Origin of the sequence: Brevundimonas pishanensis (assembly GCF_022750635.1) — a bacterium.
Classification (GTDB): Bacteria; Pseudomonadota; Alphaproteobacteria; order Caulobacterales; family Caulobacteraceae; genus Brevundimonas; species Brevundimonas pishanensis.
In genome coordinates, this window is sequence record NZ_JAJKBG010000001.1 from 113660 (window position 1) to 340100 (window position 226441).

A 226441-nucleotide genomic window follows, 5' to 3' on the forward strand; every position below is an offset into this window, starting at 1 on the left:
CGCGCGGCCCACTCGACAAAATCGACGGTCGCCAAAGGCAAGGACGGGTCGCTCGCCTTTTGAACAATCGCCTTCAACTTGCGGTTGGAGCCGGTCGTTTCAAAGACGTCCGAGACGATCCCGCGTAACAGGCGCGGCCCCAGCGGCACATCGACCTGATCGCCGCGCGCCACTTCGATCCCCTCGGGCACCTCATAGTCGAACGCCTCCTGCACAGGCAGGGGCACAAGCACAGACGCCACTTTCACGCGAACACCACCCGCGCTACCTTGGCGGCCATGAAAATCTTCCTCGATACCGCCGACGTCGCCGTCATTAAGGACATCCTGCCCACAGGCATGGTCGATGGCGTCACCACCAATCCTTCTCTGATCGCTAAGTCGGGTCGGAACATTGCTGAGGTCATTGCCGAGATTTGTGCTCTCGTCGAGGGGCCTATTTCGGCAGAGGCTGTTGCTACCGATTATGACACCATGGTCAAGGAAGGCGAGAAGCTGGCTGCGATCCACAAGAATGTGGTCGTTAAACTGCCGCTTACGTGGGATGGCCTGCGCGCCACCCGCACCTTCACCGACCGCGGGATCAAAACCAACGTCACCCTGTGCTTCTCTGCAGCCCAGGCCATGCTGGCGGCCAAGGCTGGCGCGACCTTTATCTCCCCGTTTGTCGGGCGTCTGGACGATCACGGTGCCGACGGTGGCCTCCTGATCGAAGAGATTCGCGCCCTGTACGACATGCAGGGTTTCGAGACGCAAATCCTCGCCGCATCCTTGCGCAACACGGCCCACGTCGAGGCTGCGGCCATCGCCGGTGCGGATGCTGCGACACTTCCGCCTGCGGTTTTGAAGGACTTGGTAAAGCACCCATTAACCGAAAAGGGGCTTGATGCCTTCCTTGCGGACTGGGGCAAGACCGGCCAGTCCATTCTGTAATCTGCGATCATGATGGAGTGGTCCCTTCAATGTCTCAATCTCTGGACACCTCGGCGGACCACTCCGACATGACGAACGACCTGCACTGGCCCCAGGTCCGACTGTGGCTTGAAACCAATGGCCAGCACCTTCTGGAAGACCGCGAGCTTCTGGAACAACTGGGCCTTAGAGCCGAGGGGCGCAATGTCGTCGATTTTGGCCGCGCTGCCCTGCACAAGATGGAAGCCAACGCCCAGCGCGAAGCCGGTGCGCGTCGCCTGATCGAAGAAATCTCGCGCACCAACTTCGCCGCCCAGACCCAGACCCATGTTGCCGCTCTGGACCTGATGGAGGCCACCAGCCACATCGAACTGGCACGCCAACTGGACATGACCACACAGGCCCGTTTCGGTCTTGCGGGTGCAGCCATCGCGATTGAAAAGCCCGGCATCGTTCCATTCGGCTGGAAGGCCCTTGAGCAGGGCCGTGTTGATGCGCTTCTGGGCGAAGATGGCCGCAACTGGCTTGGTCCGAACTTTACCGGTCTCGATCTGTTTGGTCCCGCCGATGGCGAGGTCCGTTCGGTGGCACTGGTACGTATGAACATCCGCTTTGCCGACGAGAGCGAGCCGCGCGCCGCCCTGTGCGCCTTCGGGTCGGTCGAGGACGAGGGCTTTACGCCCGCCATGGGCTGCGAACTGATCGCCTTCGTCGCCCGCGTATTCGAACGAATGGCAGGCCGATGGGCGCTGCCGGAAGCCTGACCGCAGACGAGGCGCTGCGCGGGTGGCTGGACCACCTAGTCCATGAACGCCGCCTGTCGCCGCGCACCCTCGAAGCCTATGGCCATATTGGTCGCTTGTATGTGGCGTTCCTCGAACGCCACAGGGGCGAAGCCTTACGCCTAAAGGACCTTGGAACTGTCACCGCTGCCGAACTTCGCGCCCATCTTGCGGAGCGTCGCAGCGGAGATCATCCCCTCAACGCCCGCTCACTCAGCCAGACATTGGCGGCCATTCGCGGCTTTCACAGCTATCTGGACCGCCGCCACGATGTCGATGCCCCGCAACTGGCACTGGTACGCGGACCTAGGGTCAAGGCCTCTTTGCCGCGTCCCGTCACAGAAGACCAAGCCATCGGGCTGCTACAGGAGCCCGAAGCCGATCCGGACATGGAGCCATGGGAGGCGGCGCGTGATCGCGCGGTTTTGACGCTTCTTTATGGATGCGGCCTTCGTATCTCCGAAGGGCTGTCGCTGCTGCGCAAAGATGCGCCGTTGGGCGACAGTGTGCGTATTGTCGGCAAGGGCTCCAAGACCCGCATCGTTCCTGTCCTGCCACAGGTCTCGAAAGCCGTGGACGACTATATCGACCTGTGCCCTTGGCCGCTTGCCCCCGACGAGCCGCTCTTCAGGGCCAAGCGGGGTGGTCCGCTCTCGCCGCGTCAGGTCCAAGCCACGGTTCAGCGGCTGAGAGGACGATTGGGTCTTCCCGCCTCGGCCACACCCCATGCGCTGCGGCACAGTTTCGCAACCCACCTTCTGGGCGCAGGCGCGGACCTCCGCTCCATTCAGGAACTCCTCGGTCACGCCAGCCTGTCGACGACCCAGAAATACACTCAGGTCGACGCCGCCGCGCTGCTCAAAGCCTATGCTTCGGCGCACCCCCGTCGCTAGCCATTGCCATATAAATAACATCGTTAGACAAGTAACTGATCGGGCTGGAGGATCACTGGCCTATGCAGGAACGGCCATTACGCGCGGATGTCTGTCGACGAACTTGCCTGCGGTTGCTGGCAAGCGCGGCATCGCTTGGCGTAGGCGGTCTCTCCGTTAGCGGGCAGGCACAGGACATCGCGGCTGCACCCGCCGGTCCTGCACCCGTACCGCTCTACACCAATCTGTTCACGCGCCTGGCGGCACCGGTGGAAATAGGACGGCGCAGAAGTCTGTTTGTGCTGGATACAGGCGCCGAGGCGACTGCTATATCGGATCAGTTGGCCGCCGAGTTGCAACTGGTGGCAGGTCCCCGCGTCACTGTGCACAGCGTAACCGCCTCGAGCGTCGTTCCCAGTGTGCGCATTCCGCGCTTCAGGGTCCAATCCGAAACCTTCGAGGACGTTCTAGCTCCGGTATTCCAGCTTGAAGAACTGGGTGCGGAAGGCTTGCTAGGGTTGAACCATCTGCAGGCCTTCAATCTGCTGCTGGACATCCGCAACCGTAGCGCAACGCTGAACCCGAACCAGATACAGGGCGTGCGGTTCGAAATGGGCGCATCGGAGTTGGCGACCCGTATCCAGCGCCGTCTGTCTGCCGTTCCATCTTATCAAAAGGATGGATTGCTGTTCATGGACATCCGTGTGGGCGATGCACCCGTCACCGCCTTTCTGGATACCGGCGCGCAACACTCGGTCGGCAACGAGCAGCTGCTGGCCCGGCTCGGCTATCCGGCCCGCCAGCTACAAACCATCGCCGTCCATGGCGTAAGCGGTCCCGCGATCGTAGGCCGCTCCGGCCCCACCATGGATATCGAACTCGGCCCCAAACGGCTGCGGCAGGTGCCGCTGCTGTTCAGTGACCTGCATATTTTCCAGATACTGGGACTGGCCGACCGCCCCGCCCTGCTTATCGGCGCGGACCTGTTGAGCCGGTTTGATCAGGTAAGGATCGACTACAAGACAAACCGCATCGCGCTGGGCAGCATTATGCGCGGGAGAAGCGTGCCTCGGAATTCCGTGCGTTGAGGGACAGGTCCCACAGGAAGCTAAGGATGGCTTCGCTCACCGCCTCGGGCGCTTCCTGCTGGACCCAATGGCCTGCCTTTGGAACCACCGTCATACCGCGAAAATCTGTCAGCCAATTCGACAGTTCGCTTTCGAAATGCCCTGCATAGCGCCGCACCGGATCACGCTCGCCGACCAGAAACGCCGATGGCACAGTGATCTTGCGGCCCTGAAGCCAGCGCGTCCGCGCCCAGTTGGAATCGATCATCCGATACCAGTGGACCGCCCTCTCGAAGCCCGATTTCTTGAAAGCCTCGACATAGGCAGCGAAATGATCCGGCGTCAGCCAGACCGGAAGGACGGCCTCGTCGGGGATGATATCGACGAAGTTGCGCCCTTGAGGAATACGCCCGTCTGCCTGATAGACAGGCTGTGTCACCCCGTCGAAGGCCCAGAACATCTTGCGCAACGCCGTCTCGGGATCGGCATCCATCGGCAAATGGGACTCCGGATGTGCAAACGTAGCCAGATACAGCAGGTCCTCGCCGTTCTTTTCGGCCAGGTATTTCATGACCGCCGTCGGGGGCCCCTGACGTCTGCGCGGCTGGAACGGTACCGCTATGCCCATGACGGCATGGAACATGTCCGGCCTTAGCAGGGCCGCCTGCCAGGCGACGGCGGAGCCCCAGTCATGTCCGACGATGGCCGCCTGCTCGTAACCGAGCGCCTCGACCAGTGCGACCAGATCACCCACCAGCGTATAGATGGAATAGGACGACGCCCCCGGTGGCCCGCCTGTCTCGCCATAGCCGCGCATATAGGGTGCTACGACGCGGTAACCCGCTTGCGACAAGGCCTTGATCTGGTGATGCCAGGAGATGGCGAGATCAGGAAATCCGTGCACCAGAACCACAAGTGGTCCCTCTCCAGCCTCGATGACCTGAATGTTCAACTCGTCGGTCTGGATCCACCCCATATCCACTCCGGCACCCTCACAGAAAAACCTCACCGCAAGGTCCAGAAACGACAGATCGCCCCCGCAGGCAAATCACAAACCTAGGGTATTTTAATTTGATAGTACGATTGTGCAGGGCACCTTTGGGTTTCGCCGCCGAGTTGATTATGTTGGGAGGGTGAGTGCCACCATCGACACCCCTGTAGCCAAGGCCGATATTTCGTTCGACCTGCCGCCCGCGCTGGCGACCCCGCCCGGGGCCGGTGCGGTGTGCGACGACGAGGGCGCACGCAAGATCGGTCGCGGCGCTGCCGAGGGCTATCTGCTGGGGTCGTCGATTATCGTCGCCCACGCCAGCATCACCGCGCGTCGTCTGGGCCTTGAGGCACCCTCCCGCTCACCCCTTATTCTGGATGCGCTGGAGCTGTTCGCCTTTGTGCGGCCCGCCAGGTTCTGTGCTCCTTCGCCGACGGGTCTGGCCCTGTCTCTCGGTCATGCCGAACCCAGGGGACCCGAAGCACAGGCGCAGGCGCTGCGATCAGCCGCGCAGGAACTTTTGTTGGAGCTGGCCGATCCAGCCTATCCCAAGCGCGAAGAGGCCTATGGTGTCGCCCTGACACTGGAGCGCGCGGGCTGGAGTTGGGGCAATCGGGTCATTCAAGCGCTGGAGGCGGGCGGCATCCGCAACCGCACCTCGCGCGGCTCGGGGCTCGATGTCTGGGCACGGCTGCCCGAATGGGAGGATGAACCTCCGCGTGGCGAGGCGGGCTCCGCCCCTGTCGACAGCGAGAGTGCGCGTATCCGGCTGGAGAAATTGCTGCGATCGTCGGGTCTGGATGAGACCCGCCCGGCCCAGTCCGACTATGCCGCCGAAGCGGCCTTTGCTTTTTCTCCCCGCAATGAAGAGGGTCGTCCGCGCGTCCTGCTGGCCGAAGCCGGCACAGGCACGGGCAAGACCATGGGCTATCTGGCCCCTGCTTCCGTCTGGGCCGAACGCAATCATGGTGCGGCATGGATTTCGACCTACACCCGCGCCCTGCAACGTCAGATCGACCGCGAGAGCAAGGCTCTGTGGCCTGACGAGGCCGAGCGTCGCAAAAAGACGGTCGTGCGCAAGGGCCGCGAGAACTACCTGTGCCTGCTGAACCTTCAGGACATGGTTCAGGCGGCACAACTGGGTAATGGCGACCTGATCGGTATGGCACTGGCCACCCGCTGGGCTGCCCATACCCGCGATGGCGACATGACGGGCGGCGACTATCCCGGCTGGCTGTCCGGCCTGTTCGCGGTCCAGCCGGCGCATCAGGCCAGCCCCGTCAATCTGGTTGATCGGCGCGGAGAATGCGTTCACGCCGCCTGCCCGCACTATCGTTTGTGCTTTGTTGAAAAGACCATTCGTGCCAGCCGCCGCGCAGACCTTGTGGTCGCCAACCATGCGTTGGTGATGACGCAGGCCGCGTTCGATGGGTCGCGCACGGCGCGTGGCCTGAAACAGGATGGCGAGACAGCGGCCCTGAAACGCATTGTCTTCGACGAAGGACACCACCTGTTCGACGCCGCCGACAGCGCCTTTTCCGCCAGTTTGTCGGGACAGGAAGCGGCAGAGCTTCGCCGTTGGATACGGGGCCCAGAGGGGCGCGGGCGTCGCGGTCGCGGATTGGAAATCCGCCTTGGCGATTTGTGCGCTGACAACGAAGCGGCGAGCAAGGCACTGAAAGATGCCGTCGCTGCCGCAGCCCAACTGCCCGGTGAAGGGGTATCGGGCCGCATCGCCCCGGCTTCGGGTGAAGTGAACCCTATCGGCCCGATCGAACGCTTCTTGGTCGCTGCGCTTGAGCAACTACGCGCCCGCGCTGCCGAAAGCGGTGGGACCGAGTTCGGGCTGGAGTGCGCCCTGCGTCCCGTGACCGAACCCGTCATCGAAGCTGCCCGCGAGGCAGCACAGGCATTGGCCGCTGTCGAGGCTCCGCTGCTGGCCCTTTCGCGCCATCTCGAAGACATCCTCGACGAGGAAGCCGCCGAACTGGACCCGTCCGCCCGTGCCCGCATCGAAGGGGCGCTGCGCGGAATGGACCGCCGCGCGCGTATGACCTTGCCCGGTTGGCGCTCCATGCTAGCCGCGCTCGATGAAGCCGGAGCCGAGCCCGATCCCGACTATGTCGACTGGCTGTCGGCAGAGGCTGCCTTTGGCCGCATCCACGATGTGGCCCTGCGTCGCCACTGGATCGATCCCACGGTGCCGCTGGAGGCCGCGGTCATCATGCCATCCCACGGCGTGTTGGTGACCAGCGCCACCCTTTCCGACCCCTCGGCCCAAGACCCGTTCGATATGGCCCGCGTACGCTCCGGTGCTGCCCGCCTGATTGATCCTGCCCGCACGCTCAAGGTCGAAAGCCCGTTCGACTATGCGAACAACAGCCGCATCATCGTGGTCAACGATCTGACCAAGGACGAACCGCGCCAGACGGCGGCGGCCATGCGCGAGCTGTTCCTCGCCGCAGGGGGTGGGGGCGTTGGCCTGTTCACCGCTATCCGTCGTCTGAAAGCGGTCTATGAGCGGTTGGGGCCGGACCTCGCCCGCGCCGGTATTCCGCTTTACGCTCAGCATGTCGATCCACTGGAAGTGGGCGCACTGGTTGATGTCTTCCGCGCCGAGAACGATAGCTGTCTGCTGGGCACCGACGCTGTGCGTGACGGGGTGGATGTGCCGGGCCGTTCGCTCCGTATCCTCGCCTTTGACCGTGTGCCGTGGCCACGGCCGGACCTGTTGCACAAGGCCCGCCGCGCACGCTTCGGCTCCGGCCACGGGGGCCGCACCTATGACGATGCTCTGGCACGGGGCCGGATTGCGCAGGCGTTCGGTCGCCTGATCCGCCGCGCCGACGACAAGGGGGTGTTCGTCATGCTGGACGCCGCCTGCCCGACGCGCCTGTTCTCGGGCCTGCCCGAAGGGACCGAGGTGATGCGGATGGGTCTGGCCGATGCGGTGGACCTGACCAAAGAATACCTCAAAGCGGACGAAGCCTGATGGCCAAGACCACGCCTGCCACCGTCGCCCTGTCCAAGGCCGGTGTCACTTTCGACCTGTTCCCGTACGACTATGACCCCGATGCCCCGCGTGTCGGACTTCAGGCCGCAGAGGCGCTGGGCAAAGACCCCGAGCAGGTGTTCAAAAGCCTGATGGTCTTGGTCGATGACAAGCCCGCCTGCGTGGTTCTCCCGTCGGATTGCGAGGTCAGTATGAAAAAGCTGGCCGCGGCGCTGAAGGGGAAACATGCCCAGATGATGAAGCCCGCAGATGCCGAACGTCTGACGGGCTACAAGGTCGGCGGCGTAAGTCCTTTTGGTCAGCGCAAACAGGTGCCGACCGTCATCGATGAAACGGCACAGTTGTTTGATCAGGTGCTGATCAACGCCGGTCAACGCGGGCTTTTGCTGGGTATCGCCCCGCCAGATGCGCTCACTGCCTCGCAAGCGGTCTGGGCCGACATTACCGCCTGAAATCTTCGGGTTGTGCGAGACGCCGACCAAGCCCTGTTCTATAAGCCGCCCATGACCTCTGCCCCCTTGCCTACCGAACGCCACAGCCGCCGCGGCCTGTTCATTCCCTTCATCATCGTCGGGATCGCGCTGGCACTATGGACGGTCTGGTGGTTCTGGCTCGCCAATGAAGCCAAGAGCCAGTTGCAAACCCGTCTGGATCGGCTGCAAGCCTCGGGCTGGAGCGTTGAACATGCCGGAATATCCGCCAGCGGCTGGCCCCTGCATACGCGCCTGACGGTGAAAGAGGGCCAGTTCATCGCCCCGTCCGGTCACGGCATCAAGGCACCGTCCATCGCCGCAGAGGCCAACACCTATAATCCGCTACACTGGGTCGTCGTGGCCGACAAAGGCCTGACGCTCGTGCGGGCTGAAAAGGGCGAGACGCTGGTGGCAGCAAAGGCCATCCGGCTTAGTCTGACCGGCATTCGCCAGCGTTGGCCCAATGTTGCGTTCGAGATCGCCCAGCCGGTCTTCACGCCTGCCGAAGGGGCCGAGCCCTTCCCACTGGCCAATGCCGAACTGATCCAGCTCTACATGCGTCCCCACTTGACCAGCAGCACGACGCCCGGCGATGATGTGGACATCATGTTCCGCCTCATTCAAGCCCACGGCCGCGAAGGTGGTCCGGTGCAGGGCTTTGCGCAGAACGGCGAACTGACCCTTCAGGTCGAAGCCGTGGTCGAGAAGTCCTCGGCTCTGCGCCAGCCTGCGGCCGCCGCCGGCCTGTTGTCGGCATGGACCGCAAACGGTGGCCGCTTCGTCAATGTAAAGGGCGAGATGAAGGCCGGTGAAAGCCAAGCCGTTCTGACCAGTCCCGTCCTCAACGCCGACGACAAGGGCCAACTGGAGGGCGAGGTGCAGTTCAAGGCCGTTAAACCTTTGGCCGCTCTGGTCGGTCTGGCTGGTAGCCATCAGGGACAACCCGCCGAGAGGGCCGCGGCTGCCCGCGCCGCCGCCTCTGCTCCGCAAGGCGGTGAGGGCGAGGCTGCTCAGGACGTCGAGCTTTCGGTCCTGTTCCGCAAGGGCCGCACCTATCTGGGTCCGTTCGCGCTGGCTCCGGCACCGAAACTGTTCTGATGCTGCACGCCCCGGAAGAAGACCCGCAACGCCTCGCATTGGACAAGGCTGTGGCCGACGCCGTGGCCGCGCGTCTGACGGCCGGCCCGCGCGGTCGGCCCGACGCAGATGCCTTGGCCTTGCGCGAACTGCTACGCGGACTGACGCCGCCACAAAGATCGGCTCTGCGCGCCGTCATGGGCCGCATGGAAGCCGGTCATGGCAAACCTCTTCTGGCCTGTGGCGGCATTTCCCAGCTTCTGGCCGCAGATCGCTGGGGGCCGTTTGCCCGTCCGGTAGCAGAGCCGGACCAAGCTCTGGACGCCGCCCGCGCGGGGGCCCGCGCCCTGATTGACATCGGCAACCGTGCATGGTGGGGCAAGCTGCTGGCGGACCCGACGGTGAAGGTCATCGCCGCCCTGCCCGACGACGCACAGGCCCGCCCGCGCGCCTTTATGGTGTCGACGGAAACCAGCGGCCCGACCGGGGATGACCGCACCTTCTGGGTGACAGACAGTCCTCTGCCCGATTTCGAAATCATCGCCCACCTGTCCAACAACGGGCTGGCCGCCAGCTTGATGGCCGAATCCGGTGGCTTGATGCTGTTTACGCTGAGTGGCTATGTGCAGGCCGACGACGGGAGGCTGCAAGGCGCTCCCGGAACCCTGCAAGGCATCATCGGCGCCGCGCCAATATTCTGACTAGAGATCATTCGAGGAAGCGTCATGACCGATCAAAGCGCCAATGCGCCCACCCCCAAGCCGGGTATTCTGGACATTGCCCCCTATGTCGGCGGCAAGGGCGCGCTGGACGGCATCGCCGAACCCATGAAGCTGTCGTCCAACGAGAACCCGCTGGGTGCGGGTCCCAAGGCTCGCGAAGCCTTCGCCTCGGTGCTCGACAAGATCCACATCTATCCCGATGGCCGCGCCGACAAGCTGCGTGCCGCTGTGGCTGCCAAACATGGTCTTGAAGAAGACCGTCTGATCTTCGGCAATGGCTCGGATGAAGTTTTCGCCCTGCTGAACCAGACCTATCTGACGGCAGGCGACAATATCGTCACCGGCCAGTACGGCTTCCTCGCCTATCGCATCTCGGCACTGGGCTGTGAGGCGCAGGTCAAACTCGCCCCCGAGCCGGGCTATAAGGCCGAGGTCGACGCCCTGCTCGAGCAGGTCGATGAGCGCACCAAGATCGTCTACGTCTCCAACCCGTCGAACCCGACCGGCAGCTGGAACACGGCAGAGGAAATCCGCCGCCTGCACGCCGCACTTCCGCCGCACATCCTGCTAGTGGTCGATGAGGCCTATGCCGAATATGTGGTCGAGGCTGAGTACGAGAGCGCATTCGAGCTGGCTCGCACGGCCAACAACATCATCGTCACCCGCACCTTCTCCAAGATCCACGGCCTTGGCGGTCTGCGCATCGGCTTCGGCTACTGCCCTGCTGACGTGATGGGGGCGATGGACCGTATCCGCCTGCCGTTCAACGTCTCGGTTCCGGGTCTGGCAGCGGCGGTGGCAGCCGTGAACGACGAGGAGCACCAGCAGGCTTCGCGTAATCTGGTGCTGGAATGGCGCCCGCGTCTGACGCAGGTCATCAAGGGTTTCGGCTATGAAGTTCTGCCGTCTGTCGGCAACTTCATCCTTGTCCTGTTCAAGGACCCTGCCGAGGCCAATGCCGCCAGTGACTGGCTGAACCAAAAGGGCATTATTGTCCGCGGCGTGGTCGGCTATGGCCTGCCGCAGGGCCTGCGCATCACCATCGGCACGCCGGACCAGAACCGCGCCGTGGCCGATGCGCTGAGCGAGTTCGCCTCCCGTTAAGGGTCGCGCACCGCCTGATAAAGCAAACGCCGCGCCCCGAAAGGAGCGCGGCGTTTTTCATTACATGCCGCTGAAGCGAACCACGCCGACGAGCCCCGCACGCCAGATGTAGTCGTCTTCGATCAATGGGCTGTTGGCCGCATCGCCGAGGTACTTTTCATAGTTCACGAAAGTGCCCACGCCATATCGGTCACCGATCGGCACTGCGAGGAAGGCCGACACGCCCGCCGCCGACATGCCGCCATCGCCCTGGAACGACTGGTAGTCGGTCACCGCTGCCTCGGCATCCGTAACACCGAAATAGCGGTTCAGACGGTCATCGTCGCCACCGCGGCCATAGGCCATCACCTGCAAAAGCCCCACCGGCGTCACGCGCTGATGACCAACCTGCGCTTGCCAGGCAAAACCGGCATCATCGCCGGTCACGTCCTGCTGGATCCGGCCACCGACGACGACATTTCCCGGCAGTCGCTTGAAAGCATAGAGCGCCGCATCGGCACCCAGTTCGGGACGGTTGTCGAAGCCTTCGATCTCGCCAGCAGCAAAACGCGGGCGCAGTTGCACACCGGCGCGGAAGTCATCGGTGTTGATGGCATTATAGCCGATACCGTCCAGCCCGTTGGCATAGACGATGTCGCGATAGGAAGCCGAACCCCAGAAGGTCCAGTTAACGTCCTTGGTGCTGGCACCGGTCGCGCTGAAGCCGCGCACGAAACCACCGCCGACGTCGACCTTCCACGTCTTCGGGGCTTCGACCTGTTCATAGGGCTGGGACTGGGCCAGCGCCTGTCCGGAGACAAGCGCCAGTGTTGTCGCGGCAAAGGCCACGGTCACGATACGCATCACAAAGGGCTCCTGAAGGGGGAAGTCCGCGCACGCGCAGACATTCAGTCAGCCACCTTTGAGACTATATTTCGGGCGCCAGAATGCCTTGATCAGGGCTGCAAAAGGGCGGTCGACGCCCTTTCGAGTGAAGCTTCCATACGCTTCATGAACTCGCCGCGTTTCAAGCCCGCTTCGATGGGCGGCAGGAATTCGAAAACCACTGTACCCGGCTTGAACTTGGTCAGGCCCTTGGCGGGCCAATACTGGCCCGAGTTGGTCGCGATCAGATAGCAGGTTGCATCAACATCCCGATAGATAGCGGCTACGCCGGGCTTGTACTCCGGCACCGCGCCCGGTTGGGTTCGCGTGCCTTCCGGGAAGATCATGATCTGGCGTCCTTCGTCCAGACGCGCGCGGGTGTTGCGCACCATGTCCTTCAGTGCCTTGGCGTGAGCTTCGCGGTCCACGGGGATCATCTTGGTCTTCCAAGCGAACCAGCCAATGAAGGGCATGGCCATCAGCTCTTTTTTCAGCACGAAGGCCGGATCCTCGATCACCGTGAACGGCACCACGATATCCAGCATGCTCTGGTGTTTTGCTGCCACCAGGCCCGGACCCGTCGGGCGGTATTCCAGTCCGCGCACCTCGACCTTAATGCCTGCGATCCAGCGCGCGCCGAACAGCACCATACGCGCCCACAGCCGCACCACGCCCATGGCCGCGTTGTGGTTCATCAATAGCGCGGGCGACATGCCGATGGCGCATATCGGCATCGACAGATACAGCCACACAGAAAAGAGCAGCGAGCGGATAAGAGTCATAAAAATCAGGCCTCGGCGGCAGTCTGGGTCGGGGAAGCCGCGTCTAGCGGGCGCTCCGGATGGAATCCGCGCAGCCTATGCCACGCCTCGCGCCCCAACACGGCTAGGTATTTCATGTATTCCAGCGTCATGCGGCGCGCCGACTTCTCGTTGCGCCACCAGTTCGGCTGATCCAGCGTTGGCGTTGACACCGCATAGGGTATGAGAACCACGCCGGGCAACGCGCTGCGGATTTCGAGCATGCTGCGGGCCATGTGATAGTCAGATGTCACGACAATCAGGCTGCGGTAGTCCTGTTTGCGGGCCCACTCGGCGATCTCGCTGGCGTTGCCTACAGTGTTCTCGGCCTCGAAGCCCAGATCGACACAGCAGTTGAACAGCTTGCTCGAACCGGGGGTCAGGGCACGCAGTTCGCGACGGCGCACTTCGCGGTTCACACCGGAAATCAGCAGCCGCTCGCCCTTGTCCTGTTCCAGCAGTCGGATGGCGGCATTCACGCGCTCGGCCGATGGTCCTGTCAGGGAAACGATAGCATCGGCACGCGCGGGCTCCGGCGCAGGGGTGAAGTCCTGAACCCTGTCTGCAAATACCAGCAGACCGACCAGCCACATCAGAACGATGGCGGCGATAAGCGTAAGGAACTTCATAGTCCCTTCCTACCCACGACCCGCCAGTTTCGCCAGTGCCGTCAAGCGCGCAGCTAGAACCGCTGTCACCGCAGCCAGTATCGGGCAAACCACAATGGCCACCAGATCAAGGAAGCGCACCGGCAGGGCAGGTGTCAGACCGGCCTCCCCGCCGACCATTCTCATGATTGCCATGGCCAGACCTGCGACCACCGATCCAGCCGCACCGGCAACGAGGGCCAGCTTGCCGAACTGGGTCTGGTAAAGTCCTGCGACACTGCGATCGGAGGCCCCGTTAAGGCTCAACGTCTCGATGATATCGGCCTGGGCCGTCATGCCTGATCGTGTGGCATAAGCGATGACCGCTGCTGTCGCGCCGGCGATCAACACAAAGGCGGCTATAGCCAGAGCGGTCACGATGCCGGCAGCTCGCTCGACCTCGCCGCGCCACAGGCTGTGATCATCGACCGACGCATCAAGTCCCGCCTCGGCCAAGGCTCGGCTCAGGGTCGGCGCGCTGGCGGGTGCCTCCGGATTGAGGCGCACCACCACCAGATAGGGCAAAGGTAGGTCGGGCAGTACCGCCTCGCCCACCCACGGGGCCAGCAGGCGCTCCGAGGCCTTGCGATCCAGTCCATAGGCTTCATCGACGCCCTTAACCCCAGACAAGGCTTCTGCAGCGCGGCTCGCGGCGGTAGGGCCGGTTTCGTCGACACGCGGACGGACCTGAACCGTGGCCTCGCCACGCAGTTCGCGGGCCCAGCCGTGGGCGGCGCGATCTGCAGCCAAAGCCCCTATCGCGGCCAGCGAGGCAAGGAAGCACAGCACCGCAATCACCGCCGCCAGCCATCGCTCTCCAGAACGTTCGCGCGGCAAAAGCGAGCCGGGAACCGGCAACGGTTTTCGAACTACAGGCTGAGCGTCCGTCATACCGCCTCCACCACGGGAGCTTGGGGACGGGGCTGGGGCTCTATCGACTGCAATTGGCCATTCTCGAGGTGAAGCAGGCCAGCACCATACTGATGCGCCAGTTCTTCGTCATGAGTGGCGATCAGGACCGTCGCACCCAGTTTGTTCAGCGACTGGAACAGTCGCATCAGCTTGTCGCCCATGGCGCGGTCAACGCTGCCGGTCGGCTCGTCCGCCAGTATCAGGCGCGGACGGGTTATCACCGCACGCGCAATCGCCAGTCGTTGCTTCTCCCCGCCCGACAATGATGGGGGAAGAGCATCAAAGCGTCCGCCCAGGCCCACCCAGCGCAGCATTTCGGCCACGTCCTGAGCATAGTCGCGCGGCTTTTCACCGTTCAGACGCAGCGGCAGAGCCACATTGTCGAAGGCCGACAGGTGCTCCAGCAGCCGGAAGTCCTGAAACACCATGCCGATGCGACGGCGCATTTGGGGAATCGCGGCGCGCGGGATCTGCGTAACATCCTGACCAAACAGGTCAATTCGACCGGCACTGGGTCGCTCGCTTAGCGTCAGCAAACGCAGCAGGGTCGACTTTCCTGCACCGGACGGTCCGGTAAGGAAATGGAAAGAGCCCTGAGGCAAAATAAGGTTAACGTCGCGCAGAACCGAAGGACGGCCGGAATAGCCGAACCCCACGTTTCTGAGGCGCACGATATCGGTCTCGTTTTTTAGCGCGCTGGGGCGACGTTCTTGAGTTGGCATAAGGTGTTTTCATTTTGGACCGGGGCGAGTGCGCCCTCGACAGGAGGGGGCCAAACGCCTCTTAGCCGCCGCCTATGATACTAACCTGCCCCGCCTGCGCCACCAGCTATTTTGTGCCCGATAACGCCATCGGTGCGTCTGGACGTCGCGTCCGCTGCAAATCGTGCGGTAATGACTGGCGCGCAACCAACGAGGATGCCCCGCTAGACCTCGGCGAGGTCGCTGCGGCCACGTCTCCCGGACTGGGCAAGGCCGACGATACAGTGCAGGTTGAGGAGGAACAGATTCCCCCTCCCCTGCCGCAAGCCTTCCGCGCGCGCGCAGAGCAGAAACGCCGCACCCAACAAGCCATCCGGCAGGGCCTGGCCTGGGGCCTGACTGTTGTACTGGTGCTGCTGGGTCTTCTGGTCGCCTATCTGTGGCGCGACAGCGTGGTCGCCCGCGTGCCCAAACTGGCCAGCGCCTATAGCGCATTCGGGATCGAGACGAATCCCTTCGGTCTGGAGTTCGAGGCGGTCTCGACCGGTTTTGCCCGCAATGATGTGAGCCAGATTTACGTCTCGGGAGCGTTACGCAACATCCGCGACCGCGAGATTATGCCGCCTGCCATTCGTGTGGGGATTCTGGATGCAAAGGGTGTCGAGATCGGCCACCGCATCATCAATCTGGACACAGCACCGGTGTTGCCCGGCGGTGTTCAGGGCTTTGCCGTCGTCTTGCCCAACGCCGACGGGCGGTTCGCCGAGGCCGCTTTGAGCTTTGTTCTTTCCGAAGCCACGCCCCAGCCCAAACCCGCTGGCACTTCCTCTGACGCGCCCGCGCAAGCCCCTGCTGTCGTTGAGCCACAGCCGGCGGCGAAAGCTGCGCCCGCAGCCGCTCCAGCGCCGGCAGCACCGCCGGCCAAGTCCGAGCCCAAACCCAGCGCCGGGCAAAGCCAATCCGATGACGGCCTTCGCCGCATAAGCGAACTTGCCCCCCACACTATTGGTCGAACTGATCTCGACATGCAGCAGCGGGTCGGGGTATCGGCAGGTCATGGCTGACACTCCCCCGAACACGCCGACCGTCCTTCTGGCCCAGAGCGAGATCGACCGTATCAATGCCGAACTGGCTCGTCGGATCGCTCCGGTGATTGATGACGACACGGTCGCCGCTGTGTTGCTGACCGGCGGCCTGTGGTTCGGATCGGACCTGACCCGCGCCCTGTACCGCGAAGGCCGCAACGTGAAGTTCGACGCAGTTTGGATGTCGTCCTACGGTGATGAGAAGCAAAGCCGTGGCAAGGTCACGGTACGCGCGCCCTTCCAGCGCTCAATGGAGGGCAAGACCGTCCTTTTGATCGACGACGTTCTGGACAGCGGCCTTTCGTTGATCGAAGCCATCCGGATCACCAAGGAAGCCGGAGCCGCCCGCGTCCTGACCTGTGTCTTTGCCCGCAAGCCTTGCGAGCATGAGCGGATTGAGCCTGACTTCGTGGGTTGGGAAGCCCCTGCCCGCTTCCTCGTCGGATACGGCCTTGATCACCAAGGCGGCATGCGCGGCCTGCCTGACATCTGCGCTCTGGACTGATCCACTAAAAAAGCCTCCGTATACGACGGAGGCTTTTTCGTATTTAGAGCCAGTCGGCGATGGGCTCTCTGGCGAAGATCTCGTCATAGGTCGGGCGCGGTTTGATGACGGCCCATTTGTCGCCATCAACCAAGACCTCAGCCGCCATCGGACGGGTGTTGTACTCGCTGCCCATCACTGCGCCATAGGCACCGGCCGACATGAACACCACCAAATCGCCCGCCTTGAGCGGAGCCAGTTCGCGGTCTCGGGCAAAGGTGTCACCTGTCTCGCAAACCGGACCGACGATGTCGTGGGGCAGTCCCTCGCCCTTAACGGGACGGACCGGCTTCACATCATGGAACGCGTCATAGAGCGCCGGACGCATCAGATCATTCATCGCCGCATCCAGCACGAGGAAGCGACGTCCATCGGTGCGCTCGTTTACGTGAACCACGCGGCTCAGCAAAATGCCTGCATTGGCCGCCATCAGGCGTCCCGGCTCGAACGCCGCTTCGACATTCAGGCCATCCAGAACACGCGCCACCATGGCGATATATTCTGACGGCGGCGGGGTGTCGGTTTCCCCGTAGTACGGCACACCCAGACCACCGCCCAGATCGAGGCGGGTCACAGTATGGCCCTGCGAGCGCAGCGTCTCGGTCATACTGCGCAGGACTTTGAAGGCCGCTTCCATCGGGGTCATGTCGGTGATCTGGCTACCGATATGGCAGGCCAGACCGACCGGATTAACGTGGTCCGATGCCGAAGCGACAGCATAGAGGTCGAGCGCTTCCTCGACAGGAACGCCGAACTTGTCGCCCGCGCCGCCCGTGGTGATCTTGGCGTGACCGCCTGCACCGATCTTTGGGTTCACGCGAATAGCGATATCAGGCTTGGCCCCCATTGACGCCGCCACCGAGATCAGGCGCTGAAGCTCCGTCGAGCTTTCCACGTTGATCTGTCGAACGCCTTCGCGCATGGCGAATGCCAATTCGCTGTCGGTCTTGCCGACGCCCGAGAAAATGATTTTGGCCGCGGGAATACCGGCTTTGAGCGCGCGGCGGATTTCCCCCTCCGACACCGTATCGGCACCGCATCCCAAACGCGCCAGCGTTGCCAGCACAGAAAGGTTGGAGTTGGCCTTGACCGCAAATGCGATCAGCGCCTCGCCCAGCGCGCCCGTGTGGGCATCGCATGCCTCACGCAGCAGGCCGTAGTGGCGGCGCAGTGTTCCGGCCGAATAGACATAGGTGGGCGTGCCCACCTGCTCGGCGACAGTCTCCAGATTGACGCCCTCCGCATGGAGGACGCCATCCTTCAGTTCGAAATAATGCATGCCGCCCCCTCAGGTGGCTGGAAGTCAGTACTGCGGGCGACGGCCCGTCGGATCGGCCGGACCACCGTCAATCGGGTTCTGGCTGTTGGGGCTCAGAACCGTAGCGGGTTCGCGGTTGCGTTCTGTCCAGCGCGAGTTGGTCGTCGGACGCGCACCGGGTGCCTCCAGATCGGCCATCTTGCCACAAGCCGAAACGGTCATAGCGGCCAATGCCGCCGCGGCGAGGATCAGGGATTTCTTCACAGGCGCGTTCTCCAGTCGGCGATACGGGCGCGGACCTGATCCGGTGCCGTGCCACCATACGACTGGCGGCTGGCACACGAGGCCTGCGGGGTCAGGACAGCATAGACGCCATCGTGAATGCGGTCATCCAGCGACTTCAGTTCTTCAATCGGCAGTTGGCCAAGATCGAGACCCAGTTGCTCGGCGCGCTTCACGGCGGCACCGGTCACGTGGTGGGCCTGACGGAACGGCAGGTTCAGCTCACGCACCAGCCAGTCGGCCAGATCGGTCGCAGTCGAGAAGCCGGCACCGGCAGCAGCGGCCATCTTCTCGGTGTTCGGACGGAAGGCCGAAATCATGGCCGTCATCGACGACAGGGCCAGGTTCAGGGCGTCAAACGCCTCAAACACCGGTGGCTTGTCTTCCTGCATGTCCTTCGAATAGGCCAGCGGCAGGCCCTTCATGACGGTCGTCAGGGCAATGAAGGCACCGTTGATGCGACCGGTCTTGGCGCGAACTAGTTCGGCCGCGTCCGGATTGCGCTTTTGGGGCATGATCGACGAACCGGTCGTCAGATCGTCCGGCAGGGTGATGAAGCCGAACATTGGCGTCATCCAGACCACGATCTCTTCAGCCAGACGCGACAGGTGACCACCGGCAATCGACGCAGCAGCAAGGCATTCAAGTGCAAAGTCACGGTCCGAAACGGCATCCAGCGAGTTGGCCATCGGACGGTCAAAGCCCAGAGCCTCAGCCGTCGCATGACGGTCGATCGGGAACGGCGAGCCAGCCAGAGCGGCCGCGCCCAGCGGGTTCTCGTTCATGCGGGTGCGGGCGTCCGAGAAGCGCGAGGCGTCGCGGCCGAACATCTCGACATAGGCCATCAGGTGGTGGCCCAGCGTCACCGGCTGTGCGGTTTGCAGGTGGGTGAAGCCCGGCATCAGGTCGCCGGAGTGCTGCTCGGCACGATCCAGCAGCGCACGTTGCAGGTCTTTCAGTTGCTCGACGGTGCGGTCTGCGGCATCGCGGACCCACAGGCGGAAATCGGTCGCCACCTGATCGTTGCGCGAACGGGCGGTGTGCAGACGGCCCGACGGCTCGCCGATCAGCTCGCTCAGGCGCGCTTCCACGTTCATGTGGATGTCTTCATAGGCGTCGCGGAACGGGAAGGTGCCGTCCTTCATCTCGCCTTCGATCACATCCAGACCGCCGAGGATGGCGTCGGCGTCGGCCTGCTGGATGATGCCCTGTTTGGCTAGCATGCGGCAATGTGCGCGCGAGCCTGCGAGGTCCTGCGCCCACAAACGTTTGTCAACGCCGATGGAGACGTTAATAGCCTGCATGATGTCGGCAGGTTTGGCGCTAAAGCGGCCACCCCACATCGACTGGCTTTGTGGCTTGGCGGAAGACGTATCGGACATGAGCGGCTCTAAACGGACAAAGGCGATCGGATTTTTGATCGGGGCCGTGATCCTCGGGATCGCGGGCGCAGGGCTGCTATACGTCAAAGGGGACGGCCGGATCAAAGGTTCTGATGCAGGCTCGACGAATGTTTCGTCACTACAGGCCTATGCGACGGGCGGACTGTCCAAGATGATCCTGCCCGATCCCGCCCCAGCACCCGATCTGCCGTTCCAGAACGCGGCGGGTGAAGCGCTCCAGTTCAGCGACTTCAAGGGCAAGGTCACGGTCGTGAACCTGTGGGCCACGTGGTGTGCGCCGTGCAAGATCGAGATGCCAACGCTAGCGGCCTTGGCCAAGCGGTACGAGGGAAGCGACGATGTGGCGGTTGCGGTTATCAGCATGGATACGGACCGCGCTCAGGAGGCAGCCAAGGCGTTCATCGCCGAGCATGCCCCACTGGCATATTACGCCGATCCCAAATTCCGCATGGCCTTCGAGTTTCCGGGCAAGGGAGCAATGCCGCAGACGATCATCCTTGATCGTGAAGGGCGCGTTCGCGCCGTCATGATCGGCGAGGCCGACTGGACCGGGCCGGAAGCCGTCGCCCTGATCGAGGCCCTGATCAAGGAATAGTGCGTAAAGAATAAGGGCCGCTCTTTCGAGCGGCCCCCGGATGCCTTGGCATCAAACCCGTTGGACTTAGTTGCCTTCGAGCTTAGCGCGGGCGTCGGCTGCAGCCTGTTCGGTCGTGGCAGCAGCAGCAACGGCACCATCCTTGATGGTTTCACCGGCCTTGTCGGCGGCAGCAGCGGTCGAAGCGGCAGCGTCCGAAGCCGCAGCCTTGGTGGCGTCGGCAGCGCTGTCAGCAGCGGTTGCAGCGGCGTCGCCAGCGTGTTCGGCAGCGGCAGCAGCGTCAGCAGCAGCGGCGTTTGCGTCGGCAGCGGCCTTGTCTTGTTCAGGTTGGGTGCAAGCAGCAGCGCCAAGAGCCAGAACGGCAGCAGCGGCGATGGAAAGCGAACGAATACGCATGGGATCAATCCCCCTTCGAAGAGGCCGCCTAATGCGGTCCGAGGGTGATAACGTTCTCGTGATAGTCCGGTTGCAAAATCGTGATCGAATTTCAGAACAGCTCGCCTTGGGGCGGCGGAGCCTTGGTCTCGCGCGGCTTATTCGCGCCCGCACGCGGGGCTTGAACAGCAACCAGCGTACCTGCCGGTGGCGGTAACAGGACGTCTTTGGAAGGCGCGCGGTCGAATAGCCAGTCCGACCAACACGCAGCCAGCAACGGCAGGACGCCGCGGGTGTGGAACGGCGCGACATCGGCTCCGGGCTCTGCGGTAAGCAATGAGAAGCGGACGTGGTCTCCGGTGGCCCTCCAAAGCGCAGCGAGCATCAGCAAGCTTTCGTCCGGCGCATACAATCGCCAGCGGGTTTTTGGTGTGGCTTCGCCTGTAAACTCGTAGAAGCCGGACACCGGCACGAGCGCTCGCCCGCTGGCTTCCTTATTGGTGAAGTGACGGCCTTCGGTGCGGAAGTTGATTACGGGCCACGCCTTTTTGCCATCGGCGCGGGTCGGGGCATCGAACCCGAAACCGCCCATCAGTGCTTCGGCCTGCTCGCCCTCACCCGCCCTTACCAACACCGACGGGTTGGTGGGGCGTACCTCGTCTCGCGGTTCCAGATTGGGGATACCGCCGCGAAAGACGAGGCCAATCCCCGTCTCGGAAAAGGTCTCGACCAATTGGGTCACGGAGAATTTGGCTTCGTAGGAGGCGCACATGCTGATCGTCCCTTCACAGCCACCATCCGGTGAAAATGCGAGCCGTTCAAGCGCCGGACGGAACGGCACCCGCCAACAAAAATGCGTGCCGACTTCATCCGTCTACGGACACGCTTCGTAGATAGCTCAGTTGGCGAGATGCCGACACTTCCGGGCGAGGCTGGCGGGACGTCGGCTGCTTCGTCAGGGGCGACAGCGACCATGGGGTGTGCCGGTGCGCGCCATGGTCCTGCGCATCCAACCCCTGTCTTCTCAGCTCTTTTCAGGATCATCGTATGTTCAAGACGTTTTTGATCACATCGGTCGCGACCCTCGCGGTTGCCGGTAGCGTGCAGGCACAGACGGCTCCCGGCCGCTGGTCGGTGAGCCTCGAGGCAGGTGCCGAGTTCCCCGTCGACGGAGACGTACATGGCGGCGCGACCGCTCGCGTGCCGGATCTGGGGCCGCTCAATCCGGCTCTGGCGGGGGTCGATGCCGAGCTTCGCATCCAGCCTCGCAGCTTTGATGACATCTATGGCGAGGGCATGAGCATCGGTGCCCAGTTCGCCTATGAGATGATGGAGAACGGCGAAGCGTTCGGCACCGTCCGCTATATGAAGGCCGACGAGGGCCGCGTTCAGGTCGGTGGCGCATTCGTGCCTGCCCTCAACGCTACTTTGCCGGTCTATGGCATTTTCAGCGATTATGAATCTTGGGCCATCGAGGCAGGCTATCGCCAGTATTTCGGCAACGGCCCGCTGAAGCCTTATGTGGCCGGCCGTCTGGGGGCGGTCTTCACCGACAAGATCAGCGCCACTTTCGAAATCCCTGACGGCGGCATCACCATCGCCGATGCGCCGTTCTATGACAGCTCCACCAGCTTCACAGCAGGACTGGATGTGGGCGTGTCCTACGCCGTCAGCGACATGGTCACGCTGCAGGCTGAAACCGGTATCCGCCACATCACCAAGCTGGAAGACGACGACAGCGCGATTGGCGGTCTTGGGCTCGCGTCGATCAACAATGTGGGCGAACGCACGTACATGCCTTTGACGGTACGTGCCCGGTTCGCGTTCTAGGTCCGGCGCTGAAAGGTCGCTGCGGGAGCAACCCCGAACCCGCAGCGGCCCTAAGCAAGATGTGCCGCAGGAAGGTCCTCTCTCTGTCCTTTGGCACAACCGGACTTAGGGCGTGGCGAACGACCGGCCCGCCCCTTGTTGTTTCCGTGAGGCGGAGGTGCGCTCAATGCGCGCCTCCGCTCTTTTTATACGGATGCACCGATAGCCGCCCAGCGCGAACGCGGGCGGTGACGGGAAGGCTGGGCGAGGCACCGGAACGACGTCCGGAAAAAAGATAGGTTTACCGTTTCGACGAAGTCAGATGCCTCGCGCGGAAGTTATTCACGAGCTTGGGGCAGGCACCGTTGTTGGCGGTTACCCCCAGCGCCCGTGGCGGGCAGTTCTAGCCGACGACCAGAACTGGAACGGTCCGGGTATCCACCCCGACCCTTGCCGGAACCTCTTCGTCCGAGTGCAGCGCATCGACAGGCTCCACCGGCGTCATGCGTGTATATGACCCCCGCTCTTCTCGCTCCCGCCGCCGCATCGGATCGCCGGCCGAGCGAGCCCTCCCCTGCGACGGGACGCGGGGATTATGCGGGAGGGTTTAGGTAGGGCGAGTTGATTGAAGAAGATGCGCTAGCTGACGACGACTAGGCAGATTACCAAGAACCATATGCTCTCCACCCTTAATGCTAAAAATAACTTTTGACGATTTAGTTAAAAGCATTATTAAAACAAGGTCTTAAGCAATCTATCTACACCAGAGATTAGATCATCTACCTCCTCAATAGTCGGTTCTCGTTCTTTATTATGATCACATAAGTTGCGGAGATCACCCAATCGCGTGATTCCGCGCCAGATCGGAATATCGATCACTTCAGCTGATTTTAAGCTGTCATTGAAATCCGCAATTGTCAGATTCTTCTTTGCAATTTTCACGTCGTGATTAGAGCAAACTTGCGCCAAGTGACGCTCCAGCACGACACCCGCCATTGCGCCAGCCGCTCGCGCGAACTTTTGTTTTAGTAGGTGCCGTGCAGCGGAGATTTCGGAATCAAATAAGTCCGCTTGCACGAGTTGCTTGATATCGAAAAGGCTCGAATCGAAGCGTCGTTTCGTCGCCGCCACGATATTTATCATCTGCTCAAATTGAGGCATCGCTGCAGATGGATCAACTTTCACGTCACCGTAACCGGTCGTAACCTTCAATCCTTGGAGATAATCCTCCATGACGTAATTACCAAAACCTATATCTTTACGACTCTTAGGTTTTTCGTGCAGTCGAACAAAATCATTTAAACGATCAGGCAATAACTGCCTTATGAGTGCTTTGCTCTCAGAATACCAAGATTCGTATTTAATCTTGAAGCTAGGTAGTTTTTCAAGAACTTCTCCGCTTCTTCACCTCCAAGCTGATCTCTTACCTGAGCGTCAAAAACATCTTCACCGATTACTTTACGGTGCATTGCATAAGAAAGCTGATTTCCTAACTCGATTAGTGAATCAAGGTCTGCTCGATAGCGATCTAGATTGGATTTCATCGTAGCCCTCGTTATTGATGAGTCGGGTGGCAGAGTTTGAGGTAAAGCTGGTGTAGAGGGTGCCGTTTCGTCCGCTGGCCATGATGTAGGTGGCGATATAAGGGCGGCGCGGGTCCATATGGTGACGCTATCTAGCATTTCGACGTTCGTCATCCTCCGACTTGATCGGAGGATCCAGAGGAACAGTCACGCCATATGAAAGCGGTGTATGGATCCCCCGATCTTCGCTTCGTCGGAGTATGACGAGCGTGAGAAACAAACGAAAAGGGCGGCTCAATGAGCCGCCCTTTCGCCTTAGTGGACTTGGGGTTTGCCGATTTGGAGGCCGTTCTCGCCTGCGGAGACGTGGACCACCGAGCCGTCGTTGAACTCTCCGGCGAGGAGTTTGCGGGCCATGGGGTCGACCAGTTGTTTCTGGATGACGCGTTTCAGCGGGCGGGCGCCGTAGACGGGGTCGTAGCCCTTGTCGGCGAACCAGTTGAGGGCGCTGTCGTCCAGAGCCAGCGTTAGGCGGCGCTCGTTCATGAGGGCTTCGAGACGCTTGAGCTGGATGCGGACGATGCCGCCCATCTGTTCGCGGCCGAGGCGTTTGAACAGGATGATCTCGTCGATCCGGTTCAGGAACTCGGGGCGGAAGTGGGCGCGGACCTGGTCCATCACCATCGGGCGCACGGCCTCGACATCATCGCCCTCGCCCTGATTGGCGAGGAACTCCGACCCCATGTTGGAGGTCATGATGATGAGGGTGTTTTTGAAGTCGATGGTGCGGCCCTGACCGTCGGTCAGGCGACCGTCGTCCAGCACCTGCAACAGGATGTTGAAGACGTCTGGGTGGGCCTTTTCGACCTCGTCAAACAGGATGACCTGATAGGGGCGACGGCGCACGGCCTCGGTCAGAGCGCCGCCCTCGTCGTATCCAACATAGCCCGGAGGGGCACCGATCAGGCGGCTGACCGAGTGTTTCTCCATGTATTCGGACATGTCGATGCGGGTGATGGCGCTGTCGTCGTCGAACAGGAACTCGGCCAGAGCCTTGGTCAGCTCGGTCTTGCCCACGCCCGTGGGCCCGAGGAAGAGGAAGGAGCCGATGGGCTTGTTCGGGTCGTTCAGGCCCGCACGCGCACGGCGCACGGCGTCGGACACGGCGGCCAGCGCGTCATCCTGACCGACGACGCGGTTACGTAGCGCATCCTCCATCACCAGCAGTTTTTCGCGCTCGCCTTCCAGCATCTTGTCGACGGGGACGCCGGTCCAGCGGGAGACGACGGCGGCGATTTGCTCGGCATCGACCACTTCGGCAGCGAGGGCCGAGGCCTTTTGCTCTTCGTTGGCTTGGGCCTCTTCGAGCTGGCGTTCCAGTTGCGGGATCTGGCCGTAGGCGATTTCGGACGCGCGGGCGAGATCACCCGAACGCTGGGCGTTGGTCAGTTCAAGACGCAGGCGGTCCAGCGTCTCGCGCAGTTGGGCGGACTGCCCGACCTTGTCCTTGGCGGCCTTCCACGCGGTGGTCATGTCCTCGGACTGAGCTTCCAGATCAGCGATTTCGTCCTCGAGCTTTTCAAGGCGCAGGCGCGAGGCGTCGTCGTCTTCTTTCTTTAGGGCTTCGCGTTCGATCTTGAGCTGGACGAGGCGGCGGTCGATTTCGTCCAGAGCCTCGGGCTTGGAGTCCACGGCCATGCGCACGCGGGAGGCAGCTTCGTCCACGAGGTCGATGGCCTTGTCCGGCAAGAATCGGTCGGTGATGTAGCGGTTCGACAGGGTCGCTGCGGCCACGATGGCGCTGTCGGAGATACGGACGCCGTGGTGGACTTCGTACTTCTCCTTCAGGCCCCGCAGGATGGAGACAGTGTCTTCGACCGTCGGCTCCTCGACCATGACCGGCTGGAAGCGACGGGCCAGAGCGGCGTCTTTTTCAACGTGCTTGCGGTATTCATCCAGCGTGGTCGCGCCGACGCAGTGCAGTTCGCCGCGGGCAAGGGCGGGCTTGAGCAGGTTGGACGCATCCATTGCGCCGTCGCCCTTACCGGCACCGACCAGCGTGTGCATTTCGTCGATGAAGAGGATGATGCCGCCTTCGGCTGCGGCGACCTCGTTGAGGACAGCTTTCAGGCGTTCCTCGAACTCGCCACGGTATTTGGCACCGGCGATCAGGCTGCCCATGTCCAGCGACAGAACCTTTTTGTCACGCAGGCTCTCGGGCACGTCGCCGTTAACGATGCGTAGCGCCAAGCCTTCGACAATGGCGGTCTTACCCACGCCCGGTTCACCGATCAGGACGGGGTTGTTCTTGGTGCGGCGGGCGAGGACCTGAATGGTACGGCGGATTTCTTCGTCGCGGCCGATGACCGGATCGATCTTGCCGTCAGCGGCGGCTAGCGTCAGATCGCGGGCATAGCGTTTCAGGGCGTCATAGCCGTCTTCGGCGCTGGCGCTGTCGGCGGTCTGGCCCTTGCGGATTTCGGTGATGGCGGCGTCCATCTTGGCGGGGGTTACGCCCACGGCCTTGAGCACATTGGCCGCTACGCCGCCTTCGTGGGCAAGGGCGGAGAGAAGGCGCTCGGTCGTGACGAAGGCGTCGCCTGCGGCCTTGGCGTCGTCCTCGGCCTTGGCAAAGACGCGGGCGGTGTCGCCGTCCATATAGAGCTGGCCGTTGCCGCCGGTGACCTGCGGGCGCTTCTTCAGCGCGGTCTCGATGTCGGCAATGGCGCGGTTGGCGTCACCGCCAGCCTTGGTGATCAGATTGCGGGCAAGGCCGTCGCGTTCTTCGAGCAGGACTTTGAGCAGGTGCTCGGGTGCGAACTGTTGGTGGCGGCGGGCGAGCGCCAGCGACTGGGCCGACTGGATAGCCTGTTTGGCGCGGTCGGAATATTGTTCAATGTTCATTCTGGGCATCCCCTGAGAGGCGGATTAGTGGGCCGCGCCCCGCATTTGCAGCGACGCGGCCCCGATGAGTCTCAGGTGGGAAACCCGCTGTTCTTGCGCAAGGGGATTTCCCTGCAAAAACAGTGGCGGTCGATCAGGTGCCGGTTGGACCCGTCGAGAAGTCAAACTGCTCGGGCTGGCGACGCGGGCTGGAACCCAGTTGCCAGCTCAGGCCGATGTAGAAGGCCCGCAGGTTGATGTGCTGGTCGCTGACCTCGCGGAAGGCCGGCGTGTCGTAACGGGTGGTGTTCTTGAAGCTGTTGAACAGGTCGCGTCCCGTGACGTTCAGCGACAGCTTGTCGTTCAGCTTGCGACGGTAGCCGAGGTTGACCATGCCGCCCGCTTCGCGCGTGCCCTGGGCCAGAAGGCTTTCGCCCTGCCAGAAGCCCGACACCTGGACGAAGTCCTTGTCCGTCGGCTGCCAGTTCAGGCTGAGGCGACCGCTGACCATGGTGCCTTCGCGGTCCTTGCCGCCGACGATACCCGCTGCGTCGATCTGTTGGTGGAAGACGTTGGCGCTGGCGTTGTAGCGCAGGGTCGAGTGCAGACGACCTGCTGCCGTCAGCTCAAGTCCCGTGTCGGTGCGGCCGCCGAGGTTTTCCGGACGGGTCAGGATAATGCCGTCTTCGATCTGGGTGGCGACGTCGGTGAAGGCCTTGTCGGTGTTCCGGTAGTAGAGCGTGGCCTGATAGAAGTTCTGGCCCTTGCGGACCTGCCACATACCTTCGAAGGCGTCGGTTTCCTGCGGACGCAGGTTCGGATTACCCGAGGTGCGGTGCAGCGGGCTCTGATACGAAACGAACGGGTTCAACTGGGTCAGTTGCGGACGCTGGATGCGGCGCGAATAGCTGGCACGCAGGGTCTGGGTTTCCGACAGTTGATACTGCAGGTGGCCGGTCGGATAGGCACGGAAATAGTCCTGCTCGGCCTTTTGCCCCCCGGTGATGTCGTTCATCTCCAGATCGGCCTGCTCAAGGCGCAGGCCCGCCTGCGCCGACAGCTTGTCGGTCAGGGCACGCTCGTAGGTACCGTAGAAGGCGTGGACGGTCTGGGTGCCTTCAAACTGGTTGCTCAGGCTGGGCACGAGTTCCAGTGCGTCCGGACGGGGGCCGCGCTTGAAGGTGGTGTCGAGTTCAGGAGCCAGATAGGTCAGTTCATAGCCAAGGCGCAGCTTCTCGCCTTCCGCCATCGGGCGGGTATAGGCGCTGGTGAAGCCGAGGATGTCGGTCGTGTTGTCCTGACCGTAGCGGTCGAAACGCACAGGAGCGACGGGCTGGGTAAAGCGGTTCTCAAGCAGGAACTGGGTATCGCTCTCATGCTGGTCAAAGCGCAGTTCGTTCGACCATTCGTGGCCGTCGTCGCTGAAGCGTTTGATCACGCGGGCCGTGGCACCCACGTTGGTCATTTCCATGCCGCCCTGATTGGCGACCTGATAGGCATCGGTCACCACCCCCGCGCCATCGCGGATTTCATAGAAGCCGACGTTTTGAGGATCGATGTCGAAGGCCATCAGGCGCACTTCGCCGCTGATCGTGGTGGTGTTGTCCAGCTTGTACTCTGCCGAACCGCGACCAAAGCCGCCGCGCTGGCTGGTGTTGGATTCCTGATAGACGCGGGTGGTGCTGGTCACGCGCCCTGCGCCGTCCAGCGTTTCACGCTCGGTCGGGAATTCGAAGTCATTCGCGTCGTAGCGATAGCTGAGGTCGCCCGACAGGGTCAGCTTGTCCATCTGGCGCGAACCGCTGATGCCCGCGTTCCAGCGCCCGTTGTCGCCGACATTGGCGCGGATCGAGCCGGTGGTCTGAACGCCCGGACGCGGAGCCGAGGGCTTAGTGATCAGGTTGATCACGCCGCCGCCGCCCTCTGGCGTATAGGCCGCCGAAGGGTTGGTCATGACCTCGATACGCGCATACTGGTCGGCAGGCAGTTGCAGGATAGCCTGGGCCCGGCCCTCACCGCTCAGGATACCGGAGGGGCGGCCATCAACCAGAATGGTGACGTTCGAGTTGCCGCGAAGCGAGACATTACCTTGCGGGTCGACGTCGACCGACGGAACATTGCGCAAGGCGTCAGCCAGCGCGCCGGTCGTGGCCTGTAGATCGTTGGTAAGGCTGTAGCTGACGGAGTCGATAGAGGTGCGGATTCCGTCATTGCGTGCGGCCACCACCACGTCCCCGACGCGGGCAGGCACTTCCTGATCGGCGGGCTTGGCTGCGACTTGCGGTGCAGCGGCCCGCTCCGGCTCCGTCTGGGCCCATGCGGATGAGGCCATCACAGAGAGCGCGGCACCGGTCAAAAGTGCGATCTTCAGTCGGGTCATGAATTATGTCCATGGAGCAGGTTAGTGCTCCCGATAGCCGTCACTTTATTCGTTTCCAAGTTAACATTAAGACATGTATCGAGCTCTTATATTACAGTATCGAAATGATTTAGGCATATTTGTGGTATTTGAAACAACCACTAGTATACAGTTAAAGCGATAGTTAATACTGAAATATCTAATTCCACAATCGCCGCGGGCTGCAAGGCGTATAGGCACAAGAATGGAACCTAAAACGATCTATTCTGTTGGGTTCCCTATGATTTCCTCAATGAATGTTCGCACCTTTTGCGGTGCAAGCGCGATCATACTTCTGTTGGCCGTGTTCACGATCGTGATGCCGCAGACCGCGTCAACAGTCTTCGCCCTGGCACAAAATTGGACCATCGAGAATTTCGGCTGGTTTTATGTCACCGCCGTCGTGGTGTTCTTCGTTCTGATGGTCTGTCTGGCCATCGGCCCCATGGGAAGGCTGAGACTGGGTCCGGACGATTCCGAACCCGATTTTCCGTTCATCTCGTGGGTGGCCATGTTGTTCGCGGCCGGCATGGGTATCGGCCTGATGTATTTCGGGGTTGCCGAGCCGGTCCAGCACTACATCACCCCGCCGGAGGCCGAGCCCGGCACCCTGTCCGCGGCTCGCGAAGCCATGGCGATCACCTATACCCACTGGGGCTTCCACGGCTGGGCCATCTATGGGCTGGTCGGCCTGGCGCTGGGATATTTCGCCCATCGCAAGGGATTGCCGCTGGCCATGCGGTCGGTATTTCACCCGCTGATCGGCGACCGGATCTACGGCCCGTGGGGCGATCTGATCGACATCTTCGCCATCTGCGGCACCCTGTTCGGTATCTCGACATCGCTAGGTCTGGGGGTCAGCCAGATTGTCGTCGGCCTCAACGTCCTGTTCGGGCTTCCCGCGACGCCTTGGATGCAGGTGCTGCTGATCGGCATCGTCGTGGGACTGGCCACGATTTCTGTCCTGTCGGGCGTCGGTAAGGGCGTGCGCCGCCTGTCCGAGCTTAATCTGGTCATCGCCGTCTGCCTGATGCTGTTCATCCTACTGGCCGGACCGACGCTGTTTCTAATCCGCGCCTACGTCCAAAATTTCGGCCTTTATCTGGATCACTTCGTCCTGCGCAGTTTCCAGCTCTATGCCTATGAGCCGCGGGCATGGCTGGCCGACTGGACCCTGTTCTACTGGGCGTGGTGGATTTCGTGGTCACCGTTTGTGGGCATGTTCATCGCCCGCATCTCGCGCGGTCGGACTGTGCGCCAGTTCATCATCAGCGTGCTGACCGTACCCACCGCCTTCACCTTCCTCTGGATGACCGTCTTCGGGAACTCGGCCATGGCACTGGATATGGGCGCGGCCCAGGGCGCGATTGCGGATGCGGTGCAGACCGATCTCTCGACAGCCTTGTTCAAATTCCTCGAATACTTCCCGCTGCCTATGGTGACTTCGGGCCTCGCCATCGCTCTAGTAATGGTGTTCTTCGTGACGTCGGCAGACTCCGGTGCGCTGATCCTGGCCAATCTATCGGCGCGCAGTACCGAGGACGATGATGCGCCAGGCTGGATGAGGGTCTATTGGGCTGTGCTGCTGGCGGTGGTTTCGGCAGCTTTGCTGGTTGCCGGGGGTCTGTCCGCTCTGCAAACAGCCACACTCATCGCCGCCCTGCCCTTCACCGTCATCCTGCTGCTGACGGGCGTCGGACTGGTGCGACAGATGAATGCGGACCTGACAGGTGAGGTCATCGAGCAGGCCGCCCCGCATCTGGGCGCACGCCTTCGCTACATCCTTGCCCCTGCCACGCGCGAGCAGATCGGTCGCCAGATCGACCGGACCGCCCGCCCCGCACTGGAAGAGCTACATCAGGCCTTGAGTACCGACGCCGAGATCGCGCGTCTGGAGACCGAGGGAGACACCGTCACCCTCTGGATCGACAACGAAAAGGGTCGCTCGTTCCACTATTCCACCAGTCCCCACTCGCGGCCGCGTCCGGCGTTGACCGCCGCCGATGCCAAAGAGAATCGTCGTGCGATCGAGTGGCGAATGATGGCCAGCAGCAGTGACGGCAAGCGCCCGCGCGACATCACCGGTTTTACCCGAGAACAGGTGGTGTCCGATGTGCTGGAACATCTGCATCGCTGGCGGGCAGCATTGTAGCGGCTGGTTATGGCGCGACGGCGAGAAGGACGTTAGCGTGCGGGCAGGTTCATACCGGAGTTGCCATGACCCTTCGCCTTTCCCGTCGCGCCGCCTTGCTGAGCGGCGGCGCTGTCGCCCTTGGTTCGCAATCCGCCTTTGCCCGCACGGCGGCCAATGACGATCCGTCTCTGGCTGACGCCGTTGATGCCTATGTGAAGCGCTGTCTGGCCGCGTGGCCTGACCAACCCGCCGTGGGCGTGGCGCTGGTCAAGGACGGTGAAACCCTCCTCGCCAAGAGCTATGGGACGCGCATCAGGGGCGGTAATGCTCCGGCAGACGAGACCACCCTGTTCGCCATCGCCTCCAATTCCAAGAATGTCACCGCCGCCTGCCTTGGTATGTTGGCGGACGAAGGCAAGGTGAAGTGGGACGAGCCGGTCAAGACCTATATCCCCGAGTTCACTCTGTCCGATCCGGTGATCGCCGAGCGCATTACCGTTCGCGATACCCTGTCGCATCGTGCAGGGTTCGGCCTCGGGGCCGGTGATCTTCTGTTCTGGCCCAATAGCGACCGCACGCGCGCCGATGTGCTGCGTCAGGCGGCCTTTGTGCCGATCGAGGACGGGTTCCGCGCCAACTATCATTACTGCAACCTGATGTTTGTAGTCGCCGGTGCCATCATCGAGCGCGTGTCGGGTAAGACGTGGGAGGACTTTGTCCAGACCCGCGTGTTCAACCCACTGGGCATGACCGACAGTGTGCCGTTGGCGCGTCTGGCCGATCCAGCCAAGTCCGCCCTGCCGCATGGCCGCGTGGGCCCGCCGCTGCGCTATCAGGGTGAGATGACCCAGATCGCACAGTCGATTGCCGAGGTCTGGAACTGGGACAATGCTGCTGCGGCCGGTGGTATTTGCGCCAGCCCGCGCGACTGGGCCAAATGGATGGCCTTGCGCTTGAACAACGGGGCCCTGCCCGACGGCACCCGTCTGTTCTCCGAGGCCGTGGCTCGCGAGATGTATAAGCCGAACATCCTCGTCTCGAACTCCGAAGGGCCGACGGCGGCCCTGCCGAACCGCGCCATAGCCTCGACCTATGCCATGGGCCTGCAGGTTCAGGACTATCGCGGCGAGCGGGTCGCCACTCATGGCGGCGGCTCGCCGGGCGGTATCTCGTCGACCGTACTGATCACGGCGCGCAAGATCGGCATTTCGATCTTCACCAATGCCGAGGAAAGCGCGCTTCTGCGGGCGCTCCGCTCGGGCCTGACCGATATCGCCATGGGCAAGGTCGACATCGACTGGATCGCCGATTCCAAGCGGATCGAGGCCGAGGGCATCGAAAAATCCCTCAAGGCTGCCGTTGAAATCGACGCCAAACAGGCAGCCGGTGCGAAGCCTTCACTAGCGCTGGACGCCTACGGGGGGACGTGGCGTGATCCGTGGTACGGCGACATCGTCATTGCGCCCAAGACCGAGGGCCGTGGCCGTAACCGCAAGTCGGGCCTATGGGTCAGCTTCACCCATACCCCGGCACTGAAGGGCTGGTTGGAGCCTTACGATGGCGAGACCTTCCGCACACGCTTTCCTGACAAGCGCGAGGAAGATGCCTTCTTCACCTTCGAGATCGAGAACGGCCGGCCCGTCCGCGCCACGCTCAAAGGCGTGTCGCCGGATATCGACTTCTCCTACGACTATCAAAACTTGCGCCTGACGAAAGTGAACTGATCATGATGACCGGCCTAGCCCTTTTGGCGACACTCGTACTCGGTAGCGCGTCAGTTCAGGAGGGCCAGCCGGCTGTGCCTGCATCGTGCCAACAGCCGATGGACAGGATCGACTTTCGCGCGTGCGCGAATGACGCATCGGTGGGATCGGCGGCTCGCAGCTGGGCTTTGATCAACCTAGGGACCAGAGCCTTCCTCACTGGTGACATGGCGGCCGCCGTGAGCTTCTACGACGAGGCCCGTCCTACCGACGGGAACCAGATCTATTCCGACCCGCTATTCCACGCGTTCCGAGGTGCGTCCTATGATCACGTCGGCCGTACCGAAGAGGGACTGAGCGACGCCCGCACCAGCTGGGAGATACTCAGTGGAGCCCGCGTCGTGGATCCCAACTACCCTCCCCCGACCAACGACGAATACCGCAGCCTCGTGTTGATGGTGATCCTGCCGATACTCAAGGCAGCAAACGATCCTGCATTCGAGCCCGGGTTCGCGGCGTACAAGAGCATTCCGGCCAATGACACCGATGCCTTGATGAAGCGGGCATCACTGTTGGAAAAGGTCGGGGACTTCGCCGGAGCTCTGGCCGCCAGTGAGCAGGTTTTGAAGCAGCTGCCCGACGATCCGGCGGTCCAGAACAATCACTGCTACACGCTGGTTCGGGCCGGGCGTGCGTCAGAGGGTCTGCCCTACTGCGAAAAGGCGGTGGCCAGCCTGCCCGAAATCGCGCCGATCCGACACAGCTATGCGTCCGCTCTGGCACAGCTTGGTCGTTGCGACGAAGCCGAACGCCAAATGGCCGAGGCCCGACGACTTGATCCCGCAGGCACGCTCTATCGACAAGCTCTGACTTGCGGGGCGGCGGCGAACTAAATCACTGGGCCGATGCGCGGCGTCCTGCTTCGAGGATGGGCATACCGGCTTCGGTCGGAATGTAGATGACCTGACGGTCGCCCTTGCCAGCGGTCTCTTGCAGCATGTTGATGTAGGACCAGCGCAGATAGTTTTCCGGCCCGCCCAGCGACTGGGCCATGATGCGGTTGGCTTCGTTCGTGCCCTTGGCCCGTTCGATTTCGGCCTGCGCCGTCAGCTTTGCGGAATCGAGCGCAGCTTGGGCTTCAAGCACGCGGATGCGGCGGTTCTGCACGGCCTCTTCGTAGGCGGCGCGGCCCTGCATCTGTTTGGAATAGACGTTGTAGCTCGGCAGCCCCACCAGCACGATGGCCAGCGCGGCGATCACGAGAATGATCACACCGAAAGTTAAACCGGGCGAACGCATGGCTAAATTCCTAAATCAAGTGTGGGCCACTAGAGCGGGATTAAGCCGCCGGAACAAGCTCTAGAATATCGAGGTTGGATTCGACCTGCGGCCAAGGCGTCACGACACGCCAGCGACGCTCGCCGATCCGCTCCAGCGTAGCAACCACATCGCGATCCTCGCGCTGCCCGTATTTGGGCGCGCGGGCTTCATTGGCTAGTGCCATGGCCCCCAGAAGCACCATGTGGGTTTCGCTTTCAGGATAGAAGACGCCGCGCACCCGCTGCGAGCCCGTCAGCTTGGTCAGGGTCAGCCCTTCGTCGGTGCGCGTGATCCGGCAGGCGAACCAGCCGTAAACGACATAGCCAAGGTCCTCGTCGTCGCCGGTATTGCCCAGTTTCACCGTGCGGCAACGATAGCGCCCCTCTGGAATCACCGGATCGTTCAGCGTGGCCTGAGGGTCGATCAATGCGCCCAGAGCCTCCAAATCGCCGCTGCCGCCCAGACGGCGCGCCTGTTCTAGAGCCACGGTCCATGCTGCCTCGCGTCGCTGATAGCGGTCACGGTCGGCCGGAGTGATCACGCCGCGCCAGTCAGCCAGCATTGTGACGTTGGGGGGTGGAGGCGCAGGCGGCGCAGGCGGTTCTTCGTCGAGAGCAGGCGATCTGGACAGTCCCGTGGCGCAAGCCGACAGCATTCCTGCTGCCGTCAGCACGGCAACGCCGCGCCAGCCTTGTCGTAAAAGGGCACCTAGTAATCGCAAGCCTATACTCCCTCGGCGAGACAGGGTCTCGCGGCCTATTCGAAAGCCTGAGCCGCACCACGTCAACCCAACGCGTTCAATCAACCGTCTTTAGGGACATTTGCGCCGGCCAGGCGGAGGTTTGTGGTCATTGGCGGCCAAACTGCACGGTAAGGCCACGGCGCGCTCGATACACATGTCCGGCGGAAACAGTATTTCCACCACCACGCCTTCGTCCGGATGGCAGGCTACGATCATTGTGCCCCCCATAGTATCCACTTCCACCGCCAGATGCCGGAGGATCTGGAAACGGCTGGAACCGTCCCACCACAGGATCTGCTGGGGGCTCTGTCCGCTGCTATCCGAGACGCAGACCCGCAGACCATGACGATCGCGATAGAGGTGGCAAACAACAGCGCCCTTATTGGCTGTGGCCTCGATTGCCGAACGCAAAAGTTCGCTGATCACCGCCGTGAGAGCGACCTCATCCACGTCCAGCAAAGGCATGGGCAGGGTATGGGGGCGTAGAACATCGACGTGATGGAAGAAGGCATAGTCTGCGACATGCCAAGCGGCTGCCTTCAGGCACAGCGCAGGATCGGCCAACCGATCCGGCTCATTCAGCAGATGCCCGGGCGCAGGCCCTCGCACCAGCGTGGAGAGCTTCGCCAGGTGTCCGAGCAGATCGGTCAGGTGATGGGTAAAGCCGGGGGTAGCCATGACATCGTCTCTGAAATCCACGACCGTCATCGCTGTTGAAACAGAAGTTTCAGTTACCAACCGACCACGCAAAACCCCGCGGTAGTCACTTACCGCGGGGTTCGCATGGTTCTGGTCTGACTGAAGATCAGTCTTCGCTGCTGGCCGCTTCCGGTTTGCGGCGCGGGGCGCGGCGGCGCGGAGCCGGAGCGTCCTCGGCACTCTCTTCGATCGCAACCGGACGGGTCACAAAGCCCGGCAGGGAGGCCGCGTCACGCGACAGTGCGTCGGCATCGCCGGAGGCTTCTGCCGGTGCTTCGTTGCGTGGACGGCGGCTGCGCGACGGGCGCGGTGCGGGCGCATCCTCGTTACGGACATTCTCCTGAGCCGGAGCGTCGGTGCCCGATGCCTCAACCGGTGCGGGGGCGTCGCCCTCGGCGGTTGCGTTATCTTCGCCGTTGTTTTCCTGGGCTTCGCCGTTGTCGTAGCGGCGGCCGCGTTCGTCACGGCGACGCTCCCAGCGTTCGCGACGGCTTTCACGACGGCTACCATCGCGGTTTTCGCCTTCGGCTTCGGTCTCGCCACGTTCCGCACGCTCGGCACGTTCGCGTTCGCGCTGGGCTTCGCGTTCGGCGCGTTCGGCCTGACGGCGGGCTTCTTCTTCGGCGCGACGCTCTTCGGCCTGCTGGGCGGCGATGATGGCAGCGGCCTGTGCGCCGGATTCATCTTCGAAGTCGATGTCGAATCCTTGGCCAGCCTGTTCGCGCTGGGCGATCTCGCTTACCGAGCGCAGCGGCTGAAGCGCGCGCAGGACGCGGAAATAGTGCTCGGCGTGTTGGGTGTAGTTTTCGGCCAGAACGCGGTCACCAGCGGCAGACGCATCCCGCGCCAGCTGCATATAGCGTTCATAGACCGTCTGGGCGTTACCCCGGACCTTGATGTTCTCGGGCCCTTGCGAGTCCCACGAACGGTTCGGGTTTGTTGCATTGGCGTTGTTGCCACCGCTCGGCTTGCGATTGCGGCCGCGCTGACGCTTCATGCCCTTGAAATCTCTCATCGAGGATACCGTGCTGGTGCGGGTGACTGCCTTCGGCGGCAGCCGGAGCCCAAATCTTTGTTCCGCGCTTAGGGGCCAATCCCCATCGCGTTTTGTTCGGAAAAGCGTATGTCGCCCTGTGGTCCGCCGCGCCTCGGTGGCCCGACCATCACATTCCCAGCCACACATACGCAGGACGTCTTGGGGTCCGGCTCTGTTGTGTTTGAGTGGGAGACAGCAAGGACTTAGCGCGTCAATGCGGTCTTTGCCAAGCCCATTATTGAAAGGGGGCAGCAAACCCTTCGGTCAACTGCCCCTCAATTCGTCTATCAAGCGCGCCGTTTAGGCCGCGTCAGGGCGCGGCGTGGTGCGCGGATCGGGGCCATTGGTGACCACGCGGTCACGGTCTCCCAGATCCTTGACAACCTTTACTTCGCTAAAGCCGGCCGCTTCGAACAGCGCCTTGACCTGTTCGCCCTGATCCCAGCCGATTTCGACAGCGAAGATGCCGTTCGGGCGCAGGACACGCTTAATCTCGGGGGCCAGATCGCGGTACGGATCAAGGCCGTCCTCGCCGCCGTCAAGTGCGATATGCGGGTCGTGGTCACGCACTTCGGGGTCCAGCGTTGCGATATGGGCGGTCGGGATATAGGGCGGGTTGGACACCACCAGATCGAAGCTGTCGTCGGCAAAGCCTGTGGCCCATTCCGTGCGCAGGAAGGTGCAGCGGTTGTTGAGGTCCAGATTGGCGGCGTTCTCGCGGGCCACGGCGATAGCTTCGCTCGAAATGTCGGTGCCGACACCGCGAGCGCCCGCGCGTTCGGCCAGCGTCGCCAGCAGAATAGCGCCCGAGCCCGTGCCCAGATCAGCCATTTCAAAGCTTTGGTTGGCATCGAAGGCCAAGGTCACGATGTCGAGGATGACTTCGGTATCGGGGCGCGGGCTAAGCACGTCTGGGGTGACGTTCAGCATGATCTTCCAGAAACCCTTCTTGCCAAGGATTTTGGAAACCGGCTCGCGGCGCAGACGACGGTCCAGCAGGCTTTCCATCTGGGCGCTCTGCTCGGGGGTGACCGCGCGGTACGGATCGTTCAGGATGTCCACACGACCAGCGCCCGTCGCCGCTTCCAACAGGATGCGGGCGTCGATGGAGGGGCTGTCGATACCTGCAGCCTTGAGGCGCGCCTGAGCGTCCTTCCAGGTTGTCAGAAGGGTGGCACCGGTGGTCGAGTTGGAGGAGGTCGAGTTCATGCGGATTGATTGGGGGCTCTTGCCCAAGATTTCAAGGCGGAACAGGTCCGGCGCAGGATCGTTCTGAACCGCCATGGGTCGAAAAAAATCATCCGCCAAGCCCGTCGCGGCTTTGGCAAGTGTGTTCGGGGCGCTTTCTCGCGCAGCTGCTGCATCGGGTCGGCACAGTCGGGCCGCCAGTGTTCTGAAGTATGTGGGCGCAGCGGGCGGCGGCTTGATGGCCGGTGCGACGGCCGCCCACCTGCTCTACACCCAAGGCCACAGGGTCGGCATTGATCTGAGGCAGTACCGCCCCGCCGAAGTGGACGAGACCAATACGCCGGAAAGCTATGACCGCGCCGAACCGGGGCGGGGTCGACTGGCTACAAGCCCCCTGAAAATCCCCTTCAAAGGCTGGATCGACATCCTGTGGCGGACGGCTATGGGCTTCTTCGGGGACCGTGTGTCTTTCGTAGCGGGTGGCATCACCTTCTTCATGCTGCTGGCACTGTTTCCCGCGATCGGTGCTTTCGTCACCATCTACGGTCTGTTCGCCAATCCGTCGGATGCTTGGGGGCGGCTGGATTTTATCTATGAGATGCTGCCCGGCAATGTCGCAGGCTTCCTCGGAAACGAGATGTCGCGTCTGGCCAGCAACTCGACCGGTACCCTGACCTTCACCCTGATCTGGACGCTTTTGCTGTCGCTCTGGGCGGCAAATGGCGGGGTGAAGACACTGTTTTACGGTTTGAACCTCGCCTATCACGAGGTCGAGAAGCGCAGCATCGTCAAATACAACCTGCTGTGCATGGGCTGCACGATCTCCGCGCTTCTGGCGGTGATGCTGACGTCTCTTCTGGTGGTCGGTGTGCCGGTCGTGATCGCGATCTTCGGCCTGCAAGAGGAATGGGCCTATCTGTCGCCTCTGCGCTGGCCCGTGCTGTTTGTGGTGTTCGTGGGCTTCCTCAACCTGATCTACCGCATCGGTCCCAGCCGCACCTCGCCGCGCTGGCGCTGGTTGACGCCGGGGGCGACGGTGGCTGCCGTGCTCAGTCTGGCGGTTTCCTTGCTGTTCAGCTGGTTCCTGACGAACTTTGTGCGCACGGACTCCTACGGCCCTCTTTCGGCAGCCATGGGTTTCCTGTTGTGGACGTGGATTTCGCTGCAGGTCGTGCTGATGGGGGCGCGCCTAAATGCCGAGATCGAGCACCAGACGGCCATAGACACCACCGTCGGCAAGCCCAAGCCGCTGGGCGAGCGCGGGGCCGTTATGGCCGACAGCGTCGGGGCACGCCGCGGCAATCCGGCCGCGCTGGCTTTCACCCTCAAATACGCCGAGAGCCTTGGCGAGAAAATGGTCCGTCGTCGCCGCAAGTCGCCCCGCGTTTGAGGCGAACCTGCTAGGGCTTAGCCGAACTCGGCCTCGAGGTCGGCGAGGCGGGCGGCCTGGTCTTCGGCGATGAGGGCGTTCAGCATCGGGTCGAGGTCGCCCTCGAGGATTTGCGGCAGGCTGTGCAGGGTCAGGCCGATACGGTGGTCGGTTACGCGCCCTTGCGGGAAGTTATAGGTGCGGATGCGCTCTGAGCGGTCGCCCGAGCCAACCTGCGACTTGCGGGCGTCCGAGCGGGCGTTGTCCTTGGCCTGACGCTGCATGTCGTAAAGACGGATGCGAAGGTTTTTCATCGCCTTGTCGCGGTTCACGTGCTGCGACTTTTCCGACGAGGTGACGACGATGCCGGTCGGCAAGTGGGTGATGCGCACCGCAGAGTCAGTCTTGTTGACGTGCTGGCCACCGGCACCGGACGAACGATAGGTGTCGATCCGGATGTCCTTGTCGTGGATTTCGATCTCCACGTCCTCGACTTCTGGAAGGACGGCAACAGTGGCGGCGGAGGTGTGGATGCGGCCACCGGCCTCTGTGGTTGGCACGCGCTGGACACGGTGCACGCCGGATTCAAACTTCAGACGCCCGAACACGCCATCGCCCGTTACCGTGGCGATGATTTCCTTATAGCCGCCCGCCTCGCCTTCTGTGGCGCTGTCGATTTCGACACGCCAGCCGACACTGGAGGCATAGCGCGAATACATGCGGAACAGGTCGCCGGCGAAGAGGGCCGCTTCGTCGCCCCCCGTACCGGCACGCACTTCCAGAACGGCCGAGGCTTTTTCATCGGCATCGCGCGGGGCCAGCAACAGAGCGACTTCGCGTTCCAGTTCCGGCAGGCGATCTTTGAGCGCCTCCATCTCCTCGGCGACCATTTCTGCCATGTCCGGATCGGACGCCATCGCTTCCAGATCGACCATCTCCTGACGCGCCTTGGCCAGACCGGTTACCGCGTCGGCGACCGGCTTGAGTTCGGCGTGTTCTTTGGACAGGCGTACGATCTCGGCACCGTCCGTGGCGGCACCCATGCGGGCCTCCACCTCGTGGAAACGGTCAAGAACCTGATCAAGTCGAGCCTGTGGCAGTCGCAAGGAAATACTCCGGTGTTGGGCGCGGTCTGAATACGCTGTAGCCGGTCAAAAAGTCCATGGCGCGGCCGATCACGCAGCCGATGGACAGATTGTGATGAGGCGTAACAAGAGCGTCAGACGTGTTGCGATAGGCGCGCCAACGCTTAGCTGTAGCTGTGTCTGTTGCGCGTCCTCTCCCCCTCCGGGCTCGCGCAGACCGCCGCATGACAGGGGATGGCAGACTATGAACAAGCAACTTCTGGAGCCCGATATCGGGACCGGTTACGGAATCGACGACGATGCTTCGCGGCTGATTGCGCAGTACGACGCGCGTCTCGCGAAGGCCGGAGACGCCGGTCTTGCGCCGGAAGCGGACGCTGAACTGCGCGCTCTGGCCCGTATTTTCGATTTGTCGGCAGAGGGACCTGCCGCCCAACTGTGGCCCCGTATTCGCTCGCTGTTGACCAAGCAAATCCCTGCCTCGACCGCACAGGAAGACGTGATGACCCAAGAGCCGATGACCGTACTGGTGGTTGAAGACGATGCCGATGCCGCCACTGCTCTGACCGAGGCGCTGGACGATGCCGGGCATCGCGTGATCGGGCCATTCCACAATGCCGAAGCGGCCGAAGCGGCTACCGCGCTTCACCAGATTGATCTGGCCCTGCTGGATATCAATCTGTCGGGCGAGAAAACGGGTGTCGATCTGGCCAAGAGCCTCAAGGCGCATTGGGGTGTGCCGATTATCTTCGTTTCGGGCGACGTGGCACAGGCTGCCCGACATTCCGATATCGCCGCAGCCATGATCATCAAACCTTATTCCGCCAATGACGTTCTGGGTGCCATCAGCCGGATCGAAAAGGCGCGCTAGGGCTTTAGGTCTGGGCCGCAACGGTCGGCTGGTCGGAGGCTAACGCTTGGAAACCTTTATGCTGTTCCTGCTGGTCGGGATTTTGGCGCAGGCCGTCGATGGGGCGCTGGGCATGGCCTATGGCGTGATATCGTCGTCGGTGCTGCTGGCATTCGGTGTCCCGCCCGCCACGGCCTCGGCCAGTGTGCATGCCGCCGAGGTGTTCACCACCGCCGCCTCGGCGACCAGCCATGTCGCGCACAAGAACATCGAATGGCGGCTGTTCCTGCCGCTAACGATTGCGGGTGTGATCGGCGGGGTGCTGGGGGCCTATGTGCTGTCGGGCATCCAAGGCGACATCATCAAGCCGTTCGTGGTCCTGTATCTCGCCGCTATTGGCATCTGGATTTTGTGGAAGGCAGGTCATGGTGTGAAGCCGCGCCGTCTTCCGCGCTGGGTCACCGCGCCCTTTGGTCTGGTGGGCGGTTTTCTAGACGCCATCGGCGGAGGTGGCTGGGGGCCGACGGTGACGTCGTCCATGATCGGCTCGGGCCAGGATCCCCGTCGCGCGATCGGTACCGTCAACACCGCCGAGTTCTTCCTGACCGTCGCCGTCTCGGCCACCTTTGTCTGGGCACTGGTCACCGGACACTGGGAAGAGGCCGGTGCCTTGGAAAACCACGCGGCGGCTGTGGGGGGTCTGGTTGTCGGCGGGTTGATCGCTGCCCCGTTTGCAGGGCTGATCGTCAAGCGGGTTCCGCGCAAGCTGCTGACCTATGCGGTCGGCATCTTGCTGATTGGGCTTGCGATCTTTCAGGGCGTGAACCTGATCCGGAGCTAAAAAAAAGGGAGCCGGTGGCTCCCCTTTCTTATGCATCTGAGGATGCGACCTACTTTGGATAGGTTGCGACGAAACTAGGACGCTGTTCGATAGCCTCGCTGAAGGCCACGAGGTTCGGGTGCCCCGTCTTCCAGTCATAGTCGGGATGGCGGAAACCGATCCACGTCAGTGCGACACCGGCAGTGATGGTACCGATGTCGAACTGGTCGGCCGAAAGCGCTTCGGCTTCCAGAGCATCCAGAGCGCGGCCCATGTTGTTGGTCCAGCGATCAATCCACATGGCCGAGCGCTCGTTCTCGGGGCGCCGCTTTTCCAGCACCAGTTTGACGCCCATTTCCAGCCCCTGGTTGCCGAGCGTCTCAAGACGCTTCACGCGCAGCCATTCAGCCGAACCCGAGGGCGGAAGCAGGTCATCGCCACCGCCCAGACGGTCGAGGTATTCGCAGATGACCGGACTGTCGGTCAGCGGTTGGCCGTCTTCGGCGATCAGGGTCGGGACCTGCACCACCGGATTGGTCGCCAGCAGTTCCGGCGCATTGGCATAGGGGTCAACCACCACCTCTTCGATCCGGTCGGACAGTCCCTTTTCGGTGGCCACGATACGGACCTTGCGGGCAAAGGGCGAAGGGGTGGTGATGTAGAGTTTCATAGGTCCACTCGGGCTGGATTAGCGCTGGGTCGGAGCAACACAGCGGTTGTCACGGAATAGCGCCCATTCCTCGCATTGGCGACCGTCATTGAACACGCATACGCCATATTGACCGCCGTCCGACTGGGTACGAATCTCGGAGCGGCCACCGGCTTCCTTGCAGTGGACCGAGGCGGGATTGGGCATGCCGATCATCTGCGGCTCGTCCTTCTCCTGCGGGGCACAGGCACCCAGCACGAGAAGCGGCAGGGCAACAAGCGGAGCGAGAGAAATGAGGCGCATGGCCGGACTCCTTAGGTCGTGGACAGTTCCGCGGCCTTGCGCGCCGCATCCAGTTCAGCGGCTTTCTCTTCAACCAGTTCCACGATGTGATCGATCATTCCGTCGTTCGCCTGCTTGTGGGCGATCTTGCCGTTCAGATAGACCATGCCCGAGCCTGCACCACCGCCGGTGAAACCGACGTCCGTATAGAGGGCTTCGCCCGGACCGTTCACCACGCAACCGATAACAGACAGCGACATCGGCGTGGCAATATGGGCCAGCTTTTCTTCGAGGATGCTGACGGTCTCGATCACGTTGAAGCCCTGACGGGCACAACTGGGGCAGGCGATGATGTTCACGCCGCGATGGCGCAGGCCCAGCGACTTGAGAATATCGAAGCCGACCTTGATCTCTTCGACCGGATCGGCGGCCAGCGAGACGCGGATCGTGTCACCGATACCGGCCCACAGCATGGAGCCCATGCCGATCGCCGACTTGATGGTGCCGGTGCGCAGTGGCCCTGCCTCGGTCACACCAAGGTGCAGGGGGCAGTCGATGGCCTCGGCCAATTGGTGGTAGGCCGCGACCGTCAGGAAGGGGTCGGACGCCTTTACCGAAATCTTGAACTCGTGGAAGTCGTTATCCTGAAGGATGCGGGCGTGGTTCAGCGCGCTTTCCACCATGGCGTCGGGGCAAGGCTCGCCGTATTTCTCAAGCAGTTCACGCTCGAGCGAGCCGGCGTTCACGCCGATCCGCATCGAGCAGCCATTATCGCGCGCGGCCTTGATGACTTCCTTCACGCGATCAGACGAGCCGATATTGCCGGGGTTGATGCGCAGGCAGGCCGCACCGGCTTCGGCGGCTTCGATACCGCGTTTGTAGTGGAAGTGGATGTCCGCCACGAGCGGCACCTTGGCCGCCTTGGCGATGGTTTTGAAGGCCGCGGTGGATTCCACATCCGGGCACGAGACGCGCACGATATCGGCCCCCGCCTCTTCCAGTTCACGGATCTGGTTGATCGTGGCATTGGCGTCGGAGGTCGGGGTGTTGGTCATCGACTGGACGCTGATAGGGGCGTCACCACCGACAAGCACATTGCCGACGCGGATCTGGCGGCTCTTGCGGCGCTCGATGTGGCGCCACGGGCGGACGTGGGTATGGTCTGACATGTCTGCCGATACATAGGACGAGGCGAGCCCTAAGACTACGCCTCTGATACAAACTTTCCGTGTCAACCTTTGGCCTATTGGACCGCTGGCGGAACCGGAGCGGAGGTGGTGGAGGCAACTGGTGCCGCAGCCTGCGCCGCAAGTGCCGTGCGCGCGCGGGCTTCAGCCTCGGCGGCGGCGGCGGCACGGCTCTCTGCTTGGCGTCCCTGGGCCAGCGCTTGCGCGTTCAGACGCGACAGCGGTGTCTGGTTGTCAGGCAAGGCCTCTGCTAGCTCGCCGTTCAGATAGACCGAGAAGGCCGCCGGATCGGATACGTCGATCGTTGCCTGAACATTCATCGGTGCGCGCCAGCTGTCACCGGCGGCAAGTTGGCGGGCGAACAGGACACGACCATCGCCCTGACGGACGACAAGGGTGGCGGGCTTGGTCGCCTGCAGGGTGGTGATGGAGTTGGTCGCAGGCGCGCCATAAAGCGCTCCGCGGGGATTGAAGGCGGCCTGCACAGGCGGGGCCGGTGCAACGACCGCGGCCGCCGCGTCGGGATCGTCAGTCATCAGCTGATCTTCAAGACCGCGCGTAATGTAGAGCGGCGGAACCGTCTGGTCTGGCGGAGCCGCCTGCGGGCCGCCGAGCACCAGCACTTCATCCTCACCGCTCGGCTCGGTCGCCCAGGCCTTGGGAATGGAGGCGAGATCGGACGGGTGCGGAGGCTCGATGCGCGTCAGGCGTTGGAATATGTTCCACGACACCACCGCCAGCCCCAGTGCGGCCACGACGGCCAAAATAGCGGGCGAGCGGCGACGCATCTCCTGAAAGGCTGCGCCGGTCGGCGCCTGAAGGGTGGCACCCGGTTCGGGGTTCTCGCGCTTGTAGTCTTCGACCGCTTCTAGCTCGTCGAGACCAAGCACCTGCGCATAAATGCGCACATAGCCCATGGTGAAGATGCGCGACGGCAGGCTGGACTGATCGCCCTGCTCGATCGCCTTCAGGAAGCGGGTGTGGACCCGCGTCTTGGTCGACAGATCGGCAAAGGACATCCCCGACGCCAGTCGCGCCGCACGCAGGCGCTCCCCGAGGGGCGAACCCTCTGGCGCACTATCGAACTGGGACGGCGCGGGCCGGTCCTGATCCATCAATCGGGGTATCCATCACGTGGCACAATCAATGTGCCGTCGTCTGTTCGCTTAAACGAGGCGGGCGAAGGGTTCAACGCCGTAAGGCGCTAGACCGCGAGGTTCAGCTTGCGAGCAAGCGTCTCCAGTTCGCCGCGCACACTGCTGGCCGAGGATGCGAGCAGCGGCTCGATTCCGCGACGCGCGGCCTTGAGGTCCGCCGACAGGATCATGCGCTTTACGGGGCCCACACCGCTCGCAGGAGCCGAAAGGCGGTTGAAGCCTAGCGCGATCAGGGCAAATGCCTCCAGCGGCTTGCCGGCCAGTTCGCCACAGATCGACACGGGGGTGTCGTGGTCCGAGCAGCGCTGGCGGATTTCGCGCAGCGCCCTCAGCGCCGGGGGCGACATCGGGTCATAGCGGTCGGCGACGCGCGGATTGGTCCGGTCTGCCGCGAACATGTACTGCATCAGGTCATTGGTGCCGATCGACACAAAGTCCGTCAGCGGCAGCAGGGCATCGAGGTGCCACAGCAGGCTTGGGCATTCGATCATCGCGCCCACGCGGATAGTGCGCGGCAGGTTGCGGCCACGGCGGCGAGCCCATTCGATCTCGCGGTCGACCAGATCGCGCGCGCGGCGGAACTCTTCCACCGCTGCGATCATCGGGAACATGACGCGCAGTTCGCGTCCGGCCGCGGCCGCCAGAAGCGCCCGAAGTTGCATCCGCAGCAGGGCGGGACGGTCCAGACCCAGACGGATGGCGCGGCGGCCCAGAGCAGGGTTTTCCTCCCGATCGGGCTCCAGGTAGGGGAGGATTTTGTCGCCGCCGATATCCAGCGTGCGGAAAGTCACCTGACGTTCGCCCGCCGCATCCAGAACCAGCTTGTACAGGGCGGTCTGCGCGGTCAGGCGCGGCAGTTCGTCGGCCACCATGAACTGGAACTCGGTCCGGAACAGGCCGATGCCCTCGGCACCCGTCATGTCGAGGTTTTCCAGGTCAACCGCCAGACCGGCATTGGTCAGTAGGGTGATACGGGTGCCGTCCATAGTGATGGCAGGGGTGTCGCGAAGCTGATCGAACTCGGCGCGGCGCTGTTCGCGCACTCCCATCCGGCTCTGCACAGCCGTCAGCATATCAGGGCGCGGACGCAGGTAGGCTTCGCCCGTTTCGCCATCGACGATCAGTGGATCGCCTTCGGACAGTCGGTCACGCAGGCCCGACAGGCGCCCTACGCAAGGGATCTGCAGGGCGCGCGCCACAATAGCGGCGTGTCCGGCAGGCGAACCCTCTTCCAGCAACAGGCCTTTCAGCTTGCTGCGCGGATATTCCAGCAGATCGGCAGGGCCGAGGTTACGCGCCACCAGAATGGCGTCGTCGGGCAGCTGGCGGTCATGCGGATCGTCGCCCATCAGGACGCGTAGCAGGCGGTTCGCCAAGTCTTCGAAATCGTGGAGACGCTCGCGGATGTAAGGGTCGCGGGCGCTGGCGAAACGGGCGCGGTGCTCGTTGCGGACACGGTCCACAGCCGCTTCGGCGGTCAGACCCGAACGCACGGCTTCTTCGAGCGAGCGGTTCCAGCCGCGGTCATCCGCGAACATTCGATAGGTTTCCAGCACCTCATAGGGGGTGCCGTTCAGCTTGCCCTGCCCGCCTTCCAGCAGAAGGTCGATGCCCGATTTGAGGTCGGCCAAGCCTTTACGCAGGCGCTGTTCCTCAATGACCGGATCATCGGCAAGCAGCTTGTCCGGCGGGACGGGTGCTTCGTGCAGGACGGCGCGGCCCACCGCGAGGCCTTCGGCGAACTTTTGGCCGGACAGTCTCTCGGGGCGGTGAGGAGCCAGTTCGACGTCGCGCAGTTCGGCTTCGGCCAGAAGGCCGCCGGATGCCACCGTTTCCGACAGCACCATGGCGATGTTCTGGATGTCCTCCAGTTCGTCCTCGTCATAGACGCGGGCGGCGCGGTTCTGGACGACCAGAACCCCGATGGCGCGACCACCGCGAAGCAGCGGAGCGCCGAGGAAGGCATTGAACGGGTCTTCGCCAGTTTCCGGACGATAGGAGAAGCTGGGATGTTCGGGGGCGTTTGACAGACTGACCGGCTGGGCCAGTCGGGCAACCTCGCCCACCAGACCTTCGCCGGGGCGAAGGCGGGTGTTGTGGACGGCCTCTGGGTTCAGACCCTCGGTCGCGAACAGTTCAAGCTCGCCGGAGGCCCGACGCAGATAGATGGAGCAAACCTCGGCGACCATGGAGCGGGCAATAATGCCCACCACCAGATCGAGGCGCTGCTGAGCACTGGCAACCGCAGCGCCGCCTGTACCACCGGCCAGAGCCTCGCGGATCTGGCGCAGGAGGTTGCGAGGCCCCCTTGTCGTCAATCCGCCGCTCTTGGCCATGGCCACTCCTATCGCTCCCCGAACGCCATGATGTCACATGGGTAGGGTGTTTGTCTCTGCCTAGAGGCTCTCCAGCCCATATGCGGTATGAAGGGCGCGCACGGCCAGTTCAGCGTAGGCCGATTCAATGAGAACGCTGATCTTGATTTCCGAGGTCGAGATGGCCTGGAATTTGATGCCCTTGTCCGCAAGCGCGCGGAACATGGTCTGGGCCACACCGGCGTGCGAGCGCATGCCCACGCCGATCACCGACACCTTGGCCACATCGTCATCGACGCGGATTTCCTCAAAGCCGATTTCCGACTTGAGCGAGGTCATCAGTTCGGCTGCGCGGGCGGCATCGCGCCGGCCCGTGGTGAAGGTCAGGTTGACTGCGCCTTCGGTGCGGGCCTGCGACTGGACGATCATGTCGACGTTCACGCTGGCCTCGGCCAGACGGGTGAAGACGTCGGCCGGAGCGTCGGTGCGGTCCGAAAGACCCAGAAGCGTGATCCGGGCTTCGTCCCGGCTCATGGTCACGCCGGAAACGATGCGCTTTTCCACGATTTCATCCTCGTCACAAATCAGTGTGCCGGCATCTTCCGGCAGAATTCCGTTTTCGTCAGGTTCGATAAAGCTGGAGAGCACGCGCACAGGAACCTGATTGTGCATGGCCATTTCGACCGAGCGCGTCTGGAGAACCTTGGCCCCCAGCGACGCCATTTCCAGCATTTCTTCGTAGGACACCTTGGCCAGACGGCGCGCGCGGCTCTCGACACGCGGGTCGGTCGTATAGACGCCGTCCACATCGGTGTAGATGTCGCACGGGCAGTTCAGCGCGGCTGCCACCGCCACCGCAGAGGTGTCCGAGCCGCCGCGGCCCAGCGTGGTGATACGGCCATCGCGGGTCACACCCTGGAAGCCAGGAATGATGGCGATGTCGCCGGCATCCATGCTGGCGGCGAGGGCTTCGCTCGGGATTTCCTCGATGCGGGCGCGGGCATGGGCATCATCGGTGATGATCGGGATTTGCCATCCCATCCAGCTGCGCGCCTTGTGGCCCATATTGCGCAGCGTCAGAGCCAGCAGACCGGCAGTGACCTGTTCGCCCGAGGCGACGACAACATCATACTCGTCGTCCGACATTTGTCCTGCCGGATACAGTCCCGCGGCAGGCGCGCCTGCGCCATCCGTCCATGCGACCAGTTCATTGGTTTTACCGGCCATGGCGGACACCACCACAGCAACCTTTTTACCCTTCGCGGCCTCTGCCGCGACAATACGCGCGGCGCGGCGAATTCGCTCCAGATCGGCCATCGAAGTTCCACCGAACTTCATGACCAGACGGCTATAGTCCGTCTCTGGGATAGCCCCCGTCATACCGGTATCCAATTCTCATGCCCCGTAATCGGGGTCGTGTTGCACTTGCGTCGGGAAGAAAGGCAGTCCATCCCTTGGCTCATGTCCGCTTCTAACGACACCGGCGCCAAGCGCAAACCCCAAACCACGCAGGGTTTTACCGAAAACACGCAGGCCTCCGCGATAGAACGTGCCGAGGGGCCCAGTATCGACCCCGCCGATGTGGCACGTTTTTCCGCTCAGGCGGCAGAATGGTGGGACGCCAAGGGGCCTTTTGCGCCGCTTCACCGCTTTAATCCGGCGCGCCTTAAATTCGTGCGTGACCGCGTGGCGGACCATTACGGGCTGAACCCGAACACCCGCGCGCCCTTCGCCGGCATGACCCTGATCGATATCGGTTGCGGTGGTGGCCTGCTGGCCGAGCCGATGCGCCGCATGGGCTTTGACGTGACGGCGCTGGATGCATCGAGCGAGAATATCGGCACGGCTCGCGCCCACGCCGATCAAGTTGGATTGGACATCAACTATCGCGCCGCGACCGTCGAGCAGATCGTCGCCGAGGGTGCCGGACCGTTCGATGTCGTGCTGACGATGGAAGTGATTGAGCACGTCGCCGATCCGGGCGAGTTCATCCGTACCTGCTCGAAACTGGTCAAACCGGGCGGCATCCTGATTGTTGCTACCCTGAACCGGACGTTGAAGAGTTTGCTGCTGGGCAAGTTCGCGGCGGAGTACGTCCTGCGCTGGGTTCCGGCTGGAACTCACGACTGGCGCCAGTTCCTCGAGCCCGACGAAATCCGCGACATGCTCAAGTCCGAGCCTCTGACAGTCACCGGACCGTTCGGACTGGAATACAACCCTCTGACCGACAAGTGGAAAGAGGGCGACGCCGGCATCAACTATATGATGGTGGCGGTCAGGGAGGGGTAATCCCCTCCCCGTCATGCCATTAGTGCTTGGTTTCGCGCAGCAGCGACAGGTCGTACCCCAGTTCGCGGGCGCGGTTGTAGAGCATCTGGCGCTGTTCCGTCGTGACATTGGCCTGGCGGCTCAGGATCCAGAGGTTGCGGCCCGACGGCTCGCCCACAATCGACCAGCTATAGTCGTCTGCGTGGTCCAGAACCCAGTAATCGCCAACGTAGAACGGGCCGAAGAACGATAGCTTCAGCTTGGTGTTGTTGCTGCCTTCGACAACCTTACCCTTGGCAGTCGCCTCGCGATATTCGCCATCAACGGAGTCCTGACGGCAGGCGTTGGTGACACCAATCTGGCCATCTTCCAGCAGGCGATATTCGGCCGTCACAGCTTCACAGCCTTTCTGATAGCCGAATTCGTAGCGGGCCAGCTCGTACCACTTGCCGAGATAGCGATCGAGATCGACGGCCTTAGCCGGCTCCGGAACGTTGGCGTTACCGGACGGGCCTTGGCGGGCGATGGTGGCGCAGGCCCCCAGAGCCAGAACTCCGGCAAGGGCAGCACCAACGAGAAGAAGTTTGGGGAGGGGGGATTTGTTTTGCATGCAGTCCAAACTTCGCAAAGCTGGACAATGTTCCCTTATGCCAGCTCGCGTTCCATATACCGGGCATCATCGCCATAGCTGGCCAGCTTGGCCGCCATGCCTTCGGGGTTCATGACGCGAAAACCGTTCCGCTCCCAAAAGCCGGATGCGTTGTTTACGGCGACCAAGGACAAACGGTTGTATCCCGCGGCAAGAGATTGTTCTGCCAGTGCCTCTACGACCGGGCGGGTATATCCCCCGCCGCGCAGGTCGGGATGGATTGCCAGATCGTGCAGGTAAATCCCATCAGCCTGATCCGGCAGCGCCTCGATCTGCGTGTTGAGGGCGGGCGCGGCATAGCGTTGCCACGGATAGGCAACGAGATATCCAACCACCTTTCCGTCATCACCTGCCAAGGCGAAACATCCCGACGGATTGAGCGCCAAACGGTTGGCAAAACAGGCAAGGTCCTCGGGGTGATCGGGGAATGACAATTGGGCCACCTCGACCACGCCGTCCAGATCGGCCTCGGTCATGGCCCGCCAGATCGGTTGGGTGGAGGTATCGTGCGGGACGGACATGAAGAGGCTCCTGAAACAATAGCTGAACGCTCTATAGCGGCAAAAGATCGAAGGTGGGTTGGCCGCGCCAAAAACGCCAGCAGCGTTGCCGTAAGGGCGATCACCTGACACTGCGTCGCCTACCTGCAGACGAGGTCGAGCAGGGCCCGAGTATTCCAAGGCAGCCCCCGCAACGTGGCTGAACTGGCCGCTTGCAGCGCCTCGTTTTCACCGATTTTCTGACGCTGTCAGTTGGCCTTTGACGGGTCCGGCACGTCGGGCAACGGCATGCAGGGCACGCCGTCGTCCTTCAGCTTTTTGATGTCGTTAGGAGTGGCCTCGCCATAGATTTCGCGCTGCTCGCTGCGGCCTTCGTGGATGTCGCGGGCCTCGCGGGCGAAGGCATCGCCGACGTATTCGAAGTTTTCCTCGACGTGGCTGCGGACCTCGCGGGCGGCCTGCATCATCATGGTCTGCATAGCCTTCAGCGCATCGGGCTTGAGGCCGTCGCTCTTTTTGGTGCCGGTGACGGCGGGGGCCATGATCTGCTTGCGCACCTGACGCGAGGCGCAGAACGGGCATTCGACAAGGCCGCGGGCGGACTGGTCGTCATAGTCGGAAGACGAGGCGAACCACGCCTCGAAGCCGTGGTCCTGATCACAAACAAGCGCGTAGCGGATCATTGGGGCGAGACAAATGAACGGTCGTGCGTCAGCGCCGGAATGGCCTTGCGGGCGCGGTCCACCGCTGACAGGTCTAGCGTGGCGTGAAGCACTGCGGGGCGGTCATGGTCAAGACGGGCAACGACCTCGCCCCACGGATCGATGACGAGGGAATGGCCCCAGGTCTTGCGGCCATCCTCGTGCTCTCCGCCCTGTGCGGGGGCCAGAACGAAGCTGCCAGTTTCAATGGCGCGGGCGCGCAGGAGGACTTCCCAATGCGACTCGCCCGTCGGGCGGGTGAAGGCGGCGGGAACGGTGATGATCTTGGCCCCGCCGTGCGCCAGTGCGCGGTGCAGATAGGCGAAGCGCACGTCGTAACAGATGGTCAGACCCAGCCCACCCCAAGGGGTATCGGCGACAACAGCTTCGGCACCGGGGCGGATTACAGCGCTTTCGCGCCACCGCTCGCCGGTGTCCAGATCGACGTCAAAGACGTGCATCTTGTCGTAGCGGGCGGTGATGTTGCCGTTCGGGTCGATCAGCAGGCTGCGATTGGCGGCGCGGTCATCATCGTCTGCGCCCGAGCGGACAATGACCGAACCGATCAGGATCCAGACCTTAAGCTCTTCGGCCAGTTTTTGCAGGCCCGCAACGGCGACGTCAGAGCCTTCATCCGTCAGGGCTTCCTCGCGCAGGCCCTTCCTCTGTTCAAGGAAGTTGGTGCCTTCGGGCGTGAGGATCAGTTCGGCCCCTTTCAGGGCCGCCTGACGGATCATGGGCGTAATGTGTTCCAGCCCCTTGGCCGCCGTCGCAGGCGTGGTCGTCTGGATCAGAGCCACTTGGAGGCTGGAACTCATTTTGCGGCCCTTAAATCAGGCAGCCAGCAGCGGGTCGAGACCGCCCTTGGCGTCCAGAGCGTGGATGTCGTCGCAGCCGCCGATGTGCTGGTCGTTGATGAAGATTTGCGGGAAGGTGGCAGCGCCGTTCGAGCGCGCGACCATCTCGGCCTTCTTCTCCGGGTCGTTCGAGGCAACGATCTCGGTATAGGCAGCGCCCTTGCGATCCAGCAGCGACTTGGCGCGGATGCAATAGGGGCAACCCGGCTTGGTATAGATAACGACTTCAGCCACAGGTTTACTCCGTGCAGATAGGGGATGGGGACCGGAAGAACGTCCGGATCACCGGTTTGGTTGTCTATTTAGGGACTTCGCGCGCCCCATGCACCCCCGCAATAACGGCCAAATCCACAGCCAAGGCTCCGGCGTCCAGAAGAGCGCGGGCGCAGACATCTGCTGTGGCCCCGGTCGTCAGCACATCATCGAGCAGAAGAACGCGCTTTCCGACTACGCGTGACGCCTGTCGCGGGCTGACGCTGAAAGCGCCTTTGACGTTGAGGCGGCGTCCGCGAAGCGAGCGTCCTCCTTGTGTCGCCGTGACACGGGTGCGCTTCAGGGTATCGGGCAGATAGACCAAGCCCCTTTGGCGCGCGAGCGGGCGGGCGATTTCGGCGCACTGGTTGAACCGGCGCCGAAGCAGCCGCAGCGGGTGAAGCGGCACAGGAATGATCACATCGCAGTCGCGGATCAGCGGATCAGCGGAACGACTGATCCAGCGGGCGAACAAAGCCGCGTGGGATTGTTCGTCCCCGTGCTTCAGCCCGAGGATCAGGCCGCGAGAATGTTCGTCATAAAGGCAGGCCGCACGGGCTCTGGCAAAAATGTGCGGACGCTGCGTACAGACCAGACACCTCTGGCCCGCCTCCAGTTCGTATTCGAACGGCAGGCCGCAGCCGTCACAGACGGGGTCTTCCAAAAAGGTGATGCGACTGAAGGCTCCGGCGCTGAGACCCATGCCGGACACGCCTGCCACGCCGTCCAGACTGGCGGGCGGCAGCACCAGATCGACCAAAGATCGACCCGCATTGCGCAGCTTAATCCCCCAAAGGCCTTTCCATTCGGCCCGCGAGCCGTCATTTACCCCCGACATGAGCGCCCCCTCTTCCGGTCCCCCGATTATTTTTGACGCCGCCCGACGTTCCCACCGTCTGGCGCGTGCGCAGAGCCTGTTCCCCAAGGCCGATTTCCTGCACCGCAGGGCCGCCGAAGATGCCGCCCATACGCTGTCGGCCATCCTGCGCGAGTTTGGGCGCGGCGTCGATCTGTCTCCGCATGGGGGCCTGTTGGCCGAAGCGCTGGAAGGCACGCCCGCGGAGGCCCGGATCGGCGCGATTGAAACGGTGGGCAGCGTCGAGGAACGTGCCGCACCCGGCGCGCAGCCATTGGGTCTGGACGACCAGTCGGTTGATCTGGTGGTCAATCTGTTCGGCCTGCACTGGGCCAATGATTTGCCCGGCGCACTGGCGCAAATCCGGCGCGCTCTGCGTCCGGACGGCCTGTTCATCGGTAGCCTGTTCGGGGCCGCAACCCTGAAAGAACTGCGTAGCGTCCTGACCGATGCCGAACTTGAGGTACGCGGCGGGGCGCAGGCGCGGGTTTCGCCCTTTGCGGATGGCTTTGACGGTGCAGCGCTGTTGCAGCGTGCAGGCTTTGCGCTTCCGGTATCGGACGTCGATCGCCTGACAGTGCGTTATCGCGATCCGTTCAGCCTGATGCGCGACCTTCGCGCAATGGGCGAGACGAATGTTCTGGCGGGCGAGATCAAACCGCTGAACCGCGCCATTCTGGCCCGCGCGGCCGAGCTCTATGTCGAGCGATATGCCGAGGACGACGGCCGTATTCCTGCGACGTTCGAGATGGTGCATCTGGCCGGATGGGCTCCGGACGACAGCCAGCAAAAACCGGCCAAGCGCGGCTCGGCCAAGATGCGGCTGGCCGACGCGCTCAATGTTCGCGAAGTGACGGGTAAAGAAGGCGGTTAATCGCCTTCGCCACCCTCGCTGCCACCGCTACCGCTGAGGGCTGCGGTGACCTTTTCCATCACATATTGCCACTTGGCCATAACGCCATCGCCGGTGGCCGCCAGTGCCGAGATGACGACCAGTGCGATCAGGCCGGCAATCAGGCCGTATTCGATCGCCGTCGCACCGCCTTCGTCGAGTGCGTAGTCCTTGATTGTCATCATCATTCTGCACCCCTCCGACAGTCGCCTGTCAGATCAAATCTCTAAGCCACGCCACGAGGGGTTCGTCCGCGGGCGGCATTGGATAGTCCAAAAGCTTGCCCGGTTTCACCCACGCCAGAGCACTGTGCTCCTTGGCGACCACGGTGCCCGACCACCTACGGCAAAGGTAGAGTGGCATCAGTAGGTGAAATTTTTCGTAACCGTGACTGGTAAACACGAAGGGAGCGAGACACGCCTCCTTCACGTCGATGCCAAGCTCTTCTTTCAGTTCGCGAATTAGGGCCTGCTCGGGCCGCTCACCGGGTTCGACCTTGCCGCCCGGAAACTCCCACAGGCCCGCCAGCTGTTTGCCTTCGGGGCGCTGGGCGATGAGGATGCGGCCATCCGTATCGATCAGCGCCACCGCGACCACGAGCACGGTGGGGACATTCCCCGAAGCGGCAGTATCGGTCACGAACGATAGTCCCCGTTAATCTCGATGTAGCGCTTGGTCAGATCGCAGGTCCAGACGGTGGCCGACGCACGACCCGAAGCGACGTGGACCGTGATGTCGATCTCGTCGTTCTTCATATAGGCGCTCATCACCTCTTCATTGTAGTCGGCCGCAGGTGCGCCATCGACAGCGGCGGTGTGGGGACCAAAGAAGATGGCGAGGCGGTCGCGGTCCACGGCTTCCTCGGTCTTGCCGACGGCCATGACGATACGGCCCCAGTTGGCGTCTTCACCCGCAATGGCGGTTTTCACCAGCGGGCTGTCGGCGATGGACTTGGCCAGTTTGCGGGCCGAGGCCGGAGAGGCGGCACCTTCGACGGTGACCTTGACGAATTTGGTTGCGCCCTCGCCGTCCTTCACCAGCTGGTGGGCGAGGTCGAGCATGACCTGTTCCAGAGCGCGCGAGAAATCCTTAAGGCGGCGGTCGCCGACGCGGCCGATGCGCGGCGCGCCCGAGGTGCCGGTCGCAAAGATCAGGGCCGTGTCATTGGTCGAGGTATCGCCATCGACCGTAACCGAGTTGAAGGTAGTGCGAACGTGCAGGTTCAGCAGCGCCTTCAGAACCGGAGGTGCGATATCGGCATCCGTCACGATAAAGGCCAGCATGGTCGCCATATCCGGCGCGATCATACCCGAGCCCTTGGCGATGCCCGAGATGCGTACCTTCACGCCCTCGATCTCGCACTCGGCGGTGGAGCCCTTGGGGAAGGTGTCGGTGGTCATGATGCCAGCACCGGCCTTGGCCCAGTTGTCGGCACTCAAGCCCGCTTCGATTTCCGACAGTTTGGCGGTGATCTTGGTATCATCCAGAACCACACCGATCACGCCGGTCGAGGCCAGCATGACGTCGCGCTGGCGGCAGTCGAACTTCTTGGCGGCAGCCGCAGCGGTGGCCTTGGCGGCATCGGCACCGGCCTTGCCCGTGAAGGCATTGGCGCAACCGGCGTTGATCACCATCAGCTTGACGCCTTCGCCACCCTTGTCGGTGTCGAGTTGCTTCTTGCACCAGTCGACTGGAGCCGAACCAACGTTGTGGCGCGTAAACACGCCCGCGCAGTTGGCCCCGTCGGGGAAGTGGAACACCACCAGATCGTCGCGCTCGTGCTTGTAGAAGCCTGCGCGTGCCGTGGCGATTTCCACGCCGTTGATCGGCGGAAGCTCGGGGAACGGCACAGCCAGCGGCGAGATAATTAGACCCGGCTTTCCTGCCGCAGGCGTCGTGGTCTTGGCCGGCTGGGTCGCCCGCTTGATCACCGAGGTCAGCGGATCAAGTGCCTTCTCGATAGCGGATTCGATTTTTTGACCGGTCGAGACGGGCTTAACGGGGGGACGGCTCATGAAGCAGATCCAGACGATGCAGGCTTAGGGGAAGTGGAATTGGCGGGTGTAGAAGCAGTAGCAGCAGGCGGCGTTTGCGGCGCAGAACGCGGCGGGTCAATCTCGAATTCAACCTTGGCCTTGCCGCGAAGCTGCTCCAGCAGTTGTCGGACGCCCTCATAGGTCAGGTATCGGACGATGACGGGGCGGGCCTGCTCCAGTGTTGGCGGGGTTTCGGCGCGGCGGTCCTCGATGCGCAGAACCGCCCAGCGGCCATCAACGGCGACCGGACCAACCAGGGCTCCGGCGGGCTTGTCGGCAATGGCTGCGGCGTAGGCAGCGGGCAGCAGATCGGGTGTGGCATAGCCGAGATCTCCACCCAGGGCGCGCGAGGTCTCGTCGATGGAACGCTGGGCGGCGACGGCCTCAAAGGCTGTCCCCTGCCCCAGAAGCGCAACGACGGCATCGGCCTGTTCGCGGGTTTCGCTGAGGATCAGGCGCAGGCGGACTTCGTCGGACTGTTTGGCGCGGCGCTGTTGCTCCGCATACAGGCGCGCAACAGCCTGTTCGGACACGGCCTTGTTCACCACCGTCTCGACCAGCATATCGCCCAGAATGCGCTGGCGCACGGCTTCGAGACGGCGTTGGGCCGCCGGACTATTGTCCAGTCCACGACGTTCGGCTTCGCTGGCCAGAAGGCTCTGGTCGATGACCTCGTCGAGCACACGGCGGAAAAGCTCGGACGAAACATCCAAGGGCTCGCCTTCGCTGATCAGGCCTTGCGCTACCGCTTCGCGGCGAACATCCGAGGCCCAGATTTCATGTTTTTCGACACGGGCAACAACCCGATCGCCCGCGTCGGGATGGGCTGTATCGGGATTGTCCCCACACGCCGCCAGCACCAGACCCATGCCCAGTACAATCCCGGCCGCCGTGATGCGGGCGCGGCTCAACGATCTGGAAGTCTTGGACAATATCACGAAGGACGGGTGCGAATTAGGCATCGGGCACTCCCGTATCGGGGTGGACAACAGCCGCAGAGGCTGCGGGCGACGACAGCCTGTGCGCGTGCAGCAAACACTGCTCGCGTTGACAGGCCCTAGGTGGGTGCTTAAGTCCAGCCTTCGCCCAAGTCGAGGGGTTTCCGATTGGATGGGTGAGCCTTTGGTCGCGTGCCGTGAGTGCGCAGGTCCGGGTTCCACCAGTCACTACCCCCGATTAGGCGTGAGCTATCATTTCTCTGAGCCTTAAAACGCTCGCCCGTTTCGGATCGCCCATGCTCGGCTTTGCCAAGAAATTCTTCGGTTCCTCCAATGACCGCAAGGTCAAGACCTTCATGGCCGAGGTGCAGAAAATCAATGCACTAGAGCCTAAGTTCGAGGCACTGTCCGACGACGAACTGCGCATGATGACGCAGACGTTCCGTGACCGGATCGAAGGCGGCGAGAAGCTGGACAAACTCCTGCCGGAAGCCTTCGCCGTTGCCCGCGAAGCCTCCAAGCGCGTTCTGGGCCAGCGCCAGTATGACGTGCAGCTGACCGGCGGTATGATCCTGCATGAAGGCGGTATTGCCGAAATGCGTACCGGCGAGGGCAAGACCCTTGTGGCTGTGGCACCGGTTTACCTGAATGCGCTTCTGGGCAAGGGCGTCCACGTCGTGACCGTGAACGACTATCTGGCCCGCCGCGACGCCGAGACGATGGGCAAGGTCTATCGCTTCCTCGGTCTCGAAGTCGGCGTGATCGTCAATGGCTTGAGCCAGGGCCAGCGCCAGATGGCCTACAATGCCGACATCACCTACGGCACCAACAACGAATTCGGCTTTGACTATCTGCGCGACAACCTCGTGTACGACCGTCGCGAGATGGTGCAGCGTCCGCACCACTTCGCCATCGTCGACGAAGTTGACTCGATCCTGATCGACGAAGCCCGTACCCCGCTGATCATCTCGGGCCCGACCGAAGACCGTTCGGACTTCTACAAGATCGTCGACGTTCTGGTGAAGGAACTGGTCAAGGACACGGAAACCTTCGACCTCGACGAGAAGCAGCGTCAGGCGCTTCTGACCGAGCTGGGCTCGGAGCGCATCGAAGACATGCTGCGTGAAGCCGGTCACCTCGTGGACGGTACCGAGGACCTGTACGATCCGCTGAACGTCTCGCTCGTTCACCACGTGAACCAGGCCCTGCGCGCCAACACCCTGTATCAGCGCGACAAGGACTACATCATCAAGGACGACGAGGTTGTCCTGATCGATGAATACACCGGTCGTATGATGACCGGCCGCCGTCTGTCCGAAGGCCTGCACCAGGCGCTGGAAGCCAAGGAAGACGTCAAGATCCAGCCCGAGAACCAGACGCTGGCCTCGGTGACGATCCAGAACTATTTCCGCCTCTACGAAAAGCTGTCGGGTATGACCGGTACGGCTTCGACCGAGGCACAGGAGTTCATGGACATCTACAAGATGGACGTCCTTGAAGTTCCGACCAACCGTCCGATCCAGCGTAAGGATTACGACGACGAGGTATACCGCACGTTCAAGGAAAAGAACGTCGCCATCGTCAAGCAGATCGCCGAGTGCCACGTAAAGGGTCAGCCGATCCTCGTCGGCACCGTGTCGATCGAAAAGTCCGAAGAGCTGTCGGAACTGCTCAAGACCTACGAGTACAAGGTCGAGCTGAGCCGCGAGCTGAAGCCTGAATACAAGGGACGCGAGAAGGAAGCCCAGAAGGTCGGTGATGAGGCCTACAACATCACCTACAAGACCGGTCGCGGCATCCCGCACAACGTCCTGAACGCACGCCAGCACGAACAGGAAGCCTTCATCGTTGCCGAAGCCGGTCTGCCGGGTGCTGTAACGATCGCCACCAACATGGCCGGTCGCGGTACCGACATCCAGCTGGGCGGCAACATCGAAATGCGCATGCAGCGCTGGCTGCAGGAACAGCGCAACATGGCCGCTGTGGTCACGCCGGAACAGACGGCGGCCAAGGAAGCCGAGATCAAGGCCGAAATCGCCGTCGCCAAGGAAAAGGCTCTGGCCGCTGGCGGTCTGTTTGTTCTGGGTACCGAGCGTCACGAAAGCCGCCGTATCGATAACCAGCTGCGCGGTCGTACCGGTCGTCAGGGTGACCCGGGTACCTCGAAATTCTACCTGTCGTGCGAAGACGACCTGCTGCGTATCTTCGCCGGTGACCGTCTGGACGCCATCATGAAGTCGTTCGGCGTGGCCGAGGGCGAGGCTATCAGCCACCCGTGGCTGAACCGCGCCGTCGAGACCGCGCAGAAGCGCGTCGAAGCCCGCAACTACGACATGCGCAAGAACGTGCTGAAGTACGACGACGTCGTGAACGACCAGCGCAAGGCCGTGTTCGAGCAGCGTCAGGAATTCATGGATTCCAACGACCTGTCCGAACTGGTCGCCGACTTCCGTCAGGACGTCATCAGCGATCTGGTCGAGCGCTACATGCCGCCCAAGGCCTATGCCGAGCAGTGGGACATTGAAGGTCTGGACGAGAAGGTGAAATACACCCTCGGCCTCGACCTGCCGCTGCGTGAGTGGGCCGCCGAAGAAGGCGTGTCGAACGAAGAGTTCGAAGAGCGCCTGAACGCCGCTGCCAACGCCCACGCCGCAGAGCGCGAAGAGATGATCGGTGTCGAACAGACCCGCAATCTCGAGAAGCAGTTCATGCTGCAAATGATCGACATGCAGTGGCGCGAGCACCTTGTGCACCTCGACCATCTGCGCGGCGTCATCGGCCTGCGTGGCTATGGCCAGCGTGACCCGCTGAACGAATACAAGACCGAGGCTTTCAACCTGTTTGAGAACCTGCTGCACGACCTGCGTCACAACGTGACCCGCTGGTTGATGACGGTCGAGTTCCGCTTCCAGCCGCCGCCGGAAATGGAAATGCCGGAGTTCCAGGAAATCCACCTCGCACCGGGAACGGGCGAGAACCAGATGGCCGATCCGGCCGCGCAGAACCCTGAAGGTATGCTGCAGGGTGATGACCGCTCCAAGCTGCCGGTCGAGGCTCTGCCGGAAGGTTGGGAACGCACCAACCGTAACGGCGACTGCCCGTGCGGATCGGGCCGCAAGTTCAAACACTGCCACGGTAGTTTGGTTTGAGCAGGGCGGGCTTTTGGCCCGCCGCCGCTAAGCTCGCCCTCGCGCAGGCTCTCGGCTTGAGCGGCAGAAATCACTAAAAAGTTCAGGGGTGGGAGCTGTGGCTTCCACCCCTTTTCTTTTGGGTCTTTCCCGTATCTCTGTAAGGTGGGGCCATGTTGAAGCACCGTTTTACCCGCGCTCTTTCGCTTGATCCGCAACGGCTGCATTTCGCGGGGCACAGCCACCATCTTTGGCCGGATGTTACCTTCGATGCCCAGGTGAGGGCCTGGGCCGAGGCCAACCATTATGCCGACCGCAAATGGGACCTGATCTTCGCAGAAGTCATTCCGGCGGCGCAGGGGCATGTGGCAAGGCAGTTGGGACTGTCATCCCCCGATAGTGTCGTCTTCACGTCCAACACCCATGACCTGCTGTTGCGCGTCGTCTCGGCCGTTGAAAAGAAGCCGGTGCGCATCCTGTCGACGGACGGCGAGTTTCATTCCTTCCGCCGTCAGGCCGAGCGCTGGGAGGAAGCGGGAGACGTTGTCGTTACACGCATCCCCCTGGCCCCCATCGAGACCTTCGAAGACCGCTTCTTGCAAGCTGCGCAGGCGGGCGGGCACGACCTGATTTTCGTCAGTCAGGTCTTCTTCCGCACGGGTCAGTTGAGCGGCGGTATGGAGGCGCTGGCCGCGCTGTCACAGCCTGCGGGCCCTTGGGTGGTCATCGACGGCTATCATGGCTTCATGGCGACGCCGACAGACCTGTCGCCCATCGAAGACCGCGTCTTCTATCTGGCGGGCGGGTATAAATATGCGATGGCTGGCGAAGGGGCCTGCTTCCTGCATGCTCCGCCGGGGTTCGGGCCGCGTCCCGCGGTCACGGGCTGGTTTGCGGAGTTCGGTGAACTGGAAGGGCCCGCGGGCGGTGTCGGCTATCGCACCGATGGCGGCCGCTTCTGGGGTGCCACCTTTGATGTCAGTGCGCTTTACCGGTTCAATGCCGTGCAGGACATGCTGTCCGAGGAAGGCGTTTCGGTGACCGACATGGCCGCGCATTCACGCGGACTGATGCAAACGTTCCAGACGGCCTTGCAAGATGCCGACGATACGATCTGGGCCGAGGCCGAGTGGCTGAACCCTGTAGATGGCGACGGGCCGCGCGCCAGATTCCTCGCCATTCGTCATCCCAAGGCTGCCGACATTCGCGCCCGATTGATCGAGCACCATGTCATCACCGACGTGCGCGACGATGTGATCCGCTTCGGGTTCGGCCCCTATCAGGACGAAGGCGACGTCAAGCGGCTGATCGACATCTGCGGTACGATCTAGGCCCTAATAGAAGAGCGACTCCGCATCCTTCTCGGCCTTGGGCGGGGCCGTATTCAGCTCGCGCGGCGCGGGCCTCGGCCTCGTCGTTTGCGGACGTGTCGCTTGGGGGCGAGGTGCGGCCGCTGGACGTTCGCTTTGAGACTGTACGGTTTCGGAACTGATGCCCGCGCCGACGTCCCCCGGTAGCAGAGGCGAAGGCGTGCGGTATTCGCTGCCTTCGCTGTTCTCTGACTGTTCCGGCCATTCGACACGCGGATCCTCGCTGTAGTTCAGGCGAGGATAGCGGTCGTCGAAATCATCGGCTTCGTCGGGGCGCGCGTCATCGTAGGCAGGCGCTGGCTCAGGCGATGGAGCCAGCGGGCGAGCCATTCCCTCGCCAGTGAGCCGCAAGGCATAGCGCGCTTCATTGACGGCGGCAGGACGCTGGCACAGGCACGCTGCAAGCTGGTTCGCTCCGTCGCGCCAAATAATCAGGGGGAAGCGGTCGTCCTTGGCCCCGTGGCCGACCCGCTCCATCAGGGTTCGGGACAAGGCCGCAGCTTCTGCGCGCACGGCGAGGCGTCGAGGCGATACGGCGACGGGCTCTATGCCAATGGCGGTCCAGTGCTCCGCGCGCATCGACATCCACTCGGCCAGAAGGTCGATATTTTGGGTGAGCCACAACTCGGCCACGGTCGCATCCTCGGCAGCACCGCCATGCCCGGACGGGACCATAATGACGCGAACCTCGCGGCCTTGCTCGGCCAGTTCTATCGCGTCGTTGAGCAGCCATTCTTCCAGACGGGGCGCGGAACGCGGAGCGATGACATAAACGGGGCGCTCACCCCTGTTCAGCGAAATATAGGGAGCCGATGCCAGCAGGGCTTCGAGCGGAGCTGGATCATTGACGACGTGCAGGGGTTGGTTGCGCGCCGAAAGGCTCCACCATCCCATAATACCGACGCCCGCCAGCAACAGTCCCAGGCCAACACCCGCGATCACTGCGGCAGCGATCTTCCTGTTCGCGCTCTTACCGGCCAAGTTCGGCCACCAGATCCGTCACAGTCCTGCGCACAGCATCCGGATGCGTCATGGGGAACAGGTGCCCTCCCCCTTCGACGGTGGAAATCTTTAGATCCCGTCCGGCGCTAGGCCGGATGGTCCCGCATAGGCTGCCATGCTCGGCGCGCAGAATACGGACCGGCCCTCTATACTGTCGAAGAGCGCGCCACGGATTGTGGGCTTGCGACGAATAGTTGGACGCTTCCCATTGCGGCGAGCATGCCAGTTTCACGCCATCTGCCGTCTCAAGCAGGCCATCGGCCAGATAGTCGCGAAGAACTTCGTCGGGCCATCCCTTGAAGGCCCCGCGCCCCTTCCAGGACGCAAACGCCTGATCACGGGTCTCGAAAACCGAACGCCGACGCAGGGTGGATTTGACGATCGAACTTTGTGCGACGACGCGGTCCAGAACCGGTAGCTGGAAAGCCGCCACGGTGGGCTTGGGCCAGATGACCGGATCGAGCAGCAAAAGTCCTTTGACGCGATCCGGTACCTGAGCGGCGGCCAAGAGGCTGCTGGTACCCCCGATGGAATGGCCGCCTAGCAAAAGCGACGGACTGTCGGTCGCCTCGATCAGGCTGATCAGATCATCGCGGTGATCGTGCCAGTTGCGCCGCCCCATAGTCTGGGGTGGCAGGTTCGAGCGCCCGTGCCCGCGAAGATCGGGGGCCCAGATGCGAAACTGTTTGGCGAGTGGCAGCAAAAGCTGCCGATACGTCATGGCGTTAAAGCCATTGGCGTGGGCAAACACCATGTCAACCGGACGATGGCCCGGACCGAAATCCAGCACCGCCATATCGCCTTCGCCCCATCGGTTGCGGATGGGGACTGTCAAACGCCGCGGCTGGGCGGCATCGCTACCGTCCATCAAGCCGACACCTGACAGTGAGCGCATTTGCCGTGGCCCTCGATCGTGGTGTGCTGGATGTCATAGCCGGCCGCCTTGGCCGCCGCGCCGAGACCAAGTTCGCTCAACGGAACAGCCACTTCAGCGGTCGAGCCGCAGCAATCGCAGATAAGGAAGGCCGCCGCATGGGCGCGTACATCATCTCCGTGCGCGGAGCAGGCCACATAGGCGCTGATGGAAGCAATGCGATGCACCGCCCCGCGTCGCTCCAGAAACTCCAGCGCGCGATAGACGGTCGGGGGCTTGGCCGCCTCTCCGTTTGCACCGAAACGCGCAATCAGATCATAGGCTTTGACCGGCTCGCCTGCGGTCAGCAGCAGTTCGAGAACGCGGCGACGCGGAGCCGTCATCCGCTCGCCCTCCGAGACGCATGACGCCTCGACACCATCCAGAATGCGCTCGACCTCGCCCGCGGAGCGGGCCTTGTCGAGGTGGTCGTGATCACAGGGCGAGTTCATGACACAGAGCTAAGGTTTCCGACGGCTCGTCGCAACCTGATTGACGTCCGGGACTAGGCGTCAGCACGAAATCGTGGTTCACAAATACCCTTGCTCGTTTGCCGTTCACCTCACGTTGGGCTAGAACGCGCCTCCTTTCTGTCCAGAAGATCAAAAGTTTCTATGACCGACACCACTGCTCAAGACGCTGGCAACCTGGCCGGCAACGTTCTCTTCTACTCGCAACCCGAGCCGCTGTCGGTGGAAGCCCACGGCAAGCTGGGCGTGACCTCGGTTGAAAAGCCGTACGCCTTCGTCGGCCAGACCAACATCGTTCCGGTGACGGTAACGGAGTTCGCTCCGGCGGCTCTGTCGTACCCGGTCATCTTCGTGGGCGAGACCAAGCAACCGGTCGTCGCCATGGGCCTGAACGCCAACGACAACCTGTTCGTGACCGACGGTGAATTCCGTGCGGACGCCTACATCCCGGCCTACGCCCGTCGTTATCCGTTCGTCTTCGCCAACGATGACGTGCAGCAGCGCCTGATCCTGTGCATCGATCGTGCTGCACCGTACTTCGTTGAAGGTGGCGACACCCCGCTGTTCGAAGGCAATGAGCCGAGCGCCTACGTCAAGAACGCGATGGAGTTCTGCAACAACTTCGAACAAGAGCGCCTGCGCACCGAGTCGTTCGTCAAGCTGCTGACCGAACTCGACCTGTTCGAAGTGCGTGAAGCCACCTTCACCCCGCGCAACGCCGACGGCAGCCTGGGCACCGTCCAGAAGCTGGCCGAGTACTTCGCCGTCTCGGAAGACAAGCTGAAGAAACTGCCTGCCAAGAAGCTGGTTGAACTTCGTGACAACGGCGCACTGGGCCAGATCTACGCCCACCTCGTTTCGCTGGCTGGCTGGGATCGTCTGATCGCCATGGCTCTGACCCGCGCGAACGCAGCGCCTGCCAACGCCTAATCGGCGCTGGCCTCTGAATGAAGAACGCCCCGCAGACAGACTGCGGGGCGTTTTTTATTGTCGCGATACCAGTGCCCGCGTCAGGCAGGAAAAGACCAGCCGTCCCGCCTCGTCCAACAGATCCTGCTGGGCGATGACCACGCCCTTGGAATCGCCTACCGGATCCTTGCCCATGATGGTCACCCGACCGCGCAGCAGTTCGCCCACCGGCGGGTTGCGCATGAAGCGGACACCATCAACGGCCAGAAGCTTGAAGCCCGACCAGCGCGAGCACACATCCTGACTGAGGCGGCACCACAGGGCATACACCATGGGATCCGGTGCGCCGTAGCCTTCGTCCCAACCCGGCAGGAAACGCTCGACAAAGACCTTTAACGACGCCTCGTCCACAGCCACGACGCCGGTACCCAGCACCTGACCGATTTCGATCTGTTCGAAAGTCACGTTCAGCAGATCGCCCATAACATCACCCTCCAGCGAAGGCCCATGTTGCCCCGCTACCCGCCCCTGTCGAGCGCAAAAAGAAAGGGCGGCCCTAAGGCCGCCCGAAGTCGCATCATCGAGAAATGAGGTGCGTACCACCGGACGGGAACTCACATTCACGTCCACCAGCACGCAACATCACAACGTTATCGGATAATCGTCGGTTCCGTCGATGAAAATCAGCTGCGTTGTGCCGGATGGAAGAACAGGGCCTGGCTGATAGCGGCCTTTACGGTTTCCGGCTGGAACGGCTTGGTGATGAGGAAGGTCGGTTCGGGACGTTCGCCCGTCAGCAGACGCTCCGGGAAGGCCGTGATGAAGATCACCGGTACGTCCAGGCTTTGCAGGATTTCCTTCACCGCATCGATGCCCGACGAACCGTCGGCCAGCTGGATGTCGGCCAGAACCAGACCCGGACGGTGCTGACGAACGGCCTCGACAGCTTCGGTGTGGGTTGCCGCCGTGCCGGTGACGCGGTGACCCAGTTCGCGGACCAGGCTTTCGATGTCGGCAGCGATGATGGCTTCGTCTTCGATAATGAGGACGTCGGTCGCCAGTTCGGCATCAATGTCGGCTTGAGCCTGAGAAATCAGACGCTCGACAGCCGAGACATCGATATCCAGAATCTGGGCCGCCTCGGACGGCGTGAAGCCTTCCAGCGACGTCAGCAGGAAGGCCTGACGCGAAGCCGGCGAAATCTTCATCAGACGACGCGCGGCATTGTTCTCGTCGGACGACGCAGCAGCAGAGTCATGATCCTCAAGCTGGGCCCCCGTGGAGGACCAGATGGCATGGAAGATGTGGTAAAGGGCTACTCGTGGCGTCATGTCGGCCGGAAGTTGACGCTCGCCTGCAGCAAGCGCCTCAAGGGCAACACGGACGTAGTGATCACCGGTAGATTGGTCACCGGTCAAAGCACGCGCAAAACGCCGAACATACGGAAGGTGTGGCGCTAATCTTGCCAGAAGGCTCATTCTGGAAATCCCCGATGTCGTTGACGGACAATTCAGCCATACGACGGAAAGGTTAAACGAAGAACCTTAGCCGCAGTTCCAACCTTTACCGTACGTTTTACATATTTCAGCTAGGGTGCCGGAACAGTAAAGCCTGTAGACGCGTTAAGCACACATACGTGTCCGGCCGAGCAGGGTCGGAGCGGGGGACGGTCCGAGAGTTTATGTCTGAAAAATCTCAACTTCTTAGCCAGGCAGGCGAGCCTGACGACCTCGATCTCGATGAAGCGAGACTGAGGCAACAAGCCATCGGCGTTAAGCTGCGTCACATCTTTGACGAGGTTGTCAACGAACCGGTGCCGGATGAGTTTCTTGCCATCCTGCGACGAGCGGACCAACGCGACAATACAGGTGGGGCATGACATCAACCGGCGCGGCTCCCAAGCCGCCCTCCGCGGATGACGACGGCTTCAAGAAAGAACTTGTCGCCCTCATCCCCCACATTCGCGCCTTTGCCCGTACGCTGACGGGCGATCCTACCGCCGCCGATGATCTCGCCCAGGAGGCGATGATGAAGGCGTGGGATGCGCGTGCGTCCTATCAGATGGGCACGAACATGAAGGCTTGGACCTTCATGATCCTGCGCAACCAATTCTATTCGGAAAAGCGTCGCTCGTGGCGTTCGACCCAACTGGATCAGGAAGCTGCGGAACGCACACTGATCGCGGTGGACGATCCGGAGGCACCAGTGGCTCTGGACGAGCTGCGTATGGCGCTGCAAACCCTTCCCGAAGAACAGCGCGAAGCGCTTATTCTCGTGGGGGCCGGTGGCTTTGCCTATGAAGAGGCGGCAGCGATCTGTGATTGCGCGGTCGGTACGGTCAAGAGCCGTGTCTCGCGCGCCAGAAAGGCACTGCTGGCGGCGCTGGAGCGTGGCGGTTATGCCCGTGACGGCAAGGCCGCAGGCGATGCCATGCGCTCCATTTTAGCCGACGCAGATCGGCTAAGCGGTGCCTCGCGAGAATAGGATGGTGCCGCAGGTCCTGCGGAGATGGCTGGGGGGCACCAGCGACACACGCCGCCGCAAGCGCATCGAGGGTATCCGCGCGCGGCTGGGGCTAGCCATGGCCGTGGCCCTGCTGCCGTTCATATTGCTCGGCCTGATACAGGTCCGGGGTGAATATCTGCAGCAAATAGAGGCGCTGCAGACGGATCTGCAGACCTCTGCCGAAAACAGCGTGCGTGACGCTGAGTCGACCTTCGACCGCGTCAGTGTGCTGTTGGGACTGATTGCGCCTGAAGGTAAGAGCTTCGACTGCAACGGGCGTTTCAGCGGTATTGTCCGTGCCATCGACGACGTCAAAGACCTCTATAGATTTGATACCGCAGGACGGACCGTCTGCGCGTCCAACACCCAGAGTGCCGAGCCGTTCGCTCAAGTCACCGAGCGCTGGTGGTTCCGGTCGCTGGCGCGCGGCGAAAGCCACCGGGTGGTGGCACTGGATGGAGAAGGCGAAAATAGCCGACTGATCCTTGCGCAGCGCGCGACGCGCCCGCTTGGCGGCTTTGACGGGGTGCTGGTCGCTACTATTCCCACCTCGGTCCTGACACCGGCGACGAATGACCCTGCCCTGCCCCCAGGGGCCAGCATGGCCCTGTTTGACGCCGATGGCCGCTTATTGACGTCCAGTCAGGGGGCCGCGTTTGCCCCTGCTGTCCCCGATCTGAAGGCGTGGCTGCAATCCCAGTCCAGCGGCAGGAGCGAAATCCTGCGCGCCAAGGGCGTAGATGGAGCCAACCGCCTTTATGCCGCCTCGCGTCTGGAAGGCCAGAACGTCTATGCCGTGATATCGGCCCCTTCGGCCTCTCCGTGGTTCTGGGCGCGTAACAATCCTATCCGGTTCCTGATGCTGCCGCTGGCGGCATGGTTGACCGCTTTTGCGGCCGTCATGCTGGCCTCGGAACGGATCATTATCCGCTGGTTGGACTATATGGACCGGATCGCCGCCATCTATGCGCGCGGCCGCTATACGATCCGCCCTGTTCAGGCCGAGAACGCTCCGTCGGAGATACGCCACCTCGCCAAGACTATGGACGAGCTGGCCGACAACATCACCCGACGAGATGCCGCCCTAACCGAAGCCCTGCAGGAAAAAGACGCCCTGCTGCGCGAAATCCACCACCGCGTGAAGAACAACCTGCAGATCATCTCGTCGCTGCTCTCCATGCAGCAGCGGGCTGTCGACGACCCTGCGGCCCGCTCGGCGCTGGGTGACACGCGCCAGCGGATATCGGCCTTGGCGCTGATTTATCGGACACTTTATCAGGGCGAGGATATTCGACACGCCGAGGCGGAAGTCTTCCTCACAGAGTTGGTCGGCCATCTCGTGGCGTCCGAATCCCTGCGTGGCCCTCTGGTGAAGAGCTCTATCGAGGCCGATCCGCTCAACATCGATCCTGAAAAGCTGGCTCCTATGGCGCTATGGCTGGTTGAAGCCATTTCCAACGCCCAGAAGCATGCTTTTGCCGGACGAGGTGGAGAGCTGAAGGTCCGTTTCCGCGTGAACGGCGATACCAGTACGCTGGAGGTCGAGGACGATGGTCCGGGTATGGGCGAAGCGAACAATGGGGTGGGTTTGACCCTCATGACGGCTTTTGCCAAGCAACTGCGCGGCACGGTGAGTACAACGGTGGCCCCGAGCGGGGGGACGCTTGCCACTCTGGTCTTCCAGACGCCGAAGCTGGAAGAGCATACCGCAGCGTCCACCTTCTGACTCGTGAGCCGTCCCGCGCCGGACAGCGGAACCAGATTGGGGGCGCGACGTTTCTTTCCCAGGCCGAATTGCCGATGAATCATTGGGAGATACGTGATGCGTAAACTCGTTGTACTGGCAGTCGTTGCTGCCGCTCTTACCACCTCGGCATGCAACACCATTCAAGGTCTGGGACGCGATACCCAAGCCGCCGGTAACGCTGTTGAAGGTGCTGCTCGGGACGCCAAGAACTAAGGTCGCGACCAGGCTACAGCTTTTGTAAGCGTAAGCATTGTTAGGGGCTCTTTCCGTTGGAAGGAGCCCCTTTTCGCGGCCGGAATCCAGCCCCGGTGCGTGTGTGACCTGTAAAAAGCCACGGACTTCGGTCATAAGGCGCGCATGAAGTTCCTCGATCAGGCAAAAATCTATATCCGCTCCGGTAACGGCGGCGCGGGATCCGTGTCGTTCCGACGCGAGAAATTTATCCCGAACGGCGGTCCCGATGGCGGTGACGGCGGCAAGGGCGGCGACATCTGGATTGAAGCCAAGGATGGCCTCAACACCCTGATCGACTATCGCTATCAACAGCATTTCAAAGCCCCGACCGGTCACCATGGTCAGGGCCGCCAGATGCACGGCGGCAAGGGCGAGGACATCGTTCTTATGGTCCCCGTCGGCACGCAGGTGCTGTCTGAAGACAAGGAAACTGTCCTCGTCGACATGGACAAGGCCGGCAAACGCGTGCGCCTGTTGGCTGGTGGCAATGGCGGCTGGGGTAACACCCGCTTCAAGGGTCCGGTCAACCAGGCCCCGACCCACGCCAATCCGGGCCAGGAAGGCCAGGAGATGTGGATCTGGCTGCGCCTGAAGCTGATCGCCGACATTGGTCTGGCGGGTCTGCCGAATGCGGGCAAGTCAACGTTCCTGTCGGCCGTGTCTTCGGCCAAGCCCAAGGTGGCGGATTATCCGTTCACCACTCTGGTGCCAAACCTTGGTGTGGTTGACCTGTCGCCGACCGAGCGTTTCGTGATTGCCGACATCCCCGGTCTGATCGAAGGGGCCAGCGAGGGTGCGGGCCTTGGCACGCGCTTCCTTGGCCACGTCGAACGCTCGGCCAGCCTGATCCACCTGATCGACGGCACGCAGGAAGATGTTGTGGGTGCCTACAACATCATCCGTGGCGAGCTTGAAGCCTACGGCGACGGTCTGGCGGACAAGGCGGAAATCCTTGCCCTGAACAAGATCGACTCCCTCACCGAGGAAGAGCGCATCGAAAAGGCCGATGCGCTCGAAGCCGTGGCCGGACGTCGTCCGCTGCTGGTCTCCGGCGTGTCGGGCGAGGGCGTGACCGAACTTCTTCGCGCTGCCTATGCCGAGGTGCGCAAGCTGCGCGGCGACCTCAATGTGGTCGTCGAAGAGGAAGACGACACCGTCTATGAGACCCCGGGTGGCTGGTCGCCGCTTTAGTCGGTCCCTGCCCCTGATGGTTTTCAAACCCCGTTCCGTCGAAAGACTGGACGGGGTTTTGTTTGCCGGATGACGACGGCCCTGAGGCACCCTATTGTAGTGGCATGACCGAAGCGACCACCGACACCGCCGCCGCACCAGAAACCTCTGCCACGGACAAACCCGTGCGGCTTTGGATGATCGATGCCTCGGCCTATATCTTCCGGGCCTATCACGCCCTGCCGCCGCTGACACGCAAGTCCGACGGCCTGCCGGTCGGTGCGGTTCAGGGCTACTGCAACATGCTGTGGAAGCTGTTGAAGGACACCAAGGGCGAGGATGGCCCGACCCACCTGGTCGCCATTTTCGACCACTCGGAAAAGACGTTCCGCAACGATCTTTATGATGGCTACAAGGCCCACCGCCCGCCTGCACCCGAGGACCTTGTGCCGCAGTTCCCGCTGGTGCGCGAAGCCACCAAGGCTTTCGGCGTACCCTGTGTCGAACTGGCCGGCTATGAGGCCGACGACCTGATCGCCACCTATGCCTGCAAGGTGCGCGATGCGGGCGGCGAAGCGATCATCGTGTCGTCCGACAAGGACCTGATGCAGCTGATCGGCGACGGCGTCGTCATGTGGGACCCGATGAAGGACCGCGTGCTGGCCGAAGAAGCCGTCATGGAGAAGTTCGGCGTTGCCCCGAACCGCGTGGTCGATGTTCAGGCCCTGATCGGCGACAGCGTCGATAACGTACCGGGTGCCCCCGGTATCGGTCCCAAGACCGCTGCCCAGTTGATCGGCGAGTACGGCGATCTCGACACCCTGCTGGAGCGGGCTGGAGAGATCAAACAACCCAAGCGCCGAGAGACCCTGATAAATTTCGCGGACCAGATCCGCATGTCGCGCGAACTGGTCAAGCTGACGTGCGATGCGCCTGCTCCCGAGCCGGTCGAGGACTTTGTCCTGCGCGATCCCGATCCCGCTGTACTGGCCGACTTCCTCGAGACGATGGAGTTCCGTTCGCTGCTGCGCCGTGTCGGCGATGGCAAGACAACGGACAACGGCACGTCGGCCTTTGCACCAAAGCGCGCTGTGCCGATTTCGGCTCCCGTGGCGACCCCGCGCTATGGCGACACCACCGTAGCCGCCGATGCCCAGACTTTCGACCGCAGCGCCTATGAGTGCGTGACGACCATCGAGGCGCTTCAAGCCTGGATTTCGCGGGCGCAGTCGTCGGGCGTGGTGGGGTTTGACACCGAAACCGACTGCCTTTCCTCGACCCACGGCGAACTGGTCGGCCTGTCGCTGGCCATCGGTCCCAATCAGGCCTGCTATATTCCGCTGGCCCACGAGAACGAGCCCTCGGCGACGGGCGGCGGCCTGTTCGGTGACGAGCCGTCCGAGGCTGCGCCGGTCGTTCAAATCGACCGCGCCGAAGCTCTGGAAGCGCTCAAGCCGCTGCTGGAAAACCCTGCCGTTCTGAAGGTCATGCAGAACGGCAAATACGACATCACCGTCATGGCGAACTACGGGATCACCGTGGGTCCGATAGATGACACCCTGTTGCTGTCCTATGTGCTGGGTGGAGGGTTGCACGCGCATGGCATGGACGAACAGGCCCGCCACCTGCTGGGCCATGAATGCATCCCGTTCAAACAGGTTTGCGGCACCGGCAAGAGCCAGAAGTCGTTCAAACATGTCGAGCTGAAGGCTGCGACTGAATACGCGGCTGAAGATGCCGATGTAACGCTTCGTCTGTGGCAAATCCTCAAACCGCAGCTGGCTGAACAGGGCCTGCTGACCGTCTATGAGACGCTAGAGCGCCCGATGCCTGCGGTTCTGTCGGATATGGAACTGGCGGGGGTCCGCATCGACCCCGCCCTGCTGCGCCGTCTGTCCAGCAGCTTTGGTCTGCGTATGGACGAACTGGAGAAGAAGGCGCACGAGATTGCGGGCCGCCCCTTCAATATCGGCAGCCCCAAGCAGATCGGCGAGATCCTGTTTGGCGACATGAACCTGCCGGGTGGCAAGAAGACCGCCTCGGGCCAGTGGGGCACCGATGCATCGGTTCTGGAAGAACTGGCGCTGACGCACGGTCTGCCACGCGCCATCCTGGACTGGCGCCAGCTGGCCAAGCTTAAGAGCACCTATACGGACGCCCTGCTGGAGGCGATGGACCCGAAGACAGAGCGCGTGCACACCAGCTATCAGCTGGCTGCCGCCTCGACGGGCCGCCTGTCGTCGTCCGATCCGAACCTTCAGAACATCCCGATCCGCACCGAGACGGGCCGCGAAATCCGTCAGGCCTTTATCGCGCGTGACGGCCATGTGCTGATCAGTGCGGACTACAGCCAGATCGAACTTCGCCTTCTGGCCCACATCGGCGACATCCCCGAGCTGAAGAAAGCCTTCAAGGCCGGCCTCGACATTCACACCGCGACCGCTTCGGAAATGTTCGGCGTGCCGATCGAGGGCATGCCGTCCGAGACGCGCCGCCGCGCCAAGGCGATCAACTTCGGTATCGTCTATGGCATCTCGGCCTTCGGTCTGGCCAACCAGCTGGGCATCGATCAGGGCGAGGCCGGTGCCTATATCAAGACCTATTTCGAGCGCTTCCCCGGCATCCGCGACTACATGGATCGCATCAAGGAGACGGTGAAGCGCGACGGCTATGTCTCGACCATTTTCGGTCGCCGCATCCACATTCCGGCGATCCACTCCAAGTCGGGTGCCGAGCGCCAGTTCGGCGAGCGGGCGGCCATTAACGCCCCCATTCAGGGCGCTGCTGCCGACATCATTCGCCGCGCCATGATCCGCATGCCGCAAGCCCTCAAGGATGCTGGCCTGCAAACCCGCATGCTGCTGCAGGTGCACGATGAACTGGTGTTCGAAGCGCCCGAGGCCGAGGCCGAACGGGCGCTGAAGATCATCAAGTCGGTGATGGAGAAGGCGGCTGAACCGGTCGTTGCCCTCAGTGTCCCGCTGGAGGTCGAAGCCAAGGCTGCGGCCAACTGGGATCAGGCGCACTGATCTGAACGACCGCAAAAAAGAGGGCGTCCGGTTGATCCGGACGCCCTTTTAGTTTGGGCTTTGGCCTGCGCTATTAGCGCTTGTAGTTCAGGCCGATCGAGAAGCGGCGGCCGAACGGGTCGAGGTTGGAGTAGAAGCTTCCACCCACCCATACCGGCGGCTCTGCATCGAACATGTTGACGACACCGGCACGCAGGGTGAGGTCATCACGCACATTGTACCGAACCGTCAGATCGTTCCGCATGAAGTTCTCCAGACGGTGATAACGGGCCTCGCGGTTGTCCCAGTTGGTGACCGTACCGGTGCGGCGGTTCAGGTCCTGTGCCGACTGCCAGTCCGCCGTCCAGCTCAGGGAGAACTTCTCGTTCGGACGCCACGTCAGTGTCGAGGCAAAGCGAACGCGCGGATAGAAGACGCCGCCTTCAGACGCTGTGTAGTCCGCAGGGTTGTCGATGTTGTTGAAGTTCTTTTGCTCGATCAGCCACGAACCGTTCAGGCTGTGATCCAAGCGGCCCAGATCACGACCGGCGAAGTTGCTGAGATCCCAGTGGTAGCGGGTCGTGAAGTCCAGACCCCGGACTTCGCGCTTGGCGTAGTTCAGGGAGTCCTGAACAAACGAGGTGATCACCATCCGGTCGTCACGCGGCGTTGCCGGATCGTCGACCGGCGAGCGCGTCACGCGATCGCAGTTCTGGGTGACCAGAGTGCCTTCTGGACCGGACACGCACAGACCGACGTTGGTCCCGACACCCACGGCGGCGATGACCTGATCAATCGTGATCTCGTAATAGTCGAGAACCAGCTGGAAGTTCGGGATGAATCGCGGCTGGGCCACCACCGAGAAGGTGAAGGATTTAGACTCTTCCGGCTGCAGGCTTTCATTGCCTTGGTTAAAGCCGGCGACACTGGATGGATACTCCGGACGGAAGGCGTTCGGCGCATTCGGATCGGTAAAGTTGAAGGTGCCCGGAACGAAGCCAAGACCTTCGGCCAGAAGCTGACAGTTTGCGGCGCGGCGCTGTTTCACTTCATCGTCGATGATGTTGTTGACTTGGCGCGAGTCGCAAACGTCGGTCGGCTGGGCAAAGGTCTGGGTCGCTGGCGCATAGTTTTCGCTCAGCGAAGGCGCGCGAACCGAGGTATTGAAGCTGGTCTTGAAGGCCAGATCCTGGATCGGGCGATAGACGAGGTTCACACCGTAAACATCGCTCTTGCCGAAGTGCGAGAAGTCCGAAGCGCGGTACGACGCAGTGAACTCGGCATAGTCACCCAGCACGCTTTCACGGAAGAGGGGGATGCTGACTTCGGCAAAGCCTTCTTTCACCGAATAGTCGCGGTAAAGGAAGTCAGGACCGGTATTCGACATCAGCCAGCGGCCAGCGGTCGTCCGGTCGCGGCCGGTACCTTCGGTCGCTTCTTTACGCCATTCGCCGCCAAGGGCCAGACCAATCGGGCCCGCACCCCAGAAGTCCCAGAGTTGGCCAGACACGACACCCATGACGTCGTGTTGCTCGTTCATCTGGTCGACGACGATTTCCGAGCGGACATAGTTCAGCGCTTCGGCCGACTGGTTGCCTTCGCCGAAGATGTTCAGCGGCACGCACTGTTTGATGTCGGGATCATCGGCACCGATCTGGGCGGGACCAACGCCTTGGCCGGTCAGCGGATCGAACGGGTTCCGGTTGGTCACCAAGCCCCCGTTCGCAGTGGCCAGTTGTACGCGGCAGACAATAGCGCCCGGCGTGCCGAGGGTCCCCAGCGTGTCCACAACCGAGTCCAGCGCGTAGCTGAACCGCTCGCCATCAACAGAGCGCTCGTAGTTCTTGTTGTCGACGCGGCCATAGGTATAGCCGATGTCCCAGTTCAGGTTCTTGATGAAGCCGAGTTGCTCGATCTCGCCGTCCAGCGAAATGACATAGCGCTGCAGTTGCTTTTCGTTGTGCTGCGGGCGCGGCAGGGTCCAGGCCGAATAGCGGGCAAACGGCATGGCCGTCGAAGTGCTGAGCACACCGCCATAAGGCACGCCGCCCGCGCAGCCCGCAGCGGTCAGGCAGTAAACCGGCTGGCGGTTATTGACGATCGCATCGCGCAGATTTGCGGGCAGGAAGGCATTGTCCAGACGGGTCAGGAAGGCCGAGGGACTGCTGGTCCGCGCACTAAGGATCTGGGCCGAATTGGTGGCCGAACCCACATTGCCGATATAGACGTCGGCAAAGACAAAGCCGGTCGCGAGGTCGGTCGTCTCGTCTGCGTATTTGGCTTCAAGGTGCAGATTGACGCTGTCTGTCAGTTTGAGGTTTGCACCGGCCTGGAACAACACACGCTCGCTGGCGGGGTAGATCGCATCGACGTTGAACGTCGTGTTCGGGTTCAGACCATCGCCGCCGACATTTGTGACGCGGTTGGTACCGGTCTTTTGAACCCAGTCACCAAAGTTGGCCAAACGCGCGGTCGTGCCATCAAAGACCCACGTGCGAGTGGGGGCCACGCCGTAACACATCGACTGGGTGATGCTGGTGGTGCACTGGGCCGAGGGCGAGATGAGCGGATTATTTAGCGGGCTGGGTTGATAGTTACCCGCCAAGGTGACCTGCCCCCAATGCACGAGCTGGAGCGAGCGGAGGTCGCGATAAAGTGCAGCGTCCCACACTCCGTCTGCCGGTGCGGCCGTGGGATCGGCATCATTGCCGGTGAAGCCCCAGCCTCGAGCCAGCCAGTCGATATCCTCGCCGTCCAGACGGTCGCCTTTTTCGTACTCGCCATAACCATACAGGTTCAGGCGCTCGTCGAAGAAGTTGCGACCGACCAGACCCGCGATGCGGTACTGCATCTGTCCGTCCTGATTGATCTGGGCCGCACGGGCATCGATCTCGATACCTTCAAAATCTTCGCGCAGAGTGTAGTTCAGCACGCCGGAAACCGCGTCCGCACCATAGATCGACGATGCGCCGCCGGTGACGATTTCGACGTTTTTGAGCAGCAGGCGGGGAATAACGTCCGAGTCGACCGACAGCGAACCCGCAGCCGAGCCAACGTGGCGGCGTCCGTTAACAAGGGTCAGAGTACGGCCCGCACCCAGCGAGCGAAGGTTCGGCAGCGACAGGCCGCCTGCATTCAGCACACCTGCGGTCGTGTCAGACGGAACTTGAGAGTTCATCAGGGCGGGAATGGTCGCCAGATATTCGATAACCGAGCTTTGGCCGGTCTCAAGAAGTTCGTCCTTGCTGATCTGTATCAACGGCGTAGGTGCGGTAGCCGGGTCACGACGAATACGCGAGCCTGTAACGACAACCTCCTGGACCCTAGTGACCTCTTCTTCGGGTTGGGTTGTGGTGCTCTGGGCGTAGGCCGGCATGGCCATGGCCGCAGCACTGACAATCATTGTCGAGCTTAGCAGCGCGTTTCGCATGGTGATCATGAGTCTCTCCGACCGGTCCGACACCGGCATGTCTAGTTACAGACACAAGTTAGACACATTCACTGCCCGCCATCCACCCTCAAGAATTACGGGTTACTTCAAAACACTCCGATAATACTGCAAAGTTTATTGTCACGCTTATCTACGATAACCGGTTTATATTGGTTATTGTCCAGGCATCATATATTTGGAATATTTAAACAATCATCGTTATCTACAGGTGTTGACTTTTGTACTGTAACGCTTGATTTTGAATAAAATACACCGCGCAGTTTGGGGTCAAAGAGTCTGATATTAGTTCCACGAGTTGCCAAAAAACATCACAGGATTAGATCATGGCGTTAGACATTAACATCATCGATAACGATAACCTCCACCGTTACGAGTTGGAGATTGACGGTCAACTTGCGTACGTCGAGTACAACAACGTTGCGGGGGGCCGTCTGGTATCCAAGACACTGGTTCCGCCGGAACTGGAAGGACGCGGCATTGCCTCGCGTCTGGCCAAGCACGTGCTGCAGGATATCCGCGACAAGGGGCTTAAAATCCTACCCACCTGCACCTTCTTCGCCGCCTATATCCAGAAGCATCCGGACGAGTACCGCGATCTGGTTCAGGACGGTTACAAGGCTGTTCTGGGCCTCTGATCCGGTCAGGACCAAGGGCGGGTTCGCTTTCCCGCCCGACGCCTGCTAGGGCAGGCGAATGAAGAACAACACCCTAGATGTCCTGATCGTCGGTGCCGGTGCCGCCGGTATGATGTGCGCTATCGAAGCGGGCAAACGCGGTCGCCGCGTGCGCGTGATCGATCACGCCAAGGCACCCGGCGAGAAGATACGCATCTCGGGTGGTGGTCGCTGCAACTTCACCAATCTGGGTATCCATCCCGCCGCCTATCTGGGCGAGAACCCGCGCTTTGCCCTGTCGGCGCTGAAGCGGTTTACGCAGCACGACTTCATCAAGATGGTCGAGCGCCACCGCATTCCGTATCACGAGAAAACGCTGGGCCAGTTGTTCTGTGACGATAGCGCCAAGGACATCATCAAGATGCTCACCGACGAGATGCGCGCCGCAGGCGTGACCTTGTCGCTGAACCTTGGGGTCAAACAGATCACCAAGTCAGGCACACTTTACAGCATCGATCTGGATGATGGCTCGCGCGTCGAGGCGCAGTCGGTTGTCATCGCGACGGGGGCCAAATCGATCCCCAAGATGGGCGCGACCGGCTGGGCCTATGAGGTGGCACGACAGTTCGGTTTGCGCGTAACCGATACGCGCCCCGGACTGGTACCGCTAACGTTTGATCCGGTTTTGCTGGACAGCCTGAAGCCGCTCGCCGGTGTGTCGCTGGACGCTGTGGTACGCCACAAGGCTCCGAACGATGCGGCTGCGGGTCGCCCCGCCAAGCCGACCGAGTTCCGTGAAGGCCTGCTATTTACGCACCGCGGCATATCCGGTCCGTCTATCCTCCAGATCAGTTCCTACTGGCGCGAAGGCGAGGCCATTAGCGTCGATATGGCACCGGACAAGGATGTCGCTGCCTTGTTGCTGGAAGCCAAGAACGACAACGGCAAACAGATGGTCCACACGGCGTTGGGCCACATCCTGCCGCGCCGTCTGGCCGAGGTGCTGTGCGAGCGCGCGGGTCTGAAAGGCAAGCTGGCCGAACAGGGCGACAAGAAACTGCGCGCTCTGGCTGAAAGCGCCAATGCTTGGAGCGTCAAACCCGTTGGTTCCGAGGGCTATCGTACGGCTGAAGTTACTCTGGGTGGTGTCGACACCACCCAGCTGGACCAACAGACGATGGAGGCCAAAGACGTGAAGGGCCTCTATTTCATCGGCGAGGCCGTCGACATCACCGGCTGGCTCGGCGGCTATAATTTCCAATGGGCGTGGTCGTCCGGCTGGGTCGCCGGTCAGAGCGTCTAAGGCACCTGCGACCCGTTGGCGCGTTGTGTCTTCGGGTCAGCGTCCCTAGCTGACCCCGTGCGGGACGGGCCCCTCTGGTCCGGCAAGTGCCGGATGATGTCGGCCCGCATCAAGGCGAAAGGACCCCCATGCCTCTTTTGATGTGCCCCAACGATAATGCGTCCATGCAGACTCTGGACCGCAACGGTGTGCAGTTCGACATGTGCCCGACCTGCCGTGGTGTCTGGCTCGATCGCGGCGAGCTAGAAAAGCTGATGGAAAGCGCGACCAATGACGGGCGAGCCGCAGCCCAGGCCTCGCAGCCGGCTGCCCCGCAACAACCTGCGTGGGGCCAACAACGCCCGCAGGAGCCGTATCGCAGCCGCGATGACGACTATCGCCGCCACAAGGAAGACGAGCGCTATTACAAGAAGAAGAAGCGCCTCGACATCTTCGATATCTTTGACTGAGCCCTAGCCCCCGACGCCGGCGGCTTTAAGCATCGGCATCATGTCCTTGAATGTCTCGGGCGAGGTGCGCATCAGGTCACGCCCTTCGGTCGAACGGATCAATCGCATCGCTTCCTGCTTGGCCAGATCGCCCAGCGGGCCAAGGGGTGCGGCCTCGCCCGTGGCAATCTTGAGCAGGATCGAAACCTTCTGTCCCAGTGCGACAGGGGCCTTGCAGATTTGCGGGATCAGACGCGTTTCCTCGGCAATCTTCAAGGCGAGGCGTCCCAAGGTGTCGACCGCGCCCTCGGCATCCTTGCCGGTGAGGCCTGCCGTCTCGATATTGCGCTGAAGACGTCGCAAGGCGGCCAGCTTTTGCGTCGGCGGCACGCCTTGGGCGCGCATTTCGGCCTCGAAGCGAAGTGACGAGACGCAGGCTTCCAGCCAACGAGCAGCGGCCCGCTTGCTGGCCCCGCCCGTGACGTTGTCACTCAGGCGCGCCAGACGCTCGGCCTCGGCCAACACCGTCGGGCAATCCTTCACGAAGGCGGCAACGAAATCTGCGGTCACCAGAGAGCGCGAGCGTTCGATAAAGGCATTCTGGACCTCTTCGAGCGTCAGCAACCGCCCCGCGGTTGCCGTCAGCGACATGGCCAAGGCGCGCAGAATATTGATCTCGCCCTCGGCGTCACCGGGGCAAAGGCGTCTCTGGCTGGTCAATTCCCCCAGCACCATCTTCGCCAACGCCGCCGCCACCATTGGGAAGTCGCCCGCCGCCAACCTCTGGCCCAGCCGCGCCGCTGGACCATCGACCGGCGGGACCAGAAGGCTGAGACGCGGATCGTGCGAGATGACCATCGCCACCTCTGCCGGCGCAACCATGCGCACCACAGCCGCCAGGGTCGCCCCTTGATCCAGTGCCGGGCCGAATAGATCCGGCATGTTCCATCGCGCAGCCAGCATTTCGCACAGCACCTGCTCGATAGGCACCATGATCATGGCGCGAACCGGCCCCGATTCAGGAGCCTTGTCACACATATCCAGCAGAGCGCCCAGACGCGCACGCGCGCCGCGCAGACCCTGCAGGGCCGATGCAATACTGCCGCCCATGCGGAAGGCTCGGTCGGGATTACCCTGAAGTTTCTCGGCGATCTGGGTGATTGATTCTTTTGCAGGGTCGGCGAACTCGCCCTTACGGCCCGCCTTGACCACCCGCTCGACGGCCTGATCGGACAGTTTTTGATAGATGCGGATCAGGCCGTGCAGGTCCTGCCCCGTGCCCTGCGCTTCGGGGACGGCGACCTTCTGGATCGCGTGCTGGACCTCGACGCCCGAGGCATCGAGCCGCTCTGCCAGCACCGGCGAATGCAAGAGTTCAAATGCCGTCACACCCTGGCGGCGAAGCCAGTCTTCGAGCACGGCGTTGAGCGTTTCGCGCGCATGGACTGTGTAAAGATCGGCGGGAGCGCGGCATGCGGGGCCGGCGGGTGCCTCGACCTTGGCGCTCTTGCGCACCGGATCGGGCGCGCCCAGCCGCAGGACGCTGACGCTGGCAAACTCCATCGTGGCCGGATTGAGCGTTTCTTTGGTGACCTTGACCGAGGCAGCCCGTTTATCGCGGATCAATTCCTCGGCAGTTTCAATGGCATGACGGCGATCCTCGCTCGCCAGATGCAGTGTCCAGTTCGCATTAGGCGTTTTGCGAGCATAGATTTCGTAGTGAACCGGACCGGCCATGGTGTTCCTGGGAAGAGAAGGTCACCCACTATGCCAGAAGGGGTTTAAGGCATAGTTTCGCAACTGCGGCACACAGAGCACTTGCAGCAAATCATAAAAGCCCCATTTCATGTGGCCCTAATCTGCCTTAATCATAACGAACGGTACCGCTGGCCGTGCGTTATAGACGGCAACCCGCCCCGCGTTCGTTCGCAAGGAGAAGCCCTTGGCTAACATCACCCTGGTCGATGACGACGAGAACATCGTCGCTTCCGTTTCCCTGGCGCTGGAAAGCCATGGCCATAAGGTAACCGCCTATCATGACGGTGCCTCGGGTCTGGAAGCGCTGGAAAACTCTCCTCCGGATCTGGCGATCCTGGATGTGAAGATGCCGCGTATGGACGGCATGGAAGTGCTGCGTCGTCTGCGCCAGACTTCGAACATTCCGGTGATTATGCTGACGTCGAAAGACGAGGAGATCGACGAGATTCTCGGCTTCAACCTTGGTGCCGACGACTATATGCACAAGCCGTTCAGCCAGCGTCTGCTGATCGAGCGCGTGAAGGCCCTGCTGCGCCGCGCGGGCGTTGAGGGTCTGGACATGGCTGATGCCTCGGCGGCCAGCGATGCCAACAAGGCCATCAAGCGTGGCCCGCTTTCGATGGATCCGGCGCGTCACGAATGCACGTGGGAAGGCAAGCCGGTCAAACTGACCGTGACCGAGTTCCTGCTGCTGCAAGCTTTGGCCCAGCGTCCCGGCTTCGTGAAAAGCCGCGATAACCTGATGGATGCCGCCTACGACGACCAAGTATATGTCGACGACCGCACCATCGACAGCCACGTCAAGCGCATGCGCAAGAAGTTCCGCATGGTTGATCCTGAATTCGACGCGATCGAGACCCTGTATGGCGTCGGCTACCGCTACCGCGAAGCCTAAGACTGACAAGCCGCGCAGGCGCTTCCGTTTCGGCGGATCGCGTCTGGGCGGCTTTATGCTGGCCCTCAATCTTCTGAGTCTGCTGATCCTACTCGGCGGGGCTCTGGCCCTGAACGAGTGGAGCCGCGGGCTGATCAATGCCCGTCAGGAATCCCTGACGGTGCAGGCCGAACTGCTGGCTAACGTTCTGGGTGAACTGGGTATTACCCAGGGCGACCCCTACCCTGCCCTCGACGACCGCGCGGCAGCCTTCTGGCTGCGCGACAACTTCATTCCGGTGGGCCAACGCGCGCGTCTGTTCGATGCCGACGGTATTCAGGTCTCCGATTCCTACAACGTCTCCGACACCATACCGGGCGAGCCTTTGCCTCCCGCCAAACCCGCGGGCACGCCGGTCGAGCCTGCGGTTGATCCGGCCGTCATCGAAGAGGCTCGCTCGACGGCCGACACCGCCTTGGCCGCCGAGGTCGAACGCGCTCTGCAAGGCGAATCCCAAGCCACGATCCGCCGCAACGAAGAAGGCGAGAACGTCGTCTCGGTGTCTCTTCCCGTACGCCACGTTCAGCAGGTACTGGGCGTTCTGACGCTGGAAGCCGGTGATGTGAACGCGACGCTGGCTGCCCAGCGCCGCGCGCTTATGCCATTTGCGTTTGTCGCCTTGGCGGTGAACCTGTTCGCATCGCTGGTGCTGCATCTGTTTGTCGCCCGCCCTGTGCTGCGTTTGTCGGCAGCGGCGGATCAGGTCCGCCTGCAGCGCGCCCGCGCCATCTCCCTGCCGGATCTGACGGCGCGTAAGGACGAGGTTGGCGGTCTGGCGCGTGCGCTGGAGAGCATGACCGACACCATGTCCATGCGTATGGACGCCATCGAACGCTTTGCCGCCGATGTCTCGCACGAGATCAAAAACCCGCTGACGTCGATCCGCTCGGCGCTGGAAACCCTGCCATTGGTCAAGACCGAGGAGCAGCGTCAGCGCCTGACCAATCTGCTTCAGAACGACGTCCGGCGCCTTGATCGTCTGATCACGGATATTTCCAACGCCTCGCGTCTGGATGCCGAATTGTCTCGCGACCGTCCGCGCCAGATCGATCTTGGCGACCTGTTGAGCGACATCGTCAGCGTCTATGAAAACAGCATGCGTGAAGGCGACATTCCGGTACGCCTGATCAACACTGCGGGCTCGGCCATCCATGTCGTGGGTCGCGATACGCCGCTGGGTCAGGTGTTCCGTAATCTGATCGATAACGCCCGCTCGTTCAGCCCTGCAGGCGGCGAAGTGCGCGTGATCCTGGAGAAAGACGATAACGCCGACTTCTGGCGTGTTCGGGTCGAGGATGACGGCCCCGGCATTCCGCCCGACAACCTCGAGACCGTGTTCGAGCGTTTCTATACGTCGCGCCCCAAGGGTACGGCGTTCGGGACCAACTCGGGTCTGGGACTGTCGATTGTGCGCCAGATTGTGAAGGCGCACGAAGGTTCGGTATTTGCGGTGAACCGCACCGACGGCGAGCAGGTTACCGGCGCGACCTTTACGGTGCGGCTGCCCAACGCCGCGCGACGCGGCTGATGGCACCGACGGTGCATGCCACGGCCATCGCTCTGCGACGCAACGGCGCATGGCATGGCGTCTTGCTACGCGGACCGTCGGGTATCGGGAAAAGCGATCTGGCCTTGCAGCTGATAGAACGCGGGGCGCGTCTGGTTGCCGATGATCGCGTTTGTGTCTGGGCCAGCCAAGGTGCGCTTTATGCCCGCTCGCCAGAGACAATTGCCGGATTAATCGAGGTTCGCGGGGTCGGCATCTTGCCCGTCGCGCCTCTCGATTGCGCGAGGGTTTCGATAATTGTTGATCTGATTCAAGAGGTCCCCGAGCGCATGCCCGTGGCTGATCACGACGTGCTTCGCGCGATAGCGGTACCTCGACTTCGGCTTAACCCGCGCCCTGCGTCTTCATCGACTGTCGTCGTACGAGCCATAGAGGCCCTTTAACCCTTAGGGGTTTGGCATTAAGACATGGGTTTGCGGAGGGGCTAACGGCGTTTGACGCCAGTGCACCCTCCTTCTGTTTGACGGGTTTGGACCTTATTGGTGTTGCCTTCATGATCGGTCTGGTGATCGTCACCCACGGGGGCCTGGCCTCGGAATTTATCGCGGCGATGGAACACGTCGTCGGCCCGCAACGCGGGGTCGCGGCCATCTGCATTGGCCCTGATGACGACATGGAGCGTCGCCGGCAGGACATTCTGGACGCCTCGGCTGCGGTCGATTCCGGCAACGGTGTCATTCTACTGACCGACATGTTCGGCGGTACACCGTCCAATCTGGCCATTTCAGTGATGGAGCAGACGAAGGCCGAGGTCATCGCCGGTCTCAACCTGCCCATGCTGATTAAACTGGCCAGTGTACGTCAACGCGAAACGCTGGAGGCCTGTGTGGCCCACGCGCAGGATGCAGGGCGCAAATATATCTCCGTGGCTTCCTGGGTTCTGGCGGGGGAAAAATGAGCCAAAGCGCGAAAGCGACGCTGTCGATCTGCAATCAGCGCGGACTTCATGCCCGCGCTTCGGCCAAGTTCGTGAAAACCGCTTCGGAGTTTGATTCCAAAATCCACGTCAGCAAGGACGGCACCACCGTCGATGCCCGCTCGATCATGGGCCTGTTGATGCTCGGGGCCGGTATCGGCTCGACCATCGACGTGGCCGCCGAAGGCCCCGACGCCGAGGACGCCATGGCGGCGCTGACCGATCTGGTCGAGCGCCGCTTTGATGAAGACCAGTAGGGCTTAAGCCCCCTTCAGCCACTCTTTGATTGCCGCCTGATCTGCATCGGTCATCCAGTGACCAAGGCCGAGCACGCGGTGGCTAACCTCATAGCCCGATTGTGTCAGTTCAGACGTCAGGGCATTGGCCTTATCCATCGGGATCATGTGGTCGGTATCACCCGACACGAGCAGAACCCTGCCCTGCCCGCTCGCCTGCGCCAGATCGCCTTCCAGCACCTTCATACCGCGCAACAGTACGGCCTGGCGGACGCTGTCGGGATAGAGCTGGGCCATGGCACCGATCATGTTCGCGCCGTTTGAATAGCCCAGCAGCAGCAGTTGGTCCGGATCCAGCGCATAGCCGCGAATGGCGCCTGCGAGGAAGGCATTGAATGCCGCAGCCTCGGAACGGATGTCGGCCTGATCGAACTCGCCCGGACCATATCGACGGAACCAGCGGAGGTTGCCTTCTTCGGTCGCGCGTCCCCGCACAGCCAGAATAGCCGCCTTGGGGTTCAGGCGATGGGCCAACGGCATGAGATCGCCCTCGTCGCCGCCCGTACCGTGAAGGACGACGATAGTGCTGCCGTCCATTTCTTCGGGCCAATAGAAGCGGTGAATGAAGGGCAGGTCGCGCTTGGGACAGCGCATCTCGCCGGGTCGTGCGAACTGGGGCAGTCGGATATGCAGTTCCTCGGCCACGTGAGGCATGATCTCGGGCGGGAATTGCAGCGTCTGACCCAGTTGGTCAGCGGGCTCGTCTGCGGTCATACCGGGCGCGTCGGTGGCGTATTCAATCAGCAATCCCGAAGTGTCGCGCACGTATAGTGAAACGAAATACTGGCGGTCATGCACATTGGTCGGACCGTGGTTGATCAGGTCCAGCCGGATCTGGCGCACCGCCTCGATGTCGGGCGCACGGAAGGCAACGTGGTCGGGAACCCCTGCCCCTTTGACCGAGGGCGGGAAGCCTGTGACCGCATGAACATCTACCACGTCGGTGTCCGACTTCAGCCGCGTGATCGCACCCTCGGTCGCCTGAGGCTGATAGCCAAACCGTCCGATAAAGGCCGTGGTTGCCTCGGCGACATCGCTCAGCACCGTGACCCCGCGAATATAGCAAGGCGCAGTGACCGAGCCTGATCCCGTCGCCGCTTCGCTGGCCACCAGTTTGATAATCAGGCCATCGGGGTCCTTCAGCCGCAGCACCGGCTCGCCGAACTCCTTCATCGGGCCTTCGACAGGAATGTTGGCGGAGATGGCTCGCATCATCCACTCGCCCAGACTATCGGCGGGCACGGCAAAAGCGATTTCCGACACCTGTCCCAGCCCTGTACGGCCCCGGCCCGTCGCCTCCCAAACAAGGAAGCTGACCAGAGTGCCCGGACGGCCCTCAGGATCGCCGTAGAACAGGTGAAGTTGCTGGGCATCCTCATAGCCGCCCGTCTGTTTGACGAGGCTGAGGCCGAGGAAGCCCATGTAGAAGTCGACATTGGCCTGAACATCGGCGGTAATGCTGGTGACGTGGTGGATGCCTGTGGTCACGCGGTCTCTCTCAAAAAATGGAGGCCCCGCACTCAAGACACGGGGCCAATATCTCGGACTATTTGCCCGCTTCGCGGTCCAGAACCTTTTGGACAGCCGGATCGGCGGCCAGTCGGTCATGCAGCGCCAGCACATTGGGATACTGGGCGAGATGGCCTTCCAGAAGCTTCTTGCCCCAGCGGATCATGGGGAAGGCATAGGCGTCGATTACCGACTTACTGCCCAATACCCATTCGCGACCTTCGAGATGCGCGTTCAGCGTGGCGAACTGTTTATGCACCAGCGCATGTCCTGCCTCGACAACCTTGGCGCGGGCCTCGTCATGGTCGTCGGTCGTATAGCGATACGGCATGAAGATCGGCCAGAAGGCGGCGTGCATGTCGCTGGTAAAGAAGGACGACCAGCGATGGGCCTCGGCCTTTTCGCGCAGGCTGTCGCCGCCCGTCAGGCCCGCCTCGGGATGTTTGTGCGCCAGATAGTCGAGGATGGCACCGGCCTGTGTCAGCAACCATCCGTCATCCTCGCGAAGCGTCGGCACGGCACCCGCCGGATTGACGGCCAAAAGTTCCGGCGAACCATACTGGACCTTCACCGCCTCGAACGGCGCTCCGATCCATTCCAGAACAATGTGCGGAGCCAGCGAACAGGCTCCAACGGCGTAATACAGCGTCGGCAAATCAGATCTCCTTGGATCGAGGACAGGTTCACCATCAGATGGGACCGCGGGCTCCATCGTAAAACCCGCGCTATGCAGGTTTCGATCAACCCTTACCGTTTCGATACATTCTTTTTCAAAGGCGTCCGCCGCCAGCGGTCGATTGTCACCGGCGACGGTTGTTCTTGGCGGATCGGGACAGGGTCGCTAGAAGGTAGGCCGAACATTAGGAAACACGCTGGATATGACCCCGGTACAAGGCCTTATCGGCTTTCTCTTTTTCGTGCTGAACTCAGCGCTCAGCCTGCTGCTGATCGCGATTATCGCCAATGCGATCCTGAGCTGGCTGCTGGCATTTGATGTCATCAACTACCGCAACCGCTTTGTGTATCAGTTGGCGACGGGTCTGGACCGCCTGACCTCGCCGCTGATGGCACCGTTCCGCCGCTTCATTCCGCCGCTGGGCGGGATCGACATCACCCCGATCATCGTCATCATCATCATTCGCGGCATTCAGGGCTTTATCCTGCCGTCGCTGGCGGCGATGTCGTACGGCCTCGCCGGTTGAGCGGGTTGGCGAGAGCACGCTGTTTTGAAAACGGCATGCCGTCGCCATTCGTGACTTGCACAGACCGGACCGCCTTCTCATGCTGGTCCGGTAAAGTTCCTTCGGTTCTGCGGATACCAAAACAGCCATGAGCGGAATTCAGACCGTCGCCATTATCGGCGCAGGCCAGATGGGGTCGGGCATTGCCCAGACCGTAGCCGTCGGTGGCTATACCGTCAGACTCTTCGACGCCCTGCCCGGCCGCGCCACTCTAGCGATCGGCGAGGTGGCCGCCAGCCTTGCGCGTCGCAGCGGTCGCGGCATCATTAATGAAGACGAAGCCCGCTCGGCATTGTCGCGCATCATGGTTTGCGAGACCCTGTCCGACGTGGTGTCGGGGGCCGACCTGGTCATCGAAGCGGCCAGCGAGGACGAGGCCGTCAAGAAACAGGTGTGGACCGACGTTCTGGCGCATCTGGAACCACACGCCCTTCTGGCCAGCAATACGTCGTCGATCTCGATTACCCGACTGGCCTCGGTCACGGATCGCCCCGAGCGCTTTATCGGGCTGCATTTCATGAAGCCCGCACCGGTCATGCGTCTGGTCGAGATCGTGCGCGGTATTGCGACGTCGGCGGCGACCTATGACGCCGCGGTGACCTTTGCCGAGAGCCTTGGCAAGGAAACGACCGCCTCTGAGGACTTCCCCGCCTTTATCGTCAATCGCATTCTGGTGCCGATGATGAACGAGGCGATCTACACCCTGTACGAGGGTGTCGGCACGGTCGCATCTATCGACAAGGCTCTTAAACTTGGGGCCAATCACCCGATGGGCCCGCTTGAGCTGGCCGATTTTATGGGTCTGGATGTAGCGCTGGCTATCATGAACGTGCTTCATGATGGTCTGGCCGACAGCAAATACCGCCCCTGCCCGCTTCTGGTTAAATATGTGGAAGCAGGCTGGCTGGGTCGTAAGAGCGGTCGCGGCTTCTATGACTATTCGGGTGAAACTCCGGTACCGACACGCTGATGACCTATCACGACGACGCATCTTCGAACCCGTCCAGCATGCTTGACCGCCTGCCGGGACAAGAGCGCGTAGTTCCGCGTCGCACGGTCCAGTCCCGCATTGTCGCGACACTGCTTGCTGCCGCATGGCCGCCCATTTTGCTGACCTTTCCGATCTGGCCGCCGCATCATCTTTGGGCCGGTCTGGACACTGATTGGCGCCTCGTCTTGCTGGCAGTGGGCCTTATCGCCTCGCCCATCGGGATTGCCCGTCTGGCGGGTGCCAAGCGCCCCAACAATGCGCCGTGGACCCGCCGAGCAGTCATCGCCCGCTATGTGATCTATGGCGGCATTCTCGCGGCCTGCCTCCAGTTTCTGATGACGCTGGTGCTGTCGATCATTGCCGGACTGTCGGGCGAAAGCTTTGTCCAGGGTCTGGGTGCGATCGAAGCCGTCGTGCTGGTCTATGGCGTGATCGGCATACCGCTCGCGCTCATGGTGGGGGTCAGCTACGCCCTATGGGGCGGCGTTTGCGTGGCCTACCTCGCCTATCGCAAGGCAGATAAGCTCGGTTATTAATCCGGACAGCGCACTCGGGGGAGATTGCTGATGGCTTCGGTTCAGGATCGTATCGGCAATCTGGACAGCGTGCGCGGGCTTGCCGTTCTCGGCATTCTGGTCGTCAATATCCTCGCCTTCGCATGGCCGATGGCCGTGGCGATCCAGCCCGAGGTTGCCCCGTTTGCCGTCGACGGCATCTGGCGCGGTAACGACAGTCTCTATCTCTGGATTGATCAGGTTTTCTTCAGGGACCGCTTCCGCAATCTGTTCACCCTGTTGTTCGGCGTCAGCATCCTGTTGGTGGGCGGGGAACCGGACGACAAGGACCGCAGTAAACTGCTGCGCCGGCGACTGTTCTGGCTGGCCGCCTTTGGCCTCGTGCACGGCCTTCTGGTGTGGTTCGGCGATATCCTGCTGTTCTATGCATGGTGCGGCTTGTTCGCGATGTTCGCGCGCGGCCTGTCAGGGCAGATGCTGGTGATCATCGGCGGTGCCGTTATGGTAGGCCTTGGCATTATTCAGGCAGGCTGGGGCCTTCTGATGCCGCTCATGCCCAATGAGATCATCGCGGCCATGTCGGGCGGCGAAGGCAGCGCCCAACTGACCGGAGAAGTCGGCAGCGTCATTTCCCAATATCAGGCCGGCCTGGGCGGCGTGCTGACCGAGAACTTCAAGTCCTGGATTCTGATCCAGATTTCCAGTCTGGTTGTCATGCCGTTCTCCAGCGTGCCCATGATGATGCTGGGCATGGGTCTGTTTAAACTCGGCTTCTTCCATGGGCGATGCAAGGCGCACTGGTACTGGGGCCTTATAGTTATTAGCGGGGCAGTTTTGGCCGTTCGCGGTTGGGCCTATGCGGTCGAGTTGGCCGCTCCGCCCATCCAGATGCCTAGCCACGGACTGGATGTCGCGACTTCGGGTGCGTCTGTGTTTGTGGCCTTGGGATATGCCGCTCTCGTCATTGTTGCCGCGCCGCTGTTTCGCTGGCTGGCACCGGTCGGGCGGATGGCCTTTACCACCTATTTGGGCCAGTCGATCATCATGGCCACCCTCTTCTATCTTCCGATCGGGCCCCAACTGTTCGGCAAGCTGACGCCCGGCCAGTTCTGGCCGATTATTGCAGCAACATGGGCGGGGCAGATTGTGTTTGCGCACCTGTGGCTGCGATACTTCCGCTGGGGGCCGTTCGAGTGGGTTTGGCGCTCTCTGACCCACGGTCACAAGCTGCCGATCCGCAAAACCCTCCCCTAGTCGGATTGCAGCGGCGCATGGGATGGCTTAATCGCCACCGCATGACCCAGACTGATCGCCCCGAAACCCAATCTGAAGCTCAATCCGAAGTCGTGCGCCCTGAAGCACGCTCTCCCCGTGGTTTTCAGGACCGTCGGGGTCATGATCTGAGCGTCGAGCGCCAGTTGATTGTACGCGTGTCCGAAGTCTATGAGCGCTGGGGTTTTGAAGCCCTCGAGACGCCCGCCTTCGAGTACGTCGATGCTCTGGGTAAGTTCCTGCCGGACACCGACCGCCCGAACGAAGGCGTTTTGGCGCTGGAGGACGACGACGATCAGTGGATGGCGCTTCGCTATGACCACACGGCACCGTTGGCCCGCTTTGCCGCCCAGAACTGGGAAACCCTGCCCAAGCCGTTCCGCCGCTATGCCTACGGTCCGGTGTGGCGCAACGAAAAGCCGGGTCCGGGTCGTTTCCGCGAGTTCTGGCAGTGCGACGCCGACACCGTCGGCTCCGACCGTCCCGAAGCTGATGCCGAGATCATCGCCATGGCGGTTGAAGGTCTGGGGGCTGCCGGTCTGGACAACGGTCAGTCGGTCATCCGCGTTTCGAACCGCAAACTGTTCGACGGCCTGTTCGATGCAGCGGGTATCACCGACGCCAACCAGCGTCTGACTGCCCTTCGTGCCGTCGATAAATACGACCGTCTGGGCATTGAAGGCGTACGCCTGCTGCTTGGCGAAGGTCGTCTGGATGAATCGGGCGACTACACCAAGGGTGCCAACATGCCTGTCGGCCTGATCGACAGCATCGAAGCCTTCCTGTCGTCGGCCGAACAACCGGGCCTGTCGCGTTCGGGCGTGCTGGACGCCATCGCCGGCGTGGGAGCAGGTCTGGGCGCAGCGGGCGAAGCGGCTCTCAAGGAACTGTCGGCTATCGACCGTGCGCTGAACGCCATGGGTGTGGCTGAGGACGCCGTGAAGTTCGATCCGACCATCGTGCGCGGTCTGGAATACTACACCGCCACCGTGTTCGAGGCCGAGCTTCTGCTGGAAACCCGCGACGAGAAGGGTCGGCCGATGCGCTTCGGCTCTATCGGTGGCGGCGGTCGCTATGACGATCTGGTTGCGCGCTTCACCGGCCAGACCGTTCCGGCCACCGGCTTCTCGTTCGGAGTGTCGCGCTTGGCGTCGGCGCTTAAAGCCGCAGGCAAGACGACCGAAGGCCGCGCGCGTGGTCCGGTCGTGGTCATCGTCTTCTCCGACGACGACATGCAGCACTATCTCGATGCGGTGGCCGAGCTGCGCAACGCCGGCATCCCTGCCGAGCTGTACCTTGGCCGCGCCGGTATGAAGGCCCAGTTCAAATATGCCGACCGTCGCAATGCGCCCGCTGCCGTCATTCTAGGCGGTGACGAGATCGCAGCCGGTGAAGTGACCATCAAGGACCTGGACGCCGGTCGGGCCCAAGCTGCGAATATCGCTGACAACGAGGCGTGGAAAGCAGCACGTCCGGGGCAAATGAAGGTTGCACGCAGCGCGCTGGTCGAGACCATTCGCGGCATTATCGAATAACCTTCGATAATCGGGACTTCAATTCGTCAGGTTATCAGCGATAACTCATAAAACCTTCGATTTCTGCTTCGTGGCCCGATTGACGCAACGGCACCCAATGCGTCATCTGAACCCACTCGAGAGACGCGGCGTTGAAGCGCAGTAGTCACTTGGAGGCGTTTCGGGGAGGAAACGTCCGCTCCATTAGAGAGCGAGAAGGCCCGCTGCGATGTATCCCCCGCAGCGGGCTTTTTCATGCCTGCAATCCTGAGATGCGAAGCTGTGCGGTAGGTGCGCTCGAAGACCCGCGGGCAAAGAAAAAGGTCGGTGAAAACCACCGACCTTTGCCTTATCGAAGATGCTTCGATTTACCTTACCACAGGCGGATCCGGTCTTCCGGAGCGATGTAGTATTTGTCCGTCGGCTTGACGTCGAAGGCGGTGTACCAATCGTCGACGTTACGCAGCGGGCCGATCACGCGGAACTGCGCGGGCGAGTGCGAGTCCGTTGCGATCTGCTGGATCAGCGCGGCATCGCGATACTTCGACTGCCATACTTGCGCCCAGCCGTAGAAGAAGCGCTGCTCGCCGGTCGTGCCGTCGATGACCGGAGCCGGTTCACCCTTCAGCGACAGACGGTAGGCTGCCAGACCCACGGCCACGCCCGAGGCGTCGCCGATGTTCTCGCCCATGGTCAGGCCCGGGTTGATGTTGTGGCCCTCGATCGGGGCGTACTGTTGGTACTGCTCGCCCAGACGCTTGGTCAGTGCGTCGAAGTTGGCGCGGTCTTCGGCGGTCCACCAGTTGCGTAGCACGCCATTGCCGTCCGACTTGGAGCCCTGGTCGTCGAAGCCGTGGCCGATTTCGTGACCGATAACGCCGCCGATACCGCCATAGTTGACGGCTGCATCACCGTTAGGATCGAAGAACGGCGGCTGCAAGATAGCGGCGGGGAAGACGATCTCGTTGTTGACCGAGTTGTAGTAGGCGTTGACGGTTTGCGGCGTCATGCCCCACTCGGTCTTGTCGACTTCCTTGTCCAGACGCGAAACGCGGTCGGCATAGCTCCACTGGCGCATGCGGACGGCATTACCAACCAGATCGTCACCACTGATTTGCAGTGCCGAGTAGTCGCGCCACTTGTCCGGATAGCCGATCTTGACGGTGAACTTGTTCAGCTTGTCCAAAGCTGCAGCCTTGGTCTCGTCGCCCATCCAGGTCAGGTTCTGGATACGCTCGGCCTGAGCCAGACGCAGGTTGGCGACCAGCTCTTCCATTTTGGCCTTGTATTCAGGCGGGAAGTATTGGGCCACGTACAGACGGCCAGCGGCTTCACCCAGAGCGCCTTCGGCAAACGAGATGGCGCGCTTTTCGCGGCTGCGTTGTTCCGGCTGACCCGACAGGTCGCGGTCACGGAAGCCCCAGCGCAGTTCGGCAAAGCGCTTGGACAGCAGCGGAGCCATCTGGTCGGCGGTGTGGAAGGCTTGCCACGACTTGAGCAGCTCGACCGGCGTTTCCGCAAAGATGGCAGCGATCTTCGGCATCGCCGTGTCCTGACGGACGATCACGCGATCGGCGTGGCCCACACCAGCGGCGGTATAGAAGGCCTGCCAGTCAAAGCCGGGCGCTTCGGCGGCCAGACGCTGGATGGTGTACTCATTATAAGTACGGTCGCGATTGCGGTTCTCTGCCGGGGTCCAGTGGGTTTCGGCGATCTTGTTTTCCAGCGCCACGATCTCGGCGGCGGTTTCAACCGGCTTGTCCCAACCGATCTGGGTCAGCATCTCGGCGATATAGGCCTGATACTTCTCTTCTTTGTCGGCGTAACGCGCGTCCAGATAGTAGTCGCGGTTCGGCAGGCCCAGGCCCGAGTGGCCGGTCGAAACGACGTGGCGGGTCGGGTTCTTGGCGTCGGCACCGACGCCTGCGCCGAAGAAGGCCGCGCCGAAGTCACCGTTGTGGGCACCCATATAGGTGGCCATGGCTTCGTGGCTGTCGATGGCTCGGATAGCGGCCAGATAGGGCTGCAGCGGTTGTGCGTCGACGGCCTCGATACGGGCTTCGTCGATGTACGAGCGATAGGCGTCGGCGATCTTCTGCTCGTCCGAACCGGCCACCAGATCGGTCCGGGCAGCCAGACCCAGCACCAGTTCCTTCATGCGGTTGTCAGACAGTTCGCGCAGGAGCGGGAACGAACCATAGGAGGTGCGGTCCGACGGGATCACCAGTTGGTCGAAGGCCTTGCCATTAGCAAAGCGGAAGAAGTCGTCACCCGGACGCACCGAAGTGTCACGGCCAGACAAATCAAAGCCCCAAGTGCCGTAGCGCGGGCTCTCGGTGCCCTTCCATCCGCCGTCGGCCGCCTGGGCCATCGGGGTCTCGATCAGGCTGACCATTTCACAAGCCGTGCCGATGCAGGCGTGATCATGCGACGACGAGTCAGCAAAAGCTGCGGCGGGCATCAGCAGCGCTGCAACGGCAGCACCAGCCAGAAGTCTTTTCATGCGGGGTTCCCTCGTTTGAATTGGTTTTAACGGCACAAAACTGCGTTTCCGTCGTTAATCATCCACCTCGGCGCGCGCGACAAGCTCTAGCTTGGCCAGATAACGGCGAACTGTGAAATTCGCCTGATGATTCAATCAAGACATTGGTCGAAAACGAGAATCTGCGAAGAGGCTCGCGGCATAACCGTGCGGACGTATGCTTTTTAAAACAACAGTGTTGCGCGGGAACGAAAACCACTGCAAAAAATGGAAGTTTTTACCGGCTACTGCGTAAATTCCCCTACACAATCACCCGCACGGTAGGATTTCAGCATGTATTTTGACGGATTTCTGACCCATTTTGGTCACCGTTCGATGATGATAGTTCGCTCCAGCACATCGCCCCATACCTGCGTTCGACGGTCATCGTTCTTGATCGACAGCGCGATTCGGACGCGATGCCAGTTTGGCGGTCTCCCCACCGCCCTCCTTTTTTAGTGATTGAGTATTAAGTCGATGACCGAGACTGTCGTTGTCGCTTCCGCGACCGCCGATACCGAAGCCAAGCCGCGCGTAAACCGCCGCCAGGTTGCCAAGGCCCGCACCCGCCTGAAGGTTCTTGAAGCCGCTCGCAACCTGTTTGCCGAACGTGGCTATGATGCCGCCACCATCCGCGACATCGCCAAGGGTGCAGGTATGTCGACCGGTGCCGTGTTCGCCAACTTCCAAGACAAGGCCGAGCTGTTCGAAGCCGTCTTCTCGGAAGAAATGGCTTCGCTGGCTGAAGATTTCGCTGCCGGTATCGCCATCGACGACAACACCGCTGCCCGTCTGGCCGGTGGCCTGACCGCCGGTTACCACCGCGCTCTGGACCACCTGCCGCTGATGCAGGCCATGGTCGCCCGCTCGTGGTTCCAGCCGGAAGACGCCGACAAGCGCGTGCGTGAATTTCTCGCCCCGATCATGTCGGCCCTGAGCGAAGTTCTGCAAGCCGGTATTGCCAAGGGCGAACTGCGTCAGGACATCGACGTCGCTGTGATCGCCCGTATGGTGTGGGACATCTATCTGTCGAACTTCCGTCGTGCTGCCTACGACAACTGGGGCATCGAAGAGCTGACCCCGCTGGTTCGCAAGCAAATGGACATCCTGCTGGCCGGCCAACAAGCCAAGTAAGCCAACAGGTCACTGACCTTATAAAAGAAGCCGGAAGGGACATCCCTTCCGGCTTTTTTGTTTCCCGCTTTCAGCTCTTCCAGCGAAGCACGGTTTCCTTGATGGGATTGACGAAGGCGCGTCCCTCGGCGCGGCTCTTCAGCCATTCCTTCTTGAGCTGCTGATACCATTTGGCCTGTTTGTCGGCATCGTCGATCCACAGCAGGGCCGGATCATATTTCAGCCCCTCGTTCTGCAAGTTCACCATGCCGCCGTCCTGCTGGAGGAAGGCCACCACGCCTGCCCGCAGGAAGGGTTTGGCCAGCCCGAAGACCCAGTGGTCCGACCAGAAAATCTGGGTGATGCGGGTCTTGGTGGCGGTTACCGGTGTTAACAGGGTCAAGGCCAAAACCTGTTTCTCTCCGACCTGAATATGCTCCCACCGATAGCCCGGAAGCCGGAAGGTGATCTCCGTCGCGGGGGCACCGCCCAGTATCTTATAAAGGCGGCTGTTGGACGAGGGGGCGTGGCGCACCATGGCCCATCCGAAATCACGCGGCGCAAAGGTCTTGGCCTTTTCGTGCATCGATTTCTCGGAGCGCCACCACCACTGCTTATGAACATAGGGGCCGTGGGCAGGGTCCATAAGCCCAACCACCGCGTGGTCGATATGGCTGTCGAAATCCATCCATTCAACCAGACGGATGTCGCTATCGGCACTAGGGAATACAGGCGGTTCATGGTCGGGCGCGGACGGATTGCGCGGATCGGACGCCATCCACACGAACACCATGCCCTGGCTCTCGCGCACCGGATAGGAGCGCACCTTGATGCGGTTCGGGTCTACGTCCTGACCTTCGCACAAAGAGGGAATGGCCGCGCAGACGCCATCGGTTCGGAAACGCCAGCCGTGATAGGGGCACTCGACCGTTTCACCCTCGCCATCGTGCTCAACCATACGGCCCGCCGACAAAGGCGCGGCGCGGTGGGGGCAGATATCGCGCAGGGCGTAAACCTCGCCCGCGCGCGTACGCCCCAGCAACACCGGCTCACCCATAAGCTCATAGCGCTTCAAACTGGCTGGAGCGACGTTGCGGGACAGGGCGAGGAAGTACCAGGCATCGGTAACGAAGCCCTTGCCAAACGCTGTTTGAGGTGTAGCTGATGACGGCGGTACAGCTTGAGGTGCGGCTTGGATCATGGCCGTTTCATATCAAGCCACTTTGCGCCTGTCTCACTAGACATTGTAGAGAACTTTGTTTTACAAAGTCTGCAAATCAACGATCTTCGGAGAAACGCCCTTGTCGCGCCTTGCGGTTATGACGGCCCTTATCGCCGCCCCCTTGCTGTTCACCTCCCCTGCTGTGGCCCAGTCCCACAGCGGGCACGGCGAGCACGCCCACCAACATGCGGCATTCGAATCCGGTCGCATCCATGTTCGCGTTGACGGCCCCGAGGGCGCACCCGACGTCGTGTTGATCCCCGGCCTGTCGTCCTCGCCGCGCATTTGGCAGGACACAACCGACGAGCTGTCGAAAACCTATCGCGTGCACCGTATTCACGTTCAGGGCTTTGCCGGTGCGGCACCCAAGGATAACGCCCAGATCGGCGACACTCCCCAGCCATTCATCGTGCCGGTAGCCGACGAGATCGATCGCTATATTCGCGAAGCCAATCTGAACAAGCCTGCCGTCATCGGCCACTCGCTGGGCGGGTCGCTGGCCATGACGATTGCATCGCGCCATCCGCAAGATGTCAGCAAGGTCATGGTGGTGGACATGCTGCCGTTTATGGGCGCGATGTTCGGTCCTCCGGGCACCACTGCCGAGAGCGTAAAGCCGACCGCACTGAGCGTCTGGAACACCCAGGCTGGCTCGAGCCGTGAAGACTATCTGACCGCCGCCAACGCCAGTGTCACCGGCATGATCAATACCGAAGCCCGTCGCGCCGGCCCGCTGTCCGACGTGGAGGGGAGCGATCAACAGGTGTCGGCCGCCGCCTTCCATGATCTGATCGTGACGGACCTGCGTCCGGAACTGCCCAAGATCACGGTCCCGATGACTGTGCTCTACGTCAAGTTCAATGACGCCCGTATGACCAACGAGGTCACCGACATGATCTATCGCGCCAGCTTCTCGACGCGCCCCGGCACCACACTGAAGCGTATCGACGACAGCGCCCACTTCATCATGCTCGACCAGCCCCAGATCTTTGCCGCAGAAATCGATACGTTCCTGAAATCCAATTAAGTCGCCATCATTTCGGCGACAGTCTATGGCTGTTGATTAGTACCCCCGAGCCGCTAGGTTCGGGGGTGCCAGACCATGAGGACTTCAATGGCGCGTAACGACCATAATCAACAGCCCCGGCCGAAACCCCGTCGCTCGTTCTTCGGGCGGCTGTTTTACTGGGGGGCTGTGCTGGCCGTCTGGGGCCTGATTTTCTCGGTCGTATTCTTCGCCATTTTCGCGCGCGATCTGCCCGATACCTCCAGCCTCTACAACGTCGATCGCCAGCCCTCCATCACCTATCTGGACCGCTCTGGTGCCTTGATTGCCGTGCGAGGGTCGCAGATGGCGCCTCCGGTCGATCTGGACGCCCTGCCCGACTATGTACCGGCCGCCTTTGTCGCCATCGAAGACCGCCGCTTCTGGAACCACCCGGGCTTTGATCCGATTGGCCTGAGCCGCGCCATGGCCTCGAACCTAAAGGCCCGACGCGTGGTGCAGGGTGGCTCGACCATTACCCAGCAGCTGGCCAAGAACCTGTTCCTGACGCCGGACCAGAACCTGAAACGCAAGGTTCAGGAACTGATGCTGGCGGTATGGCTGGAAGTAAAGTTCACCAAAAAAGAGATCCTCGCCCTCTATCTGAACCGCGTCTATTTCGGTGCGGGTGCCTATGGCATCGAAGCGGCCTCGCAGCGCTATTTCGACAAGCCCGCCGAAAAACTGACCGTGAGCGAGGCGGCCCTTCTTGCAGGTCTGCTGAAGGCCCCGTCCCGCTATTCTCCGGTCAGCGAGAGCGAACGGGCCGCAACCCGCGCCACCGTCGTGCTGAACAGCATGGTGGAAACGGGCATCATTACGCCGGCTCAGCGCGATGCTGCCGTCGCCGAACCTGTCCGTGTCTCGCGCACGCTGGCTAGCCAGCACGCCCAGTATTTCATCGACTGGCTGGACAAGCAGGTCCGCGGCATGATCAGCGGCCAGACCGAAGACCTGATCGTCGAGACGACGCTGGACCTGTCGCTGCAAACCGATGCCGAGCGCGCCGTGCGCCGCATTATCGACCGCGACAAGAACAAGGGCGTGGAACAAGCCGCGCTGGTTGCGCTGGACGGCGAAGGCCGGGTCCGCGCCATGATCGGCGGTGCTTCCTATCCCGACAGCCAGTTCAACCGTGCGACCGAGGCACGCCGTCAGGCAGGCTCCGCATGGAAACCGTTCGTCTATCTGGCCGCACTTGAAGCGGGCTATACGCCCGACACCCGCGTGGTTGACGAACCCGTTACCATCGGCAACTGGTCGCCGCGTAACTATTCGGGCGGTTTCGCAGGCGAGATGACCCTGCAACAGGCTGTGGCCGCCTCGACAAATACCGTGGCTGCTGCGGTGGCCGATCAGGTTGGCCGCTCGAACGTCGCCAATGTGGCCCGCCGTCTGGGCGTCACCGGCAATATCAGCACCTCGCCCTCCATGGCGCTGGGTGCCGTAGAGGTATCGCCGCTGGAAATGGCGCAGGCCTATGACGCCTTTGCCAACGGCGGTCGCCGCGTGAAGGCATGGGGCATCAGCCGCATCCGCACCGGCGACGGTCGCGTGGTTTACGAACATGGCCCCGCCGATACCGGTCAGGCCATCCACAACCCCTCGCTCTACTATCTGAACCAGATGCTGCGTTCGGTCGTGACCTCCGGTACGGGACGCGCCGCCGCCCTGGGCGGTCGCGATATCGCGGGCAAGACCGGTACCACCTCGGATTACAAGGACGCGTGGTTCGTCGGCTATACCGGCGGCTTCACCACCGCCGTCTGGGTGGGCAAGGATAACAACACCGCCATGAGCCGCGTCTCGGGCGGCGGCGCGCCTGCCGCGATCTTCGCCACCTTCATGCAGGCTGCCCTGCCTAAGTTGGCTGTCCAGGCCATCCCCAATGGTCCGGCCCTGCCGGACGGCTGGGTGCCGCCGGATCCGGTGGGTGCCGCTCTGGGTCAGGTTGACGATCCCTATGCCAACGAGACCGGCATTCTAGACGAGGACGGCATGCCGGTCGCCCCGCCGGTCGACCAGCCCCAAGAACTCGTTCGCCCTGATCCGAAGCGGGTCGATCCGAAACTGGTCGATCCGAAACGCCCCGAGGCGTCACGCACGGACGACGCCCTGTTCTACTAGGCCCCAATGGCGTGAAGCTGTGCGCCGTGGTGTTTCAGCCATTGGCGCATGGGCTTGTGATCGCCGATCAATCCTTCGACCACGGCCCAGTATTCGGGGCTGTGGTCGGCACGGACCAGATGGGCCACCTCGTGAGCCGCCAGATAATCGGCCACTCTTTCAGGGGCCATAACCACGCGCCAGCTATAGCGGATCGAGCGGTTGTGGGGACTGCACGACCCCCACCGCGAGCGGGTATCGACAATAGAGACACGCACGGGCGCCTGCCCCAAGGCCTTCAGGTAATGCTCCGTACGCTCAAGCAGGAACAGCCGCGCCTGTTTGCGGAACCAGTTCTCGATGCGACGGGAATAGGCATCGCCCTCGCCGCCCGCGCGCAAGACCGGCCCGTCCGGAAGATCGATCAAGCGTGCCGCCCCCACGCCAGCCGCCCCTTCAAGTCGGATAGTGCGACCCAGAAGTCCCACCGTCATACCCGGCTTGAACGGCTGCCCCTCAACCGCGTGATCAAGCTTTTCGCCGATCCATTCAGCCTTGGTCTGGGCAAAGGCCACGCCTTGGGCGAGCGCCGAGGCTGAGGGCGCGACCACCACCGCCTCGCGCGATCGGGTGTCGATGCGGATGGACAACCGGCGCGCTCGCTTGTTCACCGACAGCCTGAGGGTGTGACCGTTGGAAAGGGCCAGTCGGTCGCCGTCCCGATACCTAGGCTGAAACAGCTTCATTCTGTTGGATGAAATCCCGAAGGCGCGGATAGATGTGCTCACGGAAGCGACGGCCGTTGAACACCCCATAGTGACCGACATCCTCCTGCACGTGAAGCAGGCGGCGCGTATCAGGGATGTTGGGCGTCAGAACGTGTGCGGCCTGTGTCTGGCCGACACCGGAAATGTCGTCGTTCTCGCCCTCGATAGTGGCTAGCCCGATGTCGCTGATCGTCGACAGGTCCACCTTGCGCCCGCGATGCTCCAGCACCCCGCGCGGCAGCGAGTACTGCTGGAACACGTGTTCGATGGTTTGAAGATAGAACTCTTCGGTCAGGTCCAGCACGGACAGGTATTCGTCATAGAATTCTTCGTGCTTTTCGACCCCGTCGCCGTCCCCGCTGACCAGACTGTCGAAATAGCCGCGGTGGGCGTCGATGTGCTTTTCCTCGTTCATCGACATGAAGCTGTAGAGCTGCACAAAGCCCGGATAGACCCGCCGGCCCACGCCCGCGTACGGGAAAGGCACGGTGTGGATCATGTTCGACTTGAACCAGGTGAACGGCTTTTCCTCGGCCAGTTGGTTGGTCGCCGTCGGCGAGAGGCGCGCGTCAATCGGAGAGCCGAGGAAGCTCATGGAGGCGGGACGGTTCGGGTGGTTGTCCTCGGCCATCAAGGCGCAGGCGGCCAAAACCGGGGGGCCGGGCTGGCAGACAGCCACGACGTGGGCGCGGCCACCGATAGCCTCCAGCATCAGGCGGACATGATCGATATAATCCGAGAAGTCGAAGCGCCCCTCTAGTAGAGGGACTTCACGCGCATTGACCCAGTCGGTGATCAGCACGTCGTAGTCTTGCAGGAAACCTTCGACCGTGCCGCGAAGAAGGGTCGCATAGTGACCCGACAGCGGGGCAACGATGACCACTGACGGCGCGGCAGCGGGCTTGTTCACCGCTTTCAGGTCGTCGCGGTTGCGGTTGAAGCGGATCAGGCGGCACCACGGCGACGACCACACGACCTCGCTGGTCGTCCGCACTGGGTGTCCGCCGATATCGACTCTTTCGAGCCGCCATTCCGGCTTGCCATAGCGCCGCGTAATGCTCTCGATCAGCTCCGCTGTGGCAAAGGCGGTGCGTCCCACAGCCGTGTCGGACGCCAGATTAAATGGCGAGGTCCAGAATTGGCGGGCCATCTGTGCACCGAAGCGCAGAGGAGTGGCGGAGTGATAGGCAAGCTCGTGCAGGGCGTAGAGCATGAAATACCAATAGACACGCCCGAACGAACGAGCAGGGATCAGCAGCTTTCATACTGCAACGCACAATGAAACATGGACGTTGCCTTATGGAAAGCTTTCCCTGCGGCGAGGCTTATCCGCGCGCCATCACGCGGCGGATGACGTCGACGCTCTTGTCCGGCCCCAGATCGTGCGTCAGCGGGCTACGCAGCTTACCGTCCGGCCCCATCAGATAGATGGTCAGCGAGTGGTTCATCGTATAACCCTCACCCTCACCCGACTTCTGGTAATAGACGCGGTACGCCTTGGCGGCAGCCGCCACCTGTTCGGGTGTGCCGGTCAGGCCAATGACGCCCTCGGGGAAGCCGTCCGACGACAGATAGTCCTTCATCATCTGCGGCGTGTCGCGTGCCGGATCGATGCTGACGAAGACGATCTGCAAATCCTTGGCATCATCGCCCAGACGCTCTTGCACGGCGTTCAGAACGCCGAGCGTAGTCGGGCAATAGTCCGGGCAATAGGTGAAGCCGAAGAAGACCAGCGACCACTTGCCGTCCAGGATCGTCTGGTCGACCGTCTGGCCGTCCTGATTGACCAGAGTGAAATCACCGCCGATCAGCGGTTGACCCGTTGCCACTTCGCGGGCGCGCGGCGCGTCGGACGCGTTTTGTTTGTTCACCGAAACCATGGTGAACACCGCCAGCCCAACAGCCAGAAGCGTGCAGATAGCGGCAAAGATGATGATTGAACGACGCGGCATGGGCCACCCTTGGACAAGAAGCGACTGTGCGCATCCGCCCTGTGCGGCGCGCGACGTTTTGGGGGTATAAGGGTTCGGTGAACGGTACAGAAGCCCCCTCCCTGTCGCAGGCCATTGCGACCGCCGCCCGCAGCGGCACGCGCGACCTGCTCAGCCTGTCGCGTCAGTCCAGCCGTGGACGCGGACTGAGCCTGCGGACGCTCATCGTTTTGCGCTGGTTGACGATCATCGGTCAGACCGGCGCAGTTCTCGCCGCCTTTTTCGTGCTCAATTTCCCGCTGCCGGTCTGGGCCTGCGTTGCGGTGATTGGGGCCAGTGTGGTGATGAACCTCATCACCATGGCAAGGGCGCGCCGCAAGGGTGCCGGCCTACGCGAAGATGGCCGCACGACCTTCCAGCTCGGTTTCGACATCCTGCAGCTCTCCATTTTGTTGGCGCTGACGGGCGGTTTGACCAACCCCTTCTGCCTGCTGCTGGTCGCCCCCGTGACCGTGGCGGCCGCCAGCCTACCTTCGCGTCAGGCATTGGGGCTGGCGACGCTGGCTCTGGTGTGCGTGGCCTGCATGTTCTGGTGGTCCCTGCCCTTCCCGTGGCGAACGGACGAGGCGCTGGTCCTTCCCGGCCTTTACCGGATGGAGTTGGGCATCGCCCTGATTACCGGCGTGCTGTTTACGTCCGGCTATGCCTGGAAGGTCGCCTATGATGCCGAGCGACTGGAGCTGGCGCTGGCCACGACCCAGGATGTTTTGCAGCGCGAGCAGCGTCTTGCCGCCATCGGGGGTCTGGCGGCAGCCGCAGCCCACGAATTGGGCACACCTCTGGCGACGATCCAGATCGTAGCGCGAGAAATGCTCCGTCACGCCGAGGCCGACAGCGCCATCGCTGAAGATGCCGGCCTTATCCTGCAACAGGCCGCACGCTGCCGCGAAATCCTGAACCAGTTGTCGACTTCACACGACGACAACGAGGGGGCCTTTGCCGAGGCGGACCTGAAAGCTGTACTTCAGGAAGTGGCCGAGCCCCACCAGGGCTTTGATCTCGATTTCAATCTCGCCGTCGTCGCGCCTGAAGGTCAGCCCCTGCCGCGCATCTATCGCCAGCCCGAGATCATTCATGGGCTGTCGGCACTGGTGGAAAATGCAGCCGACTTTGCCACCCAGACGGTCAACCTTGTGGCCACCGTGGATGCGGGGTGGATTACGGTCGATATCAGCGACGACGGCCCCGGCTTCTCTCCCGACGTCGTGCCGCGCCTTGGCGAGCCCTATGTCACCACGCGCCCCCAGAACAAGGCCCGCCGCGCTCTGGCCAAGCAACTGGCGTCCAAAGACAACGACGCCGAGGCCGAGGCCGCGATCTCGCCCAGTCAGGGCGGGATGGGGCTGGGCTTCTTTATCGCCCGCACGCTTTTGGAACGCAGCGGTGCGCGGGTGTCCATCGGCAACGGGCTGATGCGCCCCGACGAAAGCGGTCAGGGCGCGAGGGTGTCCGTGCGCTGGCCCCGCCAACGACTTGAGGCCCATCAGCCGGACCACACCGACGTGCCGCTCGATCCCGCCTGATTGGAACCATATGTCGCACCTCCGGTCTTCTTCCTTGACCTTGGTGGCCTGAACCCCGACCTGAAGGCGCAGGAGAAGTTGATGTCTGAACTCGAAAACCTGATTGCCGATCTTGCCGACAAGTCCGTGCTGTTGCTGGACGATGATCAGGCGTTGCGTACGCGTCTGGGCCGCGCCCTGGAATCGCGTGGGTTCGAGGTGTCTCTGGCCGCTTCGGTCGCCGAGGCTCAGGCTGTCATTCGCCAGTCACCGCCGGCGTTTGCCGTGCTGGACATGCGTCTTGAGGACGGTAACGGCCTGAAGGTGGTTGAGGCCCTGCGCGACGCCCGCGAGGATGCCCGCATCGTCATGCTGACCGGTTATGGCGCGATTGCCACTGCGGTTGCTGCGGTAAAGGCCGGTGCCGTCGACTATTTGCAAAAGCCCGCCGATGCCGACGACGTGGTCAAGGCGCTGCTCTCCTCCGGCGAAGCACCGGAGCCGCCGGAAAACCCCATGAGCGCGGACCGCGTCCGCTGGGAGCATATCCAGCGCGTGTTCGAGCTGTGCGACCAGAACGTCTCGGAGACGGCCCGCCGCCTCGGTATGCACCGTCGCACCTTGCAACGCATCCTCGCTAAACGCGCGCCAAGGTAATCTGGACAGGTTACCGTCCTCAAATAGCCAATGATCGCGTCACTGGCGTTAGGACAACGTAACGTCCTCAAACAGCCAGTGACCGCGTCACTGGCGTTAGGACACTTCACTCCTGAGCATCCTGAACGCGCTGAGCCGTGCGAACGCGATCAGCATGGCTTTGCGGCGGGCGCCGGCTAATGGCTCGGGTACGGCGTCCCGGATGACGGCACCACCGAAGCCGTCGGCATAGATGAGGCCCGGCTCGTCCGGAAGCACACCGTCGGGAAACTCCGGCGAGACAGCGAAATAGAAGGCATCGCAATAAGGCGCATATTCATGCCATTTGCGATCGACGCGGAAATCGTCGATGCCGGATTTCACCTCGACGATGATGATGTCGCCCCGGCGGCCCAGAGCTAGCACGTCCGCGCGGCGGCCGTTCGGAAGGCGCACCTCCATCAACGGCGCATAGCCCATGTCGGCGAGCAACCGCGCCGCCCCGCGCGTTACCGCATGGGTCGTCTCGGGACGTGAAAAGCTGAGTTCGATATCGGGAGCGGCAGGGGCCATTCCCGCATTATGTTCCGCTTACGTTCCTGCTGCAAGGCGTGCGCGGTTGACCTGCCATTCGGCCTTGGTCTGACCCCAGACATTGCAGGTCAGGGTGTCGAAGGGAGCTGGAAGCGGGCGCGGGCCCATGTTGTATGCCCCCAGCCGCTGGGCCACCCTTTCCGATGGCGTGTTCAGCGGGTCGATGCAGTGAATGACGTCACGCCAGCCCAGAACACCAAAGGCATAGTCGATGGTGGCGATGGCTGCCTCCATCGCATAACCCTTGCCGTGAGCGTCGGGGTGCAGGCTCCAGCCCACCTCCCTGCCCGGCCAGCCATAGGGATGCAGTGGCCCGATGCGGCCCAGCCACAGGCCTGTCTTCTTGTCGAGCAGCGAGAACATGCCCTCACCGTGCAGGGCCCACATGCCAACCACCATGGCCATGGTGCGCCAGACCTGATGCTTGGACTGGGTACCACCGATGAATTTGCTGGCTTCTTCATCAGCCAGCAGTTCACACCACCGCGGGAAATCCTCCAGCGTGGGCGGGCGCAAGATCAGGCGCTCGGTTTCCAGCGTCGGACCGACACGGGTTTCGGTCGTTCCCGCCCATGCCTCTTGGGGCCAATCCGTCAAAGGTAATACTCCCGCTCCAGCGTATAGACACTGCCATCTCGGGTCAGGACGCTGGAGTAGAGGCCAAACGTCTCAAACCGGATCGGCGGCGACTGGAGCAGGTTGTGTCCTGTAATCCAAGCGCCAGTCCGGTCAGGGTCCGTCTGGGGTTTCAGATAGGCCAGCGTCACGTGCGGACGGTATTCGCGGCGCTCTGGCGGAAGGCCCGCCCGCTCTCCTGCCGACTTGCAGCGGGCCGCCAGCTGGTTCAGCCCCTCGTCGGGTTTCACGCCTGCCCAAATGGTGTGGCTCTGGTGGTTGTCGCCGAAAGCGCCGACCCCGCTCAGTTCCAGATCCAACGGTCCGCGGCCCTCCGCGCGCACCAGTTCGGACGCCAGATCGTCGGCCTGCCGCTCGGTCGCATCGCCATAAAAGGCCAGCGTGATGTGCAGCTGATCCAGCGGTCGCCACTTGGCACCCGGCAGGCCGCTTTGGCGACGTTGCAGGGTCTCGGCGATGTGTTCGGGGACGTGCAGGGCGGTGAAAAGTCTGAGCATGCGACTGTTGGTAGCGGCTGGAACAAGCGAGTTAAAGGCGGGTTTTCCTTGCATAGGAGCCTGCCTGACCCGATATTTCTTTCAAGGTCGGCATACTCCGACCATTTGGGAGACGAATTTCGCGATGAGCGACTTCAACAACGGCTATGCGCGCCCGCTTCCGCAGTCGGCGGACATGTCCGTCGACGCCGGTCTGCGCGCCTTCATGCTGGGCGTTTACAACAAGCTGGCCATCGGTCTGGTTGTTGCGGGCGTGCTGGCCTACATCACCGGCAACGTTCCGGCTGTGCAACAACTGCTGTTCGCACGCATGGACGACGGCCGCGTCGGCCTGACCATGCTCGGCATGGTCGTACAGTTCGCCCCTCTGGTGATGCTGTTCGGCTCGATGTTCTTCATGAAGAATCCGACCGCACGTGGCGTGAACATCCTGTATTGGGCCGTGGTTGCGACCATCGGTGCGGGTCTGGGCGTTCTGTTCCTGCGCTACACCGGCGGTTCGCTGGCAACCACCTTCTTCGTGACGGCTGCGTCGTTCGCAGGCCTCAGCCTGTTCGGCTACACCACCAAGAAGGACCTGAGCGGCTTCGGCACCTTCCTGATCATGGGTGTGATCGGTTTGGTGATCGCCTCGCTGGTGAACATGTTCCTTCAGTCGGGCATTTTCTATCTGGTGATCTCGGGCCTTGGCGTTCTGATCTTCGCTGGCCTGATCGCCTATGACACCCAGCGTCTGAAGATGACCTACTACGCTCTGGGCGGCGACCAGCAAGCTCTGGGCGTGGCGACCGGCTTCGGTGCCCTGAGCCTGTTCATCAACTTCGTGAACCTGTTCCAGTTCCTGCTCGCCTTCCTCGGCCAGCGCGAATAGGTTTTAAGTGCGCTGTGCGGCGACGCGGTCGCCGCCGACTTGAGCGCGCCGAAGTCCTGATACGAGAAAGCCCCTGCCAACCGGCGGGGGCTTTTTTATTCCACCACAGTGAACTTACGGCTGTCGAAAACCTTCAGCACCTGAGCCAATTCGCGGCCGCGCTTCAGCACCATTCCGCTCTCGCCCATCACGGCATATTGGCCTTGTTTCAGGCGAAGCAACGGGCGCTTTTCCACGCGATAGGCCGGTGCATCGCCGTGGCGGCGGAAAACGGCGAACTCTGCAGCGTCCTTGAGCCCGGCCATTGCATAGTCGCGCCACTCGCCCTGCGCGACCATGCGGCCATAGACGCGCAGTAGCTGGTCCAGTTCGCGGCGGTCCCAGAAGACGGGCCCCGCCAAGGGCGGCTCGGTCGTCGGATCAAGGCTCATAGAGACAATCTAGTCCTGTCTGCGGTCAAAGCCAGCCCTCTATCTTGACCCTGCGTCTTGTCAGTACGGGCGGGCGCGTCCAAAAGACGGACAACAGATTTGGATTTCCAGGAGACACACCATGGCTGATGGTTGGGATATGCCTACGGGCGAGCTGATGAAGGGCAAGAAGGGCCTGATCATGGGCGTTGCCAACTCCAACTCGATCGCATGGGGCATCGCTTCCCAACTGGCGGCTCAGGGTGCGGAACTGGCCTTCACATATCTGGGTGAAAGCCTAGAGCGCCGCGTGCGCCCGCTGGCCGAAAGCGTCGGTGCCAAGGCCATCATTCCGTGCGACGTCTCGGACGACGCCTCGATGGACGCCGCCTTTGCCGCGCTGAAGGAAACCTTCGGCGAGATCGACTTCGTGGTTCACTCGGTAGCCTTCGCCAACAAGAACGAACTGCAAGGCTCGTTCGTCGAGAACACCACCCGCGACAGCTTCCTGCTGGCCATGAACATCTCGGTATTCAGCTTCGTCGACGTCGCCCGTCGCTCGGCTGAACTGATGCCGAACGGTGGCTCGATGATCACCCTGACCTACCTCGGCTCGGAACGCGTCATCCCGAACTACAACACCATGGGTGTTGCCAAGGCCGGCCTTGAAGCGGCAACCCGCTACATCGCCCGTGACCTGGGCCCGAAGAACATCCGCGTCAACGCCATCTCGGCCGGTGCCATGCGTACCCTGTCGCTGGCGGGCATCTCGGGTGGCCGTGGCCTTCACTCCAAGTCGGCCCAGTTCTCGCTGATCAAGGAAGAGACCTCGATGGAAGGCGTCGCTGGCGCCGCCCTGTGGCTGACCTCGGATCTGGGTCGCTCGACCACCGGTGAAGTGGTTCACGTGGACGCCGGTTTCCACGCCGTCGGCCTGCCGGACGATATGGAAGTCTAATCACCCCTTACGGGGAAGGGAGGGTGCAGTGCCGAGTGGATTGTCGAGGTTTCATGATCTGACGCTGCTGGCGCTGCGCCTCTTTCTCGGGGCGTTTTTGATCTATGGCGTGTGGGACAACATCACCTCCGCCGCCCGGATGGCCGAGTTCGAGCAGTTCCTGACGTCCATCCGTTGTCCCCTGCCCCCCGTTTCCGCGCCGGTTTCTGTGTGGGCGCAGTTTATCGTTGGCGTGCTTTTGATACCGGGGCTTTGGACCCGATGGGCCGGCCTGCTGCTGGCTGCCAACTTTGTCGCCGCCGTCGTTCTGCTGGCCGGCGTCGGACAGGATTTCCGCCAACTTTTTCCGCCTGCCATTCTCATATTTGTCGGCCTGTGTCTGGCATCGGGAGGAGCGGGTGCCCTGTCGCTGGATAAACTGTTGAAGGGCCGCGGCCACCGGTATGCGTAGTCTTCCGCCTGCGTCTTTCTCTGCCGCTGTGGTCGCGGTTGTTGTCGGGTTTGGCGGCACGGTCGCTCTGGTCGTTCAGGCCGGACAGACCCTGGGGGCCTCGCCCGCCCAGATCATTTCCATGCTGGCGGCCCTGACACTCGGGATCGGTGTTACAGGCGCGGTTCTAAGCTGGCGGTTGAAGATGCCGGTGGTCATGGCTTGGTCCACGCCGGGGGCCGCGCTTCTGGCCACAACCAGCGCCGGATATGACTGGGCAACAGCTGTCGGGGCCTTTGTGCTGGCAGGCCTGATGATGGTGGCGACGGGACTGGTGCCGGTTCTGGGCCGGATGGCGGGGCGCATTCCCTCGGGCATCGCCTCCGGCATGTTGGCCGGCGTGCTCCTGCCTTTCTGCATCAAGCTATTGCAGGCAGTGCCGGTTGACCCCGTTCTGGTGATCGGCCTGATCGGCCTGTCCCTGATTATCAAAAGGCTTGCCGCGACATGGGCTGTGCCTGCGGTGCTGGTGGCCGCTTTTGCCGTACTGGCGTGGCGGGGCCAGTTGCCCGTGCCGTTCGAGGCAGGCGTGCTGACGCGACTGTCGCCAACGATGCCGATTTTCGACTGGAGGGCAGCGGTGGGTCTGGCCCTACCGCTCTATCTTGTCACCCTGGCCTCCCAGAACCTTCCCGGCCTCGTGGTGTTGAAGGCGGCAGGATATGAGCCGCCTGCCAACAGGCTGATCTTCTGGGGCGGACTATCCAGCACGCTTACCGCCCCTTTCGGAGCACACGGGGTTAATCTGGCTGCCATCACCGCCGCGATCTGCACCGGTGACGATGCCCATCCTGATGCCACCCAGCGTTGGAAAGTGGGCGTTATCTATGGCGCGCTCTATCTGGTCGTCGCACTGTTTATCCCGCCGCTGGTCCAACTCTTTGTCGCCATGCCTACGCATGTGCTGGCCAGCGTGACGGGGCTGGCGCTGCTGGCCCCGCTGACCAGCGCGCTGGCGGGTGTTTACAAGGACGACACCCACCGCGAGGCTGCCGCGCTCACCTTTGTCTGCACGGCATCAGGGCTGGCGTTGTGGGGTATCGGGTCGGCCTTCTGGGGACTGATGGTCGGGTTTGCGGCCTTGCTGGTCTTCAAGCGCCCATAGCCAAGCTTTACATTCGGGGGCTTTACAGCCTTTGGGGACATGTCACCTTGGCGAGCGACCGATAACGGTGACATCCCAAGGAGACAGCCATGGCTCACAAGTTCGAAGTCTATCAGGACAAAGCCGGCGAGTACCGCGTGCGCTTTAAGTACAATTCGGAAGTGATCTTCTCGACCGAAGGCTATTCGGACAAGTCGGGAGCCAAGCGCGCCATCGAGTCGATCAAAAAATACGTCGGCGATGCGCCGGTCGAAGACGCATAAGCTGCGGCTTTCGCGCCAAGAAAAGGGGCGTCGGATCACTCCGACGCCCCCTCTTTAATTAGTCCGGATCGCGCTCGCTGGTCTCGACAGGGCGAATGACCCTCAGCCAGCCCTCGGCGATTTTGATCTCGGGGGCCGCCTCTTTGGTGAACGGCAGATACCACGTCGGACCCCCTTCGGCCGGAGTGATCTCCAGCATATCGTCGGCACCGAAGTTCTGAACCGCCTTCACCTTGCCGATGACCTTGTCGTCAGCGTCACGGCCTTCCAGACCGATTAGGTCGGTGAGGTAGAACTCGTCCTCGTCGGTGTCCGGCAGTTGGTCGCGGTGGACGTAGAGCTTGCGGCCGCGCGCAGCGTCCGCCTCTTCCTTGGTGGTTAGCTCTTTCACCTTGGCGACCAGACCGTGTTTGTCCGGACGGGCCGAGATGATGGTCAGCGCCGGCTGGCCCTTGGCATCCAGCAGGGGCGAATAGGTCTTCAGCGACTGGGCATCGGCGGTATAGGCGGTGATCTTCACCTCGCCCTTCACACCGAATGCGCCGCCGATCTGGGCCACCAGAATGTATTTGTCGTCGCCGCTCAACTCGGGGCTCCTTGGTTCAACTGTCGTCCAGATAGCAGAAAAGCAGCGCCCTTGCGGACGCTGCCTTCCTTAAATCATCGAAGATACCGATGAAGCCGGAATTAGGCTTCGGTGGTTTCTTCAGCAGCAGCTTCAGCAGCCGGGGCTTCTTCAGCCGGAGCAGCGGCGGCAGCAGCAGCAGCGGCTTCAGCTTCAGCCTTGGCAGCAGCTTCGGCTTCCAGACGGTCAGCTTCGCGTTGAGCGCGTTCAGCAACGCGTTCTTGAGCCTTCTTGCCCGGGGTACCCTTCTTCGGGTTGTTGCCCTGGACCCACTTGACCTTTTCGCCCAGAACTTCGTCTTGCGACAGGAAGCGAGCAACGCGGTCGGTCGGCTGAGCGCCCTTGACCAGCCACTCGTTGATGCGCTCGACCTTCAGCGAAACGCGCGGGGTCTCGCCGTCCTTCGGCAGCATCGGGTTGTACGAGCCAACCTTCTCGAGGAACTTACCATCGCGCGGCGAACGGGCGTCGGCGATCACGATGTGGTAGTAAGGACGCTTCTTGGAGCCACCACGGGCCAGACGGATCTTCAGCATTTTAGTCTCTTTCTAGGAAAGTCAGTTATTTTTTGGGGAAGCCCGGAAGACCCGGAAGCCCCCCCGGAAGTTGTCCGCCACCCAGGCCGGCCATGCGGTCCTGAAGGGCTTTCAATTCGTCTGCGCTGGGTTCCGGCATCTTGCCGCCGCCCAGTGCTTTCAAGCGGGCCATGTCGGCACCGCCGCCGCCCATGCCGGGCAAACCGCCCATCATGGCCGCCATCTTTTGCAGGTTCTTGCCACCGCCCTTGGACAGCGACTTGACCATGTCCGACATCTGACGGTGCTGCTTGAGCAGACGGTTGATGTCTTGAACCTCTACGCCCGAACCGGCGGCGATACGCTTTTTACGGCTCGCGTTCAGCAGGTCGGGTTTCTTTCGCTCGGCCTTTGTCATCGAGGAGATGACAGCCAGCTGGCGATCGATCAGCTTGTCCGAGATGTTGTTGTCGGCCATCTGGTTCTTCAGCTTGGCGACACCCGGCAGCAGGCCCATGATGCCCTGCAGACCGCCCATCTTCTTCATCTGGTTCAGTTGGCCTGCGAGATCGTCCAGATCAAACTGGCCCTTGGCCAGTTTGCGGGCCATCTTCTCGGCCTTGGCCTGATCCAGCTCACCCGCAGCCTTTTCGACCAGCGCGACGATATCGCCCTGACCGAGGATGCGGCCAGCGACACGGCGGGCGTCAAAGACATCCAGAGCGTCGACCTTTTCGCCGGCACCCATGTATTTGATCGGCAGGCCGGTAACGGCTCGCATCGACAGCATGGCACCGCCACGGCCGTCACCGTCCGCGCGGGTCAGGATCAGACCCGTCAGCGGCAGACGCTCGTTAAAGGCCGATGCGGTACGTACGGCGTCCTGACCCGTCAGGCTGTCGGCGACCAGCAGGGTCTCGATCGGCTTGGCGATCTCGGCCACTTCGGCGACTTCGTTCATCAGCGCTTCGTCGAGCGTGATGCGGCCGGCGGTGTCGAGGATCAGGACGTCAAAGCCTTGCAGCTTTGCCGATTGCAGGGCGCGACGGGTGATCTGGACGGCGCTTTCACCCGCCACGATCGGCAGGGTCGCCACTTCGATCTGTTGGCCCAGCGTGGCCAGCTGTTCCATTGCGGCCGGACGACGGGTGTCCAGCGAGGCCATCATCACCTTCTTGCGGTCGAACTTCGACAGACGCAGGGCCAGCTTGGCCGAGGTGGTGGTCTTACCCGAGCCTTGCAGACCGGCCATCAGGATGACCGCAGGCGGGGTGGCATTGGTGTTCAGCGGAACCGGCTCTTCGCCGCCCAGCATTTCGACGAGGCCGTCGTAAACGATCTTGATGACCTGATCCGCGGGCTTAACCGCACGGATGACTTCCTCGCCCGTCGCCTGTTCCTTGGCGCGGCTGATGAAGTCCTTGACGACCGGCAGGGCAACGTCGGCTTCGAGCAGGGCCACGCGAACTTCGCGCAGGGCCTCTTCGACGTCCTTTTCGGACAGCGCGCCGCGGCCGGTAATCCGGTCAAATACGCCTGTCAGCCGCTCGTTCAGAGCATCAAACATTCAAAACCTCAAATCCATGGCGGGCGGTTAGGTCGGCTCCATACGACAACGACCTCTGTGGACGTAACACGTCGACAGAGGGTTCTCGCCTGCCTCGTTCTCGATGCTGGAGCTACCGGCCTATCGGCCTACTTGAGCCCCGAAAGACCCAAGGACCACCGTCAAAACCTGAGCCCTGTAAAACGTGCTCAAGTAGCGCGGTAGCGCGGTAGCACAACAAACAAAGAGCTGTCGTGCAGGTGGAGACGCGAGTTTCACTTGCGCCGGAAGTGGGGGCTTATGCCTCATTTTCAAGCCCGTGTCGACTCAGGAGTCCCGCCGCCACCGAGAAGAGCATTCAGATGCGACCGCAACATATTTAGAGATATTACATGACGGTAATATTGCATTGATTTCATGTAAGATAAGTAATCATGAGCAAGAATTATAGATTGGTCCGAATTATACCATAGAGCTGTCATTTCAACTTCAACGTCATGGGACACAAGGGCAGCCAGTACAGATGACCACTCCAACAAGCTGGAAACGCCCAATGATCAAGATCGTATCGCTTGCGGCCGCCGCCGCTCTTCTGGCCACCTCGGCCCACGCCCAGATCACCATCAGCACCAACGATATCGGCACGCCCGCCGGTGCCGCCCGCTTCGAGCAAGACGTGCGAAAGGCCGCCCGCACGCTTTGCGGTGAGCAGCGCGGGCTTCGCGGACTGTCCTGCAAGCAAGCCGTTCGTGAAGAAGCGCTTGAGCGTCTGCCGGAGCCGCTGCGCATGGCCTACGTCCAGTCGCGCTCGGCCCGCACCATTGAATACGCCGCCAATCGTACCAACGAAGGGTAAGGCTCCCGCCAGTCTGTAAGCGTTGTCCTAGAAGGTTAAGTAACCGTCCCGTCTCCCCGCCTCCAATCGACGGGACGCAAAGGCATCGCCCCTAATCGGGCGGTGCCTTTTTTTCATGCCTAAAGCCAGCCGGACTTTTTGAAGCTGATGTAAAGGCCGCTGCACACGGCCAGCATCAGCAGCAGAGCCGCCGGATAACCCCAAGTCCAGCTCAGTTCAGGCATATGCTGGAAGTTCATGCCGTAGATGCCGGCGATCGCCGTGGGGGTCGCCAGTATGGCCGCCCATGCCGCGAGCTTTCGGGTGATGATACCCTGGCGCTGCTGCTCGAGCAGGCTGGACAGGTCGAACACGGACAACAAGATTTCGCGCAAGCCCCCTGCCCTGCTGGACACCCGGCGGACGTGGTCGGTGACGTCCCTGAAATAGGGCCTGACATCCTTGTCGATGCCCGGCAAATCAAGAGTGCCCAGGCGGTTGGCCAATTCTTCCATCGGACCGAGAACACGAGTGAACTTCAGCAGCTGGCGACGTAGCTGGAACAGGGACGTGATGTCCTGACGGGACAGGAAGCGATTTAGCGTCGTCTGTTCGAACTCCAGCACCCTGTCTTCGATCGCGTCGACGATCGGCAGATAGCCGTCGACGATGAAATCCAAAACACCATGAAGGATCAGGTCCGGGCCGTGTCGCAGAAGAAGTGGCGCGGCCTCCAGCTGTTGCCTGAGCTGGGTATGTCCGCGCGCCGATCCGTGCCGGATGGTGATGACGTAGTTCTTTCCCAGAAAGATATGCGTCTCGCCGTAGATGATCTCGTCATCATGCTCGCGCGCCGTTCGCGTGACCACAAACAGACCGGTGCCATAAACCTCGAGCTTGGGGAGTTGGTGCGCGGTCAGGCTGTCCTCGACGGCGAGGTGGTGCAGTTGAAACCGCTGGACCAGCGCCTCCATTTCCTCGGTCGTGGGCTCGAACAGACCGATCCAGACGAACTCGCCGTCACCGAGGGCCAGACCTTCGGGGGTCAGGGGCGCTTCCCGCACCCGCTTGCCGTTTCGATAAACATATGAGGCGACGACAGTCATGGCAGGCCCTTAGGTTTGCCCGACGCTACGCCGCCTTTGCGCAAAAGAGAACGGCCGGTGAAGACATCCACCGGCCGTTCATATGGTCATTCCGACTTAGTGGGTCGGGAAGCCACGCACCTTCAGAAGGGCAGCCACATCCGGGTTACGGCCACGGAAGCGGCGGTAGGCTTCGCCGCGATCCGTGGTGTTGCCTTCGGACAGGATGATCTCCTTGTACTTGGCACCGATCACCGGATTGAACACGTCTCCGGACTCTTCGAAATAGGCCCAGGTGTCAGCGTCCATCACTTCGGACCACAGGTAGGAATAGTAGCCTGCCGAGTAGGCATCCGAGGTGAACAGGTGGTTGAACTGCGGCAGACGGTGACGCATCACGATCTCCTTCGGCATGCCGAGGCGTGCGAGGGATTCACGCTCGAAAGCGTCGATGTCGGTCGGCGGGGTCGCCTGGGTGTGCAGGTCCATGTCGACCAGAGCCGACGACAGGTAGGACACCGTGGCGTAGCCCTGATTGAAGGTCGAGGCGGCCTCGATCTTCTCGACCAGCGCTTGCGGCATCGGCTGGCCGGTTTCGACGTGCTTGAGGAAGCCGTCGATGATCGGACGCGACAGCACCCAGTGCTCGTGAACCTGCGACGGATATTCGACGTAGTCGCGCGGCGTACCGGCCAGAGCCGGATAGCGGACCTTGGACGACAGCGAGTGCAGGGCATGGCCGAACTCGTGGAACAGGGTCTCAGCATCGTCCAGCGAGATCAGCAGCGGGCCCGACGGAGCCTTGATGAAGTTGTTGTTGTTCGAGGCCAGAACATTCTTCACGCCGTCATACGACGAGTATGAGCGATAGGTCGTCGCCCATGCGCCCGAACGCTTGCCCGGACGGGCGAAGTCGTCCGAATAGAACAGGCCGACGTGCGAGCCGTCCGACTTGTTCTTGACCTCGAACACTTCGACGTCCGGATGGAAGACCGGCACCGAACCGTCGGTGATCTTGTGGAAGGTGAAGCCGTACAGGCGCTCGGCCATGTAGAAGGCGCCGCGCTTGACGTTGTTCAGTTCGAGGTACGGTTTGATCTCGTTCTGGTCGAGGTCGTACTTCGCCTTACGGACCTTCTCTGCGTAGTACAGATAGTCCCACGGCTCGATGTCGTGACCGGCAATCGCCTTCATGTCAGCGACTTCTTCGGCGACGCGGGCCTTGGCCGGAGCCCAGACGCGTTCCATCAGTTCCATGGCCGCCGCCGGGGTCTTGGCCATGGTGTCCTGCATGCGCCATTCGGCGTGGTTCTTGAAGCCCAGCAGCTTGGCGCGCTGGTCACGCAGGGCGACGATCTGGGCGATGGTGGCGTTGGTGTCGTTCGCATCGCCATTGTCGCCGCGGTTGACGAATTTACGCCAGACCTGTTCGCGCATGGCGCGGTCGTCACCGAACGACAGGAAGGGATCCACGCTGGAGCGGGTGTTGGTGATCGCCCAGCCGCTCAGGTTGTTGGCGCGTGCAGCAGCCGCCGCCGCGGCCTTGTCGCCTGCCGACAGACCCGCCAGCTTGGCTTCGTCAGTGACGTGGATGTAGGTCTTTTCGTCCTCGACAACCTTCTGGCCGAAGGTGGTGAAGGCGTTCGACAGGGCGGTGTTGATACGGCCCAGTTCTGCCTTGCCGGCAGCGTTCAGTGCCGCACCGTTGCGCACGAAGCTGTTGTACGAACGCTCGGCGATACGGGCCTGTTCAGCGCTCAGGCCGGCAGCAGCGGCCGTTTCGTGAACGTGCTTGATGCGGGCGAACAGAGCTTCGTTGAAGGTCGTTTCGTCGCTGGCAGCCGACAGCATCGGCGACAGTTCGCGCTCAAGCGTGCGGAAATCGGCCGAGCCAATGTTCGAGGTCATGACGCCGAACAGGGCCATTGACCGGCCCAGCGCCTCACCCGACAGCTGCATCGCCACCGAGGTGTTGGCGAAGGTCGCCGGTTCCGGATTGTTGGCGATGGCGTTGATTTCGGCACGGCGCAGTTCGATGCCTTCGATGATGGCTTCGCGCAGCTTGGCCGGGGTGACCTTGTCCCACGGCGGCACGCCTTCGAACGGGCCGGTCCAGACTTGCAGTAGTTCAGCCTTCGGCGCGGTGGTCGGCAAAACAGCGCGGGCGACGGCGATCTCGTTCGCCGATGCGGCTTGGCTCATCGAGCCCCCCAAATCCGTTCCTGCTGCGGCGCAGCCAGCCAGAGCAAAGAGGCTGGCGCCTCCGATAAGAAGGTGGCGTCTGTGCATCCGGTCTCTCCCAACCTGATTAAATCATACGCGCGCTATCCAGAGATCGCGGCGATTACGACTTGGGTGTAATGCGAAGTGATGGACGGCGAAACCCTTGAGGTCTAAAGGCCGCATATGGCGATAGGCGTTTTTGACTCCGGCGTGGGTGGATTGACGGTCCACCGTGAACTCGTGTCCCGATTTGCGGAGCGGGATTTCATCTATTTGGGCGACCAGGCCAATGCGCCTTATGGCGGGCGTGGCGGCGAAGAAATCGTCGAGCTGACGCGCGAAGGTTGCGAGACCCTGTTCCGCGCGGGTGCCTCTGTGGTGGTTCTGGCGTGCAATACGGCTTCGGCCATTGCACTACGCCGCCTGCAACAGACATGGATCCCCGGTCTTCGCGAAGAGCTGAGCCGTCCGGTCAATGTGCTGGGTATCATCGTGCCAACTATCGAAGCCGCCACCGGCCTGCCCTGGTCCTACGAGGCCGAGCGTGACGGTCGCCTCGAGGGCGAGAAGAAAGAAGCCATCGACATCACCGGCATCTTCTGCACCGCTGCCACTGCCATGAGCCGCGTGTACGAGATCGAGATCGACAAGCGCCGCACCGACCTTGCCGTCTTTACCGAGCCCTGCCCCGGTCTCGCGGGTCTGATCGAACTAGGCGCACCGGAGGAAGAGCTGCGCGTGGTCGTGCGTGACCATGTGGACTCGCTGCGTCGTCGCATCGGTCGCCATCCGGACAAGGCCATTCTGGGCTGCACCCACTATGAGATCGTCGCCAATCTGTTCGCAGAGACTCTGCCCGAGGGTGTGCAGGTCATCAGCCAGCCCACCGCTGTAGCCGACAGTCTGGAACGTTATTTCGAGCGTCACCCCGAATATGATCTGGGCAATACCGGACGTCGCACCTTCCTGACCACCGGCCAGCCGGGACCGCAGTCGGACCTCATCGCCCAGTTCTGGGGTGCGCCTCTTACGTTCGACGCCGCATAAGCCTTAGCGGTTAAAGCTTCCGGCGGTCGACTTCTGCCGTTCCCAGTAGTCGGCACCGTTCGAGGGTTTGAACATGGTGCGGACGACCCCGCGCTTGTCCACGACGGCGAAGGTGTTGGTGCGCGCCTGATAGATCAGCACGTCGCCGTTGGGTCTGCTGATTTTCTCGGCATCAGCAGGAGGTGACTTGGTGAACTGCTTGGCCTTGGCCAGATAGTCCTCGGCGCTGGTCGAGCCGAAATCGGCACCGTTACGCTCAAACAGTCGCACCGCTTTGGCCCCCGCAGTTTCGCTGCGATTGGAGGTCAGAACAACGGCGGCTTCTGCCGGAGCATTGGCGGGGGCGGGCGTCTGCACCATGGGCGCAGGTGCCGGGATCTGTGCTGTTTCTACAGCCGCCAGCGCCTGGGGGCGTTCTCGCGTTTCGACCGCCGAGCCCCCGTTGTCGCAAGCCACAAGACCAAGGGCCACGAATACAGTCGCCCCGATAACCACTCGTTTTTTCACTACACCCACCCCCTGAATATCAACGTTATTCTTAATAGGATATTTGGGGATATGGCAACGCTCGGGACCGAAGGCTTGTCTCGACGCGGTCATGTTCTGCGTCTAAACACGCACTATGAGCAATCCGACCCTTCTTGGCCGCCGCGTTCTGCTGATCATTGGTGGCGGTATCGCTGCCTATAAGTCGCTGGAGTTGGTGCGGCTGATCAAGAAGTCCGGCGGTGAGGTTATGACCCTGCTGACCAAGGCTGGCGCAGAGTTTGTCACCCCTATGTCTCTGGCCGCGCTCAGCGGACATTCGGTTCGCCAAGACCTGTTCATGCCCGAAGACGAAACGGCGATGGGACACATCGAACTGTCGCGCTGGGCCGATCTGGTTGTGGTGGCCCCGGCGACAGCGGGGCTGATAGCCAAGGCTGCCAATGGCATGGCCGACGATCTGGCCTCGACGACCCTTTTGGCGACCGACAAGAAGACCCTGTGGGCACCGGCTATGAATGTGCGGATGTGGGAACATCCAGCGGTTCAAGCCAATGTCTCCAAGCTCAAATCGTTTGACGGATTTCACCGCGGTGCCTTCGTTGGTCCAGATCAGGGCGAAATGGCATGTGGGGAGTTCGGGTTTGGCCGCATGGCCGAACCGGCCGCTATCCTTGATGCCATTGCGGCCGCGCTGTCGGACAGCAAGCCCTTGGCCGGACGCAAGGCTGTCATCACCGCAGGCCCTACCTTTGAGGCCATCGACCCCGTTCGCGGCCTGACCAACCGCTCCAGCGGCAAACAGGGCTATGCCGTCGCCGCCGCACTGGCCGAGTTGGGGGCCGAGGTCACTCTGGTGTCGGGTCCGGTCTTTCTGAACCCGCCTGCAGGGGTGCGCCGCATTCCGGTGGAAGCCGCGACCGAGATGCTGGCCGCGGTAGAGGGCGAGTTGAAATCATCTCCCGTCGATATTGCCGTCATGAGCGCTGCGGTCGCCGACTGGCGTGTTGACGGCGTAGCCACGGGCAAGATCAAAAAGGTGCCAGGCGGCGGCCCCCCTGCCCTGCAACTGATCGAAAATCCGGATATTCTGGCAGCCGTTTCCAAATCGGGCCCGTCGCGACCCAAGCTGGTCATCGGTTTTGCCGCCGAGACATCGGACCTCGAGGCCAATGCGAAGGCCAAGCTGTCGCGCAAGGGCTGTGACTGGATTGTCGGTAATGACGTCAGCCAGGACGTCTTTGGCTCGGACGGCAATGCCGTCACCCTGTTTACCCGCGACGGCAGCGAAAGCTGGGCGCGTCAGTCCAAAACCGACATCGCCAACCGTCTGGCCCAACATATCGTCGAACACTTCAAGGCAAATCCTCAATGAGCACCTTGCGTATCCTGCCCCTGCCGCACGCCGAAGGTCTGGCACTTCCGGCCTATGAGACGCCGGGGTCAGCGGGGATGGACCTTCGCGCAGCGATTGGTGCGGACGAAGTGATCACCCTGCAACCCGGTGCGCGGGTTCTGGTACCTACGGGTTTGAAGATCGCTCTTGAACCCGGCTTTGAGGCGCAAGTGCGTCCGCGTTCAGGTTTGGCACTGAAGCACGGTATCACGACCCTGAATTCGCCCGGCACAATCGACAGCGACTATCGTGGAGAACTTGGCGTCATCTTGATCAACCACGGTCAGGTGTCGTTTGAAATCCGTCGCGGCGAGCGAATTGCTCAAATGGTCATCGCGCGACACGAACAATGTCATATCGTTGTTACGGATACCCTTGACGAGACCCTACGTGGCGAGGGAGGGTTCGGTTCGACAGGCAAATAGCCTGAAAGATCGAACTCTCTCGGGTCGATCGGGGGGTGTATTGGCGTGATGAAAAATCTGGAATGTCTGGTCTACATCAGTCGATGCACCCTCGACCAAGCTGCGCTCGAAGCACAGTTGGAGGATCTCGTCGCGGTTTCTGCGTTCCGTAACAAGAGCGCACAGATCACCGGCGTACTGGTGCACGAGAACGGCTACTTCTTCCAGATGCTGGAAGGGGCACCTGCGGCGCTCGATCTTCTGATGATCCATCTGCATTTTGACGAGCGTCACGAGGACATCCGCGTGGTCGCGCGCGAGAAAATCCCGACCAAAAACGCCGTGTCATGGGCGATGGTGACACCCCCGCTGGATCACCCGCTGCGCCGCGATCTGCGCACGCTTGCCAGCAATCCCCCATCCAGCGTCCAGCCGTGGCGCAGGTTGTTGCTGGAAATGATCCCCGAAAACGCCTGACTAAACGCTCGCGTTGGCGCTCGGTGGGGTGATCTCGCGATGGCGTACGCGCTCGCGCCATGCCGTATAGAGGCCGCTGGCGGCAATCAACGACGCGCCAGCCAATGTTGCGGTCGTAGGCACGTCCGACATCAGCATCCAGCCCAGCAGCACCGCGCCCACCATTTGTAGATAATCTAGCGGTGCCAGCGTCGACACCGGCGCATGTCGCAACGAGTTGGTCATCAGCATCTGGGCAAAGCCCCCCGTAAGGCCTCCCGCCGCCAATATCGCCATGACGGCCAGGGTGTGGGGATGGCCGTTGAACAGCGCCACAGTGCCGCCTGCGACCGCGCAGGCGATAAAGAACCAGAAGACAATCGAAGTCGCACTCTCGGTTTTTCCCAACTGTCGTAACGTCACGGTGACCGAGGCGGCCACAAAGGCCCCGCACAGCGCAAACAGCAACCCGACAAGCGGCGGCGCTCCTGCTGCCCCCGGACGCACCACCACCATCACGCCTATGAAGCCGATCAGAATGGCGACCCAGCGATGCAGGCCCACTTTTTCCTTCAGGAACAGGATAGAAAGCAAAGTGGCAAAGATCGGGGCGGTGAAGCCGATGGTCGTCGCATCGGCCAAGGCCAGATGTTTAATGCCCTCGAAGATCAGGAAAATACCCGAGACCCCGAGCGCGCAACGCCACAGGTGAACGAGCGGGCGCTTGGTTTTGATCGCATCAAGGCCGGTCTTCTGGCCGACGATCCATAAGAGAACCACCGGAAGACCGAACAGGGCGCGGTAGAAAACCATCTCGCTGGCGGCCACAGGCTCCAGAGTCGCGCCCCATTTCATCAGGCCGAAGCTCAGCGAAAAGCACAGCGCCGAGGCGGCGCGGAGCATGATGCCGTAGCTGGAACCCGATTTGACCATATCTCCCGAAGCCCTCAGGCCTGACGGAAGCCGAGCACGTCCTGCATGTCGTAAAGACCGGGCTGGCGATTGCGAACCCATGCGGCAGCGGCCACCGCGCCCTTGGCGAACAGACTGCGGTCGATGGCAGAGTGCGACAGGCTGAGGACCTCGTCCTCGGAGGCGAACATCACGGTGTGCTCGCCGATAATGCCGCCGCCACGGATGGTGGAGAAGCCGATCTTGCCGCTCTCACGCGGACCCTGGACGCCGTCATAAGGGGCTGTGCGCAGTTCGGAAAGTTCACCGCGACGCCCATCGGCTGCCGCCTCGCCCAGCATCAGGGCAGTGCCTGAAGGACTGTCGACCTTGCGACGGTGATGGGCCTCGGTGATTTCGATATCCCAGTCAGCACCATCCAGGCGCTGGGCGGCATTGCGGACCAGACCGATCAACATGTTCACGCCCAGCGAGAAGTTGCCGCTTTTGACGATGGCGACCTTTTCGGCTGCCGCTTCGATCAGCGCTTCTTGCTCTTCATTCAGTCCGGTCGAGCCGATAACCAACGCCGGTCCGCCTGCTTCGGCACAGGCTTGCGCCAAGGCGACCGAAGCCTCGGGCGTCGAAAAGTCGATGATGACGTCGCACAGCTTCAGATCAACCGTGTCACCACGGTCGAAGCGTGCAGCCACAACCACATCCGAACGTGCATCCAGTACATTGGAGACCGCACGGCCCATGCGGCCCCGATAACCGGATATACCGGCGTGGAAAATTTCACTCACGCAGCGTCTTCTTTCGAACCGTCGGTTTCAGCACCCATGATATCTGCCCAGAAACGCTTGGCCTTGCCAGCGAAACTGGTGTTTCGGGGTGTCTGTTTTTCGCCGAGAGAAGCGGCCAGTTCCTGCATAAGTTCCTTCTGGCGCGCCGTAAGATCTGTGGGTGTTTCCACGAACAGTTCGACCACGAGGTCGCCACGCGTACGCCCGTTCAGGTGGGGCATACCCTTGCCCTTGATGCGAACGGTCTTACCCGTCTGTGAGCCTGCCGGAACATCGACCGGCTGACGGCAGGCACCGTCACAGGCGGTCGAAACAAGACAAGGTGCGTCGACCGAGCCGCCCAGCGCGGCAACCGTCATCGGCACCGGAACGGTGACCAGAAGATCGAGGTTGTCACGTTCGAACAGTTCGTGCGGCAAGACGGACAGGAAGACATAAAGGTCGCCACGCGGACCGCCGCGCTGTCCGGCCTCGCCCTCGCCTGTCAGGCGGATGCGCGATCCGTCATCGACACCGGCAGGGATCTTCAGCGACAGACGGCGGGTCTTGCGGACCTGACCGTGACCACGGCATTCCGGGCACGGGTCGGTGATCATCTCGCCCGAGCCGCCGCAACGCGGGCAGGTGCGTTCGACCTGGAAGAAGCCATTGGCCTGACGGACACGGCCAGCACCGCCGCAGGTCGAGCAAATGGTCGGCTTGCTGCCAGCCTTGGCACCGGAACCTTCGCACGGCTCGCAAGTCATAGTGGTGGGGACGGAAATCTCGACCTCGGCACCCTGATAGGCCTGCTCGAGGGTGATCTCCATGTCGTAGCGCAGGTCCGAGCCACGGCGCGGGCCGTTGCTGGAGCGACCACGACCACCGCCGCCAAAGGCATCGCCGAACGCGTCGCCGAAGACCTGGCTGAAGATGTCGTTGATGTCGTGGAAGCCTTGGCCGCCGCCTTGACCGAACGGGTTGCCGCCACCGGCACCGCCATTCACGCCTGCGTGGCCGTAGCGGTCATAGGCGGCACGCTTGTCGTCGTCAGACAGCACCGAATAGGCTTCGGAAATCTCTTTGAATTTGGCAACAGACTCTTCGGAGCCACCGTTGCGGTCGGGGTGGTGCTGCATCGCCAGCTTGCGATACGCACTCTTGAGGCCTGCGGCGTCGATCGTCCGCTCCACCCCGAGGATTTCGTAATAGTCACGTTGCGCCATCAGGCGTTCGTCCTCTTACCTTCTCGCCGCCCCTGCGGACCGTTGATCCAGCCCGTCAGCGTACGGATTGATCCAGCAGACATTGGGTGCCGGATCGAATGATGCAAGTTGTGAAACTGACCCGAGCTACCCGGCTGGGCCTCAAGGGATCTCACAGATAATGTCCTCATGTAGCCCGAAGGGCGGTAGGACAACTTACTAACTGCCCTCATGTAGCCCGACGGGCGATAGGGCGAACTTCAAGAAAGACCCCGCCTACCGTCTGGCAAGCGGGGCCATTTCATTACCTAACCCCGAAGGATCAGGACTTCTTGTCGGCGTCGTCCGAGACTTCCTCGAACTCGGCATCGACCACGCCATCATCAGCCGGCTGTTCGGCTGCACCCTCGGCACCCTGCTGGGCAGAGTACATGGCTTCACCCAGCTTCATCGAAGCTTGGGCCAGAGCGTTGGTCTTCTCGCGGATCGGCTCCGGATCGGTGCCTTCCTTGGCCGACTTCAGCTCGTCGATAGCGGTCTGGATGGCGGTCTTTTCAGCTTCGCCAACCTTGTCGCCGTGTTCCGACATAGCCTTCTCGGTCGAGTGGATCAGAGCATCGGCCGAGTTAACGGCTTCAACCAGTTCCTTACGGGCCTTGTCGGCTGCAGCGTTGGCTTCAGCTTCCTTGACCATTTGCTCGATGTCCGAGTCCGACAGGCCACCATTGGCCTGAATGCGGATCGAGTGCTCCTTGTTCGTCGCCTTGTCCTTGGCCGTGACGTGCACGATGCCGTTGGCGTCGATGTCGAAGGCAACCTCGATCTGCGGCATGCCGCGCGGTGCCGGCGGAATGCCCATCAGGTCGAACTGGCCGAGCATCTTGTTGTCCGCAGCCATCGGGCGCTCGCCTTGGAACACGCGGATGGTCACAGCCGACTGGTTGTCTTCGGCGGTCGAGAAGACCTGAGCCTTCTTGGTCGGGATGGTGGTGTTGCGCTCGATCAGCGGGGTGAACACGCCACCCAGGGTCTCGATGCCCAGGGTCAGCGGGGTCACGTCCAGCAGCAGCACGTCCTTGACGTCGCCTTGCAGAACGCCAGCCTGAACAGCAGCGCCCAGAGCCACGACTTCGTCAGGGTTCACACCCTTGTGCGGCTCTTTGCCGAAGTATTTCTTCACGGCTTCCTGAACCGCAGGCATGCGGGTCATACCACCGACCAGAACCACTTCGTCGATATCCGAAGCCTTCAGGCCGGCATCCGCCAGAGCCTTCTTGCACGGCTCGATCGTGCGGGTGATCAGGTCTTCGACCAGAGCTTCCAGCTTGGCGCGCGACAGCTTGATGTTCAGGTGCAGCGGGCCCGAAGCGTTCATGGTGATGAACGGCAGGTTGACCTCGTACTGGGTGGTCGAGGACAGTTCCTTCTTGGCCTTTTCGGCCTCTTCCTTCAGGCGCTGCAGAGCCAGCTTGTCCTGACGCAGGTCGACGCCCTGCTCCTTCTTGAACTCGTCGGCGAGGTAGTCGACCAGACGCAGGTCGAAGTCTTCACCACCGAGGAAGGTGTCGCCGTTGGTCGACTTCACTTCGAAGACGCCATCGCCGATCTCGAGGATCGAGACGTCGAAGGTACCACCGCCGAGGTCGTAAACGGCGATCTTCTGACCGTCGTTCTTGTCCAGACCATAGGCCAGAGCGGCTGCGGTCGGCTCGTTGATGATACGCAGGACTTCAAGGCCGGCGATCTTGCCGGCGTCCTTGGTGGCCTGACGCTGGGCGTCGTTGAAGTAGGCCGGAACCGTGATGACGGCCTGGGTGACGGTTTCACCCAGGTAAGCCTCTGCGGCTTCCTTCATCTTGGTCAGGGTGTAGGCCGAAACCTGTTGCGGCGAGTAGTCCTTGCCGTGGGCCTTGACCCAGGCGTCGCCGTTCGGGCCCTTGGTGATTTCGAAGGGCACCATGCCCTTGTCTTTGGCTACCACCGGATCGTCGAAGTTACGACCGATCAGACGCTTGATGGCGAAGAAGGTGTTGGACGGGTTGGTCACAGCCTGACGCTTGGCGGGTTGACCCACCAGAACTTCACCGCCGTCCTGGATCGCGACCACCGACGGGGTGGTGCGAGCGCCTTCGGCGTTTTCGATGACCTTGGGGTTGCTGCCGTCCATGACGGCGACGCACGAGTTGGTGGTGCCGAGGTCGATGCCGATAATCTTGGCCATGGCCTTGTCTATTTCACTCCTTGCGGCGGGCGATGCGGCGGCCTTCAAAAGCGCCGCGCTTGACCGCCCCCAGTTGGGCTTGAGACGCCTCACCGGCAAGGCCGGATCAGCAGGTTAAATCAGATTGGCCGATCCGTCGTGAAACCACGACCGGTTCGTGACCGTTCGCAGTCGGATATGGGAAAGTCCCTAGCGGCTGCAAGGGCTTCCGACGCAATGAATCTGTTTTCTGTCGACGTTGCGCCAATTCCGCCCCTGAGGGATCGACCTTGCCGCCATTCCCGCGCAGTTTTGATGACAATGAGTGAAGATACCGTCTCCAATCTGATCGTTCCGCCGGCCCTGAACACGGGTCTGGAGGGCTTTGTCGTTTGGCCGGGTTTGCTCGATGCGAACCAGCAGATCGCCTTGCTGGATGATATTCGCGCTGTGGTCAGGGCCGCGCCGCTTTATCGGCCGGTGACACCGGGCGGAAAGGCGTTCTCGGTACGCATGACCAACTGTGGGCCATTGGGATGGGTATCGGACCGCAAGGGCTATCGATACCAGCCGGCCCATCCCGAAACCAATGAGCCATGGCCGCCAATACCACCTGTTCTGCTGTCCATCTGGAATGAGCTGAGCGGATACTCTGCGCCGCCCGATGCCTGTCTGGTGAACTTCTATGAGGACACCGCCAAGATGGGACTTCATCAGGATAAGGATGAAGCGGACTTTACTGCTCCGGTTCTTTCGGTCTCATTGGGCGACACCGCTGTTTTCCGATATGGTGCTGCCGAGGGTGGTCCGACGCGTTCAGTCAGACTGGCATCGGGGGATGTCTGCATCCTGTCTGGACCGGCGCGATTGGCGCGCCACGGGATCGACCGGGTTATTTCAGGGACGTCGCGCCTGCTGCCATCCGGAGGGCGGATCAATCTGACTTTGCGGCGTGCAGTCGCCCCTAGTGACGGCACAAGCACTTAATGTTTCACATGAAACGATAACGGACGGGAGCTAGAGACCATGGCCAACATCACCACTCCGGAAGGTTTGTCTGAAGACCAAACGGCCCCCACACGCCGTGGTCTGGGCAAGATCGCAGCGGCCGGCGCGGCCTTTGCTGCCTATGCCCCCGCAGCGATGTCGCAAGAGGCGACGCCGATCCAGACCTCGAGCGATGGACTGGATGCGGGAGACATCACCTATCCGGCACCTGACGGTTTCCAGCTGCCGGCCTATGTGGCGCGCCCCTCAGGTGCAGGCCCCTTCCCTGTGATTATCGTCGCTTCCGAGATTTTCGGCGTCCATGAATACATCCGCGATGTCTGCCGCCGACTGGCCCGTGAGGGCTATGTTGCGATTGCGCCCGCCTTCTTCGTGCGCGAGGCCGATCCGGCACCGCTCAGCGACTTCCAACAGATCATCGCCATCGTGAACAAGGCTACCTATGAACAGGTGATGGGCGATATCGCCGGCGGGCTGGCGTGGGCCAAGGCACAGCCGTTCGCAGACACGGGCCGCGTGGGCATCACCGGTTTCTGCTGGGGCGGCAAGGTCGTGTGGCAGGCCGCCGCGCGCTTTGGCCAGGAAATAAAAGCAGGCGTTGCTTGGTATGGGCGCTTGGCCCCTGCCGCCAACGCCACCCCGGAACAAATCGAAGCCGGAAAGCCATGGCCCATTGATCTGGTTGGCGAGCTGGGCGGCCCGGTCATCGGTCTCTATGGCGATCAGGACACCGGCATCCCCAACGACAGCGTTGCCGCCATGAATGAAGCCCTCGGGGCCGCAGGTCGCACCGACAGCCATGTCACCCTGTTTGAAGGGGCGCAGCACGGTTTCCATGCCGACTATCGCCCCATGTACAACCCGTCTGCAGCCCGAGAAGGCGAGCGCCGGATGATCGAGCATTTCGCCCGCTTCGTGAAAGGCTGAGATACAAAAAACCCGCTGTCCAATGGGCAGCGGGTTTTTCATTTTTAGTGTCTGGCTAGCCTATCAGGCCTTCTCGTCCAGATTGCCGCCGGTAGTGTTGGCTTCGCTATAGGCACCACCCGCCGCTGGGCCCGAGCCCTTGGCGGCCACGACGACCATGGCCGCACGCACGGTGCGGTCAAACAGCGAATAGCCCGGCTGAAGCGTCTGGATGACCTGACCGCCCTGAACCGTATCAGACGGCTGTTCCATCATTGCCTGATGGAAGTGCGGGTCAAAGGCTTCACCGGCTTCTGGAGCGACCTTCTTCAGACCATTGGCCTCGAAGGCCGACAGAAGCGACTTTTGCACCAGTTCCAGACCCGTCACGAGGCTGGCAGTCGCGCCTTCCGACTCTTTCGGCGCGGGTTGCAGCGCACGCTCCAAGCTGTCGGCGACGCCCAGCAGATCCTTGGAGAAACGCTGGATGGCATAGGCGCGTGCGTCGTTAGCTTGGGTCTCAGCGCGGCGCTTGGTGTTCTCGGCCTCGGCGGCAGCACGCAGCGCACGGTCACGCCACTGGTCGCGCTCGGCGATCAGGGCATCGAGCGCGTCCATCTGTGCGTCTTCGTCATTTTCCGGGATGGCCATGTCCTCGTTGAGGTCTTGCTCGAGTTGATCCCGGGTCTCTTCGTTATGATCCGTCACGTTCCTGTCCGTCCAGAATCCGGCCCAGCACCCGGGCGGTATAGTCCACCAACGGGATGACACGGGCATAGTTCAATCGCGCGGGTCCTATCACGCCAATGGCACCAAGGACACGCTGTCTGCCTGACATATAGGGTGCCGCGATGACTGCGGAACCCGAAAGTGAAAATAGTCTTGTTTCTGCACCGATATAGATGCGCACGCCCTGTGCGACACCCACGTCGTCCAGCAGATTGATCAACTGTTCTTTCTGTTCGAGATCGTCGAACAAGATCCGCACGCGTTCGATGTCCTCGACCGCCTTTGCGTCTTGCAGAAGATTGGCGCGACCCCGCACGATCAGGCTGCGGTCGCGTTCGCCCTGCCCTGTCCAAGCGGCGAGCCCCTGCTCGACCAGACGGGCCCCTGCCTCGTCCAGTTCGCGCCTTGCCGTCTCCACCTCGGCACGCATTTCCTGACGGGCATCGGCTAGAGGGCGGCCTCGCAGACGTTGGGAAAGGAAGTTGGAAGCCTCCTGCAGCGTCGATGGCGTCACGCCCGCGCTGAGGTTCATGATCCGGTTCTCGACCGTGCCGTCGTCCGCAACCAGAACCGCCAGCGCCTGATCAACGCCCAGTTTGACAAACTCGACGTGGCGCACGCCTGCGTCGCTGACAGGGCTGGCAACGATGCCGGCCCCACCGGCTAGACCTGACAGAAGCGAAGACGCTGCCTCCAGCGCTTCCTCCACATTGGCGGAATGTCCACCCGAGCCCATGCTGCCCAGACGGGCATCGATTTCGCGGCGCTCCTCCTGACCGAGATCCCCGACCTCCAGCAAGCCGTCAACGAACAGCCGCAAGCCAGCGTGGGTGGGAGCGCGACCCGCCGATGTGTGCGGCGACAGCAAAAGCCCCGCTGCCGTCAGTTGCTGCATGGTGTTGCGGATCGAGGCCGACGATAGCGCCACACCGCCCTTTTGGATGGTCGCCGAGCCGACCAGCTCACCCGTTTCGAGATAGCTTTCAACGACGCGACGGAAAATATCGCGAGCACGGCCGTCCAGCGTGGACAGGCCAGGCGAAGGATGGAGCAGGCTCATTGTCCGGTTGATCCTAGAAACTCTCGAGCGCGCATGGACGCGCGCCGTCTTATTCAGGATAAGCAGTCAACTGCGCCGCGCAAGCTGCGGCTGTCCTACTTTTGCGAGGTATCTCCATGCGTCCTTCCGAACGCACCCCCGACCAACTGCGCACCGTTACGCTGGAGACAGGCGTAACCCGCTATGCCGAGGGCTCGTGCATGGTCAGCTTTGGCCACACCAAGGTGCTGGTCACCGCCTCGGTCGAGGAGAAGGTGCCGGGCTGGATGCGCAACACGGGCAAGGGCTGGGTAACCGCTGAGTACGGCATGCTGCCACGCGCCACCCACACCCGTGGCCGCCGTGAAGCGGCTGCTGGCAAGCAGTCGGGCCGCACACAGGAAATCCAGCGTCTGATAGGCCGCTCGCTGCGCGCTGTTGTCGATCTGGAAGCTTTGGGCGAGCGTCAGGTCGTGGTGGACTGTGACGTGATCCAGGCCGATGGCGGCACCCGTACCGCGTCCATCACGGGCGCTTGGGTCGCTATGGCCATCGCCTTCAAGAAGATGGTCGAAGCCGGAACGCTGGCCAAGTACCCGATCCTCGATCAGGTCGCCGCCGTTTCGTGCGGTATCTATAATGACGTCGCCGTGCTGGACCTCGACTATGACGAGGATTCCACCGCAGAAGCTGATAGCAACTATGTGCTGACGGGCGACGGCAACATCGTTGAAATTCAGGCCACCGGCGAAAAGCGCGGCTTCTCGCGCGCCGAATTCGACCAACTGTTCGCGCTGGCCGAGAAGGGCTGCGTAGAGCTGTTCGAACTGCAAAAGGCTGCAGTCGAAGCGGCTTAAGCCCGGAACCGTCATCACAGGCAGGGGCTTATCTTTCTGAACAGGAAGGAAGCCCCATGCCCCGCCAAGCCATCGCCCTTGTGTCGACGAGCCTGTTCGCACTGATACTCGGTGCCTGTGACGCCCGACCGTCTGACCCCGTCCCGACCCCGGCGGTCCCGCCGACGACGCCTGCGGCCGCCGCCGTCGAGACCACTGGCGCCATTCAGTCCGGTAGCCTCTCACCGGAAGGCCAACCCCTCGAAAAACCGATCACCTGTCGCGAGGAGCGCGGAGACGAAGCCGCGCAGGCGCTGGTGCGTCGCTGCATCGCCGTAAGCCCCGCGACACGACCGCCCTGCAACGTCGCCAATCCCTGTCAGATGATCGAAAACGAGATTAAACGCGGCTGCGACTTCTTCGGCCCCGACGAAAAGCCCGCCGAGTGCGCCGCCTAACTCCAAAAACTCTCAGAGTATAAAAGCGCTCAAGAAGTGAGCGACCGCGTCGCGAACGTAGCGCCCGACAGAAGGCAAAGCCTTCTGTCGCTCGATCAAAAAACCCCGCCGGACGAAGTCCGACGGGGTTCTTTTTGATCAAAAGATCAACTCTTAGTCGCGGCGCGGACGACGACCGCCACGGTCGCCACCTTCACGCTTCGGACGGCCACCGGTGTCGTCAGACAGCGGGGCTTCGCCGCGCTCGGCGCGCTCGGCGTTGATCTTGTCCGTCAGGTCTTCACCCGTGGCTTGATCAACAACCTTCATCGACAGCTTGGTCTTGCCGCGGTCGTCGAAGCCGAGGAATTTAACCTTAACTTCCTGACCTTCCGAAACGACGTCAGCCGGGTTGGCAACGCGTTCCAGAGCCAGTTGCGACACGTGGACCAGACCGTCCTTGGCACCGAAGAAGTTCACGAATGCGCCGAAATCGACGACCTTCACGACCTTACCGGTGTAGATGGTGCCGACTTCCGGCTCTGCTGCGATCGAGTTGATCCAGTCGCGAGCGGCTTCGATCTTCTCTTGTTCGTTGGCAGCGATCTTGATCGTGCCATCGTCAGCGATGTCGATCTTGGCACCGGTCTTTTCCACGATCTCGCGGATGACCTTGCCGCCCGAACCGATGACTTCGCGGATCTTGTCGACAGCGATCTTGATCGACTCGATCTTCGGAGCGAACTCGCCCAGTTCAGCGCGCGGCGCTTCCATGGCCTTGGCCATTTCGCCGAGGATGTGCAGACGACCAGCCGAAGCTTGGGCGATAGCCTGCTTCATGATCTCTTCGGTGATGCCCGGGACCTTGATGTCCATCTGCAGCGAGGTGATGCCTTCCGAGGTACCAGCGACCTTGAAGTCCATGTCGCCCAGGTGATCTTCGTCACCCAGGATGTCCGACAGGATGGCGAACTCGCCCGACGGCTCCAGGATCAGACCCATGGCGATACCCGACACCGGACGGATCAGCGGAACGCCCGCATCCATCAGGGCCAGCGACGAACCGCAGACGGTTGCCATCGAGGACGAGCCGTTCGACTCGGTGATCTCCGACACCAGACGGATAGTGTACGGGAAGTCTTCCTTCGAAGGCAGCATCGGGCGGATTGCGCGCCATGCCAGCTTGCCGTGACCGATTTCGCGGCGACCCGGCGAGCCCATGCGACCAGCTTCACCGACCGAGTATGGCGGGAAGTTGTAGTGCAGCAGGAAGTTTTCTTTGTAGGTGCCGGTCAGGCTGTCGATGTACTGCTCGTCTTCGCCGGTGCCCAGCGTAGCGACGACCAGAGCTTGCGTTTCACCACGGGTGAACAGGGCCGAACCGTGGGTGCGCGGCAGGACGCCGACTTCCGAAACGATAGCGCGGACCTTGTCGAGCGCACGACCGTCAACGCGGTGAGCGTTTTCGATGATGTCGCGACGCAGCACGTCAGCTTCACATTCCTTGAAGGCAGCCGAGAATTTGGACGAGTCAACGCCGTCCGGGTTCTCTTCGGTCTTCACGAGAGCTTCGGCAGCCTTCTTCTTGGCAGCGTCAACGCCCGAGCGACGCTCGTGCTTGCCCGGATGCGCGTAGGCAGCCTTGATCTCTTCGCCAACCAGCGACTTGATCGAAGCGACAACGTCCGAATGGTCTTCCGCCTGGAAGTCGAAAGGCTCTTTGGCGGCGTGCTCGGCCAGTTCGATGATGGCGTCGATGACCGGCTGCATGCCCTTATGGGCAAACATCAGGGCCTCGAGCATCTTGTCTTCCGACAGTTCCTTGGCTTCGGATTCAACCATCATCAGAGCGTCGGCAGTGCCGGCGACGACGAGGTCGAGGTCCGAGGTCGGGATTTGGTCGATGGTCGGGTTCAGAACCAGCTCACCGTCGATCATGCCGACGCGAGCAGCACCGATCGGGCCCATGAACGGAACGCCCGAGATGGTCAGAGCAGCCGAGGCTGCAACCATGCCGACGACGTCCGGATCATTTTCCAGGTCGTGCTGAAGGACGGTGACGACGACTTGCGTCTCGTTCTTGAAGCCCTTGACGAACAGCGGACGGATCGGACGGTCGATCAGACGCGAAACCAGGGTTTCTTTTTCGGTCGGACGGCCTTCACGCTTGAAGTAGCCACCCGGGATCTTGCCGGCTGCGAAAGTCTTTTCTTGGTAGTTCACGGTCAGCGGGAAGAAGTCCATTCCCGGCTTCGGTGCACGACCGTAGACGACGGTGGCCAGAACTACGGTCTCGCCGTAGGTCGCCAGCACAGCGCCGTCGGCTTGACGGGCGATGCGGCCGGTTTCCAGCGTCAGCGGGCGACCCGCCCACTCGATCGTCTTGCGTTTGATGTCGAACATATTTCTTCTTTCGTCTCCCGCGGGCGTATTCCCGTCGGGGGTGTGCGGAGCCTCGGGCCGTTCAGTCCCTTGGTCCCCGTATATCCGGTGATGCCTTCATCTCCGGATGGTGAAGAGGACCATTTCTCGCGGCCCTCGCGTCGGTTGCGCTGTCTCGTCCCACAGCGCCGGGAAACTCATATACTAGGAGCGGAACGAGGCGCGGACGTGACCGCCCGCGCCTCGTGGAAATTCATCCGATCCGCAACCGGGGCACCTTAGCGACGCAGGCCCAGCTTGGTGATCAGCGCCACGTAACGGGCGTTGTCCACCTTGTTCAGGTGGTCGAGCAGACGACGACGCTGCGAGACCATCTTCAGAAGGCCGCGACGCGAGTGGTTGTCTTTTTTGTGGGTCTTGAAGTGCTCGGTCAGGTTCGCGATGCGGACCGACAGGATTGCAACTTGCACTTCAGCCGAACCGGTGTCGCCTTGCGAGCGAGCGTTTTCAGCAATGACTTCAGCTTTACGGGTAGCCGTGATCGACATCAGAGTCTCCGTTATTGGAGGTTAAATACGCGGTCTGGCGCAAGCCGACCGGCCTTGAGATTGCAGAGGCAAACCAGCGTCCCGTCCGAATAGACCGAGATCAGCCCCTCTTCCGACGACAGCCGGCTTTGGAGTTGTTCGATCTGCTGCGGCAGCAGAGCAATGGGTCGTCCCTGTCTCAGAGAGAGGGCTTCCTGTTCCGTCACGGCCAGATCCGGGATGTCGTCCAGAGCGGTCGCAACAGGCAAAAGGCCTTCAGAGGCGCGGCCCTTATGCGCCAAATCCTCGAGAAAATCCAGTGTGACGGCGTTCTGCACTGAAAACGTCCCCACCATCTCGCGTCGCAGAACCGAAACATGCCCCTCTGCCCCGAGGACGGCGGCAAGATCTCGCGCGAGAGAACGCACATAGACGCCCTTGCCCGTGCGCATGGTGACTTCGATGTGGTCCGCATCCGGTACGTCGGTGACGGCGACTTCGTGGATCGTAACGCGACGCGATTTCAGTTCAACTTCAACGCCTTCGCGCGCGAGGTCATAGGCGCGCTCGCCGTTGACGCGGATCGCCGAGAAGGCCGGAGGGACCTGATCGATCTCTCCAACGAACTGCGGAAGCGCGGCCTTCACCTGCTCGACCGTCGGGCGCACATCGGACGTACCGATGACGGTGCCTTCACGGTCGATACTGTCGGTGGAGGTGCCCCACTCGATGACGAAGCGATAAATTTTCTGCGCGTCCATCATGAACGGCACAGTCTTGGTCGCCTCGCCCAGCGCAATCGGCAGGATTCCAGATGCCAGCGGGTCCAGCGTCCCCGCATGTCCCGCCTTCTGCGCATTGAACAGACGACGGACCTTGGTTACCGCATCGGTCGAGCCCATCTCGTAGGGCTTATCCAGACAGACCCAGCCGTTGACGATATCGCCCTTCTTGCGGCGGGCCATCAGTCTTCCTGTTCGTCGTCTTTGCGTTGCAGGTCCGCCTGAATGCGCGGATCGGCAAACAGCTTGTCCATCATGTTCGCGGCGTTGAAGCTCTTGTCGTGCAAGAAGCGCAGTTCCGGCGTGTATTTCATGTCGATGCGGCGGCCCAGCAGGCCGCGCACGAATTTCGAATGCTCGTTCAGTGCCTTTTCGACGTCCTCTTCGAGGCCGTTGGTGTCAGCGGTCGTAACGCCTGCGCCCAGCGGCTCGACGAAGACCGTGGCGTGGCGCAGATCAGGGCTCATGCGCACTTCGGTCACGGTCAGGGAAACGCCGGTCAGCACTTCGTCGTGGATTTCGTTTTCACGCAGCACATCAACCAGGGCGTGGCGGATCAGCTCGCCTGCGCGCAGCTGGCGCTGGCTCGGACCTTGGGGACCACTGGCGTTGCGGGTGTGTTGTTTGCGGGCCATGTGACCTGCCTCCTTCATCTTCGCGCCGCCGGGGATCGGACGCCGGCTGACTAACGCGAAGGGCGCGGTCTAGTCATTGTGGACGATCAAGTCCAGTTCGACCCTCGTTATAAGCCTCTACAGCGCGTGTCAGTTCTGCAGATACGAGTGAGCGACCAACAGGCACGCTGACACCGCCGGCATAGAGCACCGAGGCCATCCAGTGGTTGCACAGATGCACAGCGGAGAACCGCTCCGGGGAGTCCCAAAAGGTCGCGTTGGACACAGCGCTGCCCATCAACTTGGCAGCCACGGGTTCTCGCTCGGCATCCAGCGTCAGGGTCTCGAGGATACGCTTCCGAAGGGCGATGGCACCCTTTTCGTCCACGCTGAAGGCGACAGCTTCATAGGGGAAGTCTTGGCTAGCCTCGGTCTGGACCGGAATAAATCGCACCACAGAGGTCGATCCGCCGGGCGTAAACAGTGCCCTCAAACCGTCGGGGACCCGCCCGATGATCTCGCCCTCTTCCTGATAGAAGCGGCTATCACCCCAGCCGATGAGGAACCAATCGCCCTGCCCGCTCGACGCCGTAGCCTCGGCCAATGCATCGTCATAGGCCATAAGCAAGGCGCGCGGCACAGCCAGATCGGTGTGAAAGCCGTTGTCCAAAAGATAGAGACTGACAACCGACTGCTGCGTTCGCGGAGCAGCTTTCCAGTCCGCGCTCCACCAACCAGCCAGCCCTGCCACTAGCATCAGCAGAGCGAGGCCAAGCCAGCGCATGACTTAACGGTCCGACGGCATATCGCTCGGCGAGTTGGGCAACCCCGCCCATTCGCCGCGATAGCGGTATTTCAGGGCGACGCAGTGGCGTTTCTTGCCATCGGGCCAATGTCCGACAGCGTGGATGGTCAAGGGACGGCCCGAGCGGACGCGCCCCACCACCAGCCATGCCTCTTCCGATCCGGGGCACAGGGCGCGGCCAAGGGCGCGGCCATCCCCTTCGGGCACGATGGCATAGACGCTTCCCCCTCGGTCTTCGGAGGGCACCACATCTTGAACACCACTGACAGACTGGGGACGGAAGTTCGCCGAGCCGCGGCTGGTGGTTGAATACAGGCCACGCACCCGTGTCGCACCGAATAGGCCGCGCTCGATCTCCAGCGTGATGCCGCGCGTCAGTGACTGGGTCGTCCGGTCATCGGCGTCGAACGCCAGATAGCGGACATCCGCCGCGGCACTTCCAGCCACGGCCGAAAAGGCTGTCATCGCCAGCACCGCCCAAACGCTTTTGTTCATCACATATTCCGTCGATATCGCCCCACCAGAACGTATCGTCTCGGCAGATGGGTGCAACCCAAAGAAAAAGGCGCGGTACCTTTCGATACCGCGCCCTTATTCCGATCACTTCGGAAGAGACGAACCCTAGTCGAGGGTGCGTTTGATCTCTTCGACGGTGAAGCACTCGATGAAGTCGCCTTCCTTGATGTCCTGGAAGCCGGCGAACTGCATGCCGCATTCCTGACCCGACGGGACTTCGTTGACTTCGTCCTTGAAGCGCTTGAGCGTGTTGAGCACGCCCAATTCCAGCACCACCACGTCGTCGCGGATGATACGGACGCGAGCGCCCTTGCGGACCACACCTTCGGTGACACGGCAGCCGGCGATACGGCCGACCTTGGTGATGTCGAAGGCTTGCAGCACCTTGGCGTTACCCAGGAAGGTTTCGCGTTGGATCGGTGCCAGCATGCCCGACAGCACGCCCTTAATGTCATCCAGCAGGTCGTAGATGATCGAGTAGTAACGGATCTCGACGCCTTCGCGCTCGGCCAGATCGCGTGCTTGCTTCGAAGCACGGACGTTGAAGCCGAGGATCGGAGCACCGGCCGACTTGGCCAGGTTCACGTCGCTCTCGGTGATACCACCAGCAGCTTGCAGAACCACACGGGCGCGCACTTCGTCGGTGCCCATCTTCTCCAGCGATGCCGCTATGGCCTCGCCCGAGCCTTGGACGTCCGACTTGATGAGGACCGGCAGTTCGCTGATCTTCTTGGTGCCCAGCTTGGCCATCATGTCAGCCAGCGACAGAGCACCACCAGCAGCCTGCGACTTATCGCGCTTGCTACGTTGACGATATTCTACCAGCTCGCGGGCACGGGCTTCGCTTTCCACCACGGCGAAGGCATCGCCCGGGGTCGGTGCTTCGGACAGGCCGAGGATTTCGACCGGAACCGACGGACCAGCTTCGCTCAGTTGCTCGTTGCGCTCGTTCAGCAAGGCGCGAACCTTACCCCACGATGCACCAGCCACCACGATGTCAGCACGCTTGAGCGTACCGCGCTTGACCAGAACCGTAGCCACCGGGCCACGACCCTTGTCCAGCTTGCCTTCGATGACCACACCTTCAGCCGAGCGTTCCGGGTTGGCGCGCAGTTCCAGAACTTCGGTTTGAAGCAGGATGGCGTCGGTCAGGCCCTTCAGGTTGGTGCGTTCCTTGGCCGACAGCTCCACAATCATGGTGTCACCGCCGTAGGCTTCGGCAACGATCTCGTGTTGCAGCAGCTCGTTGATGACCTTCTGCGGATCAGCGCCCGGCTTGTCGATCTTGTTGACGGCCACGATGATCGGAGAACCAGCAGCCTTGGCGTGCTGGATGGCTTCGATCGTCTGCGGCATCACGCCATCGTCGGCAGCCACAACCAAAACCACGATGTCGGTCACGTTCGCACCGCGAGCACGCATAGCCGAGAAGGCGGCGTGACCCGGGGTGTCCAGGAAGGTGATGCGCTGACCATCTTCCAGGCGAACCTGATAGGCACCGATGTGCTGGGTGATGCCACCAGCTTCGCCAGCGGCGACGTCCGTGGTGCGCAGGGCATCCAGCAGCGAGGTCTTGCCGTGGTCGACGTGGCCCATGATGGCCACGACCGGAGCACGTGCTTCGGTTGCGTCGCTGTCGTCGGCTTGAGACAGGAAGCCTTCTTCAACGTCCGAGTCCGAGACGCGCTTGACGGTCATGCCGTATTCCGAGGCCACCAGTTCGGCGGTATCGGAATCGATGACGTCGTTGATCTTCATCATCAGGCCCTGACGCATCAGGAATTTGATGATGTCGACACCACGCACGGCCATACGGATAGCCAGTTCGCCAACGGTGATGACGTCAGGAATGACGACTTCGCGCGGACGGTTCGGAGCGTCGGTCGACGAGCCCTTACGTTTTTCTTTTTCACGTTCGCGAGCACGGCGGACCGAGGCCAGCGAGCGCATGCGTTCACCGGCTTCACCGTCACCGGCCACCGAGTGAATGGTCAGGCGGCCTTCGCGACGCTTGGGTTCACCACGCGTACGGCTGACGGCCTTGCTCGGGGCGTTCTCGCCGAAACGCTTCTCGCGGCTGTCGCCATCCCGATCAGGACGGCTGAATCCTGCACCAGCGGTGCGGACCGGACGTGCCACTTCCGGCGTTGCCGGCGGTTGGTTCGGAGCGGGACGGCCACCAGGACCGGTACGCGGACCCTTGCCAGCAGCGTTCGGAGCCGGACGCGGGTTCAGCGCCGAATAACGAACAGTCTGTGCCGGACGTGCCGGACGGTCACCACCCTCGGTGCGGTTGCCACCTTGCGGACGGCTACCCTGCGGGCGGTTGCCTTGCGGACGATCCGATTGCGGACGGTCGTTGCTTTGCGGACGATCGCCAGCACCCTGGGCTTGCTCGCGAGCCGAGCGGCCGCCCAGCGAAGCGGCCGGAGCGCGGTTGCTCGGAGCCTTGGGCGTACGTTGGCCGAAGTTGACCTGCGGGCGCGGCTTCGGAGCCGGAGCAGAAGCAGCTACAGGCTTGTGAGCCTCGGCAGCCTTCGGTGCTTCAACCTTGGGCGCTTCTACCGGCTTCGGTGCCTCGACCGGCTTGGCAGCAGCCTTAGCAGCTTCGACCTTGGCGGCCTCAGCAGCGGCAGCAGCGCGTTCGGCCGCAGCCTTTTCGGCAGCAATCTTTTCAGCGGCCTGACGGCGCTCGCGTTCGGCATTGACTGCGGTTGCAGCGGCAATGGCGCGACGACGGGCCTCCATCTCCTCGGCGGACAGACCGCCTGCGTTGGATTGGCCACGCGGCGCGTTACCGCGCGGTGCATTGCCGTCGTTACGTGGGCGCGCAACATCGAAGCCCTGAGGGCGTTGATGGCCGCCGCCAGCGCCTGGACGGCGCTTGGTCTCGACAACAACCGTCTTCGATCGGCCATGGCTGAAGCTTTGCTTCACCGTGCCGGTCGAGACCGAGCCTGCAGCCCGCGGCTTCAAAGTCAGGGGCGCGCGGGCGCCGCCTTGCGAAGGCGCATTGCTAGGGGTCTTGCCGTCGTTGGTTTTGTCGTTTTCGTCGCTCATCCGGTCGCTTTACTTGTGGCGGAGAATTCCGCCTTCGTCTTTTATACCCATACACGAATACGGCCCCGCCTCCTTAACCGGAAGCTGGCCCGTATCCACCAAACCCGTCAGGGTTCTCCTTCAGGACCTCGATCCCGAATGTCTTCCTCGGCGTCGCCTTGCTCGATCCGGCGCCAATCCTGAGGTTGGAGAACCCGAAAACCTGCCAAACGTTCGACTTCTTCTGTCCAACGAGCAGCGCGTCCGCCTTTCAGCAGGACGGCGTGTATCGCATTTTCCAGCCCAAGGGCCAAACTCAATTCATCCGCAGTGAATGCGCCGCACATTTTCGGCGCCGGAGCCACATGTCTGGCCATAGCTATCAGCTTATTGCGGCCATCTGCTGACCCGTCGGAAGCTTCGAGCATCCATGCGGCCTTGCCACTGCGGATCGCAGCGGCACTTTTTTCGAAACCAGAGATAAGTACGCCTTCGCGCCGGGCAAGGCCCAGTTGGTCCAAACAACGCTTAATCAGCAGTTTTTCGACCAAATCCGACAAATCTGATGCCGGTTTCAGCGGGGCCTTGGCGGCCCGCGCGAACATATTCTTCTTAACCGCCATATCGACAGAGGCGCGATCGGCCGCGACCCAAAGGCCGCGACCGGGCAGCTTGCGCGCCAAGTCGGGATAAACCGCGCTGTCCGGACCAGCGACGAAGCGGATCAGACGAGATTCATCGAGAACCTGGCGGGACACCAGATCCTGACGCTCTCTATCGATCAGCACCTCGGGCATAGTCATGAACAGCAGCGGTCCTCATCACGCGTCTTGGGGTTCGTCGGTGTCGCCTTGCAGCTCCACCTCTTCGACTTCGCCTTCTTCGGCGTTGTCGTAGTACTCGCCGTCAAAGGCTTCTTCACCTTCGACTTCTTCTTCGTATTCCGGCTCGGGCTGCGGCAGTTCCGAAGCGTCGATCCAGCCAGCAGCCACGCGGGCCTGCAGGATCAGCAGTTCGGCAGCTTCCTGCGTCAGGTTGAAGCTTTCCAGCACGCCAGCCAGCTTCACGCGCTCGCCGTTACGCATTTCGTGACCACCGCGGATTTCGTCGGTTGCCAGATCAGCCAGATCTTCAACGGTCTTCACGCCACCTTCGCCGAGGGCAACGGCCATCTGCGGGGTGATGCCCGGGATTTCCAGAACACCGTCTTCGACGCCCAGCGCCTTGCGCTTGTCGTCGAGTTCGGATGCCAGACGCTCGAGGTATTCACGAGCACGGGTTTGCAGTTCTTCGGCGGTGTCTTCGTCGAAGCCTTCGATCTCGGCGACTTCATACGCTTCGACGAACGCCAGATCTTCCACCGTAGCGAAGCCTTCGGTCACCAGCAGCTGGGCGATGGTTTCATCGACGTCCAGAGCTTCCTGGAACAGCGAGGTGCGTTCAGCGAATTCACGCTGGCGACGCTCGGAGTCCTGGGTCTCGGTGATGATGTCGATCTGCCAGCCGGTCAGTTGCGAGGCCAGACGTACGTTCTGACCGCGACGGCCAATGGCCAGCGACAGTTGATCGTCCGGAACCACGACTTCAACGCGGTCGGCGTCTTCGTCCAGAACCACCTTGGACACTTCGGCCGGAGCCAGAGCATTCACGATGAAGGTCGGCTCGTCATCAACCCACGGGATGATGTCGATCTTCTCGCCTTGCAGCTCGGCCACAACAGCCTGAACGCGCGAGCCACGCATACCGACGCAGGCACCGACCGGATCGATCGATGAGTCATTCGACAGCACGGCCATCTTGGCGCGCGAACCGGCGTCGCGGGCAGCGGCGCGGATTTCGATGACGCCGTCATAGACTTCCGGCACTTCCTGGGAGAACAGCTTGGCCATGAAACCCGGATGGGCGCGCGACAGCATGACCTGAGGGCCCTTGGCCTCGGGACGGACGTCGTAGATGTAGGTGCGGATGCGGTCGCCGATGTTGAAAACTTCACGCGGGATCGACTGATCGCGGCGCATGATGCCTTCGCCACGGCCCAGATCGACGATCGTGTTGCCGTATTCGACGCGCTTGACCGTGCCGTTGACGATCTCGCCCACGCGGTCCTTGAATTCTTCGTACTGGTTGGCGCGCTCGGCTTCACGGACCTTACCGGTCACGACCTGGCGGGCCATTTGGGTTTGCACGCGGCCGAACTCGAACGGCGGCAGAACCTCGATGTATTCCTTGCCGACAACGGCTTCCGGATCGCGCTTGGCGGCGTCGCGCAGGCGAACCATGGCGCTGTCGTTGAACTCTTCGAGTTCGTCTTCCGGCTCCCAGTCATCAGCCACGATGGTGGTGTGACGGGTCAGCGAAAGCTCGCCGGTCTTGTGGTCGATCTTGGCGCGGATGTCGTGGTGCGCGCCATAGCGCGACTTGGCGCCCTTCTGGATCGCTTCTTCGATCGCGTCGATTACGATCTCGCGGTCGATGTTCTTTTCACGCGCGACAGCATCGGCGATCGAGAGCAGTTCCAGACGGTTTGCGGAAATTCCGGTCACGGCCATCAGGCTTCGTCCTTGGACAGGTCAGGGTTTTGGTTATCAGGCGCACCTTCCGGCAGGCCATCATCTTCAGGCTCGCCACGGGCAGCGCGCAGGGCGGCACCACGCTTGAGCAATTCGTCGGTCAGAACCAGCTTGGCATCGGCCAGCCATTCAAACGGGATCAGGGCCGTTTCTTCTTCGCCGTCCAGATCGATAGCGACGTGATCGCCTTCGACACCGGCAACAATGCCCTTGAAGCGTTTGCGGCCCTCGACCATGCGGTCGGTTTCCAGACGGGCTTCAAAACCTTCAAACAGGTCAAAGTCCATCAGGCGGGTCAGCGGGCGGTCGATACCCGGCGAAGAGACTTCCAGCAGATACTCGCCGGCAATCGGGTCCGAGACGTCGAGAACTTCAGAAATCGCGCGGCTCAGACGAGCGCATTCCTCGACCGAGATGTCGTTGTCCGACTTGCGTTCGGCCATGATCTGCAGACGACGACGCAGGGTGCCGCCCATCAGGCGCACACGCACCACCGCCAGCCCTTGGCTGTCGGCGATTGGATCGATCATTTCGAGAAGAGCGCGGTCTTCTGCGGTTTTGGCCCGCACGCGGAACCTCCGGAAAAACAAAAGCGACGGTCCGTCCGGGCCGCCGCTGAAACGACGCCGTTGACGTCGGTCTAACGATGTAGAGGTCCATATAGGGCAAACCCGCAACGTTGTCAGCCCTTAAAGACTTGCAGCGCTCCCTAACAGCATGCTTGTCAGCCTGCATGCGAGGATTTCTGACCAGTTTTGGACTGATGGTCGGGTTCGCGGCCTTGATGGCTGCGGGCGCGCAGATCGACGTCCCCATGCGCCCCGTACCCATGACCCTACAGTCGTTCGCCATCCTGCTGGCCGGACTGTGGTTGGGGCCGATCCGGGGAGCAGGTGCTGTGCTGTTGTATCTCGCATCTGCAGCAGTCGGGCTGCCGGTTCTGGCCGAGGGGTCTTCAGGTTTAGAGCCGTTTAGCGGCGCGACCGCAGGCTATATCTACGCCTTCCCCGTTGCAGCGTTTTTGGCCGGACTTTTCACCCGATTGGCTGAAAAGCGGCCGTCGGTATCGGGGGCGCTCCCCTCCATCGCGACGCTGTTTATCTTGCACCTGATCCTGCTGGGAGGGGGGACGCTGTGGCTTTCCACCCGCATAGGTTTCGCCGACGCCATGAGCGGGGGTTTCACGCCCTTCCTGATCGGAGCGGGCGTGAAATCCGCGCTGTGCTGGCTGGTCTGGCGCGCGGATACGCGGTTCAGACGCGGCGGAACTGGATGAAGATCGGGTCGGTGTCGCCCAGTTTCTTTTCTTCGTAGCGGGTTACGAAGTGGTCCGACGGCGGCACGAACCAGTCTTCGCCTTCGGTCTCGATCCGCTCCAGACCCTCAGTGCGAAGCAGCCGCTCCAGTGTCCATTCCGCATAGTCAAACCAGTCGGTCACAAAACGCACCATGCCGCCCGGTTTCAACAGGCGGGCGATTTCCTGTGCGGTCTCGTCCTGCAGGAAGCGGCGCTTGTTGTGACGGGCCTTGTGCCATGGATCGGGGAACAGGATCATCACGCGATCCAGCGAAGCGTCCGGCAGGGCCGACATCACCGCGCGGGCGTCGTCGGCGTGCAGGCGAACATTCTTCAGCTGACCTTCCTCGACGTGACGCAGGGCCGAGGCCACGCCATTCAGGAAGGGTTCGCAGCCGATCATAAGGGCGTCGGGGTTTTGGCCAGCCTGATGGGCCAGATGCTCGCCGCCGCCAAAGCCGATTTCCAGCCAGGCCGCCTTGGCCTCCGGCATCAGGACCTTAGGATCGATCGGGCCCGCCTTGGGATCGGGCACGGCGATCTGCGGCATGAGGGTGTCAAAAAGGGCAGCCTGACGCGCCTTGATAGGACGCGACTTGATGCGCCCGAACGAGCGCAAAGGACCATTGGGAAGAGCCCAGTCAGGGCGTTCTGCGTTGTGGTCGGGATTATCGGGCGTATCGGTCATGTGCGCGCCCTAGCCGATTACAGGCGCGCACGCAAAGCGTAGAAACGGAGGAGGCTCAGCCCCACGGCCCGCGCGGGTTGTCCTGTGGTGTAGTGGGCACGCTGGTTTTGGCAGGCGAAGGCGTTGTGGGCACACTGGTCGAGGCAAAGCTTTGCGAGGCCGGGCGCGCGGAGCCGCCCATCTTCACAGCCAACTCCATCAGAGCGCGGACGCGGTTGTGCGTCGCCGGGTGGGTCGAGAACAGATTGTCGGCCCCCTTCCCGTTCAACGGGTTGATGATGAACATGTGGGCGGTCGCCGGATTGCGCTCGGCCTGCGGGTTAATATTGCCCCGTGCATAGGCTTCGATCTTTTGCAGCGCGTTGGCGAGCGCATCCGGATCATTGGCGATTTCGGCGCCCACGCGGTCGGCCTCGTATTCCCGTGCACGGCTGATAGCCATCTGGACCAGGCCCGCGGCCATCGGGGCCAGGATCATCAGGGCAATGGTGCCGATCATGCCGCCGGGGCGTTCGCGATCATCGCCGCCGCCAAAGAACATCGCGAAATTGGCGAGCATGGCGATAGCACCGGCGATTGTCGCGGTGATCGTCATGGTCAGGGTGTCGCGATTTTTGACGTGCGCCAGTTCGTGGGCCATCACGCCACGGATTTCTGCGCGGGTCAGCATGTCCAGCAAGCCCGTCGTGGCGGCCACAGCGGCATTCTGGGGATTGCGACCGGTCGCAAAGGCATTGGGCTGGTTGTTCGGGATGATGGTGATCTTGGGCAGAGGCATGCCGGCATCAAGCGCCATCTGCTTGGTATCGGCCACATAGGCGCGCACCACGGCGTTGGGATGGCTCTCGTCCACCACCTCAGCCTTGTACATCTTCAGGACAATCTTGTCGGCGTTCCAGTAGGAGAACAGGTTCATCCCGCAGGCCACAAGGAAGGCAATGGCCATGCCGCCGGTTCCCCCGACCATAAACCCGATCCCCATGAACAGGGCGGTCATCACAGCCAGTATTGCGAAGGTCTTGAGATGATTCATTGGGCTTTAGTCGTCAAAGTGGGTGGCACGAGCGGCCTTATCCCCTATTTGATCATCTAACCCTCCGCTCTCAAGACGGTGCCCCTGTGACCGAACATCCCACCCCTTCGTGCGGCTGCCACTCTGATGGCTGCTCGACCCACGTTCACGACGACGCGCAAGCCGACGCGCCGCGCTATAACGAAGACGTTCCGCATGCGACGCCCGAGCGTCCGCTAAGCGAAGCGGCCCGTCGTGCCTTGATGGAAGCGGCCGAGCGCCGTGCCGTCGATCTGGCGGCAAAGAACAATCCTGCCGAGTTCGGCGGTCGCAACGGTCCGGAACCGACGCGTTTCGGTGACTGGGAGAAAAAGGGCATCGCGATCGATTTTTGACATCGCGTCACTCCCTCGCGACCTTGTGCCGCAGGGTTGTGAGATCAAAACGGCGGCTCCGTTCGGGGCCGCCGTTTTTGCGTTCAGGACATGATCATACCAGTGCGATTTCGCGGGTGATGGCCTGTGCTGCCTCGCGCGGATTGGCCGACGCTGTGATAGGGCGACCGACCACAAGATGCGTCGCGCCGGATTTCAGGGCTGTCGAAGGCGTGGCCGCGCGGGCCTGATCGTCCAGCGCGGCACCGGCGGGGCGCACGCCCGGCGTGACGATCAAAAAGTCACTGCGGCCGGCCTCTTCGGCAATCTCGCGGACACGGGCGGCCTCGTGGGGGCTGGACACCACACCGTGAATGCCAGCCTCGAGTGCCTGACGCACGCGCAGTTCGACCAAATCCGCCGCCGACAAGCTATGGTCATCGGCCATCAGGTCATCGTCGGTCAGGCTGGTCAGGACCGTCACTCCCAAAATCTTGAGGTCCGATCCTGCAGCACCGCGGGCCGCGGCCGCCATCACCTGAGGGCGGGCATGGACGGTCAGAAGGTCACAGCCCGAGCCTGCCAGAACCGCCGTAGCCTTTTCGACCGTCGCGCCGATGTCGTGCAGTTTCCAATCGAGGAAGATTTGCGCGCCCGAGGCTTTCAACTCTCGGGCCAGTGCCATGCCGTCAGATGCAAACAGTTGCAGGCCGACCTTGTAGAAGCCCACAGCATCGCCAATCCGCTCGACCAGCGCGCGGGCGTCGCCCGCCGTCGGGACGTCCAGTGCACAGATCACCCGGGGGTCAAACGGGCGGTTGGCCAGATCGTTGTTGACGGCTTCTGACATTTTGAACCTCTGTGCGGGTTGCAGCATCGCGCATATACCCCGATAGGAAGACTATAGGGGCGCCGCGGGCGCATAATCTGATTTTTGGTGAGGCGACGCGATGAACGCGAGCGAACTGGGTGTCAACCTCTTCGTGACGCTGTTTGCGTTGTTGGACCCGATCGGCAACCTGCCGATTTTCGCGGCCGCAACGGTTGGCGCTACGCTGCGACAGCGGGTGTCGGTTTCATTCCTGATCTGCCTGTTTGCTTTCGTCTTCCTGCTATTCTTCCTCGCGACCGGTCTGTGGCTGCTGGAGTTCTTCGGCATTTCGCTGGCGGCCTTCCGCATTGCGGGCGGTATCCTGCTGCTGTTCCTCGGTCTGGATATGGCGCGCGAAGACTTCTTGAAGATGTTCGCCGACAACGATGTGACGCACGACAAGTCCGATGTGCGCGGCTATGCGCGCCGTCGTTTCCAGCGTCTGGTCGTACCGTTCGCCATCCCGCTTATGATCGGCCCGGGTGCCATCTCGGCGGTCATCATCAATGCCGGTGAAGCCGCCAAGCTCGGCGCGATTGGTATGTCCTATTCGGTGGCGGCGATCGGCGGTGCCTGTATCGTTTCGTTCATCTGCTTCTCGATGACCGGATGGTTGAACCGCATCCTGGGCGAAGTGGGCATGGCCATTATCGTGCGCGTTCTGGGCCTGATCCTGTGTGCGTTGGCGATCCAGTTTATCCTGATGGGTCTGGGCGAAGCGCTGCCGGGGATGATCAGCTCGGGCGTGACCACGCCCTATCCGTCGGGCAACTGATGAAACGGAAAACGGCGGCTCCCACCGGAGCCGCCGTTTTTCTTTTAGATCCGCTCCAGCGCCTTGGCGTGTTTGGCGGCGGTATTCAGCCCCAACCGGTCGGGCATCAACTTGTTGATCGTGGCCAACAGTCGATAGCGCTTGCCCGGAATGATGCGTGGCTTGTCGGTCTCGACGGCATCCCAGCCGTCGTGCGCCACCCGTTCGGCGCTCAGCCACATCCATTTCGGATAGGCCTTAGAGACCTGATCGCGCGAGCCGTTCACATCGTGGAACTCGGTATAGGTATAGCCGGGACAAAGCGCCGTGACGTGCACCCCCTTGCCGCGGTTCTCGATCCAGAGACCTTGGGAGAAGCGGATCAGGAAGCTTTTGATCGGCCCGTAAAGCGTGTCGCCGCCAGTAGCCTGAAGGAAACCGGCCATGGAGGCCACGTTCAGAATACGCCCCCAGCCACGCTCCTGCATCGCCGGCATCCACGCGCGGGACAGCTCCACCGGAACGCCCAGCATCACGCGCAGCATGGCGGCCTGGGCCTCGGGAGGCGTCGTGACAAAGCCCTTGGTGTTGCTAAAGCCCGCATTGTTGATCAGGCCATCGACCGTCAGACCGCGCGCGGCCACCGCAGCGACGAGCTTTTGTGACGCATCCGGTTCGGCCAGATCAGCCGTGATGACATGAGCCTTTATACCGTGTTCAGCCTCGACCTCGGCGGCCAAGGTGTTCAGCGGACCTTCGCGGCGGGCGATCAGGATCAGGTCATAGCCCTTGGCGGCGCACACACGTGCCAGCGCCGCGCCAATCCCTGCCGATGCGCCTGTAATGGCAATCGTGCGTCGTGCCGTCATCCGTCCCTCCCCGTAAGAGGATGCTATGTCAGTGATATTATGCCGCCTGCGGACAGGAGGCGTGCGGGGTCAAGCCGCGCAGACATTCCGGATCTTCGGCCAGAAGGTCGGCAATGGTGATTTTAGACAGGGCGTTCGCAGCGGCTGTATCTGCTGCCGTCAATGCCTTGGCCACCTGACGCGGAATGTGCTGACCGACGGGGCAACCCTTGGCCCCTTCCGGCGTCGAACCCAGATGGGCGCATCCGTTCACGGCTCGAAGCACCTCGTCGAGGTGGATTGTCTCGGGACGGCGCAGCAGCCACGAACCACCGCTCGCCCCCGGACGGGTCGCAATCAGGCCCGCCTTGGCCAGCAAGGCCGTCACGCGGCGGATCACCACCGGATTGGTCGGCACCGAGGCGGCCAGAACGGCGCTGGCCGCAGCATCCTTGGCGTCATATGCACCCTTGTGGGCCAGATAGGCCAAGGCGTGGGCGGCGACCGGGAATTTTTGGCTGTCAGACATGTGGCATAGCTCTCCGGCCCTTAAGGTAAGGCGTCCACAAGGGTTTCACAAACCTATCTGCATCAGAATCTGTTTCTTTTATCGGATGCAGCGCGTTAAGCCCCTGCCTTTACAGCATATTCCCATGCGGCGTCAGACAAAGGTTTAACCTGTGCGGCCATGGCCTTGGCATGGTCACTGGCGGCTGTGCCATCGCGGACCCGTCCGGCGATCCCCTGACAGATGGCGGCGAGCCGGAAGAGATTATACGCCAATAGCCAATCCAGATTGGTCGGCTTGCCCAAACCAGTCGCCTGACCATAGCGCTCGGCCAGTTCGTCGATGGACGGGATGCCCAGTGCTTCGAGGTCCGCACCCAACAACCCGTTCCGCAACTCCTGCGGAATGGCATAGGCGATCAGCAAATAGGAAAAATCGGCCATTGGATCGCCAAGGGTCGAAAGTTCCCAATCCAACACAGCCTGCACCTTCGCCGCGCTCGGGTGAAGGATCATATTGTCGAGGCGCCAGTCGCCATGGACGATGCGGCTCGGCCCCTCGGCAGGAAGTGTCGCCGGAAGAAAGTCGATCAGACGATCCATGGCCGGTACCGGCTCGCCTTCCGAAGCGCGATATTGCTTGGTCCAGCGGCTCACCTGACGTGCGAAGTAGTTGCCCGGCTTGCCATAGTCCGCCAAGCCGATGGCGACGGGATTAAGCCGGTGAAGCGCAGCCAGCGTATCGACCTGTGCAAACCAGATTTCGCGGCGCTGCTCCGGCGTCAGGCCCGGCAGTTTCAGGTCCCAATAGATCCGGCCTTCGACCTTTTCCATCACATAGAAAATGGAGCCGATGACGCTGTCGTCCTCGCACAGGCCATAGGGCCGCGCGACGGGGAAACCCTGTTTGTGAAGGGCGCTGATGACGGCGAACTCACGATCCACCGCATGGGCGCTGGCTAGGAGGGTGCCCGGTGGTTTGCGGCGCAGGACATAGGATCGCGAGGGCGTGACCAGCTCATAGGTCGGGTTCGACTGCCCGCCTTTGAACTGCCGGACCTCCAGCGGCCCTGCAAATCCTTCGACATTTTGGGCGAGCCAAGCCAGAAGCGCTGTCTCGTTCAGGCGATAGCGGGGATCAACCTCGCGTGTGCCGGAAAATGCCGTCTGGGCGTCCAGTGCCTCGCTCATCTCGTCCCTCCCCTCGCTGATATGTCAGTCGTCGGCTGCCGCTACGATGGCGGCCTTTACCGCCCGACGCCAGCCCTTGATCAATCGGGCGCGTTCACCCGCGGGCATGGAGGGCTGCCATAGGGCCGGTGCCGTTTGTGGCGGGGCCCACAGCGTCTGTGTCAGGCCGCAGCCCAACGCTGCCAGTCGCGCCGCGCCCAGCGCCGTCATTTCCTGAAACGCCGGCCGCTCGACCTCGATGTAGCAGATGTCGGCGATGAACTGCATCACAAAGGCATTGGCCGTCACGCCGCCATCGACCTTGAGCCGCTTCATCGGCGGCGCACCGTCTTTCTGGAGGGCCTCCAGCAAATCGTAGGTCTGATAGGCAAGGCTCTCCAGTGCCGCACGCACCAGATGGGCCGGTCCGCTGTCGCGGCTAAGGCCAATGACCGTCCCGCGGGCATCCGGCTCCCACCACGGCGCCCCTAGACCCGTAAAGCCGGGAACCAGATAGACCCCGCCGTTATCATCCAGCGTCTGGGCGACCGCCTCTGAATGACGGGAATCCGAAATCGCCTTCAGCCCGTCGCGCAGCCACTGAACGGCAGATCCTGCCGAAAAGATGGAGCCCTCCAGCGCATAGTGGACCTTGCCGTCTGCGGCCCAGCCCATCGTGCCCAACAGACGGGCTTCGGAGCGAACAATCTCTGGCCCCGTATTGGCGACGAGGAACGCTCCAGTGCCATAGGTGATCTTGGCGTCACCCGCCTCCAGCGCGCCGTGACCCACAAGAGCCGACTGCTGATCCCCCGCTACGCCATGGATTGGTAGCGCCCGACCCAGTAGCGAGGGTTCGCAGTCACCGAAGTGGCTATCGCTGGGTTTGATCTCCGGCAGGGCTTCCACCGGAACATTGAACAGGTTGCACAACGACGGCGACCACTGCATCGTCTCCAGCGCCATCAGATTGGTGCGAGCGGCATTAGTCACATCGGTGACGTGGGCGGTACCGTTGGTCAGCTTCCACATCAGCCAACTGTCGATGGTGCCAAGCTTGATCTCGCCAGACTTGGCGCGCGCGCGACCGTTCTCGACCTGATCCAGCAGCCACGAGAATTTCGACGCCGAGAAATAAGGATCGAGGATCAGGCCGGTCTGTTCGCGCACTTCATCTTCATGGCCCGCCTCGACCAGTCGATCCATTTCGGCAGCAGTGCGGCGGTCTTGCCAGACGATGGCGCGGTGAAGCGGCTTTCCGGTCTCGGCGTCCCAGATGACCGAGGTTTCGCGCTGGTTGGTGATGCCGACGGCGGCAAACCGCTCGACGCTGCCGGACTTCTTGATCACCTCGCGGCAGGTTTGCAGTACCGCCCGCCATATCTCTTCGGCATCATGCTCGACCCATCCCGACTGCGGAAAATGCTGAGCAAGTTCGATCTGGCTGACCGCCAGAACCGAGAACACACCCTCGGGCGAAACCTCGAAGGCGATGGCACGGGTCGAGGTCGTGCCCTGATCGATCGACAGGACGAGATCATGTTTCATGAGGGTAACTATGCAGATGTCACAGTTACCCGTTAAGGGAAAACTATGCGCACCCCGACCTATTCCGGCGTTGTTGACGCCGCCCGCCAGATCGCCCCTGCCATCGTTCGTACGCCGCTGCTCGAACTCCCCGCTCTGAACGAGGCCGTCGGCGGGCGGGTTCTGATGAAGGCCGAGACGCTCCAGGTCGCGGGCGCGTTCAAGTTTCGCGGGGCTTATAACCGCATCAGCCGCCTGACCGACGAAGAGCGGACGCGCGGCGTCGTCGCCTTTTCCTCCGGCAACCATGCGCAAGGCGTCGCCGCCGCCGCCCACGCCATGGGTACCAGCGCCATCATCGTCATGCCCGCCGACAGCCCCAAGGTGAAGGTCGAGGGCGTTCGCAGCTTTGGCGGCGAGGTGCGCTTCTATGACCGCTGGACCGAGAGCCGCGAGGAAATCGGGGCCGCCATCGCCAAAGAGCGCGGTAGCATCCTCGTGCCGCCCTTTGATGATCCGTACATCATCGAAGGTCAGGGCACCTGTGCGCTGGAACTGCTGGATGATGCCGATGGCCCGATTGATCAGCTTCTGTGCGGTGCTTCGGGCGGTGGCCTGATGGCCGGTATCAATCTGGTCATGGCTGAGCGTAGTCCCGACACCGCCGTCTATGTAGTCGAGCCTGAGGACTTTGACGACACCCGCCGCTCTCTGGAAGCGGGCACCCGCACGGCCCACCCCCAAGGCAAGCCGTCGATCTGTGACGCGCTGATGGCCCCAATGCCGGGGGAGCTGACCTTCCCCGTCAACCAGCGGCTGGCCGGTGCCCTCACCGTCTCGGATGCCGAGGTGGCCGAGGCCATGCGCTTTGCTTTCCGCTGGTTGAAACTGGTGATCGAACCCGGCGGCGCGGTCTCTCTAGCCGCCCTGCTCAGCGGGAAGATCGACACCAAGGGCAAGACCACCGCCATCATCCTTTCGGGTGGCAATGTCGATCCCGAACAGTTCGGTGACATCATCAACGGACGCTTCAACGGCTAAGGCTCGCTTGCATTCGGGTAAATGACGCGCAAACCTGCCCCTTAAATAACAAGGGGAGGTTTTGAATCATGCCATCTGCACAGGAGCTGCCGTCGCTCATCGGCACCGAAGTGGGCGTCAGTCGCTGGATCGAGATTGATCAGGCGAGGATCGACGCTTTTGCGAAGCTGACCGAGGACGAGCAATTCATCCACGTCGATCCGGACATGGCGAAACACACACCCTTTGGCGGCACCATCGCCCATGGTTTTCTGACGCTCAGCCTCGGCTCGGCCATGAGCTATGATGCCGTGAAGCCCGTCGATGGTGTGGTGATGGGCGTAAACTATGGGTTCGACCGCTTGCGATTGCTCGCCCCGGTGAAGGCCGGTAAGCGCGTGCGCGGACGTTTCGTCCTTAAGAACGCCGAAAACAAGGGTTCAGACGGCGGTGTGACCCGCTGGCTTCTGACCCACGAGATGACCGTCGAGATCGAAGGCGAACCCAAGCCCGCCCTTATTGCGGACTGGCTATCGATGCAGATGGTGCGTCAGGAAGGCTGAGCGTGCGCGGCCTGAAACCTCTGCAAATCCACGCACAGGCCAAGGCCGCCAAAGCACCCCCGGCGAACATGCCGCCCGTACCTGCACCGACACTGCGGAGAGCACTCCACATAATGTACTGGTGTAAGTGTTTCATCGCGTTGCACTTAATGTTCCACGTGAAACCAAGCCCTTGAAAAAGCCGGTATTTAGGGTTGATACAGCACGGTATGCCACCGCCCAAGCGGGCACCATGAGTGCAAACGATCCCCACGCCTTCCTCTTCTGCCCCAACGAAAAACGGCGACCCGATCCGGATCGCCGTTTTCGTAACAGGGTGTCGGAATAGCTTATTCAGCGAGGCAGCGCAGGGCCACTTCGAGGTTACGCAGACCGTCTTCGCCGGTAACCGCTGGGGTCTCGCCGGTGGCGATGGCGGTAGCGAAGGCTTCCAGTTCCTTCTTCAGCGGCTCGTTCGGCCAGCTGTTGAGCATGCGCGTCGAGTACGAACCATCCGGCTGTTGGCCGAAGTACTCGGTGACCTGACGCGTGATCAGGTCGGCGACCACGAAGCGCGACTTGGTCGCGACCTGCAGGGTGCGGGTCTTGTACGGCGTCACCCAGTTGGTGGTGATGTGGGCAATGGTCCCGTTTTCCATGCGGAACTGCAGCAGGGCCGAGTCTTCGCGCAGAGCGTGGGTGTGACCCAGCAGGGACTGCACATCGGTCATTTCCGAGCCGGTGAGGTGACGGATGATGTCAATGTCATGCACCGCCAGATCAATCACGACGCCAACGTCGCCCATACGCGGCGGGAACGGGCCCACGCGGGTGATCTGGATCGAGATGATCTCGTCGTCGGCGATGGCGCGTTTGACCGTCTCGACCGCCGGATTGAAGCGCTCGACGTGACCGACCATGAGGACACGGTTGTTGGCGCGGGCGGCATCGATAATGCGCTGCGACTCTTCAACCGTCGGGGCGATCGGCTTTTCGACCAGAACGTGGATGCCACGCTCCAGCAGGGCCACAGCCGTGTCGGCGTGGAAGCGGTTCGGGGTCGCGACAATGGCGGCTTCGATACCCGAAGCGGCAAAGGCGTCCAGATCGGTGAAGGCGGTCGCCTCATAGGCCGCGGCCACGCCGTTAGCGGTCACCGCATCCGGATCAAATACAGCCGACAGGTCGAACTCGCGCATATCGGCAGCGACGCGGGCGTGATTGCGGCCCATGACGCCGACACCGGCGACACCCAGTTTCAGAGCAGTCATTTTCAATCAGCCTTTGAACGAAGCCACAGCGGCGATGATCTTGTCCTGGGTCGCCTCGTCCAGATCCGAGTGCATCGGCAGGCTCATCACCACATCTTTCAGGCGCTCGGTTTCCGGCAAGCCACCGGCACCGCGCGGGAAGTTCTCGTAAGCCGGCTGCATGTGCAGCGGGATCGGATAATAGACGGCGGTCGGAATGCCCTGCTCTTTCAGGTGAGCGACGAGGCCGTCACGGTTCGGATGTTCGATGGTGTACTGGGCCCAAGTCGACATATGGCCAGCCGGCACATCGGGCACTCGGGCGACGTGGGCGCGCAGGCCCTCGTTGTAGCGGGCAGCGATACGGTTACGCCATTCGATCTCGTCACCGAACACCTTCAGCTTCTCGATCAGGACCGCAGCCTGGATGGTATCCAGACGGCTGTTACGACCGATGCGCATGTTCAGGTATTTCGGATCGTGCTCGAAGGTGCGGTCCTTCAGGTCCACAGCCACGGCCTTGCCGTGCACGCGAACCGAGTCCAGCAACTGGGCCAGTTCGTCGTCATTGGTCAGCACAGCACCACCGTCGCCATAGCAGCCCAGCGGCTTGGCCGGGAAGAAGCTGGTGGTTGTGACATCGACCCACTCCAGCGGATGCTTGCCATCCACGGTGCAACCAAAGCCCTGTGCCGAGTCCGAGATCAGCTTCAGGCCGTGCTGGTCGACGATCTTCTTGATGGCCGGATAATCCGCCGGTTGGCCGAACAGGTCGACAGCAATGACGACGCGCGGGGTCAGACGACCCTCGGCTTTGATGGCGTCAATGGCGGCGGCCAGCTTGGCCGGATCCATGTTGTAGGTCACCGGATCAACGTCCACGAACACCGGCTCGGCACCGAACCACGGAACGACCTCGGCGGTGGCGGCAAAGGTGAAGCTGGGCACGAACACCGCATCACCCGCGCCGATTTCCCATGCCATCAGGGGCAGGGCCAGTGCGTCGGTACCATTGGCGCAGCCCAGAGCGTGCTTGGCCTGCCCAAAGGCGGAGAGATCAGCTTCGAACTGGCGGACCTGCGGGCCCATGACCCAAGCACCGCCCACGACGGCCTCGGCCACCGCGGCTTCGATCTTGCCATCCAGACGCAGGCGTTGGGCTTGAAGGTCAATAAACGGGATCATAGTTTCGCTCTCCACAGGGTCGGGGGCGGCGCCCATCAGGCGCGTCACAGAATTGCGCACGGTCTAGCAAACCCTGCCCTGCTCGGCAAAACGCCACAGGGTCACTTCACGTTGCCGGATGCAACGAAGCTGTAACATTCCAGGCGTGGAAATACGCGCCCAGTCGCGCTATCGAGGCCCCTCCCCCTGACCGCAACAAGGTGCTTCCGACATGGGCCGTCCCGCCGCATTCCTCGACCGTGATGGTGTCCTGATCCATGACTGCGGCTATCCGCACCGTCCCGATCAACTGGACATGATGCCGGGCGCTTCCGAAGCGGTGAAACGCCTGAACGACGCGGGCTATGTCGCTGTAATCGTTACCAATCAATCCGGCATCGCGCGCGGCTACTTCTCTGAAGACACAATGCATGCCTTCCACAAGCTACTGCTGGCTGAACTGGCAAAGGGCGGGGCCTCTATCGACGCCATCTACTTCTGCCCGTTCCACAGCGTAGCAGTCGAGCATCGCTACGAGCATCCAAACCATCCGGACCGTAAGCCGAACCCGGGTATGCTGCTGCGCGCTGCAGCCGATCTGGACCTGAACCTCGACGAAAGTTCCATCATGATCGGGGACAATCTGTCGGACATGCAGGCCGCCAAAAACGCCGGAGTACGGGGCTTTCACTTCCTTGGCGGCAACCTCAACGAGTTCGTTTCGACAATAGTCGGCGACTGATCGACAATTCCTAATAGGGTGAATAACCTAAGGCTTAAGTTCATTGCCTTGGGGTCATCCTTTTATGACAAGCACCGCGTTTTCAGAGTTTTATTGGGCCAGCCGCGATGGCCTGAAACTCTACGGTCGCGACTATGACCCCGGGATTGCTACCGGCAAACTGCCGATCATCGCCATCCATGGTCTGACCCGTAACAGCGCCGATTTCGACGGCATCGCCAACATCCTGCGCGATGCGGGTCACCGCGTACTGGCGATCGATGTTCGTGGTCGGGGCAAGTCGCAATATGCGATCGATCCCATGACCTATGTACCCGCTACCTATGCGGCGGATGTCGTAGATCTTCTTGAACAGAAATCTATCGAGCGCGCGATTTTCCTTGGCACGTCGATGGGGGGCCTGATCACCATGGCCCTTGCCGCCCTTAAGCCCCAGGCCATTGCCGCCGCCGTTCTTAACGACGTAGGCCCCGAGGTTGCACCCGAAGGGCTTGCCCGTATCGCCGCCTATACCGGCAAGTCGGTAAGCATCAATAACTGGGATGATGCTGCCGAATACGCACGCAACATCAATGAGGTCGCCTTCCCCCACTACGACCAGAGCGATTGGGAGGCGTTTGCTCGCCGTATCTTCCGCGAGGACGAGCACGGGGTCCCTGCTCTTGCCTACGATCCGGACATCTCGGCTCCGATCCGCGCGGCCGGTTCAGGCGCTCTGGTCCCCGACCTTTGGCCGCTTTACCGCGTCCTGACGGAGCGCCCCACCCTGATCGTACGCGGCGGAACGTCGGACCTTCTCAGCACCACCATTGCCGGACGTATGATTACCGAAGGCAAGAACACCAAGCTGATCGAGGTGCCGGACATTGGCCATGCCCCGATGCTGGACGAGCCCGAAGCTGCCGAGGCGATTTTGGATTTCGTCGGCAAGATCAAATGACCAACGAAAAAGGGGCGCTGTCACAGCGCCCCTTTCTTCATTTCGGTTTTAGGCCTTTTTGACGAACTCGGTGCGCAGGACCAGTCCGCGAACCTTTTCGACATTGGCTTCGATCTCTTCAGGATCGCCCGTCAGGCGTATCTTCATGACCTTGGTGCCGCGCTTCAGCGTGACGCCGCCGGAGCCTTTGACCTTCAGGTCTTTGATCAGGGTGACGCTGTCGCCGTCTTTGAGCTCTGCGCCGTTGCTATCGCGTGTGATTTCGTCGGTCATTTTCGCCCTCTAGCGCCTGCACCCGCCTCAGGTCGAGTAAAAACCTTAGAAGCAGAGTGGTTTTTTCTAAACCGCCGACAAACTGACCGGCGGAAGATTGGCGTCCAGTTCATCGAGCCATACCCGCGCCGAGGAATCCGATGGTGCGCGCCAGTCTCCACGCGGTGAAAGAGACCCACCGGTGACGACCTTGGGTCCGTTCGGTACGGCCGAGCGCTTGAACTGGCTGGTCTGGAAGAAGCGGATCAGGAATTTGCGCAGCCAGAAGCGGATGACCTCAAGGTCATAGGCGATCTTCTCTTCTTCGGGCGTTCCCACCGGCCATTCACCGCGCGATGCCTCGCTCCACGCCTGGTGGGCCAGATAAGCAACCTTGGAAGGCGCCGCGCCAAAGCGCGTGATGTGGAACAGGAAGAAGTCGTTGAGAGCGTATGGTCCCACCGTCCCTTCCGTGGACTGGAGTTTTCCGTCCGCACCGGCCGGCACCAGCTCGGGCGAAATCTCGGTCGCCAAGATGGAGTACAGCGTCGGGCTTGCCTCTGCGCCAACCAGTTGTTTGTCCGCGACCCAGCGGATGAGGTGACGGATGAGGGTCTTCGCCACACCGCCGTTGACGTTGTAGTGGCTCATATGATCGCCGACGCCATAGGTGCACCACCCCAGCGCCAGTTCCGACAGATCGCCCGTCCCCAACACAAAACCGTTGTTGTGGTTAGCCAGACGGAAAAGATAGTCGGTGCGCAGTCCGGCCTGAACGTTTTCAAACGTTACGTCATAGACCGCCTCGCCCTTTGCGAACGGATGGCCGATGCCCTCCAGCATGGCGCGGGCCGCCGGACGAATATCGATCTCGTTGCCCGTTACGCCCAGCGCATTCATCAGAGCCCAAGCATTCGACTTGGTGCCGTCCGAGGTCGCGAAGCCTGGCATGGTGTAAGCTAGAATGCCCGTGCGCGGCAGGTTCAGACGGTCAAAGGCGCGGCAGGCGACCAACAGGGCCTGCGTCGAATCCAGCCCGCCAGACACCCCGATCACCAGCGTCTGCGAACGCGTTGCCGTCATACGGCGCATCAGGCCCTGGACCTGAATATTGAAGGCCTCGAAACAGTCGCGGTCCAACCGCGCCGCATCATCCGGCACAAAGGGGAAGCGGTCCATGGGGCGGATCAGACCTCCGGAGGGACCATCTGCCGCCACAAAAGGCACAACCGTCGAGGTCTCGCCTTCCTGTCGGGCACAATCGGCGAAGGTGCCATTACGCATCCGGTCCATGCCCAGACGATCCACATCGACATCGGCGATGGTCAGATGGCTTTCCATGGCGAAACGCTCGCCCTCGGCCAGTTTGGTGCCCAGTTCGTAGATGGTCGCCTGACCGTCCCAAGCCAGATCGGTCGTGCTTTCGCCCCAGCCAGATGCGGCAAACAAATAGGCTGACAGGGTGCGGGCCGACTGGCTGGCGCACATCAAAGCGCGGTCATCGGACTTCCCGATGACGATGTTGGAGGCCGACAGGTTGCAAAGGATGCGCGCGCCCGCCAGTGCCGCACGCGTCGACGGCGGCTGAGGAGCCCAGAAGTCCTCGCAGATCTCGACGGCGAAGCTGAAGCCGGGACGGTTCACCGCCTCGAACACCAGACCCGGCGCGAAATCGACCGCGTCGCCATTCAGCATAATGACGTCTTCGGTCCGCGAGGCCGCCGGTGCGAACCAGCGCTTTTCATAATATTCGCGATAGTTCGGCAGGAAGCTTTTGGGCACCACCGCCAGAACCTCGCCGCCCGACAGCACGACCGCGCAGTTGAACAGGGCATCGCCCTGGCGGACCGGCGCGCCTACCACGACCGTCAGTTCGTATTCGCCAACGACCTCGGCCAGACGGCCGATCTGGCGCTCGACCTCGTTCAGCAGCGGTCCCTGATGGTGCAGATCATCAATCGCATAGGCACTCAGCGACAGTTCCGGAAACACCAAAAGATCAACTTCGGACTCAACCGCCTGCTCGATCAGCCGGATGTGCTCGTCGGCATTAGCGACCGGATCGGCGATGTGAACCACCGGCGTCGCCGCGGCTGTGCGAACGAAGCCATGGGTGCGGGCGTGATAAAAGTCGTGGGTGCTGCGAGCCATCAAGCTTCCTAATGCGCGAAACAGACAACCTATCCATATAGGTTCGGACGTGACCTGAGAACCGCACTCCGCTAGAGCAGTAGTTATGAGCGATACGCCGAAAAAAGGCTGGTTCCAGCGCCTGAGTGAAGGCCTGTCCCGGTCCTCCAAACAGATGACCGAGCAGGTTGTCTCGACCTTTGTGAAAGAACCCCTCTCCGAAGAGGCTCTCGAGCGACTGGAAGAGCACCTGATCGAAAGCGATCTTGGCCCTGCGGCCTCCGCCCGCATCGTAGAGCGCTTCCGCGCCCTGCGTTTCGGCAAGGAGTCCGATGAGCGCGAAGTTAAAGAAGCTCTGGCCGAGGCCGTGGCGCAGGAGCTGCTGCCGCGTCAGGCCAAGTTTGACCCGCTAGGCGGTACGAAGCCCTATGTGGTGCTGTTCGTCGGTGTGAATGGTTCGGGCAAGACGACAACCCTGGGCAAGATCGCGTCCGATCTAACGGCCAAGGGTGCCAAGGTCATGATCGTGGCGGGCGATACCTTCCGCGCCGCTGCCCGCGAGCAACTTAAAGTCTGGGCCGATCGCGCAGGGGCCCATTTCGAGAGCCGCCGCGATGGTGCTGACGCCGCAGGCCTCGCCTTTGATGCCTATACCAAGGCCAAGGCCGAGGGATTTGATGTCGTACTGATCGATACGGCAGGTCGCCTCCAGAACAAATCGACCCTGATGGACGAGCTTTTGAAGATCGTCCGTGTCCTGAAAAAGGTCGATGCGGATGCCCCGCACGAGACCCTGCTGGTGCTTGACGCCACGGTCGGTCGCAATGCGCTGGAGCAGGAAAAAATCTTTGGCCGCACGGCCTATGTGTCGGGCGTGGTTATGACCAAGCTGGACGGCACGGCTCGCGGCGGTGTGCTGATTCCGGTCGCTCAGGCGTCGGATGCGCCGATTAAACTGATCGGCGTGGGTGAAGGTGTCGAAGACCTTCAGGACTTTGACGCCCGTGCCTTCTCGCGTTCCCTCGTCGGTCTGGAGGACTGATCCATGGCTGAAGACAAAAAAGCCTCCAACCTGCGTCAGGCCGTCGATTTCGGTGCGCTCGTTGCGTTCATGGGCTCCTATGCCTTCCTGCGCTTCGCGCGGGGGATGGAGAGCTCCGAAGCTCTCATTCAAGCCACTTGGGTCTTGGTCGGTGCCTCGATCCTTGCGCTTCTGGCGGGCTGGTTGCTGGAAAAACGCCTCGCGCCCCTGCCGCTGTTCAGCGGCCTGTTTGCACTGGTGTTCGGCACGCTCACCATCTTCTTCCATGATCCGAACCTGTTGAAGATCAAGATCACGGTCCAAAACCTAGCCCTCTCCGTGATCCTTCTAGGGTCGCTGGTGTTCAACAAGGCCGCGTTCAAATACCTGCTGGGTAGCGCGTTCAATCTGACGGACGCGGGCTGGAAGGGTCTTACGCTGCGCTACGGCCTGTTCTTCCTGACGGTGGCTATCGTCAACGAAGTGATCTGGCGCACGCAGACCGATGACTTCTGGGTGGCCTTCCGCGGCGGCCTCTGGATCGCCTCGGCGGCGTTCGGGATCTGGCAGGTGTTCTTCATCATGAAACACCTGATCAGAGACGACGAGACCGACCCCAAGTCTGAAGAAGCCTAGGATATTCAAAACCCGCCGCACGAAAGTCCGGCGGGTTTTTTATCATCCGCCTCTTCCCGAAATGTCAGCACACCGACGTTGAAACGTCGTCAAAGTTTCAACCGAGATTGGTACGCCCCTATATGAAGAGGCGCGCCCTCCGAAAGGAAACCGTGATGATCAAGACGGCAAAAGCACAAGGCCCTGTGTCCGAACTGGTGCAATCGCCCAGCCACCTGCTGCACCGCGCCTTGCAGTTGTGCCTCGACATCTATGCCGAGGAAGCCGTCGATGCCGGTCTGACCCAGCGCCAGTACGCCGTGCTGGAAGTGGCCGCGCAAAAACAGGGCCTCACCCAGACCGATCTCGTCAAAGCCACGGGCATCGACCGCTCTACGCTGGCCGATTTGGTCAGCCGAATGATTACCAAGGGCTACCTGGAGCGGGAACGCTCTACCCTCGATGCACGCGCCAAGGCCGTTCGTGTGTCAGAGGCCGGCATGGCCGCTTTGGCAGCCGCCCGCCCTTGCGTGGAAAGCGCCGACAAGCGGCTTCTGGCTATGCTTCCCAAGGCAAGGCGTCAGAACTTTATGGAAATCCTGCAGCATCTGTCCGACGTAGCCGATGCAGCCCCCGAAGAGATCAAGGCCGCGAAGAAGGCCGCCAAGAAGGCTGATAAAGAAGCGCGTAAAGCCGCAAAGCTCGCCAAGAAGTCCCAGAGGGATGACGAGGGCGACGCCAGGAAGTCCAAAAAGGCGAAGGCTGCCTAGACCCGGATATCCAGATAGCTGCCCGGGCGTTTCAGGGTCGGTGTAGCCAGAGCTTCGGGCTCGGCCTCGGGCTCTACCGCAGCCGGTGCCGCAGCGGACGGGCGAAAGAACGCCGCCTGCGCCTCGCGCAGGATTTTCGTCGCATTTACAGGCGCGGAACCCTGCCCCGAGGACGCGGGCGGGAAGAACGGGCGCTGTGAAGGAATGCTCGACATAGCCGAAGCTTTGCCGACGGCAGGCTAAATTATGGTTAACGGCGCATTCACCGTGTTTCGGTCAGCGTTTTTGAAACGCTGCCACCAGTTCGGCGCGATCCTGATCCGTGATGATCGGTCCCGATGCCTTGTGCTGTATGGTGCCATACGCGTCGATGACGAAGGTTTCCGGCACGCCCGATATACCCAGATCCAGCCCCGCCCGACCTTCGCGGTCGACCAGAACCACGTCGAAGGGATCGCCCAGTTCATCCAGGAAGGCACGGGTCTTGGCCGGATCGTCCTTATAGGCGATGCCGATGACCTTCACGCCCTGTGCTTTCAGCGCCATCAGTTGCGGATGCTCCAGACGGCAAGGCGCGCACCAACTGGCAAAAACGTTCAGCACCACCGGCTTGCCGACCGCGGCGGTCTTGGCATCCAGCATCTTGTCGGAAACCGCAGCGCCTTCCAGCAAAGGCAGCACCGTCTCCGGCACAGGTTTGCCGACAAGCGCGGCAGGGCGATATTCAGCACCCTGCCCGCTATTGGCCATCCGGTTCATCTGGAACGCCAGAAAACCGCCCAGCGCGACGAGAGCGATAATCGGCAGCAGGGCCATCCAGCGTGTCATTGACGCACCTTCTTGGCTTCAACCCGCGCCAGTTCCGACTTCCAGCGACGGGCCTCAATCAAAGCGCGGGCGGCCAGCGCCACAAAAACCAGTGCGGTGATGGCAAAGGCGGGCCAGACGAAGGCACCGTATTTTCCCATGTCGAAGTCGAGCATCTTCAGTCTCTCCGATCAGGCATTGAAGGCGGCGCGGGCGCGCATGGCGAGAACGCGGCGACGGCGCACCTCGGTACGGATCGCCGTCACCCACACTGCGCCAAAGAACAGGCCATAGCCCGCAATCATGGCTAGAAGGCCCGGCAGATAGACGGGATCGACCGAAGTCCCGCCCGAGCGGATAAGCGAAGCCGGCTGGTGCAGGGTATTCCACCAGTCGACCGAGAATTTCACGATGGGCAGGTTGATGAGGCCGACCAGACCCAGAACCGCAGCGGCCCGCGATGCGCGCTGTTCGTCGTCGATCGACGAGCGCAGGGCCATATAGCCGATGTAGAACAGGAACAGCACCAGCACCGAGGTCAGGCGGGCGTCCCACACCCACCACGTCCCCCACATCGGCTTGCCCCACAACGAGCCGGTGATCAGGGCCAGTGCCGTCAGGGCTGCGCCCGGAAGCGCCGCCGCCTTGGCTGCGGCATCGGCGAGCGGATGGCGAAACACCAGCGCAAACAGGCTGGAGACACCCAGCGCAGCATAGGCCCCTAGGCCGACAATGGCCGCGGGTACATGGATGAACATGATGCGGACGGTATCGCCCTGCTGATAGTCCTCGGGGACGGCGAAGGCCTGAAACGTCCCGAACGCCAGCAACCCGACAGCCAGAAGCCACAACACCGGCATAAGCGGTGAAGTGAAACGCATGAATTTGTCGGGATTTGCGAGACCAAACATATCGCAGCGATTACTTGGCCCGGGCGCTCACGGCAAGCGGGCGTGTGAAACGCCCGCCGCCGCAACCGGTCGCCTTAGAGGGCGAGAGACTTTTCCTTGGCCAGATCGGCCAGCGACGCCTGCGGGCGCGGGCCCCAGTGCGCGATCACTTCGCAAGCGGCCAGCGAGCCGAGCTTGCCGGCATCAGCCAGCGGCAGACCGCGTGCGACACCCAGCAGGAAGCCTGCAGCGTATTGGTCACCGGCTCCGGTGGTATCCAGAACTTTCTCGACCGGGAATGCCGGCACGGCGTGGCGTTCTGTCCCGGCGATGATCACCGAGCCCTTTTCGCCGCGCGTAACCGCAGCGATCTCGACCATTGCGGCCAGTTGATCGGCGGCGGCATGGAAGTCTTCGGTTTCGAACAGGGCCGAAAGTTCAGCCTCGTTCGCCAGTACGATGTCGGCAGACGACTTGATGAAGGCGAGCAGTTCGGCGCGCCAACGGTGAACCACGAAACTGTCCGACAGGGTGATAGCAACCTTGCGGCCTGCCTTGTGCGCGGCGGCGGCGGCGGCTTCGAAAGCCGCACGGGCCGGAGCCGGATCGAACAGATAACCTTCCAGATAGACGACGGCACTGTCAGCGATCAGGGCTTCATCGATGTCTGCAACCGTCAGTTGGTTGGCGGCACCGAGGAAGGTGCACATGGTGCGCTGGCCATCATCGGTGACATTGATCAGGCAGCGACCGGTACCGGCACCATCCTCAAGAACTGGCGTGTCGAAATGGACGCCGCCCGCGCGGATGTCGTGGCTGAACACATCGCCCAACTGATCCTTGGCAACCTTGCCGATATAGGCGGCGCGGCCACCGTAAGAGGCAACACCAGCCACCGTATTGCCCGCGGAGCCGCCCGAAGCTTCAACGCCTGGTGCCATGGTTTCGTAAAGTGCCGCACTCTGGGCCTCATCGACGAGTTGCATGGAGCCTGCGACCAGACCTTGCTCGGTCAGATAGCCATGCTCGCACGGAGCCAGAACGTCCACGATGGCATTACCCACCGCGCACACATCGAAACGGGCGCCATTGGCGAAAGAAGGGGTTTGGGTCATGCAAATCCCTTAGCGTCCCTAAGAACGCCGCGCCACATTGCAGATTTGAAATTCAAATTTCGCGCCGCACCGGTGCATAAGGCCGACTATGGCCAAGATCGTTGTTCTCACCCCTTCCCCGTCCGACCCGTCCTATGCCAGCCAATGGCCACAGGTGCTCGAGCGCCTGAAAGAGGCACTTATGCCTGCCGGTTTCGAGGTATCGACGTCACCGTGGACCGACCACGTCCAGTCAGTGGAGGGGCTGCGCGGGTTTGACATGATCCTGCCCCTTCTGACCTGGGGCTACTACACGGACTATGCAGACTGGTGCCGCGCCTGCGATCTATGGGACGCAGAGGGTCTGCCGGTGGCCAATCCGGCGCGCACCCTGCGCTGGAACTCAGACAAAGCCTATTTGAAGGGCCTACGCGATGCCGGCATCCCGATGGCCGCGACATTGTTTGTCGATCAGGTCAGTGAAGAGGCGGTATCCGAGGCCTTCGACGCGCTGGGCACTGACACACTGATCGTCAAACCCACTATCTCGGCGGGTGCATGGCGGACCTTGCGGGTCCAGCGGGGCGACGATCTGACAACCGCAATGATCAATGCCCCGCAGGGCGCGGCGATGATCCAGGCCTATCTGCCGTCGATCGAAACCGCTGGCGAAACGTCGCTGCTGTTCTTTGGTGGCAAGCTGAGCCACGTCGTCAATAAACGTCCTGGCAGCGAAGGCGAGTTCCGCATTCAGGTTCAGTACGGTGGTCGATATCAGGCCTTGGGAACTGCTCCGGCGGAAGCCTTGGCGCTGGCCGAGCAAGTCCTCGGTCAGTTTGACGATGACCTGCTTTATGCCCGCATCGACATGACCCAGACCGAGGCCGGAGACTGGGTGCTGATGGAGGCCGAACTGGTGGAGCCTGACTTCTATCTGGCCTCGGACCCAGCGGCCGGTGCCCGGTTCGCCGCCGCCGTCAAAGCGCGGATTTAATCGGCGAAACTCGCGCGCGAGGGGCAGATATCGGCAAGGATACAGGCCCCGCATTTGGGCCGCTGCGCCAGACAGGTGTAGCGGCCATGCAGGATCAGCCAGTGGTGCGCCTTGGGCAGCCACTTCTTGGGCACCACCTGGTGGAGTTGATCCTCGACCTTGTCCGGCGTCGCGCCATTGGCGAGGCCCAGTCGATGCGAGACGCGGAACACATGGGTGTCGACCGCAATAGCCGGTTCTATACCCAGCTCATTGAGGACTACGCTGGCCGTCTTGCGCCCCACGCCCGGCAGAGCCTGCAGGTCCTTGCGGTTGAGCGGCACCTCGCCGTTATGTTGGTTCACGAGGATACGGGCTGCCGCGATGACGTTCTTGGCCTTGGTCCGGTAAAGCCCGATCGAGGAGATGAGCGGGATTAGCCCCTCCTCTCCCAGCGCCAGCATCTTCTCGGGCGTGTCAGCCACAGCGAACAGGTTCTTGGTGGCCTTGTTCACGCCGACGTCGGTCGCTTGCGCCGACAGAGCGACCGCGACCACCAAAGTGTACGGATTAACGAAATCCAGCTCGGTCTTGGGATCGGGCATAATCCCCGACAGGCGCTCGAATACCGTCTCGACCTTGGCCTTGGTGGGCGGCCAGCGCACGATCACGCCGACAGGTGCCTTTTTCGGCTGTCGTGACCGCTTGGCCGGTCCTGAAGGAGTAAGGCCTGCACGGACGATACGCGAGGCAGTGGGCTTTCGCTCTGTCATCACGCACCCATGCCTTTGACGCGGACGCATTTCAAGCGTACGCCAGCGCTCCTTTTGGATGCGACAATTTGAAGCAGAAGCGCTGGACAAATCACTTCAGTTGATTTTTAGACTTCGCGTCCATTTTTCTCTTCCTCCCCGATTGAGACGACGGTTTTCATGAGTGCTGCTGCAAAACGTAAGCGCCTGCCCCTTATCCTTGCCATCGTGGTGGGTCTCGGCCTGATTGTTGGCGGGACCTATTGGTGGATCAGCAAGCAACGCTGGGAAAAAACCGATAATGCCTTCGTGCAGGCCGACGTGGTGGCCGTATCGCCGCGCATCGGCGGTTCGGTCGTCGAGGTTCTTGTTCGCGACAACCAGCGCGTAGAGGCTGGTCAGGTCCTTGTCCGTCTGGACGATGCCGATGCCCGTACCGCTCTGGCCGAAGCCGAAGCCAATCTGGCGGCTGTTCTGGCGGCGGTCGGCAATGTCGATGCGCAGATGGCCCAGCAGCAGGCGGCCATCGCCGCCCGCGCCGCTGCGGTTGACCGCTCCAACAGCCAGGCCACACTCGCCCAGAAAGAGAGCCAGCGTTACGGCCGACTGGCCGAACAGGGCTGGGTCTCGACCCAGCGCATGGACACCGAACGGGCCGCCGTGAACAACGCACAGGCCGGTGTCGCCGAAGCGCGCGCAGCACTGACAGCCGAACAACGCACCCTCGCCGTTCTGCAATCGGCCCGCCAGCAGTCTGCGGCCTCGGTGGATCAGGCGCGCGCCATGGTCGAAAAAGCCAAGCTGGCGCTGGAGCGTACCGAAATCCGTGCACCAGTAGCGGGCGTGGTCGGCGCGCGCGGTGTGCGCGTCGGTCAGGTCGTTCAGGCCGGTAGCCCGTTGATGTCTGTCGTGCCGCTGAGCGACGTCTATGTCGTGGCAAACTTCAAGGAAACCCAACTGGGCCGCATGCGCCTTGGCCAGAAGGTCGAGATCAAGGCCGACGCCTACCCGGACCAGAAAATCGCTGGCCGCATCGACAGCTTTGCCCCTGCCACAGGTGCGGAATTCGCCCTTATCCCTGTAGAAAACGCCAGCGGCAACTTCACCAAGATCACCCAGCGCGTGCCCGTCCGCATCGCCATCGAGAACGCTGCAGCGACCCAACTGCGTCCGGGTCTGTCGGTCCATGCGACCGTGGACCTGCAAAGCCAGCCGGAAACCGCTGCACGCAAATGACCGACGCCGTCGCCAAGGAAGAGGCTGCGCCCGTAAACTGGACGGTCCTCATGCTCGGCTTTGCCGGCATGGTGATCGGTCAGTTCATGGCCATTCTCGACATCCAGATCGTCGCCGCATCCCTGTCGCAGATCCAGGCGGGTATCGGCGCGTCGGCGGATGAAATCAGCTGGATCCAGACCGCCTATCTCATCCCCGAAGTGGTTATGATCCCGCTGTCGGGCTTCCTGTCGCGCCTATGGGGAACGCAAAAGGTCTTTCTGGCATCCTGCCTGGGCTTTCTCGTCACCAGTGTCGCCGTCGGTCTGTCGTCATCCATCGAGATGATGATCTTCTTCCGCGCCATTCAGGGTTTTGTCGGCGGCGCGATGATCCCGACAGTTTTCGCGGTCGCCTTCACCGCCTTCCCGCCTGAAAAGCGCGTGACTGCCAGTGTGATCATGGGCCTGATCGTGACGCTGGCTCCAACCATTGGACCAACGCTCGGCGGACATTTAACCGAGTGGCTGAGCTGGCGCTGGTTGTTCTTCATCAACGTCTTCCCCGGCTTGCTGGTGCTGTTCCTTGTCGGCCGCTATGCCAATTTTGACAAAGGGGACATGTCGCTGGCCAAGGGATTCGACTGGATCGGTCTGGCTCTGATGGCGGTCTTCCTGATGTGCCTTCAGTTCATACTGGAAGAGGGTGCCAAGGAGGATTGGTTCGCGAACGACCTGATCCTGTTGCTAACGGTGGTCGTGGCCATCACCGGGCCCGTCTTCGTGTGGCGGTCCCTCACCTCCAGCAATCCCATTGTAGAGCTCAGGGCCTTTACCAACCGCAACTTTGTGGTCGGCGTCATCATGACCTTTATCGTCGGTGCAGCCCTGTTCGGCGGCTCGTTCCTGATGCCTCTGTTCCTGTCGCGGGTGCGGGACTATTCCGCTGCCGAAGTGGGCACGACCATGATTGTGTCGGGCCTCAGCATGTTTGCCGTCGGTCCGTTCGTCGGCCGCCTGGTGCGCAAGGTTGATGCCCGCATCCTGATGTTCACCGGCTTTATGATGGCCGCATGGGGCATGTGGGACGCGCGCTATGTCACCGGTGACTGGGGCTTCTGGGAGTTCGCTGGCGTGCAGGCCATGCGAGGGGCCGGCGTGATGATCGCCATGATCGCCTCTCAACAGGTAACCATGATCACCCTGCCCCCGCATATGGTCAAGAATGCCTCTGGATTGGTGAACCTGTCACGTAACGTCGGCGGTGCCATGGGTCTGGCGTTGTTGAACACCAGCCTGACCGAGAACTCTGCCCGCCACATGGTCGAGCTGACCAGTGCGGTGGACCAGACAAACACCCAGATGCGCCAGATGATCGATGCCATGGCCCAGCGCTTTGCGGACTCTGTCGATCCGCACGCCTCGGCACTCAAAGCCGTCTCTGGCATGTTCCAGAAGGAAGCGACGACGCTGGCCTTCGGTGACGCCTTTGCCCTGTTGGCAGTGGCCTGTGCCTTTGCGGCCTTTGTGACCCTGTTATCGCGCCCCGCCAAACCGGGCGGAGCACAACCACCTTCGGAGGTGCACTAGTGCCCAGAGCCCCCGGTCAGGTCGACGAACACAAGAGCAATGCCATTCTTCAGGCAGCGATCGATCTTTTCGCTGCCAAAGGCCCCCGCGCGACCATGACCGAGATCGCCCGCACCGCGGGTGTCTCCAAACAGACGCTGTACAACCGCTTTTCCTGCAAAAGCGAAATCGCCCGCGCCCTTCTGAGCAAGCGTTCACTGGCGATAACGGCCCCGCTCGACAATGACATGTCGCCGGTCGAGGCGCTGGCGGGCGTAGCCGAGGGGCTCATCGAGCGCGCGCTGGACCACCGCAGTTCGGAGCATATGCGAGCCTTGGCGCTGGTTGCGCGCGATGATCCCGATCTTGCGCGTGCCGTATTCGAAGCCGGCCCCAGCCAAAGTCTGGCGCGCATCGCCGAATGGCTGCGTCAGCAGCATTCCAGGGGATTGCTGGACGTAGCCAACCCTACAGAGGCCGCAGAAATATTCGTGGGCATGGTGATGGGTCACTCCCACTTTCGCCTGATCCTCGGGCTCCAGCCGATGGACCATGATGCCAAAGCCCATGCGCGCGAAGCCGCAATCCGCTTTGTGAGGGCCTATTCGCCGAGCCTCTGAGATGGGTTTGGCCTTTCGGGGCAGATTGGCCTACACCCGTCCCATCTGAAGCTGGCGACGGCCGCCAGCCCTGCGGAGCCTATTTATGCTGATCCATCTTTCGTCCTGGCCTGAAATCGATGCGCGTCTGAAGTCGGGCGGTGTCCTGTCCAAGACGGTGATCGTTCCGATCGGTTCGAACGAGCAGCATGGCCCGACCGGCCTTCTGGGCACCGACTGGCTGTGCCCTGAAATCATCGCCCACGCCGCCGAAAAGACCAACGAAGACATCGTGGTCACCCCGACCTTCAACATCGGTATGGCCCAGCACCATCTGGCCTTCCCCGGCACCATCACCCTGCGCCCGTCGACCTTCATGGCCGCGATTGCAGACTGGGTATCGTCGCTGACCCGTCATGGTTTCGAGCGCATCTATTTCCTCAACGGCCACGGAGGCAATGTCGCCACCATCGAAGCCGCCTTTGCCGAGATTTATGCCGAGTGGTCGTTCACACCGGAGCCGTGGGCCGAGCGTCCGCCGTTCATCCTCAAGCTGCGTAACTGGTGGGACCTGCCGGGCGTGCAGAAGTTCTGCGAGGACATGTTCCCGGTTGGTCACGGCTCGCACGCCACGCCGTCGGAAATCGCCGTCACCTATGCTGCCTATCCGGAGCGCGTAAAGACGGCCTCATATGAGCCCAAGATCGCCCCGAACGGCCCGATCCGCGACGCCAATGACTATCGCGCCCGCTTCCCTGATGGCCGTATTGGCTCCGATCCTGCTCAGGCTTCACCTGAAAAGGGCCAGCAGATCATCGACAAGGCGCTTCCGGCCCTGATCGAGGATGTGACGGCCTTCGCCACCGAAGTCCTCCCGGTCGCCTGATGAAACATCCGGCCCGTTCCGTCCTCAAATCGCTGGATACCCTCAACCGTCTCGGTCTCGAGACGGCAGAGGCCTCGGTCTATGTGGTCAACCAGCGCCTAGGCATGACGGGACAGGCCGGACTTTCCGAGATGGGCGTCATGGGCCCCGAAAAGGTCGAGGCAGCCGCTGCCTCGGCCGTCGCGGGTTGTCTCAGTGCGTTCGATGTGGCCGCCACCGCCGCCGATCTGGCCAAGCGCCAAATGGATCTGGCCGTCGACAAACTGGGTAAGGCTTCAGACATCCACGACGCTGGCGCGTGGCTGGGCGAAGCTATGGGCCAGTCGGTGATGGATGGCCTGACGATCTGGAACCAGATGCTGACAGGTCAGGTCGCCATGCTGCGCCCGATCCATTCGCGGGCGACCGAAAACGCCCGCCGTCTGGGCATCAAGACCTAGGCCGTCTTTACGAAGCCGTCGACGACCTGAACGGGCCACGGGGTTAGCTTGCCCCCCGCGCACGGGCCACCGACGCATTTCCCGCTGATCGGCTCGAACACCGCCCCGTGCCAGCCGCACAGGATCAGCTCGCCGTCACGGCTGAGATAGCGGTCGAATTCTACCGCAATCGGAAAGCCTGCGTGTGGGCAGCGGTCCACCCATCCGGCCACCTCGCCATCCTTCTTGACGACAAAGCCGTGGAAGAAGGCATCGCCGATCTGGAGCACGAAGCCGCGCGATCCGGGGTCGGCCAGATCGCTTTCCAGACACAAGGTCACATTGGCGGGTGTTTTCCAGACCCGTTTGCGCTCTTCCGGGGCGGCCGCCTCTTCGCTCATTCGCGCTCAGGCTTCAGCGGACGGGTCAGCAGGTCTTCGATGGCGGCATCCACCGTCGTCTCGCCCGCTAGCACAGCAGCCACAGCCTCGATGATCGGGGTATCGACGCCCAGTTTGCGCGACAGTTCACGCACAGCCGGAGCGCTCTCATAGCCTTCGGCCACCGAACGCTTGCCCGCCAGCGCTTGCTCGACCGTCTGGCCCTGACCCAGAGCGAGGCCGAGGCTCATGTTGCGCGACTGCGGGCTGGAGCAGGTCAGCACCAAATCGCCCAGACCGCAAAGGCCCGTCACCGTCTCGGGCTTGCCGCCCAGAGCTTCGGTCACGCGCACGATCTCGGCAAAGCCGCGGGTGATGACCGCGGCGTGGGCGCTGCGGCCCATCTCGCGGCCCTCGACGATGCCACAGGCGATGGCCAGAACGTTCTTCAACGCCCCGCCCGTCTCGGCACCGATGATGTCTTCGGCGTAGTAGGGACGGAACACAGGGCCCGACAGGGCCGCCGCCAGCTTTTCAGCCATGTCGATGTCGGCACAAGCCAAGGTCACCGCGCTGGGCAGGCCGCGCGCGACCTCCCCCGCAAAGCTGGGGCCGGAAAGGACGGCCGTCGTAGCATGCGGAATGGTTTCCGACAGCACTTCGGCCATCAGTTTCAGCGAGCCGCGCTCGATCCCCTTGGAACACAGCACAACCGGCAGTCCTTCACGCGCATAGGGCGCAAACGCCTTCAGGGTCGCGCGCATATGCTGGGCCGGCGGAACCGCCAGAATCAGATCGCAACCGGCGAGATCAGCCAGATCGGCGGTTACGGTAATCCCCGCATCCAGTTCGACGCCCGGCAGGAAGGCTTCGTTCACGTGACGCGCACGAATGCTCTCGACCACCTCGGGCTCGCGCGCCTGAAGCCTGACCTTGAGGCCCGCGGCTGCTGCGCTTTGTGCCAAGGCGGTACCCCACGCACCGGCCCCGATCACACCTGCCGTTTTAAATTCCATAGTCACTCCGCTGGCCCCGCCCCCCGCGAGGGCCGTGCCTTAAGCCTTGGCGCCTTTACGGCCCTGTTTCTTGTGCACAGGATCAACTGTCGCACGCGCCTCGTCCAGAGGCCATCTGGGACGCGCCACCGCATCCATATCCGACACCCAGCCTTTTTCCAGCCTTTCGGCCCCCGCCAGCGCGATCATTGCAGCGTTATCGGTGCAGAAGGCCATCGGCGGGGCAAAGAAGCCGAAGCCGTATTTGGTCGCCAGATCGGTCAGGGTCTGGCGCACCGTCTTGTTCGCCGCCACCCCACCGGCCACGACAAACAGACGCTGTCCGCCCTTGGCCGCACCGGCCTCCGCATCATACGACTGCAGGTCTGGATGGCGCTCCAGATAGTCCTTCATCGCCCGCTCGGTGCGCTCTTTCAGCTGGCGCGCGATGGCCTTTTGTACGGCGTCGGCCAGATCAGCCTTGTCCTGGTCCGTCTCGCAGGTCTGGGCCAGACGAGATGCGGCCGTCTTCAGACCCGAGAATGAGAAGTCGCAATCCTTGCGCCCCAGAAGCGCACGCGGCAGCTCATAGCGCGAACCATCGCCCTTGGCCGCCAGCTTCTCCAGCGCCGGACCACCGGGGTAACCGAGGCCCATGGCCTTGGCGATCTTGTCGAACGCTTCGCCCGCCGCATCGTCAATCGTCGTGCCCAGCCGGCTCATATCGCCAATGCCGCGCACTTCCAGAAGCTGGCAGTGACCGCCAGACACCAGCAGCAGCAGGAAGGGATAGGCCGTCTCGGCCCCCAGACGCGCCGAAACCGCATGGCCTTCAAGGTGGTTGATGGCAATCAGCGGCAGATCACGCGCCAGCGCCACCGCCTTGCCATAGGACAGGCCGACCATCACCCCGCCGACCAGACCGGGCCCCGCCGTCGCGGCCACGCCGTCCAGCGCATCCCAGTCCAGGCCAGACTGCGCCATAGCTTGCCGCGTCACCGTATCGATCATCTCGACGTGGCTACGCGCTGCGATTTCCGGCACGACACCCCCATAGGCCGCGTGCTCGTCAATCTGGCTGTGAATGACGCTGGACAGGACCTCTGCGCCGTCAGGCCCAAGACGCACGACAGACGCCGCCGTCTCGTCACAGCTGGTTTCCAAACCCAGAACAGTTAGAACTTCGGTCGAAATTTCGACCGTTGGACCCTCTGTCCGATTTGCTCCGCTGGTCGGGCTGATATAGTTCGCGCCGGTGTTCATCGGGTCGAGGTAGCGGCCCACCCCGTCTTTCGCAATGTCTGGTGCTATCTTATGACCCCGCTTCTTCGTATCGGCACCCGCCGCTCCAAGCTCGCTCTGGCCCAATCAGGCATGATGCAGCGTGCCGTCGGACGCGCTCTGGGCGTGCCCGAGCCCGAGATCGAGACACTGGTGCCACTGGTCGAGATCGTCACCACGGGGGACCGCATTCAGGACCGTCGCCTGCTGGAAGTGGGTGGCAAGTCTCTGTTCACAAAGGAAATTGAAGAAGCGCTTCTGGATGGCCGTGTCGATCTGGCCATCCATTCCATGAAGGACGTGCCTGCGGAACAACCGGCCGGTCTGGCCATCGCTGCCATTCCCGAGCGCGAAGATCCGCGTGATGCCTTTATTAGCCATAAGTCCAAGACCTTCATGAACCTGCCCCACGGCGCGAAAATCGGCACCGCATCCCTGCGTCGTCAGGCGCAGCTCCTCGCCGCGCGGCCGGATCTGCAGATCGAGATGTTGCGCGGGAATGTCGACACGCGTCTACGCCGCCTGAACGAAGGTGATTTCGATGCCATCCTTCTGGCCTGCTCGGGCCTCAACCGCCTTGGCTTTGGCGATGTGATCACTGAGCGCCTGTCGCTCGACGCCTTCCTCCCCGCCCCCGGTCAAGGTGCGCTGGCCTTGCAAACCCGAGCCGAAGACACCGACAGTGCTTGGGCAATCGCACTCAACCATGCGCCTACGTCGCTGGCCGTAGCCGCCGAGCGCGGTGCCATGCTGGCGCTCGAAGGGTCATGCCGAACCGCCGTGGGAGCGTTTGCCCATATCAACGGCGAGGAAATGATCGTGTCGACCGAGCTGTTGTCGCCCGATGGTCAATCGCGCTGGACCCGCACAGGCTCGGTTTCCGCCTCTTGCAGCCACGACCAAGCCCGTGCTCTGGGCATCGAACTTGGACAACAGGTCAAAGCCGCAGTTGGCGATCAGAAGGTCTCTTACTGAATGAGCGGCGGCGGGCGCATCTGGGTTACCCGCACCCTCCCCGGTGCCCATGCGACCGCCACGCGCCTATCGGCCTTGGGCTATGAACCCGTGGTGCGCCCTTTGTTGGAAGTGCGCCCGATCCCTGATGCTTTCGACGGCGCGCCTGCTCCATCAGCCATCGCCTGCATAGCCCTGACCAGTCCCAATACCGTCGATGCTATCCGCAGCGGGCTGGCCGCCTATACCCACATCCCCGCCTATTGCGTGGGCGATACGACCGCGCGTGCAGCTTCGGACGCTGGATTTAGTGAAGTGCATTCTGCAGCGGGCGATATCCAAGCCTTGGCCAAGCTGATCTCCTCGCGGATGTCTTCCGGACTGGTCTTTGCGCCCGGCGCGGAGCAACCTGCCGGAGACCTTCCCGCATTATTGCCCAACCACGAGGTCGTTCGTCTCCCAGTCTACTCGACGGTGGAATCAGAGGGGACGATTCCCGACGCTCTGTCTGCCGTCATGATCCACTCTCCGCGCGCCGGCGCTACCCTCGCAAAGAGGCTTTCGGAGAAGGCCGCTCCCATGTCGGTCATCGCCATATCAGATGCTGCAGCGCGGCCTTTTGCGGGGCTTCAAGGCGTCTGCATCACCGTAGCCGATCATCCAGATGAAGAAGCCATGCTAAGAGCACTTGGCAATTCAGGATTGGCCGTATAATAAACCCGCCTCTTCGCCGGACAGGCACCGCCTGTCGCGATCAAGGGCCGCTTTAGCTCAGCTGGTAGAGCACCGCATTCGTAATGCGGGGGTCACGTGTTCGAGTCACGTAAGCGGCACCACTTTTTTCTCTGATTAAAAAGCTCAATGCTTTCAGCAGGATAGGCTTGCATAAAGTCCCTGCGGGGTAGCAGCCCTCGCAGTCAAAGGGTAGCAGCCAGAAACTCGCATAACATGAGTCTTTTATGTTACAGGTTGACTTCCGCCTACAATTGCGTCCGCGATTGACGTGAGTCGGTATTGAACTATCCCCAGCCGTGTGCATTTATGCACTCAGGCAATGCCTAGAGGTTCACCGCATGGGGGCCGCGTAGAGGTCGGGGAAACCCGGCCTTTGTCGTATCTACCTATGGCCCATCGAAGCATGAGTACTTGATACCTTCACTTCCGGCTCTCTCTTCTCCAACATATATGTCAGCTAAGCGTCCTCCACTTTGGAGAGCGACGTAGGTCGAGAAATCCGGTTGGTATCGGCCTTTTGAAATAGCCAAAGCGCATGTATCGGCGAACTGGACCAACACCGATCTTTTGTCTTTTCTTTCAAGATCTATAAGGGTTGCTGCTAGGGCATCAGGCGGAAAGGGATCATATTTCGCCGCGTTTTGAGCATTAAATCCGAGACCTTGCGCAGATTTTAAAGCTCTCCAGTACTCTTTAAGGGCCCCATCAGACTTTTTGTCGGAGCCTTCATAACGAACCCTTAAACGACGCCCCTCTGCGTGAGCTATCTTAGCTGACCGCTCAATGAGTATATTGAACGCAGTACGGCAAAGGTTCCATTTTGCATCCCCCTCCCGCGAGCCATAGCCACGGTCTCTATAGCCTGGTCGATGAACGACGCACCCCACCGCAATAATCGGCAAGCCCGCAATTAATGCATGGTAATCAGCCCAGAACTCCCCGCGTTTCTGGCTCGCTACGCTGTCTAACCAAGCAAACCCTTTTCGCCTGCTATGCATATCTGTGAGATGCAGTGGCTGTATAATTTCGGGCCACCGCAGCAAAAACTCGGCATGCGCAGTTTCACAGGCTGGCTTGTCTTCTTCCCGAACCAAGACACCCCCCAACGTAAACCACTGGGGGTCGCGGTCTGCATCAACCGCTAGTCTGTCTAAAAATCGGGAACCACTGTCGTCTATGTACAAAAAGTACTGCGGAGCAGGGACAGAAGAAGCATCTTGCATACCAATGGTATAGCTTGTTTTGCAGCTGAACCATAGTGTGCAGAAGCGGATTAGCCTCTCATACCAGATTAACGTCTAGCACCCTTCCTCGATGGCTCATCTCAAGTTTTGCAGCAATCTAACTTCATAGGGGGTCATAACCCTTCGATATATATCAGCGATACGATGCATACCTCTTTGCTCTAGCGCTTGCACCAGCCAAGGGAGCGGTGGGTGATTGCTCACATATGGATTATCATCAGCGCCGGTATACAATCCCCCACTAGGACCCGCATACAACCCTCCCCCCGGCCCCGTGTAGAGACCGCCGCCTGGGCCGGTATAAAGTCCCCCACCTGGTCCGGTGTACAGACCACCACCTACGCCGGTGTAAAGTCCACCACCAACTCCAGTATACAGGCCCCCTCCTACGCCGGTGTAGAGTCCCCCGCCAACTCCAGTGTAGGCCCCACCTCCGACACCAGTGTACAGACCGCCACCCCCGCCCGTGTACAGGCCTCCGCCTACGCCCGTGTATCTATTTCTTGGCCAAGCCATATTTCCCCCCTTTAGAAATAAACACAATCTAGACGTTAGATCCGATTACTTTTCAATCCACATGGACGAAATGGGTATTGAAATAAGAACCCTCAAAAAAGCAGGGGCAAGACGTGCTTAAGCTCCGGCACGAAAACACGGTCAATCGACAGAGTCTTTCAAAGCATCATAGACGGTAGAGCGAGCAATACCGAGCGCCTTGGCGATAAGGGCAGGCTTCTCCCCGTCAGCATGGAGACGGCGTATCTGGCCTTTGTCCACTGACCGAGGCCTGCCGCGATAACGCCCCTCCGCCTTGGCTTTAGCGATACCCTCCATCTGCCGCTCACGACGCAGGGCAGTCTCGAACTCAGCAAAAGCCCCCAACATCGTCAAAAACAGGCGCCCCGTAGCTGCCATGGTGTCGAACTCGCCCTGCTGAAGCGCTCGGAAGCTGACACCCTTCTTAGTCAGCTGATCCACGATGACACCTAGATCGCTCACAGAGCGCGCTAGACGGTCAATACGGGTAACAACGAACACATCCCCCTCGCGGACGTACTCTAGAGCTCTACCGAGCTCCTCACGGCCTTCCTGTGTGGTCCCCGTGACCTTCTCGGAGAAGACTTTGTCACACCCAGCGTCTCTTAGAGCCTCCTCTTGGACCTCTAGCGACTGACCGTAGGACGACACTCGGGCATAACCGACCACCGCCATCAGATGAGCCCCATGGTGAACTGTCCTGTGACTGATGTGTCTGGATGGGTCTTCAGCATGAAGGGCGTCCAAAAAGGTTTAAAACTTAGCCGGACATAGCGTCCGACAATTGCCAATACAACCCTAATCGGACACTTTTTGGTTGTCCGCCATGAGTATACCCATTTCGGACAACTCTCACACAACGCCGTTCAAAAAACGCAGAGAGAAGAGGCTTCGGGATTTTCCGACACCCTTGGGGCGGCAGTCGTTGTCGCCCATCGCTTTTTGAGAAATCCCATCATGCCCAACACCACCACCTTCACCTTCGCACACACCGCCGACAAACCCATCGACATCCGCGTAATCCAGATCAATGGCCAACCTTGGTTTGCCGCCATGGATATCCGCCGAGCTTTGGACCTCCCGATCTCCGGCGGCGTCAGCAAACACCTCCATCACCTTAACGAACACGAGAAGCGTACAGTTGAAATTATCAGTCCCGCGCGATTTGGCGGCAAAGGACGATCCGTAGTCATATCCGAAAGCGGCCTACACAAGGTGATCGCCCGCTCACGACAACCCGAAGCTGCAGCGCTCTTACAGTGGGTCACCGATGAAGTTCTGCCAGTAATCGGGATTACCCCCGATCATGACCAAGAAATACGAGGACTCGATACGAACGCACTCTCATGCGACATCACCCAGGCAGCACTGATAGTCGCGAAGCAGATCGCCGATTGCCAAGCGCTACTGCTCCAAGCCTTTCAAGCTTTAGTTCCTCGCCAACAGGCATAAACGGCTTGCGAGGTTAAAGGCCTCAAGAGACCCATGGCCTATGGCGGCGTGGGGCAATTAAGAAGTTTGTACCCAAAGACCTGCAAGCAGACTTTGCCCCACGCCTTGGTCAATACGCCCCCATGGGGGGGGAGGACCACAACGCAGACACAAGTATATGAGACCACAGATAAGACGACGAAAAACAATCAACACTAATAAATTGAAACAGCTACTTGAAAAATACCAATTCGTAACTACTTAAAAGACCCCTTAAGATGTCTATGGGCCACTATAGATAACCTGATATCGATATTATCCTAGTAATCGTCTTTCCACTGGTCATCCTTTGGATCATCTGTTGGTGACTTGCAGCTGATTTTCTTCCAAGGATGGCTGTTAATTGTCCAAGGCCTTTCAGCATCGCGAACAACTGATCTCCCTGAGCGAGTTTCCTAGGGGCGGATGACGGACACTCCCTCTGGCAACACCACCGCCTCAACGACCGTAGCCAGTTGAGCCTGAAGGGGACCGTCAGAGTAGTTAAAGACCATCGCACTACGTCCTTCGGCATGTCCCAAGACCGCCGATATAAGATGCGGTGGTTGCCCTGCCTGTTCCGCCTTGGTCGCAAACCATCGCCTTAGTGAGTGAAAATCCACGTCCGCCTGTCGCCGTCCGTCTTTTCGGTCATAGGTGCCCACAGCCCTTTGCAGGTCTCTGAAGTCCCGAGACAGCGAGTAACCGCGCTGCTTTTGACCCGTCACAGGCGCAGGTAGTCCGTCGATCAAGTAGGCATCTTCCGTCTTCCCTGACGCTAACCGCTCCACCAGAGGCATCAGCGCGCTGTGAAGCGGGAAACGACGAACGCCAGCCCTCGTTTTGCTGACCCGAACAGCAAGCTTACCTCCACGCACGTCACCCACAGTTAGGCGACCAATCTCTGTCATGCGTAGCCCAGACAATGCGCCAATCAGCATAGCCTCCCTAAGCGGCCCCTCAGGTGCTGCCACAAGCAACTGAGACAACTCGGCATCCTTAAACGCTCTCTTGGAGGCATTTAGCTCACCGCTTACCTTCTTACGAGAGAGCCTAAGCCATGGGTTACCGCCCACCCAATGACGACGAACCATCCAATCCCAGTAACTGGAAAGCGCGGTTACATATGAGTTCACGGTCGTTACCGCTCGACCATCCGAGTGCGCCCGAAGAAAAGCCTCAGCCGTCCTGCCGTCTAAACGTCGAAGATTATCCTCACCGTGGTTTTCTTTCAGCCACTTCTCCAAGAGCCCCACGCACATCCGGACGCGGCTAACATGGCTTGGCGAAAAGTCGCCGTTCTCCGACAAGTAGTCGGCTAGGTGAGTGCCGACGGGTACGCGAGTCCCTTCGACCAAGCCCGAGAGCTTCAGGGCCGCCGCTTCGCGCTCAGGCTCAAATCGCTCTGTTTCATCCCCCTCTTGGACGGGCAGGGGTTGCCCCAGTGTCCGGTCTATAACCGCGTGCCACGCCCCTGTGTGCTCTTCAGGTATGACAAACCTTCCCGGCCTACCTGATGGCTCTCGGATACCCGTCCACCATTTCAAGTCCGCTTCAAGCGCCGCCTCATCGACACCAGCTCCACTAGAAGCCAGCTTCTTCTCAGCTTTCGACCGATGGTGCTCGGCCTTGATCGCAGCCGCAACCACCGGAGCCCTGCGTCTCGCTTCGGCTTCGCTTTCAGTATCCAGAGACCGCCATATCTGCCGCTCCTTACCGTTCACACGAACCTTGACCTTAATGCCCCAGTTCTTGGAGTTTGGTCTTTTAAACGGCTTGGGCACCCGCAAGGGCTTCGATACTTTGGTGTCCGACATGCGCCGCGGGGTAGCAGAGACCCAACAAAAAGGGTAGCAGCACAATCCATCAAAACCATGAAATACAATGATTTTATTGGATTAGGGCCTACGCGTTACCGCTTCACGTAAGCGGCACCACTTGTATCTCAAATATTGCAGATCTTATCGCGTGGTTGCGCATGCTTATCCCATATCCATGGTGCTGATCTGAGGGAGGGGGTTTCGTTAGATTGCTGGGTGGCCTGATGATGAGATCGGGCCGGAACTTTGATTGCCGATGCGGCAAGAGCTCTGACCTGGATCGCACCATGATGAAGACCCTGATTGTTGCCGTCGCCGCACTTGTGACGGCTGCCCCTGCCCTAGCGCAGGATTCCTCGCGAAATCCCGCCTTTGGCGAAGCCACGCTAAGCGCCGGGTTCGACAACGGTGATCCGCTTCAACGCCGCTTCCGTGGCGGTGGCCCCAACGATGCCTCGCGCCTTCCTGGCTCGTGCACGGGGAATGTGGGCACCCCGCCGGACTTTCGCGTAAATTACACGGCTGGCGGTCGTCCGTTGATCTTCCGCAGCGTATCGACGGCGGACACCACTCTGGTCATCAATGGTCCGGACGGTCGTTGGTACTGCGATGACGACAGCTTTGGTGATCTGGATGCCGAGTATCGGTTCAACAGCCCGCAAAGCGGTGTCTATGACGTCTGGATCGGCGTTGTTCGCATGAACGAAGCCGATGCCACCCTGGTCGTCTCGGAACGCTAATCAGTCGATATCTGCTCTGCGCCCCGGTTTCTCATCGGGGGCGTTTTTGCCCCTTGAAACGGTAACAGTGTTGATTACCTATTAAGCAACATAGGAGATCAACCATGACCCAAAGCGTCATCAGCACCAAACCGCTGGAAAGCCCTTGGCAAGGGCTGGATCCATTTCTGTTCGCCGTTCACCACGTCGATAATTATCCGGCCGGTGATGGTCGCTTGGGCATCAAGCCCGAGGACCGCGCCAAGGAAGGGCAAGGTTGGCGCATGTACCATGGCGAGCGTGTTCCGGGTTTTCCCGCCCACCCGCACCGCGGCTTTGAAACCGTGTCCATCGTGCTGAAGGGCTATGTCGATCATGCAGACTCCCTTGGTGTTGGCGCACGCTATGGGCAGGGCGACGTCCAATGGCTGACCACCGGCGGCGGTATTGAGCACGGCGAGATGTTCCCGCTGGTGAACACTGACAAGCCCAATACGATGGAGATGTTCCAAATCTGGCTGAACCTGCCTCCCGAGGGCAAGTCGGCCAATCCGGCTTTTGAAATGTTCTGGGCCGAGGAAATCCCCGTCATCGAGAAAGACGGTACCAAGGTGACTGCCATCGCCGGTGCGTTTGGCGATGTGCGTCCGCTTGCCCCGCCGACGGACTCCTGGGCATCGAAGCCCGAAAACGAGTTGGCGATCTGGCTTATCGATATCGACAAGAGCGGCAGCATAACGCTGCCGACTGCATCCATGGAGGCTCTTCGACGCGCCTATATCTATGAGGGTCAGGCGAATTTTGATGGCAATGTGCTGCCGGCGAACCATCTCGCCAATCTGGATGCCTCGCGGGCGACCACCATCAGAAACGATGGCGATCAGCGGGTACGTATCCTGTTGCTGCAATCCAAGCCCATCGAGGCCCCGGTTGTGGCGCGTGGTCCGTTCGTCCTCAACACCAATGAGGAAATGATCGAGACGGTCATGAAGTACCAGAGCGAGGGTTATGGTCGTTGGCCGTGGCCAACGCGGGCCCATACCCACGACCCTGATGAGCGCCGTTTCATCCGTTACCCTGACGGGCGTCGCGTAACCCCGCCCGCCGGTTAAGGTCAGACAAAGACAGTCACGGGTCGGCAATGACTTGCACGTATAAGCATATCTTTATATGTCTGCATGCATCGCATCATTCAGGAGCCGACCCGTGGCCCGTTCTTCTTTCCAGTTCACGTCCGAAAGCGTCTCCGAAGGTCACCCCGACAAGGTCGCGGACCAGATCTCGGACGCCATCGTTGACCTCTTCCTGTCTAAAGACCCCGAAGCCCGCGTAGCCTGTGAAACCCTGACCACCACGCAACTGGTGGTGCTGGCCGGTGAAATCCGCGGCAAGGGCATCTGGGAAAACAACGGCTGGGTCGGCAACATCGAGCAAGAGATCGAGGACACTGTCCGCCGCGTCGTGCGCGAGATCGGCTACGAGCAAGACGGCTTCCACTGGAAAGACTTCACCTTCCAGAACAACCTGCACGGCCAGTCGGCAGACATCGCCGTGGGCGTAGACTCGACCGACACCAAGGACGAAGGCGCTGGCGACCAAGGCATCATGTTCGGCTATGCCTCGAACGAGACGCCGGAACTCATGCCGGCCACCCTCGCCTACTCGCACAGCATCCTGAAAAAGCTGGCTGGCGTTCGTCACGCCGGTGGTTCGATCCTCGAGCCGGACGCCAAAGCTCAGGTCACGCTTCAGTACCAAGACGGCAAGCCGGTCCGTGCGACCTCGATCGTCGTTTCGACCCAGCACGCGGTGGGCAAGAAGGACGACGTCGAAGGCGTGGTTCGTCCGGTTGTCGAAAGCATCCTGCCGGCTGACTTCATCACCAACGAAACCGTCTGGCACATCAACCCGACCGGCATCTTCGAAATCGGTGGTCCGGACGGCGATACCGGTCTGACCGGCCGCAAGATCATCGTCGACACCTACGGCGGCGCTGCTCCGCACGGTGGTGGTGCCTTCTCGGGCAAGGATCCGACGAAGGTTGACCGCTCGGCGGCCTATGCTGCCCGCTATCTGGCCAAGAACGTGGTTGCTGCCGGTCTTGCCAACCGCTGCACCATCCAGCTGTCCTACGCCATCGGCGTAGCCAAGCCGCAGTCGGTCCACGTTGATCTGCACGGCACCGGCAAGATCGATCCGGAAATCCTTGAAAAGGAACTGCCGGCCATGATCGGTGGCGCGACCCCGCGCTCGATCCGCGAGCATCTGGGTCTGAACAAGCCGATCTACGAGCGCACCGCAAAATACGGTCACTTCGGTCGCGAACCGGAAGTCGACGGCGGCTTCTCGTGGGAGAAGACCGATCTGGTCGACAAGCTGAAAGCACTGGTCGCCTAAGGTCGTATCGACTGCAAGATCATGAAGGCACAGCGTTTCAAGGCGCTGTGCCTTCTTTTTTGCCCGCATTGCGCCAACATACGCTTGCATCGCGGGGGGTTAGGTCTTTTAAGCGCGACAACACCGCCTGAAATGGCGCTCCCCTGTTTTCAAGGATTTGCCGACGATGAGCCTCCCTGCTCCTAAAAAGGTCGTCCTCGCCTATTCGGGCGGTCTGGACACCTCGATCATTCTGAAGTGGCTTCAGACCGAATACGGTGCCGAAGTCATCACCTTCACCGCTGACCTGGGTCAGGGCGAAGAACTGGCTCCGGCCAAGGAAAAGGCTCTGAAGCTCGGCATCAAGGAAGAGAACATCTTCATCGATGACCTGCGCGAAGAGTTCGTTCGCGACTTCGTCTTCCCGATGTTCCGCGCCAACACCGTGTACGAAGGCCAGTACCTGCTGGGCACCTCGATCGCGCGTCCGCTGATCGCCAAGCGCCAGATCGAAATCGCCAAGATGCTGGGCGCCGACGCCGTCTGCCACGGCGCGACCGGCAAGGGTAACGACCAGGTTCGCTTCGAACTGGGCTACTACGGCCTGGCTCCGGACATCCGCGTGATCGCACCGTGGCGCGAATGGGACTTCAAGTCGCGTGAAGCCCTGCTGGCCTTTGCCGAAGCTCACCAGATCCCGATCTCGAAGGACAAGCGCGGCGAGAGCCCGTTCTCGGTCGACGCCAACCTCCTGCACTCCTCGTCGGAAGGTAAGGTTCTGGAAGATCCGGCCGTTGAGGCTCCGGAATTCGTCCACCAGCGCACCATCGCTCCGGAAGACGCTCCGGACGTCGCGACCGTCATCACCATCACCTATGAAAAGGGTGATCCGGTTGCCATCGACGGCGTTGCCATGTCGCCGGCCGAAATCCTGACCAAGCTGAACCAGCTGGGCCACGACAACGGCATCGGCCGTCTGGACCTCGTCGAGAACCGCTTCGTCGGCATGAAGTCGCGCGGCGTCTACGAGACCCCGGGTGGCACCATCATGCTGGCCGCACATCGCGGTATCGAATCCATCACGCTTGACCGCGGTGCCATGCACCTGAAGGACGAGCTGATGCCGAAGTATGCCTCGCTGGTTTACAACGGCTTCTGGTTCTCGCCGGAGCGCGAGATGCTGCAAGCCGCCATCGACAAGTCGCAAGAGAAGGTCTCGGGCACCGTCCGCGTCAAACTCTACAAGGGCAATGTCACCGTCATCGGTCGCGAAAGCCCGAACAGCCTGTACGACCAAGAGCTGGTTACCTTCGAAGAAGGTGCAGTGGCCTACGATCACAAGGACGCTGAAGGCTTCATCAAGCTGAACGCTCTGCGTCTGCGCGTACTGGCCAAGCGCGACAACCGCGCGGGCTAAACGCCTCTAACGCTTTAGACTATCAGGGCCGGGCGATCCTCAGGATCGCCCGGCTTTTGTCATCTGTGACCCATATCGAGCCGTCACGTGCCACCGCCATGGCCACGGGTGTCCCGCGCGGGTGCTGTCCCGAAACGCGGTCCCAGTTGGGCGTGATAATGCGTCCGCGCACGCTGGGCGTATTGGCTGGATACCGCAGCGCTCCACGCGGATAGATGGCGTAATAGCCGTTGGTGTCGGTGAGCGGCACGCCGTCGCCCCCTGTCTCTATGGCCACGATGCGGCCCGCGGTGCGACGATAGCCATGCCAAGTCGAAAGCAGCCTGCCCTCCAGTTCGGGGAACATGCCCCCTGAATAATACATCAGGTCCAGCGGTGCCGCGTGCGGCGGCATAAGCGCCACCGGTTTGTCTCGGCGATCACACCGAGCCTGCGCCGCGCTCCACCCCGGCAAGGGGGTCTGCATGTTCACACAATATGGCCAGCCGTAGTGCCCGCCCTGACGCAGGACATTGACCTCTTCAAACGGGTTGTTCGGGTCATCAAGATCAACCGAGTTCTCGGCCTGTAATATGGTGCCGGCGCTATGTTGCACCAAGGCAATCGAGTTTCTCAGGCCAGACGCAAAGACGGTGCTGTCTTCACTCCAGCGTCCATTGCCTAGATAGGCGTGCCGCCTCACTTGCCCCGTTTCCGCCTCTTCGACGCAAGCCCCGTGTGGGGTCGTACGCGGGCGACCTGCCGTATCGAGACAGCGGTCACTAGGGGCACCGACATTGACCAACAGGTCGCCATTGGCATCGAACACAAAGCTGGACAGCGGGTGGCGGTTGTCGTGCAGCTTATTGTCCGGCAGGCCCCCGATGACAGTCCTCAGACTGGCCTGCGGATCGGCGCCATCCACATCCAGCGTCGGAATACGGTTCATCTCCGACAGATAGATGCGCCCGTCAGGTCCTCTGGCGATGGCGTGGGGCATGGAGAGGCCAGACAAGAGGCGTCGCCAGCGGACAGTCCGGTCGCGGCCTATGCTCATGCGCCACAACGCGCCCCGCCCCGCCGTCCACTCTCCCAGATCACTGACCAGCCAGTCCCCGTCATCCAGAGCGAAGATGTCTCGCGGCATACGAGGCCCCTCACTGCCCGCGCCCTGCCAAACCAGTCCCATGCAATAGTCAGCGACCATGCCGACTCGGGTAGCGGGATAGCCTGCACATTTGCCCGAGGTGGCATAGGGAACCGACGGTGCGGCAGATGCCAATCCAAGACCCAGCGTCGTCGCTAATCCGGCCAGGCCCAGCCTTTTTAAAATCGCTCCCGACACCCGATCACCTCGCATTTGCATAACGATAGTATATCCCGGATGTCGGGAACTGAACTTTGCTGACGATCATTTGAAATCCGTCAGGGGTCGAGGCTCCGCTGTTTTCTGGAGACTTGTCTTGTACCTGCGATGCGTTCTTATCTCTGTAGCCCTTTTCGCCCTTTCGGCTCCGGCGCATGCGCTGACGATTCAAGAGGCACCGGCAGCGGTTGCGCCGTCAGAAGCGGAAATGGAAGCGGCTACCACCCGTTTCGAGGCACGCATGAAGGAACTGGAGGCGGAATTGGACGCCCTCATCGCAGCCAACGCTGGCAATCCTGACGCCATGACCGCCAAGATTGACGAGGTCGTCACCCGCTACCAGCCGGACTTCGATGCCCTCATTCAGGCCAGCGACGTCTATTTCAATGGAGCCATCGCCAGCGCCGCGACACCCGACGAGCGCCAGCAGTTGGAAGCGGCGCGCGCTCAACTCCTGCCCTTACTGCGTGACCTGCCGGATCAAGTCCGCAACGGTGCATTGGCCGTAGCACGCCAGCCCAAGTAAAAATCGACGATCACTTAATGTAGCAAAGCCTGTCATCCGGCGATGGCAGGCTTGACCGCTACGTATGGACGGCTCACAGGGCCGATATGTCCAATCTGCCCGTCGACCCGCATCTGTATGTGACCTATCTGGGGGCCATGGCCGTGATGGCGTTTACGCCCGGACCGGCCAATGTATTTGCCATCGCCACGGGCATGCAGCGCGGCAAGCTGGCGGCGCTGTGGGCGGTACTGGGTATGAATCTGGCCACCCTGACGTGGTTTGGGGCCGCCGCCCTTGGTCTGGGTGCACTGGTCAAAGCTTTCCCGGCCGCATTCAAGCTGATTGCCATCGGCGGAGCGCTATACGTCGCGTGGCTAGGCATCAAATCCCTGATCAAGGCCTTCAATCCCATCGGTGGTCTTTCCAAGGCCGTGCTGAGCAAAACCCGCAGTCCGGTTTTGGACGGGTTTCTGGTGCAGATCGCCAATCCCAAGGCTATTCTATTTTTCACGGCCGTACTGCCGCCCTTCCTGTCGCTGGACAGGCCGATCGGTCCCCAGCTGATGCTCTTGGGTGCAGGGACGATTGGCTTCGATGTCATCGCTATGTGTTGCTACGGACTGGGCGGCGCGGCCATTGCCCGCATGATGCAGAAGCCCTCCTTCCGGCGAGGTTTCGACATTGCTGTGGGGGTGTTGCTGCTTTTGGCAGCGGGCCTGATTGCGGCACGCTTGTGAAGCGCCTAGCTTTAGTGTTGGAACACCGGCGTTCACGCCCCGTTCAGACGGCATAATGTTCTCTGGGACCAAGGAGAGACTTCCATGAAGATACTTCGCAGAACTCCCATTGCTCTGGCTCTGGTCGGCGCTCTGGCACTCGGCGCCTGCGCAACGGCGACGCCCTATCAGCCTGCCGGCTATAACGGCCAGCGCGGCGGCTATTCCGAGCAGCGTCTGGAATCGGACCGTTTCCGTGTCAGCTTCGCAGGTAACTCTGTGACCTCGCGCGACCAAGTCGAGATGTCGCTGCTGCTGCGCGCTGCAGAACTGACCGTCGAGCAGGGCTACGACTGGTTCCAGACAGTGGACCGCGCTACTGACCGCGACACCCGTTATGTCGCCCAGCCGGACCCCTTCTATTACGACCGCTATCGCCCGTTCTGGGGTCCGCGTTGGCGCTACTACAACCGCGGCATGTGGAGCCCGTGGGGTTCGCCGTGGGGTCCGGAGGTCGATATCCAGCGTATCGACCGCTATGAAGCCACCGCCGAGATCAAGATGGGCCGCGGCGCTAAACCGGCAGGCAACAACGATGCCTTTAACGCCCGTGAAGTGATCGAGAATCTGTCGTCTCGGGTCACGCGCCCGCGCAGCTAACCGACTTCTCCCCGAAGCCCTTCAATACGGGTTTCACGCCCTGACAGCCCTGCTGTCAGGGCGTCGCTTTATCAGACGTCCAGATCCATCACGACTGGAGCGTGATCGCTAGGCTGCTGCCATTCGCGAACGGTATCCAGAACACGGGCGCTACCCTTCACCACGGCTGAACTTAGGCCCGGCGAGGTCCACAGGTGATCAAGCCGCAGGCCTCTATTCGACACCCGGAAGTCCTTGGCGCGATAGCTCCACCAACTGGCGAGTTTCATCGGCTCAGGATGCTGGTCGCGCAGTACGTCGAGGAAGCCGCCTGCATCCTGAAGACGGTACAGCGTCTCGATCTCTATCGGCGTATGACTGACCACCTTCAGCATGTGACGGTGGTTCCAGACGTCATATTCGCCCGGTGCGATATTGAAGTCGCCTGCGAGAACCAGCGGAGCCTGTTTGTCGCGGCGCGCGGCCTCTGCGGTCAGACGCTCATAGAAGTCCATCTTGTGATCGAACTTCGGGTTCAGCGCGCGATCAGGGATGTCGCCGCCCGCCGGAATGTAGAAGTTCTGGATCTCGACCCCTTTGACCATCACCGCGACGTTGCGCGCGTGCTTTTCGCGGCAGACGTCGAGGACTGGCGCTTCGGCAATCGGAAACCGGCTGGCGATGGCGACACCGTGCCAGCCTTTTTGGCCGCCGACCTTGAGGTACGGCATGCCCATATCGATGAAGGCCTGACGCGGGAACTGGTCCTCCGTGCATTTGATCTCCTGCAGGCACAAGACGTCGGGCGCGTATTCGGAAACGAAACGCGACACCTGATCGATGCGCAGACGGACCGAGTTGATATTCCAGGTAACGATGCGAAGGGCCATGGCCGCGCTTTAGCAGTGGCAGGCCCCCTACGTCCAAAAAGAAACGCCCGGGACATGTGCCCCGGGCGTGAAACCTTGGATGAGAGCCCTTTAGTTCCGCGACGGACGACGGGTCGGGTCGCGCAACTGGAACAGACTGTTGGCCAGTCCCGATGCGGGCTGCAGCGAAGTCAACTGAACACGAGTGCGGGCCCCTTGGGCATCGGAGATGGTCCATTCCTGGAGGCGACCGCCAGCGAACGACAGGATCACCGAACCCTCGTTCGGACGACGGGCGTCACGAGCGGTGATGGCATAGGCCCCCGACGACATGCGAGTCACGCGGTCAATCCGCACGCCTTGGTCCAGACGGACGTTACGGGCGAGGAAGGTCGACAGCGGGGTCTGGGCCAGCGGCACCTGACGGAAACTGTTCAGGCGCGGATCGTAGCGGTTGACGTTGTTACCGTCGGCCACGACCAGAAGCCCGGCCGGATTGGTGTACTCGAAGCGCATCTTGCCCGGACGGGACAGCCAGAAGCGGCCTTCGCGGCGCTGGTTGTTCGGACCCGTCTCGACGAAGGTCCCTTGGGCACCCGTCAGATTGGTCAGATAGGTCTGGGCTTCACGCAGGACAGCCTGATCGTCAGCCGAGAGGGTCGATTGCGCGGTCGCGGGCGCAACAACGAATGCAGCAACCATAGCGGCGGCCCCAAGGCCTAGAGCACGTCGAGAAAGCATCATGTCTTAGTCTCCCATTCGGGATTATCGAGACCCCCACCCTGCCCCGTCGGCTTGGCGTCCTCATGACCCAAGGCAGACCATATTCCGGCGGTAGAATGAAGAGGTGTTCAGGTAGATTTATGCCCGTTCATTCACGGACGCTCGTCAACCAAACGAGCAAGGTCAGACGCCGTTCCTCGAAGAACCAAAGCCAGCCAAAAGGGCCCCTCAAGGATGCACTCAAGCAGAGAGCTTCCGCGAAGCGAGCGTAGCGCGTCGGCGTAGCCGACCCCTCAAATACCCGATTGTCTGAAAATCAGACAATCGGCGGCGGGCCCGCCAAAACTTCGCGTTTACCTGCATGGTTGGCGGCCGTAACGACGCCTTCCTGTTCCATGCGTTCGATCAGTGTCGCGGCGCGGTTATAGCCGATCTGCAGACGGCGCTGGACGTAGGAGGTCGAAGCCTTGCGATCGCGGGTGACGATGGCCACAGCGCGGTCGTACAGGTCATCGCCCGAACCGCCGCCGCCTTCGTCGCCATAGCCTCCGTCACCGTCGCCATCAGGCTCGTCAGTGATCAGGTCCAGATAGTCCGGCTCGGCCTGCAGGCGCAGGTGCTTGCAGACTTCCTCGACCTCGTTATCGCCGACGAACGGGCCGTGCAGACGCGTGATGCGACCACCGCCAGCCATGTAGAGCATGTCGCCCTGACCCAGCAGTTGCTCGCCGCCCTGCTCGCCTAGAATGGTGCGACTGTCGATCTTGGACGTGACCTGGAAGGAGATACGGGTCGGGAAGTTGGCTTTGATGGTACCGGTAATGACGTCCACCGACGGGCGCTGGGTCGCCATGATCAGGTGGATACCGGCAGCGCGGGCCATCTGGGCCAGACGCTGGACGGCGCCTTCCACTTCCTTGCCCGCGACCAGCATGAGGTCGGCCATCTCGTCCATGACGACGACGAGGTAGGGCATGGGTTCGGGGCGGATTTTCTCGGACTCGTAGACCGGACGGCCCTGCTCGTCGAAGCCGGTTTGGACGGTGCGTTCGAAATGCTCGCCCTTTTCCTGCGCTTCGCGGGCGCGCTCGTTATAGCTGGCCACGTTACGCACGCCGAGCTTGGACATGCGGCGATAGCGGTCCTCCATCTCGCGCACAGTCCATTTCAGCGCGACGACGGCCTTCTTCGGATCGGTCACGACCGGAGCCAGCAGGTGCGGGATGCCGTCATAGACGGACAGTTCCAGCATCTTGGGATCGATCATGATGAAGCGGCATTCGGCAGGCGAATGGCGGTACAGGATCGACAGGATCATGGCGTTGACGCCGACCGACTTACCCGAACCCGTCGTACCGGCGATCAGCAGGTGGGGCATGCGGGCAAGGTCGGCGACATAGGGCTCGCCGCCGATGGTCTCGCCCAGTGCCAGCGGCAGCAGGTGCGATTTCTTGTCGTACTCGCCGGACGCGAGCAGGTCGCGCAGGAACACCGTCTCGCGCTTGGCATTCGGCAGTTCGATACCGATAGCATTACGGCCCTGAACCACCGAGATGCGGCAGGCCCGCGCAGACATGGAACGGGCGATATCGTCGGCCAGAGCCACGACGCGGCCGTGTTTCACGCCCGGTGCAGGCACCAGTTCATAGAGGGTAACCACCGGTCCCGGACGGATCTGGTCAATCGTGCCGCGAACACCGAACTCCTGAAGGACGCCTTCCAGCATCTTGGCGTTGGCTTTCAGCGAGTCCTCGTCGACCATGCCGCCGCGCTGGGTCGGCTTGGTCAGGATGCCCAGAGACGGCAGTTCGAACCCGCCCTCATGTTCGAAACGGAAGGTCTGCTGGTCGATATCGACAACAGGCTTGGGTGCCTTGGTCGCGGCGACCTTGGGTTCAGCCTCTCGCGAGCCGCCCTTGGTCGAGGGCGGGGCGACCGGAGCGGGCTCTTCCCACGGGGGGGCGAAGTCGCCTTCGTCCTCGGCGTCATAGGCAGCGCTGGCAGGGGCGCTGGTCGGGGCGACAGGTTGGCTGGCAACCGAAGCAGCGGTCGCCGCAGCCGGAACAGCGACCTCTGCGTCATTATATTGTTCAGGCAAGACATGGCGCGGTTTGCGCGGCGCAGCTGCGGCTCGCGCAGGTTCGGCCTTGGCCTTGGCATTCTTGACCTTGGGCCCCTTCGCCGGACGCGCCACGCGAACGTTTGCGCCCTTTTCGGCGGCCCAACCTGCCGTATCAGTCAGATCGCGAAGGCGCAGCCCGACCGTATAGCCCAGCGACCACAGAGCGATGGCGCCGAACACCACACCCACAATGATTTTGGCATAGGGCACGTGGACGGCCGTCAGCCCCTTGGCCAGCAGGCCGGTAATACCGTCACCCCACAGGCCGCCCATGCCGCTGGCCAGGGGCCAAGCCGCAGGCGCGGCCAGAGCCGATAGCGCAGCACTTGCGAGCAGAACGCCCATGACAGCAGCAAAGGTCTTCAGACGGGTCGGGTGCAGGCGATGCGGAACAGCATCGCCCAGAGCGACGCCAACCCCGAATGCCCCCACCAGCAATACGCCAATCGCCGCACCAAGGCCTAGAGACTGCATCAGGATGTCGGCCAGTACGGCACCGCCGCCGCCCAGCCAGTTCTTGACCGGCTGCGTCGAGGCTGTGTTCCAGCTGGGATCCGCTGCGTTCCATGAGGCCAGCGCCACAAGGATAAGGGCGGCAATCACCGCCTGCGCAACACCGCGCACACGCACCGCAAAGGGCGCACCCCAGATGATGCGGAACGTGGTCCACGCCCGGTCAACAAGCACAGCAGCAGTCATGAGGCGCACCTCCGGCACAGAACTAACCTCTGCTTGTGCCGGAACAGGGTTAACGCCCTATTTACCAGCGGTCATTCGTGACCTTGTTTCACCATTGATTACGCGGGGCTGGACCTTTGCCCCCTTTGGCGCGACACAAGACCTATGAGCGGTTCTGATTACGACATCATCATTGCAGGCGCAGGTCTGGCCGGAGCGGCCTTTGCGCTGGCGGCGGCGCAGGGTGGACTGAAGGTTGTGGTGGTTGACCCCCAACCGTTCGAAAACCAGTTGGCACCCACGTTTGACGGTCGCTCAACAGCGATTGCCTATTCGACCTTCCGCATGTTGGACGCCTTGGGTCTAGGGGCCTCGCTTCGTCCGCATGCCTGCCGCATGGACCGTATTCTGGTGACCGACGGACAGCGCCCCAGCGCCTCAAGCCGTCCGCCGTCGCCTGCATTTATCCGTTTTGACGCCGACGAAATCGGTGATCGTAACGGTGGCGAGCCACTGGGTTATATGCTGGAGAACCGCCGCATCCGTCAGGCTCTGGCCGAAGCGCTGCCCAAGGCCGAGGTGGAAATCCTCGCCCCCGCAGCCGTTCAGTCGGTCAATGTCGAGCCGGGCGATGCCGAGGTGACGCTCAAAGACGGCCGGACCTTGAAAGCTCCGCTGGTGGTGGGGGCCGAAGGGCGCGGCTCCACCGTGCGGCGCGAGGCGAAGATCGACACCCTGGGCTGGGCCTATAACCAGTCGGGCGTCGTCTGCACGGTAAAACTGGGCAAGGATCACGGCAACGTCGCCCACGAATATTTCCTGCCGGATGGTCCATTTGCCATCCTGCCGCTAACGGAACAGCGCGCTTCGCTGGTCTGGACCGAAAGCACGCGCCGTGCTGACGCCTTGAAGACCTGCTCGGATGAAGCTTTCCAGGCGCACCTGTACCGTCGCTTTGGCGAGTTTCTCGACAGCGTCGAGGTGGTGGGCCCCCGCTTTGTCTATCCTCTGAGCCTGCAACTGGCTGAAAACCTCATTGCGCCGCGCACGGCCATTCTCGGCGATGCCGCCCACGGGGTTCACCCTGTTGCCGGACAAGGTCTGAATATGGGCCTGAAAGACGCTGCTGCGCTCGCCGAGGTCCTGACGGATGCTCTTCGTTTGGGCGAAGATATTGGCTCGGAACTGGTGCTGGAGCGCTATGCCCGCTGGCGCCGCTTCGACAATGCGGTGCTGGCTGCTGGTTTCGACGGCTTCGTGCGACTGTTCTCTAACGACATTGCGCCTGTGCGCCACGCGCGCGACCTCGGCATGGCCATCGTCAACCGCATCGGCCCCATGCGCCGCGCCTTCATGCACGAAGCCGGTGGTGCCACCGGCGACCTCCCTCGGCTTCTTAGAGGTGAGGCTCTTTAGGGCCTCAAGCCGCAAAGCGGCTCGGGCGTGCCGCTACCGCTCGGTGCGCGGCCCCTCGCTGCTTTAGCGAAAGTACAGCCCCCAATATTCGGCCCGTAGCGCCCTGCGCTCAAGCCGCGAGCCCCCGCGGGGCATAGCGACCAAACCGCAAAAGGGCCGCTAGCATCGCTAGCGGCCCTTTGTGCGAAAAGCATAAAGCATGCAACCTAGTCTTCTAGGCTGCGTGCATCCTCGACCAGCATGATCGGAACGCCTTCGCGGATCGGGAAGGCTAGCTTGGCACCCGCCGAGATCAACTCGTTACGCTCGCGGTCATAGGTCAGACGCCCGCGCGTTACCGGACAGATCAGGACTTCCAGCAGACGCGGGTCCACGGTGACGGGGGTGTTGAAATCATCGCTCATGGTGAGTTTCTAGCCGTGTCGCATCAAAGTTGGAACAGGGATGTGGGTCTATTGAACTCGCGGGGGCGTATCTTCGTCCGAAGCACCACCGGCCCCGTCGATTTGGAGCAAGGCGGTTAGCACCTCACAGCGATCGCGCAGATCCGGAGCCTCGACCAGCGCCTGTTTTTCGGCCGGCTCGAACGGCAGCCCCATAGACAGGCTATTGATCAGGGCTTCGGCCGGTGCGGCCTTGGCCGTGTCCCAGTCGATATCCAGACCTCTCGCGGCCAGATAGGGGGCAAGCGCATCCAGAAAACGCTCGCGATCCAGACCTTCGAACGCGTCCGGTCCTTCCAGATCATCCGCATAGGGTTCGAAGTCGGCCCTCACCTGACGATAGGGGGTCGTGACCTGAAGCTCTGTGGCAATCCGGAAACGCGAAATGCCGGTCAACGTGATCAGATACCGCCCATCGGAGGTTTCAGCGAAACTGGTAATACGCCCTGCACAGCCCACGCGAACCAAAGGCGGGCGTTCGGACAGCGGACCTGCCGTCTGGATCATGCCGATGAGGCGCTCTCCTGCCATCGCGTCATCGATCATGTTCAGATAGCGCGGCTCGAATATATTCAGGGGCAGTTGCCCGCGGGGCAGGATGATGGCCCCGGGTAATGGAAAGACCGGAATGACCTGAGGCAGGTCCGACGATCTTACATATCCCTGAGCCATATTATCGATCCTAACCGAACAGAAGCGAAGACAAACGGCGACGACCGTCCTTGGACACATCACTCATGGTGCCGGCGGCTTCGAACACCGTCAGCAATTCCTTGCGGGCGGCCTGATCATTCCACTCGCGATCCGCTTCGATCACGGCGAGCAACTGGTCGACCGCGCCTTTAAACTCACCCGAAGCCGCTAGAGACTGGGCCAGTTCAAAGCGGGATTGGAGATCCGCGGGGTTGGCTGCGACGCGGGCTTCCAGTTCGGCGCTGGGGCCGGTCGATTTCGACGCGAGGCTCAGTTTAGCGCGCACAGCCTGAACGGCTGGCTCCTTGGAGTCGGCCGGTGCCATATTGATGGTCTGCAGAGCCTGCTCGGTATCACCGTCGGCCAGATAAACGCGGGCGAGACCGGCGATCGCCTTCTCGTTTTCCGGATCGACCGTCATCACCTGCGCAAAAGCCTGCGCTGCACCACCGATGTCGTTGAGCCCGAGCGATTCTTCGCCCAGCGACAACAGTTGCTCGATGTCGGCACTGGCGCTGGAGCCACCGGTCAGGCGGTCGATGAAGGCCTTGATCTGGCTTTCCGGGACGGCACCTTGGAAGCCGTCGACCGGTTGACCGTTGACGAAGGCATAGACCGTGGGGATTGACTGGACGCGCAGTTGGCCCGCGTAGGCAGGGTTGGCGTCGACGTCGATCTTGACCATCTTCACCTTGCCGGCGGCGGCGCGGACGCTCTTCTCAAGAAGAGGGCCCAGCGTGCGGCACGGGCCGCACCAGGTTGCCCAGAAATCGACGATCACCGGCTGGGACTTCGACGCCTCGATCACGTCCTGCATGAAGCTGGCATCCGTACCGTCCTTGATCAGATCGGAGGGCGGAGGGGCGGACGGGTCGGCAAAAGTCATGGATTTCGGCTCCCAAGCGCGAAACAGTAAAATGAATTACCCATCAGATGGTTCTGATGGCGGCCAGACTCAAGGCCAAGGTGTTAGACGATACGTTCCATCCGTTCGAAATCGACCACGAAAGGCGAGCGGCTAAGGCTTTCGAGGAAAGCTCTGAAGGCCGCTTGTTCAAATGCCGTGGTGGCCGTGTTTTCCAACGGGTGGAAGTTGACGATGTCAGCCTGCCACAACCGGGCATCCAGAATGAATGTGACCTCTTGCTGCGGGTCATTGATCAGCCCCAGAGCCGTGACCGAGCCGGGACGCACGCCCAGATATCGCCAAAGCAGGTTTTCGTTTCCGAAAGACAGACGGTCCGAGCCGATCACCTTATGGGTGCGCTTCAGGTCAATAACCGTGTCCTGAGCTGCCGAGATCAGCCAAAGCCTGCCCTTCTTGTCTTTCAGGAACAGGTTTTTGGTGTGAACGCCCGGCATATCGGCCTTGAGTTCAAGCCCCTCCTCCACACGAAACACAGCCGGATGATCGTGGGTGACAAAGGCAATGCCTTTGTCCTGCAGATAGGCCGTCAGTGCGGCTCGGTCGAACGGCGGGCAATATTCGGGTGGCGGAGAAACAGCTACGTCAGTCATTGCGCTTGTCTGGAACTATCGGGCCACTTAGGGAGATGGCGTAAGAAACCGATAGCCTGTGGAGCCGAGACTTGGAACTGGAATGCTATCCGATGAGCGCACGCCCGTGCGATCTGGTGCCGGGGCGACAGTCGCGTAACTGGATGGACGCCTTTGCGTCTCGACATCCCTATCGCTGCCTGCCGCTGACGATGGCCAATACGACGGGCTGGGAAATCCTGTGCCCGTTCGGTTTCAGCGCCGAATGGAATGGTGGTCCGGCCCAGACCGATATCACCATCAAGTCCGACCATCCGGTCCAGAACATGGACCATTTCGTCACCTCGCACTTCTCGCGCGGCGTCGTGACGATGCACCCGCAATACCTGTTCCGCACGCCTCCGGGTTGGGGCCTTATTGCCAAGGGCTCGCCCAACCATGTGAAGGACGGCATCCAGCCACTGGAAGGTCTGATTGAGACGGACTGGCTGCCCTTCCCGTTCACGATGAACTGGATCTTCACCCGTCCGGGCCGCGTAAAGTTCGAAAAGGGCGAGCCCTTCTGCTTCATCCAGCCGGTAGAGCACCGCCGCGTGGAGCAGTTCGAGCCTGTCATCCGTACGCTGGAATCCAATCCGGTGATGCAGGGCCAGTTCGAGGCATGGAACCGTGCCCGCACCGACTTCAACCAGCGGCTGGCCAATTTCGAGCCGGACGCCGTGAAGGAAGCGTGGCAGCGATACTACTTCAAGGGTGAAGTGCCCGAAGCCCTGGGTGCCGCACCGGAGACCCACGCCAACAAGCGCCGTCTGAAAATGCCCCGTCTGGGCTGAGACAGGCCTCGTGACCAAGAAAAAGCCCGCTGCGGAAATCCGTCAGCGGGCTCTTTTTATCTGGCATGCCAATCAGGGCTGAAGGCGATAACCACCCGCGTCGGTCAGCAGCAGTCTCGCCTGACCGGGCTCGGCCTCGATCTTTTGACGCAGACGGTAGATGTGGGTTTCCAACGTGTGGGTGGTGACCCCTGCATTATAGCCCCACACCTCGGTCAGCAGTTCTTCGCGCGACACCGGCTTGGTCCCTGCGCGATAGAGGTATTTGAGGATGTTGGTTTCCTTTTCCGTCAGGCGAACCTTCTTGCCTGCGGTATCAACCATCACCTTGGAGGCAGGGCGGAACTCGTACGGGCCGATCTGGAAGACTGCGTCCTCGGACTGTTCGTGGCTGCGCAGATGGGCGCGGATACGAGCCAAAAGGACAGCAAACCGGAAAGGCTTGGTCACATAGTCATTGGCACCGGAATCCAGACCCAGAATGGCGTCGGAATCTGACGACTGCCCCGTCAGCATGATGACGGGTGTCGAGACGCCCGCCTTGCGGATCAGGCGGCACGCCTCGCGGCCATCCATGTCGGGCAGGTCGACGTCGAGCAGAATGAGGTCAGCGCGCGCTTCGCGGGCCTGTTTGACCCCGTCTGTCGCATTGGCGACCTGTACCGGGCGGAACTCTTCGTGAAGCGCGAGTTGTTCTGCGAGGGCTTCGCGCAGATCGTCGTCGTCATCGATGATCAGGATCGTCTTGGGCGTCGGCATATAAGAACAATGGCGACCCGAACGGCGTAAGCCAAGAGCCACTCTGCCCTAATCGGCCACAATCATCCGGTTTTTGCCGGATTTCTGGCACCAAACAGTGCCGAACCCACCCGAACGTGTGTCGCACCGCAGCGAATAGCTGCCTCGAAATCCCCGCTCATGCCCATGGAGATGACGGCCAGACCGTTGCGGTCGGCGATATTTTTCAAAAGCTGGAAATGCGGGACTGGGTCTTCATCAACGGGCGGGATACACATTACGCCCTCGACGGCGAGGCCGTATTTCATCCGCGCTGTTTCGATGAGAGCATCCGCATCCTGCGGCATGACCCCGGCTTTCTGCGGCTCTGCGCCGGTATTGACCTGCACCAGAACGCGAACGCTGCGCCCCGACTTGGCCATCGCATCTGCCAGCGCCTTGGCCAGTTTTTCGCGGTCCAGTGTTTCGATCACATCGAACAGTTTGACCGCATCCTCGGATTTGTTGGTTTGCAGCGGCCCGATGAGGCGAAGTTCAAGTCCTTCGCGCTGATGCGCCCAGTGCTGATAGGCCTCCTGAACGCGGTTTTCGCCAAAGACCTTTTGCCCAACAGCCAGAGCAGCACTCAACGCCTCGGGGCTTTGGGTTTTGCTGACAGCCGTCAGGATGACGTCGTCGGGCTGCCGTCCGGCCTCGATACAGGTACGTGCGATCTGCTCGCGGGTTCGCGCGAAGTTTTCGGAGATGGACGCAGCGGAAAAAGCAGGATTAGTGGCGGTCATGACTCTTCCTCGGGACGCAGACATCCTGTGGCATACCGCCTTGGCACTAGCGCGCCGTTCGGGCGGTGTCAGCCCGTATGGCCGCAATATACCGCCATTGCTGTTCTTTACCGACCCTGCGCGCACCCCCACGCCGTGGCGCGTAGCGGAACGGATGCCGCAGGGAGCAGGCGTCGTCTATCGCGCTTTTTCCAGACCCGATGCCCGCGAGGTGGGACAGCGTTTGCGGGCAGCATGCGATTTGGCCGGTCTGCGCCTTCTCGTGGGCAAAGACGATGTCCTCGCGCGGGAGATTTCTGCAGACGGTATTCACCTACCGGAAAACGACATGCATCGGGCAAACTCGTTGCGTGCGGCCAACCCCGACTGGGTCATTACCAGTGCCCTGCACGGCCCGCTTGGTCGCCGTAGCGCACACGCTCTGGACGCTTTTGTTGTCTCACCAGTATTTCCGGCCGGCGGCTCCTCGGCGGACAAGGTCGAACTGGGCGTCACCGGAGCAAACGCTCTGATCGAGGGCCTGCCCTGCCCTGCCTATGCGCTGGGCGGGATCAATGCCGAGAACGCGCACCGGCTGCGCGACACACAGGCGTGCGGGATCGCCGGAATAGACGCTATCCAGGCGGCCTTTAGCGGCTGATTAGAATTTGAAGATGGTTTCCAGACGCACACGCGGTTGCGTGCGGCGATCGGTTTCCTCGACGCGGGCCGGATCGGTCTCGCGCGTGGCAAGATTGGCGGCAGCGCCGACGCGAAGGCGCGGGTTGACGCGATAGAAGGCCCCTGCCTCCACATCGCCCCAGTCGGTACCGCGACCCACAGGCTGATTGAGGTTCAGGTTCAGACCCCAGCGCCCGCTCTCGTTCCAACGCAGACCACGGCGGGTTTGCGTGTTCAGGCCCGAACGTTCGGCGGCGGGGGTGTTGGCAGCTTGGGCCAGACCGACTTGGGCACTACGCGACTGGGCAAGCGCGTCGGTGGACACGCTGGCGAGTGCCAGTGCGCCTACAACCGCCAGACCTGTTACGCCGATGCGCATCAAACCCAAGTCCATTCCAAGCCCGTACACCCTGAGGGGTAGGACGAGCGCCAAACCAATCTGTCCACAGGAACAGATGTCGCGATTAGACACCGCTGATCGTCAGGGTCAACGGCTCCCACCGAAAACGGCTGCACCTCGGAGGCGTTCCGGTGCGAGTCCGTCCCGACCTGTGTCTCAAGCGTCACGAATTTACTCGACCACCAATATGGCCAAGCTAGGAGATCGGCGGAATGTGGCCAATGTTGTTGCACGCCATGCAGATATAATGCCCGACGTCGCACCCACGCTTGTCACACCCCCTTTTCAGCGTGTTATAGAGCAACATTCCGGTGTCTGGTGATCCAGCGATTTGGCTGTGAATCCCGAGTGCCTTTACGTCGAGACCTTTTTGGAGATCTTGGAATGGCTTTTGTTCGTGGCGCTGCTATCGCCCTGGTCGCTACTGGCCTGCTCGTAAGCGGCTGCTCCAGCCTGCCGTTCGTCGGTAAGAAGACCGAAAAGGTTGCTTCGGTTGAAGATCGCCTTGGCATCGGCGTGAATGCCTATCTGTGGCGGGCGACCCTGGACACCCTGTCCTTCATGCCTCTGGCCTCGGCTGACCCGTGGGGCGGCGTCGTGAACTACGACTGGTACGCGAACCCGCAAACGCCAAACGAGCGCTTCAAGGCCACCGTCTTCATTCTGGACCGCCGCCTGCGTGCCGACGCCCTGAACGTGGCCGTCACCAAGGAAGTGCGTGACGCCAGCGGTCAGTGGGTGTCTGCCCCGGTCGCCGCGCAGACCGAAACCGATCTCGAGAACGCGATCCTGACCAAGGCTCGCCAGCTCAACCTCTCCAACGCAGCCCGCTAAGGGCTGCTCTCTCTTCTTTTACTTTAACGCTAGTCCTCAGGCCTGCCTCTCGCGTCCCGTCTGAGGCATTGCCTAGGATACGCCGTGGCCCGCTACGAGCCCAAAGTTACCGAACCTCGCCAACAGGCCCGCTGGGCCGATGCTAACGTCTTTACGGCACCTAACGAGGACACCGGTCGTCCCAAGTATTACGTCCTCGAGATGTTCCCCTATCCGTCGGGCAACATCCATATGGGTCATGCCCGCAACTATGTGATGGGCGACGTCATCGCCCGCTGGAAGCGCGCGCAAGGCTTTGACGTTCTGCACCCGATGGGCTGGGACGCGTTCGGTATGCCGGCCGAGAATGCCGCCATGGAACGTGGTGTGCATCCGGGCGACTGGACCTATTCTAACATCGACAACATGCGCTCGCAGCTGAAGCTGCTGGGCCTGTCGCTGGACTGGTCGCGCGAACTGGCGACCTGCGATCCGGAGTACTATGGCCAGCAACAGGCGTGGTTCCTGGAGCTGATGAAGCGTGGCCTCGTCTACCGCAAGGAAGGCACGGTCAACTGGGATCCGGTCGACAACACCGTGCTGGCCAACGAACAGGTCATCGACGGCCGCGGCTGGCGTTCGGGTGCTCTGGTTGAAAAGCGCAAGCTGACCCAGTGGTTTATCCGCATCACCGACTATGCCGACGACCTGATCGACGGCCTGAAGGAACTTGAAGGCCGCTGGCCGGACAAGGTCCGACTAATGCAGGAAAACTGGATCGGTCGCTCCAAGGGCCTGCAGATGAAGTGGGCCTTCGCGGGCACCGCGCCTGAAGGTTTCGAAGACGGCGTGGAAATCTACACCACCCGTCCGGACACCTTCTATGGCGCGTCCTTCGTCGGTCTGGCTCCTGACCATCCCATCTCCAAGATGCTGGCCGACGCCAATCCGGACGTGGCCGACTTCGTCGCCGAATGCCGTAAGGGCGGTGCTTCGCAAGCCGAAATCGAACAAGCCGAGAAGATCGGCTTGGACACCGGCCTGAAGTGCAAACATCCGTTCACCGGCGAGGCAGTGCCGGTCTGGATCGCCAACTTCATCCTGTCGGAATACGGCACGGGTGCCATCTTCGCCTGCCCTGCCCACGACCAGCGCGACCTTGATTTCGCTCGCAAATATGGCCTGCCGGTCAAGGCCGTGGTGCGTCCGCACGACGCCGACGAAACCTTCACCGTTGCTGACGAGGCCTATACGGGTCCGGGCGTGCTGTTCAACTCGGACTTCATGAACGGCATGGAGATCGAGGAGGCCAAGGCCGCCGCGATCGCCAAGATCGAAGCTGCCGGCACCGGCAAGGGTGCGACCATCTACCGCCTGCGCGACTGGGGCGTCAGCCGCCAGCGCTACTGGGGCTGCCCGATTCCGGTCATCCACTGTGAAGACTGCGGCGTAGTGCCGGTTCCGGCCGACCAACTGCCGGTCGAACTGCCCAAGGACGTCACCTTCGACGTGCCGGGCAACCCGCTGGATCGCCACCCGACGTGGAAGCACGTCAACTGCCCGACCTGCGCCAAGCCGGGCCGCCGCGAGACCGACACGCTGGATACCTTCGTGGACTCCAGCTGGTATTTCGCGCGCTTCACCGATCCGAAGGCCTCGATCCCGATCAACAAGGCTGCGGCTGCCAAATGGCTGCCGGTAGACCAGTACATCGGCGGCATCGAGCACGCGGTACTGCACCTGCTGTACGCACGCTTCATCACCCGCGCCCTGTCGGACGCTGGCCTGATGGACGTGAAAGAGCCGTTCGCGGGTCTGTTCACCCAAGGTATGGTGGTTCACGAGACCTATTTCGACGGCCACGAGCCGAGCGGTAAGCCCAAATGGGTCGAGCCGACCGACGTCCAGATCGAACACATCGATGGCAAGCGCATCGCGCGTCGCCTCTCGACCGGCGCTGAAATCAGTATCGGTGAAGTCGAGAAGATGTCGAAGTCGAAGAAGAATGTCGTCGCGCCTGTCGACATCATCGAGACCTATGGCGTTGACGCTGGTCGTCTGTTCGTTCTGTCGGACAGCCCGCCGGAGCGTGACGTGCAATGGTCGACCGGTGGCGTTGAAGGTGCTTCGCGCTTCGTCCAGCGCGTCTGGAACGAGTTCGACGCCTATGACGCATCGGCACCAGCCAATGCCGACGTCGATGCCAGCCTGATCCGCGAAACGCACAAAGCCATCAAGGCCGTGAGCGAAGGCATCGACAGCTTCCGCTTCAACTCGGCTATCGCAAAGCTGTACGCCTTCCTCGGTGTGCTGAAAGACCATGCCAAAGCGGGTGGCGAAGCCAAGAAGACCGCTCTGTCGGCCCTCGCCCGTCTGGTTGCGCCCTTCACGCCGCACCTTGCCGAAGAGGGTTGGACCCGTCTGGGCATGGACGGCATGGTTCTGGAAGCCGAATGGCCCGTCTATGACGCCAAGCTGGCGGCTGACGATCAAGTCGTCATGCCCGTGCAGATCGGCGGCAAGCGTCGCGGCGAGGTTCAAATGCCGCGCGGTGCCGATCAGGCCGATGTTGAAGCCGCCGCACTCGCCAATGCGACCGTTAAGGCCTACCTTGAGGCCAACAACCTGACGGTCCGCAAGGTGATTGTGGTGCCGAATCGCATTGTGAACCTGGTAGCCAACTGATGAAACGCATCCTTCCCCTGTCTGCCCTTGCCGCCGTAGCCGCTCTGGTCTCGGCGTGCGGGTTCACCCCGATCTATGGTCAGACGGGGGAAGGTGCGATCGGTAGTACCTTGTCGCGCGTTGCGGTTTCGACGCCCGATGACCGACTGGGCTATCGCCTGCGCGAGCAGTTGGAGGACGCGTTTGGTCGCAATGCCTCCCTGCCCCCGCAATATCGACTTGATACGACGGTAGAGCAGTCGCGCCTACCGCTGGGTCGCCGCATCGATGATACAGCCACCCGCTATCAGCTGACCCTCAAGGCAACGTGGGCGCTGGTTCCGCTGGCTGGCGGCGAGCCGATCAAGGGCGAGCGCGCCACCACCACGACCTACGCGTCGGCTGACCAGCCCTATGCCGCCATTGCCGCCCAGCAGGACGGCGAGGACCGCGCAGCCGCCGATTTGGCGCGTCTGTTGCGACTGGACCTGATGCGTGTCCTCGGCCAGCGCTGATCGCCCGGAGGCATCCGCGTGATCCTGGCCAAACGACCTGATATCGAGCGGTTTCTAAAGTCTCCGGACAGCCAGATCCGTGCGGCCCTGATCCATGGCAAGGACCGTTCCGGCGTTCAGGAACGTGCCGTTACACTGTGCAAGACGGTCACGCCCGACCTGAATGACCCCTTTAACGTCACATCCTTGACTGAAGCGGACATCGACGCCGATCCCATCAAGCTGGAAGAAGCGCTCACGGCCCTCTCCATGCTGGGCGACAGGCGGTTGGTGCGGGTACGACTGGGTGATCCCAAGGCGAGCGTCGATAAGGCCGTCGCAGCGGCTCTTACGGCCCACGCAGAGGGTCAATATAACCCCGACGCACTTCTGGTCGTCGAAGCGGGCGCTTTAGGTCGCGAATCCGCTCTGCGCAAAGCCGCTGAAAAGGCGGGCGCGGCTGCCGCTATCGCCTGTTATGAAGACGAGGTCGGCGACGTCGCGCGCATGACCCGTGAGGCTCTGAGCGCCGACAAGGTCGGGCTGACGTCCGATGCTCTGGATCGTTTTGTTGCCCGCCTGCCGCGCGAGCGTGGCTTGATGCGGCAAGAAATCGAGCGCCTAATCCTCTATATCGGACCAGGTTCCGGTAAGACGATTGATATCGAAGAGTTGGACCAGCATCTGGGCGTAGAGCCGGATGCCTCCCTGTCCGACGCGGCGCTTCAAGCCTTTGGCGGTCGTGCTGGCCCCGCGCAGGCAGGCCTGCGCCGCGCATTGGCCGAGGGCGAAAGCGCTGTCATGGCCGTGCGGATGGTTTCGATCCATCTCGGAAAACTGCGCCGGATCAATGTGTTGCAAGCAAACGGCAGCGGCGCAAAAGAAGCCGCCAAGGCCGCAGGCGTTTTCTGGAAGCAGGAAGCTGAAATGCTGCGACAGGCCCGAAGCTGGCGTCTCGAAGCGCTCGACGAGGTGCTGAACAGCGTCAATATCGCGGATGTCGCCACCAAGACGACCGGTATGCCCGAGCACCTGATCGCAGAGCGCCTGCTGCTCGAAATAGGTGCCCGCGCTCGCCGCATGGGCCTTTAACCGCGGTGTGACATCCGGCGGAAAGCGGGCTTGTTCATCGCGGCGGCTTCTCGCTGCAACTGTTTTTCCAGCGATTTGGCGTCCATACCGCTGCCGATGCCTTGAGCCTTGGTCTTAGCTGCCTTCTTGGCAGCCAGAGCGCGACGCATGGTTTCAGCTTGGGTCGGTTTGGGGGATTGTTCGGTCATACCGTGGCTCATAGCACAACGGGCCCCGAAAGGCCCGTCGCCTAGAGATTGATGGAACGCGGGGTTAACCGCGCATCAAACGACGGCAAAGGTCGTCGAGCTGCTCAAGCGTCGAATAGTTCAACGTAATCACGCCCTTACCGCCATTATCAGCCAGCGCGACCTTGAGGCCCAGCGCGTCCGACAGGTCTTGCTCGAGTGCGGCGATATCCGCCGCGCCTTCGCTGTTAACCGGAGCCTTGGGCTTGGAAACCTTCGGACCTTCAGCCGATTTACGCGCTAGCATTTCGGTCTGGCGGACGTTCAAGCCCTTGGAAATGATCTCATCGGCCAGTTCCAGTGGGTTTGGCGCAGTGATCAGAGCGCGCGCGTGACCCGCCGTCAGTCGGCCATGGACAACGTGTTCGCGAATGACGGGCGGCAGTTGCAGCAGACGAAGCGTGTTGGCAACGTGGGAGCGGCTCTTGCCCACTACGCCGGCGACAGCATCCTGCGTACGGCCGAACTTTTCCATCAATTGGGCGTAGGCGTTGGCCTCTTCCATGGGGTTGAGGTCGGCACGCTGAACGTTCTCGATGATGCCGACTTCCAGCACCTCGACGTCGTCCATCTCGCGAACAACGACCGGAACCGAGGTGACGCGGGCAGCCTGCGCCGCACGCCAGCGACGCTCACCCGCGATGATCTGATAAACGCCCGGCTCGCCCGGCTGGCTGCGCACGAGGATCGGCAGCAGCACGCCTTTGTCGCGGATCGACGCCGTCAGTTCGTCGAGGTCTTCCTTTTTGAAGACCTTACGCGGCTGATCCGGATTGGGCTTCAGGTTCTCGATCGGCACACGGTGTACGCCAGCGGGCGCCGACGCAGCGGCGTCCACGGCCACAGCTTCCTGTGCGTTTTCACCCAGAAGGGCCGAAAGCCCCCGTCCCAGACCGCGTTGACGTTCAGACAAGATACGGATTCCGCTATTGTTTTTACTTAAGCCGCGAGTACTTCGCGACGTTGACGTTCGCGGGCGACGACTTCGCGCGCCAGCTTGAGATAGGCTTGGCTACCTGCACACTTCAAATCGTAGATCAGGGCAGGCTTGCCGTACGACGGTGCCTCAGACACGCGCACATTACGCGGAATGACGCTTTCGTAAACCTTGTCGCCAAAGTGCGAGCGCACATCGGCAGCCACCTGACCCGACAGGGCGTTGCGGCGGTCATACATCGTCAGCACCAGGCCCTGAATCTCCAGCGACGGGTTCAGGTTCTGTTTCACCATATCGATAGTGCGCATCAACTGGGTCAGACCTTCGAGCGCAAAGAACTCGCACTGCAGCGGCACCAGTACAGCGTCAGCCGCCGCCATGGCGTTCAGTGTCAAAAGGTTCAGCGAGGGCGGGCAATCGATCAGAACGTAGTCGAATGCTCGCTCGCCGTTCGCACCCTGCGCTTCCAGCGCATCGCGCAGACGGTAGGAGCGACGGTCAGCTTGGCTGAGTTCGATTTCCACGCCGGACATATCTGGATCGGACGTCACGATAAACAGGCCGGGAACAGCCGTCTCGACAGCCGTCTCATCAATCGAGCGGCCGTCGACGATCACGTCGTAAATGGTCACGCGACGGGTTTCACGTGGAACGCCCAGACCCGTCGAGGCATTGCCCTGCGGGTCCATGTCCACGATCAGAACCTTCTCACCAATCGCAGCCAGCGCGGTGCCGAGGTTGATCGCCGTGGTAGTTTTACCCACCCCGCCCTTTTGATTGGAAACCGCGAGGACGCGGGTCGTTTTCGGTTTAGCGGACACGACGCAAACTCCCCACTGAAACGATACGGCCACGCGCATCGCTGCGAGAGACCGTCAGGTCAGAGTCAAAATGCCAGACAGTGGCTGCCTGTTTCAACTCAGCTTCGGCCTTCTCGCCCTTGAGGAACAGACCTTTTGCACCGCGTTGGAAGTAGGGCTGTGCATAACCGAGTAATTTCTCCATCGGGGCCACGGCGCGCGCGGTCACGATGTCGACCTTAACCTGCTGCTCTTCGGCGCGACCATTGATCACGGTCGCGGGCAGGTTCAGTGCATCGACGACTGTTTGCAGGAAGCGACAACGCTTGCCCAAGGAGTCGATTAGCCAGACATGGCCGCCGTCGACGCCCTTCATCATGATGGCCAGGACGACACCCGGGAAGCCAGCCCCTGCCCCCAAATCGGCCCACGTCGTGGCCGCAGGTGCGAGGGAGAGCAGTTGCGCGCTGTCCCAAGCGTGGCGGTTCCAGAAGTCAGGAATGGTGTCCGGACCGACGAGGTTCATCACCTCATTGGCCTCGGTCAGCATATCAAGGAAGGCTTTCAGGTCCTCGATCTGGACATCGGACGCCCCGGTATCGGCACGGAATTTATCAATAGCGTTCATTAGTTCCGAAATCCGAAATCAGGCGACAACAGTGGCCAAGTCAGCAGCTACGGCGCGAGCCTTTTTCACGTGAGCCAAAAGAGCCGTCAACGCGCCCGGCGTCATGCCCTCGATGCGGCCCGCTTGACCCAAGGTCTGCGGACGGATCATCGACAGCTTCTCGCGCACTTCATTGGACAGTGCGCCGATAGATGCATAGTCCAGATCCGCTGGGAGGGTCAGCCCCTCCTCTCGACGAAGGTCCTCGGCATCCTGCGCCTGACGGTCCAGATAGCTAGCATAGGTCGCGTCGATGACGATCTGCTCACGCACCGACTTCGGCCAGTCCGAAATCTCCGGCTTGGCGCTGACGAACTGATCGAGCGTGACGTTCGGGTACGACAGCAGATCTCGGATGGATCGGCGTTGACCATCGGCATTGACCGCGATGCCCAATTCGCCCGCTTCCTTCGGCGTAAACCGTGTTTCACGTGAAACACGGTTCGCCGAGTATAACCAGTCTGCCTTCTCCAGCCATACCTTGGCACGTTCAGTGCCAACAACTCCGGCATAAATACCAAGCTGAGTGAGGCGGGCATCGGCATTATCTGCACGTAGCGTCAGGCGGTATTCCGCGCGGCTCGTGAACATACGATAGGGTTCGGTGACGCCACGCGTGACCAGATCATCGATCATCACGCCGATGTAGGCCTCGTCACGTCCGAAGACGATGGGATCCTTGCCAGACACGGCCCGCGCGGCGTTCATGCCCGCCATCAAGCCCTGGGCCCCCGCCTCTTCATAGCCGGTCGTGCCGTTGATCTGCCCCGCCAGATAAAGGCCCGGACGCTTCTTCACCTCGAGCGCGGGCGTCAGTTCGCGGGGGTCAACGTAATCATACTCAATGGCATAGCCGTAGCGGAACACCTCGACATTCTCCAGACCCGGCATGGTGCGCAGGAAGGCCATCTGCGTGGCGTCGGATACTGAAGTAGAAATACCGTTGGGATAGACCGTCGGATCGTCCAGACCTTCCGGTTCGAGGAAGACTTGATGGCTTGCCTTGTCTGCGAAACGCACGACCTTGTCCTCGATCGAGGGGCAGTAACGCGGCCCGCGACCGGACAGACGCCCACCATAAACCGCGCTCTCTCCGAGATTTTCGGAGATGATGCGGTGGGTTTCTTCGGTCGTATAGGTCACGCCGCATGCGATCTGCGGGACTTCGATTTTGTCAGTGAGAAAGGAGAACGGTACAGGCTCGGCGTCCGCCTCCTGCTTCTCGAGGCGATCCCATGCGATGGTGCGGCCATTCAGCCGCGCCGGCGTGCCCGTCTTTAATCGTCCCATCATAAGATCGGCCGAATGCAGGCTCGCCGCCAAACCGACCGATGGGTCATCGCCATAACGGCCTGCCGCAATGCGCAGATCCCCGCGGTGGATCACACCGTTCAGGAAGGTGCCCGTCGTGAGAACCACGGCCCCTGCCCTGATCGTTTCGCAAGTGCCCGTCACCACGCCGACCACGCGATTACCATCAAGGATCAGGCTCTCGGCGGTCGCGCCCATAAGGGTCAGGTTCGGGTAGTTCGCCAGCTCTTCCTGCATGGCCAGTCGATACAGCTTGCGGTCAATCTGGCTACGCGGGCCCTGCACCGCTGCGCCTTTGGAGCGGTTCAGCAGACGGAACTGGATGCCCGACTTGTCGCCAAGTCTTGCCATCACGCCGTCAAGCGCGTCGATTTCGCGAACCAGATGCCCCTTGCCCAATCCGCCGATTGCCGGATTGCAGCTCATCTCGCCGATGGTTTCCAGCTTTTGGCTGAGCAGCAGGGTGCGAGCGCCAACGCGCGCGGCCGCCGTAGCGGCTTCGCAACCGGCGTGTCCGCCGCCGATTACGACGACATCAAAGCTATGGTCAGGGGTCGTGGTCATGCGCGATCACATAGTGCATCGGGGCGGAAATCTCCACCTCGAGGCCGCAGTTAAAGTTTCACGTGAAACGGCTATTTACCGATGCAGAACGAAGAAAACACTTCACCTAGAACATCTTCGACACCGATAGCTCCAGTAACACGTGAAAGCGCGTCGCTGACTCGACGAAGGTCGTCCCCCGCCATTTCAGGTGCCACATCAAGAGCGCGGCGTGCCTGGTGAGCCGCCTCAAGTGCCTCGACAAGACGGCGGCGATGGCGTTCTCGGGTCACGGCGGGGAAATCCGCGCCGCTCAGATCACGCGCCAGTCGAGTGGCCAGCCACTGGTGCAAAGCGTCCATCCCCTGCCCCGAGACGGTGCTGAGAGACAGATGTTCGATGTCATCCTTGGGCGTGACAGCCCCAAGATCGGACTTGTTCAGAACCTGAAGATCGCCGGGCTTGATGTAGTCAGCGGCAGGATCATCACCGACGGTTTGTGGCGACCGCACCCAGATGCGCAGGTCGGCGTTTTCCGCCCGCGCTCGTGCACGGCGAATACCTTCGGCCTCCACCACATCATCGCTATCTCGCAGGCCAGCCGTGTCCGACAGGGTGACAGCATAACCGCCGATCACGATGTCGGCGTCGAGCACATCACGCGTGGTGCCAGCGATGGGCGTCACAATCGCCGCTTCGCGTGCGGTCAGCGCGTTGAAGAGCGACGACTTACCGGCATTGGTCTCGCCCAGAAGAACGATGCGATAACCTTCACGGACGCGGCGACCGCGGTCGGAGTCTGCCAATGCAGCCTGAAGGTCCGCGATGAACTTATCGAGTACCGGACCTGCCGTACGCGCCAGATTGTCCGGAACGTCCTCGTCCGGAAAATCAATCTCGGCTTCGACGAGGCTCATGGCCTTCAGAAGGTCCGCACGGAAGGTGGCATAGGTTTGCGACAGGGCACCGTCCAACTGGCCCAAGGCCTGAGCTTTCTGGGCGTTGGTTTCAGCGTCGATAAGGTCGGCCACGGCTTCGGCTTGTGCCAAGTCCATGCGGCCATTTTGGAAGGCGCGACGCGTGAACTCGCCAGCCTCGGCGGGACGAAGGCCGAGACCGATCAGAGCCTCTCCCATCGCCTCGATGACCGCCCTGCCCCCATGCAGGTGGAGTTCAGCCGTGTCCTCACCCGTGTAGGAGTTCGGGCCAACGAAAAACAAGACCAAGGCCTGATCGATCAGTTGCTCTTGCCAACGCAGGTTGCGCACGCTGGCCAAGCGGGGCTTGACCGTGCCCACGCCCAACCCCTTCAGTACTTCTGCGGTGGCAGGTCCGGAGATGCGGATAATGGCAACAGCCCCGCGACCGGGCGGGGTCGCAAGGGCGAAAATCGTATCGGTCATGTCAGAAGATTAGCTCTTGGTCGTGCCGCCTGTGACGGCGGCTTCCATCAGGCGACGGAACTGATCCTGAGCCTGAACACCGAAATTAGCCCATGATTTCATAAGCTCATCCGGCTGCATCGCGGTGATGTTCTCGGCCATACGCTTCTGTATTTCCGCGACCAGTTGGTCGTTGAGAGGAGCGACATCGGGAAGGCCGAGGAAGGCGCGTGCCTCCTGCGGGGTGCACTCAACTTCGACGTTGATCTTCATACGATGCGCTCCTCTGTTTCACGTGAAACACGGTTATGCCTGGTATGGCCAAGCTTGCCGTTAGGTGTTCATAGACTGGAAGAAGTCCGAGTTGTTCTTCGACTGGCGCAGCTTGTCGAGCAGGAACTCGATGGCATCCTGCGGACCCATCGGGTTCAGGATACGACGCAGGACGTAGGTCTTGGTCAGTTGGTCCTTCGGCGTGATCAGGTCTTCCTTACGGGTACCCGACTTAAGAACATCGATGGCCGGGAAGATGCGCTTGTCAGCGACCTTACGGTCCAGAACGATTTCCGAGTTACCGGTGCCCTTGAACTCTTCGAAGATCACTTCGTCCATGCGCGAGCCGGTATCGATCAGAGCGGTGGCGATGATGGTCAGCGAACCACCCTGCTCCACGTTACGGGCGGCACCGAAGAAGCGCTTCGGACGCTGCAGGGCGTTGGCATCCACACCACCGGTCAGGACCTTGCCCGACGACGGCACGGTGGCGTTGTAGGCCCGGCCCAGACGGGTGATCGAGTCCAGCAGGATCACAACGTCCTTCTTGTGCTCGACCAGACGCTTGGCCTTTTCGATGACCATTTCAGCCACGGCGACGTGACGCGATGCCGGCTCGTCGAAGGTCGAGGCGACAACCTCACCCTTCACGGTGCGCTGCATGTCGGTCACTTCTTCCGGACGCTCGTCGATCAGCAGAACGATGAGGAAAACTTCCGGATGGTTCTTCTCGATCGACTTGGCGATGTTCTGCAGCATCACGGTCTTACCGACGCGCGGCGGTGCCACGATCAGGCAACGTTGACCTTTACCCAGCGGCGCAACGATGTCGATCACACGACCCGAGCGATCTTTCAGCGTCGGGTCCTGAATTTCCATGTTAAGACGCTCTTCCGGATAGAGCGGCGTCAGGTTGTCGAACAGGACCTTGGTCTTGACCATCTCCGGATCTTCGAAGTTGATCGTGTCGACCTTCAGCAGAGCAAAGTAGCGCTCGCCTTCACGCGGACCGCGCACGGCACCGTGGACGGTATCACCTGAACGCAGACCGAAGCGGCGGATCTGCGACGGCGAGACATAGACGTCATCCGGACCCGGCAGATAGTTGGCGTCCGGGCTGCGCAGGAAGCCAAAGCCGTCGGGCAGGATTTCCAGAACACCCGAAGCAATGATCTCGACTTCTTCGTCAGCGAGGGTCTTCAGAATGGCGAACAGCAGGTCCTGCTTACGCAGGTTGCCGGCGTTCTCGATGTCCAGACCTTCGGCGAAGGCGACCAGTTCTTCCGGCGTCTTCTCGTTCAGCTCTTGCAGGGTGATGCGACCGTTGGGGCCTTGCGGCTCGCCGTCGTCGTCGTCTTCCTCTGCCGTCGTGTCGATGCCGGTGTAGTCATTCTCGATGACTTCCTCGGCTTCGGCGGGCTGGTCAGCTTCGCTCGACGCAGGTTTGACACCACCGAGTGTTAAGGTGCGGCGCGGGCGCACATCTTGATTTTCAGCAGCGTTTTCAACGACTTCGTTTTCAGGCGTATCGGTCATGATGCAGGCTCATATGCACAGCCGCACGCGCCTTGCGGGCGCACGGTTGGCTATTATCGCAAATTATACGGCCAGGGCCGGATAGGGAGAGACAGCCGGTCCCGAGCGCCAAGCGGTCAGGGGCTATCGAAAGAGAGGCACCGCGCTGTCACTGACCCCACGGTTCACCTCAGCGAAACCACGGATCGCCCCTGCGGGTCAAGGTGCCTTAAGGTTTTAGGCACCCCACTCCATCGTCACAGCCAGAACCATGACAATGGCAATCAGGAACGGGATTTCATTGGTCATGCGCCAGAACTTGCCCGAGCGGGTGGACGTGCCGGCGGCGATCTTCTTACGGCTGGCGGCAAGGAAACCGTGCCAGCCCAGAAGCGCCACAACGCCCAGAAGCTTGATCATCATCCACGGCTGATGCGCGAACGAGAAGTCTGCCCCCTCGCCCGAGCGGAACCAGAACAGGCTGATGCCGAAGATCAGCGACAGGATCATCGCCGGATTGATGATGATGCGCAGCAGCTTGGTTTGCCACGTGCGCAGCAGGGTTTGCATTTCCGAACGCAGCGGCTCCGGCTTTTCGTTCTGCTCGGCATCATAGGCGTACAGGCGTGGCAGATAGAGCATGCCGCTCATCCACGCGATCACAGCAATGATGTGCAGGCCACGGGCCAGATCATAGGCGTTCATTCAGCTTCCCCAAGGCGGCTCAGGCGACGTCGACCGAAAGGGTCGAAACCATTGCCGGATTTGCATAGCGGTTGTCACAGGCACAACTGCCATTACCACACCGCGCCGTTTGTCCGCCCAAAATTGTCAGGGTTTCCTGCGTGAGGGCACCGATGAAATCGGCATCCGGACCCACGGCAGGAGCGCGAAGATAGGGCGCACAGCCCACTTCGTGAGCCAGTTCGCCGTATTCGATATCCAGCTCGACCAGCGTTTCGATATGCTCCGAAACAAAGGCGATCGGCACCACCAAAGCGCCCACACCATCGGCAGCGGCCTGTTTGATCGCATCTGGCGTTGCGGGCCCCAACCATTCCATCCGCCCGACCTTGGACTGATAGCAGATCGCCCAATCCCTCAGCCCCAGTTTAGCCACCACCGCTGCGACCGTCGCCTCGACCTGCGCCTGATAGGGATCGCCCTTCGCGACCAGTTTGGACGGAATACCGTGCGCCGAGAACAGGACGCGCACTGGCTTTCCATCAGCCTTGGCCAAGGTCTCCCGGATCATGCGGGCCTGGGCAGCAATAAAGCCTTCGGATTGCGGATAGCAGCAGACTACGTGCTCGGTACCCGAACCCTTATAGGTTTCGCGCCACAGCTTCAGCGACGATGCCGTCGTAGTGGTCGAATATTGCGGGTAAAGCGGCAGGAAGACCACTTCGTCAGGCTTGAACGCCTCGACAGCGCGGGCCGCCTCTTCCGTGAACGGGTGCCAATAGCGCATGGCGATGAACACCCGTGTCTCGTCCTGCGGCAGACTTGCGTTCAGTTGCACTTCCAGCGCCTCGGCCTGTTTGCGGGTCTCCGGCAGCAGCGGCGAGCCGCCGCCCATCAGCGCATAGTTCTCCTGCGCCGGCTTTTCGCGGCGGCTGGAGATCAGCTTGGCCAAGGGCGTGCGGAAGATACCCGGCAATCCGATGATCGCGGGATCATTGAACAGGTTGAACAGGAACGGCTTGACGCTGTCGGGGCCATCCGGTCCGCCCAGATTGGCCAACACCACCGCAATGCGGCGGCCGGACCCCGATTTCAGTGGTGTGACCGGCATGGGCTTATTGCGCTCCGATACGCTTCAAGACTTGCTCGACATGCGCAATCGGCACGTCGGGCGTGATGCCGTGACCAAGGTTGAACACCCAGGGCCCCTGCCCCCAGGCTTCCATCAACTGGTCGACACGTCGGTCCAGCTGATCCCCCCCGACCCGAAGCAACATGGGATCCAGCGCCCCTTGGATCGGTTTGATCTGCTGCACCCGCTTACCCACTTCCAGCGGACAGGCGGTGTCCAGCGCCACGGCGTCGACATCGCACTCGGCAGCATAGCGTTCGGCCAGAGCGGCTGATCCGCGCGGGAAACCCATCAGCGGTACAGTCACGCCCAGTTCGCGAGCGCGAGCGACCAGCTTCTGGTGGGGTTTCAGAACCAGCGTCTCGAACAGATCGTCGGGCAGGCCCTCGGCCCAGCTTTCGAAGATCTTGAGCACCATGGCCCCCGCATCCTGCTGCATCTTCAAATAATACGCGGTGCTTTCGATAAGTGCGTCCAATACGCCCTCGACCTTTTTCGGATCGGCATAGGCATAGGCGCGAGCCGCAGCGCGTTCGCCCTTACCGATGGTCCGGGCCTCTCCGTCCAGCATATAGGTCGCAACGGTCCAGGGAGCCCCTGCAAAGCCGATGAGCGTCTTGGACGGGTCCAACTGCGCACGGACCAATGAAAGGCTCTCACCGACGCTTGAGAGGGCGTTACCGGCCTCTGGAGCCAGCGCCATCATCTGTTCCACCGAAGGCATAGCCCCCAGACGTGGACCTTCGCCGGCCTCGAACCAGACCTTTTGGCCTAGTGCTCCCGGGATCAGCAGGATGTCCGCAAAGATGATCGCAGCGTCAAACCCGTAACGACGCATGGGCTGCATCGTCGCTTCGGCGGCCATCTCCGGGTTCAGGCAGAACGAGATGAAGTCCGGCGCCTTGGCCCGCAGCTCACGATATTCGGGCAGGTGACGGCCTGCCTGACGCATGAACCATACGGGAGGACGCTCGGTTTTCTGGCCCTGAAGAGCCTGGATCATAAGAGGGGTGCTCATGACCAAAGGCTTTAACGTTCCCCAAGCCCCAAGCTCAATCTCAAATCGAAATTATAAAAATTAGAATTGGAAGTTGGAATTAGGGCGGGGGACGACGGGGACAGTTTTTCGTTGTCCCGTCGGTGGAAGATGTTTTCCTAGCCTCGGCGAGAACGATTCCAGCGGGGAGGATAGCCCTGTGTGGATAACGGGGAAAACCCGTGAAACACCCGATCCAATTGGGCTCTCCTCTGGGCGCCGTTGTGGGTGAGTCTTTGGGCGCCAAAATTGGACATCAAATGTTGCCCACAGCATGGGATAGATAACTGGCGCCCAATTTGACGAGCGGGGCGCCGTTCATGACTTTGGCGCCCGATCTTCATGGGCACCGTCGCTGGCACCACCGAACCCCCAATTCGGCGCCCAGAAATCGAAAAATGGCGCCTAGGGTTTTCCACATGGTCAGGGCGCCGTTTCGGCGGGTATGGGCGCCACGGCGCAAACGGGGCTAGAACAACGTCACCCGTCTTTTGGCCGCTCAAGGATGCCTTATGAGCCCTGCCCGCCCACCCGGTTCATCGCGTATCGCGACCTATTTCCACGTCCATCTGGTGTCGGATTCCACCGGGGAGACGCTGAATGCGATGGCCAAGGCCGTGGTGGCCCGCTTTGATGGCGTCATCCCCATCGAGCACATCTACGCTCTGGTGCGCTCTGAAAAGCAGATGGAAGAGGTGCTGACCGAAGTGGCGGATGCGCCGGGCCTCGTGTTGCACACGGTGGTCGACCGCGACCTTCGCGAGCAGTTGGAGCGCGGATGCAAAAGCCTCGGCATCCCACAGATCGGTGCGCTGGACCCGTTGATTATGGCGCTGTCGCATTATCTGGGCGCAGACGTTTCCACGCGTGTCGGGGCGCAGCACGCACTCGATACCGGCTATTTCAATCGTATGAGTGCGCTGGATTACGCCATCGCCCACGATGACGGTCAGGGCTCGCTGCATGAGCTGGAAGAGGCCGACGTGGTTTTGTGCGGCGTCAGCCGGACATCCAAGACCCCGACCTGTATCTATCTGGCGCATCGCGGCATTCGCGCAGCCAATGTGCCTTTGGTGCCGGGATCCGAAGATGGATCACGGTTGGAGGGTTTGAAGAACCCGCTGGTGATCGGCCTTACGGTGGCACCGGACCGACTGATCCAGATCCGTCGCAACCGTCTGGATAGCCTCAATCAAGGGCAAACCACCGACTATGTCGATCACGATGCCGTCCGTGCGGAAATCATCAAAGCGCGACGTGATTTCGAGCGTCGCGGCTGGCCAGTTATCGATGTGACCCGTCGTTCTGTCGAAGAAACGGCTGCGGCCATCGTCAATCTAGTGAATGCACGGCGCAATCGCCGCATTGGAGTACCTTCATGACCCCTGCCCGCTTTATTCTCGCTTCCAAGAGCGCGGCACGTCGCGAGGTTTTGACCAATGCGGGCGTGACGTTTGAAGTGCAGGTCGCGGGCGTGGACGAAGATGCCCTGAAGACGCCGGGCGTCGATCCGCGCCAGTTGGCTATCGATCTGGCCAAGGCCAAGGCCTTAGCTGTCTCGGCACAACATCCGGATGCGGTGGTTTTGGGCGCCGACCAGACGCTCGCCTTTGACGGTGGTCTGGTGTCCAAGGCCCTTAATCTGGATCAGGCCAAGGCCCGTCTGGCGTCGATGCGCGGGCTGCCTCATCAGCTTCACTCAGGCGTAGCGCTGGCTCAAGGTGGCGAAATCCTCTGGGCCGATGCGGACACCGCCCACATGGTGGTGCGTGATTTCTCGGACGCCTTCCTTGATGCCTATATTGCGCATGAAGGCGACGAACTGTTGCACTGCGTCGGCTCCTATCGCCTCGAAGGCATGGGTTCCCAGTTGTTCGACAAGGTGGACGGCGACTATTTCACCGTTCTTGGCATGCCGTTGTGGCTGGTGCTGGACAAGCTGCGAGAGTTCAAGGTGTTGCCCGAATGAGCCGGATCAGTGGTCGCGTGGAACTCGCGGGCGTGGTCGGTCAGCCGATCGGGCATAGCCTTAGCCCCGCCATTCATAACGGTTGGCTGGAGGCGGCGGGCATCGATGGCACTTATGCAGCTTTTGGTCCGAAGGATGCTGTTGGATTTGAAGCTCTTCTCGCTGCTGGGCGCGCCGGCCTGATCACCGGCGTCAATGTCACGGCCCCTTTTAAAGAGCAGGCATTTGCCGCCTGCGATCAGGTGTCGGACGCTGCGCAGCTGGTGCGCTCTGCAAATATTCTGGTCTTTAAGGATGGCGCAATCCACGGAGATAGCTCCGACGGGCGCGGCGTTCTGAATGCCCTGACCGAACAGGCTTCCGCGTTGTCATTAGATGGCGCGAAGGTCGTCCTGTTGGGTGCCGGCGGTGCCAGTCGTGCAGCAGCGGGGGCACTTGTCGAGGCAGGGGCCAAGGTCTCCATCCTGAACCGGACCCGTGAACGGGCACAGGTACTGGCGGACGATATGGGCGGGCGCGTCGATGTGGCGGATACCGAGGCCGACACCTATGACGCCGACCTTGTGATCAATGCCCTCAGCGTGCCGCCGACCTATAACCTGTCGCAGCTCAAAGCCGGGGCGGTGGTGATGGATATGACCTATCGCCCGCTGATCACGCCCTTCCTTCAGGCCGCGCGGGATCGCGACCTGACCATCGTCGATGGCTTGGCCATGTTGATCGGGCAGGCCGTCCCTTCGTTCGAAGCCTTCTTTGGCCAAAGCCCCCCTTCGCTGGATATCCGCCGCACTGTGATGGATTTGCTCGGAGAAAAAGCATGATCATTCTGGGTCTGACGGGCGGCATTGGCATGGGCAAGTCCACCACCGCCAACTTCCTGCGCGAAGAAGGTGCGGTGGTTTGGGACGCGGACGCTGCTGTTCACCGTCTGTACGCCAAGGGCGGCGAGGCTGTTGCGGCGATTGCCGAGGCCTTCGGCGAAGACGTCATCGTTGATGGCGCAGTGGATCGCGCCAGACTGGCGGCGGTTCTAGGAAAAGAACACGCGCTATTTCAAAAGCTTGATAATATCGTGCACCCCATGGTGATCCACGATCGCATGCAGGCGCTGGAGTCCGCAAAGGCTCAAGGTGTCCGCCTGTTCGTGGTCGATATTCCGCTTTTGTTCGAAATTGGAGCGGACGCCCATGTCGTGGCGTCTATTCTGGCCTCTGCTCCTGCCGAGGTTCAGAAGGAACGCGTTTTGGCGCGCCCCGGCATGACGCTGGAGCGTTTCGAGGCCATCATATCGCGACAGATGCCCGATGCCGAAAAACGCAAACGGGCCGACTTCATCGTCGAGACGGCGGAAGGATTTGAAGCCGCCCACGCCCGTGTGAAGCAGATCGTAGAAACGGTACTTGATCCGGACTGGAAACGCGCACCCAGAGGGGTTTCTTCCGACGTTCAATCGGGGCAATAGAAGTCATGCGTGAAATCGTCCTCGATACCGAAACCACCGGCTTTGATCCCAAGTCGGGCGACCGCCTGATAGAAGTGGGCTGTATCGAGATCGTCGACCTGTTGCCGACGGGCAGGACCTATCACTGCTATGTCAATCCCGAGCGTTCGATCCCTGCGGACGCTATCAAGGTTCACGGCATCACCGACGACATGGTCAAGGATGCGCCCATCTTCGCCAAGATGGCTGACGAGTTTCTCGATTTCATCGGCGATGCGCCGCTGATCGCGCACAACGCTGCGTTCGACCGGAACTTCATCGACTGGGAGCTGTTGCTGGCGCACAAGCCGATCACCGGCGAGCCGCGCTGGATCGACACGCTGGCGATTGCGAAGTCCAAGTTTCCCGGTCAGCCCAATACGCTGGATGCGCTGTGTAAGCGTTACAAGATTTCGCTGGCCGACCGGACCTATCACGGCGCTCTTATCGACGCCCGTCTGCTGGCCGAGGTTTATCTGGAGCTACGCGGTGGCAAGGAGCGGACGTTTGATCTGGGCGGTGGTGCCGTCAGCCAGACGGGCGTTCCGCTGGTGCAGGGACGCACTGACTACGGGCCACGACCGCGACCCCTAGCCTCACGCCTGACACCGCAGGAAGACGCTGACCACCGCGCTTTCCTTGCCAAATGGGTAAAGGACCCTCTTTGGACCCGTTTCGGCGTGGAACCGGCCGCAAAGGAAGACGCCTAACTAAAAGGCCCGCCGCGTGGTGCGGCGGGCCTTTATTATTGCTTGATCGCGAAAGATCAGGCCTGACCGGTTTCGGCCGGAGCGCCTGCGATCTGCTGCTGGCGGGCCACATAGATGGCCGCAAAGTCGATCGGGTCGACCATGAACGGCGGGTAGAAACCACCGTCGGCGGTAGCCTGGGCGATGATCTGGCGCGCGAACGGGAACAGGTAGCGCGGGCATTCAATCAGCAGCATCGGCTCGATGTCTTGCGGTGCCACACCCGACAGGGCGAACAGACCACCGTAAACCAGCTCGACTTGGAAGACCGGCGACTGGTCTTCGGCCGAAGCCTTGACCGACAGCTTCAGTTCAACCTCGAACAGGCCGTCCGGACGACCGGCAGCGTTCATTTCCACGCCCATATCGATGGCAGGCTTGCCCTCGATGCGCAGGCTTTCCGGAGCCTTCGGGTTCTCGAACGACAGGTCGCGAACGTATTGGGTGAGGATGCGGAAGCCCGGACCTTGCGGCTGGCCGCCAGCCTGATCGGCTTGCGGGTTTTGGCCGTTGGCGTCGGCGGGCTGCGTTGCGTCAGTCATTTCGAAAGGCCGTCTCTAAAAATGCGAAGTGCCCCGATCAGGGCAGGTTTGAGGCGTCGCGGTAGCACGTTGAGACTATCGGTCGCAACGGTAGGTGAAACGACACAAGCCTGCTTTGCCTTGCGTCGGTCCTAATCGCCCCCTAATCACAAGATAACTTTGACGGCATCGACAGAGGTTTCGCCTGATCGCAGGCGGGAATTCTCGGGGGTGTTGTCAGCACGCCAAGGACAAATGACCTTGGCCGGATACACTAAGGAATGACGACGTCGTGACCTTCCAGATCGTGCTTTTCGCCGTCATCGCGGCGGTGCTTCTGTTCCAGCTTTATAACGTATTGGGCAAGAAGGTCGGGCGCCAGCCCGAGGACAACGCTAAAAAGGCCAAGGCCAAGGGCATGATCGTGACACCCGGTCTGCCCGGCTCGGTCGATCCCAAGACCACGGCAGTGCCGACGGTTGACCCCGCATTGGTCGCCGCTGTTGCCGGTCTAAAAGAGCGTGATCCGGCCTTTGATCCTGCGCGTTTCGTGGACGGAGCCCGCCAGGCCTATGAGACGATTGTGCGGGCCTATGCTCGTGGTGATCGCGAAGCCCTGCGTCCCCTGTTGACCGAGAAGGTCATGGGCTCGTTCGACGCCGGTATTACCCAGCGCGAGGCTACCGGTCAGACCGAGGCATTGGAACTGGTAGCTCCGCCGCGCGCCGATATTGAACTGGGCACTGTGGAAGGCGACGTTGCCAAGGCCCGCGTCCGCTTCCTCGCGGAAGTGCGCAATACGATTACGGCCGCTTCGGGTGAAACCCATGTCGAGGAGCGCCGCACGGCAGAGGTCTGGACCTTCGAGCGCCGCCTCGGGTCGCAAGACCCAAACTGGGCGCTTGCCAAGGTCGAGGCGGCTACGGCCTGATGCAGATGACGGGCGGTATCAGTAGCGTTTCAGGTTTGCGTTTCAGGGCACTCGGCAAGGGAGCCATCGGATCTGCGCTGCTGATGCTGGCGGCGGCCTGCGCCTCTTCGCCCAAGGTGCCTACCCTGCCCTATCCGGGCCAACCAGTACCGCCTGTCTATTATCCGCCGGCAACCCAGCCGCCGGCACAGACGGGTCCTGTGCCTTATCCGGTCCCCCAGCCCTATGGCGTTGCGCTGGCCCAACTTCCGGGTTGGGACCACGAGGACCATCAGGCTGCGCTGAGGGTCTATGCCGAGGGCTGCGGAGTTCTTCGCACGCCCTATCAGGCCTGCCAGCAGGCTAAGGCCCTGATGGCCAGCTACCCGCACCCCTCCGCTGCGACGGCCAGATCGTTCCTCGAGCAATGGTTCGTCGCTATCGAAGTGCGAAACGAGGATGGCTCGAACGGGCTTTTGACGTCCTATTTCGCGCCTGAATATCCGGCCCGCACTGTACCGGACCAAGAATTCGACAGCCCCGTTCTCAGCCGCCCTGCCAACCTTGCGTCGGTGGGGGATCGCCGAGCTATCGAGGCTGGTTCGGCCCAGTCCCAAGCGCTGGCGTGGATGCGCGCCGAAGACCTGTTCTTCCTGCAAATCCAGGGCTCGGGTAATTTGACCTTCCCTGACGGGCGCAGGATGCGCGCGGCCTACGCTGCCGATAACGGCCAACGGTTCGTCGGTATTGCGCGTCCCATGGCCGAGCGCGGCCTGCTGCCCCAGAACGGTACTTCGGGAGACGCTATTCGGGGCTGGCTGGCGCAAAACCGAGGGCCCATTGCCCGCGAGGTCATGCAGCTCAATCCGCGCTACATCTTCTTTGCGGTCACGCCCGATGACGGACGCGAAGCGGTAGGGGCGGCCAATATTCCCCTGCACGTAAGACGCTCTATCGCGGTTGATCCGTCCAAATGGTCCTATGGCGAGGCTGTATGGATCGAGGCGGATGGCGGAAATCTTCGCGGCGCGCGTGGCAGCTATCGCGGTCTGATGATGGCATTGGACACCGGATCGGCCATCCGCGGTCAGGTACGCGCCGACCTCTATATGGGCACCGGCGATGCCGCAGGGGCCGAAGCGGGCACCGTCAGGCACCCGCTTCGTATGTGGCGACTGGCACCGCGCCAGTAGTCGGTTTTAGCGACGTTTAAGCCCACCCAGCACACCGCGAAGCAGTTCGCGGGTGATGGTAGATCCTGCAGTCCTCATGACCGACTTCAGCAGGGCTTCGGTCGGGGTTTGCCGGCTTGAAGCCTTGCGGGCCGGTGCGCGCGGGGCAGCCTTTGCTGCCTCTTTTTCCTGCTTGGTGCGTAGTTTTTCGGTCTCGGCGGCCTGCTTTTGCTCGGCTTCGATGCGGGTTGCCTGCGCCTTGCGGGCCTTCAGCACCTCTTCGGCGCTCTCGCGGTTGACGGCGGTGTCGTAAACGCCACGAACCGGACTGTTCTGCAGGATTTGAGCCCGCTCGGCATCGGTTGCGGGCCCCAGACGCGAGTTGGGCGGGCGGATCTTGGTGCGCGCGACCATCGTCGGGGCACCTTTTTCGTCCAGCGCCGAGACCAGCGCTTCGCCCACGCCAAGTGCCTGAATAGCCTCGGCCGTATCGAAGGCGTCGCTTGCGCGGAATGACTGGGATGCCGCGCGCAGGCCCTTCTGTTCGGCGGGGGTATAGGCGCGCAGGGCGTGCTGAATGCGGTTGCCCAGCTGTGCCAGAACGCTGTCGGGTATGTCGGCGGGGTTCTGGGTGACGAAATAGATGCCGACGCCCTTGGAGCGGATCAGGCGAACGACCTGCTCGATCTTCTCCAGTAGCCCGCGCGGCGCGCCCTTGAACAACAGGTGCGCCTCGTCGAAGAAGAAGACGAGGCGCGGTTTATCGGGATCGCCGATCTCGGGCAGTTGTTCGAACAGTTCCGACAGAAGCCACAGCAGGAAGGCTGCATATAGCCGCGGATTGTTCATCAAGCGCGTGGAATCCAGCACGTTGATCTGGCCCTTGCCGTCAAGGGAAGTGCGGATCAGGTCGTCCAGACGCAATGCTGGTTCGCCGAAGAAGGATTTGCCCCCTTGCTGCTCCAGTTGAAGCAGAGCGCGCTGGATGGCCGCGACAGACTGGGGAGAGACATTGCCCACCTCTGCCCCGATCGTCTTGGCGTTCTCGGAAACGTAGGTCAGCAAGGAGCGCAAGTCTTCGAGGTCCAGAAGCAGGAGACCTTCCTTGTCGGCAACGTGGAAGGCGATTGACAGGACGCCTTCCTGCACGTCGTTCAGTTCCAGCATCCGGGCCAGCAAAAGGGGGCCGACATCGGAAACCGTCGCGCGGATAGGGTGTCCCTTCTCACCATAGAGGTCCCAAAACACCGTAGGGGCGGCCTTGCCCGTCAGCTCTAAACCCATGGCCGAGGCGCGCTCGGCAAATTTGGCGACGTCACCGGCCTGACTGACGCCGGACAGGTCACCTTTGACGTCCGCGCAAAAGACCGGCACGCCTGCGTCCGAAAAACCCTGTGCCATGATCTGCAAGGTCACGGTCTTGCCGGTACCGGTGGCCCCCGCGACGATCCCGTGGCGGTTGGCACGGTTGAGCAGGAGCTTTTGGGTCTCACCCTCGAAAGACTGGCCTAAGAACAGCCAAGGCGCATCGGTCATTAAATGATCTCCGTAGATGGCCTCTACGCTGCGTCACATGCATCGATCCGACAAGAGGCATTGGGCGATTACGGAACAATAGGCGTCACTAGCGATTGACGCTCAGCCTGCTTAACCGGACACTCCGATACATGAAGCTTCCGCTGACCTCCGACACTGCCGTCACCTCGCGCAATGCCATCGTCCTGATTTCCGTCGTGGCCGCAGGTGCAACGCTTTACTGGCTTCGCGATATTCTGACCCCTCTGGCCATGGCCATCTTTCTGATGATCATGATTGCGGGGATCGAGCGCTGGCTGGTGGACTACGCTCGCATTCCGGCGCGTTTCGCGGGCGTGACTTCGGTCGGGCTGGTGGTTCTGGGCTTTCTGGGCTCGCTATGGATCATTGTGGACGGCGCTGCGGGCTTCTTTACGGATGCATCGGGTGTGGCCGGCAGCATCGGCCCGCGATTGGACCAGATCATTCTGGACGTAAGCCGCATGGCCGGTATTTCGGATCCCCCAACCTTCCGTGATCTGGTTGCCGGTGTCGACATTCGCGGTTGGCTGACGGTTGCGGCTGTACAGGTTCAGGGCGCGGCATCGGGTGCGTTCTTCGTATTGATTTACCTCGGCTTTTTGATCGCCTCCAAGCAGGGCTTTAAAAAGAAGATCGTCAATATGTTCCCGGACCGATCGCGCCGGCACGAAGCTGTCGAAGTGTTCGAACGGGTGCGTGGCGGCGTCGAGGGCTATCTGTGGGTTCAGGCGGTCACTGGCGTGATGATCTGTCTGGTCGCGTGGGTGCTTATGCGCGTCGTCGGCCTGCAGAATGCGGAGTTCTGGACCTTCGTCATCTTTATCGTCGGCTTCATCCCCATTCTGGGCGGGGCGATTGCGGGCCTGGCACCGCCCCTGTTCGCTCTGGTCCAGTTCGAAAGCTATTGGCCGGCTCTGATCCTTTTGGTGGGTTTGCAGATCGTCCTGTTCGTGGTCGGCAATGTCATTCAGCCCCGTATGCAGGGTGACAACCAGAACATTGATCCGATTGCCGTGCTTCTTGCGCTCGCCTTCTGGGGCAAGATGTGGGGCGTAGCGGGTATGTTCCTGTCCACACCGCTAGCCGTCATGGCGATGGCGATTTTGGCCGAGTTCAAGGCCTCGCGGTGGATGGCGGTCTTGCTGTCGGGTGACGGCAACCCATATGCAGAACAGGACGGAGAAGAAGACGACCGCAAGAAATCGTCGATATTTGGCCGTATTTCGGGTTTGATCAGGCGCTGAAGCCAAATTGACCGAAATTATTCTTCTATCGGTCCTTGATTCGCCGCAATCCGCCCCTAAATCGAAAATCACACGATGCGGCCCCTTCCCCTCCCCTCCCTGGGGCCCTTCGTTAAATGGCCGGTGCCTCCCCTCCCCCTCCTATGGCACCGGACTGAGCAGGCCGTCGGACCCCGTTCGACGGCCTTGTTCATTTTCAGGCCCAGATGACAGTCGCACCGCTCGATTGAGGCGGGTGTGGGGCGAAATCGTCCATTTGTATGGTCGATGATAGCGGTGGTTTTCTAACGATAGGGATGTTCGCGCAACATTGTGCGGTGCACACTGAATTCTAGGTGTAAAGACCCCTAGGAATAAGCGTTCACGGCGCTAAGGTGCATTTCATCTGGTGGCACACCTGCCCCGTCTGATGAGAAGTCCCCATGTCAGCCGCTTCGCGTTCTGCTCCTGCCGACCTAGCCAATCTGGAGATGCTTGCAAAAGCCTTCTCCGAGGTGGCAGCCGGTCCGCCGGGCATCGCGCAGACCTCCCTGCTGGAGCAGGTGATCGAGGACTATGAAGCGGACGAGACGCCAGAGCTGAACCTCAACGATCTCGCCGTCCTGTTGAACAACGCCTGGACGCA

General features: G+C 61.7%; 229 protein-coding genes and 1 tRNA gene (2 of these 230 cut by a window edge). 105 read left to right on the plus strand and 125 right to left on the minus strand.

Annotation, left to right across the window (positions count from 1 at the left end):
• A protein-coding gene (locus tag LOX95_RS00555; RefSeq protein ID WP_242912341.1) for a primosomal protein N' crosses the window boundary here: on the minus strand, positions 1-248 show its 5' portion. Its footprint begins 1915 nt before the window's first position; the window shows 248 of its 2163 coding nt (coding positions 1-248); its start codon is at positions 246-248; its stop codon lies beyond the left edge, outside the window.
• 30 nt (positions 249-278) lie between these two features.
• Here LOX95_RS00555 and fsa point away from each other — a divergent pair, with 30 nt between their 5' ends.
• From fsa to LOX95_RS00575, 4 genes are all read left to right on the plus strand, one after another.
• A complete protein-coding gene (gene fsa / locus LOX95_RS00560; protein ID WP_242912342.1) occupies positions 279-932 on the plus strand; it encodes a fructose-6-phosphate aldolase in 654 nt (217 codons plus the stop codon).
• 29 nt (positions 933-961) lie between these two features.
• Entirely contained in the window at positions 962-1675 is a 714-nt protein-coding gene (locus LOX95_RS00565; RefSeq protein ID WP_242912343.1) for a DUF484 family protein, read from the plus strand.
• Entirely contained in the window at positions 1654-2586 is a 933-nt protein-coding gene (locus LOX95_RS00570) for a tyrosine recombinase XerC (protein WP_242912344.1), read from the plus strand. The genes LOX95_RS00565 and LOX95_RS00570 overlap by 22 nt, the downstream gene beginning before the upstream one ends.
• Before the next feature lie 113 nt (positions 2587-2699).
• Positions 2700-3653 carry a retroviral-like aspartic protease family protein gene (locus LOX95_RS00575; RefSeq protein WP_242912345.1) on the plus strand — a complete coding sequence of 318 codons (954 nt, stop codon included), beginning with the start codon at positions 2700-2702 and terminating at the stop codon, positions 3651-3653.
• Here LOX95_RS00575 and LOX95_RS00580 read toward each other — a convergent pair.
• Positions 3613-4608: an alpha/beta fold hydrolase gene (locus LOX95_RS00580; protein ID WP_242912346.1), complete on the minus strand. Its 996-nt coding sequence runs from the start codon at positions 4606-4608 to the stop codon at positions 3613-3615. The two genes, LOX95_RS00575 and LOX95_RS00580, sit on opposite strands and share 41 nt — an antisense overlap.
• Before the next feature lie 157 nt (positions 4609-4765).
• Here LOX95_RS00580 and LOX95_RS00585 point away from each other — a divergent pair, with 157 nt between their 5' ends.
• The 5 genes from LOX95_RS00585 to hisC are packed head-to-tail and all read left to right on the plus strand — an operon-like array spanning position 4766 to position 11012.
• Entirely contained in the window at positions 4766-7615 is a 2850-nt protein-coding gene (locus LOX95_RS00585) for an ATP-dependent DNA helicase (protein ID WP_242912347.1), read from the plus strand.
• Positions 7615-8088 (plus strand): Cys-tRNA(Pro) deacylase, encoded by a 474-nt coding sequence (gene ybaK, locus LOX95_RS00590; RefSeq protein WP_242912348.1) that lies wholly within the window; start codon positions 7615-7617, stop codon positions 8086-8088. The genes LOX95_RS00585 and ybaK overlap by 1 nt, the downstream gene beginning before the upstream one ends.
• Positions 8089-8139: 51 nt before the next feature.
• Entirely contained in the window at positions 8140-9207 is a 1068-nt protein-coding gene (locus LOX95_RS00595) for a DUF2125 domain-containing protein (protein WP_242912349.1), read from the plus strand.
• Complete coding sequence (locus LOX95_RS00600; RefSeq protein WP_242912350.1) at positions 9207-9887, plus strand: hypothetical protein; 681 nt, start codon at positions 9207-9209, stop codon at positions 9885-9887. Before LOX95_RS00595 ends, LOX95_RS00600 begins: the two co-directional genes overlap by 1 nt.
• 24 nt (positions 9888-9911) lie before the next feature.
• Positions 9912-11012, plus strand: a complete 1101-nt coding sequence (gene hisC, locus LOX95_RS00605) for a histidinol-phosphate transaminase (protein WP_242912351.1) — start codon at positions 9912-9914, stop codon at positions 11010-11012.
• 60 nt (positions 11013-11072) lie between these two features.
• On the opposite strand, the gene LOX95_RS00610 is transcribed toward hisC, so the two are convergent.
• The 5 genes from LOX95_RS00610 to LOX95_RS00630 all read right to left on the minus strand — a co-directional run bounded on the left by LOX95_RS00610 (position 11073) and on the right by LOX95_RS00630 (position 14957).
• Positions 11073-11855, minus strand: coding sequence for a MipA/OmpV family protein (locus tag LOX95_RS00610; RefSeq protein ID WP_242912352.1), 783 nt, complete (start codon positions 11853-11855; stop codon positions 11073-11075).
• Between the two features lie 92 nt (positions 11856-11947).
• Complete coding sequence (locus tag LOX95_RS00615) at positions 11948-12658, minus strand: lysophospholipid acyltransferase family protein (protein WP_242912353.1); 711 nt, start codon at positions 12656-12658, stop codon at positions 11948-11950.
• Positions 12659-12663: 5 nt separating this feature from the next.
• Entirely contained in the window at positions 12664-13305 is a 642-nt protein-coding gene (locus tag LOX95_RS00620; RefSeq protein WP_242912354.1) for a YdcF family protein, read from the minus strand.
• A 9-nt stretch (positions 13306-13314) separates the two neighbouring features.
• A complete protein-coding gene (locus tag LOX95_RS00625; RefSeq protein ID WP_242912355.1) occupies positions 13315-14214 on the minus strand; it encodes a cell division protein FtsX in 900 nt (299 codons plus the stop codon).
• The gene (locus LOX95_RS00630; RefSeq protein ID WP_242912356.1) at positions 14211-14957 is read right to left on the minus strand and encodes a cell division ATP-binding protein FtsE; all 747 of its coding nucleotides are present in this window, start codon (positions 14955-14957) and stop codon (positions 14211-14213) included. Before LOX95_RS00630 ends, LOX95_RS00625 begins: the two co-directional genes overlap by 4 nt.
• Before the next feature lie 74 nt (positions 14958-15031).
• Here LOX95_RS00630 and LOX95_RS00635 point away from each other — a divergent pair, with 74 nt between their 5' ends.
• Both LOX95_RS00635 and LOX95_RS00640 read left to right on the plus strand, forming a co-directional pair.
• Positions 15032-16000: an MJ0042-type zinc finger domain-containing protein gene (locus LOX95_RS00635; RefSeq protein ID WP_248286824.1), complete on the plus strand. Its 969-nt coding sequence runs from the start codon at positions 15032-15034 to the stop codon at positions 15998-16000.
• Positions 15993-16526: a phosphoribosyltransferase gene (locus tag LOX95_RS00640; protein ID WP_242912358.1), complete on the plus strand. Its 534-nt coding sequence runs from the start codon at positions 15993-15995 to the stop codon at positions 16524-16526. The genes LOX95_RS00635 and LOX95_RS00640 overlap by 8 nt, the downstream gene beginning before the upstream one ends.
• Positions 16527-16569: 43 nt before the next feature.
• Here LOX95_RS00640 and lysA read toward each other — a convergent pair whose 3' ends face one another.
• The 3 genes from lysA to argH are packed head-to-tail and all read right to left on the minus strand — an operon-like array spanning position 16570 to position 19448.
• The gene (gene lysA / locus LOX95_RS00645) at positions 16570-17844 is read right to left on the minus strand and encodes a diaminopimelate decarboxylase (protein ID WP_242912359.1); all 1275 of its coding nucleotides are present in this window, start codon (positions 17842-17844) and stop codon (positions 16570-16572) included.
• A gap of 24 nt (positions 17845-17868) precedes the next feature.
• The gene (locus LOX95_RS00650) at positions 17869-18087 is read right to left on the minus strand and encodes a hypothetical protein (RefSeq protein WP_242912360.1); all 219 of its coding nucleotides are present in this window, start codon (positions 18085-18087) and stop codon (positions 17869-17871) included.
• A complete protein-coding gene (gene argH / locus LOX95_RS00655) occupies positions 18084-19448 on the minus strand; it encodes an argininosuccinate lyase (RefSeq protein WP_242913084.1) in 1365 nt (454 codons plus the stop codon). The genes LOX95_RS00650 and argH overlap by 4 nt, the downstream gene beginning before the upstream one ends.
• A gap of 37 nt (positions 19449-19485) precedes the next feature.
• Here argH and LOX95_RS00660 point away from each other — a divergent pair, with 37 nt between their 5' ends.
• Complete coding sequence (locus LOX95_RS00660; RefSeq protein ID WP_242912361.1) at positions 19486-20103, plus strand: TlpA family protein disulfide reductase; 618 nt, start codon at positions 19486-19488, stop codon at positions 20101-20103.
• Positions 20104-20169: 66 nt separating this feature from the next.
• Here the strand turns inward: LOX95_RS00660 and LOX95_RS00665 are convergent, their stop codons facing one another.
• Together LOX95_RS00665 and LOX95_RS00670 are read right to left on the minus strand one after the other, a co-directional pair.
• Complete coding sequence (locus LOX95_RS00665; RefSeq protein WP_242912362.1) at positions 20170-20499, minus strand: hypothetical protein; 330 nt, start codon at positions 20497-20499, stop codon at positions 20170-20172.
• Between the two features lie 91 nt (positions 20500-20590).
• Positions 20591-21250: an SOS response-associated peptidase family protein gene (locus tag LOX95_RS00670; RefSeq protein ID WP_242912363.1), complete on the minus strand. Its 660-nt coding sequence runs from the start codon at positions 21248-21250 to the stop codon at positions 20591-20593.
• Between the two features lie 275 nt (positions 21251-21525).
• Between LOX95_RS00670 and LOX95_RS00675 the strand changes: the two genes are divergently transcribed.
• Complete coding sequence (locus LOX95_RS00675) at positions 21526-22308, plus strand: outer membrane beta-barrel protein (RefSeq protein ID WP_242912364.1); 783 nt, start codon at positions 21526-21528, stop codon at positions 22306-22308.
• Between the two features lie 711 nt (positions 22309-23019).
• Here LOX95_RS00675 and LOX95_RS00680 read toward each other — a convergent pair.
• The 4 genes from LOX95_RS00680 to LOX95_RS00695 form a co-directional block, all read right to left on the minus strand.
• Entirely contained in the window at positions 23020-23601 is a 582-nt protein-coding gene (locus tag LOX95_RS00680; protein ID WP_242912365.1) for a hypothetical protein, read from the minus strand.
• Between the two features lie 8 nt (positions 23602-23609).
• Positions 23610-23831, minus strand: coding sequence for a hypothetical protein (locus tag LOX95_RS00685; protein ID WP_242912366.1), 222 nt, complete (start codon positions 23829-23831; stop codon positions 23610-23612).
• Between the two features lie 294 nt (positions 23832-24125).
• Positions 24126-26714, minus strand: coding sequence for an ATP-dependent chaperone ClpB (gene clpB, locus LOX95_RS00690; RefSeq protein ID WP_242912367.1), 2589 nt, complete (start codon positions 26712-26714; stop codon positions 24126-24128).
• A gap of 133 nt (positions 26715-26847) precedes the next feature.
• The gene (locus LOX95_RS00695; protein ID WP_242912368.1) at positions 26848-29073 is read right to left on the minus strand and encodes a TonB-dependent receptor domain-containing protein; all 2226 of its coding nucleotides are present in this window, start codon (positions 29071-29073) and stop codon (positions 26848-26850) included.
• Between the two features lie 271 nt (positions 29074-29344).
• Between LOX95_RS00695 and LOX95_RS00700 the strand changes: the two genes are divergently transcribed.
• From LOX95_RS00700 to LOX95_RS00710, 3 genes are all read left to right on the plus strand, one after another.
• Entirely contained in the window at positions 29345-31243 is a 1899-nt protein-coding gene (locus LOX95_RS00700) for a BCCT family transporter (protein WP_282452563.1), read from the plus strand.
• 65 nt (positions 31244-31308) lie between these two features.
• A complete protein-coding gene (locus LOX95_RS00705; protein ID WP_242912369.1) occupies positions 31309-32949 on the plus strand; it encodes a serine hydrolase in 1641 nt (546 codons plus the stop codon).
• Between the two features lie 206 nt (positions 32950-33155).
• Complete coding sequence (locus LOX95_RS00710) at positions 33156-33821, plus strand: hypothetical protein (RefSeq protein WP_242912370.1); 666 nt, start codon at positions 33156-33158, stop codon at positions 33819-33821.
• 1 nt (position 33822) lies between these two features.
• On the opposite strand, the gene LOX95_RS00715 is transcribed toward LOX95_RS00710, so the two are convergent.
• The 5 genes from LOX95_RS00715 to prmC form a co-directional block, all read right to left on the minus strand.
• Complete coding sequence (locus LOX95_RS00715; RefSeq protein ID WP_242912371.1) at positions 33823-34227, minus strand: SPFH domain-containing protein; 405 nt, start codon at positions 34225-34227, stop codon at positions 33823-33825.
• A 40-nt stretch (positions 34228-34267) separates the two neighbouring features.
• Positions 34268-34969, minus strand: coding sequence for a DUF4893 domain-containing protein (locus LOX95_RS00720; protein WP_242912372.1), 702 nt, complete (start codon positions 34967-34969; stop codon positions 34268-34270).
• 90 nt (positions 34970-35059) lie between these two features.
• Positions 35060-35668: an ATP-binding protein gene (locus LOX95_RS00725; RefSeq protein WP_242912373.1), complete on the minus strand. Its 609-nt coding sequence runs from the start codon at positions 35666-35668 to the stop codon at positions 35060-35062.
• 127 nt (positions 35669-35795) lie between these two features.
• Entirely contained in the window at positions 35796-36686 is an 891-nt protein-coding gene (locus LOX95_RS00730; RefSeq protein ID WP_242912374.1) for a DUF4167 domain-containing protein, read from the minus strand.
• Positions 36687-37025: 339 nt separating this feature from the next.
• Positions 37026-37934 carry a peptide chain release factor N(5)-glutamine methyltransferase gene (gene prmC / locus LOX95_RS00735; protein WP_242913086.1) on the minus strand — a complete coding sequence of 303 codons (909 nt, stop codon included), beginning with the start codon at positions 37932-37934 and terminating at the stop codon, positions 37026-37028.
• Positions 37935-38007: 73 nt separating this feature from the next.
• Here prmC and LOX95_RS00740 point away from each other — a divergent pair, with 73 nt between their 5' ends.
• Positions 38008-39303, plus strand: a complete 1296-nt coding sequence (locus LOX95_RS00740; protein WP_242912375.1) for a YihY/virulence factor BrkB family protein — start codon at positions 38008-38010, stop codon at positions 39301-39303.
• A 17-nt stretch (positions 39304-39320) separates the two neighbouring features.
• Here the strand turns inward: LOX95_RS00740 and prfA are convergent, their stop codons facing one another.
• Positions 39321-40388 (minus strand): peptide chain release factor 1, encoded by a 1068-nt coding sequence (gene prfA / locus LOX95_RS00745; protein WP_242912376.1) that lies wholly within the window; start codon positions 40386-40388, stop codon positions 39321-39323.
• 223 nt (positions 40389-40611) lie between these two features.
• On the opposite strand from prfA, the gene LOX95_RS00750 reads away from it, so the two are divergent.
• Entirely contained in the window at positions 40612-41238 is a 627-nt protein-coding gene (locus LOX95_RS00750; RefSeq protein ID WP_242912377.1) for a response regulator, read from the plus strand.
• Between the two features lie 46 nt (positions 41239-41284).
• Positions 41285-42058, plus strand: coding sequence for a sulfite exporter TauE/SafE family protein (locus LOX95_RS00755; RefSeq protein ID WP_242912378.1), 774 nt, complete (start codon positions 41285-41287; stop codon positions 42056-42058).
• 49 nt (positions 42059-42107) lie between these two features.
• Here the strand turns inward: LOX95_RS00755 and LOX95_RS00760 are convergent, their stop codons facing one another.
• The 6 genes from LOX95_RS00760 to LOX95_RS00785 all read right to left on the minus strand — a co-directional run bounded on the left by LOX95_RS00760 (position 42108) and on the right by LOX95_RS00785 (position 49007).
• Positions 42108-42707: a glutathione S-transferase family protein gene (locus LOX95_RS00760; RefSeq protein ID WP_242912379.1), complete on the minus strand. Its 600-nt coding sequence runs from the start codon at positions 42705-42707 to the stop codon at positions 42108-42110.
• A gap of 18 nt (positions 42708-42725) precedes the next feature.
• Positions 42726-42989 (minus strand): putative hemolysin, encoded by a 264-nt coding sequence (locus LOX95_RS00765; RefSeq protein ID WP_242912380.1) that lies wholly within the window; start codon positions 42987-42989, stop codon positions 42726-42728.
• Positions 42990-43000: 11 nt separating this feature from the next.
• Positions 43001-44137 (minus strand): flavodoxin-dependent (E)-4-hydroxy-3-methylbut-2-enyl-diphosphate synthase, encoded by a 1137-nt coding sequence (gene ispG / locus LOX95_RS00770; protein WP_242912381.1) that lies wholly within the window; start codon positions 44135-44137, stop codon positions 43001-43003.
• Positions 44138-44211: 74 nt separating this feature from the next.
• Positions 44212-45270 (minus strand): helix-turn-helix domain-containing protein, encoded by a 1059-nt coding sequence (locus tag LOX95_RS00775; protein ID WP_242912382.1) that lies wholly within the window; start codon positions 45268-45270, stop codon positions 44212-44214.
• Between the two features lie 89 nt (positions 45271-45359).
• The gene (gene ptsP, locus LOX95_RS00780; RefSeq protein WP_242912383.1) at positions 45360-47648 is read right to left on the minus strand and encodes a phosphoenolpyruvate--protein phosphotransferase; all 2289 of its coding nucleotides are present in this window, start codon (positions 47646-47648) and stop codon (positions 45360-45362) included.
• Between the two features lie 60 nt (positions 47649-47708).
• Complete coding sequence (locus tag LOX95_RS00785) at positions 47709-49007, minus strand: aspartate kinase (RefSeq protein ID WP_242912384.1); 1299 nt, start codon at positions 49005-49007, stop codon at positions 47709-47711.
• 81 nt (positions 49008-49088) lie between these two features.
• On the opposite strand from LOX95_RS00785, the gene ubiG reads away from it, so the two are divergent.
• Complete coding sequence (gene ubiG, locus LOX95_RS00790) at positions 49089-49916, plus strand: bifunctional 2-polyprenyl-6-hydroxyphenol methylase/3-demethylubiquinol 3-O-methyltransferase UbiG (protein ID WP_242912385.1); 828 nt, start codon at positions 49089-49091, stop codon at positions 49914-49916.
• Between the two features lie 19 nt (positions 49917-49935).
• Here the strand turns inward: ubiG and LOX95_RS00795 are convergent, their stop codons facing one another.
• The 6 genes from LOX95_RS00795 to LOX95_RS00820 form a co-directional block, all read right to left on the minus strand.
• Positions 49936-50505, minus strand: coding sequence for a lipocalin family protein (locus LOX95_RS00795; protein WP_242912386.1), 570 nt, complete (start codon positions 50503-50505; stop codon positions 49936-49938).
• 35 nt (positions 50506-50540) lie between these two features.
• Positions 50541-51065: a GNAT family N-acetyltransferase gene (locus LOX95_RS00800; RefSeq protein ID WP_242912387.1), complete on the minus strand. Its 525-nt coding sequence runs from the start codon at positions 51063-51065 to the stop codon at positions 50541-50543.
• A gap of 227 nt (positions 51066-51292) precedes the next feature.
• A complete protein-coding gene (locus tag LOX95_RS00805; protein ID WP_242912388.1) occupies positions 51293-51727 on the minus strand; it encodes a DUF1178 family protein in 435 nt (144 codons plus the stop codon).
• Positions 51724-52563, minus strand: coding sequence for a carbon-nitrogen hydrolase family protein (locus LOX95_RS00810; protein ID WP_242912389.1), 840 nt, complete (start codon positions 52561-52563; stop codon positions 51724-51726). Before LOX95_RS00810 ends, LOX95_RS00805 begins: the two co-directional genes overlap by 4 nt.
• A gap of 15 nt (positions 52564-52578) precedes the next feature.
• On the minus strand, positions 52579-52836 hold the full coding sequence (grxC, locus tag LOX95_RS00815; protein ID WP_242912390.1) for a glutaredoxin 3: 258 nt from the start codon (positions 52834-52836) through the stop codon (positions 52579-52581).
• Positions 52837-52900: 64 nt separating this feature from the next.
• Positions 52901-53692, minus strand: a complete 792-nt coding sequence (locus LOX95_RS00820) for a ComF family protein (protein WP_242912391.1) — start codon at positions 53690-53692, stop codon at positions 52901-52903.
• Between LOX95_RS00820 and LOX95_RS00825 the strand changes: the two genes are divergently transcribed.
• Positions 53691-54584 (plus strand): methyltransferase domain-containing protein, encoded by an 894-nt coding sequence (locus LOX95_RS00825; RefSeq protein WP_242912392.1) that lies wholly within the window; start codon positions 53691-53693, stop codon positions 54582-54584. The two genes, LOX95_RS00820 and LOX95_RS00825, sit on opposite strands and share 2 nt — an antisense overlap.
• Here the strand turns inward: LOX95_RS00825 and LOX95_RS00830 are convergent.
• From LOX95_RS00830 to LOX95_RS00845, 4 genes are read right to left on the minus strand one after another with little or no spacing between them, the layout of a single operon-like run.
• A complete protein-coding gene (locus LOX95_RS00830; RefSeq protein ID WP_242912393.1) occupies positions 54581-54790 on the minus strand; it encodes a Flp family type IVb pilin in 210 nt (69 codons plus the stop codon). The two genes, LOX95_RS00825 and LOX95_RS00830, sit on opposite strands and share 4 nt — an antisense overlap.
• A gap of 25 nt (positions 54791-54815) precedes the next feature.
• Positions 54816-55241: a (deoxy)nucleoside triphosphate pyrophosphohydrolase gene (locus LOX95_RS00835; protein ID WP_242912394.1), complete on the minus strand. Its 426-nt coding sequence runs from the start codon at positions 55239-55241 to the stop codon at positions 54816-54818.
• The gene (gene argJ / locus LOX95_RS00840; protein WP_242912395.1) at positions 55238-56617 is read right to left on the minus strand and encodes a bifunctional glutamate N-acetyltransferase/amino-acid acetyltransferase ArgJ; all 1380 of its coding nucleotides are present in this window, start codon (positions 56615-56617) and stop codon (positions 55238-55240) included. The genes LOX95_RS00835 and argJ overlap by 4 nt, the downstream gene beginning before the upstream one ends.
• Positions 56614-57600 (minus strand): peptidylprolyl isomerase, encoded by a 987-nt coding sequence (locus LOX95_RS00845; protein ID WP_345791427.1) that lies wholly within the window; start codon positions 57598-57600, stop codon positions 56614-56616. Before LOX95_RS00845 ends, argJ begins: the two co-directional genes overlap by 4 nt.
• 272 nt (positions 57601-57872) lie before the next feature.
• Between LOX95_RS00845 and secA the strand changes: the two genes are divergently transcribed.
• Entirely contained in the window at positions 57873-60725 is a 2853-nt protein-coding gene (gene secA, locus LOX95_RS00850) for a preprotein translocase subunit SecA (RefSeq protein WP_242912396.1), read from the plus strand.
• A 152-nt stretch (positions 60726-60877) separates the two neighbouring features.
• A complete protein-coding gene (locus LOX95_RS00855; RefSeq protein WP_242912397.1) occupies positions 60878-62035 on the plus strand; it encodes an aminotransferase class V-fold PLP-dependent enzyme in 1158 nt (385 codons plus the stop codon).
• 3 nt (positions 62036-62038) lie between these two features.
• Here LOX95_RS00855 and LOX95_RS00860 read toward each other — a convergent pair whose 3' ends face one another.
• Genes LOX95_RS00860 through LOX95_RS00870 form a run of 3 tightly spaced genes read right to left on the minus strand, consistent with a single transcriptional unit; the run spans position 62039 to position 64441 of the window.
• Positions 62039-63055: a hypothetical protein gene (locus LOX95_RS00860; RefSeq protein ID WP_242912398.1), complete on the minus strand. Its 1017-nt coding sequence runs from the start codon at positions 63053-63055 to the stop codon at positions 62039-62041.
• Positions 63045-63971: an alpha/beta fold hydrolase gene (locus LOX95_RS00865; RefSeq protein WP_242912399.1), complete on the minus strand. Its 927-nt coding sequence runs from the start codon at positions 63969-63971 to the stop codon at positions 63045-63047. Before LOX95_RS00865 ends, LOX95_RS00860 begins: the two co-directional genes overlap by 11 nt.
• Positions 63944-64441 carry a Fur family transcriptional regulator gene (locus LOX95_RS00870; protein WP_242912400.1) on the minus strand — a complete coding sequence of 166 codons (498 nt, stop codon included), beginning with the start codon at positions 64439-64441 and terminating at the stop codon, positions 63944-63946. The genes LOX95_RS00865 and LOX95_RS00870 overlap by 28 nt, the downstream gene beginning before the upstream one ends.
• 162 nt (positions 64442-64603) lie before the next feature.
• Between LOX95_RS00870 and LOX95_RS00875 the strand changes: the two genes are divergently transcribed.
• Positions 64604-65389, plus strand: a complete 786-nt coding sequence (locus LOX95_RS00875) for a SapC family protein (RefSeq protein ID WP_242912401.1) — start codon at positions 64604-64606, stop codon at positions 65387-65389.
• Between the two features lie 54 nt (positions 65390-65443).
• Here LOX95_RS00875 and LOX95_RS00880 read toward each other — a convergent pair whose 3' ends face one another.
• Positions 65444-65851: an acyl dehydratase gene (locus LOX95_RS00880; protein ID WP_242912402.1), complete on the minus strand. Its 408-nt coding sequence runs from the start codon at positions 65849-65851 to the stop codon at positions 65444-65446.
• A gap of 200 nt (positions 65852-66051) precedes the next feature.
• Complete coding sequence (gene phyR / locus LOX95_RS00885) at positions 66052-66846, minus strand: anti-anti sigma factor/receiver protein PhyR (RefSeq protein WP_242912403.1); 795 nt, start codon at positions 66844-66846, stop codon at positions 66052-66054.
• Positions 66847-67049: 203 nt separating this feature from the next.
• Here phyR and nepR point away from each other — a divergent pair, with 203 nt between their 5' ends.
• From nepR to polA, 6 genes are all read left to right on the plus strand, one after another.
• Positions 67050-67247, plus strand: a complete 198-nt coding sequence (gene nepR, locus LOX95_RS00890; RefSeq protein WP_242912404.1) for an anti-sigma T factor NepR — start codon at positions 67050-67052, stop codon at positions 67245-67247.
• Complete coding sequence (locus LOX95_RS00895; protein ID WP_242912405.1) at positions 67244-67852, plus strand: sigma-70 family RNA polymerase sigma factor; 609 nt, start codon at positions 67244-67246, stop codon at positions 67850-67852. Before nepR ends, LOX95_RS00895 begins: the two co-directional genes overlap by 4 nt.
• A gap of 1 nt (position 67853) precedes the next feature.
• Positions 67854-69599: a sensor histidine kinase PhyK gene (gene phyK, locus LOX95_RS00900; RefSeq protein WP_242912406.1), complete on the plus strand. Its 1746-nt coding sequence runs from the start codon at positions 67854-67856 to the stop codon at positions 69597-69599.
• Between the two features lie 96 nt (positions 69600-69695).
• Positions 69696-69833 carry an entericidin A/B family lipoprotein gene (locus LOX95_RS00905; protein WP_242912407.1) on the plus strand — a complete coding sequence of 46 codons (138 nt, stop codon included), beginning with the start codon at positions 69696-69698 and terminating at the stop codon, positions 69831-69833.
• Positions 69834-69977: 144 nt separating this feature from the next.
• Positions 69978-71045 (plus strand): GTPase ObgE, encoded by a 1068-nt coding sequence (gene obgE, locus LOX95_RS00910; protein ID WP_242912408.1) that lies wholly within the window; start codon positions 69978-69980, stop codon positions 71043-71045.
• Between the two features lie 104 nt (positions 71046-71149).
• A complete protein-coding gene (gene polA / locus LOX95_RS00915; protein WP_242912409.1) occupies positions 71150-74053 on the plus strand; it encodes a DNA polymerase I in 2904 nt (967 codons plus the stop codon).
• 73 nt (positions 74054-74126) lie between these two features.
• Here polA and LOX95_RS00920 read toward each other — a convergent pair whose 3' ends face one another.
• Entirely contained in the window at positions 74127-77471 is a 3345-nt protein-coding gene (locus tag LOX95_RS00920; protein ID WP_242912410.1) for a TonB-dependent receptor, read from the minus strand.
• A gap of 335 nt (positions 77472-77806) precedes the next feature.
• Here LOX95_RS00920 and LOX95_RS00925 point away from each other — a divergent pair, with 335 nt between their 5' ends.
• From LOX95_RS00925 to LOX95_RS00935, 3 genes are all read left to right on the plus strand, one after another.
• Positions 77807-78118, plus strand: a complete 312-nt coding sequence (locus LOX95_RS00925) for a GNAT family N-acetyltransferase (RefSeq protein ID WP_242912411.1) — start codon at positions 77807-77809, stop codon at positions 78116-78118.
• A gap of 58 nt (positions 78119-78176) precedes the next feature.
• Positions 78177-79400 carry a BaiN/RdsA family NAD(P)/FAD-dependent oxidoreductase gene (locus LOX95_RS00930; RefSeq protein ID WP_242912412.1) on the plus strand — a complete coding sequence of 408 codons (1224 nt, stop codon included), beginning with the start codon at positions 78177-78179 and terminating at the stop codon, positions 79398-79400.
• Between the two features lie 128 nt (positions 79401-79528).
• Positions 79529-79849 (plus strand): TFIIB-type zinc ribbon-containing protein, encoded by a 321-nt coding sequence (locus LOX95_RS00935; protein WP_242912413.1) that lies wholly within the window; start codon positions 79529-79531, stop codon positions 79847-79849.
• Positions 79850-79852: 3 nt separating this feature from the next.
• On the opposite strand, the gene LOX95_RS00940 is transcribed toward LOX95_RS00935, so the two are convergent.
• Positions 79853-81565, minus strand: a complete 1713-nt coding sequence (locus LOX95_RS00940) for a hypothetical protein (RefSeq protein WP_242912414.1) — start codon at positions 81563-81565, stop codon at positions 79853-79855.
• Between the two features lie 205 nt (positions 81566-81770).
• On the opposite strand from LOX95_RS00940, the gene chvI reads away from it, so the two are divergent.
• From chvI to LOX95_RS00965, 5 genes are all read left to right on the plus strand, one after another.
• The gene (chvI, locus tag LOX95_RS00945) at positions 81771-82481 is read left to right on the plus strand and encodes a two-component response regulator ChvI (RefSeq protein WP_242912415.1); all 711 of its coding nucleotides are present in this window, start codon (positions 81771-81773) and stop codon (positions 82479-82481) included.
• On the plus strand, positions 82450-84048 hold the full coding sequence (gene chvG / locus LOX95_RS00950) for a two-component sensor histidine kinase ChvG (RefSeq protein WP_242912416.1): 1599 nt from the start codon (positions 82450-82452) through the stop codon (positions 84046-84048). Before chvI ends, chvG begins: the two co-directional genes overlap by 32 nt.
• Positions 84048-84470 (plus strand): HPr kinase/phosphorylase, encoded by a 423-nt coding sequence (locus LOX95_RS00955; RefSeq protein ID WP_242912417.1) that lies wholly within the window; start codon positions 84048-84050, stop codon positions 84468-84470. Before chvG ends, LOX95_RS00955 begins: the two co-directional genes overlap by 1 nt.
• A 110-nt stretch (positions 84471-84580) precedes the next feature.
• A complete protein-coding gene (locus tag LOX95_RS00960; RefSeq protein WP_242913088.1) occupies positions 84581-84985 on the plus strand; it encodes a PTS sugar transporter subunit IIA in 405 nt (134 codons plus the stop codon).
• Positions 84982-85260, plus strand: a complete 279-nt coding sequence (locus tag LOX95_RS00965) for an HPr family phosphocarrier protein (RefSeq protein WP_242912418.1) — start codon at positions 84982-84984, stop codon at positions 85258-85260. The genes LOX95_RS00960 and LOX95_RS00965 overlap by 4 nt, the downstream gene beginning before the upstream one ends.
• Positions 85261-85263: 3 nt before the next feature.
• On the opposite strand, the gene LOX95_RS00970 is transcribed toward LOX95_RS00965, so the two are convergent.
• Both LOX95_RS00970 and LOX95_RS00975 read right to left on the minus strand, forming a co-directional pair.
• Positions 85264-86787, minus strand: coding sequence for a VOC family protein (locus tag LOX95_RS00970; protein ID WP_242912419.1), 1524 nt, complete (start codon positions 86785-86787; stop codon positions 85264-85266).
• 58 nt (positions 86788-86845) lie between these two features.
• A complete protein-coding gene (locus LOX95_RS00975; protein WP_242912420.1) occupies positions 86846-87463 on the minus strand; it encodes a glutathione S-transferase family protein in 618 nt (205 codons plus the stop codon).
• A gap of 223 nt (positions 87464-87686) precedes the next feature.
• Here LOX95_RS00975 and LOX95_RS00980 point away from each other — a divergent pair, with 223 nt between their 5' ends.
• The 5 genes from LOX95_RS00980 (at position 87687) to hisS (ending at position 92362) form a co-directional block, all read left to right on the plus strand.
• Positions 87687-88010 carry a YggT family protein gene (locus tag LOX95_RS00980; protein WP_242912421.1) on the plus strand — a complete coding sequence of 108 codons (324 nt, stop codon included), beginning with the start codon at positions 87687-87689 and terminating at the stop codon, positions 88008-88010.
• Positions 88011-88137: 127 nt separating this feature from the next.
• Positions 88138-89019 (plus strand): 3-hydroxybutyryl-CoA dehydrogenase, encoded by an 882-nt coding sequence (locus tag LOX95_RS00985; protein ID WP_242912422.1) that lies wholly within the window; start codon positions 88138-88140, stop codon positions 89017-89019.
• Positions 89019-89576 (plus strand): hypothetical protein, encoded by a 558-nt coding sequence (locus tag LOX95_RS00990; RefSeq protein ID WP_242912423.1) that lies wholly within the window; start codon positions 89019-89021, stop codon positions 89574-89576. Before LOX95_RS00985 ends, LOX95_RS00990 begins: the two co-directional genes overlap by 1 nt.
• 30 nt (positions 89577-89606) lie before the next feature.
• Positions 89607-90809, plus strand: coding sequence for a DUF418 domain-containing protein (locus tag LOX95_RS00995; protein WP_242912424.1), 1203 nt, complete (start codon positions 89607-89609; stop codon positions 90807-90809).
• 41 nt (positions 90810-90850) lie between these two features.
• A complete protein-coding gene (gene hisS, locus LOX95_RS01000; RefSeq protein WP_242912425.1) occupies positions 90851-92362 on the plus strand; it encodes a histidine--tRNA ligase in 1512 nt (503 codons plus the stop codon).
• A 352-nt stretch (positions 92363-92714) separates the two neighbouring features.
• Here hisS and LOX95_RS01005 read toward each other — a convergent pair whose 3' ends face one another.
• Positions 92715-94844 carry a M13 family metallopeptidase gene (locus LOX95_RS01005; RefSeq protein WP_242912426.1) on the minus strand — a complete coding sequence of 710 codons (2130 nt, stop codon included), beginning with the start codon at positions 94842-94844 and terminating at the stop codon, positions 92715-92717.
• Between the two features lie 495 nt (positions 94845-95339).
• On the opposite strand from LOX95_RS01005, the gene LOX95_RS01010 reads away from it, so the two are divergent.
• The gene (locus tag LOX95_RS01010; RefSeq protein ID WP_242912427.1) at positions 95340-95996 is read left to right on the plus strand and encodes a TetR/AcrR family transcriptional regulator; all 657 of its coding nucleotides are present in this window, start codon (positions 95340-95342) and stop codon (positions 95994-95996) included.
• Positions 95997-96066: 70 nt separating this feature from the next.
• On the opposite strand, the gene LOX95_RS01015 is transcribed toward LOX95_RS01010, so the two are convergent.
• Positions 96067-97176, minus strand: a complete 1110-nt coding sequence (locus tag LOX95_RS01015) for an aromatic ring-hydroxylating oxygenase subunit alpha (protein WP_242912428.1) — start codon at positions 97174-97176, stop codon at positions 96067-96069.
• Positions 97177-97276: 100 nt separating this feature from the next.
• Between LOX95_RS01015 and LOX95_RS01020 the strand changes: the two genes are divergently transcribed.
• Together LOX95_RS01020 and LOX95_RS01025 are read left to right on the plus strand one after the other, a co-directional pair.
• Complete coding sequence (locus tag LOX95_RS01020; RefSeq protein WP_242912429.1) at positions 97277-98224, plus strand: alpha/beta fold hydrolase; 948 nt, start codon at positions 97277-97279, stop codon at positions 98222-98224.
• A gap of 87 nt (positions 98225-98311) precedes the next feature.
• The gene (locus tag LOX95_RS01025) at positions 98312-100369 is read left to right on the plus strand and encodes a transglycosylase domain-containing protein (RefSeq protein WP_242912430.1); all 2058 of its coding nucleotides are present in this window, start codon (positions 98312-98314) and stop codon (positions 100367-100369) included.
• Here LOX95_RS01025 and LOX95_RS01030 read toward each other — a convergent pair.
• From LOX95_RS01030 to LOX95_RS01040, 3 genes are all read right to left on the minus strand, one after another.
• On the minus strand, positions 100366-101094 hold the full coding sequence (locus LOX95_RS01030; RefSeq protein WP_242912431.1) for a M48 family metallopeptidase: 729 nt from the start codon (positions 101092-101094) through the stop codon (positions 100366-100368). The two genes, LOX95_RS01025 and LOX95_RS01030, sit on opposite strands and share 4 nt — an antisense overlap.
• Positions 101075-102328: a polyhydroxyalkanoate depolymerase gene (locus LOX95_RS01035; RefSeq protein ID WP_242912432.1), complete on the minus strand. Its 1254-nt coding sequence runs from the start codon at positions 102326-102328 to the stop codon at positions 101075-101077. The genes LOX95_RS01030 and LOX95_RS01035 overlap by 20 nt, the downstream gene beginning before the upstream one ends.
• Before the next feature lie 112 nt (positions 102329-102440).
• Positions 102441-103067, minus strand: a complete 627-nt coding sequence (locus LOX95_RS01040) for an SCO family protein (RefSeq protein WP_242912433.1) — start codon at positions 103065-103067, stop codon at positions 102441-102443.
• A 77-nt stretch (positions 103068-103144) separates the two neighbouring features.
• Between LOX95_RS01040 and LOX95_RS01045 the strand changes: the two genes are divergently transcribed.
• On the plus strand, positions 103145-104629 hold the full coding sequence (locus tag LOX95_RS01045; protein ID WP_242912434.1) for an ActS/PrrB/RegB family redox-sensitive histidine kinase: 1485 nt from the start codon (positions 103145-103147) through the stop codon (positions 104627-104629).
• Between the two features lie 81 nt (positions 104630-104710).
• Complete coding sequence (locus LOX95_RS01050) at positions 104711-105265, plus strand: ActR/PrrA/RegA family redox response regulator transcription factor (RefSeq protein ID WP_242913089.1); 555 nt, start codon at positions 104711-104713, stop codon at positions 105263-105265.
• A 96-nt stretch (positions 105266-105361) separates the two neighbouring features.
• Here LOX95_RS01050 and mmcB read toward each other — a convergent pair whose 3' ends face one another.
• Genes mmcB through thpR form a run of 3 tightly spaced genes read right to left on the minus strand, consistent with a single transcriptional unit; the run spans position 105362 to position 106971 of the window.
• Entirely contained in the window at positions 105362-105817 is a 456-nt protein-coding gene (gene mmcB, locus LOX95_RS01055; protein WP_242912435.1) for a DNA repair putative endonuclease MmcB, read from the minus strand.
• 18 nt (positions 105818-105835) lie between these two features.
• A complete protein-coding gene (locus LOX95_RS01060) occupies positions 105836-106435 on the minus strand; it encodes a GNAT family N-acetyltransferase (protein ID WP_242912436.1) in 600 nt (199 codons plus the stop codon).
• On the minus strand, positions 106432-106971 hold the full coding sequence (thpR, locus tag LOX95_RS01065; protein ID WP_242912437.1) for an RNA 2',3'-cyclic phosphodiesterase: 540 nt from the start codon (positions 106969-106971) through the stop codon (positions 106432-106434). Before thpR ends, LOX95_RS01060 begins: the two co-directional genes overlap by 4 nt.
• A gap of 124 nt (positions 106972-107095) precedes the next feature.
• Here thpR and LOX95_RS01070 point away from each other — a divergent pair, with 124 nt between their 5' ends.
• Positions 107096-107842 carry a Bax inhibitor-1/YccA family protein gene (locus LOX95_RS01070; RefSeq protein ID WP_242912438.1) on the plus strand — a complete coding sequence of 249 codons (747 nt, stop codon included), beginning with the start codon at positions 107096-107098 and terminating at the stop codon, positions 107840-107842.
• Positions 107843-107937: 95 nt separating this feature from the next.
• Here the strand turns inward: LOX95_RS01070 and LOX95_RS01075 are convergent, their stop codons facing one another.
• A complete protein-coding gene (locus LOX95_RS01075) occupies positions 107938-108273 on the minus strand; it encodes a DUF2794 domain-containing protein (protein WP_242912439.1) in 336 nt (111 codons plus the stop codon).
• Between the two features lie 121 nt (positions 108274-108394).
• Between LOX95_RS01075 and LOX95_RS01080 the strand changes: the two genes are divergently transcribed.
• The 4 genes from LOX95_RS01080 (at position 108395) to LOX95_RS01095 (ending at position 111068) form a co-directional block, all read left to right on the plus strand.
• Positions 108395-109210: an enoyl-ACP reductase FabI gene (locus LOX95_RS01080; protein WP_242912440.1), complete on the plus strand. Its 816-nt coding sequence runs from the start codon at positions 108395-108397 to the stop codon at positions 109208-109210.
• Positions 109211-109250: 40 nt separating this feature from the next.
• Complete coding sequence (locus LOX95_RS01085; protein WP_242912441.1) at positions 109251-109661, plus strand: DoxX family protein; 411 nt, start codon at positions 109251-109253, stop codon at positions 109659-109661.
• Positions 109654-110805 (plus strand): benzoate/H(+) symporter BenE family transporter, encoded by a 1152-nt coding sequence (locus LOX95_RS01090; RefSeq protein ID WP_242912442.1) that lies wholly within the window; start codon positions 109654-109656, stop codon positions 110803-110805. The genes LOX95_RS01085 and LOX95_RS01090 overlap by 8 nt, the downstream gene beginning before the upstream one ends.
• Before the next feature lie 89 nt (positions 110806-110894).
• Positions 110895-111068, plus strand: a complete 174-nt coding sequence (locus LOX95_RS01095; protein ID WP_242912443.1) for a YegP family protein — start codon at positions 110895-110897, stop codon at positions 111066-111068.
• Between the two features lie 58 nt (positions 111069-111126).
• On the opposite strand, the gene rimM is transcribed toward LOX95_RS01095, so the two are convergent.
• The 3 genes from rimM to ffh all read right to left on the minus strand — a co-directional run bounded on the left by rimM (position 111127) and on the right by ffh (position 113775).
• Complete coding sequence (gene rimM, locus LOX95_RS01100) at positions 111127-111654, minus strand: ribosome maturation factor RimM (RefSeq protein ID WP_242912444.1); 528 nt, start codon at positions 111652-111654, stop codon at positions 111127-111129.
• 101 nt (positions 111655-111755) lie between these two features.
• Positions 111756-112229, minus strand: coding sequence for a 30S ribosomal protein S16 (gene rpsP / locus LOX95_RS01105; RefSeq protein ID WP_242912445.1), 474 nt, complete (start codon positions 112227-112229; stop codon positions 111756-111758).
• A gap of 25 nt (positions 112230-112254) precedes the next feature.
• A complete protein-coding gene (gene ffh / locus LOX95_RS01110; protein ID WP_242912446.1) occupies positions 112255-113775 on the minus strand; it encodes a signal recognition particle protein in 1521 nt (506 codons plus the stop codon).
• Positions 113776-114307: 532 nt separating this feature from the next.
• Here ffh and LOX95_RS01115 point away from each other — a divergent pair.
• The gene (locus tag LOX95_RS01115) at positions 114308-114610 is read left to right on the plus strand and encodes a UrcA family protein (protein ID WP_242912447.1); all 303 of its coding nucleotides are present in this window, start codon (positions 114308-114310) and stop codon (positions 114608-114610) included.
• A gap of 119 nt (positions 114611-114729) precedes the next feature.
• Here the strand turns inward: LOX95_RS01115 and LOX95_RS01120 are convergent, their stop codons facing one another.
• Together LOX95_RS01120 and LOX95_RS01125 are read right to left on the minus strand one after the other, a co-directional pair.
• Positions 114730-115695 carry a magnesium and cobalt transport protein CorA gene (locus LOX95_RS01120; protein ID WP_242912448.1) on the minus strand — a complete coding sequence of 322 codons (966 nt, stop codon included), beginning with the start codon at positions 115693-115695 and terminating at the stop codon, positions 114730-114732.
• Positions 115696-115791: 96 nt separating this feature from the next.
• Positions 115792-117963 (minus strand): M3 family metallopeptidase, encoded by a 2172-nt coding sequence (locus LOX95_RS01125; protein WP_427846558.1) that lies wholly within the window; start codon positions 117961-117963, stop codon positions 115792-115794.
• A gap of 117 nt (positions 117964-118080) precedes the next feature.
• On the opposite strand from LOX95_RS01125, the gene LOX95_RS01130 reads away from it, so the two are divergent.
• Positions 118081-118944: a glutamate racemase gene (locus LOX95_RS01130; RefSeq protein ID WP_242912450.1), complete on the plus strand. Its 864-nt coding sequence runs from the start codon at positions 118081-118083 to the stop codon at positions 118942-118944.
• Positions 118945-118947: 3 nt separating this feature from the next.
• On the opposite strand, the gene LOX95_RS01135 is transcribed toward LOX95_RS01130, so the two are convergent.
• Positions 118948-119451 carry an S-type pyocin family protein gene (locus tag LOX95_RS01135; protein WP_242912451.1) on the minus strand — a complete coding sequence of 168 codons (504 nt, stop codon included), beginning with the start codon at positions 119449-119451 and terminating at the stop codon, positions 118948-118950.
• Positions 119452-119566: 115 nt separating this feature from the next.
• Here LOX95_RS01135 and coaBC point away from each other — a divergent pair, with 115 nt between their 5' ends.
• The 3 genes from coaBC to LOX95_RS01150 are packed head-to-tail and all read left to right on the plus strand — an operon-like array spanning position 119567 to position 121707.
• Positions 119567-120805 carry a bifunctional phosphopantothenoylcysteine decarboxylase/phosphopantothenate--cysteine ligase CoaBC gene (gene coaBC / locus LOX95_RS01140; RefSeq protein WP_242912452.1) on the plus strand — a complete coding sequence of 413 codons (1239 nt, stop codon included), beginning with the start codon at positions 119567-119569 and terminating at the stop codon, positions 120803-120805.
• Positions 120802-121251 (plus strand): dUTP diphosphatase, encoded by a 450-nt coding sequence (dut, locus tag LOX95_RS01145; protein WP_242912453.1) that lies wholly within the window; start codon positions 120802-120804, stop codon positions 121249-121251. Before coaBC ends, dut begins: the two co-directional genes overlap by 4 nt.
• Before the next feature lie 48 nt (positions 121252-121299).
• The gene (locus LOX95_RS01150; protein WP_242912454.1) at positions 121300-121707 is read left to right on the plus strand and encodes a BLUF domain-containing protein; all 408 of its coding nucleotides are present in this window, start codon (positions 121300-121302) and stop codon (positions 121705-121707) included.
• Here LOX95_RS01150 and LOX95_RS01155 read toward each other — a convergent pair whose 3' ends face one another.
• From LOX95_RS01155 to dnaK, 4 genes are all read right to left on the minus strand, one after another.
• Positions 121708-122619, minus strand: coding sequence for a DMT family transporter (locus LOX95_RS01155; protein WP_242912455.1), 912 nt, complete (start codon positions 122617-122619; stop codon positions 121708-121710).
• Between the two features lie 14 nt (positions 122620-122633).
• Entirely contained in the window at positions 122634-123383 is a 750-nt protein-coding gene (dapB, locus tag LOX95_RS01160) for a 4-hydroxy-tetrahydrodipicolinate reductase (protein WP_242912456.1), read from the minus strand.
• A complete protein-coding gene (gene dnaJ, locus LOX95_RS01165) occupies positions 123380-124588 on the minus strand; it encodes a molecular chaperone DnaJ (RefSeq protein ID WP_242912457.1) in 1209 nt (402 codons plus the stop codon). The genes dapB and dnaJ overlap by 4 nt, the downstream gene beginning before the upstream one ends.
• A gap of 301 nt (positions 124589-124889) precedes the next feature.
• The gene (gene dnaK / locus LOX95_RS01170) at positions 124890-126788 is read right to left on the minus strand and encodes a molecular chaperone DnaK (RefSeq protein ID WP_242912458.1); all 1899 of its coding nucleotides are present in this window, start codon (positions 126786-126788) and stop codon (positions 124890-124892) included.
• Between the two features lie 300 nt (positions 126789-127088).
• On the opposite strand from dnaK, the gene LOX95_RS01175 reads away from it, so the two are divergent.
• Positions 127089-127754, plus strand: a complete 666-nt coding sequence (locus LOX95_RS01175; RefSeq protein WP_242912459.1) for an alpha-ketoglutarate-dependent dioxygenase AlkB — start codon at positions 127089-127091, stop codon at positions 127752-127754.
• Positions 127755-127793: 39 nt separating this feature from the next.
• Positions 127794-128702 (plus strand): dienelactone hydrolase family protein, encoded by a 909-nt coding sequence (locus LOX95_RS01180; RefSeq protein ID WP_242912460.1) that lies wholly within the window; start codon positions 127794-127796, stop codon positions 128700-128702.
• Positions 128703-128765: 63 nt separating this feature from the next.
• Here LOX95_RS01180 and grpE read toward each other — a convergent pair whose 3' ends face one another.
• Entirely contained in the window at positions 128766-129332 is a 567-nt protein-coding gene (gene grpE / locus LOX95_RS01185; RefSeq protein ID WP_242913090.1) for a nucleotide exchange factor GrpE, read from the minus strand.
• Between the two features lie 43 nt (positions 129333-129375).
• Entirely contained in the window at positions 129376-130470 is a 1095-nt protein-coding gene (hrcA, locus tag LOX95_RS01190) for a heat-inducible transcriptional repressor HrcA (RefSeq protein ID WP_242912461.1), read from the minus strand.
• Between the two features lie 116 nt (positions 130471-130586).
• Between hrcA and rph the strand changes: the two genes are divergently transcribed.
• Together rph and LOX95_RS01200 are read left to right on the plus strand one after the other, a co-directional pair.
• Positions 130587-131306, plus strand: coding sequence for a ribonuclease PH (rph, locus tag LOX95_RS01195; protein ID WP_242912462.1), 720 nt, complete (start codon positions 130587-130589; stop codon positions 131304-131306).
• A gap of 56 nt (positions 131307-131362) precedes the next feature.
• Positions 131363-131743 carry a hypothetical protein gene (locus LOX95_RS01200; RefSeq protein ID WP_242912463.1) on the plus strand — a complete coding sequence of 127 codons (381 nt, stop codon included), beginning with the start codon at positions 131363-131365 and terminating at the stop codon, positions 131741-131743.
• Between the two features lie 153 nt (positions 131744-131896).
• Here the strand turns inward: LOX95_RS01200 and pnp are convergent, their stop codons facing one another.
• The 10 genes from pnp to rimP form a co-directional block, all read right to left on the minus strand.
• Positions 131897-134125 carry a polyribonucleotide nucleotidyltransferase gene (pnp, locus tag LOX95_RS01205; RefSeq protein WP_242912464.1) on the minus strand — a complete coding sequence of 743 codons (2229 nt, stop codon included), beginning with the start codon at positions 134123-134125 and terminating at the stop codon, positions 131897-131899.
• Positions 134126-134382: 257 nt separating this feature from the next.
• A complete protein-coding gene (gene rpsO / locus LOX95_RS01210) occupies positions 134383-134652 on the minus strand; it encodes a 30S ribosomal protein S15 (RefSeq protein ID WP_242912465.1) in 270 nt (89 codons plus the stop codon).
• A gap of 11 nt (positions 134653-134663) precedes the next feature.
• Positions 134664-135596, minus strand: a complete 933-nt coding sequence (truB, locus tag LOX95_RS01215) for a tRNA pseudouridine(55) synthase TruB (RefSeq protein ID WP_242912466.1) — start codon at positions 135594-135596, stop codon at positions 134664-134666.
• The gene (gene rbfA, locus LOX95_RS01220) at positions 135596-136048 is read right to left on the minus strand and encodes a 30S ribosome-binding factor RbfA (protein ID WP_242912467.1); all 453 of its coding nucleotides are present in this window, start codon (positions 136046-136048) and stop codon (positions 135596-135598) included. The genes truB and rbfA overlap by 1 nt, the downstream gene beginning before the upstream one ends.
• Positions 136049-136121: 73 nt before the next feature.
• A complete protein-coding gene (locus LOX95_RS01225) occupies positions 136122-136811 on the minus strand; it encodes a DUF2459 domain-containing protein (protein ID WP_242912468.1) in 690 nt (229 codons plus the stop codon).
• Positions 136812-136814: 3 nt separating this feature from the next.
• Positions 136815-137327 carry a hypothetical protein gene (locus tag LOX95_RS01230; protein ID WP_242912469.1) on the minus strand — a complete coding sequence of 171 codons (513 nt, stop codon included), beginning with the start codon at positions 137325-137327 and terminating at the stop codon, positions 136815-136817.
• Between the two features lie 126 nt (positions 137328-137453).
• On the minus strand, positions 137454-140408 hold the full coding sequence (infB, locus tag LOX95_RS01235; RefSeq protein ID WP_242912470.1) for a translation initiation factor IF-2: 2955 nt from the start codon (positions 140406-140408) through the stop codon (positions 137454-137456).
• 107 nt (positions 140409-140515) lie between these two features.
• Positions 140516-141190 carry an RNA-binding protein gene (locus LOX95_RS01240; RefSeq protein ID WP_242912471.1) on the minus strand — a complete coding sequence of 225 codons (675 nt, stop codon included), beginning with the start codon at positions 141188-141190 and terminating at the stop codon, positions 140516-140518.
• Between the two features lie 18 nt (positions 141191-141208).
• Positions 141209-142936 carry a transcription termination factor NusA gene (nusA, locus tag LOX95_RS01245; RefSeq protein ID WP_242912472.1) on the minus strand — a complete coding sequence of 576 codons (1728 nt, stop codon included), beginning with the start codon at positions 142934-142936 and terminating at the stop codon, positions 141209-141211.
• The gene (gene rimP, locus LOX95_RS01250; protein ID WP_242912473.1) at positions 142936-143526 is read right to left on the minus strand and encodes a ribosome maturation factor RimP; all 591 of its coding nucleotides are present in this window, start codon (positions 143524-143526) and stop codon (positions 142936-142938) included. The genes nusA and rimP overlap by 1 nt, the downstream gene beginning before the upstream one ends.
• Before the next feature lie 194 nt (positions 143527-143720).
• On the opposite strand from rimP, the gene LOX95_RS01255 reads away from it, so the two are divergent.
• On the plus strand, positions 143721-144233 hold the full coding sequence (locus LOX95_RS01255) for a biotin transporter BioY (protein WP_242912474.1): 513 nt from the start codon (positions 143721-143723) through the stop codon (positions 144231-144233).
• On the opposite strand, the gene trmB is transcribed toward LOX95_RS01255, so the two are convergent.
• Both trmB and htpX read right to left on the minus strand, forming a co-directional pair.
• On the minus strand, positions 144211-144942 hold the full coding sequence (gene trmB / locus LOX95_RS01260; RefSeq protein ID WP_242912475.1) for a tRNA (guanosine(46)-N7)-methyltransferase TrmB: 732 nt from the start codon (positions 144940-144942) through the stop codon (positions 144211-144213). The genes LOX95_RS01255 and trmB overlap by 23 nt on opposite strands.
• Positions 144943-144997: 55 nt before the next feature.
• A complete protein-coding gene (gene htpX, locus LOX95_RS01265) occupies positions 144998-145975 on the minus strand; it encodes a zinc metalloprotease HtpX (RefSeq protein WP_242912476.1) in 978 nt (325 codons plus the stop codon).
• 86 nt (positions 145976-146061) lie between these two features.
• Between htpX and LOX95_RS14255 the strand changes: the two genes are divergently transcribed.
• A complete protein-coding gene (locus LOX95_RS14255) occupies positions 146062-146349 on the plus strand; it encodes a DUF1674 domain-containing protein (RefSeq protein ID WP_345791428.1) in 288 nt (95 codons plus the stop codon).
• A gap of 94 nt (positions 146350-146443) precedes the next feature.
• Here the strand turns inward: LOX95_RS14255 and pyrF are convergent, their stop codons facing one another.
• Entirely contained in the window at positions 146444-147178 is a 735-nt protein-coding gene (pyrF, locus tag LOX95_RS01275; protein WP_242912477.1) for an orotidine-5'-phosphate decarboxylase, read from the minus strand.
• Positions 147179-147278: 100 nt separating this feature from the next.
• Here pyrF and LOX95_RS01280 point away from each other — a divergent pair, with 100 nt between their 5' ends.
• Positions 147279-147974 (plus strand): MarC family protein, encoded by a 696-nt coding sequence (locus tag LOX95_RS01280; RefSeq protein WP_242912478.1) that lies wholly within the window; start codon positions 147279-147281, stop codon positions 147972-147974.
• Positions 147975-148018: 44 nt separating this feature from the next.
• Here LOX95_RS01280 and LOX95_RS01285 read toward each other — a convergent pair whose 3' ends face one another.
• From LOX95_RS01285 to glpK, 4 genes are all read right to left on the minus strand, one after another.
• On the minus strand, positions 148019-148822 hold the full coding sequence (locus LOX95_RS01285; protein ID WP_242912479.1) for an SDR family NAD(P)-dependent oxidoreductase: 804 nt from the start codon (positions 148820-148822) through the stop codon (positions 148019-148021).
• A gap of 37 nt (positions 148823-148859) precedes the next feature.
• Complete coding sequence (locus LOX95_RS01290; protein WP_242912480.1) at positions 148860-149330, minus strand: Rrf2 family transcriptional regulator; 471 nt, start codon at positions 149328-149330, stop codon at positions 148860-148862.
• A gap of 95 nt (positions 149331-149425) precedes the next feature.
• Entirely contained in the window at positions 149426-150499 is a 1074-nt protein-coding gene (locus LOX95_RS01295) for a phosphotransferase family protein (protein ID WP_242912481.1), read from the minus strand.
• Between the two features lie 24 nt (positions 150500-150523).
• Positions 150524-152026, minus strand: a complete 1503-nt coding sequence (glpK, locus tag LOX95_RS01300) for a glycerol kinase GlpK (RefSeq protein WP_242912482.1) — start codon at positions 152024-152026, stop codon at positions 150524-150526.
• Between the two features lie 45 nt (positions 152027-152071).
• Between glpK and LOX95_RS01305 the strand changes: the two genes are divergently transcribed.
• Both LOX95_RS01305 and LOX95_RS01310 read left to right on the plus strand, forming a co-directional pair.
• On the plus strand, positions 152072-153046 hold the full coding sequence (locus LOX95_RS01305; protein WP_242912483.1) for a threonine ammonia-lyase: 975 nt from the start codon (positions 152072-152074) through the stop codon (positions 153044-153046).
• 68 nt (positions 153047-153114) lie between these two features.
• Complete coding sequence (locus LOX95_RS01310) at positions 153115-153588, plus strand: MaoC family dehydratase (RefSeq protein WP_242912484.1); 474 nt, start codon at positions 153115-153117, stop codon at positions 153586-153588.
• Between the two features lie 329 nt (positions 153589-153917).
• On the opposite strand, the gene LOX95_RS01315 is transcribed toward LOX95_RS01310, so the two are convergent.
• Together LOX95_RS01315 and LOX95_RS01320 are read right to left on the minus strand one after the other, a co-directional pair.
• The gene (locus tag LOX95_RS01315; protein ID WP_242912485.1) at positions 153918-154838 is read right to left on the minus strand and encodes a Gfo/Idh/MocA family protein; all 921 of its coding nucleotides are present in this window, start codon (positions 154836-154838) and stop codon (positions 153918-153920) included.
• 6 nt (positions 154839-154844) lie between these two features.
• Positions 154845-156002, minus strand: coding sequence for a DegT/DnrJ/EryC1/StrS family aminotransferase (locus LOX95_RS01320; protein WP_242912486.1), 1158 nt, complete (start codon positions 156000-156002; stop codon positions 154845-154847).
• A 211-nt stretch (positions 156003-156213) separates the two neighbouring features.
• Between LOX95_RS01320 and LOX95_RS01325 the strand changes: the two genes are divergently transcribed.
• The gene (locus LOX95_RS01325) at positions 156214-156723 is read left to right on the plus strand and encodes a D-glycero-alpha-D-manno-heptose-1,7-bisphosphate 7-phosphatase (RefSeq protein WP_242912487.1); all 510 of its coding nucleotides are present in this window, start codon (positions 156214-156216) and stop codon (positions 156721-156723) included.
• 64 nt (positions 156724-156787) lie between these two features.
• Complete coding sequence (locus LOX95_RS01330) at positions 156788-157663, plus strand: alpha/beta fold hydrolase (protein WP_242912488.1); 876 nt, start codon at positions 156788-156790, stop codon at positions 157661-157663.
• A 48-nt stretch (positions 157664-157711) separates the two neighbouring features.
• Here LOX95_RS01330 and LOX95_RS01335 read toward each other — a convergent pair whose 3' ends face one another.
• The gene (locus tag LOX95_RS01335) at positions 157712-157936 is read right to left on the minus strand and encodes an alkylphosphonate utilization protein (RefSeq protein ID WP_242912489.1); all 225 of its coding nucleotides are present in this window, start codon (positions 157934-157936) and stop codon (positions 157712-157714) included.
• A 66-nt stretch (positions 157937-158002) separates the two neighbouring features.
• The gene (locus LOX95_RS01340; protein ID WP_242912490.1) at positions 158003-160066 is read right to left on the minus strand and encodes an NAD(+) synthase; all 2064 of its coding nucleotides are present in this window, start codon (positions 160064-160066) and stop codon (positions 158003-158005) included.
• An 85-nt stretch (positions 160067-160151) separates the two neighbouring features.
• Here LOX95_RS01340 and ftsY point away from each other — a divergent pair, with 85 nt between their 5' ends.
• From ftsY to LOX95_RS01355, 3 genes are all read left to right on the plus strand, one after another.
• Positions 160152-161087 carry a signal recognition particle-docking protein FtsY gene (gene ftsY / locus LOX95_RS01345; protein WP_242912491.1) on the plus strand — a complete coding sequence of 312 codons (936 nt, stop codon included), beginning with the start codon at positions 160152-160154 and terminating at the stop codon, positions 161085-161087.
• Between the two features lie 3 nt (positions 161088-161090).
• Positions 161091-161702, plus strand: coding sequence for an inner membrane-spanning protein YciB (locus tag LOX95_RS01350; protein WP_242912492.1), 612 nt, complete (start codon positions 161091-161093; stop codon positions 161700-161702).
• A 155-nt stretch (positions 161703-161857) separates the two neighbouring features.
• A complete protein-coding gene (locus LOX95_RS01355) occupies positions 161858-162451 on the plus strand; it encodes a MarR family winged helix-turn-helix transcriptional regulator (RefSeq protein WP_242912493.1) in 594 nt (197 codons plus the stop codon).
• Here LOX95_RS01355 and LOX95_RS01360 read toward each other — a convergent pair.
• The 5 genes from LOX95_RS01360 to LOX95_RS01380 form a co-directional block, all read right to left on the minus strand.
• Positions 162448-162666 carry a hypothetical protein gene (locus tag LOX95_RS01360; protein WP_242912494.1) on the minus strand — a complete coding sequence of 73 codons (219 nt, stop codon included), beginning with the start codon at positions 162664-162666 and terminating at the stop codon, positions 162448-162450. The two genes, LOX95_RS01355 and LOX95_RS01360, sit on opposite strands and share 4 nt — an antisense overlap.
• 61 nt (positions 162667-162727) lie before the next feature.
• The gene (locus LOX95_RS01365; protein WP_242912495.1) at positions 162728-163279 is read right to left on the minus strand and encodes a DsbE family thiol:disulfide interchange protein; all 552 of its coding nucleotides are present in this window, start codon (positions 163277-163279) and stop codon (positions 162728-162730) included.
• Positions 163276-163434 (minus strand): heme exporter protein CcmD, encoded by a 159-nt coding sequence (ccmD, locus tag LOX95_RS01370; RefSeq protein ID WP_242912496.1) that lies wholly within the window; start codon positions 163432-163434, stop codon positions 163276-163278. The genes LOX95_RS01365 and ccmD overlap by 4 nt, the downstream gene beginning before the upstream one ends.
• Positions 163435-163449: 15 nt before the next feature.
• Positions 163450-164169: a heme ABC transporter permease CcmC gene (ccmC, locus tag LOX95_RS01375; protein WP_242912497.1), complete on the minus strand. Its 720-nt coding sequence runs from the start codon at positions 164167-164169 to the stop codon at positions 163450-163452.
• 74 nt (positions 164170-164243) lie between these two features.
• A complete protein-coding gene (locus LOX95_RS01380; RefSeq protein ID WP_242912498.1) occupies positions 164244-165263 on the minus strand; it encodes an adenosine kinase in 1020 nt (339 codons plus the stop codon).
• Between the two features lie 88 nt (positions 165264-165351).
• On the opposite strand from LOX95_RS01380, the gene LOX95_RS01385 reads away from it, so the two are divergent.
• Positions 165352-166236 carry an ATP-grasp domain-containing protein gene (locus LOX95_RS01385; RefSeq protein ID WP_242912499.1) on the plus strand — a complete coding sequence of 295 codons (885 nt, stop codon included), beginning with the start codon at positions 165352-165354 and terminating at the stop codon, positions 166234-166236.
• On the opposite strand, the gene nth is transcribed toward LOX95_RS01385, so the two are convergent.
• Positions 166233-166988, minus strand: coding sequence for an endonuclease III (nth, locus tag LOX95_RS01390; RefSeq protein ID WP_242912500.1), 756 nt, complete (start codon positions 166986-166988; stop codon positions 166233-166235). The two genes, LOX95_RS01385 and nth, sit on opposite strands and share 4 nt — an antisense overlap.
• A gap of 159 nt (positions 166989-167147) precedes the next feature.
• Here nth and LOX95_RS01395 point away from each other — a divergent pair, with 159 nt between their 5' ends.
• From LOX95_RS01395 to LOX95_RS01415, 5 genes are all read left to right on the plus strand, one after another.
• Positions 167148-168203, plus strand: coding sequence for an HlyD family secretion protein (locus tag LOX95_RS01395; RefSeq protein ID WP_242912501.1), 1056 nt, complete (start codon positions 167148-167150; stop codon positions 168201-168203).
• Positions 168200-169771 carry a DHA2 family efflux MFS transporter permease subunit gene (locus tag LOX95_RS01400; RefSeq protein ID WP_242912502.1) on the plus strand — a complete coding sequence of 524 codons (1572 nt, stop codon included), beginning with the start codon at positions 168200-168202 and terminating at the stop codon, positions 169769-169771. Before LOX95_RS01395 ends, LOX95_RS01400 begins: the two co-directional genes overlap by 4 nt.
• On the plus strand, positions 169771-170370 hold the full coding sequence (locus LOX95_RS01405) for a TetR/AcrR family transcriptional regulator (RefSeq protein WP_242912503.1): 600 nt from the start codon (positions 169771-169773) through the stop codon (positions 170368-170370). The genes LOX95_RS01400 and LOX95_RS01405 overlap by 1 nt, the downstream gene beginning before the upstream one ends.
• A gap of 85 nt (positions 170371-170455) precedes the next feature.
• Entirely contained in the window at positions 170456-171235 is a 780-nt protein-coding gene (locus LOX95_RS01410; RefSeq protein ID WP_242912504.1) for a creatininase family protein, read from the plus strand.
• Positions 171235-171675: a hypothetical protein gene (locus LOX95_RS01415; protein ID WP_242912505.1), complete on the plus strand. Its 441-nt coding sequence runs from the start codon at positions 171235-171237 to the stop codon at positions 171673-171675. Before LOX95_RS01410 ends, LOX95_RS01415 begins: the two co-directional genes overlap by 1 nt.
• Here LOX95_RS01415 and LOX95_RS01420 read toward each other — a convergent pair.
• The 3 genes from LOX95_RS01420 to tsaD are packed head-to-tail and all read right to left on the minus strand — an operon-like array spanning position 171672 to position 174292.
• Positions 171672-172055 (minus strand): Rieske (2Fe-2S) protein, encoded by a 384-nt coding sequence (locus tag LOX95_RS01420; RefSeq protein WP_242912506.1) that lies wholly within the window; start codon positions 172053-172055, stop codon positions 171672-171674. The genes LOX95_RS01415 and LOX95_RS01420 overlap by 4 nt on opposite strands.
• Positions 172052-173050 carry an NAD(P)H-dependent glycerol-3-phosphate dehydrogenase gene (locus LOX95_RS01425; protein ID WP_242912507.1) on the minus strand — a complete coding sequence of 333 codons (999 nt, stop codon included), beginning with the start codon at positions 173048-173050 and terminating at the stop codon, positions 172052-172054. Before LOX95_RS01425 ends, LOX95_RS01420 begins: the two co-directional genes overlap by 4 nt.
• A gap of 39 nt (positions 173051-173089) precedes the next feature.
• Positions 173090-174292 (minus strand): tRNA (adenosine(37)-N6)-threonylcarbamoyltransferase complex transferase subunit TsaD, encoded by a 1203-nt coding sequence (tsaD, locus tag LOX95_RS01430; protein ID WP_248286845.1) that lies wholly within the window; start codon positions 174290-174292, stop codon positions 173090-173092.
• Positions 174293-174343: 51 nt separating this feature from the next.
• Here tsaD and hemC point away from each other — a divergent pair, with 51 nt between their 5' ends.
• The 3 genes from hemC (at position 174344) to LOX95_RS01445 (ending at position 176100) form a co-directional block, all read left to right on the plus strand.
• Positions 174344-175285, plus strand: a complete 942-nt coding sequence (gene hemC / locus LOX95_RS01435; protein ID WP_242912509.1) for a hydroxymethylbilane synthase — start codon at positions 174344-174346, stop codon at positions 175283-175285.
• The gene (locus tag LOX95_RS01440) at positions 175286-175978 is read left to right on the plus strand and encodes a uroporphyrinogen-III synthase (RefSeq protein WP_242912510.1); all 693 of its coding nucleotides are present in this window, start codon (positions 175286-175288) and stop codon (positions 175976-175978) included.
• Positions 175979-176024: 46 nt separating this feature from the next.
• Positions 176025-176100: transfer RNA gene (locus tag LOX95_RS01445), tRNA-Thr, on the plus strand.
• A gap of 285 nt (positions 176101-176385) precedes the next feature.
• Here the strand turns inward: LOX95_RS01445 and LOX95_RS01450 are convergent.
• Together LOX95_RS01450 and LOX95_RS01455 are read right to left on the minus strand one after the other, a co-directional pair.
• Positions 176386-177222: a DUF3800 domain-containing protein gene (locus LOX95_RS01450; RefSeq protein ID WP_242912511.1), complete on the minus strand. Its 837-nt coding sequence runs from the start codon at positions 177220-177222 to the stop codon at positions 176386-176388.
• 678 nt (positions 177223-177900) lie between these two features.
• Positions 177901-178455: a recombinase family protein gene (locus LOX95_RS01455; RefSeq protein WP_242912512.1), complete on the minus strand. Its 555-nt coding sequence runs from the start codon at positions 178453-178455 to the stop codon at positions 177901-177903.
• A 282-nt stretch (positions 178456-178737) separates the two neighbouring features.
• Between LOX95_RS01455 and LOX95_RS01460 the strand changes: the two genes are divergently transcribed.
• Complete coding sequence (locus LOX95_RS01460) at positions 178738-179232, plus strand: BRO-N domain-containing protein (RefSeq protein WP_242912513.1); 495 nt, start codon at positions 178738-178740, stop codon at positions 179230-179232.
• Between the two features lie 434 nt (positions 179233-179666).
• On the opposite strand, the gene LOX95_RS01465 is transcribed toward LOX95_RS01460, so the two are convergent.
• Positions 179667-181067 carry a tyrosine-type recombinase/integrase gene (locus LOX95_RS01465; RefSeq protein ID WP_242912514.1) on the minus strand — a complete coding sequence of 467 codons (1401 nt, stop codon included), beginning with the start codon at positions 181065-181067 and terminating at the stop codon, positions 179667-179669.
• Positions 181068-181357: 290 nt separating this feature from the next.
• Between LOX95_RS01465 and LOX95_RS01470 the strand changes: the two genes are divergently transcribed.
• From LOX95_RS01470 to LOX95_RS01485, 4 genes are all read left to right on the plus strand, one after another.
• The gene (locus tag LOX95_RS01470; RefSeq protein ID WP_242912515.1) at positions 181358-181810 is read left to right on the plus strand and encodes a peptidase S1; all 453 of its coding nucleotides are present in this window, start codon (positions 181358-181360) and stop codon (positions 181808-181810) included.
• Between the two features lie 104 nt (positions 181811-181914).
• The gene (locus LOX95_RS01475) at positions 181915-182901 is read left to right on the plus strand and encodes a pirin family protein (protein WP_242912516.1); all 987 of its coding nucleotides are present in this window, start codon (positions 181915-181917) and stop codon (positions 182899-182901) included.
• A gap of 94 nt (positions 182902-182995) precedes the next feature.
• Positions 182996-184186 (plus strand): methionine adenosyltransferase, encoded by a 1191-nt coding sequence (gene metK / locus LOX95_RS01480; RefSeq protein WP_242912517.1) that lies wholly within the window; start codon positions 182996-182998, stop codon positions 184184-184186.
• Positions 184187-184352: 166 nt separating this feature from the next.
• The gene (locus LOX95_RS01485; protein WP_242912518.1) at positions 184353-185582 is read left to right on the plus strand and encodes an argininosuccinate synthase; all 1230 of its coding nucleotides are present in this window, start codon (positions 184353-184355) and stop codon (positions 185580-185582) included.
• Positions 185583-185604: 22 nt separating this feature from the next.
• Here the strand turns inward: LOX95_RS01485 and LOX95_RS01490 are convergent, their stop codons facing one another.
• Positions 185605-186843 carry a PQQ-dependent sugar dehydrogenase gene (locus tag LOX95_RS01490; RefSeq protein WP_242912519.1) on the minus strand — a complete coding sequence of 413 codons (1239 nt, stop codon included), beginning with the start codon at positions 186841-186843 and terminating at the stop codon, positions 185605-185607.
• A 181-nt stretch (positions 186844-187024) separates the two neighbouring features.
• Between LOX95_RS01490 and LOX95_RS01495 the strand changes: the two genes are divergently transcribed.
• The 3 genes from LOX95_RS01495 (at position 187025) to LOX95_RS01505 (ending at position 188811) form a co-directional block, all read left to right on the plus strand.
• Positions 187025-187453 (plus strand): hypothetical protein, encoded by a 429-nt coding sequence (locus LOX95_RS01495; RefSeq protein ID WP_242912520.1) that lies wholly within the window; start codon positions 187025-187027, stop codon positions 187451-187453.
• 86 nt (positions 187454-187539) lie between these two features.
• Positions 187540-188172: a LysE family translocator gene (locus LOX95_RS01500; protein WP_242912521.1), complete on the plus strand. Its 633-nt coding sequence runs from the start codon at positions 187540-187542 to the stop codon at positions 188170-188172.
• 84 nt (positions 188173-188256) lie between these two features.
• Positions 188257-188811 carry a CC0125/CC1285 family lipoprotein gene (locus LOX95_RS01505; protein ID WP_242912522.1) on the plus strand — a complete coding sequence of 185 codons (555 nt, stop codon included), beginning with the start codon at positions 188257-188259 and terminating at the stop codon, positions 188809-188811.
• A 71-nt stretch (positions 188812-188882) separates the two neighbouring features.
• On the opposite strand, the gene LOX95_RS01510 is transcribed toward LOX95_RS01505, so the two are convergent.
• From LOX95_RS01510 to LOX95_RS01520, 3 genes are all read right to left on the minus strand, one after another.
• A complete protein-coding gene (locus LOX95_RS01510; protein ID WP_242912523.1) occupies positions 188883-189680 on the minus strand; it encodes an exodeoxyribonuclease III in 798 nt (265 codons plus the stop codon).
• Between the two features lie 90 nt (positions 189681-189770).
• The gene (locus LOX95_RS01515) at positions 189771-190403 is read right to left on the minus strand and encodes a LolA family protein (protein WP_242912524.1); all 633 of its coding nucleotides are present in this window, start codon (positions 190401-190403) and stop codon (positions 189771-189773) included.
• Positions 190404-190698: 295 nt separating this feature from the next.
• Positions 190699-193203, minus strand: a complete 2505-nt coding sequence (locus tag LOX95_RS01520; protein ID WP_242912525.1) for an FtsK/SpoIIIE family DNA translocase — start codon at positions 193201-193203, stop codon at positions 190699-190701.
• A 144-nt stretch (positions 193204-193347) separates the two neighbouring features.
• Here LOX95_RS01520 and LOX95_RS01525 point away from each other — a divergent pair, with 144 nt between their 5' ends.
• Entirely contained in the window at positions 193348-194598 is a 1251-nt protein-coding gene (locus LOX95_RS01525; protein WP_242912526.1) for a UbiH/UbiF/VisC/COQ6 family ubiquinone biosynthesis hydroxylase, read from the plus strand.
• Between the two features lie 206 nt (positions 194599-194804).
• On the opposite strand, the gene LOX95_RS01530 is transcribed toward LOX95_RS01525, so the two are convergent.
• From LOX95_RS01530 to LOX95_RS01545, 4 genes are all read right to left on the minus strand, one after another.
• On the minus strand, positions 194805-195002 hold the full coding sequence (locus LOX95_RS01530) for a Trm112 family protein (protein WP_242912527.1): 198 nt from the start codon (positions 195000-195002) through the stop codon (positions 194805-194807).
• Between the two features lie 48 nt (positions 195003-195050).
• Complete coding sequence (locus LOX95_RS01535) at positions 195051-195713, minus strand: LON peptidase substrate-binding domain-containing protein (protein WP_242912528.1); 663 nt, start codon at positions 195711-195713, stop codon at positions 195051-195053.
• 10 nt (positions 195714-195723) lie between these two features.
• Positions 195724-196620: a thioredoxin gene (gene trxA, locus LOX95_RS01540; protein WP_242912529.1), complete on the minus strand. Its 897-nt coding sequence runs from the start codon at positions 196618-196620 to the stop codon at positions 195724-195726.
• Positions 196621-196703: 83 nt separating this feature from the next.
• Positions 196704-197252, minus strand: a complete 549-nt coding sequence (locus LOX95_RS01545; protein ID WP_242912530.1) for a prolyl-tRNA synthetase associated domain-containing protein — start codon at positions 197250-197252, stop codon at positions 196704-196706.
• 71 nt (positions 197253-197323) lie between these two features.
• On the opposite strand from LOX95_RS01545, the gene LOX95_RS01550 reads away from it, so the two are divergent.
• Positions 197324-198064, plus strand: a complete 741-nt coding sequence (locus LOX95_RS01550; protein ID WP_242912531.1) for a DUF6065 family protein — start codon at positions 197324-197326, stop codon at positions 198062-198064.
• Positions 198065-198136: 72 nt separating this feature from the next.
• Here the strand turns inward: LOX95_RS01550 and LOX95_RS01555 are convergent, their stop codons facing one another.
• Together LOX95_RS01555 and LOX95_RS01560 are read right to left on the minus strand one after the other, a co-directional pair.
• On the minus strand, positions 198137-198823 hold the full coding sequence (locus LOX95_RS01555; protein WP_242912532.1) for a response regulator transcription factor: 687 nt from the start codon (positions 198821-198823) through the stop codon (positions 198137-198139).
• Between the two features lie 62 nt (positions 198824-198885).
• Complete coding sequence (locus LOX95_RS01560; RefSeq protein ID WP_242912533.1) at positions 198886-199584, minus strand: YggS family pyridoxal phosphate-dependent enzyme; 699 nt, start codon at positions 199582-199584, stop codon at positions 198886-198888.
• On the opposite strand from LOX95_RS01560, the gene LOX95_RS01565 reads away from it, so the two are divergent.
• Positions 199583-200224: a thiamine phosphate synthase gene (locus LOX95_RS01565; RefSeq protein WP_242912534.1), complete on the plus strand. Its 642-nt coding sequence runs from the start codon at positions 199583-199585 to the stop codon at positions 200222-200224. The two genes, LOX95_RS01560 and LOX95_RS01565, sit on opposite strands and share 2 nt — an antisense overlap.
• Here the strand turns inward: LOX95_RS01565 and LOX95_RS01570 are convergent, their stop codons facing one another.
• A complete protein-coding gene (locus LOX95_RS01570) occupies positions 200225-200638 on the minus strand; it encodes an NtrZ family periplasmic regulatory protein (protein ID WP_242912535.1) in 414 nt (137 codons plus the stop codon).
• Positions 200639-201028: 390 nt separating this feature from the next.
• Here LOX95_RS01570 and LOX95_RS01575 point away from each other — a divergent pair, with 390 nt between their 5' ends.
• The 4 genes from LOX95_RS01575 to holA all read left to right on the plus strand — a co-directional run bounded on the left by LOX95_RS01575 (position 201029) and on the right by holA (position 205707).
• Entirely contained in the window at positions 201029-201478 is a 450-nt protein-coding gene (locus tag LOX95_RS01575) for a DUF3576 domain-containing protein (protein ID WP_242912536.1), read from the plus strand.
• An 84-nt stretch (positions 201479-201562) separates the two neighbouring features.
• Positions 201563-204142, plus strand: a complete 2580-nt coding sequence (leuS, locus tag LOX95_RS01580) for a leucine--tRNA ligase (protein ID WP_242912537.1) — start codon at positions 201563-201565, stop codon at positions 204140-204142.
• Positions 204142-204636, plus strand: coding sequence for an LPS assembly lipoprotein LptE (lptE, locus tag LOX95_RS01585; protein WP_242912538.1), 495 nt, complete (start codon positions 204142-204144; stop codon positions 204634-204636). Before leuS ends, lptE begins: the two co-directional genes overlap by 1 nt.
• A gap of 18 nt (positions 204637-204654) precedes the next feature.
• Entirely contained in the window at positions 204655-205707 is a 1053-nt protein-coding gene (gene holA, locus LOX95_RS01590) for a DNA polymerase III subunit delta (protein ID WP_242912539.1), read from the plus strand.
• Here holA and LOX95_RS01595 read toward each other — a convergent pair.
• The 11 genes from LOX95_RS01595 to hemE all read right to left on the minus strand — a co-directional run bounded on the left by LOX95_RS01595 (position 205704) and on the right by hemE (position 216196).
• The gene (locus LOX95_RS01595; protein WP_242912540.1) at positions 205704-205895 is read right to left on the minus strand and encodes a hypothetical protein; all 192 of its coding nucleotides are present in this window, start codon (positions 205893-205895) and stop codon (positions 205704-205706) included. The two genes, holA and LOX95_RS01595, sit on opposite strands and share 4 nt — an antisense overlap.
• A gap of 64 nt (positions 205896-205959) precedes the next feature.
• Positions 205960-206847 (minus strand): ParB/RepB/Spo0J family partition protein, encoded by an 888-nt coding sequence (locus tag LOX95_RS01600; protein WP_242912541.1) that lies wholly within the window; start codon positions 206845-206847, stop codon positions 205960-205962.
• Positions 206848-206873: 26 nt separating this feature from the next.
• Positions 206874-207692 (minus strand): ParA family protein, encoded by an 819-nt coding sequence (locus LOX95_RS01605; protein ID WP_242912542.1) that lies wholly within the window; start codon positions 207690-207692, stop codon positions 206874-206876.
• Positions 207682-208299: a 16S rRNA (guanine(527)-N(7))-methyltransferase RsmG gene (rsmG, locus tag LOX95_RS01610; RefSeq protein WP_242912543.1), complete on the minus strand. Its 618-nt coding sequence runs from the start codon at positions 208297-208299 to the stop codon at positions 207682-207684. Before rsmG ends, LOX95_RS01605 begins: the two co-directional genes overlap by 11 nt.
• Before the next feature lie 18 nt (positions 208300-208317).
• Positions 208318-210213, minus strand: coding sequence for a tRNA uridine-5-carboxymethylaminomethyl(34) synthesis enzyme MnmG (gene mnmG, locus LOX95_RS01615; RefSeq protein WP_242912544.1), 1896 nt, complete (start codon positions 210211-210213; stop codon positions 208318-208320).
• Between the two features lie 71 nt (positions 210214-210284).
• On the minus strand, positions 210285-211595 hold the full coding sequence (mnmE, locus tag LOX95_RS01620; RefSeq protein ID WP_242912545.1) for a tRNA uridine-5-carboxymethylaminomethyl(34) synthesis GTPase MnmE: 1311 nt from the start codon (positions 211593-211595) through the stop codon (positions 210285-210287).
• Between the two features lie 9 nt (positions 211596-211604).
• Positions 211605-211847, minus strand: coding sequence for a DUF6489 family protein (locus LOX95_RS01625; RefSeq protein ID WP_242912546.1), 243 nt, complete (start codon positions 211845-211847; stop codon positions 211605-211607).
• 60 nt (positions 211848-211907) lie between these two features.
• Positions 211908-213383, minus strand: a complete 1476-nt coding sequence (gene rho, locus LOX95_RS01630) for a transcription termination factor Rho (protein WP_242912547.1) — start codon at positions 213381-213383, stop codon at positions 211908-211910.
• Between the two features lie 216 nt (positions 213384-213599).
• Entirely contained in the window at positions 213600-214067 is a 468-nt protein-coding gene (locus LOX95_RS01635) for a CopD family protein (RefSeq protein ID WP_242912548.1), read from the minus strand.
• Between the two features lie 19 nt (positions 214068-214086).
• Complete coding sequence (gene hemH, locus LOX95_RS01640) at positions 214087-215157, minus strand: ferrochelatase (protein ID WP_282452571.1); 1071 nt, start codon at positions 215155-215157, stop codon at positions 214087-214089.
• Positions 215158-215161: 4 nt separating this feature from the next.
• Complete coding sequence (gene hemE, locus LOX95_RS01645) at positions 215162-216196, minus strand: uroporphyrinogen decarboxylase (protein ID WP_242912549.1); 1035 nt, start codon at positions 216194-216196, stop codon at positions 215162-215164.
• A 530-nt stretch (positions 216197-216726) separates the two neighbouring features.
• On the opposite strand from hemE, the gene LOX95_RS01650 reads away from it, so the two are divergent.
• Genes LOX95_RS01650 through dnaQ form a run of 5 tightly spaced genes read left to right on the plus strand, consistent with a single transcriptional unit; the run spans position 216727 to position 220373 of the window.
• Positions 216727-217596, plus strand: coding sequence for a pyruvate, water dikinase regulatory protein (locus LOX95_RS01650; RefSeq protein WP_242912550.1), 870 nt, complete (start codon positions 216727-216729; stop codon positions 217594-217596).
• A complete protein-coding gene (locus tag LOX95_RS01655; protein WP_242912551.1) occupies positions 217593-218183 on the plus strand; it encodes a Maf family protein in 591 nt (196 codons plus the stop codon). Before LOX95_RS01650 ends, LOX95_RS01655 begins: the two co-directional genes overlap by 4 nt.
• Positions 218180-219004 carry a shikimate dehydrogenase gene (aroE, locus tag LOX95_RS01660; protein WP_242912552.1) on the plus strand — a complete coding sequence of 275 codons (825 nt, stop codon included), beginning with the start codon at positions 218180-218182 and terminating at the stop codon, positions 219002-219004. The genes LOX95_RS01655 and aroE overlap by 4 nt, the downstream gene beginning before the upstream one ends.
• On the plus strand, positions 219001-219645 hold the full coding sequence (coaE, locus tag LOX95_RS01665; protein WP_242912553.1) for a dephospho-CoA kinase: 645 nt from the start codon (positions 219001-219003) through the stop codon (positions 219643-219645). Before aroE ends, coaE begins: the two co-directional genes overlap by 4 nt.
• A 5-nt stretch (positions 219646-219650) precedes the next feature.
• Positions 219651-220373, plus strand: coding sequence for a DNA polymerase III subunit epsilon (gene dnaQ, locus LOX95_RS01670; RefSeq protein WP_242912554.1), 723 nt, complete (start codon positions 219651-219653; stop codon positions 220371-220373).
• Positions 220374-220429: 56 nt separating this feature from the next.
• On the opposite strand, the gene secB is transcribed toward dnaQ, so the two are convergent.
• Entirely contained in the window at positions 220430-220954 is a 525-nt protein-coding gene (secB, locus tag LOX95_RS01675; RefSeq protein ID WP_242912555.1) for a protein-export chaperone SecB, read from the minus strand.
• A 271-nt stretch (positions 220955-221225) separates the two neighbouring features.
• Here secB and timA point away from each other — a divergent pair, with 271 nt between their 5' ends.
• Together timA and LOX95_RS01685 are read left to right on the plus strand one after the other, a co-directional pair.
• The gene (gene timA / locus LOX95_RS01680; RefSeq protein ID WP_242912556.1) at positions 221226-221864 is read left to right on the plus strand and encodes a TIM44-related membrane protein TimA; all 639 of its coding nucleotides are present in this window, start codon (positions 221226-221228) and stop codon (positions 221862-221864) included.
• Positions 221865-221899: 35 nt separating this feature from the next.
• Positions 221900-223036, plus strand: coding sequence for an MltA domain-containing protein (locus LOX95_RS01685; protein ID WP_242912557.1), 1137 nt, complete (start codon positions 221900-221902; stop codon positions 223034-223036).
• Between the two features lie 6 nt (positions 223037-223042).
• On the opposite strand, the gene LOX95_RS01690 is transcribed toward LOX95_RS01685, so the two are convergent.
• Complete coding sequence (locus tag LOX95_RS01690; RefSeq protein WP_242912558.1) at positions 223043-224551, minus strand: helicase HerA-like domain-containing protein; 1509 nt, start codon at positions 224549-224551, stop codon at positions 223043-223045.
• Between the two features lie 131 nt (positions 224552-224682).
• On the opposite strand from LOX95_RS01690, the gene LOX95_RS01695 reads away from it, so the two are divergent.
• Together LOX95_RS01695 and LOX95_RS01700 are read left to right on the plus strand one after the other, a co-directional pair.
• Positions 224683-225816: an AI-2E family transporter gene (locus LOX95_RS01695; protein ID WP_242912559.1), complete on the plus strand. Its 1134-nt coding sequence runs from the start codon at positions 224683-224685 to the stop codon at positions 225814-225816.
• Positions 225817-226238: 422 nt separating this feature from the next.
• Positions 226239-226441, plus strand: partial view of an NAD-glutamate dehydrogenase gene (locus LOX95_RS01700; RefSeq protein ID WP_242912560.1) — the start only. It continues 4627 nt past the right edge of the window; the window shows 203 of its 4830 coding nt (coding positions 1-203); it begins with the start codon at positions 226239-226241; its stop codon lies off the right edge, out of view.

Bases quoted from the DNA above. Each gene is read 5' to 3' on its own strand.
- fsa (WP_242912342.1), top strand. From the start codon at position 279: ATGAAAATCTTCCTCGATACCGCCGACGTCGCCGTCATTAAGGACATC.
- LOX95_RS00565 (WP_242912343.1), top strand. From the start codon at position 962: ATGTCTCAATCTCTGGACACCTCGGCGGACCACTCCGACATGACGAAC.
- LOX95_RS00570 (WP_242912344.1), top strand. From the start codon at position 1,654: ATGGGCGCTGCCGGAAGCCTGACCGCAGACGAGGCGCTGCGCGGGTGG.
- LOX95_RS00580 (WP_242912346.1), bottom strand. From the start codon at position 4,608: ATGGGGTGGATCCAGACCGACGAGTTGAACATTCAGGTCATCGAGGCT.
- ybaK (WP_242912348.1), top strand. From the start codon at position 7,615: ATGGCCAAGACCACGCCTGCCACCGTCGCCCTGTCCAAGGCCGGTGTC.
- LOX95_RS00595 (WP_242912349.1), top strand. From the start codon at position 8,140: ATGACCTCTGCCCCCTTGCCTACCGAACGCCACAGCCGCCGCGGCCTG.
- LOX95_RS00600 (WP_242912350.1), top strand. From the start codon at position 9,207: ATGCTGCACGCCCCGGAAGAAGACCCGCAACGCCTCGCATTGGACAAG.
- hisC (WP_242912351.1), top strand. From the start codon at position 9,912: ATGACCGATCAAAGCGCCAATGCGCCCACCCCCAAGCCGGGTATTCTG.
- LOX95_RS00610 (WP_242912352.1), bottom strand. From the start codon at position 11,855: ATGCGTATCGTGACCGTGGCCTTTGCCGCGACAACACTGGCGCTTGTC.
- LOX95_RS00615 (WP_242912353.1), bottom strand. From the start codon at position 12,658: ATGACTCTTATCCGCTCGCTGCTCTTTTCTGTGTGGCTGTATCTGTCG.
- LOX95_RS00620 (WP_242912354.1), bottom strand. From the start codon at position 13,305: ATGAAGTTCCTTACGCTTATCGCCGCCATCGTTCTGATGTGGCTGGTC.
- LOX95_RS00625 (WP_242912355.1), bottom strand. From the start codon at position 14,214: ATGACGGACGCTCAGCCTGTAGTTCGAAAACCGTTGCCGGTTCCCGGC.
- LOX95_RS00630 (WP_242912356.1), bottom strand. From the start codon at position 14,957: ATGCCAACTCAAGAACGTCGCCCCAGCGCGCTAAAAAACGAGACCGAT.
- LOX95_RS00635 (WP_248286824.1), top strand. From the start codon at position 15,032: ATGATACTAACCTGCCCCGCCTGCGCCACCAGCTATTTTGTGCCCGAT.
- LOX95_RS00640 (WP_242912358.1), top strand. From the start codon at position 15,993: ATGGCTGACACTCCCCCGAACACGCCGACCGTCCTTCTGGCCCAGAGC.
- lysA (WP_242912359.1), bottom strand. From the start codon at position 17,844: ATGCATTATTTCGAACTGAAGGATGGCGTCCTCCATGCGGAGGGCGTC.
- argH (WP_242913084.1), bottom strand. From the start codon at position 19,448: ATGTGGGGTGGCCGCTTTAGCGCCAAACCTGCCGACATCATGCAGGCT.
- LOX95_RS00660 (WP_242912361.1), top strand. From the start codon at position 19,486: ATGAGCGGCTCTAAACGGACAAAGGCGATCGGATTTTTGATCGGGGCC.
- LOX95_RS00665 (WP_242912362.1), bottom strand. From the start codon at position 20,499: ATGCGTATTCGTTCGCTTTCCATCGCCGCTGCTGCCGTTCTGGCTCTT.
- LOX95_RS00670 (WP_242912363.1), bottom strand. From the start codon at position 21,250: ATGTGCGCCTCCTACGAAGCCAAATTCTCCGTGACCCAATTGGTCGAG.
- LOX95_RS00675 (WP_242912364.1), top strand. From the start codon at position 21,526: ATGTTCAAGACGTTTTTGATCACATCGGTCGCGACCCTCGCGGTTGCC.
- LOX95_RS00685 (WP_242912366.1), bottom strand. From the start codon at position 23,831: ATGAAATCCAATCTAGATCGCTATCGAGCAGACCTTGATTCACTAATC.
- clpB (WP_242912367.1), bottom strand. From the start codon at position 26,714: ATGAACATTGAACAATATTCCGACCGCGCCAAACAGGCTATCCAGTCG.
- LOX95_RS00695 (WP_242912368.1), bottom strand. From the start codon at position 29,073: ATGACCCGACTGAAGATCGCACTTTTGACCGGTGCCGCGCTCTCTGTG.
- LOX95_RS00700 (WP_282452563.1), top strand. From the start codon at position 29,345: ATGAATGTTCGCACCTTTTGCGGTGCAAGCGCGATCATACTTCTGTTG.
- LOX95_RS00705 (WP_242912369.1), top strand. From the start codon at position 31,309: ATGACCCTTCGCCTTTCCCGTCGCGCCGCCTTGCTGAGCGGCGGCGCT.
- LOX95_RS00710 (WP_242912370.1), top strand. From the start codon at position 33,156: ATGGCGGCCGCCGTGAGCTTCTACGACGAGGCCCGTCCTACCGACGGG.
- LOX95_RS00715 (WP_242912371.1), bottom strand. From the start codon at position 34,227: ATGCGTTCGCCCGGTTTAACTTTCGGTGTGATCATTCTCGTGATCGCC.
- LOX95_RS00725 (WP_242912373.1), bottom strand. From the start codon at position 35,668: ATGGCTACCCCCGGCTTTACCCATCACCTGACCGATCTGCTCGGACAC.
- LOX95_RS00730 (WP_242912374.1), bottom strand. From the start codon at position 36,686: ATGAAGCGTCAGCGCGGCCGCAATCGCAAGCCGAGCGGTGGCAACAAC.
- prmC (WP_242913086.1), bottom strand. From the start codon at position 37,934: ATGAACTCGACCTCCTCCAACTCGACCACCGGTGCCACCCTTCTGACA.
- LOX95_RS00740 (WP_242912375.1), top strand. From the start codon at position 38,008: ATGGGTCGAAAAAAATCATCCGCCAAGCCCGTCGCGGCTTTGGCAAGT.
- LOX95_RS00750 (WP_242912377.1), top strand. From the start codon at position 40,612: ATGAACAAGCAACTTCTGGAGCCCGATATCGGGACCGGTTACGGAATC.
- LOX95_RS00760 (WP_242912379.1), bottom strand. From the start codon at position 42,707: ATGAAACTCTACATCACCACCCCTTCGCCCTTTGCCCGCAAGGTCCGT.
- LOX95_RS00765 (WP_242912380.1), bottom strand. From the start codon at position 42,989: ATGCGCCTCATTTCTCTCGCTCCGCTTGTTGCCCTGCCGCTTCTCGTG.
- ispG (WP_242912381.1), bottom strand. From the start codon at position 44,137: ATGTCAGACCATACCCACGTCCGCCCGTGGCGCCACATCGAGCGCCGC.
- LOX95_RS00775 (WP_242912382.1), bottom strand. From the start codon at position 45,270: ATGGATCAGGACCGGCCCGCGCCGTCCCAGTTCGATAGTGCGCCAGAG.
- ptsP (WP_242912383.1), bottom strand. From the start codon at position 47,648: ATGGCCAAGAGCGGCGGATTGACGACAAGGGGGCCTCGCAACCTCCTG.
- LOX95_RS00785 (WP_242912384.1), bottom strand. From the start codon at position 49,007: ATGACGGGGGCTATCCCAGAGACGGACTATAGCCGTCTGGTCATGAAG.
- ubiG (WP_242912385.1), top strand. From the start codon at position 49,089: ATGTCCGCTTCTAACGACACCGGCGCCAAGCGCAAACCCCAAACCACG.
- LOX95_RS00795 (WP_242912386.1), bottom strand. From the start codon at position 50,505: ATGCAAAACAAATCCCCCCTCCCCAAACTTCTTCTCGTTGGTGCTGCC.
- LOX95_RS00800 (WP_242912387.1), bottom strand. From the start codon at position 51,065: ATGTCCGTCCCGCACGATACCTCCACCCAACCGATCTGGCGGGCCATG.
- LOX95_RS00805 (WP_242912388.1), bottom strand. From the start codon at position 51,727: ATGATCCGCTACGCGCTTGTTTGTGATCAGGACCACGGCTTCGAGGCG.
- LOX95_RS00810 (WP_242912389.1), bottom strand. From the start codon at position 52,563: ATGAGTTCCAGCCTCCAAGTGGCTCTGATCCAGACGACCACGCCTGCG.
- LOX95_RS00825 (WP_242912392.1), top strand. From the start codon at position 53,691: ATGAGCGCCCCCTCTTCCGGTCCCCCGATTATTTTTGACGCCGCCCGA.
- LOX95_RS00820 (WP_242912391.1), bottom strand. From the start codon at position 53,692: ATGTCGGGGGTAAATGACGGCTCGCGGGCCGAATGGAAAGGCCTTTGG.
- LOX95_RS00830 (WP_242912393.1), bottom strand. From the start codon at position 54,790: ATGATGATGACAATCAAGGACTACGCACTCGACGAAGGCGGTGCGACG.
- argJ (WP_242912395.1), bottom strand. From the start codon at position 56,617: ATGAGCCGTCCCCCCGTTAAGCCCGTCTCGACCGGTCAAAAAATCGAA.
- LOX95_RS00845 (WP_345791427.1), bottom strand. From the start codon at position 57,600: ATGCCTAATTCGCACCCGTCCTTCGTGATATTGTCCAAGACTTCCAGA.
- secA (WP_242912396.1), top strand. From the start codon at position 57,873: ATGCTCGGCTTTGCCAAGAAATTCTTCGGTTCCTCCAATGACCGCAAG.
- LOX95_RS00855 (WP_242912397.1), top strand. From the start codon at position 60,878: ATGTTGAAGCACCGTTTTACCCGCGCTCTTTCGCTTGATCCGCAACGG.
- LOX95_RS00865 (WP_242912399.1), bottom strand. From the start codon at position 63,971: ATGCGCTCACTGTCAGGTGTCGGCTTGATGGACGGTAGCGATGCCGCC.
- LOX95_RS00870 (WP_242912400.1), bottom strand. From the start codon at position 64,441: ATGAACTCGCCCTGTGATCACGACCACCTCGACAAGGCCCGCTCCGCG.
- LOX95_RS00875 (WP_242912401.1), top strand. From the start codon at position 64,604: ATGACCGACACCACTGCTCAAGACGCTGGCAACCTGGCCGGCAACGTT.
- LOX95_RS00880 (WP_242912402.1), bottom strand. From the start codon at position 65,851: ATGGGCGATCTGCTGAACGTGACTTTCGAACAGATCGAAATCGGTCAG.
- phyR (WP_242912403.1), bottom strand. From the start codon at position 66,846: ATGAGCCTTCTGGCAAGATTAGCGCCACACCTTCCGTATGTTCGGCGT.
- nepR (WP_242912404.1), top strand. From the start codon at position 67,050: ATGTCTGAAAAATCTCAACTTCTTAGCCAGGCAGGCGAGCCTGACGAC.
- LOX95_RS00895 (WP_242912405.1), top strand. From the start codon at position 67,244: ATGACATCAACCGGCGCGGCTCCCAAGCCGCCCTCCGCGGATGACGAC.
- phyK (WP_242912406.1), top strand. From the start codon at position 67,854: ATGGTGCCGCAGGTCCTGCGGAGATGGCTGGGGGGCACCAGCGACACA.
- LOX95_RS00905 (WP_242912407.1), top strand. From the start codon at position 69,696: ATGCGTAAACTCGTTGTACTGGCAGTCGTTGCTGCCGCTCTTACCACC.
- obgE (WP_242912408.1), top strand. From the start codon at position 69,978: ATGAAGTTCCTCGATCAGGCAAAAATCTATATCCGCTCCGGTAACGGC.
- polA (WP_242912409.1), top strand. From the start codon at position 71,150: ATGACCGAAGCGACCACCGACACCGCCGCCGCACCAGAAACCTCTGCC.
- LOX95_RS00920 (WP_242912410.1), bottom strand. From the start codon at position 77,471: ATGATCACCATGCGAAACGCGCTGCTAAGCTCGACAATGATTGTCAGT.
- LOX95_RS00925 (WP_242912411.1), top strand. From the start codon at position 77,807: ATGGCGTTAGACATTAACATCATCGATAACGATAACCTCCACCGTTAC.
- LOX95_RS00930 (WP_242912412.1), top strand. From the start codon at position 78,177: ATGAAGAACAACACCCTAGATGTCCTGATCGTCGGTGCCGGTGCCGCC.
- LOX95_RS00935 (WP_242912413.1), top strand. From the start codon at position 79,529: ATGCCTCTTTTGATGTGCCCCAACGATAATGCGTCCATGCAGACTCTG.
- LOX95_RS00940 (WP_242912414.1), bottom strand. From the start codon at position 81,565: ATGGCCGGTCCGGTTCACTACGAAATCTATGCTCGCAAAACGCCTAAT.
- chvG (WP_242912416.1), top strand. From the start codon at position 82,450: ATGGCGTCGGCTACCGCTACCGCGAAGCCTAAGACTGACAAGCCGCGC.
- LOX95_RS00955 (WP_242912417.1), top strand. From the start codon at position 84,048: ATGGCACCGACGGTGCATGCCACGGCCATCGCTCTGCGACGCAACGGC.
- LOX95_RS00960 (WP_242913088.1), top strand. From the start codon at position 84,581: ATGATCGGTCTGGTGATCGTCACCCACGGGGGCCTGGCCTCGGAATTT.
- LOX95_RS00965 (WP_242912418.1), top strand. From the start codon at position 84,982: ATGAGCCAAAGCGCGAAAGCGACGCTGTCGATCTGCAATCAGCGCGGA.
- LOX95_RS00980 (WP_242912421.1), top strand. From the start codon at position 87,687: ATGACCCCGGTACAAGGCCTTATCGGCTTTCTCTTTTTCGTGCTGAAC.
- LOX95_RS00985 (WP_242912422.1), top strand. From the start codon at position 88,138: ATGAGCGGAATTCAGACCGTCGCCATTATCGGCGCAGGCCAGATGGGG.
- LOX95_RS00990 (WP_242912423.1), top strand. From the start codon at position 89,019: ATGACCTATCACGACGACGCATCTTCGAACCCGTCCAGCATGCTTGAC.
- LOX95_RS00995 (WP_242912424.1), top strand. From the start codon at position 89,607: ATGGCTTCGGTTCAGGATCGTATCGGCAATCTGGACAGCGTGCGCGGG.
- hisS (WP_242912425.1), top strand. From the start codon at position 90,851: ATGACCCAGACTGATCGCCCCGAAACCCAATCTGAAGCTCAATCCGAA.
- LOX95_RS01005 (WP_242912426.1), bottom strand. From the start codon at position 94,844: ATGAAAAGACTTCTGGCTGGTGCTGCCGTTGCAGCGCTGCTGATGCCC.
- LOX95_RS01010 (WP_242912427.1), top strand. From the start codon at position 95,340: ATGACCGAGACTGTCGTTGTCGCTTCCGCGACCGCCGATACCGAAGCC.
- LOX95_RS01015 (WP_242912428.1), bottom strand. From the start codon at position 97,176: ATGATCCAAGCCGCACCTCAAGCTGTACCGCCGTCATCAGCTACACCT.
- LOX95_RS01025 (WP_242912430.1), top strand. From the start codon at position 98,312: ATGGCGCGTAACGACCATAATCAACAGCCCCGGCCGAAACCCCGTCGC.
- LOX95_RS01030 (WP_242912431.1), bottom strand. From the start codon at position 101,094: ATGAAGCTGTTTCAGCCTAGGTATCGGGACGGCGACCGACTGGCCCTT.
- LOX95_RS01035 (WP_242912432.1), bottom strand. From the start codon at position 102,328: ATGCTCTACGCCCTGCACGAGCTTGCCTATCACTCCGCCACTCCTCTG.
- LOX95_RS01040 (WP_242912433.1), bottom strand. From the start codon at position 103,067: ATGCCGCGTCGTTCAATCATCATCTTTGCCGCTATCTGCACGCTTCTG.
- LOX95_RS01050 (WP_242913089.1), top strand. From the start codon at position 104,711: ATGTCTGAACTCGAAAACCTGATTGCCGATCTTGCCGACAAGTCCGTG.
- mmcB (WP_242912435.1), bottom strand. From the start codon at position 105,817: ATGGCCCCTGCCGCTCCCGATATCGAACTCAGCTTTTCACGTCCCGAG.
- thpR (WP_242912437.1), bottom strand. From the start codon at position 106,971: ATGCTCAGACTTTTCACCGCCCTGCACGTCCCCGAACACATCGCCGAG.
- LOX95_RS01070 (WP_242912438.1), top strand. From the start codon at position 107,096: ATGAGCGACTTCAACAACGGCTATGCGCGCCCGCTTCCGCAGTCGGCG.
- LOX95_RS01075 (WP_242912439.1), bottom strand. From the start codon at position 108,273: ATGAGCCTTGATCCGACGACCGAGCCGCCCTTGGCGGGGCCCGTCTTC.
- LOX95_RS01080 (WP_242912440.1), top strand. From the start codon at position 108,395: ATGGCTGATGGTTGGGATATGCCTACGGGCGAGCTGATGAAGGGCAAG.
- LOX95_RS01090 (WP_242912442.1), top strand. From the start codon at position 109,654: ATGCGTAGTCTTCCGCCTGCGTCTTTCTCTGCCGCTGTGGTCGCGGTT.
- LOX95_RS01095 (WP_242912443.1), top strand. From the start codon at position 110,895: ATGGCTCACAAGTTCGAAGTCTATCAGGACAAAGCCGGCGAGTACCGC.
- rpsP (WP_242912445.1), bottom strand. From the start codon at position 112,229: ATGCTGAAGATCCGTCTGGCCCGTGGTGGCTCCAAGAAGCGTCCTTAC.
- ffh (WP_242912446.1), bottom strand. From the start codon at position 113,775: ATGTTTGATGCTCTGAACGAGCGGCTGACAGGCGTATTTGACCGGATT.
- LOX95_RS01115 (WP_242912447.1), top strand. From the start codon at position 114,308: ATGATCAAGATCGTATCGCTTGCGGCCGCCGCCGCTCTTCTGGCCACC.
- LOX95_RS01120 (WP_242912448.1), bottom strand. From the start codon at position 115,695: ATGACTGTCGTCGCCTCATATGTTTATCGAAACGGCAAGCGGGTGCGG.
- LOX95_RS01125 (WP_427846558.1), bottom strand. From the start codon at position 117,963: ATGCACAGACGCCACCTTCTTATCGGAGGCGCCAGCCTCTTTGCTCTG.
- LOX95_RS01130 (WP_242912450.1), top strand. From the start codon at position 118,081: ATGGCGATAGGCGTTTTTGACTCCGGCGTGGGTGGATTGACGGTCCAC.
- coaBC (WP_242912452.1), top strand. From the start codon at position 119,567: ATGAGCAATCCGACCCTTCTTGGCCGCCGCGTTCTGCTGATCATTGGT.
- dut (WP_242912453.1), top strand. From the start codon at position 120,802: ATGAGCACCTTGCGTATCCTGCCCCTGCCGCACGCCGAAGGTCTGGCA.
- LOX95_RS01150 (WP_242912454.1), top strand. From the start codon at position 121,300: ATGAAAAATCTGGAATGTCTGGTCTACATCAGTCGATGCACCCTCGAC.
- LOX95_RS01155 (WP_242912455.1), bottom strand. From the start codon at position 122,619: ATGGTCAAATCGGGTTCCAGCTACGGCATCATGCTCCGCGCCGCCTCG.
- dnaJ (WP_242912457.1), bottom strand. From the start codon at position 124,588: ATGGCGCAACGTGACTATTACGAAATCCTCGGGGTGGAGCGGACGATC.
- dnaK (WP_242912458.1), bottom strand. From the start codon at position 126,788: ATGGCCAAGATTATCGGCATCGACCTCGGCACCACCAACTCGTGCGTC.
- LOX95_RS01175 (WP_242912459.1), top strand. From the start codon at position 127,089: ATGAGTGAAGATACCGTCTCCAATCTGATCGTTCCGCCGGCCCTGAAC.
- LOX95_RS01180 (WP_242912460.1), top strand. From the start codon at position 127,794: ATGGCCAACATCACCACTCCGGAAGGTTTGTCTGAAGACCAAACGGCC.
- grpE (WP_242913090.1), bottom strand. From the start codon at position 129,332: ATGGCCATCCCGGAAAATGACGAAGACGCACAGATGGACGCGCTCGAT.
- hrcA (WP_242912461.1), bottom strand. From the start codon at position 130,470: ATGAGCCTGCTCCATCCTTCGCCTGGCCTGTCCACGCTGGACGGCCGT.
- rph (WP_242912462.1), top strand. From the start codon at position 130,587: ATGCGTCCTTCCGAACGCACCCCCGACCAACTGCGCACCGTTACGCTG.
- LOX95_RS01200 (WP_242912463.1), top strand. From the start codon at position 131,363: ATGCCCCGCCAAGCCATCGCCCTTGTGTCGACGAGCCTGTTCGCACTG.
- pnp (WP_242912464.1), bottom strand. From the start codon at position 134,125: ATGTTCGACATCAAACGCAAGACGATCGAGTGGGCGGGTCGCCCGCTG.
- rpsO (WP_242912465.1), bottom strand. From the start codon at position 134,652: ATGTCGATCACGGCTACCCGTAAAGCTGAAGTCATTGCTGAAAACGCT.
- truB (WP_242912466.1), bottom strand. From the start codon at position 135,596: ATGGCCCGCCGCAAGAAGGGCGATATCGTCAACGGCTGGGTCTGTCTG.
- rbfA (WP_242912467.1), bottom strand. From the start codon at position 136,048: ATGGCCCGCAAACAACACACCCGCAACGCCAGTGGTCCCCAAGGTCCG.
- LOX95_RS01225 (WP_242912468.1), bottom strand. From the start codon at position 136,811: ATGCGCTGGCTTGGCCTCGCTCTGCTGATGCTAGTGGCAGGGCTGGCT.
- LOX95_RS01230 (WP_242912469.1), bottom strand. From the start codon at position 137,327: ATGAACAAAAGCGTTTGGGCGGTGCTGGCGATGACAGCCTTTTCGGCC.
- infB (WP_242912470.1), bottom strand. From the start codon at position 140,408: ATGAGCGACGAAAACGACAAAACCAACGACGGCAAGACCCCTAGCAAT.
- LOX95_RS01240 (WP_242912471.1), bottom strand. From the start codon at position 141,190: ATGACTATGCCCGAGGTGCTGATCGATAGAGAGCGTCAGGATCTGGTG.
- nusA (WP_242912472.1), bottom strand. From the start codon at position 142,936: ATGGCCGTGACCGGAATTTCCGCAAACCGTCTGGAACTGCTCTCGATC.
- LOX95_RS01255 (WP_242912474.1), top strand. From the start codon at position 143,721: ATGGTCGGGTTCGCGGCCTTGATGGCTGCGGGCGCGCAGATCGACGTC.
- trmB (WP_242912475.1), bottom strand. From the start codon at position 144,942: ATGACCGATACGCCCGATAATCCCGACCACAACGCAGAACGCCCTGAC.
- htpX (WP_242912476.1), bottom strand. From the start codon at position 145,975: ATGAATCATCTCAAGACCTTCGCAATACTGGCTGTGATGACCGCCCTG.
- pyrF (WP_242912477.1), bottom strand. From the start codon at position 147,178: ATGTCAGAAGCCGTCAACAACGATCTGGCCAACCGCCCGTTTGACCCC.
- LOX95_RS01280 (WP_242912478.1), top strand. From the start codon at position 147,279: ATGAACGCGAGCGAACTGGGTGTCAACCTCTTCGTGACGCTGTTTGCG.
- LOX95_RS01285 (WP_242912479.1), bottom strand. From the start codon at position 148,822: ATGACGGCACGACGCACGATTGCCATTACAGGCGCATCGGCAGGGATT.
- LOX95_RS01290 (WP_242912480.1), bottom strand. From the start codon at position 149,330: ATGTCTGACAGCCAAAAATTCCCGGTCGCCGCCCACGCCTTGGCCTAT.
- LOX95_RS01295 (WP_242912481.1), bottom strand. From the start codon at position 150,499: ATGAGCGAGGCACTGGACGCCCAGACGGCATTTTCCGGCACACGCGAG.
- glpK (WP_242912482.1), bottom strand. From the start codon at position 152,026: ATGAAACATGATCTCGTCCTGTCGATCGATCAGGGCACGACCTCGACC.
- LOX95_RS01305 (WP_242912483.1), top strand. From the start codon at position 152,072: ATGCGCACCCCGACCTATTCCGGCGTTGTTGACGCCGCCCGCCAGATC.
- LOX95_RS01310 (WP_242912484.1), top strand. From the start codon at position 153,115: ATGCCATCTGCACAGGAGCTGCCGTCGCTCATCGGCACCGAAGTGGGC.
- LOX95_RS01315 (WP_242912485.1), bottom strand. From the start codon at position 154,838: ATGACTGCTCTGAAACTGGGTGTCGCCGGTGTCGGCGTCATGGGCCGC.
- LOX95_RS01320 (WP_242912486.1), bottom strand. From the start codon at position 156,002: ATGATCCCGTTTATTGACCTTCAAGCCCAACGCCTGCGTCTGGATGGC.
- LOX95_RS01325 (WP_242912487.1), top strand. From the start codon at position 156,214: ATGGGCCGTCCCGCCGCATTCCTCGACCGTGATGGTGTCCTGATCCAT.
- LOX95_RS01330 (WP_242912488.1), top strand. From the start codon at position 156,788: ATGACAAGCACCGCGTTTTCAGAGTTTTATTGGGCCAGCCGCGATGGC.
- LOX95_RS01335 (WP_242912489.1), bottom strand. From the start codon at position 157,936: ATGACCGACGAAATCACACGCGATAGCAACGGCGCAGAGCTCAAAGAC.
- LOX95_RS01340 (WP_242912490.1), bottom strand. From the start codon at position 160,066: ATGGCTCGCAGCACCCACGACTTTTATCACGCCCGCACCCATGGCTTC.
- ftsY (WP_242912491.1), top strand. From the start codon at position 160,152: ATGAGCGATACGCCGAAAAAAGGCTGGTTCCAGCGCCTGAGTGAAGGC.
- LOX95_RS01350 (WP_242912492.1), top strand. From the start codon at position 161,091: ATGGCTGAAGACAAAAAAGCCTCCAACCTGCGTCAGGCCGTCGATTTC.
- LOX95_RS01355 (WP_242912493.1), top strand. From the start codon at position 161,858: ATGATCAAGACGGCAAAAGCACAAGGCCCTGTGTCCGAACTGGTGCAA.
- LOX95_RS01360 (WP_242912494.1), bottom strand. From the start codon at position 162,666: ATGTCGAGCATTCCTTCACAGCGCCCGTTCTTCCCGCCCGCGTCCTCG.
- LOX95_RS01365 (WP_242912495.1), bottom strand. From the start codon at position 163,279: ATGACACGCTGGATGGCCCTGCTGCCGATTATCGCTCTCGTCGCGCTG.
- ccmD (WP_242912496.1), bottom strand. From the start codon at position 163,434: ATGCTCGACTTCGACATGGGAAAATACGGTGCCTTCGTCTGGCCCGCC.
- ccmC (WP_242912497.1), bottom strand. From the start codon at position 164,169: ATGTTTGGTCTCGCAAATCCCGACAAATTCATGCGTTTCACTTCACCG.
- LOX95_RS01380 (WP_242912498.1), bottom strand. From the start codon at position 165,263: ATGACCCAAACCCCTTCTTTCGCCAATGGCGCCCGTTTCGATGTGTGC.
- LOX95_RS01385 (WP_242912499.1), top strand. From the start codon at position 165,352: ATGGCCAAGATCGTTGTTCTCACCCCTTCCCCGTCCGACCCGTCCTAT.
- nth (WP_242912500.1), bottom strand. From the start codon at position 166,988: ATGACAGAGCGAAAGCCCACTGCCTCGCGTATCGTCCGTGCAGGCCTT.
- LOX95_RS01395 (WP_242912501.1), top strand. From the start codon at position 167,148: ATGAGTGCTGCTGCAAAACGTAAGCGCCTGCCCCTTATCCTTGCCATC.
- LOX95_RS01400 (WP_242912502.1), top strand. From the start codon at position 168,200: ATGACCGACGCCGTCGCCAAGGAAGAGGCTGCGCCCGTAAACTGGACG.
- LOX95_RS01410 (WP_242912504.1), top strand. From the start codon at position 170,456: ATGCTGATCCATCTTTCGTCCTGGCCTGAAATCGATGCGCGTCTGAAG.
- LOX95_RS01415 (WP_242912505.1), top strand. From the start codon at position 171,235: ATGAAACATCCGGCCCGTTCCGTCCTCAAATCGCTGGATACCCTCAAC.
- LOX95_RS01420 (WP_242912506.1), bottom strand. From the start codon at position 172,055: ATGAGCGAAGAGGCGGCCGCCCCGGAAGAGCGCAAACGGGTCTGGAAA.
- LOX95_RS01425 (WP_242912507.1), bottom strand. From the start codon at position 173,050: ATGGAATTTAAAACGGCAGGTGTGATCGGGGCCGGTGCGTGGGGTACC.
- tsaD (WP_248286845.1), bottom strand. From the start codon at position 174,292: ATGAACACCGGCGCGAACTATATCAGCCCGACCAGCGGAGCAAATCGG.
- hemC (WP_242912509.1), top strand. From the start codon at position 174,344: ATGACCCCGCTTCTTCGTATCGGCACCCGCCGCTCCAAGCTCGCTCTG.
- LOX95_RS01440 (WP_242912510.1), top strand. From the start codon at position 175,286: ATGAGCGGCGGCGGGCGCATCTGGGTTACCCGCACCCTCCCCGGTGCC.
- LOX95_RS01450 (WP_242912511.1), bottom strand. From the start codon at position 177,222: ATGCAAGATGCTTCTTCTGTCCCTGCTCCGCAGTACTTTTTGTACATA.
- LOX95_RS01455 (WP_242912512.1), bottom strand. From the start codon at position 178,455: ATGGCGGTGGTCGGTTATGCCCGAGTGTCGTCCTACGGTCAGTCGCTA.
- LOX95_RS01460 (WP_242912513.1), top strand. From the start codon at position 178,738: ATGCCCAACACCACCACCTTCACCTTCGCACACACCGCCGACAAACCC.
- LOX95_RS01465 (WP_242912514.1), bottom strand. From the start codon at position 181,067: ATGTCGGACACCAAAGTATCGAAGCCCTTGCGGGTGCCCAAGCCGTTT.
- LOX95_RS01470 (WP_242912515.1), top strand. From the start codon at position 181,358: ATGATGAAGACCCTGATTGTTGCCGTCGCCGCACTTGTGACGGCTGCC.
- LOX95_RS01475 (WP_242912516.1), top strand. From the start codon at position 181,915: ATGACCCAAAGCGTCATCAGCACCAAACCGCTGGAAAGCCCTTGGCAA.
- LOX95_RS01485 (WP_242912518.1), top strand. From the start codon at position 184,353: ATGAGCCTCCCTGCTCCTAAAAAGGTCGTCCTCGCCTATTCGGGCGGT.
- LOX95_RS01500 (WP_242912521.1), top strand. From the start codon at position 187,540: ATGTCCAATCTGCCCGTCGACCCGCATCTGTATGTGACCTATCTGGGG.
- LOX95_RS01505 (WP_242912522.1), top strand. From the start codon at position 188,257: ATGAAGATACTTCGCAGAACTCCCATTGCTCTGGCTCTGGTCGGCGCT.
- LOX95_RS01510 (WP_242912523.1), bottom strand. From the start codon at position 189,680: ATGGCCCTTCGCATCGTTACCTGGAATATCAACTCGGTCCGTCTGCGC.
- LOX95_RS01515 (WP_242912524.1), bottom strand. From the start codon at position 190,403: ATGATGCTTTCTCGACGTGCTCTAGGCCTTGGGGCCGCCGCTATGGTT.
- LOX95_RS01520 (WP_242912525.1), bottom strand. From the start codon at position 193,203: ATGACTGCTGCTGTGCTTGTTGACCGGGCGTGGACCACGTTCCGCATC.
- LOX95_RS01525 (WP_242912526.1), top strand. From the start codon at position 193,348: ATGAGCGGTTCTGATTACGACATCATCATTGCAGGCGCAGGTCTGGCC.
- LOX95_RS01530 (WP_242912527.1), bottom strand. From the start codon at position 195,002: ATGAGCGATGATTTCAACACCCCCGTCACCGTGGACCCGCGTCTGCTG.
- LOX95_RS01535 (WP_242912528.1), bottom strand. From the start codon at position 195,713: ATGGCTCAGGGATATGTAAGATCGTCGGACCTGCCTCAGGTCATTCCG.
- trxA (WP_242912529.1), bottom strand. From the start codon at position 196,620: ATGACTTTTGCCGACCCGTCCGCCCCTCCGCCCTCCGATCTGATCAAG.
- LOX95_RS01545 (WP_242912530.1), bottom strand. From the start codon at position 197,252: ATGACTGACGTAGCTGTTTCTCCGCCACCCGAATATTGCCCGCCGTTC.
- LOX95_RS01555 (WP_242912532.1), bottom strand. From the start codon at position 198,823: ATGCCGACGCCCAAGACGATCCTGATCATCGATGACGACGACGATCTG.
- LOX95_RS01565 (WP_242912534.1), top strand. From the start codon at position 199,583: ATGACTCTTCCTCGGGACGCAGACATCCTGTGGCATACCGCCTTGGCA.
- LOX95_RS01560 (WP_242912533.1), bottom strand. From the start codon at position 199,584: ATGACCGCCACTAATCCTGCTTTTTCCGCTGCGTCCATCTCCGAAAAC.
- LOX95_RS01570 (WP_242912535.1), bottom strand. From the start codon at position 200,638: ATGGACTTGGGTTTGATGCGCATCGGCGTAACAGGTCTGGCGGTTGTA.
- LOX95_RS01575 (WP_242912536.1), top strand. From the start codon at position 201,029: ATGGCTTTTGTTCGTGGCGCTGCTATCGCCCTGGTCGCTACTGGCCTG.
- lptE (WP_242912538.1), top strand. From the start codon at position 204,142: ATGAAACGCATCCTTCCCCTGTCTGCCCTTGCCGCCGTAGCCGCTCTG.
- LOX95_RS01595 (WP_242912540.1), bottom strand. From the start codon at position 205,895: ATGACCGAACAATCCCCCAAACCGACCCAAGCTGAAACCATGCGTCGC.
- rsmG (WP_242912543.1), bottom strand. From the start codon at position 208,299: ATGAACGCTATTGATAAATTCCGTGCCGATACCGGGGCGTCCGATGTC.
- mnmG (WP_242912544.1), bottom strand. From the start codon at position 210,213: ATGACCACGACCCCTGACCATAGCTTTGATGTCGTCGTAATCGGCGGC.
- mnmE (WP_242912545.1), bottom strand. From the start codon at position 211,595: ATGACCGATACGATTTTCGCCCTTGCGACCCCGCCCGGTCGCGGGGCT.
- LOX95_RS01625 (WP_242912546.1), bottom strand. From the start codon at position 211,847: ATGAAGATCAACGTCGAAGTTGAGTGCACCCCGCAGGAGGCACGCGCC.
- rho (WP_242912547.1), bottom strand. From the start codon at position 213,383: ATGACCGATACGCCTGAAAACGAAGTCGTTGAAAACGCTGCTGAAAAT.
- LOX95_RS01635 (WP_242912548.1), bottom strand. From the start codon at position 214,067: ATGAACGCCTATGATCTGGCCCGTGGCCTGCACATCATTGCTGTGATC.
- hemH (WP_282452571.1), bottom strand. From the start codon at position 215,157: ATGCCGGTCACACCACTGAAATCGGGGTCCGGCCGCCGCATTGCGGTG.
- hemE (WP_242912549.1), bottom strand. From the start codon at position 216,196: ATGAGCACCCCTCTTATGATCCAGGCTCTTCAGGGCCAGAAAACCGAG.
- LOX95_RS01650 (WP_242912550.1), top strand. From the start codon at position 216,727: ATGAGCCCTGCCCGCCCACCCGGTTCATCGCGTATCGCGACCTATTTC.
- LOX95_RS01655 (WP_242912551.1), top strand. From the start codon at position 217,593: ATGACCCCTGCCCGCTTTATTCTCGCTTCCAAGAGCGCGGCACGTCGC.
- aroE (WP_242912552.1), top strand. From the start codon at position 218,180: ATGAGCCGGATCAGTGGTCGCGTGGAACTCGCGGGCGTGGTCGGTCAG.
- coaE (WP_242912553.1), top strand. From the start codon at position 219,001: ATGATCATTCTGGGTCTGACGGGCGGCATTGGCATGGGCAAGTCCACC.
- dnaQ (WP_242912554.1), top strand. From the start codon at position 219,651: ATGCGTGAAATCGTCCTCGATACCGAAACCACCGGCTTTGATCCCAAG.
- secB (WP_242912555.1), bottom strand. From the start codon at position 220,954: ATGACTGACGCAACGCAGCCCGCCGACGCCAACGGCCAAAACCCGCAA.
- LOX95_RS01690 (WP_242912558.1), bottom strand. From the start codon at position 224,551: ATGACCGATGCGCCTTGGCTGTTCTTAGGCCAGTCTTTCGAGGGTGAG.
- LOX95_RS01695 (WP_242912559.1), top strand. From the start codon at position 224,683: ATGAAGCTTCCGCTGACCTCCGACACTGCCGTCACCTCGCGCAATGCC.